We start from the raw sequence: 221,353 nt of genomic DNA, 5'->3' as shown, positions 1-221,353 counted from the left end.
AGGAGGTCGCCCAGGAGGTCTTCCTGGAGGCGTGGCAATCCGCTGCGCGCTTCGATCCGAATAAGGGCAGAGCGCTCACCTGGATCCTGACGATGGCCCACCGGAGGGCGATCGACCGCATCCGCGCGTCCCAGGCCTCGCACGACCGGGACACCGCTGTGGGCATCCGGGACCTGCCCACCGCGTTCGACGTGGTGGCGGAGACCGTGGAGGTCCGGGTGGAGCACGAGCGAGTGGAGGTGGCGATGGCGAAGTTGAGCGAAGCGCAGCGCCAGGCCGTCGCGCTCGCGTACTACGGCGGGCTCACCCAGAGTGAACTCGCGGCCGAGCTCGGCATCCCCCTCGGCACAGCCAAAACCCGGTTGCGGGATGCGATGATACGCCTGCGCGACGAACTGGGGGTGACACGATGACCGACGACGAACGCGACGTCGTGGACCCCGCGCGCCTCGGCGTCCGCCTCGGGGCGGAGGACGCCCCGGAGGCGCAGGACTTCGAGGAGGTGGCCGCACAGCTCGCCCTCTCGGCCGACCCCGTCGAGCCGCCGCCGGCGCTGAAGGCCGCGCTCTTCGCGAAGATCGCCGAGACGCCGCAGCTCGCTCCCGTGGCCGAGCAGGCAGCACCGAAGCAGACAGCACCCGAGCAGGCATCACCCGAGCAGACAGCACCGAGCACAGCAGCGCCCGCCGCCACCCCCGCCGAGCGCCGCGCAGCCCGCCGCTGGTTCCAGCGCCCCGGCATCATCCTGGCTTCCGCCGCCGCTGCCGTCGTCCTCTTCATCGCCGGCGCATTCGCGGGCGTCGCACTCAGCGGCACCGACTCCTACCAACAGCAGCAGTCCGCCGCTCTGGCCGCCCTCAACGCCGCTCCGGACACGCAGCGCAGCAGCGCCGCCATCACCGGTGGGGGGACGGCGACGCTCGTCTGGTCGGCCCAGCTCGGCCGGTCCGCGCTCGTCGCCACCGACCTCCCCCCGCTCGCCGGGGGCAAGACCTACGAGCTCTGGTACATGCGCGACGGCGCGGCGACCCCGGCCGGGACCATGGACTCCAGCGGACACATCGCGACCTGGCGGGTCCTCAGCGGCACGATGGCCCCCGGCGACACCGTCGGCGTGACGGTCGAACCGGCGGGAGGGTCGAAGCAGCCGACCACGAAACCGATCGTCGCGATCACCACCTGAGCGAGAGCCGACCCGCGACGGAAGCACCCGGACGCAGCGAGGCCCACGGGACATCCCGTGGGCCTCGCTCCTGCCGTGGGCGGATCACCCGAAGCGGCCGGAGACGTAGTCCTCGGTGGCCTGCTGGGTCGGGTTCGAGAAGATCATGTTGGTGTCGTTGTACTCGATGAGCTTGCCCGGCTTGCCGGTGCCCGCGATGTTGAAGAACGCGGTGCGGTCGGAGACGCGCGACGCCTGCTGCATGTTGTGGGTGACGATCACGATCGTGTACTCGTTCTTGAGCTCCTCGATCAGGTCCTCGATCGCGAGGGTGGAGATCGGGTCGAGGGCCGAGCACGGCTCGTCCATGAGGAGCACGTCGGGGGAGACCGCGATGGCGCGTGCGATGCACAGGCGCTGCTGCTGGCCGCCGGACAGGCCGGATCCCGGGAGGTTCAGGCGGTCCTTCACCTCGTTCCACAGGTTCGCGCCCTGCAGCGACTTCTCGACGAGGTCGTCGGACTCGCTCTTCGACATCCGGCGGTTGTTGAGCTTGACGCCGGCGAGCACGTTGTCTCGGATGCTCATGGTCGGGAACGGGTTCGGGCGCTGGAAGACCATGCCCACCTGACGGCGCACGAGCACCGGGTCGACGCCCGCGCCGTACAGGTTGTTGCCGTCGATCAGCACCTCGCCGTCGACGTAGGCGCCGGGGATGACCTCGTGCATGCGGTTCAGGGTGCGGAGGAACGTCGACTTGCCGCAGCCGGACGGACCGATGAACGCGGTCACCGTCCGCGGCTCGATGGTGAGCGACACGCCCTCCACGGCGAGGAACTTGCTGTAGTAGACGTTGAGGTCGTTGACTTCGATGCGCTTGGACACGTTTTTCCTTGTCTGCGTTCTTCGGGTTGAAGCTGTGGAGTCCGCGGTCAGCGGCCGTACTTGGGGGCGAAGACCTTCGCGACGATCCGGCCGATGAGGTTGAGGAGCATGACGATGATGATCAGGGCCAGCGCGCCGGTCCAGGCGCGGTCGATGGATGCCTGCGCGTGCAGGCCGGCCGCCTGCGTGTACTGCGTGTACACGAACACCGGCAGCGTCATCATCCGGTCGTTGAAGAGGTCATAGTTCATGCTCGTGGTGAAGCCGGCGACGATGAGCAGCGGCGCGGTCTCGCCGATCACGCGGGCGATGGCGAGCATCACACCGGTGACGAGTCCGGCGAGGGACGTCGGAAGCACGACCTTGACGACGGTCAGCCACTTGGGCACGCCGAGGGCGAGGGAGGCCTCCCGCAGCTCATTGGGGACGATCCGCAGGATCTCCTCGCTCGAGCGCACGACGACCGGGATCATCAGCACCGACAGCGCCACCGCGCCCATGAAGCCGTTGCGGATGGCCGGGCCGAAGAACAGAGCGAAGAGGGCGTACGCGAACAAACCGGCGACGATCGAGGGGATGCCGGTCATCACGTCGACGAAGAAGGTGATGCCGCGCGCGAGGACGCCGCGTCCGTACTCGACCAGGTAGATCGAGGTGAGGAGGCCGATCGGCACCGAGATGATCGCGGCCATCAGCGTGATCTCCAGCGTGCCGACGATGGCGTGCAGCGCGCCGCCGCCCTCGCCGATGACGTTGCGCATCGACTCGGAGAAGAACGTGATGTCGAACCGCGCCAGGCCCTGGACGACGACGGTCCAGCCGAGCGAGATCAGCGGCAGCAGCGCGATGATGAACGCCGTGGCGACGAGCGAAGTGACCAGCCGGTCCTTGGCCTTGCGGCTGCCTTCCACCAGCAGCGACGTCGTGTAGATCGCGATGTCGAACAGCACGGTGCCGAAGAAGATCGCGCCGACGGGGTTGAAGCCCTTGGTGGCGCCGCTGGCCGCGAGCATCGCGAAGACCGCGATGAGGACGGCCCAGGAGCCGGCGAGCATCACCCAGGGGGCCCACCGCGGCAGCTTGCCGGCGGTGTACGAGTTGGTCAGCGGGCGGGGGGCAGCGGTCGCGGTCGTGGTGGTGGCGGCCATCAGTTCGCTCCAGAGAAGGCCGCGCGGCGGCTGACGATGTAACGGGCGAGCATGTTGATCAGCAGGGTCACGACGAACAGCACGAGGCCGGAGGCGATGAGCGCGTTGACGCCGATGCCGGTGGCCTCGGGGAACTGCAGCGCGATGTTGGCGGCGATGGTGTTCGGGCTCTGCGCCTGCAGGACGGCGAACTTCACGATCAGCGCCGGCGAGAGCACCATCGCGATCGCCAGGGTCTCGCCGAGCGCGCGGCCCAGGCCCAGCATCATCGCGGAGACGATGCCGCTGCGGGCGAAGGGGAGGACCGCCATGCGGACCATCTCCCACTTGGTCGCGCCGAGCGCGAGCGCGGCCTCCTCGTGCAGGCGCGGGGTCTGCAGGAAGATCTCGCGGCAGATCGCCGTCATGATCGGGATGACCATCACGGCCAGCACGATGGCGGCGGTGAGGATGGTGCGGCCGGTGCCGGAGACCGGCGGGGCGAACAGCGGGAACCAGCCGACGTACTCGCCGAGCCAGGCGTAGAAGGGCTGGACGAACGACGACAGCGTCGCGATGCCCCAGAGGCCGAACACGACAGACGGGACGGCCGCGAGCAGGTCGATGATGTAGCCGAGGGTCTGCGCGACGCGGCGGGGAGCGTAGTGCGAGATGAAGAGGGCGATGCCGATCGACAGCGGCGTGGCGATGATGAGCGCGATGATCGCCGCCCAGATGGTGCCGAAGACCAGCGGCCACACCCACGACCAGAAGTTGGTCGCGTTGTTGGGGAGCTGGCCGGCGCCGGCGCCCAGAGCGGGGATGCTCTGGATGATGAGGAAGAGCGCGACGGCGGCGAGGGTGGCGAGGATCAGCGACCCGGCCACGACGGTCGAGGTGGAGAAGACGCGGTCGCCGAGGCGGACTTTCGCCTTCGGCCTGATGGCTCCTGCGGTTCCGGCGGTCATTCGTTGCTTTCTCTCATCGGGTCCCCGTCCGGGGTGAGTGTGATGCGCCGCTCGGCCTGGACCGGTATCCGGTCCAGGCCGAGCGGCCGGGGTGTTACTTGATGCTGGCGGCAGCCTTGCTGACCTTGGCGGACAGGTCGCTCGACAGCGGAGCCGAGCCGGCCTGCTGGGAGGCGGCCTTCTGGGCGTCGCCGCTGATGATGTAGTCGACGTAGCCCTTGACCAGGTCCGCCTTGGCGGCGTCCTTGTACTGCTGGCACGCGATCACGTACGAGACCAGGACCAGCGGCCAGGCGCCCTTGGAGGTGTCCTTGCGGTTGATCTTGATGGCCAGGTCGTTGGCCGCGCGGCCATCGGCGATCGGGGAGGCGGCCACGACCTTGGCAGCACCGTCGGCGCTGATCTTGGTGTAGGTGTCGCCGACCTTCAGCTGCGCGATCGAGAGACCGGCCGAGCCCGACTCGTCGATGTAGGTGATCGAGTTCTTCGCGTTCTTGGTGGCGTCCGCGACACCCGAGGTGCCCTTGGCGGCGTCGCCGACCTGGAACGGGAAGGTCTGCGCCGCGGGAGCGGTCCAGACGGTCGGTGCGTTCTGCGCGAGGTAGTCGGTGAAGTTCTGCGTGGTGCCCGAGTCGTCGGAGCGGTGCACGACCGTGATCGGAGCCGACGGGAGGGTGGCGCCCGAGTTCTGGCTCTTGATCTTGGGGTCGTCCCACGTGGTGATCTTGCCCGAGAAGATGCCGGCGATCGTGTCGGCGTCCAGCTTGAGGTCCTTGACGCCGTCGACGTTGTACGCGATGGCGATCGGGGAGATGTAGACCGGCAGGTCGATGCCCTTGGCGCCCGCGGCGCAGCCTGCGAACGTGCCGGCGAGCTCCTCCGTCTTGAGGGCCGCGTCGGAGCCGGCGAAGTCCGCCGCACCCGCGATGAAGCTCTTGCGGCCGGCGCCGGAACCCTGCGGGTCGTAGTTGACAGTGACCTTGGGGTTGGCCTGCTGGAAGCCGGCCGTCCAGACGGTCTGAGCCGCGCCCTGAGCGGACGAGCCGATACCGTTCAGCGTGCCGGAGAGGTTGGACGGCTTGGCCGTGGTGGTCGCCGGGGTGCTGCCCTCGTTCGACGCACAGGCGGTGAGGGAGATGGCGGCGGCGGCGAGAAGTGCCACGGGAACGCCAAGACGCTTCAGTTTCACAGTTGTCCCTTCCGGGGATCAGTAACAACAGGACGGGGTCGGTGCGACCCGGGTGTGACGCTATGCCTGGTGTCTGTCCAGAGTCCCCCGCAGTGGTAAACGGAAGGTTAACGACCAGTGGCCTCTTGATGCGCACGCATGAGTTTCGTGCGCATCTGAGCGTGGTCAGTCCTGAACTGCGATCGGCGTTCCGAGCGGCAGCCGGTCGACGGCGGCGATCGCCTCGGCGCCCAACCGGATGCAGCCGTGGGAGACGGCTCCGGACGCGATGTCCTGGTAGTGGATGCCGATGAGGCCGCCGTCCGACCCGCCGTACGGCTCGTCCGCCGCTGTCGCGTGGAGCGAGGTGAGCTGGATGCGGTGGACCGACTGGCCCTGCGTGGGATCGAGGTAGCGCGCCTGGAGATAGCCGGTCGTTCCGGTCGGTGTCGGCGTCTCGGGAGTGCCTACCCCGACGCGGAAGATCTGCTCCGCCTTTCCGTCGGCGTCGGTGATGCTGAGGGTCTGCGCGGACACGGACACGACCACGCGGTGCGGGAGCGCGATGGGCGTTCCGAGTGCGGAGGTGGGCAGCCATGCGGCCGTCTGGGCGGGGGCGGCGGCGCCGTCGGTGGCCTGCGAGGGGAGGAGCCGGCGGCTGGCCGTCAGCACCATCGACCAGGCCCCTTTCGTCGCGACGGGGACGACGACGGTCGGCTTGCCGAGGAAGTCCTTGGCCGGTATGCGCGCGACGGCGGTGCTGAAGTCCGCGCCGTAGACCGGGGTGTCGAACGCGACAGTGGACGCCGTGGTGATCCTCGGCTCGGACGGTGCGGCGAGGAGGCCGGGGATCACGGCGTCGTACTCGGCGGCCGGCAGCGCCGCGATCGCCGACGGTGTGAGCCCGGGAGGAACGGCGGGGCCGGCGGGAGCGGCGCTGGGCGTCCGCGAGGCGGTCGCGGTGGTGGTGGCCTCGGGCACCCCGGGGGCGCAGGCCGACAGGGTGGCGAGGGCGAGGAGGGCGGCGAGTGCGGCGGTCGCCGCGGGAGGAAGGCGTTTCATCGACTGCTCCGACGAGAAGCGGGGTGGACGCTGAACGCGTCCACCCCGTCATGCGGTCGTTCCGGCTCTCAGCCGCTCACGACTGGCAGCTTGCCCGTGGTGGTGGGAGCGGCTTCGGGGACCGGCGCCGGGGCCGGAACGCCCGGCTGCTCGATGGTGTCGCCGGTGACGGTGATGGTGACGGACTGTGCCACTGCCGACGTCTCACCGGTGAGAGTGAAGACGAGCTGACCGGCCTCGGCGGTGCCCTGCGCCAGGTACACCGCGACGAAGACGCTTCCGCTGCGGTCGGCGGTGTAGGTCCGCGCCGGCAGGGTCTCGCCGTTGTAGACGGCGGACAGGGTGACGGTCTCGCCGGGAGTGTACCCGGCGGCGGTGATCTGCACGCCGACCTCGGGGTCGGTCAGATCCTCGGTCGTGACGGTGCCGCTGTTGGCGGCGATGCCCTTCGGGGCGCGGATGTCGAGCGTCACCGCGTTCGAGACGTCGCCCGCGTCCGACGAGGCGGAGACGACCACGTCCGCGCCGTCCACGGGGAGCGGAAGGCTCGAGCTCGGCGTGAAGACCTCGTCGACGAAGGCGCCGGACGCGTCGGCGGTGACGTCCTGGCTGCCGAGCACGATGGAGCCGTCGGTGTAGGTCACCGTGATGGTGACCGTCGCGTCCGCAGTGAAGCCGGACCCGGAGACGTCGAGGCCCGTGCCCCAGTCGCCGGCGGTGAAGGTGGAGTTCGCGAGCGTGAGCTCGCCGGTGGCGGCATTCGCCGGCGCGGCGATGAAGAGCCCGCCGATGACGGCGGCCGCGGCTGCGGCGCCGAGCGTCAGGCGCGTGCGAGTGGTAGAGAGCATGCTTCCCCTTGGTTGGTACGGCCGTTCCGACTGGGACGACCGTGCCAATCTAGCGTCATACGCTGAGGAATCTCAAATAAAGATCAGTATTTCATTCAGTCTACGGGAGCATACGTCTCGATGGAGACGATCCCCGACGACGGGTTCGTCGCCGAGAGGTGCACCACCGAGAACCCGCCGGTGTCGAGGTCGGCCGCGTCGTTGAGGTAGCCGCCCGGCATCGTGCCTGTGGCCAGCGCGATCTCGCGCAGGATCTCGGGCAGGACCGGTCCGTGGCTGCAGAGCACCGCCGTCTTGCGCGAGCGCACCCGCTTCCCGATGATCCCGCGGACGTCGGCCGTGCCCTCCTCGTAGGCGTCCTGGCTGAGGCCCGGCTCCCGCTGCGGTTTGATACCGGTTGCGGCGGCCAGCGGCGCGACAGTGGCGACGCACCGCACCGCGTCGCTGGTCAGGAGGCGTTTCGGCCGCCAGGCGAGCAGAGTCGGCACGTCCGCGGCGGCCTGCCGGACGCCGCGTTCGGTGAGCGGGCGGGAGGCGTCGGGCCCCGACCAGTTGCCGCGCGGTTCCGCTTTGCCGTGGCGCAGCGCGATGAGCGCGAACGTGGAGGTGACGCCCTGGCGCGTCAGCGCCTCGAACGCCTCCACGATCTCCACGTCGCGCTCGTAGGTGAGGTAGCTGCGCGCCTTCTTCAGCGACACCCACTCGATCGCCGCGATCTCGGTGTTCGGGACGAACGTCGACCGCTCGATGGCGTGATCGGCGACCTCCGCCGCCCAATAGTGGACGATCTTCTCCCGTCCGGAGCTGAGCGGGTACGCCGACGTGCCGAGCGGCACACCGAGCGTGATGGCGAGGCCGGTCTCCTCGAGGATCTCGCGCACGGCCGTCTCGGGGAGCGTCTCTCCCGGATCGACCTTGCCCTTCGGGATGGTCACGTCGCCGTATTTGGTGCGGTGCACGACGAGCACGACGATCTTGTCGTCCACGACGCGCCAGCAAAGGGCGCCCGCGGCGTAGACGGCGAGGCTCACCGCCTGGTTCCCGTGCGGGCCGAGCGCGGACGGTGGGCGGCCTGTTGCTGCAGCTTCGTCTGGAGGTCGGTCAGCGGGGCGCCGTTCTCGTCGAGGTGGTGGCGGGTCCAGACGCCGTCCTCCGCGAGCGTCCACGCAGCGGTGCGTTCGTCGAACGCGAGGTCGAACAGGCGGTCGAGCTCGGCGAGGTGCTCGGGGTCGGCCAGGCGCACCAGTGCCTCCACGCGGCGGTCGAGGTTGCGGTGCATCATGTCCGCGCTGCCGATGTAGACGTGCGGGTCGCCGTCGTTGACGAACGAGAACACCCGCGAGTGCTCGAGGTAGCGGCCGAGCACCGAGCGGACCCGGATGTTCTCCGAGAGGCCTTCGCGCCCGGGGACGAGCCCGCAGATCCCGCGCACCCACAGCTCCACCGGCACGCCGGCCTGGCTGGCGCGGTAGAGGGCGTCGATGATCGCCTCGTCCACGATGGAGTTGAGCTTGATGCGGATACCGGAGGGCCGGCCCGCCGCCGCGTTCGCCGCCTCGGTGTCGATGCGCTTCAGGAGGCCCTTGCGGAGGTGCAGCGGGGCGACCAGGAGGCGCTTGAACTTCTTCTCGATCGCATAGCCGGACAGTTCGTTGAAGAGCCGGGTGAGGTCCTTGCCGACCTGGTCGTCGGCGGTGAGCAGGCCGAGGTCCTCGTAGATCCGGGAGGTCTTGGGGTTGTAGTTGCCCGTGCCGATGTGGCTGTAGTGCTTGAGGACGCCCTTCTCCTCGCGGATGACCAGCGCGAGCTTGCAGTGCGTCTTGAGTCCGACCAGCCCGTAGACGACGTGAACGCCGGCCTTCTCGAGCTTGCGCGCCCAGGAGATGTTGTTCTGCTCGTCGAAGCGGGCCTTGATCTCCACCAGCGCCAGCACCTGCTTGCCCGCCTCCGCCGCGTCGATCAGGGCCTCCACGATCGGGCTGTCGCCCGAGGTGCGGTAGAGCGTCTGCTTGATGGCGAGCACGTGCGGGTCGGCGGCCGCCTGCTCCAGGAACGCTTGGACGCTGGTCGCGAAGGACTCGTACGGGTGGTGCAGCAGGATGTCCTGGCGCGCGACGGCGGCGAAGACATCGGGCTTCGCGTTCGGCTCGCTCGGCATGAGCTGCGGCGCCGTGGTAGGCACGTGGTTGGGGTAGTGCAGGTCGGGCCGGTCGATGCGCGACAGATCGAACAGGCCGCCGAGGTCGAGCGGAGCCGGGAGGCGGTAGACCTCCTGCTCGGTGACGTCGAGCTCGCGAACCAGCAGCCCGAGCGTCACATCGTCCATGTCGTCGGTGACCTCGAGCCGGATCGGCGGCCCGAAGCGGCGGCGCAGCAACTCGCGCTCCAGTGCCTGGATGAGGTTCTCGGTCTCGTCCTCGTCGATCTCGACGTCCTCGTTGCGCGTGACGCGGAAGACGTGGTGGTCGAGGATCTCCATGCCGGGGAAGAGGTCGCCGAGGTGGTTCGCGATCAAGTCCTCGAGGCGCAGGAAGCGCACCTGGCCGAGCCCTTCGCGCTGGTCGATGCGCACGAACCGCGGCAGCATCTGCGGCACCTTGAGGCGCGCGAACTGCTCCTTGCCGGTGCGCGAGTTGCGCACGCGGATGGAGAGGTTGAGCGACAGCCCGGAGATGTAGGGGAACGGGTGCGCCGGGTCGACCGCGAGCGGCATCAGCACCGGGAAGATCTGCTGTGAGAACACCTCGCGCATCTGCACCTTGTCGGCCTCGTCGAGCTCGTCCCACGAGGACACGGTGATCCCGGCCTCCTCGAGGGCGGGCAGCACGAGCTCGCGGTAGGCCTTGGCGTGCCGCACCTGCAGCTCGTGCGCCTTCTCGGAGATGTCGGCGAGGACATCCTGCGGCGCGCGGCCGACGTTCGTCGGGACGGCCAGCCCGGTCGCGATCCGGCGCTTGAGACCGGCGACCCGGACCATGAAGAACTCGTCGAGGTTGCTGGCGAAGATCGCGAGGAAGTTGGCGCGCTCCAGCACCGGGAGCAGCGGGTCCTCCGCCAGCTCGAGCACCCGCTGGTTGAACGCCAGCCAGCTCAGCTCGCGGTCGAGGTAGCGGTTGTCCGGCAGCGTCGGGTCCGGCTCGTAGATGAAGGGAGCGAAGTCGTCGTCGAAGTCGCCGCCCAGGCTGCCGTTCAGCCCGTTGTCGAGTAGGCCGTTGTCCAGTGCAGTGCGCTCGCCGTCCATGCCCCCATCATGGCACCGCACGCCCGGCAGGCGGCACGGGGTTCGGTTAACTGTGGAGAAACGGCCGCCCGGTCGGATTTGTGGAGGAGGCCTCGGCGCCCGGGAGGCGTCAGGGCCGCGCCGTCGAGGGCAACCGGTCGTTCTCGTCCTCGTACACGTTGAAGCGGTAGCCCACGTTGCGCACCGTCCCGATCAGCGACTCCAGGTCGCCCAGCTTGGCCCGCAGTCGCCGCACGTGGACGTCGACCGTGCGGGTGCCGCCGAAGTAGTCGTAGCCCCACACCTCGCTCAGCAGCTGCTCGCGCGTGAACACCCGCGAGGGGTGCGTGGCGAAGAACCGCAGCAGCTCGAACTCCTTGAAGGTGAGGTCGAGGGCCTTCCCGTGCGCCTTGGCCGAGTAGCTCGCCTCGTCGATGGTGATGCCGGACGCCTGGATCTTCGTCTGCGAGTGCTCCTGCGTCTGCCGGCCGATCGCCAGCCGGATGCGGGCGTCCACCTCCGCCGGCCCGGCGGTGTCGAGCACCACATCGTTGACGCCCCAGTCGGCGCTCACCGCGGTCAGGCCGCCCTCGGTGAGCACCAGCAGCAGCGGGACGGTGATCCCCGTCGTGGTGAGGATCTTGCAGAGCGACTTCGCGCTCGCCAGGTCGCGCCGTGCGTCGACGAAGATGAGATCGCACGCGGGGGCGTTGACCAGAGACGCCGGCTCGGCGGGGATCTGCCGGACGCGGTGGCTGAGGAGGCCGAGAGCCGGGAGCACCTCCGCGTCGGGAGCGGACGTGAGGATCAACAGCTGCGCCACCCAGTACCCTCCTCGCCCGTCTTCGTGCGGCAATGCTACCGGAAACGCTTACGGCGGCAGATCGCGGGCGTCACAGAGGGGGAGGCGACACAGGGTAGGCAGCACAGGGGGAGGCGGCCTCCGCCCGCGCACGGCACAATAGGAGGATGAGCGAGACGCCGTCCGATCCGGGCCTTCTCGGTCCCGCCGCCGCGGCGGGGCCGCCTCCCGAGCCGATGCCGCGCTCGATGGTCGCTCTGAGCGTCGGCGGGGTGTGGGCGCTCGCGCTGGTGCTCGGGGTGCTGATCGGCTTCCTCTCCCACCCGATCCAGTACGCCTCGTGGCTCTCGCTCGCCCTCGGCGTGTGCGTGCTCGCGTCGTTCGCAGCCCAGCTCGCCACCCAGCGCAAGGACGGCTTCGTCAACCGGCTCGCCACCACGCTGACCGGGAGTTTCGTCATCCTCGGGGTCATCGGGGGCGTCCTCGGCCTCGTGACCCTCGGGCACTGATTAGACTGGCCCTATGCTCGTCGCTCTCGAACTCTTCTTCATCGGCCTGCTGGGTCTGGCCACCCTCGCGATCCTCGGTGTCTCCGGCGTCGTGGTCTACAACCTCTTCCGCGGCCAGCGCTAGGCATGATCGAGCTCCCCACCGACCTTCCGGCCGAACTCGTCCCGCTCTCCTGGCTGATCGGGGTCTGGGAGGGGAGCGGCGTGGTCGACTACGCCGTCGGCGAGGAGCACACCCAGCTCGAGTTCGGCCAGCGGATGAGCTTCAGCCACGACGGCGAGGCCTACCTCAACTACTCCGCCACGTCGTGGGTGCTCGACGACGACCGCGCGCCGCTCGCCGCGGAGACCGGCTACTGGCGGCTCAGCCGCACGCTGGTCGAGGGCGACCCGGGCCCGGCGATGCTGCCCGGTCGGGGCACCCGGCCGTTCGGCACCGCACAGGCTGTGGAGACGTTGCGCGCCTCCAGCGGCGGCTTCGACATCGACGTGGCGATCATCCATCCCGACGGCGTCAGCGAGCTCTACCTCGGCCAGGTGAACGGCCCGCGCATCGACCTCGCGACCGACGCCGTCGTGCGCACGGCCGGCGCCAAGGAGTACACCGCGGCGACCCGCCTCTACGGACTTGTGGAGGGCCACCTCCTGTGGGCCTGGGACATCGCGGCGCTGGGCCAGGACCTGCGGACGCACGCCTCCGCCCGCCTCGCCAAGGTCGACTGACGTGGACGCGTCGCCCTTCCTCTCCCTCCCCGGCGCGGTGGACCTCGCGGACGCCGGCGTCCCGGCGCACTACGGCAACCCTCTCGGGGAGCAGCGCGCCCTGCTCGAGGGCGGCGCGATCGTCGACCTGTCCGACCGCGCGGTGCTGTCGATCACCGGCCCGGACCGGCTGAGCTGGCTCAACTCGCTGACCAGCCAGTCGCTGCTGGGATTGCAGCCGGGGGAGTCGTCCGAGACCCTGCTGCTCGATGTCACCGGTCGCGTGGAGCACGCCGTGCGGGTCATCGAGGACGGCTCGACCCTGTGGCTGCTGGTCGACCGGCCGGAGGCCGCCGGCCTGCTGGCCTGGCTCGAGTCGATGCGCTTCATGCTGCGCGTCGAGCTGGCCGACCACACCGAGACGCTCGCGACGATCGGGACGCTCGGCGAGCCTCCGCTGCCGATCGCCGCGCCGAACGGCGTACCGCTGATCTGGCACGATCCCTGGCACGCGGTGACGCCCGGCGGCCACCAGTACGCGCGCGGCGAGCACCCCGGTGCGAGCTGGAGCTGGAGCGAGCGGGTCGTCCCCCGGGACGCGCTGGCGTCGATCGTCGCCCGGGTGGAGTCCGGGGAGCTGGCCGTCGCCGGGACGCTCGCGGCGGACGCCCTGCGGATCGCCGCCTGGCGCCCGCGTTTCGCCACCGAGGTGGACGAGCGGACCATCCCGCACGAGCTGGACTGGCTGCGCACGGCCGTCCACCTCACCAAGGGCTGCTACCGCGGTCAGGAGACGGTCGCCAAGGTGCACAACCTCGGTCATCCGCCGCGCCGCCTGGTGATGCTGCACCTCGACGGGTCCGAGGGGGTCCATCCCGCCCGGGGCGCGGAGGTCACGCTCGACGGCCGCGTGGTCGGGACGGTCACCTCGTCCGCGCTGCACTACGAGCTCGGTCCGATCGCGCTCGCGGTCGTCAAGCGCGGCACAGACGCGACGGCCACGCTGACGGTGGACGCCGATGGCACGCCGGTCGCGGCCGCTCAGGAGGTCGTGGTGCCGCCCGAGGCCGGCGCCGAGGCGCACGTGCCCCACCTCCCGCGCCTGGGCGCGGTCACCCGCACTCCCCGCGGCTGAAGCCAACGGAGGACATCCTCTCCCACGCCCCCCAAAACCGCAGCCAACGGAGGACACCCGCCCTCCGGCGGCCCCGACCTCCTCCGCCCGCGACACCGGAGGCGCCCCCGCGCCCGCCGCCAACGGAGGACATCGCCCCTCCGGCGGCCGCGATCTCCTCCGTTGGCTGACATTCGGGGCCTCCGCAGGGCGGATCTCCTCCGTTTACTACGCCGGCGCGACGGCCTCCCACGCCACAGTGAGCTCCCCGAGCCGCCAGCGCGACCGGCCGCCGACGATCGGCCAGCCGGCGTCGCGCATCCCCTGCGCCGCCGCCATCCAGCGCTGCTTCGGCCCGTACGGCGCGAGCGGCGAATGGACGCGCCAGAGCCGGTCGAGGTCGGCGAGGTAGGCGTGCACGCGCTCGCCGGGGACGTTCCGGTGGATGAGTGCCTTGGGCAGCCGCTCGGCCACGACGCTCGGCGCGTCGAGCTCGCGCAGCCGCAGGGAGATCGAAAGCGTCTGCGGGCCCGTCCGGTCGAGGGTGACCCAGCTCGCGATCCGGCCGATCTCGTCGCAGGTGCCCTCGACCAGCGCGCCGCCGAGCTGCAGCCGGCCGAGCATCCGGTCCCATGCGGCCTCGACCTCCGACTCGTCGTACTGGCGCAGGACGTTGAACGCCCGGATCACCGCCGCGTGCCGTCCCGCCGGCAACGGCACCTCGAAGCCCCCGACCGCGAACGCCACTCGAGCCGCAGGGTCGAACCCGGTGCTGCCGGCTCGCACCGACTCGAGCTGGGCGACGGCGGTCGCGACCCGGCCCGGATCGATCTCCAGCCCGAGCACCTCGACCTCAGCCCGCACCTTCGCCAGCCGATGCTGGAGTTCGAAGGCCGTCACGCCGCTGGCCCCGTAGCCGAGGTCGACCACCAGCGGGTCGCCCGTCCGACGCAGTTCAGGAAGTGCGGCGATCCAGCGGTCGACGCGACGCAGCCGGTTCGTGTTCGTGGTGCCCCGCGTCACCGTTCCGACCGTGCCGGAAGCGCGGAAGGACGGAGAAGGCATGTGACAAGATTATTCGCATGCCCACCCCCTACACTTTGATCCTCCTCCGCCACGGCAACAGTGTGTGGAACCAGCAGAACCTGTTCACCGGCTGGGTCGACGTCCGGCTCAGCGAACAGGGCGTCGCCGAGGCCACCCGCGCCGGCGAACTCCTTGCCGAGTCCGGCCTCGCGCCCGACATCCTCTACACGTCGGTCCTCACCCGCGCCATCCAGACCGCGAACATCGCGCTCGACGTCGCCGACCGGCTCTGGATCCCGGTCGAGCGCTCGTGGCGCCTGAACGAGCGCCACTACGGCGCGCTGCAGGGCCTCGACAAGGCGGAGACGCTCGAGAAGTACGGTCCGGAGCAGTTCCAGCTCTGGCGCCGCTCGTTCGACGTCCCGCCGCCGCCGCTCGCCGACGACAGCGAGTGGTCACAGGCGAACGACCCCCGGTACGCCGACCTCGGCGACGACCTGCCGCGCACGGAGTGCCTGAAGGACGTCATCGCCCGCATGCTCCCGTACTGGGAGTCCGACATCACGGTCAGCCTCGCCGAGGGCAAGACGGTGCTGGTGACCGCGCACGGCAACTCGCTGCGCGCGCTGGTCAAGCACCTCGACGGCATCTCCGACGAGGAGATCGCGGAGCTCAACATCCCGACCGGCATTCCGCTGGTCTACAAGCTGGACGAGACCTTCGCGCCGATCGAGCCCGCCGTGTACCTCGACCCGGAGGCCGCCGCCGCCGGCGCCGCAGCGGTCGCCGCGCAGGGCAAGAAGTAGGCCGCACGGCCAGTCCGTCGTACGTCGTCGTCGCGTTCCTGCCGGAACGCGGCGGCGACGTCGTCGTTCCGGGGGAGTTCGCGGCCGGTGACTGGCCGCTCCACATCACCGTCGTGCCGCCGTTCCAGACCGAGCTGGAGCCGGACGCGGTCGCCGCGCTGCTGCCGCACGGGCCGCGCATCCCGATCGTCGCGGGCGCCCGGGCGTCGTTCGGTCACCGGCGCACCGTGCCGGTCACCCTGATCCGGCCGTCGCCGGCGCTTCTCGCCTTGCACACAGCGTGCGTCGACGCGCTGGAGGCCGCCGGCGCGGTCATCGCCGACCAGCGCCACATCCGCGCCGGCTACCGGCCGCACGCGAGCGACCAGCGCTCGGCCGCACTCGCGCCCGGCGATCATGCCTCCCTCGCCGAGCTCGCAGTCGTCGCACGCGGTCCGGGCGTGCGCCGGCTCGCCGCACGCGTCCCTCTCGCCTGAGCACGCGGTGGGAATCGGCACATGTGAGGTGTGAGATTTGACACGAAAGGCGCGGGCTTATAGCGTCGAACCCGAAATACTCCGCTCTATGCGGTAGTACGTTTTGTGTCGATACAGGGGGTTTCTCATGGGCCAGATCAGCGTAACGCCGGAAGAACTGAAGCAGCAGGCTCAGGTCTACACGCGCTCGAAGGAAGAGATCGAGCAGGCGATCCAGAAGGTCAACCAGATGAACTCGACCATCGCCGAGCAGTGGAAGGGCCAGGCTTTCCAGGCCTATCTCGAGCAGTACAACCAGCTGCACGAGAGCGTGAAGAAGTTCGAGGAGCTGCTCGTGAATATCAACGAGCAGCTGAACAAATACGCAGACACCATCGCCGAGCGTGACGCGCAGGATGCGCAGAGCTTCGGCTTCTAGCCGGCACACGGGCGACGAACACCGGGTACCGCGATCCAGAGGCGTTCTCCGCGCGGGCGCAACCGCAGGCGCGCTCGTCGTCGGGTTGTCGATCGCGCCGGCGGTGGTGGCCGCAGCCGATGATCCCGACGATGCGGGGAAGCTGAGCCTCAACACCACCGTCCTGGTCAACGACTCGGTCGGGGCAGGTTCGTCCGGGGAGTTCGCGATCCGCAGCAGTCTGTTCTCCGACCGACTCTCGGCGCGGGCGGACGAGCAGCGGACGAAGTCGGCCGAACGGCTCAGCGCGGTAGAGGCCCTGGATTTCACCCCGGCCCCCGCCGTCGGTGATCAGTACCAGTCGGTGAGAGCAGCTCTGTTCGAGAACTATTCCTCCGACGTGATCGCATCCTCGCGGGAGGAACAGCAGGAGTCCTCCGCGCTGGTCGGTGTGCTGGCCGTCGTCGTGGTGCCGCTCGTGCTGGTGGCCGGGGTCGTCCTGGGAAGGCTCTGGGCGAGAAGAAGGCGGGTCGCGTCGTGATCGAGATCACCCTTGTCCAGGGACACCGGCAGATCGACCTTCTCGTGCCACGCGCCGTCCGGTTCGACCGGCTGAAGCAGTTGATCCGCGAAGCGTTCGCGGCGAAAGGCACGACGCTACCCGACGACTTCTCGTTCGCGCTCGACGACAAGGCGCTCGCGGTGAGCGGGTACGACTACATTTCCTCGTTCGGCATCGGCAATGGCGATCGCCTTCAGATTGTGACGTAAGCGAATAATGCGTATTGAGAGAGACGGAACCGTCCTGGAGCTCGAGGCGGATTCCGGGGGTCTTCGCGTGCGCGTGGAGAAGAACGGGTACCGCAGCGCGTCTCTGGAGGTGATCTCCCGCTACGTCGACGCGCACGAGACCGACACCGGGCTCGTGCTCGACTACGCTCTGGCCGACGGGGAGACCAGCTTCCGCGACGCCATCGGGCAGGCCAGGTCGCGACTCGACCGCCTGGCGCTGGCCCAGAAGCTCGTGGCGTGCGTGAGCTACCGGGACAGCTTCCGGGTGCCGGTGATCCACCCGGACAACGTGTACCTCGACGGCGGCCTGCTTCGGGTGGTGCACAGCGGCCTCCAGGGCATGCTCGCCCCGATGGCGTTCGACGAAGCGCACTTCCTCGCCTCGCTGCAGGCGATGGTGCTGCAGATCTTCCGCCCCAAGCTCGCCTTCGAGCACCTTCTGGACGGGGCGTCGGCCCTGAACGACACGTTCTCGACGGCGGTGCGACAGGCCGCGACGACCGACGAACTGTTCGCGTACATCGGCGCGCAGCTGACGGCCGAGCACGCCGACGTCGCGGCTCGCAGAGTCAGCGTTCCGAGGCGCCGGTACGCCGGCTACCGGGTCATCGGCGCGCTCGGACTCACCGCCGCGGTGGTGGCCGGCGTGTTCGCCTGGCAGACCGCGAGCCACAACCGCCTGCAGGACGCGGTCGTCGCGTCGCAGGCACGGTTCCTCGCGAGCGACTACGGCGGCGCGTTGACGGAACTGGAGGGCTTCCCGGCCACCTCCCTGCCGGCGTCCGCGAAGTATGTCCTCGCGGTGTCGAGCGTCAATCTCGACGATCTGACGGGCGCACAGAAGCAGGCGATCCTGAACACGATCTCGCAGAAGTCCGACGACGTGACCCTGAACTTCTGGATCGCCATCGGCCGCGGCGAGTTCGAGCAGGCGCTCGACTACGCGCAGAACCTCGGGGACGACCAGCTCACGTTGCTGGCTTACACCGACCTGTACCAGGCCACGAAACTCGACGCCACGATGGCAGGCGGCAAGAAGCAGGAACTCCTGGACACATACGCGAAGGCCATCGACGAGTTGACGGCCAAGCTGGAGGGCACGAGCGACGCGGCGGCGGCGCAATGAGCGTGTTCGAGACGGAGCAAGTCGCGGACGTCGCGGGTGCAGCCCTGGACTCCCGGCTCGATCCGGGTCAGCTGCTGTTCCTCGTCTATGCGCTCGACGGGGAACGTGCCGTCCGGCTGACCCTCACCGAAGAGCACCCGTTCGTCGAGCACGACGGCCACAAGTTCAGTGTGATCAACGAGGCCTTGTACGTCGACGGGGAGTTGATGGGCGCAGGCCGGGGAACGGCCGGACCGCTCGAGTGCGTGGTGATACCCGCCGCGCTCGCTCGCACCGAGTGCTTCGTCACCGACGCGCGCGAGGCCCTCGTGATCGGCGATGAGCCCTATGCCGGCATCCGCGTCGCGGAGGCGCCGCTGCTGATCGTGCAGGGCGACGCGCTGATCGTCGAAGCGCGAGGCCGGCTCGTGTACGTCGACGGTGTCGCGGTCGACGGGCGGCAGATCTGCGACCTCGACGTCGGGACGGTGGTGCTGACCGAGCGATTCATCCTCGAGAGGCGGCCGACGCAGTTCAAGCTCACCACGTTCGGTTCCGACGCGGTGTTCGACCACGCCGCCCTCCTCGTGCAGCCTCCCGAGCGGGAGTTCCCGGTCGATTTCCCCGACTATCGGAGATCTCCGAAGCTGAACCTGGAGGTCGAGCAGGCCGAGTTCGCGCTGCAAGGTCCCGACAAGCCCGGCGCCAAGCCGAAGAGCCGGCTCGCGCGGATGGTGCTGCCGCCGTTCTTCATGATCGCGGCCTCCGGTGTCACGACGCTGATCATCGGGAGCAACCCGGCCATGATGCTCGGAATGGGGCTCGCGACGCTGCTGACTGCATCGTTCACGGTCTCGCAGTACGTCACAGAGCGGAGGGAGACCAAGGCCGCAGCGCTCGCAGCCGAGGAGGACTACTCCCGGTACCTCGTGCGGACGGTCGCCGAGGTCTCCCGCGCCTACGACGACGAGCGCGCCGTGCTGCGGTATCAGCAGCCGAGCCCGCCGGAGCTCGCGGCGATGGTCGAGAGCTACGACCCGAGGATCTACGAGCGTCAGCGTTTCAACCGGGACTTCCTGCAGGTCTCGCTGGGGGCGTCGGATCGCGCATCCCAGCTGAAGGTGTCCTCCGACGTGAGCGAGAAGGACGCGAGCGCCGGGGCGCAGCAGGTGTCGGAGCTGGTCGCTGGATTCCGGACTCAACGCGATGCGCCGACCCTGGTCGGCTTGGCCGGGCAGACCCTCGGGTTCGTCGGTCCGCCCGACGTGGTCGCCGACTCCGTTCAGTCGCTGCTGTTCCAGGTGGCTTTTTTCCACTCCTACCGCGACGTCAACTTCGTCAGCCTGCTCTCCCGCGAGGCGTACACCCGGACGTGGAGCCGGTGGCGGCTGCTGCCGCACTTCACGCTGCAGGAACTGAACCTGCGCGGGCTGGTCTACAACGACCGGCTGCGCGACGTGGTGCTGAACGGCTTCTATCAGCTCCTCCAGAAGCGCAAGCAGGCGCTGAAGGACGCCGGCTCGCAGAAACCCCAATTCGCACCGCACTACGTGTTCACGATCTCCGACGATCGCCACCTGGCCGGCCACGGCATCAACGAGTTGCTCGCCGAGGACATGAGCGAGCTCGGGGTGACCGTGATCTGGTGCAGCGAGGACGCGAACCTGCTGCCCGAGACGGTGACCGCGCTCATCCAGGCGCCGCACCGCGTCAAGGCCGAACTCGTCACCGACGGCAACGTGTACGTGGCGACACCGTTCGCACCGTATGCGCTCCCTCAAGGCCTCGAACACTCCCTCCGGAAGCTCTCGAACCTGAACCATCTGGAGGTCGAGAAGAACGCGGTGCCGGAGTCGCTGAGCCTGCTGGAGCAGTACGAGGTGAAGACCGTCGACGAGCTGCGGATCGCCGACCGGTGGGCGAGCGCGGAGCCGAACAAGTCGATCGCGTCGCTGATCGGCTGGCGCGGCAGGTCCGATCACGTCTATTGGGACCTGCACGAGCGTGCGCACGGCCCGCATGCGCTGGTCGGCGGCACGACGGGTTCGGGCAAGTCGGAGTTCTTGACGACGTACCTCATCGGTCTGGCGATCAACTTCTCACCGGAAGACGTGGGCATGCTCATCATCGACTGGAAGGGCGGCGGCATCGCCAACACGCTCGACCGGCTGCCGCACTTCATGGGCGCCATCACCAACCTCGACGGCGCGGGCACGGCCCGAGCGCTGGCGAGCATCAAGGCGGAACTCGACAAGCGGCAACGCGAGTTCGCGATCTACGGCGTCAACAGCATCAACGCGTACATGACGCTGTACAAGCAGCGGCACGAGCCGAAGCCCGACGTGAAGTACCCGACGAAGCCGCTGCCGCACCTGGTGCTGGTCTCGGACGAGTTCGCCGAGCTCAAGGCGAACGTGCCGGAGTTCCTGGACGAGCTGACCTCGGTCGCACGGATCGGCCGAAGCCTCGGAGTGCATCTGATCCTCGCGACGCAGAAGCCGAGCGGCGTGGTCAACGACCAGATCGAGGCGAACTCGACGTCGAAGATCGCCCTGAAGATGGCAGGCGAGCAGGACTCGAACGAGCTGCTGAAGACAACGGATGCCGCGCACATCACCAACCCGGGCCGCGGCTACCTGAAGGTCGGCCAGAACGAGGTGTACGAGCTCTTCCAGAGCGGCTACGCCGGTGTGCCGTACGACCCGGACGCGCAGGTGACCGAGAAGGTGGACGAGCGGATCTACCGGATCAACGACCTCGGCCAGTACGAGCTGTTCTACGACCCCGGCGAGGAGGTCGAGCAGGGCAAAGACACGAGCGAGCTGCCGTCGCAGCTCGAGGCGGTCATCGACGGCATCGTGGGCGTTTTCGACAGGGACGAGGCGCTGACGCGGCCGGACAAGCCGTGGCTGCCGGGCCTGGCGGGGAGGATCGCGTCGCCGGAGCCTGCCGCGCGGCCTGGATCCGGCATCCCGCTCGGCCTGCTCGACATCCCGAGCCGGCAGGCGCAGGAGCGTTACGACTTCGACCTTGCGCGCGCCGGGCACACTGTGGTCTTCGGCAGCCCCGGGTACGGCAAGTCGACGGTGCTGCAGACGATCGTGGTGAATCTCGCGAAGACCCGGACTCCCGAACAACTGCACGTGTATCTGTTCGACTTCGGCAACAACGGGCTTCTTCCGTTGCGGGACCTGCCCAACGTCGCGGACATCGTCACTCCGGAGGAGGGCGAGAAGCTCAGCAAGATGCTCAGCGCGGTCTCGGACGCGATGGCCTCCCGTAAGCAGCTGTTCAAGGATGCGGGCGTCGCGAATCTCGAGCAGTACGAGGCGAAGACGTCGCGGGCGCTGCCGGTCACGCTCAACGTGCTCGACGGCTACGACAACCTCACTACGAACGACTCCAGGAAAGACACCATCGACAACGTCCTGTTGCAGGTGCTTCGCGAGGGCGCAGCGCTCGGTGTGTATCTCGTGATGAGCGCGAGCCGGGTGGGCGGTGTGCGCATGAACATGCTCAGCAACGTCTCCACGAAGCTGTGCCTCTACTTGAACGACGAGAGCGAGCTGGCCCAGCTCCTGGGCAGAGAACGGCTGCAGCAGACCGACCTTCCGGGCCGTGGACAGCTCCTCACCGACGGACCGACAGCGATCCAGTTCTACCTGCCCGCGGAGGGCGAGAACGGCTCGGAGGCCCTCGCCGCACTCGAAGCGCAGGTGACCGCTCTGAACGATGGGTGGGATGGCGCGCGGCCGGCGCGGATCCCGATGGTGCCGCGGGAGTTGACCACGGAGGTGTTCACCCGTTTCGCAACGCGCGACGCGGCATCGAACAGGCTGCTTCTCGGCTTGAACAAGCTCACTTCCGAGCCCGAGACGCTGGAGCTCTTCACGGGCAAGTCCGTGGCGATCTTCCCGGAGTCGGGAAAGCAAGCGGCTCTGCTGTACCCGTTCCTGATCGGACAGCTCGTCGATGCTGTCGAAGCCGAGCGCCTGGTGGTGATCGACGCGCATGACGCCTTGCGAGAACATCTTGCAGCCGAACCCGCGCTGTACGTGGGCAAGAAGGCGCTGAAGGCTCACGCTGACACGGTGAATCTCGCGCTCGCCGAGTTGGTGGAGCACGGCACGCAGGTGCCGCGGTGCGTGGTCATCAATGGCATGACCGACGTGTTCGACAAGCTCACGTTGCCGATGGATCAGATCTCCGAACTCCTCGGTCTGGGCAGTGAGCTCGTCCAGATCATCGTTCTGGATCACCTCTCGAAGGTGAACAGCGTCTTCGGACTGGCCGGGCCGCTGAAGGAGAACATCCACCAGATCCTTTTCGGCGGCGACCTGAACGGGCAGCGCTTCATCGAGGGCCTGCCGCTCGGCACGAAGAAGGAGACACACGCCAGGAACGTGCTGCACTCCGTCATCGATGGAGAACTGGACCAGATCGTCGTGCCGACCCCGACCCCGACCGAGAGCGAGGGGTGACGATGACTCTGGAGTTGCAGGGGCGGCTTCTGGGGCTGGGCTCCATCGTTCGGCTCGAGAACGATCGGGCCTCCGGACTGTTCGTCGTCCTCGCGCGCGGGGCGTTCCGCCAGGAGATGGAGCGACCCGAAGTGGAGCCCCGGTATCTGGTCGCTCCGCACCCGTACGGCGAATCGCCTGATCAGGAGACCTTCCCCATATTGGCCGGAGACGTCGAGGAGATCGTCTTCGAGGGGTACAGCGACAGCGCCGACGAGGCGTTCCTGGCGGATCTTCTCGACCAGATGGAGAACGGCCCGCGAACGATCAGCCGTGCGCAACAGTTCACCGGCCCGCTCACGGAGCTTCCCGAAGCCTCGGCGCCTGACGCGGAGGATCCAGATGCTGTCGAGCCCGGCGTCGATCCGTTCGCGGAACTTCGTCGATTGACCGAACAGGACCACAGAAGGGATGAACGATGAAGGTCGCTTCGAATACCGCCGCAGCGCAGGCCGCCGTGGCGGGCTTCGCGAACATCGAGGTTGAGAGCGATGGTCAGCAGGTGACGCTGGGGTCGAGCACTGTCGCGAGCATGAAGGAAGGCGCGAGCGTTGCCAACGGAGTGCTGGACAGCATCTCGGCGTTCATTTCCGGCGTGAAGCGGCAGGCCGACGGCGTCACGGCTCTCGCGTCGGAGATCGAGGCACGTGACAAGCGCGATGCCGCGAGCGTAGGCGGAACTCGATGAGCGACCGCGAGGAGCACCGTCTGGCGCTCGACCGGCAGATCAGGGATCGCGAGAGTCGGACCGCGGAAGACCTTGCGACGATTCGCGTGCTCAGCGAGCAGTGGGCGTCGTATGCCCACGTGATGCGCGTGCATTCCGAGCGGTTCGAAGAAGCCGGTGTCCGCCTGGATGCGAAGAACTACTTCGTGCAGAAGGGGCTGGCCGCGAGCAGAGAGCTCGACGCCTACGTGAGCCGCCTGGCAGGTGATCACGCAGAACTTCTGGATGAGACCGAGCGGGCGCTCCGCTCGACGTCCGAGGCCGAGCTGGAACGGTTGCGGCGAGAGAAGGCAGACGTGTCATGGGGCTGATCTACGACGCGGAAGACTCGGCCGCGTTGGCCGGTGCGCTTTCGGCGAAGCTGACCACCGCGACGGCTGTGCTGGATGCCACGGACAGCGCCTGCGCACAGTTGGGGGAGGCGTTGGCGGGCGGGCAGCTTTCGGGTAAGGGCTACTCGGCGGTCGACACTCTCTTCGCGCAGATCATCCGGCCGAGCGTCGTGGATGCGCGGAGCGAGATCGATGCCATCCGGAAGGACCTGGAGCGGTACTCGCAAGCGGACTCGTTTGTCGCCCCATTCGGGGTTCTGAAAGAGGACGAGCTGAACACTCAGCTGACGGCGACCAGGGCGCAGCGGGACGCGACGGAGCGTCAGATCGAGGCGAACCGGACGGCTGCTGCTGCGTCGTCGACGGTGCCCGGGTTGGCTCCGGCGTTGGAGGCGGGGAACGCGCAGTTGGAGTTGGTGCTGGCGCAGCTCGACGCCACGGTGCGGGATCTGGAGGGCAGGCTGCAGGCGCTGCATGACTTCGCCGCGCGGACGACGGGGCTCTTCAGCGACAGGCTCGTCAATCTCGCGGCGGCGACCGGTGACACGGTTTCCCTTCTGGAGCAGTTGAAGGGCTCGCTCATCCTCGGCTCGGTCGGCACCGGTCTCGGTGCTGGTTTGACGCGACTGACGATTCTGGATCAACTCGCCGGCAACAAGATCGCCCGGGACGCTGAAGGCCGGTTGAAGTACGGTGGGAGGTTTCTGTACAAGCCGGCGAGCGGACACCTCTATGGGAGAGGGAAAGACTTCAACACGGCCACCAAAACCCGGATCGATCACTATCGGAGACCGATCAAAGCCGGCGCGAGCGGCTTTGCCGCTGATGTTGTCGATGACTTCAAGGGGTGGAAGGGCGCTTCGAAGCTCACCAAGGCAAGTAAAGGCCTGGGGTTAGTGGGTACGGGGCTTTCTGTTGGGGCCAACGTCAACAAGTACTTCGGCGATGGGGATGCGACGCTTGATGATTGGCGAGATTTCGCTGTTGACACGGTCGTCGATGTCGGCAGTGGGGCCGCGGCGGCGGGAATCGGCGCAGCAGTCGGATCATTGATCCTGCCGCCATTAGGGACCGTCGTCGGAGCCGTGGCGGGGATTGTCATCAACGTGGCAGCAAACGAGGTTCCGCTCGGCGATAAGACGGCCGTCGAGTGGGCTAAAGACGGTATCAAGAGTGCCTGGGACAGCATTGCGGCGAAGTTCTGGTGACGTGATGGGCGATCATTCGAGTAAGGCTGAGCGTGCGCGCGATGCGGCAAACGAGACGTACTTCATTACGCTTGCTGATAGCAGGGCGTCGCTGGTCAACTTGCCTATGTTGGCGTTCGTCACTGCGGTCATTCTGAGCCTGCCCACGTTCTCCATCGTGGCCTTAATGGCTTTTGATGCCGGCTCCCGCGCGTTCCTGTTCCTTTACTACGCGCATTTGGCTGTTCTGGGGTTCAGCGGTCTTGTGATGTTGTTGTCGTTCTTCCGTTCGTTTATCTTCCGGTTTCAGGTGTTCTTCTCCAGCGTCCTGGCAGTCTTTGCAGCGTTTATGGTCTACACGCTGTGTCTTTTGGGACTGGCGTTGATCACCCTCGCAAAACGGGGAAGCCACACGACATTCGATATCGCACTCGTCCCCGTCGTTGGCGTGGTTGGTTTGTTGTACGTGTGCGGCGCGACGGTTGTGCATGTGTTGCTGTTGAGGAAGCGTTTGCGTGACGGTCACTCGGAGGCGCGGACGTGGGGGAACCTCGTGGCCGCGTCGAGTGTGTACAGCTCGAAGAGTATGTGGATCATTTTCGGGGTGGTGATGATCGTCCCGAATGTGCTCACCCAAGGCCAGTACCTGACGAACATGATTGGCGTGCTAGGTTCACTGCTTTTCGCGACGGTGGTGCCGAGTCTGCCAGTGGAGTTCACCTACCTTGCGTATCTGAAATCGCAAGATAGGCGGTATTGGGAGCATCGGCCTGGCAGGCGTGTTCGTACGAAGGGTGAGGTGCGCGCAATTGTCAAGAAGGTCGCGCTGTGGGTGGGCATTGTCTTCACGTTCTGCGTGGTTCTGCTGGTCCTGACCAAGCTCGGGATGTCAGATTCACGATGACGAACCAGCGCGCAAGCAAAGCGCGGAATACACGATCGGAAGGACCACTTCATGCGGTTTAAGCAGCGGACGTTGAGCATGCACAACGTCGTGAGTCACACAGCAGAGCTTCGATCGGGCGACGACCTGTTCGAGGTCGTCGACCCCGTCGGCGATTACTTCAAGCAGGTTTTGATGCACAACGGCTACTACACGAGTGGTCCGCTCGTCTTCTCCAGCGTTCCCGGCGGCCGTGACTTCACGATCATGACCACTCTCGGCAACCGGATCAACATCGTCGAGGACAGCGCCGAGAGTTTCCGTTTCAACGAGCACCTCGAACTGGAGACCGACTTCTTCTACCGGCATTACGACTTCGAAGAGCCGGTGCCGTATGAGGAGATCAAGCGGGCGGTGGCGGCGGCTGGGCTGGAGATCGAGACCATCTACCACGTGGTCCTGAAGTTCTATGGCGAGGTCATGCTGGACCTGTACGTCGACGCGGTGGCTCGCTGATGGATGCTCTTCTTCAATCCGTCACTTTCGATGAGAAGCTGGCGTATCAGAACGTGGTCAGTCGCCGTGCGACGTTCCACTACAGCACGCTCGGCGAACAGCTCGGATCGTTCGTCTCGGACGTCGTCCGGCAGGGTGGCACTCCGAAGGGGCCCTACGTGTACAGCCTGAACAACGTGCCGCTGGATGAGATCACCGACATCGAGTTCTTCCTCCCGATCCGAGAGAGCACCTTCACAGCTGGAGAGGGCACGCGGTTCCGTTCCTATTTCGAGGTCAGCCCACTGGTCAAAGGAATCGTCACCGGCGACTTCGAGCACCAGACCGAGCAGGTCTACGCACAGCTCCTCGCAGCGTTGGAGGGCAACGGCCTGGAAATCAACGCGCCCTTCTTCCACGTCCTCCCCGAAGACGGCTCGAGGTACGCGTCGGTGTATGTCGGCTACGTCGACCCGAGCGAAGCCCGGGACTGAAAAAAGCGCGCCTGCCGGCGCGGGCGCGAGACGCCTGTGCGGGACTTGAAATGCTCCCGAAAAAGGGGGTCGTTCAGCCGATAATCGGCCCGGATCAGCTTTCGCTCGAAGCTCTCCCGAAAGGGGCCGGAGCCCGGCCGCGCCCGGTTTACGCCTTCTTCCGCCTGCGCACCGCGTTCCCCACCGTCATCACGACCACGCCGGCAAGCAGGCCGCACGTGAAAACCACCGCCCATTTCGCGTCGACCATCCCGACGGCTCCGGTATCGCTTGACGCCGCCGGTCGTTCACCCGTGACGTTCTTCGCCTCGATCGGCGCGGAGAAGAACGCGTAGATGCTGCCCGTGTCCACACCCGGTGTTCTCGTGTTCGCGAGGACGGTGGCGAAGTTCGCGTAGTACGCTTCGTTCGCGGTGAGCCCGGTGTTTCCAGACGCGAGCAGCTTCTCGACCCCGTTGCGCACCCTCTCGGCGCCCGTGAACGTGGTGTTCGAGTTCTGGAGGAGCGCCTCGAACCGGGTGGAGTTGTCGGGGACCGTCGTGGAAACGGTGGCGAGCCTGCTGCTGTTGTCCGCGGCCTGGGTGATGAGCGTGGTGATGTCGGCGGCCAGTCTGTCGCTGCCGTCCACGTACAGGCCGGGGGTGTCGGACGTGTGGGTGCTCCAGTCCCGCACGTCGAGGCTGGAGACCGGGCCCGGTGTCAGGGAGGAGCCCTTGACGGCGTTGAGCGTGTCCGCGTACCAGGCGTCCAGGTTCGTCAGCTCGGGTTCGAACAGCGGTGCGCCGCTCGGGTCGAGAGAGTCCCGGACCGCCTCCAGTGCAGCGATCTCATCGTGCAGTAGCTGGAGTATCCCCGGGTGGACGGGCGCGGTCGGCTCGGCCGGAACCAGGGGCAGCGCGGGCACACTACGCGCGCCAGGGTCGGTCGGCGGATCCGGCTGCGTATCGCCGCTGGGGGCGTCCGGCGTGATCGGCCTCGCTGACGAGTTCAACAGGTACTCGATGACGCGCAGGTTGGCGATCCGCTGGTCGAGGCTGTCGGCGATGCCGGCGAAGGAGAGTGCGTTACCGTCGGAGAACTGTGCGACCGCCTGCCGGAGTTCGGCGAGCCGGCCCAGCAGGTGCGCCGGAGCGGCCCCGTCCGCGTCGGCGCAGCCCTCGGCGGCGTCGGTCGTGTCGAGACCGTTCAGTGCGCACAGCGTGCCGGTCCGGGACGACTCGAACTGCGTGCTGTAGTGGTCGCGGTCCAGCTCGGCCTGGTCGGCGATGCCCCTGTTGCCGTTGTCCGCGTTGAGCTGCGCGATCTCACGCTGCCGGTCGGTGTGCGCCTCGATTCCCGGCAGCCGGCCGATGAGGGCTTCACCGCTGCCGGTGAGCAGGTCCATGACCGACTTCGTGTAGGAGTTGCGCGCCTCGAGGGTCGCGGCCTCGACGTCCTTCAGTCCCGACGCGCTCGCGATGAGGCTCTGGAAAGTCGGCAGGGTGTTCGCGAACGGCTCCTGCACATCCGAGGCGAGCGCGGCGATGAGGGCCTTCTGGATGCCGAGCGTTGCGCTCATCTGCCCGTCGGCCTGGGCGATGTTGTCGGCGAGCGACGCGTAGTACATGGTGACGACGCTCCGGTTGAAGTCGTGCAGGACGTCGCGGATCCTGCTCTCCAGGAGTCGGTCCGCGCTGACGTCCGACTGGTGGCGGAGCCGGAACTCGACCGTCGCCTTCGTCGGACTGGTCTTCTGGAGGGTCAGGATGTCGTGCGTGAACGAGCGGGGGATGTAGAGGACCGCGTCGACCGAGCCGTCCTTGTACGCCTTCTCTGCCACCGGCCGGGACACCACCGTCCAGTTGTACTCGGAGTCCTTCGAGATCCGATCGACGAAGGAGGCGCCGAAGGCGTACTCCTCGCTGTTGAACTCGGCGGCCAGGTCTTCGTTCACCAATCCCACGGTCGGCCGGAAGTTGCCGACGCGGCGCGCGGCGTCGTCGTTCAGGATCAGGAAACCCGCGACCAGCGCTGCGAGCAGCACGGGTACGGACGCGAATCGTACGGCCTTCGCTCTGCGCTTCCCCCTCGACGGACCCCCCATGTGCACCTCTCCTCACGACATCGCCGAATGCTCGTCCCATCATAATGCGTCTGAAATCTGAGCGTGGATATCCAAGCCAGGGGAGGGTGAACGAAAACCGCCGAGTACGCGATGATTCGCGTACTCGGCGGTGTGCGACGAGAGAGGCGGTGTCAGCCGGCCAGTTCGGGGGCCCAGTCGCCGGTGGCCAGATACTGGACCTTCTTCGCGATGGAGACGGCGTGGTCGGCGAAGCGCTCGTGGTAGCGGCTCGCCAGGGTCGCGTCCACGGTGTCCACGGCCTGACCCTTCCAGGTCTCGCCGAGGACCTTGTCGAACACGCTGGCGTGCAGCTCGTCGATGTCGTCGTCGTCGTTGCGGATCTCGTCCGCGATCCGCATGTCCTGGGTGCGCAGCAGCTCGGCGAGCTTCTCCGCGATCTGCACGTCGAGGCGGCCCATCTCGGCGAACGTCGAGCGCAGGCTCTTCGGGACCACCTTGTCCGGGAAGCGGTAGCGGGCCAGCTGGGCGATGTGCTCGGCCATGTCGCCCATCCGCTCCAGGGAGGCGCTGATGCGCAGGGCGCTCACGACGATGCGGAGGTCGCGGGCGACCGGCTGCTGGCGGGCGAGGATCTGGATCGAGAGCTCGTCCAGGAGCACGGTCAGCTCGTCGATGCGGTGGTCGTTGGCGATCACCTCTTCGGCGAGGGACACGTCCGACTCGTTGAACGCCTCCGTGGCGCTGCGGATCGAGCGGACCACCAGCTCGGCGATCTCGACCAGCCGGTCCTGAACGTCGGCCAGCTCCTGCTGGAAAACTTCGCGCATGGGTTGAGGTCCTTCCTGCCGCGTACGCGGGCACGCGGGATACTGGGGTCGGCTGACCCCGTTCAGCATGGTCGCTTCGGGAGGTTAACGGACGGTGCCGTAGGGCTGAACACTGTCTAACGTACCCGCGAAAACACGCGGCGGAGAGCCTCACCGGTCGCGGCGCGTCCTCGCGCATCACCTACGCTTTGGGTATGAACTCCGCCTGGTTGGTGCTGCTCTCGCTCGGCCTGGGGCTGGTCGTCGGCGCGGGGTTCGTCTGGATCCTCCACATCGCCGCGCGCCGCGGCGACCACGCGGCCGCGGTGTCCAACCCGGCCGTGCCGGACGGCGTCGACCAGGTGCTCGACGCGATGGAGTCCGCTGGCGTGGTCATCGACCCGTCCAACAACGTCATCAAGGCGTCCCCGGGCGCGCACGCGATCGGGCTGGTCTGGAACGGCGCCCTCGTCCACCCGCACCTCGTGGAGCTCGTCGACCGGGTGCGCCGCACCGGCGAGCCGATCACCGAAGAGTGCGAGCTCGCGCGCGGACCGTTCGGCGACGCCAACATCCACCTGAGCGTGCGGGTGGCGCGGCTGGGCTCCCGGTACATCCTGCTGCTGGCGGAGGACCGGACCGAGTCCTTCCGGCTGGAGTCCGTGCGCCGCGACTTCGTGGCGAACATCAGCCACGAGCTGAAGACCCCGATCGGCGCGGTCACCCTCCTGGCCGAGGCGCTGGACGACGCCTCCGACGACCCGGAGCAGGTGCGACGGTTCGCGCTGCGGCTGAGCGAGGAAGCCTCCCGGCTCGCCCGGATCACCCAGGACATCATCGAGCTGAGCCGCCTGCAGGCCGCCGACGCACTCGGCGACGCCGAGCAGCTCTCCGCGAAGAAGGTCGTCCGGGCCGCCATCGACCAGAACCGGGTCGCGGCGGAGTCGCGCGGGATCGAGATCGCGATGCGCGGCGAGAAGGACGCGACCGTGCTCGGGAACGAGGCGCTGCTGGTGACCGCGGTGCACAACCTGATCTCGAACGCGATCCAGTACTCGCCGGAGGACTCCCGCATCGGCATCGGCGTGCGCACGGTCGACGGCGTCGTCGAGATCGCCGTCACCGACCAGGGCGAGGGGATCCCCGAGGAGGACCTCGACCGCGTGTTCGAACGCTTCTTCCGGGTGGACCAGGCCCGCTCCCGCAACACCGGGGGCACCGGGCTCGGCCTCTCGATCGTCAAGCACGCCGTGCAGAACCACGGCGGTGAGGTCCGGGTCTGGTCGCAGCCCGGCCGCGGCTCCACCTTCACCATCCGGCTGCCCGAGGCCGCCACCGTCCGTCCCCCGATTGGAGAGAACCTGTGACAGCGATCCTGCTCGTCGAGGATGAGGCCGCGCTCAGCGAGCCGCTCGCGTACCTGCTCAAGCGCGAAGGTTACGAGGTGACCGTCGCCGAAGACGGCCCGACGGCCCTCGCGGAGTTCGACCGCGCCGGCGCCGACCTGGTGCTGCTCGACCTGATGCTGCCCGGCATCCCGGGAACGGAGGTGTGCCGCGAGATCCGCACCCGGTCCAGCGTCCCGATCATCATGCTGACCGCCAAGGATTCCGAGGTGGACATCGTGGTCGGCCTCGAGCTGGGCGCGGACGACTACGTCACCAAGCCGTACTCGTCGCGGGAGCTGCTGGCCCGCATCCGCGCCGTGCTGCGCCGGCGCGTGGACGAGGCGGAACTGGAGGACGACGGCATCCTGGAGGCCGGCACGGTCCGCATGGACGTCGACCGGCACACGGTCGCGGTCAACGGCGACGAGATCTCCATGCCGCTGAAGGAATTCGAGCTGCTGGAGCTGCTGCTCCGCAACGCCGGGCGCGTGCTCACTCGCGGTCAGCTCATCGACCGGGTGTGGGGGAGCGACTACTTCGGCGACACCAAGACGCTCGACGTGCACATCAAGCGCATCCGCTCGCGCATCGAGGAGAGCCCGTCGGACCCGCAGATGCTGGTCACGGTGCGCGGCCTCGGCTACCGCTTCAACGCCTGAACGGCGGCCGCCGCCGCCAACGACGAAGCCGCCCTCGCTTCTCGCGAGGGCGGCTTCGGCGTGTCCGTGGTGTGCGGCTCAGCCCTGGGCGGGCAGGATGGTCGGCGGCACGAGCCGCTTGTAGTCGGGGAGGCCGCCGTCGAGGACGGGGACCTGCAGCTTCACGCCGGTCTGGTCGCCGTACTGGAAGTACACGTCGTAGTTGCTGCCGGGCAGCACGTCGAACGGGGTGAGGAAGACGTTGCTGGAGGACGCCTTGTCGGGCTGGGCGCCGACCTTCTTGACCTCGCCGGGCTCGACCGTGACGTAGGCCGCGCTCCCGGAGGACGCGGAGGTGATGGCGACCCGGTGGCTCTTGCTGTCGGTGTTGACCAGGCTGACCACGAGGTTGCCGACCTTGCCGCCGACGCCGTCGGTGACGATGAAGGCGTTGCGCACGTCGATCTGGCCGACGTTGCCGCTCACGCCGTCGCTCGCGTCGTAGTGCTTCGTGGTGGCCTGCGGTGCGATGAAGCCGCACCCGGCGGTGCCGGCTGCGACCGCCAGGGCGAGGACGATGGACGCCGCGACGCGAGCTTTCACTGGATGATCCTCCGAATCGTTCCGCTCGACGGCGCGCTGATGCCCTGTGACGAAGCGGGTGTGAGCACGAGTTTACCGTATGCCGACCGGGCTCCCCGGCCTCCCGGCAGGTGCAGGGGCGAACCTTAGCATGTGCCTCGTGTGGTATCCTATTCGTTGCTGAAGGGACAACATATCTATGCTTTTCGAGGTCGGCGAAACCGTCGTTTACCCCCATCACGGTGCTGCAACGATCACCGAGGTCAAGAAACGAATCATCAAGGGTGAAGAGAAGCTGTACCTCAAGCTCAACGTGACTCAGGGCGATCTGACCATCGAGGTCCCCGCTGAGAACGTGGATCTCGTGGGTGTGCGCGATGTCATCGGCAAGGAGGGCCTCGACCGCGTGTTCGAGGTGCTGCGCGCCCCGTTCACCGAGGAGCCGACCAACTGGTCCCGCCGGTACAAGGCCAACCTGGAGAAGCTGGCGTCGGGCGACGTCATCAAGGTCTCCGAGGTCGTCCGCGACCTGTGGCGCCGCGACCAGGACCGGGGTCTGTCCGCCGGTGAGAAGCGCATGCTGGCCAAGGCTCGGCAGATCCTCATCTCGGAACTCGCCCTGGCGGAGAAGACCGACGACGAGAAGGCGTCCAGCCTGCTCGACGAGGTGCTCGCCTCCTAGCCCGCGATTCACCTGCTTCGAAAGGCCCGCGACTTCGGTCGCGGGCCTTTCGGCGTTCCGGGGTGGTCGTCGTGGGCCGGGTAGTCTCGTGACGTGAGCAGCAACCCTGGGCCGCGCGTCGCGGTCGTCGTCGTCGCCGCCGGCTCGGGCACGCGCCTGGGGGCCGAGGTCCCGAAGGCGTTCGTGGAGCTCGACGGGACCACCCTGCTGGAGCGTTCGCTGCATGCCGTGCGCGGCATGCGGCTGCCGGCCGATCCCGTGCTCGTCGTGCCCGCCGACCGTGTCGCCGAGGCCGCGGAGATCGCGCGCCGGGTGTTCGGGCGCGATGCGGACGTGGTCGCGGGCGGGGACACGCGCCAGCGGTCGGTCTCCGCGGGTCTCGCTGCGATCGGCGACGACGTGGAGGTGGTCCTCGTCCACGACGCCGCCCGAGCGCTCACGCCGTCCGCGCTGTTCGACGCGGTGGTGGACGCGGTGGTCGATACGCGGCACGGGGTCATCCCCGGCCTCCCGGTCAGCGACACCATCAAGCGCGTCCACGGCGACGGATCGGTTCACGAGACGGTGGACCGCTCGACCTTGGCCGCCGTGCAGACTCCTCAGGGCTTCCCGCGCGAGCAATTGCTGGCCGCCTACGCCGCCGCGACCACCGACGAGACCGACGACGCCGGGCTCGTCGCCGCGGCCGGGTACCGCGTGACGGTGCTGCCGGGCGCGACCGATGCGTTCAAGATCACCACGCCGTGGGACCTGCAGCGAGCACGCGAGCTGGTCGCACCCTCCGTCCTTCCGCGGATCGGGCTCGGGACGGACACACACGCGTTCGATCCGTCCGCCGAGCTCTGGCTGGCGGGTCTCCACTGGCCCGACGAGCCGGGGCTGTCGGGGCACAGCGACGGGGACGCGGCGTGCCACGCGATCGTCGACGCGCTGCTCGGGGCCGCGGGACTCGGCGACATCGGCGGCGTGTTCGGGACGGGCGACCCGCGGTTCGCGGGGGCGCACGGCGAGGTGTTCCTCGCCGAGACGCGCCGCCTGGTGGAGGAGGCGGGCTTCCGGATCGGCAACGTGTCGGTGCAGCTGGTCGGCCAGCGACCGAAGTTCGCGCCCCGGCGGGGGGAGGCGGAGCGGCTTCTGTCCGGGATCCTCGGCGCCCCCGTCTCGCTCGCGGCGACGACCACGGACGGTCTGGGCTTCACGGGGCGCGGCGAGGGGATCGCCGCGTTCGCGACGGCGCTGCTGTTCGCGCGCTGAGCTCGACAGACTCTCACCGGGTCGGTGAAAGCGGCCTCCAGTCGTCCTCGCCCGGGTTTCCGCCGCTCGCTGCGATCGCCAGGCGAGGGAGGAAGTGCGCCCAGCCCGCGCGATGACCGGCGACGCGCGGCTCGGGAAGGCCTGCGTGGTGAACCTCGACGCGCGTCCCCGTCGGGATGGCGGTCAGGGTGAATGTGACGGTGGACGCTCCCGGCGGGAGGTCGTCGCTGCCGGCCACGCCCCAGCTCACCACCACGCGGCGCGGCTCGTCCACCTCCAGGAACGCTCCGCGGATCGGGCTTCCCGCGATGTCGGCGGTGAACTCGCCGCCCGGGCGCGGGTCCAGGACGGCATGCTGGCCCATCCAGGCGGTGAGGCCATCCGCCGTGACGAGGTAGGCGAACACCGCTTCGGGCGGCGCTGCGATCTCCACCGCCGCGCGGTGCTCAGGCATCGGTCTTCTCCTGGCCGCTCTCGACGGCCGCCTTCAGGGCGGCCAAGCGGCTCGGCCAGAACTCGTCGAGGTAGGAGCGGACCGCGGCGAGGCCGTCATCGTCCACGACGAAGAGGTGCCGGGTGCCGTCGCGGCTTCCGGAGACCAGCCCCGCGCGGCGGAGGACGCCGAGATGGTGCGAGGTCGTCTGCTGCGAGAGGCCGAGTTCGGAGGCGAGCCGGCCGACCGGCGTGGGGCCGTCGCGGAGCGCCGCGAGGATGGCGCGCCTGTTCGCGTCGGCGAGGGCGGTGAGCGCGGCGTCGAGCGAACGGTCGGTGGCGGTCTGCGGCATGGGGCCTCCTGTCGGATTCAGGCTAGCACAAACGATGGTTTGTACTTATCATGACTTGTGGAAAGGGGAGTGACATGACCGGAACGGACACCGCGGCCGTCGCGCGCGAGTACATCGAGGCCGTCGGCGCCCACGATCTGGAACGGGTCGAGGAACTGCTGGACGACGGGCTCGCCGCACGATTCGCGCGAGGGACGCTGGGCGAGCGGGAGTGGATCGCCGCGCTCGACCGGCTGTTGGCCGCACTGGTGCGCAACGACATTCGGGAGGTCTTCGTCGACGGGGAGCGGGCCTGCGTCGTCTACGACTTCGTCACGGACACCGAGGCGGGCGCGGTGCCGTGCGTCGAGCTCGTGACGGTGCGCGGCGGGAGGATCACCGAGATCGAGCTCATCTTCGATCGGGTGACGTTCGCGCCGGTCAACGAGGCGCTCGCCGCCCGCGCAGCCGCGCGATAGTCCTCCACAGGCGTCGGGTCTGTCCGACTTCTCCACCTCTTCGGTCACGGATCGCGTGGGCGTTGGCGGCGACCCGTAGGCTTGTGCCGTGACTCTGCGACTCTTCGACACGAAGGCCGGCGCCCTGCGCGACTTCGTCCCCCTGCGCCCCGGTGCGGTGGGCATGTACGTCTGCGGGCCGACGGTGCAGTCGTCGCCCCACATCGGGCACCTCCGGTCGGCCCTGGTCTACGACCAGCTGCGCCGCTGGCTCGCGTACCGCGGGCTGGACGTGACGCTGGTGCGCAACGTCACCGACATCGACGACAAGATCCTCGTCAACGCGCTCACCGCGCAGTCGCAGGGCGGCTCGGAGGAGTGGTGGGCGCTCGCCTACCGGTTCGAGCTGGAGTTCACCGCCGGCTACACAGCGCTCGGCGTCCAGCCGCCGACCTACGAGCCGCGCGCGACCGCGAGCATCCCGCAGATGCAGGAGCTTATCGCGCGCCTCATCGAGCGCGGGCACGCCTACGTGGCCGAGGACGGCTCGGGCGACGTCTACTTCGATGTGAAGAGCTGGCCCGCCTACGGAGAGCTGACCCGGCAGAGCATCGACAACATGGAGGCCGCGGCCGACGCGGACCCGCGCGCCAAGCGCGATCCGCGCGACTTCGCCCTGTGGAAGGGACGCAAGAGCGACGAGCCCGACTCGGCGGCGTTCCCGTCGCCGTGGGGGGAGGGCCGGCCGGGCTGGCACATCGAGTGCTCCGCCATGTCGCGCCGCTACCTCGGGCCGCAGTTCGACATCCACGGCGGAGGCCTCGACCTGCGCTTCCCGCACCACGAGAACGAGCTCGCCCAGTCGACCGCCGCCGGGGACGGGTTCGCGTCGTACTGGGTGCACAACGGCCTCGTCCACGTCAACGGGCAGAAGATGAGCAAGTCGCTCGGCAACTCGGTCTACGCCGCCGACCTGCTCGGCGCCGCCCGCCCGCTGGTGGTGCGCTACTACCTCGGTTCCGCGCACTACCGGTCCACCATCGACTACCACGACGGCTCGCTCAGCGAGGCGGAGGCGGCGCTCGACCGGATCGCCGGCTTCTTCGAGCGGGTCGACCGGCGGCTCGCGGGCACCCGGTTCGCCGGCAGCGGAGTCGAGGTCGTTCCCGGCGCGTTCGCCGAGGCGATGGACGACGACCTGGCCGTCCCGCAGGCGCTCGCCGTGCTGCACGACACCGTGCGTTCAGGAAACGCGGCACTGGATGCGGAAGACTTGGAGGCGGCCGCGGCCGCGCGCGGCCATGTCCTCGCGATGACCGAGGTGCTCGGCATCAACCCGCTCTCCCCGCACTGGCACACCGCCGGTTCGAGCGCGGCCGAGCACGCGCTCGGCACGCTGATCGGCCGCCTGCTCGACGACCGCCAGGAGGCGCGCCAAGCGCGCGACTTCGCGGCCGCAGACCGCATCCGCGACGAGTTGACCGCCGCGGGAATCAGTATCGAAGACACCCCGTCGGGGTCGCATTGGAGTATCGAAGCATGAAGAACTCGGGTGGCAAGCCCCGCGCCGGGGCCGTGAGGAAGAGCAAGAAGGGCGCCCAGGTCGGCACCGGCGGCCACGGCCGCAAGGCCCTGGAGGGTCGCGGCCCGACCCCGAAGGCCGAGGACCGCGAATACCACGTCGCCTACAAGAACAAGCAGCTCCGTGAGCGCGCGGCCGCCAAGGCCGAGCAGCGCGGCGGCCGCGACGGCGCCCCGCGTGGAGCCTCCGGCGCCGCCCGCCGGGCGAAGACCGGCGACGAGAGCGAGATCGTCACCGGCCGCAACTCGGTGCTGGAGGCCCTGCGCGCGGCGATCCCGGCCTCCACGCTCTACATCGCGGCGCGGGTGGAGATGGACGACCGGATGAAGGAGATCCTCTCGATCGCCACCGGCCGCGCGATCCCGGTGCTGGAGGTCATGCGCCCGGAGCTCGACCGCCTGGCCGGCCGCGACGCCGTGCACCAGGGCGTCGCGCTCAAGGTGCCGCCGTACGAGTACGCCCATCCGGGGGAACTGCTCGACGTGACGCTGCGCAAGGGTCAGACGCCGCTCTTCGTCGCGCTCGACGGCATCACCGACCCGCGCAACCTCGGCGCGATCATCCGCTCGACGGCCGCGTTCGGCGGGCAGGGCGTGATCGTCCCGCAGCGCCGCTCGGTCGGGATGACGGCGTCGGCCTGGAAGACGTCGGCGGGCGCCGCGGCACGCACCCCCGTCGCAATGGCGTCCAATCTGACGGCGACGCTCAAGGAGTTCAAGAAGGCGGGCGTGTTCGTGCTCGGCCTCGACGGCGGCGGCGACACCACGCTTCCCGGCCTGTCCTTCGCCGACCGGCCGGTCGTGATCGTCGTCGGCAGCGAGGGCAAGGGCCTCTCCCGTCTCGTCACCGAGACCTGCGACGCGGTGGTCTCCATCCCGATCTCCGCCTCGACCGAATCGCTCAACGCGGGTATCGCGGCGAGCGTGACGCTCTACGAGATCGCGAAGCTGCGGGCCGAGGGGAAGGCCGCGAAGCGCTGACGCGTGCGGCGACCGGCGCTCACACCTTCGAGCGCCAGTCGTCCTCGTCGTCGTCGGTCTCCGCGGCGGTCGACCCGCCGATCACCGGGATGCTGATCGTCTCCGTCGGCGGCCCCACGACGGTCGCCTCGTCCCGGCGGTGGCGGAGGATGTCGTTGATGTAGGAGGTCAGCGCCTCCGCCAGCGGGACATCGCGGCCCTCGGCCTGCGACATGAACCAGCGGTGCTCCAGGAGCTGGTGGAAGACCTCCGCCGGCTCCAGCTTGCCCTTAAGGTCGGCCGGGATGGCGCGGACGACCGGCTCGAAGACGCGCATCAGCCACTCGTGGGCCATCGCCTCCTCGTCCAGGCCACGCTTGCCGAGGGTCGCCGAGTAGGAGTCCAGGTCGTTGAGCAGACGGCGGGCCTGGTTCTCGCCGGTGTCCAGGCCGGTCAGGCGCAGGAGGCGGCGGGAGTGGTGGCCGGCGTCCACGACCTTCGGCTGGATGCGGACGGTCGTGCCCTCGTCGGAGGTCTTGATCGCCAGCTCCTCGATGTCGAAGCCGAGCTCGTTGAGGCGCTCCACGCGTTGGCTGATCCGCCAGCGCTCCGAGGAGGAGAACGACTCGCTGCCGGTCAGCTCCTTCCAGAGCGACCGATAAGCGGCCACGATGCCGTTCGACACCTTGATCGGGTCGAGCTCCTCGTCCACCCGGCCGCCGGCCTCCAGGTCCATCAGTTCGCCGGCGATGTTGACCCGGGCGATCTCCAGGTCGTTCTCGCGCTGACCGTTCGAGAGGCCGCCGTCGTAGAGCTGGCCGGTCTCGGCGTCCACCAGGTAGGCGGCGAAGGCGCCGGCGTCGCGGCGGAACAGTGTGTTCGAGAGCGAGACGTCGCCCCAGAAGAAGCCGACGATGTGCAGCCGCACCAGCAGCACGGCCAGGGCGTCCACCAGGCGGGTCGCGGTGTCCGGGCGCAGGGTCTGCGAGAACAGCGCGCGGTAGGGGAGCGAGAACTTGAGGTGCCGCGTGACGAGCGCGGCGTTCAGCGCGTCGCCGTCGTCGTCGGTGCGGTTCTTGATGACCGCCACCGGGTCGACGCACGGCACGTCCAGGCGCTGCAGGGTGCGCAGCATGTCGTACTCGCGCTGCGCCATCTCCGCGGTGGTCTCCTTGATGGCGATGACGTAGCCCGACAGGTTCGCGAACCGGACCAGGTGCCGGCTGATGCCCTTGGGCAGGAGCGCGATGTGCTCGTTCGACCACTGGTCCAACGGGATGTTCCAGGGCAGATCGAGCAGAGCGGGATCGACGGTCGCCGCGGTGATGTTGACAGAGCCGGCCATGAGGCGCCTTCCAGGAGCGGGTGGGGGCGGAAAGCACTCTGCCGCAGCCCGGGACCGGACTGCGGCAGAGTGAGGATCAGCTGCGACGACCTCAGTCGACGACGGCGCCGCCGAGACGCTCGCCCGACTCCGCGTGGAAGAGGTGGACGTGGCCCGGCTTCGGGGTGATGAACACGGTGTCGCCGGCGTTCGGGTGAACGCGGCCGTCGACGCGGCCGACGATGTCGGTGCGCTTGCCCTCGAGCTCGGAGTGACCGTAGAGGTAGCCGTCGGCGCCGAGCTCCTCGACGAGGTCGACGGCGACCTTCAGGCCGCCGCTCTCGGCGGTCGAGACGACGACGTCCTCCGGGCGGACACCGATGGTGACGGTGTTGCCGGCGTTGGCGAGCACGTCCCGCTCGATCGGGACGACCGTCGTGCCGAACTTGACGCCGCCGTCGGTGACGTCGGCCGTGAACAGGTTCATGGCAGGGGAGCCGATGAAGCCGGCGACGAAGACGTTCTTCGGCTGCGCGTACAGGTCGCGCGGGGTGCCGACCTGCTGGAGCACGCCGTCCTTGAGGACCGCGATGCGGTCGCCCATGGTGAGCGCCTCGGTCTGGTCGTGGGTGACGTAGACCGTGGTGACGCCGAGGCGGCGGGTGAGGGACGCGATCTGGGTGCGGGTCTGGACGCGGAGCTTGGCGTCGAGGTTCGACAGCGGCTCGTCCATGAGGAACACCTGGGGGGAGCGGACGATCGCGCGGCCCATCGCGACGCGCTGACGCTGACCACCGGAGAGCGCCTTCGGCTTGCGGCCGAGGTACGGCTCCAGGTCGAGCAGCTTGGCGGCCTCGAGGACGCGGGAGGCGCGCTCGTCCTTGCCGACGCCGGCGATCTTCAGGGCGAAGCCCATGTTCTCGGCGACGGTCATGTGCGGGTACAGCGCGTAGTTCTGGAACACCATCGCGATGTCGCGGTCCTTCGGCGGGACGTCGGTGACGTTGCGCTCGCCGATGAAGATGTTGCCGTCGTTGACCTCTTCGAGACCCGCGAGCATGCGGAGCGAGGTGGACTTGCCGCAGCCGGACGGGCCGACCAGGACGAGGAACTCGCCGTCTGCGATGTCGAGGTCGAGAGCGTCGACCGCGGGGCGGTTGGAACCCGGGTAGAGCCGGGTCGCCTTGTCATAGGTGACAGTCGCCATTTTTCTTTTGTCTCCTTCACCGGCAGGTACGTGCCGGACGATCCGTTGTGAATGGAATAGACGTGGCGTCGACGTCCAGGGGCGTCGATGCCACGACCCCCATAGTAAGGCATCCGAAGCGCTGCACTTACCACGGGTCTCCGGGAGGCCGCGAGGGGTGGACGTCCCGCACTCGGGGGCCAACCCCCAGGTGGCGCTCGGGGCGTGAGCGGGGTATGTCTGGTCTATTCCCAGACTGCCGCAATATGGTCGTCTGGTTGCGTCTGCTCACGCCACACCCGGCGGCACGTCCCCCCACGCGCCGCTCCGCCTACCCCGAGAGCCGATTCCCCCGAGATATGAGTTCCATGAACGATCCCGACGAGAGCCGCAGCGGCGATGTCCGCGCGGCCGCGCGGGAGAAAGCCCGACAGCTCCGCACGAGCCAGCAGCGCAAGGACCGCAGGAGAAAGGCCCTGCTGTCCGGCGGCATCGTGATCGGCGTCATCGCGGTCCTGGCCATCGTCGCGGTGGTCATCATGGGCGCGATCCGGCCGACCGTGCCCGGCCCCAAGAACATGGCGAGCGACGGCGTGGTCGTCGGCTCCGGCCTTCAGGTCAAGACGACCCCGGCTCTGGCGGCCGACGCGAAGCCCATCGCGAGCACGCCGGACCCGCACGGCAGCTCCGTCGACATCCGCATCTACGCCGATTACCTCTGCAAGCTCTGCGGAGACTTCCAGCGCACGAACCTGAAGCAGCTCCAGCCGCTGGTGAAGGACGGCGCGGTCACGGTCGAGATGCACCCGGTCGCGATCTACACCAGCCACTCCGCCGGAACCCGGTACTCGCTGCGCGCCGCCAACGCCGCGGCCTGCGTGGCGAACTACTCGCCGCGGTCGTTCTGGGCGTTCAACCAGTCACTGTTCGAGAACCAGCCGGCCGACGGCGGCCCTGGCCTCACCGACGACCAGCTGAAGAAGCTGGCGTCGGCGGCGGGGGCCTCCCCGTCGGACATCGACTCCTGCGTGGACGACGGCCGATTCAAGTCCTGGGTCGCCTCCGCCAGCGACCGCGCGCTCAGCGGCCCGATCCCGAACTCCAGCGTGAAGAAGATGACGAACGCGCTGCTCGTGCTCGTCAACGGCAAGCCGTACACCGGCTCGCTGACCAACGCCGACGACTTCAAGGCGTTCATCCTGCAGGCGCAGGGCGACGAGTACTCGTCGACCTCCACGCCGACGCCGTCGCCGAGCGCGGGCAGCTGAGTCCGGCCACCGTTCCGCACCCCGGGCGCCCGCCGCGCATCCCCTAGGATGGTTCGCGACGGGCGTCCGCCATGTCCGCCGACTTAGCTCAGCTGGTAGAGCACTCGCCTTGTAAGCGAGCGGTCGCGAGTTCGAACCTCGCAGTCGGCTCCGTTCTCCCTGACTTCTTCGCCGGTGGGACTCTGAGCGCTATCCCGCCGCGGCTACGAAGGCTCGCGAGTACGCCCAGCGCGGCTGTCCCGTCCCCGAGCACATGTATGCCGGGACGCCCGACGTGCACGGCTGGTCTCGGGTGAGCTCCCACCAGCCGAGGCCGGCGAGTCCGTTCGCCTTCGCGTAACGCCCCGCGGTCGTGGCGTCGGTGAGCGTGAACAGCTCGCCGGTGTCGTTGAGGCCGAACATCGGGGTGATCGCGATCAGGCCGAGGCGCTGGGCGTCGGTCCACGACGCGTAGGCGGCGACGCCCTTCAGTTGGCCGGCGGTCGCGGTGGCGGCGTCGATCGCGGCCTGTCCCATGTTCGTCACGCCGGTGCCGTAGTCCATCGTCATCAGGTCGACGGCCGAGAGCTGGACGCCGGCCGCGGTGAACTCGGAGACGGTGCGCAGACCGCTGGCGAGGAGGCCGTACGGCATCACGGGCAGCGTGAGCGAGACTTGCAGCGGGTGGCCGGCCGCGGCGCGCTGGCGCTGGAGGGCGGCGACCGCCGTCGCGCGGCGGAGGTTCGAGACGGAGTCGGAGACGTCGGCACCCTCGATGTCGAAGTCCACGCGGTCGAGCGAGAACCGCGACACCACGGTGCTGTACGCCGCGAGCAGCTGGGCGGGGTCGGTGCAGACCCGGGCGAGCTCGTCGTTGGCCGCGCCGCCGAAGGAGGCCACGACCCGGCCGCCCTGAGCCTGGAAGGCCCGGACGTCCGCCTGGAAGTCCTGGCTGCCGCCGATCGTGTACGCGGTGTAACCGGCCCAGGTGGGGGAGCACGCGCTGGTGCGGTCGGCGACGATGAAGGCCGCGGTGACGGCGCGCACGCCGGCCGACGACGCGAACGAGGCGAGGTCGGCGGTGGGCCAGAGGCCCATGTCGACGTAGGGGGCGACGAGGAGGGTGGAGGAGGCGCCGGAGGTGGGAGGGGGCGTCGGAGTGGAGGTCGGGGTGGGGGTGGGGGTGGGGGTTGGCGTGGGCGACGGTGAGGGGGTCGGCGCTGAGGGGATCGGCGCTGAGGACGCGCCTCCGTTGATGGAGCACGGAAGGCTCGCTCCCAGCACCCGGCAGGCGGTCGGCGCCAGAGGGGCTCCCGCCGCCTTCGTGGAGGTGAGGCCGAAGGTCGCGGTCGCTCCGGCTGCGAGCGTGCTCGCGTAGGACGGCGCCGTCACGCTGAACCCGTCGCTCGTGGTCGCGGCTGTGCCGTCCCACAGGGTGACCACGCCTTCGGCGGTCGTGAAGGCGAGCCGCCAGGGGGACAGCGCGGTCTTCGACGTGTTGACGACCGCGACGGACGACTGGAAGCCGGAGTTCCACTCGGAGGTGACGGTCCACGTCACGGCTAGCCCGGCGCCGGGAGCAGGGGTCGGAGAGGGGGTGGGCGTCGCGGACGGCGTGGGAGCCTGCGTCCGCGTGGGCGTCGGTGTGGGGGTCGGTGTGATGGTGGGCGTCGGCGACGTGGTCCCGCCGGCCGCCGCTCCGCCGTTCACCGCGCAGGGCACGCTCGCACCGGCCGGCAGTCCGACGATCGTGCACGACGTCGGCACGATCGCCGCGGTTCCGGCGCGGGTGGCGGTCAGGCCGAACTGGGCCGACCCTCCCGGAGCCAGGCTCGTCGCCCACGACGGGGGGCCGACGGTGAGCGTTCCGGCGGGGGAGGCCGTGGCGACCGCCGACCAGATGCTGACCAGCGTGTGCGGGAAGGCGAACCGCACCTGCCACGGCTTCAGGGTGGTGCTCGTGCCATTGGCGACCGTGACGGCCGACTGGAAGCCGGTGGTCCACGAGTTCGCGGTCGTCCAGGTCACGTCCACACGCGGCGTCACGGCGGCCAGCGCCCCGGAGGTCGCGACGGCGCCGGCGCTGAGGAGACCCGCGACGGCCAGCGCTGCGACGACGGCCTGCCGCCGGTGCGCGGTGCGGCGCCCGGGGCGGAACTGCCCGAGCAGCCGGCGAACGGCCGCCCGGACTCGGTGACCGGTCGCCCGGTGGCGCGCGGGGCGGGACGCTGACTCGGGCATGGCACTCCTGACGACTTACGACGGAACGGCGAAGGGAGGTACGTCAGTCACTATCGGCCATTGCCGTGGATCGGTCAGTGCGCCACGGCGGGAGTCACCCGCGATTCACGAGTTCACCCGGATGATCTCCTCCTGATACGGCGCGACCACATCCCCCGAGATCCGCAGGTCGAGCATCAGGAACGGCCGTTCGGCGGCCGGGCGCGTCGTCCAGCGGGCCAGCGCCTCCAGGTCCTCCGGCGTTCGCACCACGACGCCCTCGGCTCCCACCGCGGCGCCCAGGCCGGCGAAGTCGACCTCCGGGATGCGCATCGGGCCCTCGGCGAGGCCCTTCAGTCCATAGAGGTTGACCTCCGCGCCGTAGGCGGCGTCGTTCCAGACCACGCACAGGCCGCGGCCTCCCGCCACCCGCACCGCGGACTCCAGGTCGGCCAGCGCCATCAGACCTCCGCCGTCGCCGGTCGTGAGCACGATGGTGGACTCCGGGTGCGCGAGCGCGGCGCCGGGGACGCTCGGGAAGCCGAGGCCGATCGACTGGTAGGCGGTGCCGACCATGATCATCCGGTCGGGGGAGGCGACCGGCCAGTACATGTTCGCCCAGCCGATGAAGTGGCCGCCGTCGGAGACGACGACGCGGTCCTCCGGAAGCAGCTCGGCGATGCGCGCCGCGGCCGTGCGCGGGTCGAGGCGCCCGTCCGCGGCCAGGCCGTCGCCGTCGGGACGCGCGCGTAGGGCGGCGAGGTCGGCCGACTCGCGCCAGCCGGAGGGCGCCGCGCCCCGTGTGCGCAGCTCCTCCACCAGCGCCTCGGCGACCAGGCGGGCGTCGCCGCGCAGGTACGCGCCGACGTTCGGGTGGGTCGCGGCGGGGGCGACATCCACCTGGATGACGCGCGTGCCAGGGGCGAACAACTCGCCGAAACGCATCGTGAACTGGTTGAGGGAGGCGCCGAAGACGACCGCGACGTCGGCCGAGCGGACGGCCTCCATCGCTCCCTCCGCGCCGAAGCCGCCGGTGACGCCGAGGTCGTAGCGGGTGTCGGGGAAGACGCCGCGGCCGAGCGCGGTGCCCGCGGTGAGGGCGCCCGTCGCGTCGGCGAGGGCGCCGAGCGCGTCGCCGGCGCCGGCGATCCAGGCGCCCCGGCCGGCGAGCAGGAAGGGCCGCTCCGCGCCGGCAAGTGCGGCAGCGGCGTCCGCGATCGCGCCGCGCGTGAACGGGCCGGCGGGGGCGAGCGGCGCAGGGAGGGCGGGCGCCGGCGCTTCGGGGACCGGGCCGGCCTCCCGGGTGGCGACGTCGTAGGGGATCGCGAGCACGGTGGGCACGCGATAGGTGAGCGCGTGCTCGACCGCGATGGCCGTGGTCGCGGCGGCGTCGGTGCGCCCAACGGTGTAGGTGCGCGCCCCGACCGCGCTGGCGAGCGCGATCTGGTCGACGCCCCATGGTCGCGGGCCGGAGGTCGGTTCGTCGCCGACCACCAGCACCAGCGGGATGTGCGCCTGGCGGGCCTCCGCAAGGGCGGTCAGCGTGTTGGTGAAGCCGGCGCCGTAGGTGGCGGTGGCTGCGGCGAGCCGTCCGGAGGCGCGGTGGTAGGCGTCGGCGGCGACGACGGCGCCGGCCTCGTGGCGCAAGGCGGTGTAGGGCACCCGGCCCTCCCGCTCGAGGGCGTCGAGGAAGTGGGCGTTGCCGTTGCCCATCACCCCGAAGACCTGGTCGACGTGGCGAGCGAGGGTGGTGGCGACGTGCGCGGAGACGGACGGCATGACGGTGCCTTTCGAGACGGGAACGGAGGGTGCGCTGATCCGTATGTGTCTCGCGCGCTGCTGCTTCGCCGAGCGCGGCTTCGTGCCCATTTTTCGAGCACCGGGCCGTTGGACGGCCGGACGTCAGCAGTATAGCCGGGCGTCGACAGTGCAGCCCGGTGTCGACAGTGCAGCCCGGTGTCGAAAGCTGCCGGCCCCGTTCGACGTCCAGGTGTTCGGCATCCACGAAAGGGAGAGAAATGACCGGCTACCTGATCCTCATCTACGGCGACGAGAGCCGCTGGGACGCGCTCGACGCGGAGGGGCGTGCCGCGGTCGACGCGGCCCACCAGGCGTTCAGCGAGAAGGCGGACGTCCGTGCCGCGGGGGAACTGCAGGCGTCGTCCACGGCGACGACGGTCCGCACCGGCCCGGACGGTGAGCCACGGCCCACCGACGGGCCGTTCGCGGAGGCCAAGGAGGTCGTCGGCGGGTTCTACCTGATCGAGGCAGGGAGCCAGGAGGAGGCGGTCGCGCTGGCGGCGTCGCTTGGGGAGGCTCGGCAGGGGCATGGGGGGATCGAGGTGCGGCCACTCGTGAGCCGCTAACGGAGGACTTCCGGGCCGACTCGCCCGGGAAACGCAGTGAGCGGAGGAGATCCGGGGGTGCGGAGGGTGGATCTCCTCCGTTGGCTGCGGTGACAGAGGCGGGGTAACAGGAGGAGGATGCGCCCATGACGGACGCAGGGATCATCGGGGTGAACACCATCGGCATACCGGTGCTGGACCAGGACATCGCACTGGCCTTCTACCGGGACGTGCTCGGGTTCGAGGTGCGGGTGGACGCGCCGCTGCCGACCGGAGGGCGCTGGATCATGCTGGCGCCGCCCGGGTCGGCGGTGTCGGTGTCGCTCGTGGGCGCGAGCGCTGACGCCCCGGCGGGGGTGGAGACGGGCATCCGGTTCGAGAGCGCGGACGCCGGGAGCACCCACGCCGAGTTGACCCGTCGCGGGGTGGCGGTCGGCGAGCTGCTGCGCTGGCCCGGAGTCCCGGCGATGTTCCAGGCCACGGACCCGGACGGGAACCGGTTCGAGGTCGTGGAGCGAGGCTGACGGTCAGACCCGCGCGCCCGCCAGGCGTGCCGGGTCGAAGAGCACGTCCAGCCCCACGATGCGGCCGCCCGTGATGTCGAACGCCATCACGGACACGACGCGTCCGCCGACCACGGCGGCCACGCCCGGCCCGCCGCCGACGAGCACGGGGACGGACGTCTGCGCCAGGCGGGCGGCGAGGGTCGCCTGCTCGGCGATGGCCGCCGCGCCCACGAGCGTCTGCAGCCGCCCCCGTCCGTAGTCGGCGTGCAGCACGGCGCCGTCGTCCAGGAGCGCCAGCAGCGCCGACAGGTCACCCTCCCGTACCGCGCGCAGCCAGGCGTCGAGCACGTCGCGCTGCTCGCGCCGGGCCGGGCGTGCGGGCGGCGCGTCCCGGAGCCGGCGGCGGGCACGGGAGGCGAGCTGGCGCGCGGCGTCGGGGGAGCGGTCGAGCACGGCGGCGATCTCCTCGAACGGCAGGCCGAACACGTCGTGCAGCACGAACGCGAGGCGTTCGGCGGGCGAGAGCGTCTCCAGCACGACCAGCAGCGCGGCGCTCACCCGGTCGCCGAGCGCCGCCAGCTCGGCCGGGTCGACCCCGTCGGAGACCGGTTCGTCGTGCCAGGGGAGGACCTCCCACGAGCGTTCGCGGGTGCGCCGGGCGCTCGTGAGCTGGTCGAGGCAGATCCGGGAGACGACGGTGGTCAGCCAGGCGTCGAGGTTCTCGATCGCGGCGACGTCGGCCCGCTGGAGGCGGAGCCAGGCCTCCTGCACGGCGTCGTCGGCGTCGGCGGCCGAGCCCAGCAACCGGGTCGCGATCGCCCGCAGCCGCGGCCGCGCGTTCTCGAACCGGTCGAGCAGCCGCTCGTCGTCCTCGGTCATGTCACATCCTCCGTCGCCCGCTCGTCACCCTATCGACGAGGCGGTGCGCCTCGATGTGACAGGAGGCGCGACATGGACGGACGGATCCTGGTGACCGGCGGGACCGGCACGATCGGACGGCGGCTGGTGCCGCTGCTGGAGGAGCACGGCGCGGCCGTGCGGGTGCTGACCCGGCACGCGCCGGAGGGAGCGGCGGAGCACGTCGCGGGCGACGTGATGACGGGGGCGGGGCTCGACCCTGCGATGACCGGCGCGGTGGTGGTGGTCCACCTCGCCGGCGCCGCGAAGGGCGACGAGGTCGCGGCGGCGAACGTCACGGCCGCGGCCGAGCGCGCGGGTGTGCGGCACATCCTGACGCTCTCGGTGGTCGGCGCGGGCCGGATGCCGATCGGCTACTTCCGCGCCAAGGCGCTGGTGGAGACGATCTTCGCGGCGTCCTCAGTGCCGTCGACCGTGCTGCGGGCCGCGCAGGTCCACCAGCTCGTGCTGCGGATGGCGGCCGGGATGACGAAGCTTCCCGTCGCGCCCGCGCCGCGCATCCGCTTCGAGCCGGTGGACGCCGGGGAGGTCGCCGAGCGGCTGGCCGAGCTCGCTCTGGGCGCGCCGGCGGGCCTGGCCGGCGAGCTGGCGGGACCGGAGGTGCTGGAGGCCGAGGAGCTGTTGCGCCGGTACGCCGACGCGCACGGCCTGCGGCGACGGTTCGTGCGGTTCGGCCTGCCGGGGAAGGTCGGCGCGGCCTACCGCGCCGACGCCAACCTGGCCGGCTCCGGCGCCCGGCGCGGGCGGCTCACCTGGGACGAGTTCCTGCGCACCGCGCCCGAGCCGGCCGCGCTGCGGAAGTGATCCGGGGGATCAGGCCGGGGCCGGCCCGGTGCTGGCGCGGATGACGAGGCGGGTCGGGAGGACGGACGAGCGCACGGGCTCCGGGCGGCCCTCGATCTCGGCGATGAGCAGTTCGACCGCGCGGCGGCCGGTGGCCTCGAACTCCTGGTGAATGGTGGTCAGCGGCGGCCAGAACGAGTCCGACTCGGCCATGTCGTCGAAGCCGACCACGCTGATGTCCTCCGGGACTCTGCGGCCGGCCTCGTGCAGCGCTCGGAGCACGCCGAGCGCCATCTGGTCGTTCGCGGCGAACACCGCGGTGATCTCGGGGCGCGCGGCGATCTCCCGGCCGTAGGCGTGGCCGGCTGTCGTCGACCAGTCGCCGCGGAAGACCTCTGGCACCGGCGCGCCGGCGGCCTCCAGCGTGTCCCGCCAGGCCTGCTCACGGCGCGCGGCCGAGTACGAGTCGGCCGGGCCGGAGATGTGCCAGACCGTCTCGTGGCCGAGCGACAGCAGGTGCTCGGTGGCCTGGCGCGCCCCCTCGGCCTGGTCGGTGTCCACCTGCGGGTAGTCGGGGCGCTCGGTGGAGTCGATGACGACGACGGAGAGGCCGGAGGGCAGCTCGACGTCGGCGCGGTCGACGATGTGCGCCTCGATCACGATGATGATGCCGTCCACCGCCTGCTCCAGCAACCGGGTGAAGGCGACGCTGACGTCCTGCTGGGTGGGGCGCTCCACCGGCACGACTGTGATCGAGTACCCGGCTGTCGCTGCCGAGACGGCGATCGCGTCGAGCGTGCGCATGTTGCCGTAGGACGACAGCGTGAACATCACGACGCCGATGTTGCGGAACAGCCCGGAGCGCAGCGCCCGCGCCGCGCGGTTCGGCCGGTAGCCGAGCGCCTGCATGGAGGCCAGGACCCGGTCGCGGGTGGCGGCCTCCACGTTGGTGAGGCCGTTGGCGACGCGCGAGACGGTCTGCGTGGACACCCCGGCGTGCGCGGCGACATCGCCGAGCGATGGGCCGCGGGTGCGGCCGCCTCGGCGCGCGGGCGCCGGGTCGGCGATCGACTCGGTCATGGTTCCCCGTTCTGGTGGACTTGTCTGGTGGACTTGCATCATGTTGACGTCAACATGCTAGGGTATGCAACCAGATGTTGACGTAAACATCCGCTGCGAAACCGCCGGGCCCTTCCGCCAGGCCGCAGCGAGCACCGAATCACCGAGGAAGGCCATGACAACGACGTCCCTCACGCCGACGGTACCGCCGGCGTCACCGCCCCGGCGCTTGCGCCGTCCGCGCCGCGATTGGCGCGGCTGGGCCTTCGTGGCCCCGTTCCTGGTCGTGTTCGCCCTGATGATCGTCGCACCCGTCGTCTACGCTCTCTACCTCAGCCTCTTCCGGCAGCAGCTCATCGGCGGCAACGCCTTCGTCGGTCTCGACAACTACGTCGCGTTGCTGCAAGACGGGAAGTTCTGGGAGTCCTTCGGGCGGGTCGCGCTCTTCCTGGTCGTCCAGGTGCCGATCATGCTCGTCCTCTCGCTGGTCGCGGCCCTCGCACTCGACTCGGCCCGGCTGCACGGCGCGGGCTTCTTCCGCATCGCGCTGTTCCTGCCCTACGCTGTCCCCGGCGTCGTGGCCGCGCTGATCTGGGGCTTCATCTACGGCGACCAGTTCGGCCTCACCGCGAGCGTCAACCATCTGCTCGGCACGCAGCTCGCCCCGCTCGCCGGACAGTGGATCCTCGGCTCGATCGGCAACATCGTGACCTGGGAGTTCCTGGGCTACAACATGCTGATCTTCTACGCGGCGCTGCGCGTCATCCCCGGTGAGCTCTACGAAGCGGCCGAGATCGACGGCGCCGGGGCGTTCCGCACCGTGTTCAGCATCAAGCTGCCCGCCGTGCGCGGCGCGATCGTCATCGCGACGATCTTCTCGATCATCGGCAGCTTCCAGCTCTTCAACGAGCCGAATCTGCTCAAGCAGCTGGCGCCCAACGCGATCAGCAGCTACTTCACGCCCAACATGTACGCCTACAACCTGTCGTTCGCCGGCCAGCAGTTCAACTACGCGGCGACGGTCGCGATCGTGATGGGGATCATCACCGCGGTGATCGCCTACGTCGTCCAGCTCCGCGGCTCGCGCAAGGAGGTCCGCTGATGACCGCGCTCACCGACCGTCCGCGCAAGGCGCCCTCCCGCGCCGCCGCCCGCTCCAACCGCGCCGCTCGCGCCGGCGCTCCGGCCTCCGGCCGCCGCTCCCGCAAGTCGGCCGTGCTGACCATCGTGATGATCGTCTTCACGATCTACTCGTTCGTCCCGCTGGTCTGGCTGATCGTCAACGCGACGAAGAGCCAGCCGGACCTGTACTCGTCGTTCGGGCTCTGGTTCGGCAAGGACTTCAACCTCTTCCAGAACATCGCGCAGCTGTTCAGCTACCGCGACGGCATCTTCCTGCAGTGGCTGGGCAACACCCTCCTCTACGTCGTGGTCGGCGCGGGCGGGGCCACGCTGCTCGCGACGGTCGCCGGCTACGGAATGGCGAAGTACGACTTCCCGGGCAAGCGGGCGGTGTTCGCGATCGTGCTCGGCGCGATCGCGGTGCCCGGCACGGCTCTGGCGGTTCCGACCTTCCTGATGTTCAGCCAGGTGGGGCTCACGAACACCCCGTGGGCGGTCATCCTGCCCTCGCTGATCAGCCCATTCGGCTTCTACCTGATCTGGACCTACGCCAGCGAGGCGATTCCGACCGAGCTGCTGGAGGCGGCGCGGATGGACGGCGCCGGCGAGTTCCGCACCTTCTTCACGATCTCGCTCCGCCTCCTCGCCCCCGGCGTCGTCACCGTCGCGCTGTTCGCGATCGTCGCCACCTGGAACAACTACTTCCTGCCGCTCATCATGCTGAGCGATCCGACCTGGTACCCCCTCACGGTCGGCCTCAGCCAGTGGAGCGCGCAGGCGACCGGGGTCGGCGCCCAGCCGATCTTCAACCTCGTGATCACCGGATCGCTCGTCACGATCGTCCCGATCGTGGCCGCGTTCCTGGTGCTCCAGCGCTACTGGCAGTCGGGTCTGGCCGCCGGCAGCGTCAAGCAGTGAACACAGCACCTCCCTCCCATTACACAAGGAAGTGAAAGGAACCACCATGAAGCGCATCCTGCGTTCACGGAACCTCCGCCGCGTGGCGACCGCCATCGTCGCGAGCGCCGTCATCGGCGCCTCGCTCGCCGCGTGCTCGTCGGGCTCCGGCTCCTCCGGCGGCAGCGCCTCCGACATCGACGCGGCCCTCAAGCAGGGCGGCTCGATCACGTACTGGTCGTGGACCCCGTCCGCCCAGGCCCAGGTCGCAGCGTTCGAGAAGGCCTACCCCAAGGTGAAGGTCAAGCTCGTCAACGCCGGCACCAACACCACCGAGTACACGAAGCTGCAGAACGCGATCAAGGCCGGCTCCGGTGCGCCCGACGTCGCGCAGGTCGAGTACTACGCCATCCCGCAGTTCGCGCTCGGCGACGCGCTCGTCGACCTGAAGCAGTACGGCTTCGACTCGCTGAAGAGCGACTACACGCCCGGCCCGTGGGGCTCGGTCAACGTCGGCGGCAAGCTCGTGGGCCTCCCGCAGGACAGCGGCCCGATGGCGATGTTCTACAACAAGACGGTCTTCGACAAGTACGGCCTGACCGTGCCGAAGACCTGGGACGAGTACGTCGCCGACGCGCAGAAGCTGCACGCCGCCGACCCGAACGCCTACATCACCAGCGACTCGGGCGACTCCGGCTTCACCACCTCGATGATCTGGCAGGCCGGCGGCCGGCCGTTCCAGGTGAACGGCACCAAGGTGTCGATCAACCTGCAGGACGACGGCTCCAAGAAGTGGACAGGCACCTGGGACAAGCTGGTGCAGGGCAAGCTGCTCTCCACCGTCCCCGGCTGGAGCGACGACTGGTTCAAGGCGCTCGGCAACGGCTCGATCGCGACGCTGGTCACCGGCGCCTGGATGCCCGGCGTGCTGGAGTCCTCGGTGAAGGACGGCTCCGGCCAGTGGCGGGTCGCGCCGATCCCGACCTACGACGGCACCCCGACCAACGCCGAGAACGGCGGCGGCGCGCAGGTCGTGCTCAAGCAGTCCAAGAACCAGGCGCTCGCCGCGGGCTTCCTCAAGTGGCTGAACAACGACCCGGCGTCGATCAAGGTGTTCCTGCAGTCCGGCGGCTTCCCGTCCACGACGAAGGACCTGAACTCGTCCGACTTCCTCGCCCAGGCTCCGGAGTACTTCGGCGGCCAGAAGATCAACGAGGTCCTCGTCGACGGCGCGAAGAACGTCTCCACCGGCTGGCAGTACCTGCCGTTCCAGGTCTACGCGAACAGCATCTACGGCGACACCGTCGGCCAGTCGTACACGTCGAACTCCAGCCTGAACCCCGGCCTGCAGGCCTGGCAGAAGGCGCTGGTGAGCTACGGCAACCAGCAGGGCTTCACGGTCACCGGCAAGTAACCCCGTTCACCGCACGAACACCGTCACCGGCCCTCGGGCGTCCGCCGCACTCCGGCGGGCGCCCGAGGGAGGAGAGAGCAGATGAGCACCTTCGAGATCGCCGGGGACGACTTCCTCCTCGACGGCCGTCCCCACCGCATCCTGTCGGGGGCGATCCACTACTTCCGCGTCCACCCCGACAACTGGGCCGACCGCATCCGCAAGGCACGGCTGATGGGCCTCAACACCGTCGAGACCTACGTGCCGTGGAACGCCCACGAGCCCCGGCCGGGCGAGTGGACCGCGGAGGGCGCGCTCGACCTGGCGCGCTTCCTGCGCACGGTGCAGGCCGAGGGGATGCACGCGATCGTGCGCCCGGGGCCCTACATCTGCGCGGAGTGGGACAACGGCGGACTGCCCGCGTGGCTGTTCACCGACCCGACGGTCGGCATCCGGCGCTCGGAGCCGGTGTTCCTCGCGGCCGTCACGGCGTTCCTGGAGCGCGTGCTCGCGATCGTCCGGCCGCTGCAGGTGACCGAGGGCGGCCCGGTCCTGCTGGTGCAGGTGGAGAACGAGTACGGCGCGTACGGCGATGACAAGGACTACCTGCGGCATCTCGTGGAGGTGTTCGAGGGCGCGGGCATCACCGTCCCACTCACCACGGTCGACCAGCCGGAGCCGGCGATGCTCGAGAACGGCTCGCTGCCCGGCCTGCTCAAGACGGCCTCCTTCGGATCCCGCTCGCGCGAACGGCTCGCCACGCTGCGTGAGCACCAGCCCACCGGGCCGCTGATGTGCTCGGAGTTCTGGGACGGCTGGTTCGACCACTGGGGTGCGCATCACCACACGACCTCCGTCGAGCAGTCCGCGGCCGACCTGGACGAGCTGCTCGCGCTCGGCGCGTCGGTCAACATCTACATGTTCCACGGCGGCACCAACTTCGGATTCACCAACGGCGCCAACGACAAGGGCGTCTACCAGCCCATCGTCACGAGCTACGACTACGACGCCCCGCTCGACGAGGCAGGGGAGCCGACCGAGAAGTTCTGGGCGTTCCGCGAGGTGATCGCCAAGCACGCGCCGGTCCCCGCCGAGGAGCCCGTCGTCGCCGCCGCGGCGCCCGCGTTCCGTGTGCCGTTCCTCGACGCGGTCCCGCTGTTCGCGATCGAGGCGAAGCTGGGCGACTGGCGGCACACCGACGACCTTCCGACCTTCGACGCGCTCGGCCACTACGCGGGCTTCGGGCTCTACCGCACCGAGATCGACACCGCCGAGCCCGCCGTCCTGGAGTTCGGCGAGGTGCGCGACCGCGCCTACGTCTTCGTCGGCTCCGCCCGTGTCGGCGTGCTCGCGCGCGACCACCACGACAGCGCGATCACCCTCTCCCCGAGCCGTGGGACGCTGACCGTGCTCGTGGAGGATCAGGGCCGCGTCGACTACGGTCCCCGGATCGGTGAGCCCAAGGGTCTGATCGGCCCGGTACGGCTGAACGGCGAAGCGCTGCGGCGCTGGAGCGTCCTGCCGCTGCGGCTGCCCTCGCTCGACGCGGTGCGCGTCGAGCTCGATGCCGGCGGCGCCGCCGTGGAGCAGGAGCCGGAGCGGCTGGCCGGGCCGGTGTTCGCCCGCGCGACCTTCGAGCTGGAGGAGCCGGGGACGCTCTTCCTCGACACCACCGGATGGGGCAAGGGCGTCGCGTGGATCAACGGCTTCAACCTCGGCCGCTACTGGACCCGCGGCCCCCAGGAGACGTTGCACGTCCCCGCGCCGGTCACCCGCGCCGGGCGGAACGAGCTGGTGATCCTGGAGCTGGAGTCCGCCGCCGACGCGGTCGCTGAGTTCGTCTCCGAGCCACGCCTCGGCCACACCGAGTACTGACGGAGGTCAGGCGGGGTCGGGGTCGCGGCGTTCGCGCAGCTCGGCCTCCAGCCGGCGGATGCGGTCGTCCGCGATCTCGCGTTCGAGCGCGGCCAACTGCTCCTCCGTCGACGACGGGCGCGGCGCCACCGCCGGCTCCTCGCGCACGACGAACGTGCCGCGGGGCCGGCGGTTGGCCGTGCCGGCGTACTCGCGCCCGATCGCGAACCACAGGATCCCGCCGATCAGCGGGAGCAGGATCACGATGAAGATCCAGGCCACCTTCGGCAGGTGCTTCACCTGGCTGCTGTCGCGCAGGATGATGTCGACCAGCGCGACGACGAAGAGGACGAGGATCAGCAGCGGGACGACGGCCATGCGCCGAGTCTAGGGGGAGGCCCCCTCACTCCCAGACCATGAACGGCCGCAGTTCCAGCTGGCCATTGCGTGCCATCGGGTGCCGGGACGCGATCTCGATCGCCTCGTCCAGGTCCTCGACCTCCAGGATGTCGAAGCCGCAGATCACCTCCTTGGTCTCGGTGAAGGGGCCGTCGGTGACGTAGCGCTTGCCGTCGCGCACGCGGACGACGCGGGACTCGGACTGCGGCTGGAGCACCTCCCCGATGATCCGCTTGCCGCTGGCGTCGAGCGGGTCCACCCAGAGGTCGACGTCGGACTCGTCGGTCTCGGCGTCCGGCTCGGAGTCGGTGATCACGAACATCATGTACTTCATCGCGGTGGGTCCTTTCGGAATCGGCGGTCGGTTCACTGGGACGTCGAACGGAGCGGCCGCCGCTCGACATCTCCGCTCGCCCGGCTGAGGCGGTACGCGACGATCTCGACCGCCGCCGCCACGATCCCGGCGCCGAGCGGCTCGCTGAACCACCCGAGGTAGGTCGCGGGCGTGGTCAGCCAGAGCAGCGTGTAGCCGGCGTAAGCGACCGCGAACGTGGTCGCCGTCGCGCAGACGTGCCGCCACGCGTGCGCCCCGCCCGGCCGGGCGCGCGCGAACCAGGCGTAGTGCGCGGCCGCGCTCACGAAGCCGACCCCGGCGGCGGCCGGGCCGTAGAGGAAGAGCTGGGGGCTCAGCAGCTGGCGCGCGGTGTCGCTGCCCAGCTCGTAGTCGAGGATGTGCAGGAAGCCGACCACGGCGCCCGCGAGCACGCCGGTGATCAGGATGACGAGGCGCGCGTCCCTCCCGAGCAGCGGGTGGTGGTGGTGCGTGGTCGTCACGCGCCCGACGATACTGCGCGGCCGTCGCGGGCGTCCAGCAGTCCGTTCAGGAGGTTAGTGTAGCCTTACCTTACTCATCCCCCCGCCCGCTTCCCGGCCCGAAGGGAACCGCTGTGCCTGTGCTCGCCCCGCCGCTGACGGATCGTCCGGCGTACCGGCCGTACCGCGCGGAGGTGGTGGCGATCCGGAGGCTGAGCCCCGGCTTCACGCGCGTGAGTCTCGGCTGTGACGACTTCGCGACCTTCGGCGCCGAGCGGCTGGACCAGCGGATCAAGCTGGTCTTCCCGCTGCCCGACGGCACCGTCAGCCCGCTCGACGGGGGCGACTGGTACGGCAGCTGGCGTGCGCTGCCCGAGCACAGGCGCAACCCGTTCCGCACCTATACGGTGCGCGACGTCGACCCGCGCGAGCGTCGCGTCGACGTGGACTTCGTCGTGCACGGCGACGGCGGTCCGGCCGCCCGATGGCTGGCCAATGCTGCTGCGGGCGACGAGCTCGTGGTGATCGGGCCCGACGCGCTCAGTCCGCATTCCGGCGTCGGCATCGACTGGCGGCCGGGGGAGGCGACCGAGCTGCTCCTCGCGGGCGACGAGACCGCGGCGCCTGCGATCGCCTCGATCCTGGAGACGCTGCCGTCGACGCGCACGGCGCGCGCGTTCATCGAGGTCCCGACGGCGGCGGACGCGCTCCCGCTCCGCACCGGCCCGAACGCCGAGGTCACCTGGATGGCGCGGGACGGCGGCGGGCACGGCAGCCTTCTCGTCCCGGCGGTGGCCGGCTGGCTGTCCGCACACCCCGACGTGGTCGCGGCGGCCGCGGCGGGACGCGCGCAGTGTCTGGAGGACGTCGACGCCGACGCGGACATCCTGTGGGAGAGCCCCGAGCAGGGGGACAGTGCGGGGCAGGGGGACGGCGCGGGGCAGACGGCGGGCGGCTTCTATGCCTGGATCGCGGGCGAGGCGGGAGTCGTCACGACGCTCCGCCGGCTGCTCGTGCGCGGGCACGGGATCGACCGAAGGCGTGTGGCCTTCATGGGGTACTGGCGCCTCGGGCGGTCCGAGCAGGCCTGACGCCCTACTTGTTCTTGGTCTCGGTGCCGGAGAACGTCTCGGGGTAGTTGCTGAGCCACTGCCAGTGGCTGACCGGCCAGCTCACCACGAACGCTCTCCCGACCACGTCGCTCAGCGGCACGAAGCCCTTCGTCGGGTCGTCCGTGTGGTACCGCGAGTCCGCCGAGTTGTAGCGGTTGTCGCCCATCACCCAGATCTTGCCGGCCGGAACGGTCACATCGAACGGCTTGCCCGACACGGCCTGCTGACCGGCCGGCAGGAGGACGTACGGCTCCTTGAGGGGCACGCCGTTGACGCTCATCTGGCCGAGCGCGTTGCAGCAGGTGATGTGGTCGCCCGGGAGGCCGATCAGGCGCTTCACGAGGTGCTGGTCGCTGTCCGAGGCGCCGAGGCCGACGAAGTCGAGGACGGCTCCGACGCCCCGCTGGATCGGGTTGCCGGTCTGCGGGGCCGCGGCCGGAAGCCAGCCGCCCGGGTCCTTGAACACGACGACGTCGCCGCGGGAGAGCGGGAAGACCGACGGCTGCAGCTCATTGACGATGATGCGGTCGTTGATCTGAAGGGTGTTCTCCATCGACCCCGAGGGGATGTAGAACGAACGCGCGACGAACGTCTTGATCAGGAACGAGACCAGCACCGCGATGACGAAGATCACCACGACGTCGCGGAGGAGGACCTTCCAACCGGACTTGCGTGCGGCACGACGGGGTCGCATGGTCTCGGTGGTGTCGGTCACAATGCTTCACGGTAGCGTGCCGAGGCTGAGAGACGCATCCGACCCTCCTACGAGGGATTGTCCGGCAGGGCCGCCCGGTGAAAGGATCGGACCACGGGCCGACCCGACGCCCGTCGGGGGCCCGCGTGATCATGCGGGATGCGTTGGCGCGCTACAGACTGCTGACACGACGCGAACCTCCGCGCCGCGGCGATCGAGTTCGCACGCTGGCCCACGCGGCGGCGCTGCTCCTGGCGACCGGGCTGGTGCTTGCGCCTCTGCCGGCGGCGGCGGACGTGTGCCCGGCCCCGGGCTGCGGCACCGCGACGCCGACGCCCACGCCCGATCCGGACTATTCACCCGCGCCGCCACCCTCACCCACGCCGACCCCGACGCCGACACCCACGCCGACGCCGACACCCACGCCGACGCCGACGCCGACACCCACCCCGACGCCGACCCCGACGCCGACGCCGACCCCGAAGCCGACGCCGAAACCCACACCCACGGCGACGCCGACACCGGCCCCGGCTCCCGCCCCGACGGACAGCATTCCGCTGCTGATCCCGCCCGCCCTCAGCGGCACCGTGCAGTCCGACATCGCGCAGGTGCAGCAGGCGGCCCAGCTCGCCAGCGACCTGGCCTCCGCCCAGCAGGCGCTGGCCGACGCCACCAATGCCGAGCTCGGCGTGCAGCGCGAGCAGGCGCAGGCGCAGGCCGCCTCCGACGCTCTGGCCGCGCAGGCGAAGGCCGCGAAGAAGAAGGCGCAGGCGTCCGCCGCGTTCGCGACCGCGCTGATCCGCGCCGCAGGCTGGAAGGGGCTCGGCGCCGACCCGCTCGCGGCGGTGCTCGGGACGAACGGCGACCTCCTCACGAAGCTCAGCGCCGTCGACCGGCTCCGCTCCCTCTCCAGCGACCGGGTGACCGCCCTGCGCGACGCCGCGGCCGACGCCAAGACCGCGACCAGCCTCAACGGCCAGGCGGAACAAGCCGCCGCCGCGCTCGCCGGCGTCGACGTCGACGCCAGCAGGCAGGCGGTCGCTGACGCGCAGGCGCAGGTCGACTCCGACTCCGCCGCGCTCGCCCAGCTCCCCACCGTGCTGACCGCCGGGATGGGATGGCAGGCGCTGACCGTCGACCCGTCCGCCGTCGCGAGCGGGTGGACGCTCCCCGTCCACGGCCCGATGACCGACCCCTTCGGCCCGCGCCCGTCGCGCCCGGCCGGGACGTCCCCGTTCCACCCGGGCGACGACATCGGCGCCGCCTGCGGCACGACCATCGTCGCCGCCGCGGCAGGCACCGTTCTGGCGGCCGGCCCGAACGGCGGGTACGGGAACTTCGTCCTCATCGACCACGGCGGCGGCGTCGAGACCGCCTACGGCCACATCCGCGACGGCGGGATCGGCGTGAGGGTCGGCGAGCACGTCGCGGCAGGGCAGCCGATCGCGCAGATCGGCTCGACCGGGCTCTCCACCGGCTGCCACCTCCACCTCGAAGTCCGGGTGAACGGCGTGCAAATCGATCCGTACCCCTTCCTCGCGGCGCGAGGGGTCATCGTCGGAACCAGCTGAGAGGCGTACGGTTCAGGCATGACGGAACTGACGGAGCTGGTGGGCTCGTGGATGCGCCGCCAGCGCTGGTACTCGACGAAGGCGTTCGAACCGAGGCTGCGGCTCCTGGGCTCCTTCGAATTGGAGCGCGCGCCGGAGAGCGCGGACGACGGATCCCGGATCGCGACGCACTTCTTCTGCGACGACGCGCCCCGGACCCCCCGGGTCTACCAGGTCCCGCTGGTCGCGCGCGTGCGGCGGGACGGCGATCCCGCCGGCTACGTGGGGGAGGCCGGCGGCCGGTACCTCTACGACGGGCCGGTCGAGGAGTCGTACGTCGCGGCGCTCGCCGCGCTGATGACCGGCGCGCGGGCGGCAGACGGCGAGCATGCGCGCGCGGCCGGCCGCACGCTCGGCGAGCGCATCCCCGTACTGTCCTCCCGGCGGCTCTCGGCGGAGCAGTCCAACACCTCCATCGTCGCCGAGCTGGGCGACCGGCTGGCTCTCGTGAAGGTCTTCCGGGTGGTGCAGGCCGGCGAGAACCCCGACATCTCGACGCTCGCGGCGCTGACCGCGGGCGGCTCCGAGCGTACGCCGGCGCTGCTCGGCTGGCTGACCGGATCGTGGCCGGCGCCCGACGGCACGACGGCGTCCGGAGAGCTGGCGCTGATGCAGGACTTCGTCCCAGGAGCGGAGGACGGCTGGGAGCTGGCGGTCGGCGCGGCCGAGGCGGGGGAGGACTTCACCGACCGCGCTGTCGCCCTCGGCGCCGGCACGGCCGAGCTGCACCGTCTCCTGGCGAGCGTGCTGCCGACCAAGCTAGCCGAGCCGGACGACGTGCGCGCCGCGCTCGACGGGATGTTCCAGCGGCTCACCATCACCACCACCGAGGTGCCGGAGGTGGAGTCGCTGCGCGGTGCGATCGCGTCGGTCTACGAGGCGGCCGCGACGGCGCCGCTGCCGATGCTGCAGCGCATCCACGGCGACCTGCACCTCGGACAGGTGCTGTACTCGCCCGAGCGCGGCTGGCAGTTCATCGACTTCGAGGGCGAGCCGCTGCGGCCGCTGGCCGAGCGCGCCCTCCCCGACGCCACGATGCGCGACGTCGCCGGGATGCTGCGCTCGTTCGACTACGTCGCCGGCTCGCTGGCCCAGCGCGAGGATCCGATCGACGCCTCCCGCTGGGCGGCGGACGCGCGGAAGGCCTACCTGGAGGGCTATGCGAGCGTCGCCGGGGACGTCCTGGAGGTCTTCGCCGAGCTGCTGTCGGCGTTCGAGCTCGACAAGGCGGTGTACGAGATCACCTACGAGGCGCGGCACCGGCCGAGCTGGATGCCCATCCCGCGCGCGGCGGTCGAGCGGTTGCTGAGGAACGCGGCCGGGGTCGCGCACTGAGAGTCGCGCCGCCGACAGACGACCGCGGCGCCGGGCGTGTTACCCGCACGCCGGGCGCCGCGTAGGCGGACACCTTCGAAGCCCGTGACCGCCGTGAGCGCATTCTGCGGCGCGCGCGGGACCGCGGGGAGACAGACGATGTCGTCTACCCCGAAGCCGCGCGGCGGGCGTCAGGCCTGTGCGACCGTCGCGCCGATCCGGTACCTCGCCCCGCGGTGGTCGTCCGGGAGCCGGTCGCCGGCGCCGTGCAGCTTGTTGCGCAGCGTCCCCTCGGCGTAGGCCTCCGGGTAGGCGCCGCGCTTCCGCAGCTCGGGGATGACGAACTCGACGATGTCCTCGAACGTGCCGGGCGTGATCGCGTAGGCCAGGTTGAACCCGTCCACGTCGGTCTCCTCGACCCACTCCTGGAGCTGGTCGGCGATGCTGACCGCGCCGCCCACGATGTACGGGCCGAGGCCGCCGATGACGCCGTTGCGGCCGATGTCGCGCACGGTCCACTCGCCGCCGCCGGCGTTCGGTCGCTGGAAGTTGGCGACCGCGGACTGGATGGCGTTGCTCTTGACGTTGCCGATCGGCTCGTCCAGGTCGTACTTCGACAGGTCCACGCCCATCCAGCCCGACATGAACACCAGGGCGCCCTCGTCGTTCGTGTACTGCAGGTAGTCCTCGAACTTCGCCTGCGCCTTCTCGTCGGTCTCGTCGGTGACGATCGTGAGCAGGGTGTAGATGCGGGCGGCGTAGCGGTCGCGGCCGGCGGCCTCCAGGGCGTCGCGGAGCTTGCCGACGGTCTCCTTCAGGCCCTCCTTGGTTGAGGCCGCGACGAAGATCGCTTCGGCGTTCTCGGCCGCGAAGGAGATGCCACGCTTGGAGGCGCCGGCCTGGTAGATCACGGGCGTGCGCTGCGGGCTCGGCTCGGACAGGTGGATGCCGGGCACGGTGAAATGCTTGCCCTTGTGACCGATCTCGTGCACCTTCGCCGGGTCGGTGAAGACGCCGGACTCGCGGTCGCGGATGACGGCGTCGTCCTCCCAGGAGCCCTCCCACAGCTTGTAGAGCACCTCCAGGTACTCGTCGGCGTGGTCGTAGCGGTCGTCGTGCTGGAGCTGGTCGTCGTGACCCATGTTGCGCGCGGCAGAGGGCAGGTAGCCGGTGACGACGTTCCAGCCGACCCGGCCGTTGGTCAGGTGGTCGAGCGTCGACATGCGGCGCGCGAACGGGTACGGGTGCTCGTAGGCGGTGCCGGCGGTGACGCCGAAGCCGAGGTTCTCGGTCACCAGCGCCATCGCCGAGACCAGGAGGAGCGGGTCGTTGACGGGGACCTGCGCGCCGTGCCGGATCGCGGCCTCGTTGCTGCCGCCGTAGACGTCGTAGGTGCCGAGCACGTCGGCGATGAAGATCCCGTCGAAGGTGCCGCGCTCGAGCAGCTTCGCGAGCTCGGTCCAGTAGGTGAGGTCCTTGTACCGCCAGGCCTGGTCGTCGGGGTGGCGCCACATCCCGGAGGACTGGTGGGCGACGCAGTTCATGTCGAAAGCGTTGAAGCGGATCTGGCGGGTCATGCCGTCCAGAATGCACGGGCCGCGCCCCTCTCGCACGTGGGCCGCCACATTCCGTAACGCGCCCTCCCGCCCCGCACCAACCGCCGAGTACGCGAGAAATCATGCGAAAACAGTCGATTACGTCGATTATCCGCGTACTCGCGTGTGGCTCAGCGGCCGTGGAAGGTGGGGCGGCGCTTTTGCTGGAAGGCGGCGAAGCCCTCGCGGTAGTCGGCGGTGTCGCGGAGGGCCGACTGAGCCTGCGTCTCGGCGGCGACGGACGACCAGAGGTCAAGCGAGCCGTCGCGCAGGCCCGCGACGATGCGCTTGCTGGCGAGGAAGGCCTGCGTTGCGCCGCGGGCGGCGGCGGCCGCGGCGTCCTCGATCGCGGCCTCCGCCTCGTCGGCTGCCAGCGCCCGGCTGAACAGCCCGCCTGCGACGGCCTCCGCTCCGGAGATCAGCTTCCCCGAGTAGATGAGGTCGAGCGCCCGGTGCGGGCCGAGGCGCGACACCAGTAGCCAGTGGCCTCCCGAGTCGAGTGCGGCGCCGAGTGCGGCGAACGGCGAGCCGATCTTGGCGTCCTCGGCAACATAGACGACGTCCGTGGCGACCAGGAGGCCGAGGCCGACGCCGAGGGCCGCGCCGCGGGCCGCCGCGAAGGTCGGCGCGGGGAAGGCGCTCATCCGGCGCAGCAGCGGCGTCACCAGCCCGTCGAGGTACCCGGCCACGTCGTCCGTCGCGGGATCGACGCCGGAGATGTCACGCCCGGCGCAGAACGAGCGGCCCTCGCCGCGCAGCACCAGCGCGCGCACCCCGGCCGCCTCGGCCTCGGCGTAGGCGGCGTCGAGCGCCCGCAGGTCGTCCGGGCCGAGCGCGTTCAGCCGCTCGGGGGCGTTCAGCGTGACGCGCGCGACGTCGTCCTGGATGCCGAGCTCGATCATTGCGCCTCCTCGATCATGGCGCCTCCTCAGACGTCATAGTCCACCGCGACCTTGTCGGTGAGCGGGTGCGACTGGCAGGTCAGCACGTATCCGGCCTCCAGCTCCTCCGGTTCGAGCGCGTAGTTCTCGGTCATCCGCACGTCGCCGGAGAGCAGCCGCGCCCGGCAGGTGCCGCAGACGCCGCCGGTGCAGGCGAACGGCACGTCCGGCCGCACCCGCAGCGCGGCGTTGAGCACCGACTCGTTCGCGTCGACCGGCGTCGTCACCGTGGAGGTCTGCCCGTCGAGGGTGAACTCGATCTCCGCCGTCTTCTCGCCCTCATGCACGACGACCGGGTGCCCCACGTCGCCGCGGACCTCGCCCGGCTCGCCGGTCGTGAAGAGCTCGAAGTGGATGTTCTGCCGCGGCACGTCGTAAGTCTCCAGCACGTCGCGGCAGAGCTGCACCAGCTCGAACGGCCCGCACAGGAACCACTGGTCGACGGTGTCCGGCGGCACCAGCGCGTCCAGGATGGTGCGCAGCCGCTCCTCGTCGATCCGGCCGGACAGCAGGGGAGCAGAGCGCTGCTCGCGCGAGAGCACGTGGTGCAGCGCGAGCCGCGAGGGGTAGCGGTCCTTGAGGTCGGCCAGCTCCTCCAGGAACATCACGTCGATCGCCGTGCGGTTCGTGTAGACGAGCGTGAACGTGCTGGTGTCCGACGCCGCCAGCACGCTGGAGGCCAGCGCCATCAGAGGCGTGATGCCGGAGCCTGCGGCGATGCCGGCGACGTGGACGCCGTCCAGAGCTCCGAGGTCGATCGTGAACGTCCCCTGCGGACTCATCACATCGATCCGGTCGCCGGCGTGCAGCTCGCTGGTCGCCCACGTGGAGAACGCGCCGCCCAGGTCGCGCTTGATCGCGACGCTGATCCGGCCCGGTGTCGGCGGCCGGCAGATCGAGTAGCTGCGCCGCAGCTCCGTGCCGCCGACCGTCGCGCGGAGGGCGACATGCTGCCCGGGCAGGTAGTCGTACTCGCCGTGGAGGTCGTCGGGGACCGCGAAGGTCACCTCGACGCTCGCGGCGGTCAGCGGTCGCACCTCGGCGACCGCGAGCGTGTGGAATCGCGCACGCGCCATCAGCGGGCCCTCACAGAGCCTTGAAGTGGTCGAACGGCTCGCCGCACTCGTCGCAGACGAACAGCGCCTTGCACGCGGTAGAGCCGAAGTGGGAGACCTCCCTGGTCTTCAGCGAGCCGCAGTGCGGGCACTTGATCGCGAGCGTGAGCCGCACCGGGCCTGCGCCGGACGGCGGCGCGATGCCGTAGTCGCGGAGCGCGGCGCGGCCGTGCTCGCTGATCCAGTCCGTCGTCCAGGCCGGGGCGAGCGCCAGGCTGACCCGCACGTCGCCGAAGCCCTCGGCGGCGAGCGCGTGCACGACGTCCTCGCGGATGGCGTCCATCGCCGGGCAGCCGGAGTAGGTCGGCGTGAGCACGACCTCCACCCCGGTGTCGGTCACGGTCACCGCGCGCAGCACGCCCAGATCGTCGATGTTCAGGACAGGGACCTCGGGGTCGAGCACCGCGGCGGCGGCCGCCCAGGCCCGTCCCGCCTCGGCCGCGTGCCCGGTCACCAGCTCGCTCCGGGGTGCGAGCGGGTGAGCACCTGCATCTCCGCGAGCAGCGGGCCGAGGTACTCGGAGTGCCGGCCCCGGCGTCCGCCGCCCGCGGCGGTGAAGGTGCTCGGGAGCTCCAGCTCGGCCTCCGCCAGGATCGGCGCGATCGCCGCGTCGAAGGCGTCGCGCAGGGTCGACGGCCGCGGAGCGACGCCCTCCAGCCGGTCCAGCAGCGGCTCGTCGCGGAACAGCTCCGCCACGTACGGCCACAGGTCGTCGAAAGCGGTCAGCGTGCGCCGCCGGGACTCGTCGGTGCCGAGCGCCAGCCGCAGCACCCACTGGTCGGCGTGGTCGCAGTGGTAGGCGACCTCCTTGACCGCTTTGCCCGCGATCGCCGCGAGCACCGGGTCCTCGGAGGCGCGCAGGCGCTCGTAGAGCTCGAAGAGGTAGTGCGCGACCGCGAACTGCCGCACGATCGTGTGCGCGAAGTCGCCGTTCGGCTGCTCGACGAGGTGCGCAGAGCGGAAGTCCTGCTCGTCGCGCCAGTAGGCCAGATCGTCCTCGGAACGCTCGGTGGCGCTGCCGGCGTAGCGCAGCAGAGCGCGGGCGTGGCCCAGGAGGTCGAGGGCGATGTTCGCGAGCGCCACGTCCTCCTCCAGCTCGGGCGCGCGGGCGATCCACCAGCCGAGCCGCTGGGCGAGCACGAGCGAGTCGTCGCCGAGCCACAGCGCGTACTCGGCGACGTCGGGGGAGGCGGTCGTCTCGTCAGCGACGAACTCGGCGGACAGGGTCACGGTGCTGAGCTCGACGTGGCCGTGCTCGTCGCCGTGATCGTGGGCGGACTCGCTCACAGGTGCTTCACCCCTTCGCTCTCCGTGTAGTACGTGGCGTGCCGGAAGTTCTTGCCCTCGGGCGACGTGAAGAACGCGTCCTTGGCGTCCGGGTCGCTCGTGGTGATCGCGTCGGAGCGGACCACCCAGATCGAGACGCCCTCGCCGCGCCGGGTGTAGAGGTCGCGGGCGTTGCGCACCGCGAGCTCTTCGTCGGGCGCGTGCAGCGAGCCGACGTGCACGTGGCTGAGGCCGCGGGAGGCGCGCACGAAGACCTCCCAGAGGGGCCAGACTTCGTGGGCGGCCGCCTTGTGGGGGATTGGCTGCTTGTCGGTCATGCCGCGACCTCCTGAGCGCGAGCCTTCTGCGCCCTCTTCTCCGCATACGCCGCAGCCGCCTCGCGCACCCACGCGCCGTCCTCGTGCGCCTCGCGGCGGCGCTGCAGCCGCTGCGCGTTGCACGGGCCCTCGCCGGCGATGACGCGCTGCAGCTCGCTCCAGTCGATCTCGCCGAGGTCGTACGCCTGGCGCTCCTCGTTCCACTTCAGGTCCGGGTCGGGGAACGTCACGCCGAGCGCTTCCGCCTGCGGGACGAGCATCCCGACGAACCGCTGCCGCAGCTCGTCGTTGGAGAACCGCTTGATCTTCCACGCCATCGAGCGCGCGGAGTTCGGGGAGTCGGCGTCCGGCGGCCCGAACATCATCAGCGACGGCCAGTACCAGCGGTTCACGGCGTCCTGCGCCATCCGCTGCTGCTCCGGGGTGCCGCGCATGAGCGTCAGCAGGATCTCGAAGCCCTGGCGCTGGTGGAACGACTCCTCCTTGCAGATGCGGACCATGGCGCGGCCGTAGGGAGCGTACGAGCAGCGGCAGAGCGGCACCTGGTTGCAGATCGCCGCGCCGTCGACCAGCCAGCCGATCGCGCCGATGTCGGCCCAGCTCAGGGTCGGGTAGTTGAAGATCGAGGAGTACTTGGCCGCGCCGGTGATCAGCTGCTCCGTCATCTCGTCGCGCGTGATGCCGAGCGTCTGCGTCGCGGAGTAGAGGTAGAGCCCGTGGCCGGCCTCGTCCTGCACCTTGGCCATCAGGATCGCCTTGCGCTTGAGGCTCGGGGCCCGGCTGATCCAGTTGGCCTCCGGCTGCATGCCGATGATCTCGGAGTGGGCGTGCTGCGACATCTGCCGGATGAGGGTGCGCCGGTAGGCGTCCGGCATCCAGTCGCGCGGCTCGATGCGGGAGTCCGCCGCGATGAGCTGCTCGAAGAGCGCCTCGCCCGCGGCGTCGTCATCGGTGGGGACGGCGGTCTCCGTCGTGTTCGCCATTGAACCAGCTCCCATCATTACTTACTGATCGTTCGTTCAGTATATGCGAGCCGGGTGGGTTCATGCCACACTTGCCAGGTGACCGACACCCGGACGGCCGAGCCCCTGCGCCGGGGCCGGCCCGGCTACGACCAGCGCGGCATCCTCGAGGTCGCCGTGGCCGCCTTCAACGAGCACGGCTACGATGCGACCTCGATCGGGATGCTGGCCGAGCGCCTGGGGCTGTCCAAGTCGGCGATCTACCACCACGTCGCCTCCAAGGACGAACTGCTCGCGCTCGCGCTGGACGAGGCGCTCGACGGCTTGGAGGGCGCGCTGCGCTCGGCCGAGGAGACCACCGGAACCGCCGCCGAGCGGCTCGCGCAGGTGCTCCGCGGCGCGGTGCTCGTGCTGGTGGACCGCCTCCCGTACGTCACGCTGCTGCTTCGGGTGCGCGGCAACACGGAGGTGGAGCGGGCCGCGCTGCAGCGCCGGCGCGCCTTCGACCACGCGGTCGCGGCGCTGGTGGCGGAGGCGCGCGACGAGGGCTCGCTGCGCGTGGACGCCGACCCGGGGGTCGTCGCCCGCCTGCTGTTCGGCATGATCAACTCGCTGACCGAGTGGTACGACCCCGCCGGGCCGGTGCCACCGGACGCGCTCGCCGACACCATCCTCGCCCTCGCCCTGCGCGCGCCCGCCTGACCGCTTCCTACTCCTTCGCGACGAGCGTCAGCACGTCGTAGGACGCGACCAGCTCGTCCTTCTGGTTGAGGATGCGGGCGTCCCAGCGCACCTCACCGTAGTCCTCCGTCTCGCGCGGCGTGATCTGCTTGGCCGTCAGCGCGACCCGGATGCTGTCGCCGGGGGAGACCGGCGTCACGAACCGCAGGTTCTCCAGCCCGGAGTTGGCAAGCACCGGACCCGGCGCCGGGTCGACGAACAGCCCGGCGGCCCAGGACACGAGCAGGTAGCCGTGCGCGACGCGGCCGGGGAAGAACGGGTTCGCGGCGGCGGCCTCCTCGTCCATGTGCGCGTAGAAGGTGTCGCCGGTGAAGGTTGCGAAGGTCTCGATGTCGTCCAGCGTCACCCGGCGGGACTCGGACTGCACCTGGTCGCCGATCCGCAGCGTCGCGAGCGACTTGCGGAAGGGGTGCGGGCCGTCCGTCGCGGCGGCGGCGCCCTCGTGCCACACGCCGGTTACCGCGGTGAGGAGGTCGGGGGAGCCCTGGATCGCCGTCCGCTGCATGTGGTTCAGGACGGCACGGATGCCGCCCAGCTCCTCGCCCCCGCCCGCACGGCCGGGGCCGCCGTGGACGAGGTGCGGCATCGGCGAGCCGTGTCCGGTCGAGGTGCGCGCGTCGTCGCGGTCGAGCAGGAGGATGCGGCCGTTGTACGCGGCCGTCGCCAGCACCAGCTCGCGCGCGAAGTCCGGGTCGTGCGTGGCCGCGCTGGTGACCAGCGAGCCGCCGCCGAGCGCCACGAGCTCGGCCGCCTCGGCCGCAGAGCCGTACGGCAGCACGGCCGCGACTGGGCCGAAGGCCTCCACGGTGTGCGCCTCCGGCGTCCGGGCGTCGGCGAACCGCAGCACGATCGGGGCGACGAACGCGCCCTCCGGCTCGACCCCCAGGGTGCCGTCGCCGCGGCGGACGCTCGGCTGGTCGAGGCCGCCGATCGCGAGCTCGCCGCCCGCCGCCACCAGCCGCGTCACCTGGCGCAGCACCTCGGAGCGCTGCTCGCGCGAGGCGAGCGGGCCCATCGTGACGCCCTCCGCGCGCGGGTCGCCGATCACCACGCGCTCAGCGAGGCGTGAGCGCACCGCCCCGAGCAGGTCGTCCACGGCCGCGGCCGGGACGATCGCGCGGCGGATGGCCGTGCACTTCTGGCCGGCCTTCGCGGTCAGTTCCACGACGAGCTGCTTCACGTAGGCGTCGAACTCCGGCGTGCCGGGAAGCGCGTCCGGGCCGAGCACCGACGCGTTGATGGAGTCCGTCTCGCTCGTGAAGCGCACCCCGCCGGTCTGCACCGCCTCGTGCGACCGCAGCCGCTCGGCGGTGGAGGCCGACCCGGTGAACGCCACCAGGTCGCCGAGCCGCAGGTGGTCGAAGAGCCCAGGGACGCCGCCGCTCACGAGCTGGAGCGACCCGGCCGGCAGCAGGCCGGACTCGACCAGGATGCGCACCATCGCCTCCGCCACGTACGCCGTCGGCGTCGCGGGCTTCGCGAGCGTCGGCATCCCGGCGAGGAAGGACGGCGCGAACTTCTCCAGCAGCCCCCAGACCGGGAAGTTGAACGCGTTGATCTGCACGGCGACACCGGGCAGCCGGGTGAAGATGTGCTGGCCGAGGAACGAGCCGTCCTTCGCCAGCGACTCCGCCGGGCCGTCCACGACGACCTGCGCGTTCGGGAGCTCGCGGCGGCCCTTCGAGGAGTACGTGAACAGCGCGCCGATGCCGCCGTCCACGTCGATCCAGGCGTCGGTCCGGGTGGCGCCCGCGCGGGCGGAGAGGTCGTAGAGCTCCTGTTTGCGCTCGGTCAGCACCTGCGCCATCCGCTTGAGCAGGACCGCGCGCTGGTGGAAGGTCAGCTCGCCGAGCGACGCCTGGCCGACCGTGCGCGCGTACTCGAGCGCGCCGGCCAGGTCGGCGCCCTCGGCGCTGACGCGGGCGACGAGCTCGCCGGTGGAGGCGTCGCGCACCTCCGCGGCGCCCTCGTCGGACGCCGGGCTCCACCACTGATCGCGCAGGTAGCTGGGCAGACTCATGATTCGGTACCTCCCGGGAGGGTGCGGAGCGACGGCGCTCGGCTGGATCGGACATGCAGGAATCGGACGGACGGGGATCGGACATAGGCTGGTGCCGTGGCCGATGGAGACTGGACGATCGAGCTCGGCGAGCTCGACGAGAAGATGGGCGTGCGCATCCTGGAGCAATCCGCCGAGCGCGTCGTCGCGACGATGCCGGTGGCGGGCAACCGCCAGTCGTTCGGGCTGCTGCACGGGGGTGCCTCGGTGGCGTTCGCGGAGGCGCTCGGCTCGTGGGCGGCCGTCATCCACGCCGGGCCCGGCCGCAGCGCGGTCGGACTCGACATCAACGCGACGCACCACCGGTCGGCGCGCAGCGGCCTCGTGACCGGGGTCGCGACCGCGATCCGGCTCGGCAGGACGGTCACCTCGCACGAGGTGGTCCTCACCGACGAGGAGGGCAACCGGCTCTGCACCGTGCGCATCACGAACCTCATCGTGGCGGCTCCGGAGCGCGCGTGAGCGGTGCGCCGCCCGCGGTGTCGCCGTCCCACACGTAGAACCCGCGGCCGGACTTGCGGCCGAGCAGGCCGTCCGCGACCATGCGGCGCAGCAGTGCGGGAGGCTCGAACCGCGGCCCCAGCTCGCTCGCGAGGTACTCCGCGATGTCGAGTCGCACGTCCAGCCCGACGATGTCGGTGAGCCGCAGCGGCCCGACCGGGTGCTTGTAGCCCAGGGTCATCGCCGTGTCGATGGCATCCGGGGAGGCGACGCCCTCCTCGACCATCCGCACAGCCTCCAGCCCGAGCAGCACGCCGAGCCGGGACGAGGCGAAGCCGGGAGAGTCGCGCACCACGATCGGCGTCTTGCCGAGGGCGCCCACCCAGCCGGTGGCGAGTTCGAGGGCGCTCGGCGCGGTGGCCTGCCCGGCCACGACCTCCACCAGTGCGGAGGCGGGCACCGGGTTGAAGAAGTGCATGCCGAGGAAGCCACCCGGCCGCTCGAGCACCTCGGCGAGGCCGTCGATGGACAGCGAGGAGGTGTTGCTCGCGAGCACCGCGCCGGGCTCCAGAAGCTCCTCGGCGCGGCGGAGCGCGTCGTGCTTGAGCTCAGGAAGCTCGGGCACGGCCTCCACGACGAGGGCGGCGCCGCGCAGGGCGTCCCAGGAGGTGGTGGCGATCAGCCGGTCGGAAGCCGGGGCGGTGGCGCCGCGGCGCACGCTGCCGTCGATCGCAGCCTCGACGCGCTCGCGGGCGGCGTCGGCCGCGGCGGCGTCGCGCTCGACGACGGCGACGCGCGCGCCCGCCATCAGGAAGGCGTGCGCGATCCCCGCGCCCATCCGGCCGCCGCCGATCACGCCGACGTTCTCTGGGACCCCGCTCCGCTGGTCGCTCATCGCCGCCTCCGCTCCAGGAACTCGGTCATCCGCCGCTGCTTCTCGGGCGACTCGAACAGCACGGCCTGCGCCTCCCGCTCGGCGTCCGGATGCGCGCCGAGCGGCGCGCGGAGGAGCCGCTTCGTGTACTGGGTCGCGAGGGGATCGTTCTTCGCGATCCGGTCGGCGAGCGCGTGCGCGCCGGCGAGCAGCTCGCCTGGCTCGAACAAATCGCTCACGAGCCCGGCGGCCAGCGCCTCCGCGCCGTTCAGCACGCGTCCGGCCATCGTGATCTCGGCCGCGAGCGACTCGCCGACGAGCTGCGGCAGCCGCCAGAGGGCGCCGGCCGCGGCGATGATGCCGAGCGAGGTCTCCGGGTTGCCGATCCGCAACCGAGGGGTGCCCAGCCGGAAGTCCGCGGCGTAGGCGAGCTCGGCGCCGCCGCCGAGCGCATAGCCGTCCAGCGCCGCGATCACCGGCATCGGGAGTTCGGCTATGCGGAGGAAGATCGTCGCGTTGATGGCGCGGCGCGCGTCGGCCGCGGTGCGCTCGCGCAGTTCCGCGATGTCGGCGCCGGAGGCGAAGACGCCCTCGGACCCGGTGAGGATGAGGATGCGCGGGTCGCGCTCCAGGCCGTCGCAGAGCGCGTGCAGTTCGTCCACCATCCGCTGGTCGATCGCGTTGCGCCGCTCGGGACGGTTGAGCGTCGCGACCACCCGGTCGGCGCTCTCGGTGACCAGCAGCGTGGTCGGCTCGGCCATCACAGCGCTTCCACGATCAGCGCAGCGCCCTGCCCGACGCCGACGCACATCGTCGCCAGGCCGTACCGAGACCCCTCCCGCTCCATCCGGCCGAGCAGCGTCACCAGGATGCGCGCGCCGCTCGACCCGAGCGCGTGCCCGAGCGCGATCGCGCCCCCGTCGGCATTCACCCGCGCCCGGCCGCTGTCGTCGTCCAGCCCCAGTCGGCGCAGGCAGGCGATCGCCTGAGCCGCGAAGGCCTCGTTGAGTTCGATGCTGCCGATGTCGCCGAGTTCCAGGCCGGAGCGTTCGAGTGCGCGATTCGTCGCGGGGACGGGGCCGAGTCCCATCACCTCCGGCGCCACGCCGGCGCTCGCCGAGGCGACGATCCGCGCGCGCGGGCGGAGGCCGTAGCGCTGCACGGAGTCGCCGCTCGCGACGAGGATCGCGGACGCGCCGTCGTTGAGCGGCGAGGAGTTGCCCGCGGTGACGACGCGGCCTCCAGCGACCACCGGCCGCAGTGCCGCGAGGGCGGCCGCGTCGGTGTCGCGGCGGATGCTCTCGTCGGCCGTGACCTCGCCGGCCGCCGTCGCAACCGGGACGATCTCGTCGGCGAAGCGACCGGCGTCGGTCGCCGCCGCGGCGCGCCGGTGGCTCTCCAGGGCGAAGGCGTCGGCCTCCTCCCGGCTGATCCCGTCGAGCCGGGCGACTTCCTCCGCCGTCTCCGGCATCGAGTAGGTGGCCTTGTCGCGCTCCAGGAACCGCGGGTTGGTGAACCGCCAGCCGATCGAGGTGTCGAACTGCGGCCCCGGCTTCGCCCACGGCCGTGCCGGCTTGGCCTGCACCCAGGGCGCCCGCGTCATCGACTCCACGCCTCCGGCCACGATCAGGTCGGCGTCGCCCGCGCGGATCGCCTGCCCGGCGAGCGTGACGGCGCTGAGGCCCGACGCGCAGAGCCGGTTGACGGTCACGCCCGGCACGGTGTCCGGGAGGCCCGCCAGCAGGGCGGCCATCCGCGCCACGTTCCGGTTGTCCTCGCCCGCCTGGTTCGCGGCTCCCAGCATCACGTCGTCCAGCGCTGCGCCGTCGACCCCCGCGCGACGCACCGCCTCACCCACCACCAGGGCGGCGAGGTCGTCGGGCCGGACGCCCGCCAGTGCTCCGCCGTAGCGTCCGACCGCGGTGCGGACACCGCCGACGAGGTAGGCCTCGGCCATCGCAGCTCCTTCGAATGCGAATTACCGAACGAACGTTCAGCTAGTAAATAGTCGCAGAACCCCGACCGGCGAGCAACCGGCGCGCCCGCGAGGCGAGCTCCGCCGACGTCACGACCACCCCCAGGATCACCACCGCGCAGCCGATGGCGGCCGCGGCGGGCAGCCACAGCGCCGCCACCGCGAGCGCGGCGGACAGTCCGACCGCCGGCGACGCCCACCGCAGCACGACCCCCCACGGGTCGCCGTAGCGCCGCGCGATGACCGCGTTCGTCAGGTAGAACAGTGCGATCCCGCCGCCGAGCGACGCGGCCAGAGCGGGCGGAAGCGGTTCGCCCGGGTGTGCGATCCCCTCGGCGAGCGCACCGGACAGGGCGGTGACCCCGGCCAGCAGCAGGAACGGCAGGAAGGCGACCGTGTCGCGGATCGTGCGTGCGTCGCCGGCCGCCAGCAGCCGCTCGAGCCCGTGGGTCATCGCAGCCACGCCGTACAGGAAGAACGACCAGGCCAGCCCAGAGGTCAGCAGCAGCCCGAGCACCCCCACGAGCCCGGCGGCGAGCGTCCAGGCGCCGCTCACCGCGTCCACGACGCTCAGTACGGACTCGCCCAGCACGATGATGACGAGCAGCCCGAACCGCTCGGACAGGTGCTCGACGTTCAGGCGTTCGAGGGCGATCGCCGCCCAGCTCCCGGAGGTCGCGGTCAGCAGCACGACCTCCAGCACGATCGCGACCGCCCACAGCACGTAGTCCGCCGGAGCCGGCAGGGCGATCGACACCAGCCAGATCGCGGCAGTCAGCCCGTTGTAGGCGAGGATGCGGACGCGGGAGGCCTTCCCGTTCGACCAGGAGAACCGGATCCACACCACCAGCAGCAGCACGCGCAGCAGCGCGTTGCCGGCCGCGAACAGCCAGGCCCGCTCGCCGACCGCCTGCGGCGCGGCGACCGCGAGCGCTCCGACGGCGAACATCGCGATCAGCATCACGATCGACAGCCGTCGCGCGCTGAGTTGCGGCGACACGTCCACGACGAAGGTCAGGTTCACCCACGACCACCACACCGACGCGAACAGGGCGACGAACACCGCGAGCGTCCCGAACGACGGCTCGGTGTGCAGCCCGTGCGCGAGCTGCCCCACGAGCGCCACGAACACGAGATCGAAGAACAGCTCCATCCAGTGCGCCCGCGACGGATCCCGGTCGCCGGCGACGGGGAGCCGGGGGAGGGAGGGGGCGCTCATCCTCGCCGGCCGGCGCTGAGGAAACCGTCCACCGCGGCGCGCACCCGCTGGTCGTCGGCGTAGCCGGACAGGGAGATGCCGGAGAGCGCGCTCCACGCGGCGGGACCGGCGAGCGCCGCTGCACGGTCCCGATCCGACCGCAGCCGGGAGGCCCGCACGATCAGCGCGGCGACCGTGAGGGCGACCGCCAGCACGACGACGAAGGAGGCCAGAACGACCACGATGGTGGTGCTCACGGCTGCGCTCCCGGTGCGGGCGGCGCCGGCGGCTGCCGCAGTGCGAGCAGCTCGGCGAGCAGCCCCTGCGCCAGCACGAACGTGCGCTGGGCGCGGCGCGCGAGCACGTAGAAGACGCCGCCGCTGAGCATGGTGACCGTCCCGGCGATGAGCACCCAGAGCCACGCGGCCACCGGCACCGGGTTCACTCCGGGATTCGACTGCAGCACCGGCACCACGAGCGAGAGGATGACCCCGGACCCGGCCGCCGCGAGTGCTTTGGCGAGCGTCATCGTGTGCTCGTAGCGCCAGGTGAGGGCGACGGTCAGCCCGTCGACGGCGGCACGATCGCCCAGGCGGGCGAGGGCCATCAGGTCCCCGACCGTGAGCTCCGACGTGAGCGCGCCCGCCGCAGGGTTCGCCATGGGGTGAGCGTAGCGCCGCCCGGGCGATTCGGCACGAGTCCTGAGGCCCGCTACCGCAGGTCGTGGTCCTCGAACACCAGCGACGTCTTGGTGTCCCGCACTGACGGCATGGTGGTCAGCTCCTCCAGCACCACTCGCCGCAGGTCCTCGTTGTCGCGGGCCCGCACCAGCAGGATGACGTCGAAGTCGCCGCCGACCAGCGCGAAGTGCTCGACCTCCGGGATGGCGCTCAGCCGAGCGCGGAGGTCGTGCCAGGCCGCCTGCTCCACGCGCATGGTCACGTACGCCGACGACGCGCGGCCGGAGCGACGCGGGTCGACCTTGGCCGTGAACCCGGTGATCACGCCCTCCTCGACCAGGCGGGAGACCCGGGCGTAGGCGTTGGCGCGCGAGACGTGCGCCGCCTCGGCGACGGCGGTGATGGAGGCGCGACCATCGGCGCGCAGTGCGTCGACGATGCGGGTGTCGATGTCGTCCATGGTGGGAGACAGTTTGACACCGATCGCACCGTTGCGCATCCATTCGTCTCGAAACTCCCGGACACCTGGCGAAGTGGGTCCAGCGAAGTCATTCTGATGATCAGCGACGTCTTTCGAAGGAGAACAGATGCACGCCGACGATCTGATGCCGGGCGACACCCCGCTGCGGCTCATCGACGAGCAGGGCTCGGGCCACCCGCATGAGCACTACGCGTTCCCGGCCACCGACCGCCTCCGCGACGGCTACGGCCGCCTCGTGCTCGGCCGGCGGCTCAACGACCAGGCCGACGCCCTGGTGCGGCAGGGCAAGCTGGCCGTCTACCCGTCGTCGCACGGCCAGGAGGCCTGCGAGGTCGCGGCGGCGATGGTGCTCGGCGAGCAGGACTGGCTGTTCCCCACCTACCGCGACTCGGTCGCAGTGGTCTCCCGGGGGGTGGACCCGTTCGAGGCGTTCCTGCTGCTGCGCGGCGACTGGCACTCGGGCTACGACCCGAACGAGTACCGGGTGGCCCCGCAGGCGACGCCGCTCGCCACCCAGCTCCTGCACGCTGTCGGCTTCGCCCACGCCGCCCGGATGCGCGGTGAGGACACCGTGGTCGTTGCGCTGTGCGGCGACGGCGCCACCAGCGAGGGCGACTTCCACGAGGCGCTCAACTTCGCAGCCGTGTTCCACCTCCCGGTGGTCTTCCTGGTCCAGAACAACGGGTACGCCATCTCCGTTCCGCTCAGCCGGCAGACGGCCGCGCCGAGCTTGGCGCACAAGGGCGTCGGGTACGGCATGCGCGGGCGCCTGGTGGACGGCAACGACCTCGCCGCACTGCTCGCGGTCCTGGACGAGGCCGTCACCGAAGCCCGCGAGGGCGGCGGCCCCACCCTGGTGGAGGCGCTCACCTACCGGATGAAGTCGCACACCAACGCCGACGACGCCAGCCGCTACCGGAGCTCCGCGGAGGTGGAGCCGTGGATCGCCCGCGACCCGCTGCTGCGCCTGCGCACCTGGCTGACGGCGGAGGGCGCGCTGACGGACGCCGACGACGCGGAGTTCCGCTCGGACGCCGAGCGCGTCGCCGCCGACCTCCGCACCCGGATCATGGTCGACGCCGAGCCGCGGCCCCTCGACCTGTTCGAATACGTCTACGCGTCGCCGACGCCGCAACTGCGCGAGCAGTCCGAGTTGCTGGCAGCCGAACTCGCCGCCGAGTCCCGCACCACCGAGGAGGTCGCCCGATGACGCTCATGCACGACGCCCCCGCCGACCGGCAGCCCGACGACCGGCAACCCGATGACCGGCAGCCCGACGACCGGCAGCCCGTCGCCGAGAAGCCGTCCGAGCCTGCGGTGGCCACCATGACCATGGCGCAGGCCCTGAACCGTGCACTGGCGGACTCCCTCGAAGCCGACCCGTCCGTCCTCGTCTTCGGCGAGGACGTCGGCACGCTCGGCGGCGTCTTCCGGATCACCGACGGCCTGACCAAGCGCTTCGGCGAGCAGCGCTGCTTCGACACCCCGCTGGCCGAGTCCGGCATCGTCGGCACCGCCGTCGGGATGGCGATGAACGGGATGCGCCCGGTGGTCGAGATGCAGTTCGACGCGTTCGCCTACCCGGCGTTCGAGCAGATCGTGGACCATGTCGCGAAGATGGGCAACCGCACCCGCGGGAAGGTCCGGTTGCCGATGGTCATCCGCATCCCCTTCGCGGGTGGCATCGGCGGCGTCGAGCACCACTCCGACTCCTCCGAGGCCTATTACGTGCACACCCCCGGCCTGACCGTGGTGTCGCCCGCGACGCCGCAGGACGCCTACGGCCTGCTCCGCGCGGCTATCGCGTCGCCGGACCCGGTGGTGTTCATGGAGCCGAAGAAGCTGTACTGGTCGACCGGCGAGGTCGACACGACCGCGCCGCTGCCGGAGCTCGGCCGCGCGCGCGTCGCCCGGGAGGGCACCGACGCGACCCTGATCGCCTACGGGCCGACCGTGCCGGTGGCGCTCGCCGCAGCGGAGGCCGCGGCCGAGGAGGGCCGCAGCCTGGCCGTGGTGGATGTGCGGACCCTGACCCCGTTCGACGACGAGACCGTCTGCGCCGCCGTGCGCGCGACCGGCCGCGCCGTGGTCGTCGCCGAGGCGCCGGGCTTCGCCAGCGTCGCCTCCGAGATCGCCGCGCGCGTCTCCGAGCGCTGCTTCCACTACCTGGAGGCGCCGGTGCGGCGGGTGACCGGATTCGACACCCCGTTCGCACCGCCGAAGCTGGAGCGTTTCTACCTGCCCGGAGTGGACCGCGTGCTCGACGCGGTCGACAGCCTGCAGTGGGAGGACGCATGAAGGTCTTCGCGCTGCCCGATCTGGGCGAAGGGCTCGCCGACGCCGAACTGGTCCGCTGGCTGGTCGCAGTCGGCGACACCGTGACGGTGGACCAGCCGATCGCCGAGGTGGAGACCGCCAAGTCGGTCGTGGAGGTGCCGTCCCCGTACGCGGGCGTCGTCGCCGCCTGCCACGGCGAGGAGGGCGAGACGATCATGGTCGGCTCACCGCTGCTGGAGGTGCGGGAGGAGGCCGAGGTCGAGGCCGACGAGCCCGTCGCCGCGCAGCCGGAGGCCGTCGACGCGCAGCCCGAGTCCGTCGCCACCGCGCCGGAGCGGGAGCCCGAACCCGTCGCCGCCGGCTCGGGCGCGGTCCTCGTCGGCTACGGCACCACCGATCACGCCACCGCCCGCCGCCGCGGCCGCGCCGCCCAGCGCGGCTCGGGCGTTGCCGCCGGCGCGCCGAGCCGGATCGTCCCGGTCGTGTCGCCCGTGGTCCGCGCTCTGGCGCACACGCACGGCATCGACCTCGCGTCGCTCACCCCGAGCGGCGCCGGCGGCGTCGTCACGCGCCGCGACGTGGAGGCCGCGCTCGCTGCCGCCAAGGCCACCGCGCCGAGCACGCTCACCGCGCCCGCAGCGCCTGCGGCGCGCGCGACCGGTCCGGCTCCCGCTGCGGAGGAGCCGGGGACCGACCCCCGGACCGGCCTGGACATCGCCTCCGTCACCCCGTTCTCCCGCCTGCGCCGCACGGTCGCCGAGACCATGACCCGCAGCCGCTCGGAGATCCCGGAGGCCACCGTCTGGGTCGACGTCGACGCGACGGCGCTGTGGGAGGCCAGGCGGGCCCTCGGGAAGTCGGGCAGGCCGCCGTCGCTGCTCGCCTTCATCTCGCGCTTCACGCTGAGCGCGCTCGCCCGGCATCCCGAGCTCGCGGGCAGGGTCACCGCCGACGGCGACGGGATCGAGACGTTCACCGGGGTGAACCTCGGCTTCGCCGCCGACACCCCGCGCGGGCTGCTGGTCCCAGTGATCCGCCGCGCCGACCGGTCGAGCGTCCGCGAGCTGGACGCCGAGCTCGGCCGCCTGTCCGCCGCCGCCCGCGAGGGCGTGCTGCCGCCCGCGGACCTCACCGGCTCGACGTTCACCGTGAACAACTACGGCAGCCTCGGCGTGGACGGCAGCGCCGCGATCATCAACCACCCGGAGGTCGCGATTCTCGGCATCGGCCGCGTCATCGAGCGCCCCTGGGTGGTCGAGGGAGCGGTCGTCCCGCGCCGCATCGTGCAGCTCAGCCTGGTCTTCGACCACCGCGTCACCGACGGCGGAGTGGCGGCACGGTTCCTGCGCGAGATCGCCGACGCGATCGAGTCGCCGATCGCCTTCCTCGCCGGGGAGGCCCCGGGTACGGTGAGGGCATGACCGACGAACCGCGCGAGAAGCCCGACGCAGACCGACCCGACGACGCCGACAAGCCCGACGTGGTGGAGCAGGGCGACGACTACGACCTCGACTTCGAGAAGGACGTCGCGCCCGAGGAGAACATCCCCTGGCTCCCGCACCCGTCGCCCGCCGACGGCGAGGCGCCCGCTCCCTGAGCGTCCGCTCGACCGCCGAGCGCTCTAGGCTTGGGGGAGTGACATCCCGCTCCTTCCCCCTCTGGCTCGCGCTCGTCTGCGCCATCGTCTGCGGGGCGGGCGTCGCCCTGCAGTCGCGCATCAACGGCGAGCTCGGGCAGCGGCTGGGCGACGGCGTCACCGCCGCCGTCATCTCGTTCGGCTCCGGGCTGGTGATCCTCCTCGTCGCGATGGCGGTCGCCCCGGTGGGTCGGCGCGGCTTCGGCAGGGTCATCGCCGCCCTCCGCTCGCGCGAGCTGCCCTGGTGGTACGTCGCCGGCGGCGCCGCGGGCGCGTTCCTGGTGCTGTCGCAGGGCGTCGCCGCCGCCGTGCTCGGCGTCGCGCTGTTCACGGTCGCCGTGGTGGCCGGGCAGACCGTCAGCGGGCTGGTGCTCGACCGGATCGGCCTGGGCCCGGGCGGGCGCCGCCCGATCACCCCCGCGCGGCTCGCGGGCGCCCTGATCGCCCTCGGCGCCGTGACCTGGGCGGTTTCCGCGCAGCTCGGCGGTCCGGTGCCGCTCTGGCTGATGCTGCTGCCGTTGATCGCGGGCCTCGGGCTCGGCTGGCAGCAGGCCGTCAACGGCCAGGTGCGGGTGGTCGCAGAGAGCGCCCTGACCGCGACTTTCATCAACTTCGTCGTCGGGACGACGGTCCTCCTGGTGATCATGGCCGTCGACTGGAGCCTGCGCGGACTCCCGAAACCGCTGCCGAGCGAGCCGTGGCTCTACCTCGGCGGCGCGATCGGCTGCGTGTTCATCGCGGCGGCCGCGCTGCTCGTCCGGATCACGGGCGTGCTGCTGCTCGGTCTCGCGACCGTCGCCGGTCAGCTTGTGACGGCGCTCCTGCTCGACGTGCTGGCGCCGAGCTCGACCGTGCCGGTCGCGTTCTCCACCGTCGCCGGCACGCTGCTCGCCCTGGTCGCGGTCGCCGTCGCCAGCACGCGCTGGGGTCGGGAGCGCGCGGTCTCCGGCGAGCGGGTCAGTCGAGGACGCTGAGGAAGCGCTCCGGGTCGATGGAGGTGCGGTGGCCCTCCCTGCCGTCCTCCGGGACGCCGCCGACGTAGAGCCAGCCGAGGAGCCGCTCGTTCTTCGCGAGGCCGTGCATCCGGTGCACGGCCTTCGATCGGGTGTGGTGGCCGGTACGCCACATCACGCCCCAGCCCGCGTCGTTCAGGAGCAGGCTCAGCAGGTGCGCGACGCCCGCGGCGACCGCGTCCTGCTCCCAGCCCGGCACCTTCTCGCTCTCCGTGCGCACAGCGACGATCGCGAGCAGCAGCGACGAGCGCAGCGGCTTGGCCGCCAGCTTCGCCGCCTCCTCGCCCGTCGCCTTCGCGTCCTTCACGAACGCGCGGCCCAGCCGCACGCGCGCGTCGCCGCGCAACTCGATGACGCGCCACGGGTGCAGCGCCGAGTGGTCGGCGACGCGGCCCGCTGCGGCCACGAGCGGCAGCAGCTCTTCGTGCGTCGGCGCCGCGGGCGTCACGCGCGAGTACGACCGGCGCGCGGCGACCCGCTCGACGAGCTCGGACATCAGGCCTCTGGCGAGAAGTTCAGCGAGATCGAGTTCATGCAGTAGCGGTCGCCGGTCGGGGTGCCGAAGCCGTCGGGGAACACGTGCCCCAGGTGCGAGCCGCAGTTCGCGCAGCGCACCTCGGTGCGCACCATGCCCAGGCTGTCGTCTTCGAGGAGCTGCACGGCCTCCGGCCGGATCGACTCGTAGAAGCTCGGCCAGCCACAGCCGCTGTCGAACTTGGTGCCGGACTTGAACAGCTCCGCCCCGCACGCGGCGCAGGTGTAGAGGCCGGCGCGGCCCTCGTCGAGCAGCTCGCCGGTCCACGGCCGTTCCGTGCCCGCCTCGCGCAGCACCGCGTACTGCTCCGGGCTGAGCTCGCGGCGCCACTCCTCGTCGGTCTTCTCGACCCCGTAGGCGCCCTGCGCGGCCTCGTTCTGCGATGCGCTCATCGTGCGTTCCTTTCGTCGTCCGTCCCCAGCCTAAACGGCGGCGGCCGGACGACTGTTCCCTGTTCCGGCCCGCGACGTGCCGGACGCAAACGGGGAACGCACAGGACAGCGCCTCTAGGATGAGGCGCGAGCGCGGGGAAGGGCTGACTCGAAGACGGTGAGGGGAGGCGGTGCACGTGGCGGAGGCTGCGGACCACCGGATCCCCGCGCCGGACGCGGGCGGCCTGACCGACCGTGAGGCGGCCATCCTCGCGTTCGAGCGTCAGTGGTGGCGGCATGCCGGCGCCAAGGAGCAGGCCATCCGCGAGGAGTTCGGTCTCTCCGCCGCCCGGTACTATCAACTTCTCGGAGCGCTGATCGACCGACCGGAGGCGCTCAAGCACGACCCCATGCTCGTCAAGCGCCTGCTCCGGCTGCGCGAGACCAGGCTGGCTGCACGGCGATCCCGGACACTCCCGTCCGGTGACTGACACCGCGAGGAAACACCTGTAGATGGCAGAGAAGTACCCGAGAGACCGGTTCGACGACATCCCCGACGGCCTGCAGCGCGTCGGTGCGCACCGGGCTCCCCGGCCGAAGGGCCGCGGCTGGATCGCCGTCGGCTGGGCCGCGCTCGCCGTCGTCGTGCTGGTCGCCGCCGGCATCTTCGGACTCTCGCTGGTGAGCGGCTCCATCTCCTTCCACGGTGCCGCGAACTCCCCGACCGGCACCGCGACCCACACTGCCACTCCGACCCCGACGCCCACCCCGACCATCACGCCGACGGTCGACCCCTCTTTGACCGTCAACGTGCTGAACGGGACCACGACCTCCGGTCTTGGCGGCAAGGTCGGCGCCACCCTGACCAAGGCGGGCTGGAAGGTCGGCGCAGTCGCGAACGCCGACAAGCAGAACCTGACGCAGACGACCGTCTACTATTCCGATCCCAAGAACCAGGCCGCAGCCCTCGGGGTGGCGCAGTCGCTGCCCGGCGCCACCGTCGCGCTCACGCAGGACTTCGCCGGAAGCGGTGCGGACCTCACCGTGGTCGTCGGCAGCGACTACAAGGGCTGACCGGCGCGTCGTTCCGCGTGTGGACGCGCGCTCATCCCTTTGTTTCACGCGTGTTTAACTTCGGACCGATTTCGTAACGGATTGGCCAAAAGACTGGCGTCAACGCCTATTGCAAGCATTAGGATCGGGAGTCAACGCGCGGCGCTGGACCGGGCGAGCGACACAGCAATGGGAGTAATGCATGGCGAACGGGACCGTGAAGTGGTTCAACGCTGAAAAGGGCTACGGATTCATCACCGTCGAAGGTGGGGGACAGGACGTTTTCGTTCACTACTCCGCAATTGACATGAACGGCTACAAGGTCCTCGAAGAGGGCCAGCAGGTGCAGTTCGAGGTCGGCTCGGGCAACAAGGGCCCGCAGGCCGAGTCGGTGCGTCCGCTGTAGTACGCAGCGATCGGCAAGACCAATAAGAGGAGCGCCGCCCTTCGGGGCGGCGCTCCTTTGTCTTTGCACGACTCCCGCGCGCTTGCACTCTCCTGGCGCGAGTGCCAGAATCGCTTTAGCACTCCATCTGATCGAGTGCTAATAAACGGAATCTTTCGCAGACGTCCGGGAGGGACGAGAAACACATGGCAAAGATCATTGCTTTCGACGAGGACGCCCGCCGCGGCCTCGAGCGCGGCCTGAACATCCTGGCCGACACCGTCAAGGTGACGCTGGGCCCGCGCGGTCGCAACGTCGTCCTCGAGAAGAAGTGGGGCGCTCCCACCATCACGAACGACGGCGTCTCCATCGCGAAGGAGATCGAGCTCGACGACCCGTACGAGAAGATCGGCGCGGAGCTCGTCAAGGAGGTCGCGAAGAAGACCGACGACGTCGCGGGCGACGGCACCACCACCGCGACCGTGCTCGCTCAGGCGCTCGTCAAGGAGGGCCTCCGCAACGTGGCCGCCGGCGCCGACCCCATCACGCTGAAGCGCGGCATCGAGAAGGCCGTCGCGGCCGTCACCGACGAGCTCGTCGCCAGCGCCAAGGAGGTCGAGACCAAGGCCGAGATCGCCGCCACCGCGTCCATCTCCGCCGGCGACACCACCATCGGCGAGATCATCGCCGAGGCGATCGACAAGGTCGGCAAGGAGGGCGTCGTCACCGTCGAGGAGTCGAACACCTTCGGCACCGAGCTCGAGCTGACCGAGGGCATGCGCTTCGACAAGGGCTTCCTGTCGCAGTACTTCGTCACCGACCAGGACCGCCAGGAGGCGGTGTTCGAGGACCCGTACATCCTCATCGCCAACCAGAAGATCTCCTCGATCAAGGACCTGCTCCCGATCGTCGACAAGGTGATCCAGGCCAACAAGCAGCTCCTCATCATCGCCGAGGACGTCGACGGGGAGGCCCTGGCCACCCTGATCGTCAACAAGATCCGCGGCATCTTCAAGTCCGTCGCCGTCAAGGCCCCGGGCTTCGGCGACCGCCGCAAGGCCATGCTGCAGGACATCGCGATCCTCACCGGCGGCCAGGTCATCTCCGAGGAGGTCGGCCTCAAGCTCGAGAACGTCACCCTCGACCTGCTCGGCCAGGCCCGCAAGGTCGTCATCACCAAGGACGAGACCACCATCGTCGAGGGCGCGGGCGACCCCGAGGCCATCGCCGGCCGCGTGGCCCAGATCCGCGGCGAGATCGAGAACACCGACTCGGACTACGACCGTGAGAAGCTCCAGGAGCGTCTCGCGAAGCTCGCCGGCGGCGTCGCCGTCATCAAGGCGGGCGCGGCCACCGAGGTCGAGCTCAAGGAGCGCAAGCACCGCATCGAGGACGCCGTCCGCAACGCGAAGGCCGCCGTCGAGGAGGGCATCGTCGCCGGTGGTGGCGTGGCCCTCATCCAGGCCGGCAAGACCGCGTTCGAGAAGCTGTCGCTCACCGGCGACGAGGCGACCGGCGCGAACATCGTCAAGGTCGCCATCGAGGCGCCGCTGAAGCAGATCGCGATCAACGCGGGCCTCGAGGCCGGCGTCGTCGTCGCCAAGGTGCGCGAGCTCCCGGTCGGCCACGGCCTCAACGCCGCGACCGGCGAGTACGTCGACATGCTGGCCTCCGGCATCAACGACCCGGTGAAGGTCACCCGCTCGGCGCTGCAGAACGCCGCGTCCATCGCGGGCCTGTTCCTCACCACCGAGGCCGTCGTCGCCGACAAGCCCGAGAAGAACCCGGCGCCGGTGGGCGACCCGGGCGCGGGCATGGACTTCTGAGTCCAGCCGACACGCAGTAGCAGAGGGCGTCTCCCGTTCGCGGGCGGCGCCCTCTTCGCTGTTATCGTCGTCTCGATCGAGGACGGTGCGATGGCGAGATGGAGGTCGGGTGCGGCGGCGGCCGCCGCGCTTGCTGTGCTCTGCCTCGCCGGGTGCCAGGCGCTCGGGCTCCCGGGCGCCGCGCCGACCAGTCCGCGCGCGACCTACGCGCCCGCCGTGGAGGTCGCGCCGCCCCTCGACTGCGCGGCCTTCACCACGACTCCCGCCGTCGAGGCCCTGCTCGGCGGCAGCGCGCCCTTGGCGACCACCCCGGCGACTGCACTCGCGACTCCGGCCGGGCGTGGGCCGTTCGGTGTTCAAGCGGCCGGCGGAGGCTGGTGCCGCTGGGGAGACGACCCGGGCGCGGCTGCACCCGCCGCGGCTGCACCCGCCGCGGCCCCCGCGGTGGCGCACCTGCTCTCCGTACAGCTCCTGCCGCACGCTGCGGCGAGCTGGCAGGCGCTGGCCCAGCGGTACCCCCAGTCCGCGGCGATGGGCGCCCACTACGACGGAGGTGAGTCCCGGGGCGGCGACTGCGCGGTGGCGACGACCGGAACGGCCGGGAGCTCCTGCCACACGAACGTGCTGGTCGGCGGCTCCTGGCTCGCGGTGGACGCCGCCAGCAGCACCTCCAGGATCGACGAGAAGGCGTTCCACGCCCTGGTCCAATCGTTCGTCCCCACCGTCGCCGCGATCGACGCACGGACACCGACGCCTGCCCCGGCGAAGCCGTTGTCGTGCGGCGACGCCGCCTGGCTGAAGGCCGTCGCGGGGGTCTACGGTCCGTCGTCGGTCGCCGTCCTCGACCCGGCAGGGGCCTTCGGCGTGCAGACCGCGCTCGTCGCGGACCCGGCGGTGACGGTCTGCGCCTACCGCGCGGGGAGCGGGGACTCCTCGCTCCTCGGCACCGTCTCCGTGCTCCGCGGAGCGTCCGCCGCGTACGAGACGTACCACGGTGTCGCGGTGGCCCGCGACCCGGACGCCAGCGGCGGCACGATCCAGGTCGGCGGCGCGGAGCTCGCGACGCTGGTCCGCCACACCGGCGCGTCGGGGTCGGCGCCCGCCGAGACCGTGGTCGACGCGCTCGTCGGCGACACGTGGATCCAGTTCGCCGCGGTGTCCGGCTCCGACGACCAGGCATCGTCGGTCGTGGCGTGGGTGGCCGGGCGGCTCTGAGCCGCGCGGGTCAGAGGCCCGGGGGTGGACCGTCCGTCGCGCGGGCCGCGCCCGCCAGGGGCAGCGACACCCGGAACGTCGCGCCGCCGCCGTCGGTCTCCACGACCTCCACGGTGCCGTGGTGCGCCGCCACGATGGAGGAGACGATCGCGAGGCCCAGGCCGCTGCCGCCGGTCTCCCTGGCGCGGGAGGTGTCGGCGCGCCAGAAGCGCTGGAAGATCTTGTCGCGGATCTGGGGCGGGATGCCCTCGCCGTGGTCGCGCACCTCCAGAAGGGCGCGGTCGGCGCGATGGTCGACCTGGACCGCGATCTCGATCGGGCTGTCCTCCGGGGTGTAGCGCAGGGCGTTGCCCATCAGATTGGTGACGACCTGGCGGAGCTTGTTCTCCTCCGCCATCACGATCGCGGGCTCGGCCGGCGGCGCCGCGAGGACGACCTTCTCGGCGGTGGTGACGGCGATAGGACCGGTCGTGCCGCGACGCGCGCGGTTGCTGCGGCGCAGCCGGGCCAGCGCCGAGCCGGCGAACGCGATCGGGCCGGTGGCGCCCGGCGGGCGGGACAGGTCCTCCGGCAGGGACATCGGCACGGTGTCCAGCCCGGGCTCGACCGGTGCGGACGACACCGGGGCCGGGACCGGCGCGGGCGTCAGCACGGTCACCCGGCGGCCGGGGGCTCCGGCCATCGCGTCCATCGCGGCGTCCTGCGCGATGCGCACCAGGTCGACCGGGTGGAGGTCGAGCGGCTTCGTCTCGTCCAGGCGGGCCAGCTCCAGGAGGTCCTCGACGAGGAGGCCCATCCGGATGGCCTCCTTCTCGATGCGGTCCATCGCCTGGGCGACGTCCTCCGGGGTCTGGAGGGCGCCCATCCGATAGAGCTCGGCGTAGCCGCGCACGGAGACGAGCGGCGTCCGCAACTCGTGGGAGGCGTCGCCGACGAACCTGCGCATCTGGTCGATCGTTCGCGCGCGGTCGTTGAACGCCCGGTCGATGCGGTTCAGCATCGTGTTGAGCGACCGGTTGAGCCGGCCGACTTCGGTGTTCGGGGTCGCGCCGCCGAGGCGCTGGCTGAAGTCGCCGTCGGCGATGGCCGCAGCGGTCTGCTCGACCTCCCGCAGCGGCGAGAACGTGGTGGTCACCAGCATCCGGGTGAGCCCGGCGCCGACGATGATGACGATGACGCCGAAGCCGAGGAAGATCGCCAGGAAGCTCGCCATGACGGTGTCGATCTGGCTCGTCGTCGTGGCGACGATCGCGGTGGCGAGCTCACCCGTCTGGGCGAACGTCTGCGTCGTGACCAATGCGCGGTACGCGGTGTGGCCGTCGTTGCTGTAGATGGTGATCCCGCCGGGGCCTAGCGCCTTGGCGTCCGTCAGACTGAGCTTCTCGGGGATGGCGGGCCGGTGGGCGAACGGAATATTGCTCCAGTTCGTCTTCACCAGGTTGCCGCTGGCGTCGTACAGCGCCGCGAAATAGTCCGACGGGCTGGAGTCGGTGGCGATCTTGTCCTTGTCCGACGACGAGCCGAACAGGTACGTGTTGACGTAGGTCGCGCCGGACGCCGCCGAGAGCTGCGCGTCGAGCTGGTCGATCAGCACCGGCTTCAGCATCGACATCGTCCCGATGCCGGTCACCAGCAGCCCGAGCGTCAGCATGAGCACGGTCACCCCGGTGATCTTGGTCCGAAGGGAGATCGCGTTCCAGCGGTCGAGCAGGCGTGAGTGCATCAGGCCGCCAGTCTATGCAGACGGTGCTGAGCCGAGGATGTGAGCGCGGGTCACGCCTTCGCGGCCTTGAGCATGTAGCCGAAACCGCGCTTGGTCTGGATGAGCGGCTCGCTGGAGTGCGCGTCCACCTTGCGGCGCAGGTACGAGATGTAGGACTCCACGATGCCCGCATCGCCGTTGAAGTCGTACTCCCAGACGTGGTCGAGGATCTGCGCCTTCGACAGCACGCGGTTGGGGTTGAGCATCAGGTAGCGCAGCAGCTTGAACTCGGTCGGGCTGAGCTCGATCGGGGTGTCGCCCACGTAGACCTCGTGGGTGTCCTGGTCCATCGTGAGCTCGCCGGCGCGGATCACGGCGTCCTCGTCGGCCTGCATCGTGCGGCGCAGGATGGCCTTGATGCGGGCGACGATCTCGTCGAGGCTGAACGGCTTGGTGACGTAGTCGTCGCCGCCGACGGTGAGGCCGGTGATCTTGTCCTCGGTGTCGTCCTTGGCGGTGAGGAAGAGGATGGGCGCGGTGTAGCCCGCGCCGCGCAGCCGCTTGGTGACGCCGAACCCGTTCATGTCCGGGAGCATGACGTCCAGGATGATGAGGTCTGGCTCCTCTTCGAGGACCGCGGAGATCGCCTGGGCCCCGTTGCCGACCGCGCGCACGGCGAACCCGGCGAAGCGGAGGCTGGTGGTGAGGAGATCGCGGATGTTCGGCTCGTCGTCGACGATGAGAATGCGGGGTCCTGCGTTCATGCGAAACAGTATCTGCGCGTCCGCTGAATTATGCCTGTGAGTGGACGGTGCGCGGTGAGTGCGAACGGACCGTGCGGGCCGTGCGGCCCGACCACGTGCGCCGTGCGCCGTGCGTGCGAGGGACTGGCGCGGCCCGTGTGAACAGTGGATGCTGAGAAGACCAGCGATCGGAGCTGCCATGTCGAATCCCACCGTGGTCATCGTCGGCGCAGGGCTCGCCGGAGCGACGACCGCCGTCGAGTTGCGCGAGCGCGGCTTCGGCGGACGTATCCTGCTGCTCGGCGCGGAGGAGCACCATCCCTACATCCGCCCGCCACTGTCCAAGGAGTATCTGAAGGGCGATTCCGATCTCGACGACGCGTACGTGAAGCCCGCGGACTGGTACACGGAGAACGACGTGGAGTTCCTCCCCGGGTCGGACGCCGGGTCGTTCGACCCGCTCGCGCACGAGCTCTTCGTCGCCGGCGGAGCCCGGATCACCTACGACAGCCTGGTCCTGGCGACCGGCGCGCACGCCCGTCCGCTCGGCGTCCCGGGCAGCGGCCACGGCGCCGTCTTCTCTCTGAGAACCATCGAGGACTCGCAGTGGCTCCGGGCCGCTCTGGAGGTCGGCTCCCGGCGCGTCGTGGTCGTCGGCTCGGGCTGGATCGGCATGGAGGTCGCCGCCGCCGCGCGGGGCTACGGCAACGACGTGACGGTGGTCGGGCGCTCGCACGTGCCGCTCGCCCCCGCGATCGGCCCGGAGCTCGGCGGCGTGTTCGAGACGCTGCACCGCGACCACGGCGTGGCCTTCCGCAACGCAGCGCAGGTGTCGGCGGTGGAGGGCGGGGACGAGCAGGTCGTGGTCCTGGCGACCGGCGAGCGCCTCCCGGCCGACGTGGTGGTCGCGGGCGTCGGCGCCGCGCCGAACACGCACCTGGCCGAGCAGTCGGGCCTCGCGCTCGACAACGGCATCCCGACCGACGAGGCGATGCGCACCGCGGTGGAGGACGTCTACGCCGTCGGGGACGTGGCGAACCCGGTCCTTCCGGCGATCGGCCAGCGCCTCCGCAACGAGCACTGGGCCAACGCCATCGCGGGCGGCACGGTCGCGGCGCGCGCGATCGTGGGGGAGGACGCGAGCTACGACGACATCCCGTACTTCTACTCCGACCAATACGATCTGGGCATGGAGTACTCCGGCTACGCACCCCTCGCCTCCGGCGCGCGCGTCTTCTTCCGCGGCGACGTGGCGGCGCGCGAGTTCATCGCCTTCTGGCTGCGCGACGACCGGGTGGTCGCCGGCATGAACGTGAACGTCTGGGACGTGCAGGAGCACATCCAGCGCCTGATCCGCGGCCGCCAGCCCGTCGACCCGGGGCGGCTCACCGACGAGAGCGTGGGCCTTGCAGAGCTCTGAGACCGGCGTCGCGATGTATCTGCCCCCGCTCCGCATCCCCGTCCGCACCATCGGCGCGCGCACCTTCGACTTCTCCCGCCGCGTCGCCGTCATGGCCGTGGTGAACCGCACGCCGGACTCCTTCTTCGACCAGGGCCGCACCTTCGCGCTGGACGCCGCGGTCGCCGCGTCCTTCGACGCGGTCGCGGCCGGGGCGGACTGGGTGGACATCGGCGGCGCCCCGTTCGCGCCGGGCGCGCCCATCCCGCCCGACGAGGAGGCCGGCCGGGTCGTGCCGGTCGTCGCCGAGCTGCGGGCCGGGGCCGACGTCGTGATCTCGGTCGACACCTTCAACGCGTCGGTGGCAGCGCGGGCGATCACCGCGGGCGCCACCGTGATCAACGACACCACCGGGCTCAGCGACCCCGACCTCGCCCGGGTCGTCGCCGACAGCGACGCGACCCTGGTGCTCACCCACAGCCTGGCGGCGCCGCGGACGTTCTATGCGCGGCCGGCGTACGACGACATCGCGCGGGAGGTCGCGGACTTCCTGCTCGAGCGGGTCGACCGCGCCGCCGCGGCCGGGGTCCCGGAGGAGCGCATCATCCTCGACCCGGGGCACGACCTCAACAAGAACACCCTCCAGTCGCTGGAGCTCACCCGCCGCCTGACGGAGATCGCCGACCTCGGCTATCCCACGCTCGCCGCGGTGTCGAACAAAGACTTCATCGGCGAGACGCTGGACGCGCCGCGCACGGAGCGCAGGGACGGCTCGATCGCCGCGGCGGTCGTGGCTATCGTCAACGGCGCGCGCATCATCCGGATGCACGACGTGCCGGGCTCGGTGGCCGCGGCGCGGATGACGGAGGCCATCCTGGGGCTGCGCGAGCCGGCGTACCTCAAGCACAACATGGGGGACGTGAATGAGTGAGGTCGCCATCGACCGGGTCGTCCCGCTCCCGGCGGAGGAGGGCATCGGCGACCGGCGGATCGCCGAGCTGTACGCGGAGGGCGCGGGCGATCCCTGGCTGCGCGTGAACTTCGTCTCCAGCATCGACGGCGCCGCGACCCGTCAGGGTCTCTCCGGCGGCCTCTCCGACGACGCCGACCACCGCGTGTTCGACATCCTCCGCCGGCTCTGCGACGTGGTGGTCGTCGGCGCGGGCACCGTGCGCGCGGAGAGCTACGGCGCGATGCGGGTGGACGAGGTCTCGCAGCGGGCGCGGCGCGACGCCGGGATGACCGCGCACCCGGTCTTCGCGATCGTCTCGGCGAGCCTCGACCTGGACCCGGCGAGCCCGATCTTCCGGGACGCGCCCGAGCGGCCGATCATCGTCACGACCGAACTGTCCCGCCGCGACACCCGGGAGGCGCTCGCCGAGGTGGCCGACGTCGTGGTCTGCGGCGCGGAGCGGGTGGAGCCGTCCCGGCTGCTGGCGCGACTGGTGGAGCGCGGCCTGACCCGCATCCACTGCGAGGGCGGCCCGCACCTGTTCGGCGACCTCATCGCCGCCGGGGTCGTGGACGAGCTCTGCTTGACCGTGACCCCGACGCTGGAGGGCGGGGTCGCCTCCCGCATCTCGGCCGGGGCGGCGCCGATCCTCCCGGTGGGGATGCGGCTCGCGCACGTGCTGCAGGCGGGCGACACGCTGCTGTTGCGGTACGTGCGGCGCGCGTAACGGCGCCGGTTCCCACGCGATTCGTGCCGAATGTCGCGAAACGCGACCCCATACACGACATTCGGCCCGAATGTCGGGCGCGGGCTACGCCGCGGCGAGGGCGTGCGCGTCGAGGATGGTGTACGAGTAGCCCTGCTCGGCGAGGAAGCGCTGGCGGTTCTGCGCGAAGTCCTGGTCGACCGTGTCGCGGGAGACCAGCGTGTAGAAGTTGGCCGACAGCCCGGACTGCTTCGGGCGCAGCAGCCGGCCGAGGCGCTGGGCCTCCTCCTGCCGCGACCCGTACGACCCGGACACCTGGATGGCGACCGTCGCCTCCGGGAGGTCGACCGAGAAGTTCGCGACCTTGCTGACCACCAGCACCGGCGTCGTGCCGTCCCGGAACTCCTGGTACAGCCGCTCGCGCTCGTCCACGGGCGTCGCGCCGGTGAGCTGCGGCGCGTCCAGCGCCTCCGCGAGCTCGTCGATCTGGTCGAGGTACTGGCCGATCACCAGGATCCGCTCGCCGGCGTGCCGGTCGACGAGCTGCCGGACCACGTCCAGCTTCGCCGGAGCGGTCGCGGCGAGCCGGTAGCGCTCGTCGTCCGCCGCCGCAGCGTAGCTCAGCCGGTCGGAGGGCGGCAGGTCGATCCGCACCTCGAAGCAGGCGGCGGGGGAGATGAAGCCCTGCGACTCGATCTCCTTCCACGGCGCGTCGAAGCGCTTCGGGCCGATCAGGCTGAACACGTCGCCCTCCCGGCCGTCCTCGCGGACCAGCGTCGCCGTGAGGCCGAGGCGCCGGCGTGCCTGCAGTTCGGCCGTCAGCTTGAACACCGGCGCGGGCAGCAGGTGCACCTCGTCGTAGACGACCAGTCCCCAGTCCAGCGCGTCGAGCAGCGCCAGGTGCGCGTACTCGCCCTTCCGTTTGGCGGTGAGGATCTGGTAGGTCGCGATCGTGACCGGCTTGACCTCCTTGACCTGGCCCGAGTACTCGCCGATCTCCTCCGCGGTGAGGGAGGTGCGCTTGAGCAGCTCGTCCCGCCACTGCCGCGCCGATACGGTGTTGGTCACCAGGATGAGCGTCGTCGTCTTGGCCGTGGCCATCGCGCCGGCGCCGACCAAGGTCTTGCCCGCGCCGCAGGGGAGCACGACGACGCCGGAGCCGCCGTCGAAGAAGTTGCTGACCGCCTTGCGCTGGTAGTCGCGCAGCGCCCAGCCGCTCTCGTCCAGGTCGATCGGGTGCGGCGTTCCCGGGGTGTAGCCGGCGAGGTCCTCCGCCGGCCAGCCGAGCTTGACCAGCTCCTGCTTGAGCTGACCGCGGGCCCAGGCCTCCACGGTGAAGGTCGTCTCGTCGCGGCGCTCGACCAGCAGCGGGGCGATGCGCTTGGCCGTCGCCACCTCCAGCAGCACGGGCCGGTCGGAGGAGCGCAGCAGCAGGGTGCCCTCCTCGTCGCGCTCGATGACCAGCCGGCCGTAGCGGGCGACGGTCTCCGACACGTCCACCGTCACCGTCTGCGGGATCGGGAACTTGGAGTACTTCTCGAGCGTCCCGAGCATGTCCTCGGCGGTGTGCCCGGCCGCGCGGGCGTTCCACAGGCCCAGCCGCGTGATCCGGTAGGTGTGAATGTGCTCGGGCGCGCGCTCCAGCTCGGCGAAGACCGCGAGGTCGTGGCGGGCGTCCTCGGCCGCGGGATGCGCGACTTCGAGGAGAACGGTGCGGTCGCTCTGGACGATCAGGGGGCCATCGGACATGACCGCTCAGTCTACGCTGCGCAGACCCTTGACGCTGGAGAGCGGCAGGGTCCGCTCGATGTCCGCCGCCCGGTCGCGGCCGCGTAACCGCCCTCCGCCGATGCCGGTCGGCTCCAGGAGGTAGTCGACCAGCCGGCCGTCCGGCATCGCGACCTGCACCACCACCGTCTGCCGCGCGCGCACGGCCTGGTCGAGCTGGCGGGCGAGCCACTGCTCGCCGGTGTCGGCCTCCGTGGCGTCCGCCTCGCGCAGCCGGGCGACCAGCTCGGCCGCGGGATCGCGGGTCGCAGCGGGGGCGGTCCGCTCCGCGACCCTCCGGCGCTGCGGGGTGACGAGCGCACCCGAGGCGTCCTCGGCGACCACCGGGTAGCGCGCGTCGCTGAGCGCCCAGTAGACGACGTCCCGCGGGAACCGGCTCACCAGCGTCCGCTCGTCGGCGCGCAGCAGCCGCAGCGACGACAGGGACTGGTCGACCGCGATCGTGCCGAGCAGGGTCGCGTCGTCGGAGCGCACCACCGCCCGGCCCTCCGCCCCCGCCTCGGCGTCGCGCACCCGCACCCGGCCGTGGCGCTCGACGGCGTCGGCGATCAGGTAGTCGAGCGGCTGCGGCACCCCGGTGAGGGAGACGGCCGCGAGGAAGTCGTGGATGCTCGCGGCAGTCTCGCCCGCGGTCACCGCGCGGTCGACGGAGGCCGCGGAGAACCGGAAGGTGGAGGCCAGCGCCCTGCTCTCCAGGTCCGCCATCGTGCGCAGCCGGGCCTCCACGTCCGGCGCCAAGGGGCCGGGGGAGATGACGGTCAGGTCGTGCTGCAGGTAGACCTGGGAGACCTCGGCGGGGAAGCGCGCGACCATCGCGGCTGCCGCCTCGGCAGGGCCGGACTCCAGGAGCAGTGCGCCCGCGGAGCCCGGGGAGCGGCCGGCGGTGATGCCGAGCCACTCCGCCTCACCCACGTGCTGCTCGACGCGCTGCTCGGTCTCGGCGACCGCCGCCGGGTACAGCCAGGCGAGGTGGACGCGCAGAGGCTCGCCCCACGGCGACCGGCTGCGCGCCGCGAAGAGCGGGCGGAGGTCGCCGGGCAGGCCGTCGAGCCACGCGCCGGCCAGGGCGCGCCAGCGGTCCGCCGTCGTGGCGTGCTGCCAGGCGGCGGCCTCCGCGGTCGGCAACCAGAGCCCGTCCGCGACGGCGGCCAGCCCGGCCCGCGCGGCGACGGAGAGCGCGACGGGGACGATGGCGGCGTCCACGGCCAGCGCGTCCGCGAGACGCTTGACGGCCGGGAGGGCGAGGCCGCCCTTCTGGAGTTCGCGCGCGCCCTCCCTGCCGAGCTCGGTCAGCAGCTCGGAGACGCCGGCGACGGCCTCGAAGGCGCGCTCGGCGGCGAGCCGGTCGGACGCGGCCAGCTCGTCGGACGTCAGCGGCTGCGGGACGGCGGGAGGGGCGGTGTCCAGCAGGGCCGCCGGGCGGGGGAGGCCGAGCGCCGGCCAGGCGGAGAGCCGTGCGGTGACGGCGTCGTAGGCGGCGGCGCCGTCTTCGGTGGGGTGCAGCAGGGCGACGGCGGCGAGAGCTGCCACGTCCGTGCGGACGGTGTCCACGGTGGCTCCGGAGGTGGCCGGGTGCTCGCCGAGCCGGGCGGCGATCCACTCGATGGTCCGGGCGCCGCCCGCCTCGCCCAGCATCGCCAGTGTGGCGAGCCGCGGACGGTCGAGCGGCGCGAGCGCCCGCTGCACGGACTCCGGGTCGAGCAGTGCCTCGGCCAGGTCGAAGAAGTCGGACACTCCGGCGCGGCGCACCGGGCGGACCCGCAGCAGCGCCGCGAGCTCGTCGTCGGGCAGCGCGCGGAGCAGCGCCGCCAAGGCGAGCGTCGTCGTCATCGCGCCGGTCCGGAAGGGGAGGTCAGCGTCGGTCCTTCGGCCCGGCCGCGGCCTTCGCCGCTCTGCTGCGCTGCCGGCCGGTGACGATGATGAGCGTGATCAGCAGCACGAACGCGATCGGCAGCGCGATCAGCGGCAAGAGGAAGACCGCGGGCCACAGCCCCTGACCCGAGCCCTGCTGCGGCATCCCGCCGAGCGCGGACCCCACCAGGATGGCTGCGATGCACGCCAGCGACACGACGACCAGCGCCGCCACGATGTATGAGAGGACGCGCTGGAGGCGGGATGCGGGCGGCGGGGTCTGCGAAGTCACGAAATCAAGGATAATTGAGGTTGGTCATTCGATCCCCCATGTGAAGTGAGGTTCCCATGCCGACCGGCAAGGTCAAGTTCTACGACGAGGAGAAGGGCTTCGGCTTCATCGCAACCGATGACGGCCAGGAGGTCTTCCTGCACGCCTCTGCGCTGCCCGCCGGCGCGGTGGTGAAAGCCGGTTCGCGCCTCGAGTTCGGCATCGCGGACGGCAAGCGCGGCGCGCAGGCCCTCTCGGTGCGTGTGCTGGAGGCCCCGCCCAGCCTGGTGAAGATGAAGCGCAAGTCGGCCGACGACATGGCGATCATCGTCGAGGACCTCGTGAAGCTGCTCGACGGCATCGGCGCCAACCTGCGCCGCGGCAAGTACCCGGACAAGGCGCACGGCGCCAAGATCGCGGCGGTGCTGCGCCGGGTTGCGGACGACCTGGATGCCTGAGGACCCGAGCACGGAGGGGCCGGGCACCGTCGAGTCGGGCGCCGAGGAGTCCACGACGCAGGACGAATTGGTCGAGATCGACGAGTCGATCGAGGTCGGATCGGATGACGCCGAGCCCACGGACGTCGAAGCCGGCGAGGCGGAGGCGCAGGCGCCCGAGCCCGTCGCTGTCGAACTGAGCGAGGCCGAGGTAGCCGACCTGCTGGCCGCGCTCCCGCTCGCCCGGGCCGCGCTCGCCGAGATCACCCCGGAGAGCACGATCGGCGAGCCCCTCGGGCACGTCGTCGAGCCCGGCGGCGTCGTGTCGCTGCTGTTCGCCGCCGCGCTCGCGGGCTACCCGGGCTGGCACTGGACGGTCACCATCGGTCGGGCCGACGGCGACGCCGAGCCGACCGTGCTGGAGGCCGAGCTGATGCCCGGCGAGGACGCCCTCCTCGCGCCCGACTGGGTGCCGTGGTCGGAGCGCCTCGCGGAGTACCAGGCCGCCCAGGAGGCGCTCGCGGCCGAGGCGGCAGGAGCCGAGGGCGAGGACGCCCACGCGGAGGACGACGCCGACGACTACGAGGACGAGGACGAGTACGACGAGGAGTCCGAGGACTCCGAGACCGACGACGACTCGGACGACGACCGCGACGTCCACGACCTCCTCGCCGACGACGACCTCGACGGCGTCGACATCGACTCCGTCGACGTGGCGTTCGACGAGGACACCGACGTCGACACGGAGCTCGACCTCGCGACCGAGGAGGCGGCGGCGCTCGCGGACGACAGCGCTGAGGTTGACGAGGCCGAGACCGATGACGACGAGGAAACCGACGACGAGGAAGCCGACGACGAGGAAGCCGACGACGCCGAGCCCGTCAGCGGCTCACCGGCGCCGGCGGGCGCGGGTGACGCTGAGGTAGGCGAAGCCGAGCAGTCCTAGCGCGATCCCGACGACGACCGTCCAGATCCACCAGCCGCCGCCCGCGGCGGCGATGGGTCCGGCGAGGATGAGCGTCGGGATCAGCGCGAGCACCCAGAGCCCGATGCCGACGAGCACGGCCCGGCGGTCGTCCGTCGGCACGGGTACCGGGTCGGGGCGGCGTTCGTCGTCGCGCAGCCACAGTCGCACGATCCGCCCGTCCTTTCTTCTCCGGTCTTGCGCCCCGCTCAGCCCAGGCGCTCGACCACGTATTCGACGCAGCCGATCAGCGCGCGCACGTCGTCCGGCTCGATGGCCGTGAACGTCGCGACGCGGAGCTGGTTGCGGCCCAGCTTGCGGTAGGGCTCGGTGTCGACGACGCCGTTCGCGCGGAGGGCCTTGGCGACCGCGGCCGCGTCGATCCGGTCGTCGAAGTCGATCGTGACGACCACCTGGGAGCGGTGCGCAGGGTCGGCGACGAACGGCGTCGCGTACTCGACGCCCTCGGCCCACGTGTAGAGCGCGCTGGACGACTCCTTCGTGCGCGCGTCGGCCCACGCGAGGCCGCCGTTGCCGTTCATCCATTCGAGCTGGTTCTCCAGCAGCACGAGCGTCGCGACGGCCGGGGTGTTCAGAGTCTGGTTGAGGCGCGAGTTGTCGATCGCGTTCTTGATGCTGAGGAACTCCGGGATGTAGCGGTCGCTCGCGGCGACCCGCTCGACCCGCTCGATCGCCGCGGGGGAGAACAGCGCGAACCAGAGGCCGCCATCGGAGGCGAAGTTCTTCTGCGGCGCGAAGTAGTAGACGTCGGCCTCGGTGACGTCGAAGTCGGCGCCTCCCGCCGCGCTGGTCGCGTCGATCACGGTCAGCGCTCCGGCGTCGCCGTGCACGCGCTTCACCGGCGCCATCACGCCCGTGGAGGTCTCGTTGTGCGTCCAGGCGTAGACGTCCACGCCCTCCACCGCCTCGGCCTCCGCCCGGGAGCCCGCCGGGGCCTCGATGACGTGGGGGGCCTGCAGCCACGGGGTCTTCGCCGCCTTGGCGAACTTGCCGCCGAACTCGCCGAAGACCAGGTTCTGGCTGCGCTCCTGGATGAGGGAGAACGCCGCGGCGTCCCAGAACGCGCTGGAGCCGCCGTTGCCGAGGACGACCTCGTAGCCCTCCGGCAGGCGGAAGAGCTCGCCGAGGCCCGAGCGGACCCGGCCGACCAGATCCTTCACCGGAGCCTGCCGGTGGGAGGTGCCGAGCAGCTCCGCGCCGGGCCCGGCCAGGTACGCGACCTGCTCCGGGCGGACCTTGGACGGCCCGCAGCCGAATCGTCCGTCGGCGGGCAGGAGGTCGGTGGGAATGGTCACGTCCGGCATAACTGAAGTGTATTGGCTGTTGAACGGTGCGGCGGGCCCTATGACGCCTGACGACGGGGAGCCGTCACCTCGCCGTCGCCTGCAGCAAGTAGGCTCGTATCCGCATATCCGCGCGCCCGCACGGGAGGGGCCCATGACCGACCTGATCGACACGACAGAGATGTACCTCCGCACCATCCTGGAGCTGGAGGAGGACAACATCGTCCCGCTGCGTGCGCGCATCTCCGAGCGTCTCGGCCACTCGGGCCCGACCGTCTCGCAGACCGTCGGCCGGATGGAGCGCGACGGGCTCGTCGTCGTCTCCGGCGACCGCCACCTGGAGCTCACCGACGACGGCCGCCGCAAGGCCGTGCACGTCATGCGCAAGCACCGCCTGGCCGAGCGCCTGCTCAGCGACGTCATCGAGCTGGAGTGGGAGTACGTGCACGAGGAGGCGTGCCGCTGGGAGCACGTCATGAGCGAGCAGGTCGAGCGCAAGCTGATCACCATGCTCGGCCACCCCACCGAGTCGCCTTACGGCAACCCCATTCCGGGCCTGGGGGAGCTGGGCGCGCCTGACGCGGCCTCCACCGAGAACCTGGTCAACCTCGTCGATGCCGTGCGAGGCGGCGATTCGGAGGTGACTGCCAGGATCCGCCGGCTGGGTGAGCCGGCGCAGGTCGACCCCGAGCTGCTCCTGCAGCTCAAGCAGGCCGGCGTCTTTCCCGGCTCGACCGGCACTTTCGCTGCTGCCGGGTCGTACGTCACCGTGCAGATCGACGGCTTCGAATCCGGCCTGGAACTCCCGAACGAGCTCGCGGCGCACATCTTCGTGGATGCCTGAACTCCGTTACCGATTCGTTAAAAAAGGCATTAAACAATGTGACAAACGGCCGGTGGTCCCGTAGTCTCTAACGAGTCCGAACGGGCCAGAAGCCGGCCCATCAGGACCCCGACCGGGACGTTCCAACCCCCCTGAGACCCGTCTCCTGGTCGGTGAAGCCGAATGCCGATCGCATCGGACGGGGGCAGCTCCCTAGTGCTGCCGGAGCGCAGGAGGTTGCACTTTGGCACACTCTGGTACGCCCGATCCTGCCCAGGACCGGACTCCTCAGGACCCGGAAAACACCGCTTCGACGTCGTCGTCGACGTCCACGTCCGGGTCGCATCTCGTCTCCAGGCGGTCGCTCCGCTCGGCGAAAGCGCCGGTCCCAGTGGCCCAGCGGGCCGCCGCGACGGCGCCCGCCCCTGCCGCGAAGGATTCCGGCAAGCCCGCCGCGAAGCGCAAGGGCGGCTGGATCCTCAACGTCGGTGTCATCACCGTGGCGACCGGCATCATCGCGACGATGTCGCTGCCGGCGTTCGCGTTCAACCCGAACGGCGCGGATTCGGCGTCCTTCGGCCCGAGCGCGTCCGACAGCATGAAGAAGGCGCAGGCGCAGTCCGTCGCCGTCGGCCAGGGCGTCACCGCCTCCGCCGTCAGCCGCGACGCCGCCACCGCGACCAGCCAGCAGCAGCTCGACGCGGCGAAGGCCGCGGCCGCCGCCACCGCAGCCGCCGAGGCCGCCCGCCAGCGGGCCGCGGTGTCCCTCGCCAACTACGCCACCAGCTACTCCGGCCCGTCGGTCTCCGACTTCCTGGCCAACCCGCCCTACCCGAGCTTCAGCCTGGCGCAGGTGTTCTCTGTGGCGAAGCAGTACATCGGGACCCCGTACGTGTACGGCGGCTCGACCCCCGCCGGCTTCGACTGCTCCGGCTACGTGATGTACGTCTACGCCCAGTTCGGCATCTCCCTCCCGCACTCGGTGTCGGGGGAGGCCGCGCGCGGCAAGAAGATCTCGATCGCGGACGCCCAGCCCGGCGACCTGATCGTGATGCCGGGCCACATCGGCTTCTACGCCGGCAACGGCAACATCATGGACGCGCCGGACACGGGCCGGTCCATCTCCATCCGCCCGATCTGGACCAGCGACTACTACGTCGTCCGGCTCGGTATCTGACAGCCGAACCCGCGGTGAACACTGCGGGGCACGCACCAGCGATGGCGCGCCACGAATAGGTGGCGCGCCATTTCTGCGTTACTCTGTTGCCCTGGCGCAACGCCAGGCAGCCGTGCAGATCGGAGCATCCGATGGCCGAGTCGACCACCGTGCGGTCACAGAGGGTGACCACCGGGGTGGGTCGCGGCCTCCGAGCCGAGCGCGAGCTGCTGCCGCGCCACCGCGACTTCCTCGCCTGCCGCCACCATGTCGAGGCCTGCCACCGCCACCATGTGGTGTGCCGCCACCATGCCGCCGTCTTCCAGGGCGCTGTCCGTTCGGACAGTGCCCTTTTTGTTTCCCCGGTTCCCATTCACCCCGCGGACCCGAAAGGACGCAGATGAAGACACTGGTCCTCAACGCCGGCTACGAGCCTCTCGCGGTCGTCTCCTTCAAACGCGCCATCGTGCTGGTGATGAATCAGAAGGCCACAGTCCTCGCGAGCGACACCGACCACCCGGTCTGGAGCATCTCTGGCCGCTACGACCGCCCGTCGGTGATCCTGCTCACCCGCTACGTGCGCATCCCGCACGGCCGGGCGGTGCCGGTCTCCCGGCGCGGCGTCTTGCGCCGCGACGGCCACCGCTGCGGTTACTGCGGCAAGACGGCGACGACGATCGACCACGTCCTCCCGCGTTCTCGCGGCGGCGCGGACAGCTGGGAGAACCTGGTCGCCTGCTGCCTGCGCTGCAACAACGTCAAAGGCGACCGCACCCCGGCCGAGATGGGCTGGACGCTGAAGCTCACCCCCCGCGCCCCGCACGACAGCTCGTGGGTCGTCCGCGGTGTGGAAGGCGGCCAGGCGGACTGGCAGGACTACCTGGGGGTGGCGGCCTGACGCCGGCGCGCCCTCCGGTAGTCTGGAAGGACTGGCCTCTGTAGCTCAATGGAAGAGCTGCTCCGTCCTAAGGAGAAGGTTGGGGGTTCGAGTCCCTCCAGGGGCACTCTTACCGGTCGCCCCTGCCCGCGTCGCGGCTCTATCATCTGGGCATGTCCGCCATCGTGATAGGCGCAGGGCAGGCCGGTCTCTCCGTCAGCCATGAACTGGAGGCGCTGGGCGTCGAACATGTCGTGGTCGAGCGGGCGAAGCCCGGTCAAGCGTGGCGGGATCGGTGGGACAGCTTCACCCTTGTCACACCGAATTGGACGTTGGCGCTGCCCGGGAGCCCGTATTCCGGATCCGAGCCGGAAGGCCACGTGCCTCGCGACGCAATCGTGGGCTACCTCGAGGATTACGCACGCTCCGTGCGGTCGCCGATCGTGGAGGGTGTCGACGTCACCCGGTTGAGAGTCGACGGCAGCGGCCTGCGCGCTGAAACCGACGCGGGAGACCTGGTGGCTGATGCGGTCGTCGTGTGCACAGGCTCGTTCGCCAGACAGCATCGCCCGTCCGTCCTCGCTGCCGTGCCCGAACCCCTGATCCTGTCTTCGAGCGAGTACCGGAATCCGGATCAGATCCCGGCGGGGAAGGTCGTTGTCGTCGGCAGCGGCCAGACCGGGTGCCAGATCGCCGAAGAGCTGATCCGTTCGGGCCGGGAGGTGGTGCTCGCGTGCGGGCGAGCGCCGTGGGCACCGCGGCGTCTCGACGACACCGACATCATCACGTGGCTCGATCGGACGACGTTCTTCGATGCGACAGTGGCGAGCCTGCCGTCCCCCGCGGCCAGGTTCCTCGCCAACCCGCAGCTCACCGGAGCCGGGGGTGGGCACGACGTGGGATTCCGGACACTTCAGGCGCTCGGCATCGTGCTCGCCGGCCACGTCGCCGGCTGCGACGGGACACGGATCGGTTTCGTCGATGACGTGGCGGACTCGGTCGCCTTCGCTGACGAATGGTGGGCCGGCATGCGTGCCATCCTGCACGCGCAGCTTCCCGCCAAGGGCTTCGGTGTCCCCGACCTGCCCGTTCCGCCTCCCTTCCGGTCCGAACCGGTGGACGAGGTGAGTCTGCGGGACGTCGGGGCGGTCGTGCTGGCAGCCGGATTCCGGCCCGACTACAGCTGGATCGACGGTGAGGTCTGCGACGAGCTCGGCTTCCCCGTGACGCTGGACGGCGCGAGCCTCGCGATGCCCGGGCTGTACTTCTGCGGGGTCCACTTCATGCGGTCTCGACGGTCGGCCTTGTTGTTCGGAGTGGGGCGGGACGCCGCGATCGTGGCGCAGAGGGTCGCACACGCCGCGTAGCCACTACGCCGGGACTCGAGGGGGTCCCGGATTCCGCCGCTGAGGTCATTCCGGGGGGGAAAGCGTTAGGACTTCCGCGCCAGCCGTATGGATCGCGTTAAGACGCCGTTCCGGGCGGTCTCCGTCCACTTGTATGGGTCATTGGTCCGGCAGAGCGCCGGACCCCCGCGTTCCCGCCGACTGGCCGGGACGCGGAAACCCGGATGGAGACATTCCCGTGTTGGACCTGATTTGCGTCGTGGGGATCATCGCGCTCGGCGCGATCGTCGCCCTGGTGGGCCGAGGGGTGGAGAAGCTGTGATCTTCTTCAACCTGCTCGCGGCGGCACTGGCCGTCGCCTCCCTCGCGTACCTGGTGTACGCCCTGCTGAAGCCGGAGAAGTTCTAGAGATGACGGCCTGGCTTTTCGTGGCGTTGCTCGCCACGCTCGTCCTCATGCTCGCCATCGTTTATCGCCCTCTCGGCGACTACATGGCGGCGACGTTCACGACGAGGAAGGATCTGACAGTCGAGCGCGGCTTCTACCGGCTCATCGGGGTCGACTCGCGCGTGGAACAGAGTTGGCCGGTCTACCTGCGGAGCGTCGTGGCGTTCTCCGTGCTCGGGGTGCTGCTGCTCTATGTGCTCCAGCGCACTCAGGCGGTGCTGCCCTACGCTCTCGGCTTGCCGCCGGTTCCGGAGGGGCTGTCGTTCAACACGGCCATCTCCTTCGTGACGAACACGAACTGGCAGTCGTACGCGCCAGAGACGACCGTGGGCTACACGGTCCAGATGGCGGGCCTGGTGGTGCAGAACTTCCTGTCCGCGGCCGTCGGCCTCGCCATCGCGATCACTCTGGTGCGCGGTTTCGCCGCCCACCGCTCAGGAACGATCGGCAACTTCTGGGTGGACATCACCCGGGCGACGCTCCGTATCCTGCTGCCGCTCTCGATCGTCTTCGCCGTCGTCCTCATCGTGGGCGGTGTGATCCAGAACTTCAACGGATTCCCCAGCGTGCACACCCTCACCGGGGGCACGGCGACGATCCCCGGCGGTCCGGTCGCCTCGCAGGAGGCGATCAAGCTCCTGGGCAACAACGGCGGCGGGTTCTTCAACGTGAACTCCGCTCACCCGTTCGAGAACCCCACGGCGTGGACGAACCTGGTCGAGATCTTCCTGATGCTGCTGATCCCGTTCTCGCTGCCTCGCACCTTCGGGAAGATGGTCGGCGACAACCGCCAGGGTTACGCGATCCTGGGCGCGATGGCGACGATCTTCATCATCTCGGTGGTCGCCATGACCCTGTTCGAACTGCAGGGCGCCGGAACCGCCACGCAAGCGGCGGGCGGCGCGCTCGAGGGCAAGGAGCAGCGCTTCGGAATCCTCAGCACGACCCTGTTCGGCACGACGAGCACACTGACGTCGACCGGCGCTGTCGACTCCATGCACGACAGCTTCACGCCGCTCGGCGGGATGATGGCGATGCTGAACATGATGACCGGCGAGGTCGCTCCCGGTGGTATCGGCGCCGGCCTCTACGGCATCCTCATGGTCGCGGTCATCTCCGTCTTCCTCGCCGGACTGATGGTCGGGCGCACCCCGGAGTACCTCGGGAAGAAGATCGGCTCGCGGGAGATCAAGCTCGCCAGCCTCTACATCCTGATGACACCGACCCTGGTGCTGCTGGGCACGGGCCTGAGCTTCGCCATCCCGGCGATCAAGGACAACATCGAGAAGGTCTCGATCCTCAACCCGGGCCAGCACGGCTTCTCGGAGGTCCTCTACGCGTTCACGTCGGCGGCCAACAACAACGGTTCCGCGTTCGCAGGCCTCACAGCGAACACGCCGTGGCTGAACGCCGCGCTCGGCACCACGATGTTCCTCGGCCGGTTCCTGCCGATCGTGTTCGTCCTGGCGCTGGCCGGGTCCCTCGCGGCACAGGACAAAGTCCCGGCGACCTCGGGCACGCTGCCCACGCACCGGCCGCTGTTCGTCACGTTCGTCGTCGGCGTCGTCATCATCGTCGCCGCACTCACCTACTTCCCCGTTCTCGCGCTGGGTCCCCTGGCGGAAGGGCTGCACTGATCATGTCGACACTCACCAACACCGCGGACCCGCGCGGGCAGCACCACCAGGACCACGGCGGGAGGGCACCGCAGGGCGCGTTCAACGCCCGGCAGCTGATCGCCGGCCTCCCCGGTGCGTTCCGCAAGCTCGATCCCCGCGACATGTGGCACAACCCGGTCATGTTCATCGTGGAGATCGGTGCGGCCCTCACCACGATCCTGGCGATCGCGGAGCCGTTCCTCGGCAAGCAGACGTCCGGAGGCAGCGTCACGACGAACGCCTTCACCTGGGCGATCGCGGTCTGGCTGTGGCTGACCGTGCTGTTCGCCACTCTGGCCGAGTCGGTGGCAGAGGGGCGCGGCAAGGCGCAGGCGGCCAGCCTGCGCAAGACCCGCACGACCACTGTGGCGAACCTGGTCAGCGGCTACGACGAGAAGAACGACGCCGCCGCGACCGCTGCCGCGGTCACGCAGGTCGCCTCGGCCGATCTCACCCTCGGCGATGTCGTCATCGTCACAGCCGGCGAGCTCATCCCCGGCGACGGCGACATCATCTGGGGGATCGCCTCGGTCGACGAGTCGGCCATCACGGGTGAGTCCGCGCCGGTGGTCCGGGAGTCCGGAGGCGACCGCAGCGCCGTCACCGGAGGCACCCGGGTGCTCTCCGACCGCATTGTGGTGCGCATCACCAGCAAGCCCGGCGAGACCTTCGTCGACCGGATGATCAAGCTCGTCGAGGGCGCGGCCCGGCAGAAGACGCCGAACGAGATCGCCCTGAACATCCTGCTGGCCGCGCTGACGATCATCTTCGTCGTCGTCGTGCTCGTGCTCGGACCCACCGCGGGGTTCGCGAACGCCGCGCCGAGCGTCACCGTCCTGGTCGCCCTGCTGGTGTGTCTCATCCCGACCACGATCGGCGCCCTGCTCTCCGCGATCGGCATCGCCGGCATGGACCGGCTGGTGCAGCACAACGTCCTCGCGATGTCCGGCCGTGCGGTCGAGGCGGCCGGCGACGTGACGACACTGCTGCTGGACAAGACCGGCACCATCACTTACGGCAACCGGCAGGCCGCGGAGTTCACCGCGGTGGCGGGCGTGCAGCAGGCCGACCTGGTGAAAGCCGCCGCGCTGGCATCCTTGAGCGACCCGACGCCCGAGGGCTCCTCGGTGGTGGCCCTCGCCTCGGAGCTCGGCTACACGCACGAAGGAGAGCTGGACGGTGAGGTCGTGCCGTTCACGGCGCAGACCCGGATGAGCGGCGTCGACTTCGCCGACGGCTCGCAGGTCCGCAAGGGCGCTGCGTCGATGGTGGTGGCGTGGGCGCAGGAGTCGGCACCTGTGCCGTCCTCGATACTCAGCGATCTGGACGAGAAGGTGCTGCACATCTCGGAGGCCGGCGGAACGCCGCTCGCCGTCGCGACCAAGTCGGCGTCCGGTGAGGCCACCATCCTCGGTGTCATCTATCTGAAGGACATCGTCAAGACCGGCCTGACCGAGCGGTTCGCCGACATGCGCCGGATGGGGATCCGCACGGTGATGATCACCGGCGACAACCCGGTCACCGCCAAGGCGATCGCGGCAGAGGCCGGCGTCGACGACTTCTTGGCGGAGGCGACACCGGAGGACAAGCTCGCCCTGATCCGCAAGGAGCAGCAGGGCGGCAACCTGGTCGCGATGACCGGCGACGGCACCAACGACGCGCCCGCGCTCGCGCAGGCCGACGTGGGCGTGGCGATGAACACGGGCACGTCGGCGGCGAAGGAGGCCGGCAACATGGTCGACCTCGACTCGGACCCGACCAAGCTGATCGACATCGTCCGCATCGGCAAGCAGCTCCTGATCACCCGTGGCGCGCTCACCACGTTCTCGATCGCGAACGACGTGGCCAAGTACTTCGCGATCATCCCCGCGATGTTCGTCGGGGTGTTCCCCGGCCTGCAGGCGATCAACATCATGCAGCTGCACTCGCCGTCCTCGGCGATCCTGTCGGCGGTGATCTTCAACGCGATCATCATCGTGATCCTTATCCCGCTCGCGCTGCGCGGTGTCCGCTACCGAGCCACCTCGGCCTCGTTGCTGCTGCGCAGCAACCTGCTGATCTACGGCCTCGGCGGAATCATCGCCCCCTTCATCGGGATCAAACTCATCGATCTCGCGATCAGCCTGATCCCCGGATTCTAGAAACCAGAACGGAACTCATCATGAATGCTTCGGCACGTGGAACAGGGCGCCAGTACTGGGTCGGCCTGCGGGCGCTGCTCATCATCACCGTGGTGGTGGGGATCGCCTACCCCCTGCTCATCACGGGGATCGGACAGCTCGCCTTCCCCGGTCAGGCCAACGGATCGACCGTCAGCTCGAGCGGCACCGTCGTCGGGTCGGCTCTGATCGGGCAGTCCTTCACGGACAAGAAGGGCAACCCGCTTCCGCAGTGGTTCCAGTCCCGCCCGTCGGCGGCCGGCAACGGCTATGACGCAGGCGCGTCCAGCGGCAGCAACTACGGCCCGAACAACCCCGACCTGCTGAAGGCGGTGCAGCAGCGCACGCAGACCATCGAGAAGACCGACGGCGTGAGCGCGAGCCGGATCCCGGCCGACGCGGTCACGGCCTCCGGGTCCGGCCTGGACCCCCACATCTCGCCCGCCTACGCTCTGCTCCAGGTGGACGCGGTGGCGAGGGCGCGCGGGATCAGCGCCGACTCGGTTCGCAAACTGGTGAACGACCACGTTCAGCAGCGCGACCTCGGCTATCTCGGCGAGCCCACTGTCAACGTGCTGCAGCTGAACATCGCCCTGGCGGCGATGGACCCCAGCGGCAACAAGTAGAAGAACAGACGGATGGCGGTTCGCGGCCGGCTCCGGGTGCTGCTCGGCGCAGCACCCGGGGTCGGCAAGACCTACCTGATGCTCGAGGAAGGGCATCGCCTGCACGATCTGGGCAAGGACGTCGTCGTCGCCGTGGTGGAGACCCACGAACGCGAGGCGACGGCCGCGCTGCTGGACGGCCTGGAGGTGGTTCCGCGCCGCACGGTGGAGCATCGCGGCATCACCCTGACCGAGATGGACCTGGACGCCGTCATCGCGCGCAAGCCGGCCCTCGCCCTGGTCGACGAGCTTGCGCACACCAACGCCCCCGGCTCGGCGAACGCGAAACGGTGGCAGGACGTCGAGCAGATCCTCGCCGCGGGGATCGACGTGATCTCGACGGTGAACGTCCAGCACATCGAATCGCTCAACGATGTGGTGGAGCAGATCACCGGCGTCCCGCAACGCGAGACGATCCCGGACTCCATCGTCCGCAGCGCCGACCAGATCGAGGTCGTCGACCTCACCCCGCAGTCCCTGCGCGACCGCCTCGCCGAGGGCCAGGTGTACCCGGCGGCCCGCATCGACGCGGCGCTCTCGAATTACTTCCGCCTGGGCAACCTCACGGCGCTGCGTGAGCTGACGCTGGTCTGGCTGGCGGACGAGGTCGACCAGGCGCTCCAGCGGTACCGCGCCGAGCACGGCATCCAGGAGAAGTGGGAGGCGCGGGAGCGCGTCGTCGTCGCCCTCACCGGCGGCCCGGAGGGCGAGACCCTCCTCCGCCGCGGCGCGCGCGTGGCGGCGCGATCGGGGAGCGGCGAGTTGCTGGCGGTGCATGTCGCCAACCAGGACGGCCTGCGGGAGACCGACCCGGCCGCCCTGGCCGCGCAGCGGAAACTGGTCGAAGAACTCGGCGGAACCTACCACCAGGTCGTCGGCACCGACATCCCTGAGGCGTTGGTCGCGTTCGCCCGGGCGAGCAACGCGACGCAGCTGGTCATCGGGGTCTCCCGGCGCAACCGGCTCACCGCCTTCCTCACCGGGTCGGGGGTCGGCTCGACGGTGATCCGTGAGTCCGGCGACATCGACGTGCACATCGTCTCCCACGCCGCCGCAGGAGGCCGGAACCTCCCGCGTTTCGGCCGCGCGGGAGCGTTGAGCGTCCGGCGGCGCGTCTACGGGTTCGCGCTGGCATTGATCGCCGGGCCCCTGCTGACCTTGGCGCTGCTGCCGATCCGCAGTCCCGACTCCCTCACCGCGGAGACGCTGAGTTACCAGCTGCTGGTCGTCGTGGTCGCCCTGGTCGGTGGCATCTGGCCGGCCCTGTTCGCCGCCGTGCTGTCCGGCCTCACTCTCGACTTCGTCTTCGTCACCCCCTACAACACGCTGACGATCGGCCAGCCGACCCACCTGCTCGCACTCGCCCTGTACATCGTCATCGCCGCGCTTGTGAGTGTCGTCGTCGATCAATCGGCGCGCCGCACGCGCAGCGCTGCGCGCGCGGCCGCCGAATCCGAACTGCTGGTGACGATCGCCGGCAACGTCATCCGCGGCGGAGACGCCGTTCAATCCCTCGTGTCCCGCACCCGTGAAGCCTTCGGGCTCGCGGCCGTGCGGTTCACCGCCGACGACGGGGCCGTGCACAACGTCGACGGGGACATCCCGGTGGACGCCGTCCCCACCCGCGTCCCCGTCGGTGAGCGCGGGACGCTGGAGCTGTTCGGCGACGACCTCCAGGCCGGCGACCGCCGCCTGCTCTCGGTCATCGTGACCCAGCTCGACGCCGCACTGGAACACGCCGACCTCAGCAACGCGGCGCAGGAGGTCGGACCGCTGGAGGCCACCGACCGCGTCCGCACCGCACTGCTCGCAGCCGTCGGCCACGACCTGCGCCGTCCGCTGGCGGCGGCGACGGCCGCGGTGACGAGCCTGCGAACTGCCGGCAGCCGGCTCTCCAGCCCGGACAAGGCGGAGCTCCTGGACACGGCAGAGGTCAGCCTGCGTAACCTCGCCGACCTGCTGACCAACCTCCTCGACGTCAGCCGTGTGCAGGCCGGCGTTCTGGCGGTCTCCTTGCAGCCGGTCGACCTCGAGGATCTGTTGCCGCCGGTCCTCGACGAACTGTCGGTCCGGCCCGGCGAGGTCACGATCGACATGCCGGAGGACCTGCCGTCGGTCACCGCCGATCCCGTCCTGCTGCGGCGCGCCATCGTCAACCTGCTCAGCAATGCGCTGCGCTATTCACCCGTCGGGCAGCCGCCCCGTCTCAGCGCGAGCACGTTCGGCGGACAGGTCGAAGTCCGCGTCGCCGATCACGGCCCCGGCGTGCCGGATGACCGCAAGGAGGAGATCTTCCACCCGTTCCAGCGGATGGGGGACACGGACAACAACGCGGGCATCGGGCTCGGACTCGCGCTGACGAAAGGATTCGTCGAAGGGATGGGCGGAACGCTCGTCGCGGATGACACTCCCGCGGGCGGCCTCACCATGGTCCTCGCCCTTCCGGTCGACCAGGAGAACCTGGTGCACCGCGCCCGGAGTCGGGTCGACGACGGTCCTGCCGGCGACGGTTCTGCCGCCGAACCCGCGAAGGGCGCGTGACGATGAAACCCGATCCCGATCCCGATGTCTCTCCGCCCGCACCCAGCTGGAATTAACCTAAGCGAAACTTCCTCATAATCAGCCGTGTCCCCTGTTCGGGGCATCATGGGTGCAACAGCGATTCGCCCACACGGCGTCGACCCGGTCACCACGACGCCGCCACGGAGCACCCGACCTTCCGTCGCTCCCACGCCATCGTCGTCGTCGCCTCTCCTCAGCATGACCCGAACAGAAGGCTGGAGATCCGATGTCCGGTACCCTGACGCGTCCGCGCGCCGAAAGACCACCCGCGACCGAAACGAGTTCGCCTGTCCGCGACACCGGGACCGCGCAGTCCCCGGTGATGGTGCTGCTCGTGCTCATCGCGACCCTGGGCATTCTGGCCTACGCCGGGTTCCTCCTGAACCCCGCCAACCGCGGAGACCTCCTGCCGTACCTGATGGTGATCACGGCGGAGAGCATCCTCGTCGTGCAGGCGCTGTTCGCCATGTGGACGATCCTGGCGGGCGGCCGGGACCCGCGCGACTTCGCCTTCCACCGGGCCCAGGCGGCGCTGTTCGTGATGCCGTCGGCGCACTCGGCGGATGGCGTGGGGGAGCGCGGGAGGCACCTCCAGGACCATCCCGAACGGTGGCCGCTGCGCCTGTCCGGCCGGCGCCTCCTCGTCGACGTCTTCATCACGGTCTACGGAGAGGACCCGGCCAAGGTCCGGGCGACCGTGACCGCCGCCCTCGCGATGCGGGGTGAGCACCGGACCTGGGTGCTCGACGACGGCCGGTCCGACGAGATCAAAGCGCTGGCCGCCGGGCTGGGCGCGCGGTACGTCCGGCGACTCAGCGGCAACGGCGCGAAGGCGGGGAACGTCAACCACGCCCTGTCGATCGCGAAAGGCGAGTTCTTCGCCATCTTCGACGCCGATTTCGTGCCGGACCCGGACTTCCTCAACGAGACGCTGCCCTTCTTCGTGAACGAGAAGGTGGCGTTCGTCCAGACCCCGCAGACCTACGGCAACCTGACCACCACCATCGCCATCGGCGCCGCGTACATGCAGTCCGTCTTCTACAAGTTCGTGCAGCCGGGGCGGAACCGTTTCAACGCGGCGTTCTGCGTGGGAACCAACGTCGTCTTCCGGCGCTCCGCGATCGACGACGTCGGCGGCCTCTACACGGATTCGAAGTCCGAGGACGTGTGGACCTCGGTGCTGCTGCACGAGCGCGGGTGGCAGTCGATCTACATCCCGGACGTGCTCGCCGTCGGAGACGCGCCCGAGACCGTGGAGGCGTACAGCAAGCAGCAACTGCGCTGGGCGTCCGGCGGGTTCGAGATCCTGCTGACGCACAACCCGCTCAGTCCGCGGCGGCGGCTGACCATGGACCAACGGCTGCAATACCTGGTGACGGCCACGCACTACCTCTCGGGGATCTGCCCGCTCCTGCTGCTGCTCGTGCCTCCGCTCGAGATCTACTTCGACCTGCGCCCGATGAACCTCAGCATCACCGTCTTCACCTGGCTCCTGTACTACGCGGGCTTCTACGTGATGCAGATCCTGCTCGCCTGGTTCACCCAGGGCTCGTTCCGCTGGCAGACCCTGACCCTCTCGACCGTGTCCTTCCCGATCTACGTACGCGCACTTCTCAATGTGATCGCGGGAAGGGACCAGGCCTGGCATGTGACCGGCACCCGACGGGCGAACTCGCCGTTCAACTTCGTCATCCCGCAGGTGCTCTTCTTCGTGTTCCTCGCGCTGACCTCGGTCGTCGCGATCTGGCGCGACGAGAGCAACGGGGTGTTCACCCTGGCCACCGCGTGGAACGTGACGAACACGGTGATCCTGGGCGCGTTCCTCGGCACGGCGATGCGGGAGGCGAAGCGGCTGCGGCGTCCAGCTCCGGTGCGGGTGCCCGCTGCGTCGGCTGCGGTGAGCGCTCCGATCACCGTCGTCGCGCGACCGAACCCGGTCGCCGCAACGCTCGCGGAGGTGGCACCGTGACCTGGGCCAACCGATTGCGTCTGGCTGTGGGCCTGCTCGTCGTGCTCGTGCTGGTCGCCGCATTCACGCTCGTCTTCAACCAGCGCCAGACCCAGGCGACGAGCACCTCGGCGACGATCGATGCGGAGTCGTTCCCGGTCGGCACGGACTACGGAGGTCTCGTCACCCAGCAGTTCGTGAAGTCGGGCGCCACCGTCACAGCGGGGGAGAGGCTGTTCGCCGTGCAGAGCTTGCGCCTCCAGCAGGACATTGCCTCCGGGCTGCTGACGCCGCGGTCGGCGCCGTACCCGGTGGCGCCGGATGGGACCGCCACGGTGGTCGCAGCGGTGTCCGGAACGATCTCCTCGATCGACGTTCAGCAGGGCGCATACGCTCAGGCCGGAACCGTGCTCGCACACATCGACCGCCGTGGCTCCCTGTTCGTGAACGCGGAGTTCACCCTCACCGCGCGGGACTACTCGCGGGTCGCCCAGGGCGCGGCGGTCGACCTCCTGCTCCCGAATCAGCGGGTGCTCGCGGGCCGCGTGCAGAGGATCGAGGTTCAGACCGTTTCCGGCCGGGCGCAGTCGACCATCCGCGTGGCCAGCGGCGCGCTGATCGAGGGCAGGGATGACGGGTTGATCACCCCGGGCACGCCGGTGACCGCGACGCTGCATCTGCGGGACGACGGACCGCTCGCCGGACCGAGCGACGCCTTCGCCGCCCTGCTCCGGAAGATCGGCCTATGAGGAGGCGCGGTGCTCGCCTGCTCGTGCCGGTCCTGGTGACCGGGGTGCTCGTCGCGGCAGCGCTGACCGCCTGTCAGCCCTCCGGACGGAGTGACACGGGAGCGCCGGCCGCAGCCACGGGGACGGGCGACCCCCGCGTCTTCCCGGACGCCCAGGTCGCGCCCTTGGTCGAAGCGCTGCCGCAGCGCAGCGTGGCCGCACCGCCTCCCATGCGGCTCGCCCGCGGACTGGTCCCGCCGACGAACCGGTGGTTCTCCGGGCTCGTGTTCGGCCCGACGCCGCAACCGGTGTTCCCCCTCCCGCTGTCCTTCGGCCTCACGGCGCGCGGCTTCGCGTTCGGGCTGCCAGCCGTGACGGCGACGGCGAAGACGATCGCCGGCGGCTACGAGCCCGCGGTCACGCTCGACGCATCAAGCGCATCGTCGGAGGTGAGAGCGTACGACGACGTGTCGGTGACCGTGACGCTGAAATCGCAGAGCGGGGCCCCGATCGGGCACGTCACGATCGCCGAGGGCTCGCCCCTGGTGAGCTTCAGCGCGGACGCGGACACGACGCTCGCGAGCTCGGTCGAGTTCCGGAGCGCCGACGGGCCCGCAGTGGCGACGGTGGCGGGAACCGACTACGCGCTCATCGCCCCCTCCGGCTCTCTCGCCGCAACCGGCCGCAGCCTCGAGCTCAAGAAAGGACAGGCGGCGGAGTGGTTCCCCGTGCCGCACGGGGAGACCGCCGCTCACGTTGCCGCACACGTCTCCGGGCCGCTCGAAGGCGTCAGCACCGGTTACGCGGACGCCGGCGCCGACGCGACCACCAGCCTCACCTACCGTGCGGCGGGAGGATCAACGCTCTTCGGCGCGCTCCCGGCTCAGAAGTCCAGCCTCGCCGGCACACGGTGCACCCTCGGAACGTACGCGACGATCTACGGCACGATGACGGTCTGTGCGGGCGACACGCTCGCATGGGGTGTGCCCGCCGTCACTCCCACGGGCGCGCTCGACCTCAGCGCCGTCGACACGACCACGAAGGACGCGATGGTCCGCCAGTTGCGGACGGACGCCGCCGCCGCGGACCCGTTGCCGTCGGACACCTACTTCGGCGGCAAGGGGATGTATCGCCTCGCGAACCTGCTGACGATCGCCCGGCAACTCGGGCAGGACCAGATCGCCGACGGACTGCGCACCCGCCTGGCGACGGCCCTGGACGAGTGGGCGCAGCCCGCCCGGTGCGCCTCCGCGCCGGCGCGCTGCTTCGTCTACGACCCGGCCATGCGCGGCGTGGTCGGGCTGACCGCGTCCTTCGGGTCGGACCAGTTCAACGACCACCACTTCCACTACGGCTACTTCCTCTCCGCCGCCGGGATGCTGGCGAAAGACGATCCCTCGTCGGTCAAGCGGCTCGCCCCCGTGATGAACCTGCTCGCCGCGGACCTCGCCACCAGTGGCCCGAGCAGCTACTTTCCCGAGCGCCGCACCTTCGATCCGTACACCGGCCACTCCTGGGCATCCGGGTACTCGCCCTTCGCCGACGGGAACAACCAGGAGTCGAGCTCCGAGGCGGTGAACGCCTGGAACGGCCTCGCGCTGTGGGCGGACGCGTCCTCGCAACCGTCTCTGGCCCGGGAGGCCACGTGGATGCTGTCCGCCGAAGCGGCGTCCGCGCGCGACCTCTGGACGAACGCCGACGTCTCGGACTTCCCGGGGTTCGCGCACTCGGTCGTGTCGCTGAACTGGGGAGCGAAGCGGGACTACGCGACCTGGTTCAGTCCCGAACCCGGCGCCATCCTCGGCATCCAGCTCATCCCGATGGGACCGGCCGCGGGCTACCTGAAGACGTCGGCCTCCCGCATCGGGGAGAACCTGGCCGAGGCGACGCCCTCCGGGTACGACGTGCCGTTCGGGGACTACCTGCTGATGTACCGGGCGCTTCAGGGCGGAGCGGGCGCGGCGGCCGCCCGCGCTGCGGCCGCACACCTCCCGGACAGCGCGATCGACGACGCCGACTCGCGAACCTATCTGCTCGCGTGGCTTGCGGCGAAGCACTGACCGAGCAGGCCTCCGCGGCGTACTCGGGCTGCACGTCAGCGCCGGCCTCGCCGCCACGCACGCCGCCGCCGGCGCCGCTCGCGCAGCGTCACCGCCTCCCGGTTGACCGCGAAGGTGGTGAACGACCACGCGATGTGACGGCGGAAGGACGACCAGGACCCGAGCTGGCGTCCCGAGACGTCCATGACGAGGGTCGGGTCGTAGAGCACGGTCATGTCGGGTTCGAGTTGGATGCTCAGGTCGGAGTCGTCGTGGATGTCCCGTCGGTCGCGGTGGACCAGGGGGCTCATCCGCGCCCAGGCTTCGCGGCGGATCGCGTAGTTGGAGCCGAAGAGGGGCGGGTGACTCAGCATCGGGCCGACGGCGTGGAAGTATCCGCCGAGGTAGAGGGTCCGGCCGGCCCAGGCGAGGAGCGGGTTGGTTCCGTAGAACCGGCCGGTGCCGGTGACCGCGCTCCACGGCCCAGGCGAGGCGAAGTCGGCCAGGAGGCGCTGGAGCCAGTCGGGGGAGGGGCGTGAGTCGGTGTCGATGCGCGCCAGGATGTCGCCGCGGGCGGCGTCGAACCCGGCGGCCGTCGCGTCGGGGATCCCGCCCGTGGCGATGACCAGGCGGGCGCCTGCCCGCGTGGCGACCTCGCGGCTTTCGTCGGTGCTGCCGCCGTCGACGACGATCACCTCGGACGCCCGCACGGTCTGGGCGGCGAGCGCCTCCAGGCACTGGGCGAGCATGGCGGCGTCGTTCAGGCAGGGGATCACGACCGAGACGGCGGGCCCGGCGGTGGGCCGGGGCGGTCCGGGGTTCCCCGTCTGCTCAGCCATTCCGCCGACCTCCTGCCCGGCTCCGACGATACGGCGGCGACGTGTGCGGCGGCCACCCGCTCGACCGCTATCCGCGGGGCCGGAATCGCAGCGCCGTCACTCCGGACCGGAAGTCCTGTCGATCCACCGGCTCCAGCTCGACCCGGTCGCGCAGACCCGCGAGCAGCGTCGGGCCGTGCCCGGCGAGCACCGGCTGCACCACGAACACGTACTCATCTATCAGTCCCAGGTCCGCCAGCGCCAGGGGGAGTGTCACCCCGCCGACGAAGAGGCCGGCCCCCGGCTCCTGCTTCAGCCGTTCGACCGCCGGGCGGAGGTCGCCGCGCAGCAGCTCGGCGTTCCAATCGACCCTGCTCAGCGTGCTGGACACGACGTGCTTCCTCGCGGCGTCGATGGTCTCGGCGAACGGGAGGTGGGTCTCGTCCATCCCGTCCGGCCACACGCCCGTGGCTGGCCGCCGCCACGCCGCCTCCATCATCTGGTACGTGACCCGGCCGAAGAGCAGGGCGTCGGCGCGCTCCAGCTCGGCGGTCCAGAAGCGCATCGACTCCTCGTCGGGCGGGAGGCCGGCTTCGTGGTGGACGCAGCCGTCGAGCGTGACGTTGATGGCGTAGCGCAGCGGTCTCATCTCACCCGTCCCCGTGCTCCAGCCCCGCGCACAGCAGTTCGGCGAGCGCGGCGAGGTCTTCGCGCGGGTCCTCGACCGCGTCCGCCGCGTTGCCGTCGCCCGACGCGTCCGTGAGCCGCGGTGTCGTGACGATCGCGGCCCACGCCAGTGCCGCGGCACGGAGGCGCCTGCCGCCGACAGGGACGTGCAGGCTGCCCGCGAGCACCTTCTCGATCGTCGCGTGCAGCGCCCGCCGGTGCTCGGCCAGGTTGGCCTTGACCTCCGGGTGCGAGTGCTGCTCCCGCCAGACGATCACGCGGAGCACGGCGGAGTCCGCCTGCACCCGGAAGAGCTTCTGGCTGAGGTTCAGCAGGGACCGGACCGGGTTGCCCGGTTCGATGAGCGGATCCGGGTCGATCGTGCCGGGCCCCAGCCGTTCGCCGACCAGCGCGCCGAGGATGTCCTTCTTGGTGGGGAAGTAGTAGAACAACAGGCCCTTGGGGACAGTCGCCGCGGCGGCGATGGCCGAGGTCGGGGTCGCGTCGAAGCCGCGTTCGGCGAAGAGGCTCTCGGCCGCGTCGAGGATCCGGGTGCGCGCCTCCGTCGCCTGCTCCATCGTCTCGCGGTCCCTCCCCGGACAGGGCGAGGGGCCGGTCGACCGGCCCCTCGCGGTGGTTCGTACTAGTGCGTCGCCTGCGGGTGATGCATCTTCATCGCGGGCTGCACGGCCAGGAGGCCGGCGGCCAGCGCGACGACTCCCGCGATCCAGGATGTCCAGGCGGCTGCGGCGTTCGAGGTGTAGTTCCCCACCCACGGCGAGATGATCAGCAAGGCGCCGAGAGCGACATGGATCCACTCCATGGAGACGAGTCCCGGCATCGCCAGGCTCCACACTCCGGCCGCGACCAGCAGCACACCCAGGACGAGCATGATCGGCAGGGACGCGCCCGTGTGAGCGGTCCAGATCGTCGACAATGCCACGTAGAGACCGGCGGCCACGGCCACCCAGTCCTGCCAGCGAGTCCACTTCTTCATCGACACCAACATCCTTTCGTCAGTCGGCTCCCGATCTGGGGGTCGCTCTTGATTTTAGAATTGATTGACCGACCGGTCAATGCGCGGATCGCCCCGTGCGGATCAGCCCAGGCCGTGGCCGTCCGAGCGTCCCGCGGCACGGAGGGTCGCGGAGGTCGCGTCCAGTTCGGACCAGGGTCCGACCACATCGAGAACGGCCAGACCGGCGGTGCCCATGACCACGTCCTCGTCGGCGAGAAGGCATGCCAGCTGCTCCATCCCCGGATTGTGGCCGACGAGGATCGCCGCCCGCAGCTCGTCGGGCATCTCCCGCACGACGTCCAGGAGCAGGCCGACCGAGGCTGCGTACACGCGGTCGTCGAACCGCGCGGGAGGCGCCGGCGTGAATTCGGCGGCCACGAGCTCCCAGGTCTCGCGGGCCCGCCGGGCCGGCGACACCACGGCGAGGTCGATGCTGTCCGCATGGTCCGCGAGCCATCGGCCGGCGAGAGGCGCCTGTGTGCGGCCGCGTCCGGCCAGCGGGCGGTCGATGTCGGGCACCGTCCCGGACCAGTCCGACTTGGCGTGGCGGAGCAGGATGAGGGTGCGCTGGGTCGTCGTCACGGTGTCAGTGTGCCGCAGGATCGGTCGCTGCGGCACCGTCGGCGGCCGATCTCCGGGGGTCTCAGGGGGACGGCGTCGGCTGGTAGTACTGGGCGGTCGTCCCGGCGAAGTCGCTTCTCACGACGCGTCGAGGATCTCCCGGAGCCGGGCCGCGAACTCGCGGGGCTTGCCCGGATACCCCGAGTCCTCGGCCGCGAAGCCGCCGTGGTGGCTGGGGAAGACGACCGGCTCCGAGCCGAGCAGCGATGCCACGGCGGTGGACGTGCGGCCGGTGAAGATGCCCTCCGACTCCTCGCCGACGGCGATGACGACGCGGGTCGGCGCGGCTTTGAGCGCGTCGATGTCGGGCCGGTACTCGGTGATCGCGACGGAGCGCCGCGAGAGGAGGGGGTCGTCGCGGGAGCCGTCGTCGGCCGTGGGCATCCCGAACATCGCCGGATCCGGAGCGGGGAGGGCGAAGTAGTCGTCGGTGAACTCGCCGCGCCACGACGTCATCATCACGAACGCGGCCATGCCCGCCCCGAAGCCGTGGGCGTCGTAGGCGTCGTGCACCGCGTCGAGGCCCCGCTCGGCGGCCTCGGCGTCGGGGAGGACACCCGGCAGCGGCGGCTCGTGCGCGACCAGGGTGCGCACGTCCTCCGGATGGGCGGCCACCAGGGCGAGCGCGGTCACGGCGCCGCCGCTGCTGGCGAACAGGTCGACCGGCCCGGCCCCGAGCGCCTTGATGACCGCGTGGACGTCCTCCGCCTGCGTGGTGGGGGTGTTGGTCACCTCGCCGTCGCTGCGCGTGCTCCGGCCGAGACCGCGCGGGTCGTAGGTGACCACGACGCGGTCGGGGAGGTAGGACGCCAGGGCGCGGAAGCCGCTCGCGTCCATCGGCTGCCCGATCATCACGAGCGGTGGATGCTCGCCCGCCCCGGTCTCCGCGTCGGCGACGTCGTAGACGATCGCCGCTCCGGGCGTGTTGATGGTGCGCGTTTCCATGACGGACTCGTCTCGGTCGGCGGACAGCTGCTGGTGTGGATGCTACGCGACGCCGCCCACCCGAGGCTATGACCCTCCGTCTACCCGACAACTGGGGCGGCCGTCAGGCTTCGAGTTCGCTGATCCAGGCCTACTGTCACAGGTCGCCGACCTACGCTCTTCTCCAGAGGTGGGGAAAGTGAACAAGACAGGAATCATCATGAGTGCAACGATCACCCCCATCCGGAGACCCGCGCCCGTCGCGCACGTCGAGACGATCCCGGGCTCCGCCGAGAGCCGCACGATCAGCGTGCGGTGCTGGTGCGCGATCGGTCGCGACCACACGTACGCGGAGTGGGTGGAGCTGTTCGGGCGGGCCCAGTACGACGTGCGCTGACAGCCGCTCCGAGCGGCGCTCTCACCACGGCGCGACCGTGCCGTCCCACGAGAACAGCAATCCGCTCGGCCCGTCGTCGGGCAGGTTCGCGAGCCGCACGGCGGCCGCGGCCGCCTCGGCGGGGTCGCCTCCGGCGGCCGCGGCGCGCGGGTTCAGGTTGGTGGCCCGGAGGCCGGGCGCCAGGGCGTTGACCTTGACGCCGTCCGCCGCCAGCGCGTGCGCGTAGAAGATGGTCAGGCCGTCGAGCGCGGCCTTCGACGACCGGTAGGCGGCGCCGCGGCCGGACGAGGCGGCGACGTGGTCGAACTGCGGGTTCGGCCCGGTGCTCCAGGTGAGCGAGCCGGTGCCGCTGGAGATGTTGACGATCCGGGGATGCGCGGAGCGCAGCAGGGCGGGCAGGAACGCGTTGGTCACGGCGACGACGCCGAACACGTTGGTCTCGTAGGTGCGCCGGAACACGTCCACGTCCACCTCGGTGATGACGTCCGCGATGTCGAGAGAGATGCCGGCGTTGTTGATCAGCACGTCCAGCGTGGGTACGGCCGCGGCGGCCGCGGCCACGCTGTCGGCGTCCGTGACGTCGAGCGGGAGGACGCTGCCGCCGACCTCGGCGGCGGCCTGCTCGCCGCGCTCGCGGTCGCGGGCGCCGAGCAGGACGTTCCAGCCCTGCGCGGCGAGCTGACGGGCGATCTCCTTCCCGATTCCGCTGGTGGCTCCGGTGACGAGTGCTGTGGTGGTGTTCACGTCCTCCAGCCTGCGGCGGCCGTCACGGCGGAACCAGGCCCGCGCAGTACCCCCTTCGGCGTGCGGGCCGCCCGTGCTAACGTTCTCCCGATCGTGATCCGAACGCAGGAGGTGAGACCCATGACCGCAGTATCCGTAGTGGGTGCTCCCTCCCAGCGCACGATCGCGCGACGCCCGTAGCCGTCGCAGGGAGCGCCCGAAGGCATCTTCGCGAAAGGCGACTCCCATGAACGCACATACTTCCTCCCCCTCCCGCGCGCTCGTCCTGCACGGTGGCGGGTCTTCCGGCAACGCCTGGGAGATCGGCGTGATCGCCGGCCTCCTCGACGGCGGCGTGGACGTCACCCGCGCCGACCTGATCGTCGGCACGTCGGCCGGATCGACAGCCGCAGCCCAGATCACGAGCGCGCCGCCCGGCGAGCTGTTCGCCGCCATCCTCGACGCCCCGCGGCCGCAACGCCCCGGCGGCGCCGGCGTCTCCCGCGGCGTGGCCGGCTCGGTCTCCAGCCAGCTGGAGGTCACCGACCGCATCATCGCCGCGTCCTCCGACGCCGCCGACATGCGCCGCCGGATGGGCGCTTGGGCGATCGAGCTCGCCGACGACGCCGGCCCCGAACGGCAGTCGCAGTGGCGCGCGACGGTCGCCTCCCGGCTGCCGAGCCAGGACTGGCCCGAGCAGAACGTCGTCATCACCGCGGTCGACGCCCGCACCGGCGAGGGCGCGACTTTCGACCGGGGCAGCGGCGTCGCCCTGGCCGACGCCGTCGCGGCGAGTTGCTCCAGCGGCTTCGCCTACGCCCTCGGTGAGGAGCGCTTCATCGACGGGGGGTACCGGCGCAACGAGAACGCCGACCTCGCGGCCGGCTACGACCGCGTCCTCGTGCTGTCGCCCTTCGGCGGACGCAGCCGGCATCCGGAGGAGTGGGGGATGCAGCTCTCGGCGCAGGTCGACGAGTTGCGAGCCGGCGGCAGCACGGTCGAGACGATCGTGCCCGACCAGGCCTCCCTCGACGCTTTCGGCGAGAGCATGATGGACCTCTCGCGCCGGCCGGCCGCGGCGCAAGCCGGTTACGACCAGGGGAGGGCGGCGGCCGGGCGGCTCGGCGCGGTCTGGGTGCCTGACGCCGTCTGAACGGCGAGCGCGCGCTGAACGCGAGCGCGCGCTGAACGGCGAGCGGCCGCCGATCGCGTGATCGGCGGCCGCGTCGCCCCGGCAGGGGAGCTCGCCTAGTGGTCGTCGCCGTCCTTGTCGCGGTGCAGCGCGCCCTTCACCCGCTCGACGCCCTCGGTGATGAGCGAGGTGGCCGAGTCCTTGATCGCGCCGAGACCGTCCGGGTCGCCCTTCAGCAGCGCCAGGCCGGTGTTCTTCGCGAACTCGAACGTGATGTGCGGCGGCAACGGCGGCACGTTCTTGCTGGTGTGCGCGTCGATGACCGTCACTCCGGGGTGAGCGAGGGCGGCGTCCCAGGCCGCCTCGATCTGGTCGTCGGACGTGACCGTGATGCCCTGGAAGCCCAGCAGCTGCGCCCAGCCCGCGTAGTCGACCGACTCGACATCCTGGGAGGTCGACCACACCGGGTTGGCGTCCTCGGTGCGCATCTCCCACGACACCTGGGTGAGGTCGTCGTTGTGCAGCACCAGCACGACGAAGTTCGGGTTCGACCAGCGCGACAGGTACTTCTTGATCGTGATCAGCTCGTTCATCCCGAGCATCTGGAACGCGCCGTCGCCGATCGTGCAGACGACCGTGCGGTCGGGGTAGGCGAACTTCGCCGCCTCCGCGTACGGCATCGCGGCGAGCATCGTCGCCAGCCGGCCGGAGAGGTCGCCGCGCATCCCGTCGCGCAGCCGGATGTGCTGGCCGTACCAGTCGGCGGTGGTCCCGGCGTCCGCCGTGACGATGGCGCCGGCGGGGAGCCGCTTGTTCAGCTCGTGGTAGACCCGGCGCGGGTTCACGCCGTCGTCGTAGTGCTGCTCGGCCTGGGCGGCGAGCTCGGCGTCCCATTCCCGCATCCCGGCGGCGGCCTTCTCCTGCCAGGACAGGTCGTCCTTCTGGGTCAGCAGCGGGATGAGCCCGGCCAGCGTGGTCTTCACGTCGCCCCAGATGCTCACGTCGGTGGGGTAGCGCAGCCCGAGCTGCTCGGGCCGCAGGTCGATCTGCACGGCTTTGGCCTGCCCGGTCTTCGGCAGGAACTGGCCGTACGGGTAGTTGGTGCCGAGCAGGACGAGCGTGTCGCAGTCCTGCATCTGGTCGTAGCTCGGCCGCGAGCCGAGCAGGCCGAGCTGCTGCGTGTGGAAGGGCACGTCGCCCGGGACGACCTGCTTGCCGCGCAGCGTCGTCATGAGCCCGGCGCCGGTCAGGCGGGCGGCCGCCAGGACCTCCTCCGTCGCCCCGACCGCGCCGTGCCCGACCAGGAAGGTGACCCGCTCGCCGGCGTTGATGATGTCGGCGGCCGCCCGGAGCTGCTCCGCCGGCGGCGCGATCGCGGTCGACGGCGCGACGGCGCTCGACCGGGACACCCACATCTCGGCGCCGGGAGCCGCCATCTCCATCCCCTGCACATCGTGCGGCAGGATGACCACGCACGGCTGCTTGCGGGTGATCGCGGTGCGGAACGCGGTGTCGATCACCGCCTGCGCCTGCTCCGGCGACACGATCGTCTGCACGTACTCCGCGACGTCGGCGAAGGTCTGCTCGAGCTTGCTCTCCTGCTGGTTGAAGGTGCCGAAGGAGTTGAGCCCCTGCTGCCCGACGATCGCCACGACGGGCTGGTTGTCCATCTTGGCGTCGTAGAGGCCGTTGATCAGGTGGAAGCCGCCGGGGCTGGAGGTCGCGATGCAGACGCCGACCTCTCCGGTGAACTTGGCGTGCGCCGTCGCCATCAGGGCGCAGATCTCCTCGTGAGTCGGCCGGATGTACTCCAGCCCCTCGCCGGCGCGCTCGGCCTTGCCGAGCATCCCGTCGAACTCGCCGATGCCGTCGCCGGGGAACGCGAACACCCGCCGCACGCCCCACTCCCGCAGTCGTCCGATCACGAACTCGCTGACTGTCGTCGCCATGGTTCTTCTCCTTCAGTCGTTGCGCTGGATCAGGCGGTCCGCCGCCCGCGCGGCGACCGCCATGATGGTGAGGGCGGGGTTGGCGCTGCCCTGCGTGGGCAGCACGCTCCCGTCCGTGATGAGCAGGTTGGGGACAGCGAACGTCCGGCAGTCCGCGTCGACAACCCCTTGCGTCTCGTCGGCCCCCATGCGTGCGCCGCCGACCAGGTGGGCGTAGCGCTGCACGGTCATGGTCTCCTGGGCTCCCGCGGCCTCCAGGATGCGCTCCATCGTCGCCTGCGCGGCCTTCGCCAGCGCCCGGTCGTTGTCGCACTGCGAGTAGGCGAAGTGCGCGATCGGGAGGCCGTAGCGGTCCTTCTCGTCGGCCAGCGTGACCCGGTTCTCCGCCCGCGGCAGGAACTCGCACAGCGCGCCGAGGCAGGCCCAGTGCACGTAGTCGGACATGTAGCGGCGCAGGTCGGCGCCCCAGTGCCCCTGCGCCATGACGTGCTCCGCCCAGGTGATCGGCAGCGGCGAGACGGTCTGGATGGAGTAGCCGCGCTTGTAGGGCTTGCCGGGGTCGGTCTCGTAGAACTCCTCGGTGCTCACCTCGGGCGGCGGCGCCTTCCACATCCGGATCTCCTGCTCGAACCGGCCGGCGGTCTGCGGCGCGCCCTGCACCATGAGGTAGCGGCCGACGAGGTCGAAGTCGTTGCAGAGGCCGTCCGGGAAGCGCGCGGACGCCGAGTTGAGCAGCAGGCGCGGCGTCTCGATCGAGTAGCCGGCGATCGCGACCATCCGGGCCTTCTGGAAGCGCGGGACGCCGTCCTTCACGTAGTGCACCCCGGTCGCCCGGCCGCTGAACTGGTCCACCTCGATGGAGGTCACCATGCTGTCGGCGCGCACCTCGGCGCCGTGGGCGAGCGCGTCCGGGATGTGCGTGATGAGCGGCGACGCCTTGGCGTTCACCTTGCAGCCCTGCAGGCAGAACCCGCGGTAGATGCAGTGCGGTCGGTGGCCGAACCGGCCGTTCGTGATGGCGACGGGGCCGACCTTGGCCTCGACGCCCGCCGCGTACGCGCCGCGCAGGAAGGTCTCGCCGTTGCCCGACACCGGATGCGGCCGGTGCGGGTACCGGTGCGGGTCGCCCCACGGCCAGTCGTCGCCTGCGACCGGGAGCTCGTTCTCGATGTCGTCGTAGAACGGCGCGAGGTCGGCGTACTCCACGGGCCAGTCCGCCCCGACGCCGTCGGCGCTGAAGGTGTGGAAGTCGCTCGGGTGGAAGCGGGGCACGTAGCCGGCATAGTGCACCATCGAACCGCCGACGCCGCGGCCGGAGTTGTTCGAGCCGAGCGGCACCGGGTCGTCGCCGCCGATCTGCCGCGGCTCGGTCCAGTAGAGGTGGTGGGAGCCGGCCTCGTCGCTCACCCAGTCGCGCGCCGGGTCCCAGAACGGGCCGGCGTCGAACGCGACGGCGTCCCAGCCGGCCCGTGCCAGGCGCTGCAGCATGACCGACCCGCCCGCGCCGCAGCCGACGATCGCGATATCGACCTCGTCGCTGTCGGCGAAGCGCCGCATCTGCTCGGTGAGCCGCGGCTCGGCGCGCGAGCCGTCGGGCGTCAGCAGCCAGGCGGAGTCGTTGCGCTCGCGGACGGTGCTCATGAGCCTCCCGTCCGCAGCTTCGTCCCCGGCTCCGCGTGCGGCCCCGGCTCCGCCTTCGTTCCCGAACCGGACTGGGGGAGGTCGCCGGGCCGGGCGTCGGCGACCTCGAACGGCTCGCGGCTGTCGAGGCCTAGGTTCTTGTAGCCGCGCGGGTAGGCCGGCCCGGCGAAGCCGATCTCGTCCCACGCCGCGGGGTGGCTGTAGAAGGCTGTGCACGCGTAGCGGGTCCACAGGCTCCAGATGCGCGCTCGGTGGAAGCCGTGCCAGTCGCCGTCCCCGTCCTTCACCCCGGCCAGCAGGGTGACCTGGTCGTCCTCCTCGCACGCGGCGAAGACGCGGCCGTGCTTCGCGTGCGCGTCCTCGTCGAGCGCGGCGAGGCTCGTCCGCCAGGCGACCCAGTCGTCCGGCATCGAGTCGTAGTGCCAGCCGTCGGTCTCCTTCTCGGCCAGCCGGGCGTCCACCATCGCTGTCACCGGCACGCGGCGGTCGTCGGGATGCTGGTCGAGCAGGCGGTCGAACAGCGCGGTGGCCGCGCCCTCCTCGGCCGCGTCGAAGAAGCGGATGTCCGGCGGCCGGCCGACGCGGTCGAGCACGGTGGCACGCGTCGTCTCGTCCCAGGCCGGGGCCTGGTCGAGCACGTGGAAGCCGGGGAAGCGCTCGGGGACCCGATCGGCGGCGCCGCCCTGGCCGGCGGCTGTCACTTCTCGCGCCTCAGGATCGCGGCCAGGAGTCCCATCCCACCGACCACGGTCACCAGCAGGGGAGCGAGCAAGGGCGGCCCCATCTCCAGGTTGTACCGCAGGTTGTGCCAGCCGCCCGGCTTCTGTCCGACGCCGCGGGCGTGCAGGTAGACGCCTTGCAGCCCGTTGGCGACGATCGTCGCCGCGGCGATCGGCAGCGCTGTCTTTGCGGCGGTCTTGCTGAAGACCCCGGCCACGCCGGCGACGGCGCCGATCGGCCCGAGGATCACCGGCGCCCACATCCAGCGGTTGCCGAAGCTGGCCTTGTCGTGCTCGAAGTAGATCTCGGCCGCTGTCACCATGGCGCCGGCAGCCGTCAGTCCCGAGAGCGAGCGCTCGAAGCGCCCGGTCTCCACGTTCCTCACGAGGCGGTCGATCCCACGGACCGGCTCACGCCTCCGCAGTGCCGCCGCCCTGCGCCTGATTCGACTCACATCGTCTCCGTCCGGTAGTTCATTGCCAGCGTTCCACCGTGCAGTCGGGAGGTGAAGGGGTCCTGACGGGCTTCTCAGGGAGGGCGCTCCGACGGCGCCCGGACCCTGTTGCCGCCGCGTCGGGGCCGGTGGTAGACCGACCGTGAGCGCGCCCGGAGCGTCGCTCCTCGTCACCTGGGGGTAGGACATGACAGAGAACGTTCCGGCGCCGTCGGCGCCGTCACCCGCTCCGGCGCCGGGGGCGCCGCGACCGCGTCGCCGGCTCGGCTGGGTGTGGGCGGTCGTCGCCGTCGTGGTCGCCCTCGCGGCCGGCGTCCTGCTGGGCTGGGGGATCGGGCGCTCGTCCGCCGCGACGACCGCGTCCACGTCGAACAGCGCGACCGCCGCCCAGGAGGTCAGCGCGTGCGACGCCATCACCGTCTCGAACCAGGTGCTGCCGGCCGTCGTCACCGTCTCCGCGGTCGGCTCCACGGGTGGAGGCACCGGCACAGGCGAGATCATCAGCTCCGACGGCTACATCGTCACCAACAACCACGTCATCGCGGCCGCGGTGAACGGCGGGAAGATCTCCGTGCTCACCTCCGGCGGGGTGGACTCGCCGGCCCAGCTCATCGGCAGAGATCCGCGATCGGACCTCGCCGTGCTCAAGGTCAGCGCCTCGTCGTCGCTGCCGACCGTCCCGTGGGGCGACTCGGCGAAGGTGGTCGTCGGCCAGCCGGTTGTCGCCCTCGGCGCCCCGCTCGGGCTGTCCGGGACGGTGACCTCCGGCATCGTGAGCGCGCTCGGCCGCACCGTGCCGGTGCCGGGCGACGACGGCCAGACCGCGATCCTGGCGAACTCCATCCAGACCGACGCGTCGATCAACCCCGGCAACTCGGGAGGCGCCCTGGTGGACTGCGCCGGCGACCTGATCGGCATCAACTCGGCCATCGCGACGGTGCCGAACTCGGCGGGCCAGTCCGGAGGCGGCAGCGTCGGCATCGGCTTCGCCATCCCGTCCGACTTCGCGCACAGCATCGTCGACCAGATCATCTCGACAGGGGCACGTCACCTACCCGTACTTCGGCATCTCGGTCGCGCCGATTCCACCGGCCGCCGCCGAGAAGCTGAAGGTCAGCGATGGACTCTACGTGGTCTCCGTCGTCGCGGGCGGTCCGTCCGCCGCCGCGGGACTCCAGCAGGGCGACGTCATCACCCAGATCGACGGCAAGCCGGCGACCAACGCCGACACCCTCATCCAGACCGTGATGACCACCAAGGCCGGGCAGAAGGTCGACGTCACCTACGTGCGCGGCGGCGAGACCAAGACCACGTCGGTGACGCTGGAGACGCCGCCGAGCTGAGCGACGGCCCGTGCCCGGCGGACGTCGCGTCGGTAGAGTCGGGCCGTGAGTTCGCAGAGCGAGACGGCCGGCCACGACATCGCCATCGCCGGCGGCGGCCCGACCGGGATGATGCTCGCCGCCGAGTTGCGCCTGCGCGGGGTCGACGTCGTCGTCCTCGAGCGGGAGCAGGAGCGGAGTCCGGACCTGGACGCGGCGCTGCGGAGGTGGTTCGGGGCCGAGTGAGCGGCCAGGCCGGGCCTGGCCGAGATCGCCGGTGAGGCACTAGGTTGCCCCCGTGGACCTCCGACTGAACGACACCCGCGCCCTCGTCACCGGCGCCAGCCGCGGCATCGGGCTGGCGGCCGCCCGCGCCCTCCTCGACGAGGGCGCCACGGTGATCGGCGTGGCGCGCACCCCGACCGACGAGTCGCGGGAGCTGGAAGCGGCCGAGGGCTTCCGCTTCCATCCCGCCGACCTCTCCGACCCGGACGCGATCGCCGTGCTCCGCGAGGAGCTCGCCGGCGGCCAAGGAGGCCGGGTCGACGTCCTGGTCAACAACGTGGGCTCCGCACCGCCGCGGCCCGGCGGTTTCGCGTCAATCACAGACGACGACTGGCTGCGCAGCTACGAACTCAACGCGCTCGCCGCGGTGCGCGTCACCCGGGCGCTGCTCGACCTGATCCCGGACGGCGGGGCGGTCGTGAACGTGGTGAGCGAGAACGCGATCCTCGCCGACCCGCTGGTGATGGACTACAGCGCGGCGAAGGCGGCGCTGCTGAGCTTCACCAAGTCGCTCTCCAAGGAGCTCGGCCCGCGCGGGATCCGCGTGAACTCGGTCAGCCCGGGTCCGGTCGCGACGGCGCTCTGGCTGGGCGCCGGCGGCGTGGCCGAGACGGTGTCGGCGGCCGGCGGAGGAACCCCCGAGGAGGTGCGGCACGGCGCCGAGCAGGCGATGGTCACCGGGCGGTTCACCACGCCGGAGGAGGTCGGCGTGCTGGTGGCGATGCTGGCCAGCCCGGTCCTCGGCAACCTGACCGGTGCGGACGTGGTGATCGACGGCGGGATGCGGCCGACGATGTGACGGGCGCCCCGCCCCGAACTGGGGACGGCGCGCGACCGATGTCTGTGCGTCCGCCGTGTCAGGCTGTGCAGCGCGCGCCACGGTGGCGCGCAAAGGGGGACATCAGCGTGACCGACGCGACCGACGACCGAATCCAGCCTGCGCCGGAGGGTGCGGAACCCACCGTGCCCGCCCCCGCCGTCCCGCCGTCCTCCGACCCGTTCGCGGCGCCCGACTTCTTCGCGGCGCCAGGATCCTTCGCGGAGCAGCAGCCGTACACCCAGTCCGAGCGCGTCGGCCGGGGGCTCGCGCTCGCGCTGCTCATCATCCCGGCCGCTGTCATTGTCTGGACCGTCCTCTGGAACGTCGGCTTCATCGCCTCGATCGTCACGTGGGGTGTGGCGATCGGCGCGGTCTGGCTCTACCGGGTCGGCTCGAAGGCCCGCGTCACCCGCGGGGCCTTCTGGGGGATCATCTCGATCGTCGCGGTGACCGTCGTGCTGTCGCTGCTCGCCGGAATCTTCACCGATCTCGTTGCCGCGATGAAGATCCCGCTCGGCGACGCCCTCACCGACCACCGGGTGTGGCGTCTGTTCGCCGCCAACGTGTTCGGCAACGGGGACATGTGGCAGTCCTACCTGCCGTCCGTGCTGCTCGCGCTGCTGTTCGCCGTGCTCGGCTGCTTCACCACACTCCGCCGCGCGTCGCGGGAGTCGCGCGCCTGACGAGGCCCCGAGTAGAGTCGCGACCGTAGTCCCGACCGCGAGGGAGTCGCGCGATGACGAAGTTCATGATCTCGTTCCCCAGTGGCGCCATGCACGTCACCGAGGAGGAGCTGCCGGCGGTGGCCGACGCCGCGCACTCGGTGATCCGCGATGCGCAGGAGGCCGGCGTGTACGTCTTCGGCGGCGGCATCGACGAGGGTGTCGGCACGGTGATGGTCTCCGGCGACGGCACGGTCTCGACGGGCACCTACCCCGAGACGCGGCTGATGGACGGCGGGTTCACGATCCTCGACCTTCCCACGCGGGACGCGGCGCTGGAGTGGGCCGCCAGGATCGCGACCGCCTGCCGGTGCCCGCAGGAGGTCCGCGAGTTCCAGGACGACCCGCTCGCCTGACGCGCGCGCCTCAGCCCGGCAGTGCCGCCGTGTCGAAGTAGCTCTCGTCGAAGCACGCGAGCGCCTCGCCCCACGTGCCCCCGGCATCCTCGATGGCCCGCGCCTCGTCGAGCGCCGCAACGGTCGCGAGCGGGACGACGAGCCCGTGCGCGGCCAGATCGAGCACCGATTCGACCGGCTGGCCGGGATCGTCCGTCTCGACCGTGGCAAGGTGCTCGTACACGTCGGGAGCCAGTTCGCGCAGCGCCTCGCCGATCAGGTCGCCGCGCTCGGTGCCCTCGGCGTCCCAGGTGAACCGAACGAGCCCGTCCGCCGGGAACGCGTAGCGGTGTCGTTCCCCAGCCGCGGCGACCGCGTGGTCGAGGGCGGCCCGCACAGCGGCAGGGGCGATGATGTCCGTCATAAGGCTCTCCTTCGTGGCGTCGTTGTCAGCAGGTTCGGGCCTTGGTGCACCGCCGACCGGCAGCGGGTTCCGTGATTCTGGCACGAGTGGACCACCCCCAGGAAGGGGGCAAATGGGCACGCAGGGAAAATCTGCGGAAACAGTTCCTGACAGCCTGGGTGCCCGAGGTCTCCAGGCTGGCGGGCGGGGAGCCCCCAGCGGGATGGACGCGGTGTCGATCCGCGCCCTCAGGTTGGACGCACTGTCGATTCTGGTGCCGCGACGGCACCGCCTACCATCCTTGACATGACCGCCATCGTCGAGGAAGACCGGACCCGGGTTCACCCCGCTGAGGGAGCGCGCGTCGGCGCACCTCTCGGGCTCGGCGGCGCCCTCGGCGTCGGTGGACTCGGCGGCGCCTTCCTCAGCGACGCCGAAGTGGTCATCCTCGGCTACGACTGAGCGGACCGGCTCAGCGCGCCTCGTCGCCCATCGCCGCCGACACGCCCTGCAGCAGGTCGCCCGGCCGGCACTCGAGCACGTCGGCCACGTGGACGAGGTTCAGCACGGAGGGCATGATCGTGCCCCGTTCGATCCGCCAGAGCGTGTGCTCCTGGAGGTCGGCGCGGCGGGCCAGCTCTTCCAGCGAATAGAGCAGGCTCTCCCGCCGTCCGCGGATGTTCTCGCCGATCCGTTCCGCGATCGCGTTGCTTTCCGATTGCACGCGATGAATGCTAACAACCCGGCGGAGAGTAGCCTGTCAATGCCGGGCGCTCGATCGAGCGCGCGGAGAAGACGACGAAGGAAGAAACGATGGCTACAGGCACCGTCAAATGGTTCAACGCGGAGAAGGGGTACGGGTTCATCGCCCCGGATGACGGCAGTGCCGACGTCTTCGCCCACTTCAGCGAGATCTCCTCGCAGGGCTACCGCACGCTGGAGGAGAACCAGAAGGTCGAGTACGACCTGACTCAGGGGCCGAAGGGGATGCAGGCCTCCAACATCCGCCCGCTCTGACATCCGTCGGACACGAGGTATCCGGTTTCGCGCCCACGACGGTAACGCGGGGTGGGAAGCCAGGCGATGGCCCGGCCTGCCACGGGCCGGGCCATCGCCCACCGGGAATGCAGTACAGCCGCCCGTCCCCATAACGGTCCGGCCTGCCATCCGGTTGCTTAGTGCACACATTATGCGTGCCCTCCCGGATGTCAACCGGGGTACGGCGCCGGTTTCAGCCGGCCCAGCCGCCGCGCGGGCCGCGGCGTAGGCTGACGGCATGGCCGACGACAGCCCGCGCTCCGAGCCCGACGCCCGGGTGCCCGACGCCCGGGTGCCAGACGCCCGGGTGGAGGCCGCGCGCTACCGCCTGCGTCGTGAGGCCGAGGCCCGCGGCGAGGAGGTCGAGGAGGCCAACGCCGGCCAGCCGACGATGGACCAGCGCGCGCACGTGATCGAGAACGCGATCCAGCAGGCGATCCGGCGCGGCGACTTCGACGACCTGCCCGGAGCGGGCAAGCCGCTTCCCGGGCTCACCGGCACCCACGACCCGGACTGGTGGATCCGCCGCAAGATCGAGCGCGAGCAGCTCACCGGGCTCGGCCCGCCCGCGCTCACGCTGCGGACCGAGCACGCCGAGTTCGATGCGGCGCTCGACCGGCTCGGGTCGGAGCGGGCGGTGCGCGACCACGTGGCCGACTTCAACCGCCGGGTGGTGGACGCCCGGCGCCAGCTCCAGGGCGGCCCTCCCGTGGTCACGCCGACTCGCGACGCCGACGAGGAGGTCGCCCGCTGGACCGAGCGCCGCGACGCCCGCCTCCGCGAGGCCGAGGCGACCCGGCGCGCGGAGGCGGAGGCGTTCGCCGCCCTCACGCGCCGCGAACGCCGCCGCCTGCGCAAGTCCCGCTGACCACGCCCGCTCGCCCGAGGGCGCGGTCACTCCGAGAGGTGCTGCTTGGTGTTCGTGTAGACGATCGAGTCGGCGGTCGCGCCCACCAGGCCGAGGGTCGCCCGCAGCAGCTGGGGAGGGAGGCCGCTGTTCGGCGGCGGCGTCGAGGCGCCGAAGGTGAGCGGCGTGCCGTCCGGGAGGGTGGCCGTTGCCGAGTCGAGGTAGACCTGCACGTTCCCGCTCAGGGTCATCGTGTCCGCCGTCGTGAGCAGCACGGGTCCGGTCTGCTTGCGGACGTTCAGGCTGAAGCCCTGGATCGTGATGGAGTCCGCCGAGATCTTGATCACCGGGACCCGGCTGCCGTCGGCCAGCGGGACCGTCACAAGTGCGGCGCCCTTGAACCCCGTGAACGACAGCGAGTTGCTTCCGAGCTGCGCGGGGGGCTGGGTGAAGACCGGGGCGCCCCCGTCCGGCGAGGCCGGCGTCGGCGCGGGCGTGGGCGTGGGTGTCGCGGTGCCGGTCACCGGGGTGCCCGGCGTGCCCGGCGCGCCGGGAAGGCCCGGCAGCGGCACCGCGGGGGAGGGAGCTCCGGACGAGGGGGACGGCGACGGCGTCGAGGACGACGAGTCGCACGAGGTGAAGATCGGGATGCAGAGCGAGGCGGGCGCCGCTGTGCGCGTCGCTGTGTGCGTCGCCTGGGCGGGCACCGGGGCGGCGCCGAGGCCGGTCAGGGCGCCGGCAAGCGCGAGCCCGGCTGCCAGCGCGACGCCGGCGGGACCGCTGCGGGCCCTCACGCGGGCTCCTCCGCCGTGCTCTCGCCGTTCGGGCCGGCGCCGTCTCCGGCGACCTCGGCGTCCCGGCGGCGGCGGCCGCGCGGTCGGCGCTCGCCGCGCTGCTCCGGCGGCATCCACGCCACCGTCAGCACGCCGCCGACGGTGCTCAGCAGCATCCCGATGAAGAAGCCGCCGAGATTGACGCCGACGAGCGAGTAGACGGCGATGGCGAGGGCGATCACGCCGTAGAAGATCCGGTGCGCGGGCATCGCGACGGCGAGGACGCCGAGCAGCAGGAGCAGGATCGGGATGATCGTCGCCTGGAGCCCTTCGATGCCGAGCTGCACGTGGATGCGGCCGATGTCGAGCTGTCCGGAGAAGAACATCTCGATCCCGCCGAGCGCCGTCAGGAGCCCGCCGACGAACGGGCGGGAGCGGCGCCAGGCGCGGAACCGCTGCCAGGTCGTCCGGTCGTCGGGCGCTGCGGGCTCTGCGTGCTCGGCGGCCTCTGCGAGCTCGAGGGACTCCGCGGCGTCATCGGACGGCGTCAGCAGCGCCGACAGTTCCGGCGCCGACTCCTCCTCGGGCATTCCCGTCTCCGGCTCGGCCATCGTGTGCCTCGTCCCCGCGCGGCTCAGAAGCATCCCTTCGATCCGTCCGTGAGCTGCACGTGCATGCCGGTGAGCGTGAAGACCGAGGCCTGCGTGCTCCACGCGGTCTGCTTCAGGTGCGAGATGGTCACCGTGTCGGAGTCCTGCGCGAAGTCGCCCGCGGAGCCCTTGGCGGTCGTGTTCACCGTCGAGGCGTCGACGCCGATGCGGATGTTGTGGAACTCCGCGTCGCCGGCGAGGTCGGTCATCCCGATCTGGAGGTCGCTGGCGCTGGCCGGGTTGCCGCCGCCGCCGGCGGTGATCAGCACGCCCACCTTGCCCAGCGGGGTGTCGGAGACCACCGACTGGCACAGGTCGGCGAGGGTGGCCGACTTGATGTTGGCGATCGCGACCTGGTGCTGCTTCCCCGTGGTGTCGGGCGCGACACCGGCGTACTGCGAGAAGCCGGTGCCATCGAGCTTCGAGGCGCTGATCTGGAACTGGCTGCCGGAGACGGCGAACGAGACCGGGACGGCCCCCTGTGCGACACCGGCCATCAGCATGGTGGAGACCAGCGCGACGGGCACGGCGGCGAGCACGATACGTCCGGCGTGGGAGCCGGCGAGCTTGCGGAACTTCATCGATCCTCCTGTTCGGGGGCTTGACAGCGACTGTGCGGTCGTTCCCACGACGAGACTAGACGCTATTGACCGATTGTCAATAGTCGGCCGAATGGAGGACCGCCGAATGGACGACGGAAGGGTCGTTCCGGTCCCCGTGGCGCAACTGCCGAGCCAGCGGAGAGCGCCTAGGCTCGACACATGGACACCGATCGGCGCACCCGGCTCACCCCGGACGAGCGCCGGGCCCAGCTCGTCGCGCTCGGCGTCGCGCACCTCGCCGACCAGCCGCTCGAGACCCTCACGATCGAGGAGCTGTCGGCGCGAGCCGGCGTGTCACGAGCGCTGCTTTTCCACTACTTCGGCTCGAAACAGGGGCTGCACCGGGAGGTGGTCCGCACAGCGCGCGACAGCATGCTGCACGCCACCGAGCCCATCCCCGACCTGCCGCCGCGCGAGCGGCTGCACGACACCCTGACCCGCATCGTCGCGTTCGTGCGCGAGCACAGCGGGACGTTCTACTCGCTGGTACGCGGCGTCGCGAGCGGCGACGACGAGGTGCGCGTCGTGATCGAGGAGGCCAGGGCCGAGCAGGCGGAGCGCGTCCTCGCCGTGTTCCTCGAGCTCGGTGCGGCCGACACCCCGCTGCTCCGGATCGGCCTGCGCTCGTGGATCGCGTTCGCGGAGGACGTGCTGGTCGCGAGCGCGATCGGCACCGACCTGCCGTCCGAGAGCATCGTCGCGTTCCTGGAGCGCAGCGCGAACGGGGTCGTGGAGGCGGTCCCCGCCTAGACGCGCCGCGCTCGAGGCCTTCCGGCCTAGATGCCTTCCTCGTCCAGGTCGTCCTGGGTCAGGATCCCGTCGTCCGGGTTTCTTTCCGGGTCGTGCTCGTCGTAGTCCGGCTCGGCCTCGCGCGGCTGGCCGCCGGTCGGGCCGTTGTTGCCGTCGCCCGGCCCCGGCCAGACCGTCTCGCCCGCGACCCCGTCGGTCGTCACCAGCTCGTCGGCGAAGTCCGCCTCCGCGATCGGGTCGTTCAGTGCGTAGTCGACTTCGCCGTCAGCGGGGTCCACCCAGCCGGCCGTGTCCCCGGCGTCGGGGTCGCCGATCTCGGGCTCGTCCGCGCCGTCCACCGGAATGCGGTCGTCCATCGTCTTCCCCTCTCCTGCCGTCGGCTGTTCGGGCCGAACGTACACCCGCGTGCGGGGGCAGCAGGAGAGGGGAGCGACGACTACGGCTTCGGGAAGGTGTAGCTGCCGCTCGATCCGGCGCTCTTGACCGCGGCCGTGACGAACGACGCGAACTGGGAGGCGTCGGTGAAGCCGCCCTGGTAGCGCTCGCCGTTCACGAACACCGTCGGCGTGCCGAAACTGCCGGTCGACGGGTTCTTGAGCTGCGAGTTGGCCACCGCCTCATTCGTGCGGTCGGTCACGAACTTCGAGAAGGTCTGCTGGTTCACGCACGACGTGATCGCCGAAGAGCTGACTCCGGCGCTCTTGAACAGTGACAGCATCTTGGCGTTGGTCAAGCCGGAGCCGGTCTGCTCGTCCGGCTGGTTGGCGAACAGCACGCTGTTGAGGTCGAAGTACTTGTCGGGCTCGTAGTTCGCCACGCACGACATCGCCGCCGCCGCCCGGGTCGAGTACTTGTTGTTCGTGCTGGAGTCGAGGATCGCGATCGGGTGGATCTCGAGCGTCGCCGTGCCGTCCGCCATCATCTGCTTCATCTGCGGGGAGTTCGTGGTCTCGAACTGGTCGCAGTACGGGCACTGGTAGTCGAGCCAGATCTGGATGTGCGCGGTCTTGCCGTCGAGCGTCTGCGTCGTCGGCGTGGGCTTGGCGCCCTGCGCGATCGGCGGGGTGGTGACGGCCTTGTCGGCCTTGGTGAGCAGGATCCCGCCGCTGAGCATGTTCTTCGGGTTGGCGACGCTGCTGGAGGCATTGACGCTGGTGAAGATGATGACGCCGATGACCGTCAGCACCGCGATGATGCCGACGATCACCGAGCTCTGAACGATGACCTTGCGCCGCTTGGCCTTCTTGGCGGCCTCCTCCCGCATCCGGCGAGCGGTCTCCCGTGCCTCGGCTCGGCGATCGTTCTTCGTCGGGGTCGTGGCGCCTCTGCCCGTAGCAGCCATTCAGGTCATTCCATTCGCGAAAGGGGGACGGTATCCGAGAAGCAAGCGTATGGGCAAAAGCTTTGGATGTGCCGAAGGCCCGGGATAGCGTGGTCGGGTGACGACATGCGAGGGCTGACGATGATGACCGATGACGCAGCGCGGAGCTCCGGAGCCGATACCGCGGGGGCTGAGTATGCCGCGAGGCTGGCCCGGCTCGACCAGTCCCGTTGGCGGCGGGCGCTCAACGTGCAGGCGCCGTACCGCTGGAACATCCGCAGGCTGAAGCTCGGCCGGGTGCTCGACATCGGTTGTGGGCTCGGGCGGAACCTCGCCCATCTCGCCAACGACAGCGTCGGGGTGGATCACAACGCGGACTCCATCGCGGTCGCGCGGGCGAGAGGCCTGACCGCGTTCACGAGCGAGGAATTCCCGGCGAGCGGATACGCGGTCCCGGGCGCGTTCGACTCGCTGCTGTTCGCCCACGTCGTCGAGCACGTCTCGCGCGAATACGCGACGGAGCTCGTGCGGGGATACCTCCCGTACCTCAAGCCGGGCGGCGCCGTGCTGTTCATCACCCCGCAGGAGCGCGGCTTCGCCAGCGACGCCACGCACGTGACGTTCACCGACTTCGCCGACCTCGACCGCCTCGCCCGCGCGACCGGCCTCTCGCCGGTGCGGCACTTCAGCTTTCCCCTGCCGCGCGTGGCCGGGAAGGTCTTCGCCTACAACGAGTTCGTCTTCCTGACCCGCGCGCCCGGCTGAGCCCCGCGCGTCACACCCGCGCGCCCGTGCTCGCCGACGCGATCGGCAGCAGCCGCTGCAGCTGCGTGACATGCGCCGGCGTGAGGTCGGCCAGGGTCGGCACTTCCAGCAGCTTCATGGTGCGGACGACCTGGTCGCTCAGGATCTGGATGGTGCGGTCGACGCCCGCGCGGCCTCCCGCCATCAGCCCGTAGAGGTAGGCGCGGCCGATCAGCGTGAACTTCGCGCCGAGCGCGTAGGCGGCGACGATGTCCGCGCCGTTCATGATGCCGGTGTCGATGGCCACCTCGGTGCGGTCGCCGACGGCCGCCACGACCTTCGGCAGCAGGTGGAACGGGATCGGCGCCCGGTCGAGCTGGCGGCCGCCGTGGTTGGAGAGCACGATGCCGTCGACGCCGAGGTCGACCAGCTTCACCGAGTCCTCGACGTTCTGCACGCCCTTCACCACGATCTTCCCCGGCCACATGCTCCGGATGATGTCGAGGTCGGCGAAGCTGATGGAGGGGTCCATCGCCGAGTCGAGCAGCTCGCCGACGGTGCCGCCGGTGGAGGACAGCGACGCGAACTCCAGCTTGGGCGTGGTGAGGAAGTCGTACCACCACCACGGCCGCGGGATGGCGTTGACGATGGTGCCGAGGGTGAGCTGCGGCGGGATGGAGAAGCCGTTGCGCTTGTCGCGCAGGCGTGCGCCGGCGACCGGGGTGTCGACGGTGAAGAACAGGGTGTCGAATCCGTTCGCGGCGGCACGGCGGACGAGCTCGTAGGAGATCTCCCTGTCGCGCATCACGTAGAGCTGGAACCAGTTGCGGCCGGCCGGGTTGGCGGCTTTCACGCCCTCGATGGAGGTCGTGCCGAGCGTCGAGAGGGTGAACGGGATGCCCGCGGCGCCCGCCGCTCCCGCGCCGGCGACCTCGCCCTCGGTCTGCATGAGCCGGGTGAACCCGGTCGGCGCGATCCCGAACGGCATCGCCGACGGGCCGCCCCAGATCTCGCACGAGGTGTCGACGGTGGACACGTCGCGCAGGATCGACGGGTGGAACTCGATGTCCTGGAACGCCTGGCGCGCGCGGGCCAGGGAGAGCTCGCCCTCGGCGGCGCCCTCCGTATAGTCGAAGGCGGCCTTCGGCGTCCGGCGCTTCGCGATCGCGCGCAGGTCCTCGATCGTCAGGGCAGCGCTCAGCCGGCGCTTCTTCGCGTCGAGCTCCGGCTTCTTGAACGACAGGAGCTCGAACAGCTCGGCGGGCTTGGGGAGTTGGCGGGTGACCATTTCGTGTGCCTAACGTGCGTCGGTGGTGAACGGGGACGACTCGCGGGCGGGGGTCGAGTCGCGAGCGGGGGTCGAATCGCGGGCGGGGGTCGAGTCGCGGGCGGGGGTCGCGTCGCGGTAGTAGCCGCTGATGTGGTCGTGGATGAGCGTGCGTGCCGTCGCCGGGTCGCCGGCGTCGATCGCGGCGACGACGCCACGGTGCTCGGCGCGGAGCCGGGCGGCCATGGCCTGCCAGTCGGGGATGCGCGCGGCGCCGGCGAGCACGTAGCCCTCGATCGAGCTGCGGAGGCCGGCCATGGTCGTGGCGACGACGGTGTTGCCGGCCGCCTCAGCGAGCGCGAGGTGGAACTGGGCGTCGAGCGCCAGGAACTCCGGCGCGGTGAGGGCGGGCTCATCCATCGCGTCGAGGAGCTGGCGGGCGTCGGTCAGGTCGGCGGGGGAGCGCTCGGCGAGCTCGCTCGCGACCGCTGACTCCAGGAGCAGTCGCGTGCTGACGACGTCGGCGACGGGGAATCCGCTCGCAGCGACCTGGAGCCGCATGAGCGCCTGCATCCCGCCGAGCGGCCGCGCGACGATGATCGCGCCGGAGCTCGGACCGGAACCGGTCTGCGTGCGGATCAGCCCCATGGCCTCCAGGACCCGGACGGCCTCGCGCACGCTGGAGCGGGCGACACCGAACTCGGCGGACAGCGCGCGTTCGGGCGGCAGGTGGTCGCCGGGCCGGAGCCGGCCGTCGACGAGGCGCTCCTCGATGCGGGCGAGCACGCTCTCCCACGCCTTCGGCTCGGTCGTCATCGCGCGGGCTCCTCCTGTGGTCGGACCATATGGTCAGACCACACGATAGCACGCACGCCCGGCATCGCGACGGCCGGGGTGGTCAGTCGGCGGCGGCTTGCGCCCGGCCGAACTCCACGTCCTCCACGCGCGAGCGCGGCATCGCGATGCCCGCGACGATGGTCAGCGCCGCGACCACCGCCACCGCCGTGAACACCGCGGTCGACGCGCCCTGCACGGCCGCGGGCGAGTGCGCTCCACCCGCGCTGGAGAGGATGATCGCGTTCGCGATCGCGCCGAACACCGCAACGCCGACGGCGCTGCCGATCGACCGCGCGAACATGTTGGTCCCGGTGACCACACCGCGCTCGCTCCAGTCGACGCTCGACTGCGCCGCGATCAGCGTCGGCGTCGCGACGAGGCCCATCCCGAGGCCGACGACGAAACAGCTCACCGCCACGAAGAGCACGCTCGGGTGGACGCTCGTCGCCGCCAGGATGATCGTCCCCACGATCGCGATGCTCGTACCGAGCAGGGCGGTGCTGCGGAAGCCGATCCGCAGGTAGAACCGTCCCGAGATGCTCGCCGCGATGGGCCAGCCGAGCGTCAGCGCCGCGACTGCGAGGCCGGCGACCAGCGGGGGAGCGCCGACCGTGGCCTCCAGATAGGTCGGCACGTACGAGGTGAGGCCGATCAGGATGGCGCCGATGCCGAGCGAGATGAGCGTGGTCGTCGCCAGCAGCCGCCGGGAGAGCACCCAGAGCGGCATGACCGGCTCGGCCGCGCGGCGCTCCACGAGCGCGAACGCGACCAGCAGGAGCGCGCCGAGCGCGAACGCGCCGATGCTCCAGACCGAGTCCCAGGTCCAGGCCTGGCCGCCCTCCAGCACCGCGAGGATGAGCAGCGACATCCCGGCGGTCAGCAGCGCCGAACCGGCGTAGTCGATGCGGTGCTTCTTGGGCTCGATGCTCTCGTGGAAGCTGCGGATCAGCATCCACGCGGCCAGGATGCAGAGCGGCACGTTGACGAAGAAGATCCACCGCCAGGACAGGAACTGCGAGAACAGGCCGCCGAGGGTCGGCCCGACGACCGAGGAGATCGCCCACACGCTCGCCAGGTAGCCCTGGGTCTTGGCGCGCTCGGCCACCGTGTAGATGTCGCCGGCGATGGTCATCGACATCGGCTGAATGGCGCCCGCGCCGAGGCCCTGGAGCGCGCGGAAGGCGATGAGCGCCGGCATGCTCCAGGCGAACCCGCACAGCACAGAGCCGAGGAAGAACAGCCCGATGCCCGCCAGCACGATCGGCTTGCGCCCGACGGTGTCGGACAGCTTGGCGTAGACCGGCACGGAGACCGCCTGCGCCAGCAGATAGATGGAGAACAGCCACGGGAACGACGCGAAGCCGCCCAGGTCGCGGACGATCGAGGGGACGGCGGTGGCGAGGATGGTCGCGTCGATCGCGACCAGTCCGGTCGTCAGCATGAGTGCGATCAGGATCGGTCCGCGCTCGGAACGGAAACCGACGCTCGCCCGGGAGATTTCGTTCATCCCTGTGAACAACAGCCACCCCTCCCGATCATTCCCCCGCCACGCCGACTTGACGTGAAAGAACCGAACGCGCACAATCTGAAACATGTCTTTCACATCGGATGGTCGCGCCGCCGGAGGCCGCCGCGAGGACCGCCGCACGGTCACCGACCCTCGGGCGCTCCGTGCCCTTGCGCACCCGCTCCGGCTCGCGCTGCTCGACCACCTGATGTCGTTCGGCGCGAGCACCGCGAGCGAGTGCGCCGACGCGGTCGGCTCCACGCCCTCCAACTGCAGCTACCACCTGCGCGCCCTGGCCAAGTTCGGGCTCGTGGAGCGGGTCGAGGCGGAGGACGGCCGCGAGCGCCCCTGGCAGTCCACCGCCACCGGGCTCACCCTCGGCCGCACCGAGGACCCGGCGATGCAATTCGGCGCCGACTCAGTCGAGCGCTTCTTCGCCGACCACCAGATCGACGAGGACGCCGCCCGCCTGCACCGCTCGATCGCGCAGCGCGACAGCGTGCCGCCCGAGTGGCGGGAGGCGAGCATCCTCTCCGGCTACGCACTGCGCATCGCACCAGAGGAACTGCGCGAGCTGGGGGAGCGGTTGGACGCGCTCATCCGCCCGTACATCGCGCTCACCCGAGCGGACGCGCCGGAGGACAGCGCGGTGGTCGTGCTGGGGCTCAACGCGTTCCGGCACCCGGACCAACCGCTCGCCCAGAACGAGAAGGGCCGATCATGACCCGCTCACCGCTCCTGCGCCGCGACTACGCCCTGATCTGGTCGGCGGGCCTGGTCTCCGACACCGGCGACTGGCTGCTGATGATCGCCCTCCCGCTCTTCGCGTTCTCGGCGACCGGCTCGGCGCTCGGCGCCTCGACCGTCTTCCTCGCCGAGCTCATCCCGATGCTGATCGCCGGTACCTTCCTCGGTGTGCTGGTCGACCGCTGGGACCCGCGGCGCACCATGATGGTGACCGCGCTCATCCAGGGCGTCGCGCTCCTGCCGCTGCTCGCCGCGGGGCCCGACCGGATGGGCATCGTCTACGCGGTCGCCGCCGTGCAGTCCTGCCTCGGCGCGGTCATGAACCCGGCGCGGCAATCGATGGTCCCCCGACTGCTGAGCCCGGACGAGCTCGGGCGCGGCAACGCGCTCCTCGCCATCGCCGACAACCTCGCGCGGCTGGTCGGCTCGCCGCTGGGAGGCCTCGCCTTCGCGGTGTCCGGGCTCCCTGGCGTCGTGGTCGTCGACGCGGTGTCGTTCGCCGTGACCGCGCTCCTGGTCGCGCTCACCCGGCCGCTCGCGCCGCGGGTCCCGGAGCCGGGGGAGGAGTCCGCGCCGGCCGTCGAGCGCCGTCTGCTTCGGGAGTGGGCGGAGGGCATGGCCACCATCGTCCGCGACCGGGAGCTCGCCACGGTGGCGGTCATCGCCATCATCGGGAGCGTCGCCCAGGGCGTCTTCCTCGTCCTCTTCATCGTCTACGTCACCGAGAACCTGCACGCCGGGGACACCGAGGTCGGCCTCCTGCGCGGCGTGCAGGCGATCGGAGGTGTGCTCGGCGGCCTCCTCGCGGGCGTGCTGGTGCGCCGGGTCGCGCCGCGATGGCTGATCGGCGTCGGCTATCTGGTGTTCGGCGGGCTGTCGCTGCTGACCTGGAACCTGGCGCAGGTCACGACGGCGGTCTGGGTCTACGCGGGGCTGTTCATCGCGATGGGGCTGCCGGCGGTCGCGACCGAGACGGGCGAGATCACGCTCGTGCAGACGGTCACGCCGCGGGCCGCGCTCGGGCGGGTGATCGCGGCGGTGCGGACGATCTCGGGCGCTGCCCAGGGAATCGGCCTCCTGATCGCCGGTCTCGTCGCGACGTCCCTCGGTGCCGTGCACGTGCTCGACGCGCAGGCCTCGCTGTATCTCCTGTGCGGCGTGCTCGCGCTGGTGTTCCTCGGCGGCCGCCGCACGCGTCGGGAGACCGTCGCAGAACCGGCCGCCTCCCGCGCGTCGTCGTCCTGATCGCGGCCCTGACCGGCGAGTTGGCGCGAAACCCGGTCGATTGCCAGACGTTTCGCGGATCGGCACGTAGGGTGTCGGTGTGTGGCGACTGGATAGGAAGAGCGAGGACGACGACGACATGACGTCCGACGTGCGCGAAGGCGACGCCCTGCGCCCGGCCGCCAACACCACGTCGCCGCACACGCTCAGCCTCGGCGAGGCCGGTCTCGTGGCCGGCAACATCGCGGACCACGTCTGGGCGCGCTGGCGCGAGGAGATCGCGGCGATCGGCGGCGACTCGCCGCTGCTGCACTTCGAGGACAGCCCGCGGACGCGCATCGAGCTGAGCACGACGCATCCCGGCGGCCTCCCGCAGTTCATCACCGGGCAGAGCACCCTGCTCTCCAGCCTGATCCGGGACGAACTCGCCCTGCGCACGGCGCGGGCGGCGGCCAACGCGATCACGGCCAAGGGGATCGAGCTGCGCTCGGTACGCGGCATCGAGTCCATTCATCTTGCGATCGGCCTCGCCCAGTGGCGGCACGGCACGGACGAGTACATGGCGCCGATCCTGCTGCGCCCGATGGCGATCCGCCGGTACGGCCGGGACTTCGAGTTGAAGCTCAAAGGCCAGCCGTTCCTCAACCCCGAACTCTCGAAGGCCCTGGCCGAGCAGTTCCAGATCACGCTCGACGCGAACGCGTTCGTGGCGCTCGCCCTCGACAACGGCGCCTTCAAGCCGCAGCCGGTGATCGACCGGCTGCGCGGCCTCACCTCGCACCTGCCCTGGTTCAACGTCCAGCCCCGACTGGTGGTGTCGTCGTTCGTGGACGTCGCGCCCGCATTGCGCGCCGAGGCCGACGACCTGGACACCACGCTCCTGGACGCCCTGGCCGGCAACCCGACCGCGCGCACCACGATCGAGAGCGCCTTCAGCCCCGCGCAGCCCGTCCGCCAGGACGAGCGGGCGCCCGCCACCGACTCCCTGCTGCTCGACGCGGACGAGGAGCAGGAGAACGTCGTCGCCCAGATCGCCGCGGGCAACTCGCTCGTCGTGAAGACGCTCCCCGGCACCGGCGGCACCCAGACCGTCGTCAACGCGGTCGGCGCGCTGGTCGCCCAGCACAAGCGCGTCCTCGTGGTCGGTCCGCGCCGCTCCAGCCTGGAGGACATCGCCCAGCGGTTCGCGAAGGTCGGCCTGCCCGGCCTCGCCGTGACGCCGCGGAGCCTCCGCCGTGACCTCATCCAGTCGATCGGCCGCAACGAGAAGGCCGAGCAGCCGCGCGTCACCGACGTGGACGACGCGCTCGTGCGCCTGCGCAAGGTGCTCCTCGACTACCGCGCGGCGCTCGCCCGCCGGGACCCGGTGCTGCATGTCTCGGTGCTCGACGCGCTCCGCGAGCTGTCCCGGCTCGCGCTGCTGCCGACGCCGCCGTCCACCACGGCGCGCCTCAGCCCGGCCTCCATCGAGGCGCTCGCGTCAGGCCGCGACGCCGCGGCCGACGCGCTGATCCGCGCCGCCCGCCTCGGCGAGTTCCGCTACGGCCCCAACGACTCGCCGTGGTACGGCGCCTCCTTCGCCACCACCGAGGAGGGCAAGGCCGCCCACGACCTCGCCAAGAAGCTCAGCCGCGCCGAGCTTCCGCGCCTCCTCGACCGGGCCAAGGCGCTGATCGGGCAGACCCGGATGCGGCCGTTCGAGTCGATCGCCGAGCTCGGCGTCTATCTGCGTCTCCTGCTTGACGTGCGGGAGACCCTGGACCGCTTCACCCCGGCCGTGTTCGACCGCTCGATCGCCGAACTGATCGCCGCGACCTCCTCGCGCCGCGAGTCGCCCGCCATGTCGGGCGCGAACCGCCGCCGGCTGCGCAAGCTGGCCCTGGAGTACGTGCGCCCCGGCGTGCACGTCACCGACCTCAACGAGGCGCTGCGCCGCATCCAGCAGCAGCGCATCCTCTGGAACCGGTTCGCGGTCGCCGGCGTCGTGCCCGAGGTGCCGGTCGGCATCGCGGACGTGCAGGTCGCGTACCAGCGCGTCGCGGAGGACCTGGCCCGCCTCGACATCCCGCTGCGCCGCACCGGCACCCCCCAGTCGCTGTCGGTGCTGCCGATCGAGGAGCTGACCCGGCAGATCGCCGGTCTCGCCGCCGAGTCCGAGGTGCTCGCCAACCTGCAGGAGCGCACGGCGCTGCTCGGCCAGCTGCGCGACCGCGGGCTGGACCCGCTGCTGTCCGACCTGTCGGTCCGCCACGTGCCGGAGTCGCAGGTCAGCGCCGAACTCGAACTGGCCTGGTGGCAGTCGGTGCTGGAGTCGTTGCTGGCCTCCGACCGCGCTCTCCTCAGCGGCAACACCAGCGTGCTGGACCGGCTGGAGGCCGACTTCCGGCTGGTGGACGAGGCGCACGCCTCCGCCACCGGCAAGCAGCTCGCGTGGATGCTCGCCGAGACCTGGAAGATCGGCATCGTGGACTGGCCGGAGGAGGCCAAGGCGCTCAAGAAGCTGCTCACGACGGCCACCCCGACCGCGGCGTCGCTCAACGCGGCGGCCCCGCACCTGGCGCGCCCGCTCGCGCCCGTGTGGCTGGTGTCGCCCTATGAGGTGCCCGCCATCGACAAGGAGGTCGCGTTCGACACGGTCGTGCTCATCGACGCCGGCGCCTCCAGCCTGGCCGAGAACGTCCCCGTGCTGCGCCGGGCGCGCCAGGTGGTCGCGTTCGGCGACCCGGTCACCCAGACCCCGTCCCGCTTCGACGTGGGCGTGCACGAGTACGGCACGACAGTGGAGGCCGCGGACGTGGACGCCCTGCACGCCGACTCCGCCCTCGCCCGGCTCTCCGAGCTGCTGCCGGTCTACACGCTCGCCCGCAGCTATCGGGCCGGCGGCGAAGACCTGGCCGAACTCGTCAACCGCCGCTTCTACGGCGGCAACATCGACTCCCTGCCGTGGGCCGGCACCTACCTCGGCCACGGCAGCCTCGCCCTCCACTACGTCACCGGCGGCCAGGGCATGCCCGACAGCGACACCGGCGCCGTGGAGAGCACCGACGCCGAGGTGGCGAAGGTCGTCGAGCTCGTGTTGCGGCACGCGACCGAGCGACCGCGCGAGTCCCTCATGGTCATCACCGCGAGCGAGCGTCACGCGGTGCGCGTCAACCAGGCGGTGCTGTCCGCGTTCGCCAAGCGGACCGAGCTCGCCGACTTCATCCTCGGCGACCGGCCGGAGCCGTTCACCGTCGTCACGCTGGAGCAGTCCGTCGGCCAGAGCCGCGACCGCGTCGTCTTCTCGATCGGCTACGGCCGCACGCCGCACGGCCGGCTGCTGTCGAACTTCGGCGCGCTCGCCGAGCCGGGCGGCGACCGCCTGCTCGCGGTCGGGATGACGCGCGCCCGCCGCGGCATGGACATCGTCTCCTGCTTCCGCCCGGACGACATCGACGAGTCCCGGATGCGCCACGGCATCGCGGCGCTCGCCCAGGTGCTGGGGGAGGCCGACCAGCTCCAGGCCGCCACGCCCGAGTACCTGAGCCCGGACGCCGACCCGATGGTGGTGGACCTCGCCAAGCGCCTGTCCCGCCGCGGTCTGGACGTGCAGATCGGCTACCGCGGCAAGCTCACGCTGGTGGCGTCGAACGCGGGCCGCGCGGTGGTGGTCGAGACGGACGAGGACGTGAACCGCGGCAGCCTCCGCGAGTCGCTGCGGCTGCGCCCGGACGTGCTCCGCCGCCTCGGCTGGCACTACCTCCGCGTGCACAGCTTCGAGCTGTTCGCCGACCCGGACGCCGTCGCCTCCCGCATCGCCCGCCTCATCGGCGTCAACGACGAGGCGAGCACCGAAACCGCCCCCATCACGCTCCCGGCGCTCTGACGCCCCCGCTCTGACGCCCTGCCGCACATTCGTGCCGAATGTCGCGAATGGCGCCGCGATACCCGCTATTCGTGCCGAATGTGCGCGCGGGACATTCGGCACGAATGTCGCCAATGGCGTGGGCATACGCGACATTCGTCACGAATGTGGGCGCACGGGCGGGGGGTTAAGGTGGGAGGGTGAGCGCGAAGCCTGAACCGGAACGGCCTGCACGTAGGCCGCGCCGCGTGCAGCGGGCGGGCGCGCCCGGCGCCGACCCGACACCGCGGGTGCCGGAGCGGGACCGCGAGGAGGCTTCGTGGTCGCCCAACGACGAGCAGCTGCGGCGGGACGTCCCGCCGCACTACTGAGCGGACGGCCTACGGCAGCGGGTCGGCGTGCCGGCCGGCCGAGGCCGCGGGCGGAGCCTGCTGCGCCTGCAGCAGGTCGCGGATCTCCGTCAGCAGGTCCAGCTCGGTGATCGGGGCGTCCGGCTCCACGACGCCCTTCTTGCGGAGGCGGTCCATCCGCTGCTTGAGCCGGTTGATCGGGAAGACGAAGACGAAGTAGACCACGACGGCGACGATCAGGAAGTTGATGATCGAGCCGAGGACGGCGCCGAACTTGATCTCGGCCCCGTTCAGGTGCACGATCATCGCCTTGTCGAGCGAGCTCGCTTTGAAGAACGCACTGATCAGCGGGGTGAAGAGGTTCGTCACGATCGACGTGACCACGGCGGTGAACGCGGCGCCGATGACGACCGCGACCGCCAGGTCGATCACGTTCCCACGGAGGATGAACTCTCTGAAGCCTTTGAGCAAGACCGGTCCTTTCGCCAGGTGGATGGAACTGGTGGTGCTGTGCGCTGCCGCGCGGGGAGGGTCAGGCGGCGGAGCCGGACGATCCGGACGAGGCCGAGGACCCGGAGGACGACGACGACGAGGAAGAACCCGAGCCCGACGACGAGGAGCCGGAGGAGGACGAGCCGGACGAGGCGGGCGTCGACGACGCCCCGCCACCGGTCTTCGCCCCGCCGCGCGAGTCCGTCCGGTAGAACCCGGACCCGTTGAACGTCACGCCCACCGTGCCGAACACCTTGCGCAGCGTGCCGCCGCAGTTCGGGCAGACCGTGAGCGCGTCATCGGTGAACGCCTGGTGGATGTCGAAGGCGTGGCCGCAGTCGCGGCACGAGTAGGAGTAGGTGGGCATGGGCTTCCGTGTCGTGTTGTCAGGAGAACTGGACGATGCGGGTCGGGGTGACCGCGCCGTCGACCGGCTGATCGTGCCGCTCGCGCGGGACCTCGTCCACGAGCTCGCCGTCGAACACGACGGCGTACACCGGGGGACATTTTTCCATGCTGCCGAGCGTCTTGTCGAAATAGCCGCGGCCCCAGCCCATCCGCATCCCGGTCGCGTCGACGGCGGCGGCCGGCACGAGGATGAGGTCGACGTCGTTGATCGCGATCGGCCCGAGCAGTTCGCCGACGGCCTCCGGCATCCCGAACAGCCCCTCGGTTTCGCTCTCGCCGTCGCCGGTGGTCCAGTCGAGGAGGCCGTCCTCGCGGGAGATCGGGAGCAGCACCCGCAGCCCCTGGGCGACGGCCCAGTTGACGAACGGCCGGGTGTCCGGCTCGATCGTGGTCGACAGGTAGCAGGCCACGGAACGGGCCGAGAGGTCCGTCGTCAGGTCGACCAAGTTCCGGGTGATTCCGGCGGTCGCGGCCTGTCGTTCGGTGCTCGTGAGGTTCTGCCGCCGCTCGCGCAGCTCGGCGCGCAGTGCGCGCTTGCGATGGGCTGCTGTGTCGGTCTCCATAGCGCAATCCTAGAAGATCGCCCGGGGACACCGACCGAAATCCGGATACTGTGGGCGTTATGGCTACTCACGTGACGAAAGCAGTGATCCCCGCAGCAGGCCTCGGGACCCGGTTCCTCCCGGCGACGAAGGCGATGCCCAAAGAGATGCTGCCGGTCGTCGACAAGCCGGCCATCCAGTACGTGGTCGAGGAGGCCGTGGCTGCGGGCCTCCACGATGTGCTCATGGTGACCGGGCGCAACAAGAACGCGCTCGAGAACCACTTCGACCGCAACGCCGAGCTGGAGGACACGCTCGAGAAGAAGGGCGACACCGACCGGCTCGAGAAGGTCAACTACTCCACCTCGCTCGCCGACCTCCACTACGTCCGCCAGGGCGACCCCAAGGGCCTCGGCCACGCGGTGCTGCGCGCCAAGATGCACGTGGGCCGCGAGCCGTTCGCCGTGCTGCTCGGCGACGACATCATCGACTCCCGCGACGACCTCCTCCAGCACATGCTCGAGGTGCAGCAGAAGTACAACGCCACCGTCGTCGCGCTGATGGAGGTGCCGCGCGAGTCCATCCACCTCTATGGCGCCGCGGCCATCGAGGAGACCGGCGACGACGACGTGGTGCGCATCACCGGGCTGGTCGAGAAGCCGGACGCCGACAAGGCGCCCTCCAACTACGCGATCATCGGCCGTTACGTGCTGCGACCGGAGGTGTTCGACGTGCTCGAGCGCACGAAGCCGGGCCGCGGCGGCGAGATCCAGCTGACCGACGCCCTGCAGTCGATGGCGGAGGCGCCGGACTGGACGGGCGGCGTGTACGGCGTCGTCTTCCGCGGCCGCCGGTACGACACCGGCGACCGGCTCGACTACATCAAGGCGATCGTCCAGCTCGCGGTCGACCGCGAGGACCTCGGCCCGGAGCTGCGGCCGTGGCTGAAGGAGTTCGCCGACGGCCTCCACGACGAGCCGCGCGAGATCCTGGAGGAGATGCCGACCGACGCGGCTGACGCGCCGGCGGACGTCAACCGCTAACGTCGTATCTGCGGCGCGAGGTCGTCGCAGAAGGAGGACGCCGTGGCGTTCGTCATCCCCACGCTGAGCGAGGGACGCATCGGACTGCGACCGATCCGCCTGCGGGACGCGCGCGCCCTGGAGCGCTCGCTGCTCGACAACCGGTCGTGGCTGCGGCAGTGGGAGGCCACCAGCCCGTATGCGCCCGGCGCGTTCGACACCCGCGCGAGCATCCGCTCCCTGCTGGCGAACGCGCGAGCGGGGCACGGCCTCCCGTTCATCGTGGAGTACGACGGCCGGCTGGCCGGGCAGCTCAACGTGTCGTCGGTGACCTACGGCTCGCTCTCCAGCGCCACGATCGGCTACTGGATCGCGGAGGAGTTCGCCGGCCGCAACATCACGCCGACGGCCGTGGCGCTGGCGACCGATTACTGCTTCTACCAGCTCGGCCTGCACCGCATGGAGATCTGCATCCGCCCCGAGAACGCGCCCAGCCTCCGGGTGGTCGAGAAGCTCGGCTTCCGCTACGAGGGTCTGCGCCGGCGCTACATCCACATCAACGGCGACTGGCGCGACCACTACTGCTTCGGCCTGGTGTCGGAGGAGCTGCAGCAGGGTGTGCTGCGGCGCTGGATGGACGGCGACGCGCCCGAGGCCGCCGCCGCGGTGACCGCGGAGGACCGCGCGGCCGCGGCCGTGCCGTTGCCGGTGGCCCGGCGGCACTGAGTGCCAGGTGCTCCTGAGCGCGCTGCACGCGGGTCGTGCGCGCGCTGAGAGTCCTCTCCATCGAAGACACACCCGGGCGCTGCCCCGGACGCGGCCCGGCGGACCCCTAACTTAGAGGCATGACTGGGGATGTGATGGGCGGTGGGGTGGTCGTCGCCATCGCGGCCGCCCTCTGGCTGGCTTACCTCGTCCCGGTGTGGCTGCGTCGCCGCGAATACCTGGCGACCGAGCGCAACGCGGTGCGCCTGCAGCAGACGCTGCGCATCCTGGCCGAGACGAGCGAGCTGCCGGACGAGGTCCGCATGGAGGCGACCGCCAAGACGGTCGCGGAGCAACAGCGGATCCTCCGCAAGGCGGAGGAGAGACGCCTGGCCATCGCGCGCGCGGAGGCCGCCGCCCACGCCCGCCGCGAGCAGGCCGTCGCCGAGGAGCGCCGGCAGGCCGCGGAGGAGGCCGAGCGCGCCGCCGCCGAGGCCATCGCCCTGGAGCGCGCCTCCCGAGCGGCAGCGGCCCAGCGGGCTCGCGCCCTCGCGGCGCTGAACGCACGCCCCGTGCTGTCACCCCAGCGTCGCCGCCGCCTGCGCCGTTCCCGCGCCGTCTGCACCCTGCTGCTGGTCGCCGGGCTGGTGGGGGTCGCCTCCGGCGCCGCCCTCCTCTTCGCGACCGGCGCCTGGTTGCTGCCCGTCGTGTCCGCCGTGGTCACGGTGGGCGCCCTCGGGATGCTGAGCCGCCTGTCCCGCGCGGCGAACGCGGCGCCCGCGCCCGTCCCGTTCGTCCCCGCAGCGACGGCGTCGCCCGCGCTCTACGACGACGCCAAGCACGACCTCCCGGTGCAGGAGGCCCTGCGCCAGAGCTGGACGCCGCAGCCGCTCCCGAAGCCGCTGCACCTGTCGCCCGGAACCGTGGCCGCGGCCGCGATGGCGTCGGTGGACGCCGCCGCCGAGCTGCGCCGCGCGGCCGCGCGCGCCGACTTCGAGCGCAAGGCGACCGCCGTCGCCGAGGCTGCGCCGGCGGTGCCCGCACCGGTCCGGCTGCGCCCGGTCGCGGCCGCTCCGGAGGCTGCACCGGTCGCCGTGGCGGCTGCGCCCCGCCCGGTCCCCGCGCCCGTCGTGGAGGCCGTCCCGAACGTGTACTCCAGCATGGGCATCGTCGGCTCGGTGGACGACGGCGCCCTCGACCTCGACGCCGTCCTCCGCCGCCGCCGGGCTGCGAGCTGAGCCCCCCTCGATTTCGACTCGGCACCGCGAGAGTGCTATTGTTTCTAAGCAATCCCCCGGGGCTATGGCGCAGTTGGTAGCGCGCTTCGTTCGCATCGAAGAGGTCAGGAGTTCGAATCTCCTTAGCTCCACCAGGTAAAGAATAAGGACCGCTGAATGGCGGTCCTTTTCTTTTGCGGACGTTCTGTCACACCACCAGCATCACCGCCAGCACCAGCATCAGCACCGCGATCCCCGCATCCAGCACCCGCCAGGCCGCCGGTCGCGCGAACACCGGCGCCGCCACCCGCGCGCCGAACCCGAGCACCAGGAACCAGAGCAGGCTCGCCGTCGCCGCGCCCGCGCCGAACACCCAGCGCCCCGGATCGCCGTGCGTCGCCGACAGCGAGCCCAGCAGGAGCACGGTGTCGAGGTACACGTGCGGGTTCAGCCAGGTGATGGCGAGGCAGGTGCCGATCGCCGCGGCGAGCGTCCCGCCTCCGGAGGTCGCGGCCGTCAGGGTGCTCGGGCGGACGGCGCGCACGGCGGCGAAGACCGCGTAGCCGATCAGGAACGCGAAGCCCGCCCAGCGCACGATCGTCAGCGCCAGCGGCGCGGCCTTCACCAGCGTCCCGATCCCGGCGACGCCGGCCGCGATCAGGAGCGCGTCGCTCGCGACGCAGATCGCGACCACCGCCAGCACGTGCTCGCGGCGGAGCCCCTGGCGCAGGACGAACGCGTTCTGCGCCCCGATGGCGACGATGAGGGCGGCGGCAGAGCCGAGGCCGGTGAGGTAGACGGAGAGCACCATTCGACGATAGGCAACGCAGCACCATCAGTACAGCTTGATTTCCTTATGAACCATTAGCATTGCTGTCGATGGAAGCCTCGACGGACCAACTCCGGACGCTGGCCGCGGTGATCGACCACGGCACGTTCGACCGTGCCGCTGCGGCCCTGCACATCACGCCGTCCGCTGTGAGCCAGCGCATCAAGTCGTTGGAGGAGCAGAGCGGTCGGGTCCTGGTGCGGCGCAGCAAGCCCATCCAGGCGACGGAGGCCGGCGCGGTGCTGCTGCGCCTCGCCCGCCAGGTCGCGCTGCTGGAGGCGGAGGCGGCAGCCGACCTGAAGGGCGGCGAACGGACCGCCGCGACCCCGATCCCGCTGGTGGTCAACGCGGACTCCCTCGCGACCTGGGTGCTGCCCGCGCTCGCTACGGTCCCCGGCGCGGCCTTCGACATCACGCTCGACGATCAGGAGCACACCATCGACCGCCTGCGCGACGGGACGGCCATGGCGGCGATCGGCTCGGACCCGGAGCCGGTGCAGGGCTGCACGGTCACCGCGCTGGGGACCATGCGCTACCGGCCGCTGGCCAGCCCGGGCTTCGTGGAGCTCTGGTGCCCGGACGGCTGGACGGCCGACCGGGCGGCGGTCGCGCCGATGCTGGTCTACAACCGGAAGGACGCCCTCCAGGACCGGTACCTCGGCGCGTTCGCGCCGGGAGCGCGCCCGCCGCGGCACTTCGTCCCGGCGTCCACCGAGTTCGCGGGCGCCGCGGTGCTCGGACTGGGCTGGGGGATGGTGCCGGACCTCCAAGCCGACCCGTTCGTGGCCGACGGGAGGCTCGTGGTCCTGGATCCGGCCGGGGCAGTGGATGTGCCGCTGTACTGGCAGCAGTGGTCGCTGCACTCGGCCGCCCTCGACGCGGTCGCCGCGGCGATCGCGCGTGCCGCCGCCGTCGCACTTCGCCGCCCCTGAGCGGCCGTCCTCGTCAGAGCGTCAGAGCGTCAGAGCGTCAGAGCGTCAGAGCGTCAGAGCGTCTCGGGGCGCAGGTCGAGCCGGCGCAGGAGCTGCGCGTGGTCGGTGTGGCTCACGATCCCCTCCGATCCTCGGTTCCGCGCTCGGGGCGGAACGACCGCAGTCGCAGGCTGTTGGTGACGACGAAGACGCTCGAGAACGCCATCGCGGCGCCCGCGATCATCGGGTTCAGCAGTCCGAACGCGGCCAGCGGCAGCGCCGCGAGGTTGTACGCGAACGCCCAGAACAGGTTCCCGCGGATGGTCGCGAGCGTACGCCGCGACAGCCGCACGGCGTCGGCCGCGGCGGTCAGGTCGCCGCGCACCAGGGTGAGGTCGGCGGCCTGGATGGCGGCGTCCGTCCCCGTCCCCATCGCCAGCCCGAGGTCGGCGGACGCGAGCGCCGCCGCGTCGTTGACGCCGTCGCCGACCATCGCGACGCGCCGCCCCTCGGCTTGAAGCCGCCGGACCACCTCCGCCTTTCCAGCCGGCAGCACGCCGGCGATCACCTCGTCGATCCCGACCTCGCGTGCGACCCGGAGCGCGACCGTCTCGTTGTCGCCGGTGAGCAGCACCGGTCTCAGGCCCAGCCGCTTCAGCCGCCGTACGGCCTCCGCGCTGTGCGGAGCGACGGCGTCCGCCACCGTGAGGACGGCCCGGGCGCGGTCGCCCCAGCCCACCACGACGGCGGTCAGGCCGGACGACTCCGCGTCGGCGACGGCCTGACGGAGGCCCGGTCCGAGCGGCATCCCGGCCCCCGAAACGAACGACGCGCGACCGACGACGACGCGCTCGCCGTCGACGACACCCGAGACGCCGAGCCCGCCGTCGCTGCGGAATCCCGTGACGGGAGGCAGCGTTCCGGCCTCCCGGGCGGCGCCGGCGATCGCGCGGGCGATCGGGTGCTCGGAGGCGTCCTCCACGGCGCCGGCGCGGCGCAGCGCCTCGGCCCGCTCGCCTCCCTCCACCTCGACGCCGACCAGCGTCATCCGCCCGGTGGTCACGGTCCCGGTCTTGTCCAGCAGCACGGTGTCCACGCGCCGCGTCGCCTCCAGCACCTCCGGCCCGGTGATCAGGATGCCGAGTTGCGCCCCGCGCCCCGTCCCCACCAGCAGTGCGGTCGGCGTCGCGAGCCCGAGCGCGCACGGGCAGGCGATGATGAGGACGGCCACCGCCGCGGTGAACGCCGCGTCCGCCGGTGCACCGAGGACCAGCCACGTCACGAGCGTGACGAGCGCGATCCCGATCACCACGGGGACGAAGACGCCGCTGACGCGGTCCGCCAGCCGCTGTGCGGCGGCCTTCCCGGACTGTGCGTCCTCCACCAGGCGCGCGATCTGCGCGAGCTTCGTGTCCGCGCCGACCGTCGTGGCGCGCACGACCAGACGGCCGCCGGCGTTGACCGTGCCGCCCGCGACGGCGTCGCCTGCGCCGACCTCCACCGGGACGGACTCGCCGGTCAGCAGGGCGGCGTCGACCGCTCCGGAGCCGTCGGTCACGACACCGTCCGTCGCGATGCGCTCGCCGGGGCGAACGACGAACACGTCGCCGACCGCCAGGTGCTCGACGGGGATGCGCTCCTCGCGAGGGCCGTCCGGCCCGTCGCGCAGCACCGACGCCTCCTTCGCACCGGACTCCAGGAGCGCCCGGAGCGCCGCTCCCGCCTGGCGCTTCGAGCGCTTCTCGAGGAAGCGCCCGGCGAGCACGAACACGGTCACTGCGGCGGCGACCTCCAGGTAGAGGTCCGCGCCCGTCATCCCGGGCGCGGCCGCACCGCCGAAGACCAGCGCGTACAGCGACCAGGCATATGCGGCGGTGACCCCGAGCGAGACCAGCGTGTCCATCGTTGCCGCCCCGTGCCGCAGGTTGACGGCCGCGGCGCGGTGGAAGGGCCACGCACCCCACGCGACGACGGGCGTCGCCAGGGCGAGCGCGGCCCACTGCCACCCCGGGAACTGCAGCGCGGGGACCATCGAGAGCAGCACGACAGGGAGGCCGAGCCCGGCGCTGCCGATCAGCCGGCGCCGGAGCGACGCGAGTTCGGGATCGGCGGGGCGCCCGTCCGCGGGCTCGGCGGGCGCGGACGGCGCCGGGAGGGCGGCGGTGTACCCCGCGCTCTCCACCTGCGCGACCAGCACCGCGGGGTCGTAGCCCGCGGGCGCGAACACCGTCGCCTTCTCGGTCGCGTAGTTGACGCTCGCCTCGACGCCGTCGAGCTTGTTGAGCTTCTTCTCGACCCGGGTCGCGCAGGAGGCGCACGTCATCCCGCCGATCAGCAGCTCCAGGCGCGGCTGGGCGTGTGCGGCGTCGGTCGGGGGCATCAGGAGCGGACCGCGCTGTACCCGGCCTCCTCGACCGCGGCGAGCACGGCGGCGTCGTCGACGGGGGAGGCCGACTCGACCGTGAGCACGCCCGTCGCGGCAGAGACGTCGACGCCGGTCACTTCGGCGATCGCGGTCACCTCTTCGGTCACTGCGCGCTCGCAGTGCTCGCAGGTCATCCCGGTCACCTGGAACGTGGTGGTCGTCATCTCGTCTCCTTCCGTTGCGTGATACCCAGAGGGGGTATGCCAACGGACATGACTATATACCCGCCAGGGGTACCAGTCAAGGCGCGCGAGATGGCAGCCGGGCGGCGGCGGGCCCCGCCTAGATCGTCGCCAGCACGAGGTCCAGCGCGTCCACGAACCGGTCGGCGCTCTCCCGCGTGATGCACAGCGGCGGCTTGATCTTCAGTACGTTCTTGCCGTCGCCGGTGGGCTGCACGATCGCGCCCTCCCGCAGCATCCGCTCGCACACCAGCGCGGCCTCCGCGGTCGCCGGCTCCAGTGTCTCGCGGTCGCGAACCAGTTCGACGCCGAGGTACAGCCCCATCCCGTGCACCGCGCCGACGAGGGGATGACACTCCCCGAGTGCGCGCAGTCGTCCGGCCAGGTGGTCGCCCACTGCTGCGGCGTTCTCCTGCAGCCCCTCGTCCCGCATGACATCGAGCACCGTGAGCCCGACGACCGAGCTGACCGGGCTGCCGCCGGCGGACGAGAAGAAGGAGCCCTCGGCCGCGAACGACTCGGCGATCTCGCGCCGCGTGATGACCGCGCCGAGCGGGTGGCCGTTGCCCATCGCCTTCGCCACGGTGATCACGTCCGGGACCACACCCTGCTGCGCCGAGCCCCAGAAGTAGTGCCCGAGCCGGCCGTAGCCCACCTGCACCTCGTCCGCGATGCAGACGCCGCCGCGCGCGCGCACGCGCTCGTAGACGCCGGCGAGGTAGCCGTCCGGGAGCATCAGGCCGCCCGCGTTGCCGAACACGGGCTCGGCGATGAAGCCGGCGAGCCCGTTCCCTGCGGCGTCCAGCGCGGCGAGCTGCTCGTCGAGCTCGGCCAGGTAGGCGGGGCCGGAGTCAAGCCCGCGGTGCCGGCCGTGGAACACGTTCGGCGACGCGATCAGCTCCACCCAGTCCGGCCGGGTCTCCAGCGCGCGCGGGTTGTCGCCCAGCGACGACGAGACGGCGTCGGCGCCGACCGTCCAGCCGTGGTAGGCCTCGGTCACCGCCAGGATCGTCCGCCGCCCGGTGTGCACCTGCGCGAGCCGGAGGGCGAGGTCGACCGCCTCGCTCCCGCTGTTGACCAGGAAGACCGTGTCGAGCCCGTCGGGCGCGACCTCCGCCAGCCGCTCGGTGAAGCGCGAGAGCTCCTCGTAGTGGAAGCGCGAGTTCGTGTTGAGCAGCGCCCACTGGTCGCGGACGGCGCGCACGAGCCGCGGGTGCGCGTGCCCGATCTGGGTCACGTTGTTGACCATGTCCAGGTAGCTCTGCGCGCGGGTGTCGAACAGGTGGTGCCGCCAGCCGCGCTCGATCAGCGGCGGCTCGGCGAAGTAGTGCTCCTGCACCCGGGCGAACGACGAGTCGCGGCGGGAGAGCACGTCGGCCGGGTCGGCTGCCGGTGCGGCGAGGTCGACGCCGAAGAGGCCGGACGGGTCGGGGGAGACCTCGTGCCAGACCGTGAGCGGCAGCGCGGGCGTGACGAACGCCGGGGGCCGCCAGCCGGGCACCGTGCTGAGCTGAGCCGTGAGCCGCACCGCGCTGCCGATGACCTCCCCGCGCTCGACGGGGGCCGTGGTCAGCGGGCGGGACAGGCCGTCGAGCCAGAGGCCGATCGTCTCGCCCTGCAGCAGCCACGCGCCCTCCACCAGCCGCAGCTCGCCGGCGAACGGCGCGTGGACGACAGAGCCGGCCGGCGCGTCGAGCGTGACGCCGAGCGCGATCGTGGGCGACGGGTCGGTGCGGTCGAGGCGCGCGCGGGTGAGCCGGGCCTCGGCGTAGCGGGTGAGCGCGTGGCCGTTCTCCTGGCAGATCCGCCCCAGCACGGCGTCCTCGAAGCCCGGGCGCTGCCAGCGACCCTCGTCCAGGTCGTGACCGGTGACCGAGAGGTCCGCGAGGTGCGCGTCGGTGCTGTCGAGCGCGACGAGGCGGCCGAGCGGCGTCGCGTCCGCGGCACCCGCGGCGCGGGTCGCGAGTCGCGCCCGGATCGCGGCCTCCACCTCCCCGAACGGCAGCCGCCGCGCCACGTCGAACGCGACCCACTCGTGCGCCCGGTTCTCATCGGCGTAGGCGTTGTCCCCGTCGAGGACGACCTGCTGCTCGCCGCTGACCACGAGCACGGCGCCGCGCAGCACGACGAGCGGCCAGAGCGCGGCCAGGTCGGCGTCGTCGAGCGGGGCCTCCGCATGGAACGCCTCGATGACGTCAAGCACCGCGAGCGGGTCGTCCGGCTGGTGGTGGAGGGCGCTCGTCACGGTCGCCGCGAGTTCGGCCACCAGCCAGCCTTCGGCGACATCGCCGAAGTCGATCACCCCGGGGCCGTCCGCGCCGAGCACGATGTTGTCGTCCGTCACGTCGCCGTGGATGGCCTGCACCCGCAGCCGGCGCCGCAACGGTTCGAGCGCGGCGAGCGCCGCCCCCGCCGCCTCCACCACCGCGCGCCGCTTCGCGGGCTGGACGACGTGCTCGGCCAGGAGCGCGACGACCTCGCCGCCGATCCGCGCGTCCCACTGGGTGGTGCGGGCGAGCCCGGGATGCCGCAGCCCCGCGAGCCCGGCGGCGATGCTCCCGGAGAGCCGGCCCAGGGTGCGCAGCTGCTCGGGGCTGAGTCGCGCGACCTCGGTGAGCGGCTCGCCGTCGAGAAAGCTCAGAACCCGCGCGTGCAGGGCTGTGCCGCGGACCTCCACCGCGACGACCTCGCCGCCGTCGCGTGCGGCCAGCACGGTTGGGATGCGCGCGTCGGCGCCGGCCAGCAGCCCGAGCGCCGCGTTCTGGGCGTGCAGCTCCTCGACCGCGAAGACCGGGTTGGCGATCTTGAGCACGTAGCGGTGCGTGCCGGTGTCGATCAGGAAGTTGCGGTCCTGGTTGCTGCCCAGCTCGGTGATCCGGCCGGTGAGCCCGAAGGCCTCTTCGGCCACGGTTGCGGCGTCGTCGGCCCTCACCTCCGGCCGGGGCAGGGACGGCTGGGCCAGGAAGTCGGAATTGGGCACGGCTGCTCCTCGGCTGCGGGGGCGGGACGCGGCCAGTCTATTGAAGGCGCTGCACGGGTCGCATCCAGCGAACGCTCGGGCGCGGCACCGTAGCATCGACGCGTGAAATCCTGGAGGACAGCGGCCGTGGCGTTCGTGATCGACGCCGTCCTGATCCTCGTGTTCGTGCTCGTCGGGCGTCGCAGCCACGGCGAGGCGGCGAACGTCTCCGGGGTGCTCGCCACCTACTGGCCGTTCTTCATCGGCCTGGTCGCCGGCTGGCTGGTCACCTGGGCCTGGCGCCGCCCGCTCGCGCTGATCTGGCCGGGCGTCCCGGTCTGGCTGATGACGGTCGCGCTCGGGATGCTCATCCGCACCTCCGCCGGGCAGGGCGTCGAGCCGGCGTTCATCGCGGTGGCGTTCGTGGTGCTCGGGGTGTTCCTGGTGGGGTGGCGCGTCGCGGCGATCCCGTTCGCGCGGCGGCGGGCGCTGCGGCGGGCACAGCCCCAGCCGTAGCCCTCAGAACGCCGCGGAGATGACCGTCGCCACCGTATAGATCGCCAACCCCGCCAGCGCCCCCACCACGGTCCCGTTGATCCGGATGAATTGCAGGTCCCGCCCGACCTGGGTCTCGATCTTGTCCGTCGTCTCCGCCGGGTCCCAGCCGCGCACCGTCTCGGTGATGACGCTCGCGATGTCGTGCCGGTAGGTCGACACCAGGTGGCCGGCCGCGCCCGCGATGCGCTGGTTGAGGGAGGCGCGCAGCTCCGGGTCGGCGGCGACCCGTTCCGCGGCGTCGGAGAGGGCCGCCGATGCCCGGTTGCGGAGTTCGCCGTCCGGGTCGCTGAGAGCGTCCACAGCCGCCGAGCGGGCCGCCGCCCAGGCCTGCCCGGCGAGCTCGCGGATGCGCGGGTCGTCGAACGCGCGCTCCTTGGCGGCCTCCAGCCCGGCGATCGTCTCCGGGTCGTGCTGGAGGCGGTCGGCAAGCTCGGCGAGGTAGCCGTCGAACGCCCGCCGGGCGCGGTGTGCGGGGTCGCGGCGCACGTCGGCGACGAAGCGGCGCAGCTCCTGGTACACCCGCTCGTCCACCAGCCGGTCCACGAAGGACGGCATCCACGACGGCAGCCGGCCGGAGACCAGGTTGCTCAGGGCGTCGGGGTGGATGACCAGCCAGTCGTCGAACCGGTCGAGCAGGAGGTCGACGGCGGCGTGGTGGCCTCCGGAGCTGAGGATGCGCTCGCCGAGGCGGCCGATCGGCGGCGCCCAGTCCGGTTCGATCACGTGCGTGCGCACAACCGCCTCGACCGCTTCGCGCATCCGGTCGTCGTCGAGCAGGCCGAAGAAGCCGACCGCGGCGCCGGAGGCCTCGTCCACCACCCGGCGCGCGTTGCCGGCCTCGGTCAGCCAGCGGGCGGCGGCGCCGGAGACGTCGTAGGCGCCCAGCCGCGTCGCGACCACGTCGTCGGACAGGAACTCGGTCTCCACGAACTCGCCCAGCGTCTCGCCGATCTCGTCCTTGCGGGTCGGGATGATCGCGGTGTGCGGGATGCGGAGGCCCAATGGATGCTTGAACAGCGCCGTCACGGCGAACCAGTCCGCGAGCGCGCCGACCATCGCGCCCTCCGCGGCGGCGCGCACGAAGCCGAGCCACGGGTAGCGGTCCTGCAGTGCGAAGGAGACGGCGAAGATCACGGCCGCGACGGCGAGCAGGCTCGTCGCGAGCACCTTCATGCTGCGCAGGGCGCGACGGCGCTCGGCGTCGCGGCGCTCGGCCTCGGCGCGCTCGGCGGCGAGGCGTCGCCGGTCGGCGCTCTCCGGGTCGCCCGTGCGGGCCGTCGGCGCGGTCACCGGACGAGGTGGAGCTCGCGGCCGGTGTTGTTCAGCCGGTGCGCGCCGTCCTCGTCGGCGACCACGATGTCCTCGATGCGCACGCCGAACCTCCCCGGCAGGTAGATGCCCGGCTCGATCGAGAAGCACATCCCCGCGACGATGGGCTGCTCCTCGCCCTCCACCAGGTACGGCGGCTCATGCGTCGTCGTGCCGATGCCGTGGCCGACCCTGTGCACGAAGTACTCGCCGTAGCCGGCCTCCCGGATGACGGCGCGGGCGGTGCGGTCGATCTCCTGCAGCGGCACGCCGACCGCGACCGCCTCGAAGGCGGCCTGCTGGGCGCGCTTCACCACCTCGAAGACCTCGTGCTCCTCGTCGGTCGGCTCGCCGACGTGGACCGTGCGGGTGGTGTCCGAGCCGTAGCCGTCCATCAGGCCGCCGAAGTCGAGCACCACCATGTCGCCCTCCTGGATGACCCGGTCGCCGGCCTCGTGGTGCGGGTTCGCGCCGTTGGGGCCGGAGCCGACGATCGTGAAGTCCACCTGGGAGTGGCCGTGCGCGCGCAGCAGCCGGTCCAGGTCGGCGGCCACCTCGTTCTCCCGGCGGCCGGCGAAGGCGACGGTCAGGATGTCCTCGAAGGTCGCGTCGGCCGCGGCGCCGGCAGCAGCGAGCCGGTCGATCTCGTCGGGTCCCTTGACCGCGCGCAGCATCGGCAGGGCGGCCGAGATGGCGGCGAACCGCACGTCCGGGAGCTCGTGCTGGAGGGCCAGCAGGTGCAGCGCCCAGGCCGAGTCGGAGACGGCGTAGCGGCCGCCCGACCAGAGCTGGTCGATTAGGGCCGCGTGCTCGTCCTGGCCGTCGGCCCAGGTGAGCAACCGGATCGCGCCGGCGGCCCGGGTGGCGGCGGCGCTGTCGCGCTCCAGCACGGGCACGATCATCGTCGGCTCCCCGTCGCTCGGGATCACCAGCATGGTCAGCCGCTCGGTCACCGGCGGGAGGTAGTCCGCGAAGTAGGCGAGGTCCGGCCCTGGGGCGACCAGCAGCGCGTCGAGCCCTGCCTCCTTCGCCTGCGCGGCTCCTCGAGCCAGCCGGTCGGCGAAGTGCTGTGCGGTGAGCTGCTGCATGGCGGTCACTCCTCGATCGGGCCCAGCCAGGCGTTCGCGACGGTGGTGTGCGCCGACTCGGCGTCGGACGGGTGGAAGATGCCCGCGAGGACGTCGCGGTACAGCCTCCCGAGCTCGTTGCCGGCGAAGAAGGTCGAGCCGCCGGAGACCCGGATGGCCTGGTCGACGACGCGGCGGGCGGTCTCGGTGGCGCGGACCTTCATCCCGACCAGCTTGGGGAACCACTGCGAACCGTGGTCGGCGAGCGTGTCGACGTCGCGCGTGATCGCGTCGAGCTGGGGCAGCAGCGCGTCCTGGTCGATCGCCGCGGAGGCGACCCGCCAGCGGATGTCCGGGTCGTTCGCGTAGCTGCGGCCGTCGTTCTTGAGGCTCTTCCTGCGGTGGGCGGATGCCACGGCCAGCTCCAGCGCCCGGGCGCCGATGCCGGTGTATACGGCGGCGAGCAGCAGCTCGAAGTTCGCGAAGATCGCGAAGACGAGCGGGTCGGGGTTGGGGCCGGGGTCGAGGCGGCGCACGACGCGGTCGGCCGGGGCGAGCGCGCCGTCGAGCACGGTCGTGCTGCTCTGCGTCGCGCGCATCCCGATGGTGTCCCAGTCCTCGCGGATCTCGAAACCGCCGCCGGTGCGCTCCACGAAGCCGTAGACGATCTTCGGGCCGTCGGCGCTGGTCGTGTCGAGACCCATCGTCCCGAGCCGCGTCCACGCGGGGGAGAGGGACGTGAAGATCTTGGTGCCGTAGTAGCGGTACGAGCCGTCCGCCTGCGGCCGGGCCTCGGTCGTCGAGCCGAACAGCACGAGGTCGTTGCCCGCCTCGCTCAGGCCGAACGCGAAGACCTCGCCGGCTCCGGCCTCCCGGAGCAGGAACTCCAGCGAGTCGTCGCCGCGGTCGCGCAGCGTCTTGGCGACGCCGGTCCAGACCAGGTGCATGTTCACCGCGAGGGCGGTGGCGGGCGCGGCGCCCGCGAGGCGGACCTGGAGGCGCGCGGTCTGCTCCAGCGAGAGGCCGAGGCCCCCGAACTCCACCGGGACCAGTGCCTTCAGGTAGCCGGCGTCGGCCAGCTCGGCGAAGTCCTCGGTGAAGAACCGGTTCTCCGCGTCGTACTCGGCGGCCCGGGAGCGGAACCGCTCGAGTCGCTCCTCGCTCAACAGCTCGCTGTGCTCGGTCACGCTCCTCAGCCTAGGGGAGCGCGACCGGGCACGGCACTGCTGGCGCGGACTCAGGAGGCGGTGTAGCCGCCGTCCACGAGGTGGTAGCTGCCGGTGATGAACGACGCGGCGTCGGAGGCGAGGAAGGCGACGAGCGCCGCGACCTCCTCCGGCTCGCCCAGACGGCCGAGCGCGTGCTTGCCCTCGAGGAACTGCAGGGCCTCCGGGCTCAGGTTGGCCTCCACCAGGGGCGTCTTGATGAAGCCCGGGCCGACGGCGACGACGCGCACCTTCTTGTCCGCGTACTCCAGCGCCGCGTTCTGGGTGAGGCCGAGGAGGCCGTGCTTGGCGGTGACGTAGGCGGACGAGTTCGCGAAGCCCACGCTGCCGAGGATGGACGCCATGTTGACGATCGCGCCGCCGCCGTTCGCGGCCATCGCGGTCAGCTGCGGCTGCATCGAGTACAGCACCGCGTTGAGGTTGACCTCGATGACCTTGCGCCAGCCGTCCAGCGAGTAGTCGGCGACCGGGGCGGCCTCCCCGCCGATGCCGGCGTTGTTGACCGCGATCTTCAGCGGCGCGAGGGCGTTCGCGGCCTCGACGCTCGCCGTGGCGAACGCGGGGTCGGTCACATCGCCCGCGAGCGCGGCGGCGGTACCGCCCGCGGCCTCGATCTCGGCGACGACGGCCTTGGCGTGCTCCTCGTTCAGGTCGGTGACCAGGACCGCGGCCCCGCTGGCCGCGAGGGTCAGCGCCACTGCGCGCCCGATGCCCGAGCCACCGCCGGTGACGATCGCTGACCGGCCGGCGACATCGTACTGAGCCATGAATTGTTCTCCTTCCAGATATCCGACACCTGTCGGATAAGCCCATTGTACGATCGGAAGGTGAACACGGGGAGGCCGAACGGCCCGCGGCCGGATGTGCCGGGAGCGAACACGGCCGCCAGCGCCGCGCCGGCGGTCGCGCGGACGCGCCTCGACGCGCGCCAGGAGAAGACGCTGGCGCGGCTCAGCGCCGCCGTGCTCGCCCTCGCGGCCGAGCGGCCGATCACGGAGGTGACCGTCTCCGGCCTGGCCTCGGCCGCGGGCGTGCACCGGTCGACCGTGTACGAGTACGCGGCGTCGCCCGCCACCCTCCTCCAGCGCGTGCTGCGCGCGGAACTCGACGAGCTGCGCGCCGCCTACCTGGTGGACGTCGCCCCCGACGACGCCGCCGCGGCAATCAGCGGCGTCACTCGCGCGGTCCTCCAGCACGTGGACGAGCACGATGCCGTCTACCGCCGCGGTCTCGGACCTCAGGGTGCGGAGGCCGGCCTGCACGCGATGCTCAGCGAGCACTTCCAGGGCTCCATCGAACTGCTGCTCGACCAGCACAGCGTCAGCGTCCCGGCCGGCGACGACCTGGAGCGGCGGGCGATCGAGCGCTACCTGGCCGACGGCATCATCGGAGCGATCGAGGTGTGGCTCACCCGGCCGCGGCCGCGCGACGTCGATGCGCTGCTCGCGCTCCTCGAACGCCTCACGCCGCCCTGGTGGCCGGACCGATGACCGGCTTCCTCGACCGGGTGCGCCGCGCGCTCGGCCTCCGCCGCGCGCCGCTGCTGCACATCGCGTCCGATGTCGGGGAGGGCCCGGTCGTCGTGCTCGTGCACGGCATCGCGTCCTCGTCGGTGACGTTCCAGAACCTCGTCCCGCTGCTGGAGCCGCGGCATCGCGCCATCTCCATCGACATCCTCGGTTTCGGCCGCTCCCCGGCGCCGGAGGACGCGCAGTACACGCTCGAGGAGCACGTGGCCGCGCTCGACCGGACGCTGCGCTCGCTGAAGCTGCGCGAGCCGTACGTCCTCGTCGGTCACTCGCTCGGCAGCCTGATCGTCGCGCGCTACGCGGCCGAGCATCCCGGAGCGCTCAGCCGGCTCGTGCTGGTCGCGCCGCCGGTCTATGGCACCCCCACCGAGATCGGCGACCGGCGGGTGCGCACCCGGGTCAGCGCCTACCTGCGGGCGTACGAGTTCTTGCGCAACAACAAGGAGTTCACCCTCCGCAACGCGAGCATCCTCGGCCGGCTGCTGCCGATCAAGAACGTCTTCGAGATCACCGAGAAGAGCTGGCGGCCGTTCGTGCTGTCGCTGGAGAACTGCATCGAGCGGCAGACGGTGATCGGGGATCTCGCGCGGGTTCGCATCCCGGTGGAGGTGGTCTACGGCACGATGGACGCCTTCATCGCGCCCGGCAGCCTCAGTGTCATCGAGGCCATGCGGCACGTGACGATGCACCGCGTGGAGGCCAACGACCACCTCATCCGCAAGCGGCTCGCGCGGGTCGTCGCGGCGGCGTGCGACGCGGGTCAGTCGGCCAGGGACATCGAGGCGACGACCGCGAGGTAGGTCTCCCCGTCGAAGCCGTCGAACAGCACGGTCTGGGTGACGTAACCCTGCACGAGTCCCATGTACACCGGCGCCTGACGCGCGGCCAGGGCCCGCGCCTCCTCGATGGGCAGGGTCTGGGCGTGCCAGTCGGTCAGGTAGCCGGCGAACATGGCGCGGATCCGGCCGCCGATCTCCGACGACATCTGCTTCAGCCGCGGATTGATCGGCACCTGTCCCCAGACCTGCACCAGGAGCTGGAGGTCCACGATGTGCGTCGTCAGGCCGGTGACGAGCATGCGCACGATCTCGCCGGGCGTGGGGAGGGGCTGCTGAGCGCGCGCCTCCTCGACCTCAAGGAACCGGGCGTCGAGGATCTCCGACGCGGTCAGCTCCATCAGCTCGTCTTTGCTGGTGAAGTGCCCGTAGATCGCGCCGGCGGAGAGCCCGGACTCGGCGATGATGTCGGCCATCGAGGTGGCGGCGAAGCCGTTGCGCGCGAAGCAGCGGAGGGCGGCCTGGGCGATCTCGTGGCGGCGAGCGCTGCGATACTCCTCGGTGACCTTCGGCATCCGGCTCTCCTTGCGACGGGAAAAAGAACGTTCGTTCTTGACAATAGCGTCCGCCGTGTCGATTATAAAGAACGAGCATTCGTTTTTCTTGAGTGGAGGCCGCCATGAGCACCAGCACCGACCGGGACGTCGACCGTCCCGACGCGGAACGGCACGACGCGGAACGGCACGGCGCGCACCGCGAGCACGTCGCGTCGCCGTCAGAGCGGGCCGCAGGCCCCGTCGTCCGCACGCCCTGGGCGCGGGCCCTCGCGCTCGCCGTGGGAGCGGCGGCCATCGTCGTCGTCATCCTGCTCGCCTTCCTCTGGCCGACCGTGACGTCCACGGTCAAGGACCTCCCGCTCGGGATCGCCGGCCCGTCCGCGCAGGTGAGCGCGGTCGAGGACCAGCTCGACAAAGCGGCTGGTGGCGCGTTCGCGATCACCACGCTGAGCGACCGGCAGGCGGCCGTCGACGCGATCCGGAAGCGCGATGTCTACGGCGCGATCGTTCTCGGCGAGAGCCCGGAGGTGCTGACCGCCTCCGCCAACGGCGCGGCGGTTTCGCAGATCCTGAACCAGGTCGCGGGCAAGCTTCAGGCGGCGGCCAACGCGCAGGCGCAGGCGGCCGTGCAGCAGGCCATCGCCTCGGGCCACGCGCCCGCGGGCGCGAAGGCGCCGACCATCACGGTGAAGGTGACCGACGTCGTCCCGCTCGCCTCCACCGACGCGCGCGGGCTCGGGCTCGCCGCGTCGTCGTTCCCGCTCGTGCTGGGCGGGATGCTCGGCGGCGTGCTCATCTCCCTGCTGGTCGCCGGGAGCTGGCGCCGCCTGGGCGCCGTCACGCTCTACGGGGTGGCCGGCGGACTGGCGGTGACCGGAATCCTGCAGGGCTGGTTCGGCGTCCTGCAGGGCGATTACTGGCTGAACGCGCTCGCGGTCGGGCTGGCGATGTTCGCGATCGCGGCCTTCGTGGTCGGGATGAACGCGCTGTTCGGGCGCGTCGGCATCGCGATCGGCGCGGTGCTGACCGTGCTGGTCGGCAATCCGCTGTCGGCCGCCGCTCAGCCGCTGCAGTTCCTGGTCGGGCCGTGGGGCGCGATCGGGCAGTGGTTCGTTCCGGGCGCCTCGGTCACGCTGCTGCGCGACCTGTCGTACTTCCCGTCCGCGGACGCGCTGTTCCCGTGGCTCGTGCTGATGGGCTGGGCCGCCGTCGGGGTGGTCGGGATGCTCGCGGGACACTTCCGCAACCAGGAGGTTACCAAAGCTGCGGCCTAGGCTGGGCGCATGCAGAATCGCACTCTCGGACGGACCGGACGCGACGTGTCGGTCATCGGTCTCGGCACCTGGCAGCTCGGCGCCGACTGGGGCGACGTGACGGAGGCCGACGCGCTCGCCGTCCTCGACGCGGCGACAGAGGCCGGAGTCACCTTCTTCGACACCGCCGACGTCTACGGCGACGGCCGCAGCGAGCAGCTCATAGGCCGTTACCGCGCCGCCCGCCCGGACCTCCCGTTGACCATCGCCACCAAAATGGGCCGGCGGGAGGCGCAGGACCCGGCGAACTTCACACTTGCCAAATTCCGCGAGTGGACGGACCGCTCCCGCCGGAACCTCGGGATGGACACGCTCGACCTCGTCCAGCTGCACTGCCCGCCCACTCCGGTGTTCTCGAACGCCGCCGTCTACGACGCGCTCGACACCCTGGTGGCGGACGGTGCCATTGCGAACTACGGCGTCAGCGTCGAGACCTGCGCCGAGGCGCTGGAGGCCATCGCGCGCCCGGGGACGGCGACTGTCCAGATCATCCTCAATGCCTTCCGGCTGAAGCCGCTCGACGAGGTGCTGCCGGCGGCGCGGGAGGCCGGGGTCGGCATCATCGCGCGGGTGCCGCTGGCCTCCGGGCTGCTGAGCGGCCGCTACTCGGAGTCCACGGAGTTCGCGCCCGACGACCACCGCAGCTACAACCGCCACGGCGAGGCGTTCGACGTGGGGGAGACCTTCTCCGGCGTCGACTACGCGGAGGGCGTGCGCGCGGCCCGCGAGTTCGCGGCGCTCGCCCCGGAGGGCGCGACGCCCGCGCAGGCGGCCCTTGCCTGGATCATCGCGCAGGACGGCGTGAGCAGCGTCATCCCCGGCGCCCGCTCGCCCGAGCAGGCCCGCGCGAACGCCGCCGCCGCCGACGTCGCCCTGCCCACCGGCTTCGCCGACGCCGTCCGCGCCCTCTACGACCGCACCTTCCGCGCCACGACGCACCCGCGCTGGTGAAACGTGAGTAATCGCGGAAATCCGTCGTCGGATTTCCGCGATTACTCACGTCTCGTCGCCAGGAGGTGGGAGAGGCGGGTGAGGAGAGGGAGCGGGTTGCGGAGGTCCGCGGCCGTGACGCGGACGACGCGCCAGCCGAGGTCCTCGAGATGCTCGCGCCGGTGGATGTCGCGGAACCAGACCTCTCTGTCGACACGGTGGCCGTCACCCTCGTATTCGAGGATCACGCGCTCTGACGGGTAAGCCATATCGACGCGCGCGAGGAAGCTCCCATCGGGACGGTGGATCAAATAGTTCAGCCACGGCTCCGCGAGCCCCGCATCGAGAAGGATCAACCGCAGTCGCGTCTCGGCGGCCGACTCCGACCTCGTTCGGACGAGCGGCAGCGCAGCCCGCGCGGTCGCGATACCCCGCCTCCCGGATGCGGCACCCACGATCTCCGCCAGCGCTTCGGCCGTCGTCAGCGGGTGTCGGTAGCTCAGCAGCCAATCCCCGACGGCGACGAGCGCGTCGCGACCGAGGATGGCGGCCAGGTCCAGCCACGTCTGCTCGGGAGTGGTCAGCGGCAGGCCGCGAAAAGAGATCGTCCTCCAGGCGGAGAGCGTGTGGCCCACGACGGATGCCGCCTGCACGGCGCGACCGCCGGCGGGGACGCTCACATGGAGCCGGTCGTCTCCGCGGGCTGCCGCCGGGAGGGGCGCCCCCAAAAGCTCCGCCGCTGTCGTGTGGCTGAACGCGACGCGCTCCTGCCGGTGCAGCAGGAAGGCGCGGCAGCGCGTCTCCAATCCCGCGTCCCCGCCGGTGACCCGCACGCCCCTGATCGGGGTATGCAGGTCGCTCGCCCGGAGCCGTCCCGCCGACACGCCCTTCTCCAAGGCGTCCCGTGTCCGGAACGCGCCCGAACGGAAATCCCGCCCTAACTCCGCTGCCCGTCTCCCCATCCCGCCACCCTGCCGGACCCTCCCCGATCCCCGCTCCCGTTCTCCACAGCCGGCGACCGAGACGTGACTAAACGCGGAAAAGCTGTGGAAGATTTCCGCGATTAGTCACGTTTCGGCGGCTAGGAGGGCTGGACGGGGACGGGCTCGGTGTCGGGGATGGGGGAGGCGTCGCGGCCGCGCAGGTCGGGGTGGACCCGCCACGCGAGTGCGGGGACCAGGAAGCCGACGAACGCGAACGCGCCGGCGGCCCAGAATGCGCCGACAGGGCCGTGGGCGTCGATCAGGAAGCCCGCGAGCGCGGAGCCCAGCGCCGCACCGATGAGCTGCCCGGTGCCGACCCAGCCGTAGGCCTCCGCCGTGTCCGAGAACTTGACGCTCGCCGACACGATCGCGAACAGCACAGCCAGGGCCGGGGCGATGCCGAGGCCGGCGACGATGAGCGTCAGCGACAGTCCCCACCACGACCACAGCATGAACGTGGAGATGACGACGCCGACGAACACGATCAGCATCCGGCGCGCTGTCGCCCACGGCCCGATCGGGATGTGCCCGAACGCGAGTCCGCCGACCAGCGAGCCCAGCGACCAGATCGCCAGCACGATGCCGGCGAACGGCGAGCCCTCGCCGAAGTTCGCCACGACCCCGGCCTCCACCGCCGCGCAGGAGCCGATCAGCAGGAAGCCGACCACGGTCGCCAGCAGCACGGGAGGCCGCGCCAGCACCACGCCGAACCGGCGCTTGCTGCGCGGGATGCGCACCCGGCCGACCTCGGGGGAGGAGATGAACCAGGCGCCGCCGAGCAGCATGATCGCCACCGACATCAGGATGCCCTCGACGGTGCCGATCTGGGTGGAGACGAAGGTGATCGCGACCGGGCCCGCGATCCAGATGATCTCCTGCGCGGACGCGTCGAGCGAGAACAGCGGCGTGAGCTGCCGCGAGTTCACCATCTTCGGGTAGATCGTCCGCACGGCCGGCTGGATGGGCGGCATGCTGAGGCCCGCGAAGAACGCGACAGCCATCGTGAGCGGGATGGGCATGACGAACACGCCGATCGCTGCGACGGCGGCCGAGCAGAGCGCGAGGGTCGTCCACAGCACCGTGCGCATCCCGAGCACGCCCATCAGGCGGCTGGTCATCGGGCCGGCGATCGCCTGGCCGATGCTCATCGCGCCGAGCACCAGCCCGGCCGCGCCGTAGGAGTGGTGGATGCGCTCGATGTGCAGCAGGAACGCCAGCGAGAGCATCCCGAACGGGAAGCGCGCGGTCAGCTGCGCGGCGATGATGCGCGCGACGCCGGGCGTCTTCAGAAGGCTCGAGTAGCTGCTCACAGTCTTCTCACTCTATCGGTCCGGCTCCGTCAGGGAAGGGCCGTGAAACCTGTTCGGGGGGTGTGGAAATGTGCATAACTTCTGCACACCTGTGGATGACACGCCCACTAGATATGGGGGCATGGAAATGTCGGCACCCGGCTATATAGTGGTGGACGCGACAGGGGGTCCGATCGGCTCCCGGGGCTCCCGGACGGAGCTTTCGGGGCGTCCCGCCGGCCTGGAGCAAGGGACTTCGCCGCTCACCGGAGCGGCACCGTTGAGGTAAACAGAGGGAGAGAAAGTGGCTATCACTGTTGTGAAGCGGAACGGCGAGCGCGAGCCGTACGACGCCAACAAGATCAACCTGGCCATCGAGCACGCCGCCGCCGGTCTGGACGAGAACATCACCTGGGTCACCCAGATCGCCAGCGAGCTGGAGCTGACCCTGTTCGACGGGATCACCACCCAGCAGCTCGACGAGGCGGTCATCCAGGTCGCCCTCCAGAACGTCAAGGACGACCCGGCGTTCGACACCGTCGCCGCACGCCTCCTCCTCAAGACGATCTACAAGCGCGTCCTCGGCGACTACGAGACCCTCGACGAGCTCACCGAGCTGCACACCTCGCACTTCCGCGGCTACATCGAGCGCGGCGTGGCTGAGACCCTCCTCGACTCCCGCTTCACCACCCTCTTCGACCTGGACCGCCTGGCCGCCCACCTCGACCCCTCGCGCGACGAGCTGCTCAAGTACATCGGCGTCGTCACCCTCAACAACCGCTACGGCATCAAGGCCCGCAACGGCGACTCCCTCGAGGTCCCGCAGTACTTCTGGATGCGCATCGCAATGGGCCTGTCCCTCAACGAGGCCGACCCGACCGCGCACGCCCTCGCGTTCTACGACAAGATGTCGCGCCTGGAGTACCTGGCGGCGGGCTCCACCCTCGTCAACGCCGGCACCGCGTACCCGCAGCTCTCCAACTGCTTCGTCATGGAGATGCAGGACGACATCGAGCACATCGCCAAGTCCGTCCGCGACGTGATGTGGCTCACCAAGGGCACCGGCGGCATCGGCCTCTCTGTCACCAAGCTGCGCGCCCAGGGCTCGCCGATCCGCTCCAACAACACCACCTCCACCGGCCCGATCCCGTTCATGCACACGATCGACTCGGTGCTGCGCGCGGTCAGCCGCGGCGGCAAGAAGTTCGGGGCGCTCTGCTTCTACATGGAGAACTGGCACATGGACTTCCCGGAGTTCCTGGACCTCCGCCAGAACTCGGGCGACCCGTACCGCCGCACCCGCACCGCCAACACCGCCGTGTGGATCAGCGACGAGTTCATGAAGCGCGTCCAGAACGACGAGGACTGGTACCTCTTCGACCCGCTGGAGGTCGCCGACCTCAACGAGCTGTACGGCAAGGAGTTCTCGCAGCGCTACGCCGAGTACGTCGCGCTGGCCGAGGCCGGCGAGCTGCGCATGTTCAAGAAGATCAGCGCCCGGTCGCAGTTCAAGGACATCCTGATGAGCCTCCAGACCACCAGCCACCCGTGGCTGACCTGGAAGGACACCATCAACAACCGCGCCCTCAACAACAACACGGGCACGATCCACCTCTCCAACCTCTGCACCGAGATCACGCTGCCGCAGGACCGCGACAACGTGTCGGTCTGCAACCTGGCCTCCATCAACCTGTCGCGTCACCTGATCGACGGCAAGATGGACTGGGAGCGCATCGAGGCGAGCGCGCGCCAGGCCGTCCGCCAGCTCGACAACCTGATCGACATCACCGTCTCCAGCGTCGACGAGGCCGACTTCTCCAACCAGCAGAACCGCGCGATCGGCCTCGGCGTGATGGGCTTCACCGACATCGTCGAGCGCCTCGGCTTCAGCTACGAGAGCGAAGAGGCCTACGCCCTGATCGACGAGATCATGGAGCACGTCTCCTACGCGGCGATCGACGAGAGCGCCGACCTCGCCCGCGAGCGCGGCGCGTACCCGAACTTCGAGGGCTCGCGCTGGTCGAAGGGCCTGGTGCCCTACGACTCGATCGCGCTGACGGAGGCCGACCGCGGCGTCCCGATCACGGTCGACCGCACCATCCGCCTCGACTGGGACCGCCTGCGCGAGAAGGTCAAGGGCGGCATGCGCAACGCCACCCTGATGGCCATCGCGCCCACGGCCTCCATCGGCCTCGTCGCCGGCACCACTCCCGGCTTCGACCCGCAGTTCTCGCAGATCTTCAGCCGGTCGACCTCCTCGGGCAAGTTCCTCGAGGTCAACCGCAACCTGGTCGAGACGCTGCAGGAGCGGGGCATCTGGCAGGACGTCCGCGAGGCGATCCTGCGCTCGCAGGGCGACATCCAGGGCATCGCGGCGATCCCGGACGAGGTGAAGGCCACGTTCAAGACCAGCTTCCAGCTCTCGCCGTACGCCTTCATCGAGGTCGCGGCCCGCGCCCAGAAGTGGATCGACCAGGCGATCAGCCGCAACATGTACCTCGAGACGCGCGACCTCGGCGACATGATGGACATCTACTACGCCGCGTGGGAGAAGGGCGTCAAGACGACCTACTACCTGCACATGAAGCCGCGTCACCAGGCCGAGCAGTCGACCGTCAAGGTCAACAAGGCCGAGGAGATCTCGGGCGGCCGCAGCGGCTTCGCCACGGTGGGCGCCGGGGCTCCGGCCGCGGCTCCCGCCGTCACCGAGACCGCTCCCGCCGCCGCCCCCGCCCGCCGCGGATTCGGTTTCGGCGGCCTGACCTCCAACAGCACCGCTGGGGGTGACAAGTAATGAACAGCACCAAGATCGAGGAGTACTACGTACCCGTCGACCCCATGGACGACCTGCAGTGCGAGTCCTGCCAGTAAGCCCGTAGCCGCGACACAGATAGAAGAGAGAAGCACATGGGCATCCTGGGAACGGGAATCGAGGAGGGCCTCCTCCTCAAGCCGGTGAAGTACCAGTGGGCGATGGACCTCTACGACCAGGCCGTCGCGAACACCTGGTTCCCCAACGAGATCCAGCTCGGCGAGGACATCGCCGACTTCAAGCGGATGACCGACGAGGAGCGTCACGCGGTCACCTTCCTGATGAGCTACTTCAACCCGAACGAGCTCCTGGTGAACAAGGCGCTGGCCTTCGGCGTCTACCCCTACATCAACGCGGCCGAGGCGCACCTCTACCTCGCCAAGCAGATGTGGGAGGAGGCCAACCACTGCATGTCGTTCGAGTACGTCCTGGAGACGTTCCCGATCGACCGCGAGCAGGCCTACAACTCGCACGTCGACATCCCGTCCATGGCGCGCAAGGAGGAGTTCGAGGTCGGCTTCATCAAGCGGATGACCGAGCAGACGCTCGACATCACGACGACCGAGGGCAAGCAGGACTTCATCCGCAACCTCGTCGCGTACAACGTGATCCTCGAGGGCATCTGGTTCTACTCGGGCTTCATGGTGGCGCTGTCGTTCCGCCAGCGGAACCTGCTGCGCAACTTCGGCTCGCTGATCGACTGGGTGGTGCGTGACGAGTCGCTGCACCTCAAGTTCGGCATCAACCTCATCCTGACGGTGCTGGAGGAGAACCCCGACCTGCAGACGCCGGAGTTCGCGAACGAGATCCGCCAGATGATCCTGGACGCCGTGGAGATGGAGGAGCAGTACAACCGCGACCTCCTGCCGGGCGGCATCCTCGGCCTCAACGCCAACTACATCAACCAGTACGTCCGCTACCTGGCCGACCGCCGCCTGGAGGAGCTGGGCTTCGAGGCCGAGTACAAGGTCTCCAACCCTGCCAAGTGGATGGCGACCGCCAACGACACGCTCGAGCTGGTCAACTTCTTCGAGTCGACCAACACCTCGTACGAGTCGAACGCGAAGGCATCGAGCGGTCACTGACATGGCGATGCGGAAATCTCCGCTGATGCGGAACTCTCCGCTGATAACGGCCGCCGCGCTCGACGCCGCTTCCGGGACCGAGTCCCTGTGGAGCGGCGCCGGCCGGCGGCGGTCGACGTTGCGGGTACTCGATGTGCGCTGGAAGCTCGGTGGCCCTCCCGGAGCCGAGGAGTTCGCGAAGGGACACATTCCCGGCGCGGTATACGTTGACCTGGACACCGAGCTGGCCGGCCACGGCGCGCCGACGGACGGCAGGCACCCGCTTCCCGACATCGAAGCGTTCCAGGCGTCCGCGCGACGCTGGGGGCTGAACGACGGGGACAGCGTGGTCGTCTACGATGACGTCTCCGGCACCTCGGCGGCCCGGCTCTGGTGGCTGCTGCGCTACTCCGGGTTCGAGGACGTCCGCGTGCTCGATGGCGGCCTGGCCGCGTGGGTCGCGTTCGGTGGCGGTCTCGACACGACGAGCTCTGCTCCCATACCCGGGACCGTCGAACTCGCCTACGGCTCGCTCCCGACGCTCGACGCGGACGCCGCGGCGGCGCTCCCGGCGAGCGGTGTGCTCCTCGACGCGCGAGCCGGCGAGCGGTTCCGCGGCGAGGTCGAGCCGGTCGATCCGCGCGCCGGGCACATCCCCGGCGCCGTGAGCGCGCCGACCGCCGACACCATCGGGCCGGACGGCCGGATGCTGAGCCCCGAGCGGCTCGCGGCCCGGTTCGCCGAGCTTGGCGTGACCGCGGACACCCCGACGGGCGTCTACTGCGGCTCCGGCGTGACCGCCGCGCACGCCGCGCTCGCGATGGAGGCGGCCGGCCTGCCGATGCCGGCGCTCTACCCCGGCTCGTTCTCCGCCTGGTCCAACGACCCGGGCCGGCCGGTCGCGGTGGGCGCCGCGTAACACGTGGACACAGCCCGTGCGCTTCCCGGCGCACGGGCCTATCGTTCCTCCATGACCGCGCTCGATCTCATCCCCGCCTCCGCCCCCGGGAACCTCCCGCTGGGCGAGGTGTGCGACTCGGCGGCGGCGCTCATCGGCAACACCCCGATCGTCGAACTGCACTCGCTCCCGTCCGGGCTCGATGTGCGGGTCCTGGTCAAGCTGGAGGGCCGCAACCCCGGCGGCTCGTCGAAGGACCGCATCGCGCTCAACATGATCCGCACCGCGGAGGCCGCGGGAATGCTCGCCCCTGGCGGCACCATCGTGGAGGCCACCAGCGGCAACACGGGCATCGGCCTGGCCCTGATCGGCCGGCTCACCGGCCACCCGGTCGTCATCGTTCACGCCTCCGACATCTCCGACGAGAAGCGCAAGGTGCTCGCCGCCTACGGCGCCCGCCTGGTGGAGGCCGACTGGGAGGCGGGTCCGGACGACCCCGGCAATCCCCGCGCGCTCGCCGACCGGATCGCCGCCGAGACCCCGGGCTCCTGGCGCCCGGCCCAGTTCGCGAACACCGCCAACCCTGAAGCCCACTACCGCGGCACCGGCCCGGAGATCTGGCGGCAGACCGCAGGCCGGGTCACCCACTTCGTCGCGTCCATCGGCACCGGCGGCACTGTCAGCGGCACCGGACGCTACCTCAAGGAGGTCAGCGGCGGCGCCGTCGAAGTGCACGGCGCCAACCCTGCCGGCTCGACCTACGACGGCGGCGCGGCGGGCCGCATCCTGGTCGACGGCGTCGGGACCGCGTGGCCGCGCGAGTTCTGGCCGCAGACCTTCGACCCGGGGGTGGTGGACGAGGTGCACACGATCGAGGATGGTGTGGTCTACCGCACGCTTCGCCGGCTCGCCGCCGAAGAGGCGCTGCTGCTCGGACCGTCCTCGGCGCTGGCCGTCGCGGCGGCCCTCCGGGTGGCGAGGGAGGCCCGGCCCGGGTCGGTCATCGTCGCGATCGCGCCGGACGGCGGCACCAACTACCTGACCAAGGCGTACGACGCGGACTGGCTCACCGCCGCGGGCGTCGGCGTCGACTGACCCGACGCCGCCGCAGCGACGACACGACACACGACGGCCGGACCTCCGGTCACGGACAGCAGGGAACGCATGGCACTCCTCCACTTCGGCTGGTTCCTCGGCGCGGGTTTCGGCGTGCAGGGCTGGGGCGACCCGACCTACGGCGTCGGCTACGACTGGAAGCAGCCGCCGATCTACCAGGACGCCGCCCGCGCCTTCGAGGGCGCCGGCTTCGACCTCTTCATCATCGAGGACGGCGTCGCCGTGCCCGACACCTACGGCGGCTCGGCCGAGGTGAACCTCGCCGCCGCGCGGTTCGTCCCCAAGCACGACCCGCTGCCGCTGGTGCCGTACCTGCTCGGCGCGACCTCCCGGCTCGGCGTCGTGCCGACCCTGAGCGCGAGCTTCTACGAGCCGTTCACAGCCGCCCGCCTGCTGAGTACGCTGCAGCACTTCGCCGGCGGCCGGCTCGGCTTCAACGTCGTGACCAGCGGCTCCGACCTCGCCGCGCAGAACTACGGCCTCGACAAGCAGGTGGAGCACGACCTCCGCTACGACCGCGCCGACGAGTGGGTGGAGGTCGTCCGCAAGCTCTGGCGGAGCTGGGAGCCCGACGCGATCGTGGAGGACGTCGCGGGCGGCGTCTTCGCCGACTACCGCAAGGTGCACACGATCGACCACGAGGGCCGCTTCTTCCGCGTCCGCGGTCCGCTCAACACCGCTCCCGCGGCCGAGGATCCGGTGATGGTCCAGGCGGGCGCCTCGGGCCGCGGCCGCGACTTCGCCGGGAAGAACTCGGACGTGGTGCTGGCTCTGGCCTCCACCCCCGAGCGGATGCGGGAGTACCGGGACAGCATCCGCGAGGTCGCCGTGCAGCACGGCCGGGCGGCCGACGCCGTCAAAGTGCTGTTCGTCGTCCAGCCGATCGTGACCGCGAACGCCGAGGAGACCGCGAGCGTCCGGGCGGCGCGCGCCGAGCTGACGCAGGCCGCGATCGACGAGCAGCTGCAGTCGATCAGCTACCTGACCGGCGTCGACTTCAAGACCTTCGACCTCGACGCCCCGCTGCCGGAGGTCACCACCAACAGCAACCGCGGCACGCTCGACAACTTCGTCTCCTCCGCGCCCGCGGGGTCGACGCTGCGCGAGATCCTGCAGACCCGCGCGAAGAAGGACGGCCTGGCGATCATCGGCACGGCCGACGAGGTCGCGGACCACCTGGGCGAGCTCGGGGAGGCCGTCGGCGGCGACGGGTTCCTGTTCACCGGGCAGGTGCATCCGGCGAACGTCCACCGCACCCTCGACCCGCTGGTGCCCGCGCTGCGGCGGCGGGGTCTGCTGCGCACCGAGCTGGGGGATCGCGGCCTGCGGCAGAACCTGGCCGACTTCTGACATGCGCACCGTCCGGTTCGGCGCGCAGGCGCCGTCGGTCTCCGACATCGTCGCGGTCGCGGAGGGCGCCCCGGTCGAGCTCGACACCGACGCGCGGGCGACCATCGCCGCCTCCCGTGCCGTGGTCGACCGCGCGATCGAGGCGGGAGAGCCGGTCTACGGCCTGAACCGCCGGCTCGGCGCTGGTCGGGACGACGCGGTCGAGGCCGACGAGCTGCTCGCGTTCCAGCACCGCACCATCGCGAACCACCGCGGCGGGATCGGCGAACCGCTCACCGAGTCGGAGGCTCGCGCGGTCGTCACCGCCCGGCTGGCCGGCTTCACGCGGGGGGGAGCGGGCGTGCGACCCGAGCTCGCGGACGCGTACGCGGCGCTCTTGAACGCGGGCGTGACGCCGCGCATCCCGTCGCGCGGCTCAGTAGGAGCGGCCGACCTGACCGCGCTGGCCGAGGTGGCCGCGGTCGTCACGGGGACCGGGACGGTGCTGCGCGACGGCGCGGAGGTGCCGGCCGCGTTGGCGCTCGAGGCCGCGGGCCTGGCTCCGATCGAGCTGGCACCGCATGAGGCGCTCGCGGCCCTGAGCGCCAACGCGCTGAGCGTGGGCGTCGGCTCGCTCGCGGCGGTCGCCGCCCGGCAGCTCGCGGAGGCGGCCGACCTGGTCGTCGCGCTGTCACTGGAGGCGGTCGCCTCCCACGGACCCGCGGGCAACCTGAGCCCGTACGCGGAGGCCGTGGCCGAGGCGCGCGGAGGCGAGGGCCAGCGCGCGTCGGCGCACGCGATCCGCGCCGCGCTGGCCGGGAGCGCCCTGGAGGCCGCCGACCGCCCCGTCAGCGTGCAGGACCCGCTCGCCTTCCGCACGGCGCCGCAGCTCCACGGCGCGCTGCGGGAGGCCGTCGCCCGGCTCCGCTCCGAGCTGGAGGTCGAGCTCGGCGCGCGCGCGGAGAACCCGGTGGTCGACCTCCCGAGCGGACGCCTCGTCTCCGGCGGCAACTTCCAGGCGCTCCCGCTGGCGCTCGCGCTGGAGAACCTGCGGCTGGCGCTGGCGCACGTCGCGGAGGCCTCCGAACGCCGCAGCGCGGCACTCTCACTCGCGCTCGCCCCGGCACGCCGGGACGGCCGCACCCGCGTCCCCGGCCTCCTGCTCTACGCAGCGGCCGACGCCGTCGCCGAGGTGCGCCAACTCGCCGCGCCGGCCACACTCGGCAGCTCGACATTGTCGGGCGTGGAGGACCATGCCACCTACGCGCCGCTGGCGCTCCGCCTCCTGCAACGCTCGCTCGCGCTGACCGGCGAGGTGCTGGCGATCGAGGCGCTGCACGCCGCCGACCTGCTCGGCGTTCTCGACGCGGCGCCCACCGGCGCGGGCACGCGGCCGCTCGCGGAAGCGCTCGCCGCCGCGCTCGCCGCTGACGCGGCTCCCGCAGCCGCCCTCGTCGCGGAGACCACCCACCTCCTCCTCGGCTGACGCCGCCGACATTCGTGCCGAATGCCGCGAATACCGTCGCCATTCCCCACATTCGTCACGAATCGCGCGCCGCGCGATTCCCCACATTCGTGCCGAATGCCGCGAATGGCGTCGTCATTCCGCACATTCGTGCCGAATGTCGCGAATGCTGTCGCCTCTTCCCACCTTCGTACCGAATGTCATGAATGGCTCCGCCATTCCTCACATTCGTGCCGAATCGCGCTACCCGCGGTTCGTCACATTCGCGCCGAATCGCGCGAATGGGGTCGCGTTTCGCGACATTCGTGACGAATCGCGCGGGCGCGAGGCGCTACAGGTCCTTGCGGAAGCCGAGGTACGAGACCGCTTCCCAGTCGCCGTCGAGATCGAACAGCGGCGAGTAGCCGAGCGAGATATAGAGGGCGACCGCCTCTGGCTGCCGTGCTCCCGTGGTCAGCACGATCGTGCGGACGCCGCGTCGGGCCGCCTCCGCCTCCAGCTCGCCCATCACCCGGCGGGCGAGGCCCTGCCGGCGGAACCCGGAGTGGGTCCAGACCCGCTTGACCTCCACCGTGTCGTCGTCCTCGCGCATGAACGCGCCGCCCGCGACCGGGGTGCCGTCCTCGTCCACGAGCAGCAGGAACGTGCCGCCCTCCTCGGCCGTGAAGCGCTCGGCGGGGTAGCGGGACAGCTCCGCCGAGGAGGGGATGCCGTCGTTGAGTCCGTAGCGCTCGTCGTACTCGCGGGAGAGCTCCTCCACCAGCGGCGCGGCGAGCGGATCGTCGGGGCGGGTGACGACCACGCGAGCCGTCGCGGCGAGGCCGGATTGCGGTTGGATCACGACCCGACCCTAGCGCGGCCGGGCGGGTCGCGCGCATTCGGTGTCACGGATGGTCTCAGACAACGGAATCCGCGCAAAGAAACACGAAATCTCTGCGAAACTTGCAGGAAAACTAGCGTTTCGCGCGCGATTTAGTATGCGTATAACGCCTGGGGCCTAGGGTATTCTCCCCTTACCCCTCCTGCACACCCCTGCACCAGGAAGAAGGACAACTACCATCATGCGCATCCGTTCCGTGGCCCCCGTGGCCGCCCTCGCCGCCGTGGCCGCGCTCGCGCTGTCCGGCTGTGTCGACAACACCACCCCCTCGTCGAGCGGCTCAGCGTCGAGCGCCGCGTTCGACGTGAAGAAGGACGACAGCCTCGCCAACAGCCTCCCGTCGAAGATCAAGTCGGCGGGCGTTCTCACCGTCGGCATGGACGACACGTACCCGCCCAACGAGTACAAGGACGACAACGGCAACCCCGCCGGCTGGGAGGTCGACTTCACCAACGCCATCGGCCAGAAGCTCGGCGTCAAGATCAACTACGCGATCGCCAAGTTCGACAACATCATCCCCAGCATCACCGGAGGCAAGGACGACTTCGGGATGTCCTCGTTCACCGACACCGTCGAGCGCGAGAAGCAGGTCGACTTCGTCAACTACTACAACGCCGGCATCCTCTGGGCGTCCGCCAAGGGCAAGAACGTCGACCCCGACAACGCCTGCGGCATGAAGGTCGCCGTCCAGTCGACCACCTTCGAGGACACCGACGAGGTCCCCGCCAAGTCGAAGGCCTGCACCGACAAGGGCAAGCCCGCGATCCAGGCACTCCGCTACGACAACCAGGACGACGCGACCAACGCGGTCATCCTCGGCAAGGCCGACGCCCTCAGCGCCGACTCGCCCGTCACGCTGTACGCGGTCTCCAAGTCGAACGGCAAGCTCCAGGCCGCAGGCAAGACCTTCGACGTCGCGCCCTACGGCATCCCGGTCGCCAAGAACTCCGACCTGACGCCGGTGCTGCAGAAGACCATCCAGGCGCTGATCGACGACGGCACCTACAAGAAGATCCTCGACAAGTGGGGCGTCGCCGACGGCGGCGTGACCAAGGCCGACCTCAACGCAGCCGCGAAGGGCTGACCTGATGTCGCAGGGCATTCCGGCCGGTCCGGCGACGGGGGCAGCCCCGTCGCCGGCCGGCGCCCCGCCGTCCGAGCCGATCAAGGCGATCAAGCTCCGCCACCCGTGGCGGATCGTGTTCGCGGTCGTGCTCATCCTGGTGTTCGCCTGGTTCGTCATCGACGCTTCGCAGCGTTCAGCGTACGGCTGGCAGTACGTCGGCAAGTACGTCTTCGACCGGCGCATCAGTGCTGCTGCGCTCGTGACCCTTCAGCTCACGATCTACTCGATGATCATCGGCGTCGTCCTGGGCCTGGTGCTGGCCGTGATGCGGCTGTCGCCGAACCCCGTCGTCAAATCGGTCGCTTGGCTCTACCTCTGGGTCTTCCGCGGCACCCCGGTGTACGTGCAGCTCGTCTTCTGGGGCCTGTTCTCGCTGATCTACCCGCACGTCTTCCTCGGTGTGCCGTGGACGCACTTCGGCGTGACGCTCGACCTCGGCTTCATGCAGAACGCGTTCATCATCGCGATCGTCGGCCTGGCGCTCAACGAGGCGGCGTACATGGCGGAGATCGTGCGCGCCGGACTCCTCTCGGTCGACAGCGGTCAGGAGGAGGCCGCGACGGCCCTCGGCATGTCGTGGTGGCAGACGATGACGCGCATCGTCATCCCGCAGGCCATGCGCGTGATCATCCCGCCGACCGGCAACGAGGTCATCTCGATGCTGAAGACCACCTCGCTGGTCGCGGCGATCCCGCTCACCACCGACCTCTACGGTGTCGCCCGCGACATCTCGGCGGTCACCTACACGCCGATCCCGCTGCTGATCGTCGCCTCGCTGTGGTACCTGCTGTTCACCTCGATCCTGATGATCGGGCAGTACTTCCTCGAGAAGCGGTTCTCGCGCGGCGTGAACATGCGCCGGCCCGACAACAAGGAGGGTGCGCTCGCCACGGGCGCCCTGCCCGCCGCCGGCGCGCCCGACGGCAACGACCTGGGAGGCAAGGGATGACCGACGCGACGACACAGGACCTGAACGCACGAGCCGGGGTCACGCCGATGGTCCTGGCCGAGGGCGTCTCCAAGAGCTTCGGCTCCAACGAGGTGCTCAAGTCCATCTCGCTCTCCGTCCGTCCGGGCGAGGTGCTGTGCATCATCGGGCCGTCCGGCTCGGGCAAGTCCACCTTCCTGCGCTGCATCAACCACCTGGAGCGCGTGGACGCCGGTAGGTTGTCGGTCGACGGCCAGGTGGTCGGCTACCGTCAGCACGGCGACAAGCTCTACGAGCTGAAGCCGAAGGAGGCCTCCCGCCAGCGCCGCGAGATCGGCATGGTGTTCCAGCGCTTCAACCTGTTCCCGCACATGACGGCCCTCGAGAACATCATCGAGGCGCCGATCCGGGTCAAAGGCCTGCCGAAGGCGCGCGCGGTGGAGCGGGCGAACGAACTGCTCGCCCGCGTCGGCCTGGCGGACAAGGGTGACCACTATCCGTCGCAGCTCTCCGGCGGCCAGCAGCAGCGCGTGGCGATCGCCCGCGCGCTGGCGATGGACCCGAAGCTGATGCTCTTCGACGAGCCCACCTCGGCGCTCGACCCGGAGCTGGTCGGCGAGGTGCTCGACGTCATGAAGGGCCTGGCGGCCTCCGGCATGACGATGGTCGTCGTGACGCACGAGATGGGCTTCGCGCGCGAGGTCGCGGACGAGCTGGTCTTCATGGACGGCGGCGTCGTGGTGGAGTCCGGCGACCCGCGCGAGGTGCTGGCCAACCCGCAGCACCAGCGCACGCAGGCGTTCCTGTCGAAGGTGCTGTAGCCCGCCGGACCGCATGCCGGGAGCGGGCGTCGTGACCGTCTGACACAATCGTCGGATGGACAACGACGCCCGCTCCTCCCGTCCCGTCGTCTTCGTCACCGGCGCGTCGCGGCCGAACTCGATCGGGGCGGCGATCGCCCGCACCCTGGCGTCGCTGGGCTGGGACGTCGCGTTCGCCTTCTGGGACGACTACGACGCGGCGATGCCGTGGGGCGCCGAGGGGCGCGGCCATGACGCCTTCGCGGACGAGCTGCGCGCCTTCGGCGCCCGGGCGCTCCCGGTCGCGGTCGACCTCGCCCACCCGGAGGCGCCCGCGCGGGCCATCGAGCGCGTCCGCGCCGGCCTCGGGCCGGTCCGCGCCGTGGTCGCCAGCCACGCGCACAGCGTCGACAGCGGCATCCTGGACACCAGCGTGGAGGCGTTCGACCGGCACTTCGCGGTCAACACCCGCGGCACCTGGCTGCTGATCAAGGCGTTCGCCGAGCAGTTCGAGGCGCCCGCCGAGCCCGGCGGCCCGGCGCTCGGCCGCATCGTCGCCCTGACCAGCGACCACACCGCGCACAACCTCCCGTACGGCGCCAGCAAGGGCGCCCTCGACCGGATCGTGATCGCGGCCGCCGTGGAGCTGGCCCACCTCGGCATCACCGCGAACCTGATCAACCCGGGCCCGATCGACACCGGCTGGATGACGCCCGGCCTCGCGGAGACCCTCGCCGCCGAGACCGCCCTCGGCCGCCTCGGCCGTCCGCAGGACAGCGCCGACCTCGTCGCGTTCCTGCTCTCCCCGTCCGGCGGCTGGATCACCGGCCAGCTCCTCCACTCCAACGGCGGCTTCCACCTCCCCGTCTGACCCGCCGCAGCCATCCATTCCGGAGTTGTGCACGCTTCTCCACGGCGTGTTGCGTGCAGAACTCCGGAAGCGATGGCTGCGGGTCAGGCGGTGAGGACTTTGCGGATGCGTTGGAGGGAGACGGTCTCGGCGGTGCCGAGGGACTGGGCGAAGAGGGAGACGCGGAACTCTTCGAGCATCCAGCGCGCGTGCACCAGGTTCTCCGGCGCGTGCGGCGCCGGGGGGATGCGGCCGCCGGCCTCCGTGTAGAGCGCGGTCGCGGTCTCCACCTGCGTCTGCCACGCCCGGTCGCGGCCCGGGTTCGTCGGGAGCGCCTGCATGCGCTGCGTGATGCCGTTGAGGTAGCGGGGGAGGTGCTTCAGCTGCTCCAGCCCGGTCGCCGACACGAAACCGGGGTAGACCAGGCCGGCGAGCTGTGCCTTCGCGTCGTTGAGCGAGGACAGGTAGGTCAGCGACGTCGTCCCGCTGATGGCCTTCTCGGCGGCGCGCGCCGCGGTCAGGATGCGCGTGACGAGCGCGACGGTCTCGAACATCGAGTCCATGACGACGCCGGACACTCTGTCCCGCACCGCCTCGAACTCGGCCCGCATGAAGAGCTGGCCGTCCGGCTTCATCCGGTACAGCACCGAGTTGATCACCGCGAGCAGGCAGTCGTCGAAGAGCGCCTTGGTGTTCGGGTAGGGGCTCGCGGCCAGCGTCAGCTTCTCGTTGGCGGTCAGATGCTGCTGCACGTACGCGACCGGCGACGGGATACTCGCCAGCAGCAGTCTCCGGACGCCGCCCGGCAGCGCGCGGGCCTGCTCGGTCGGCGTCGACATCAGCCGGATGCTGACACTGGAGCCGTCGTCCACCAGCGCGGGGTAGGCGCGGATGGTGTTGACCGTGCCGCCCGGACCCTTCTGCGTGGTGTCGAGGTGGCGAGGCAGCTCGTCCAGGTCCCAGCTGGTGAGGCCGGAGCGCTCGATCGCGTCCGGCTGGCGCGCCTCCGCGACCCGGGCGACCGAGTCGCGGGCCCGTGAGCGCAGCCGCTCCTGCAGCGCCATCAGGTCTTTGCCGCTGGCGAGCGGGCGGCCGCGCTCGCCGATCACCTGGAACGTCGGCCGCAGGTGGGCGGGCAGGCGTTCCAGATCGAAGTCCGCTCCGGTGACCCGCGAGCCGGTCTGCCGCGAGATGGTGGCGGCGAGCGTGTCGGCAAGAGAGGCTGCGGGGCGGCGCCCGTCATGCGCGTCCATCCCGGCCGCACTGGAGAGCTCGCCGAGCAGCCGCTTCGCCCAGTCCGCGGCGGGCACGACGTGGCGGCGGATCGCCTTCGGCAGCGACTTGATCATCGCGGTCACGAGGTCCTGGCGGAGGCCCGGCACCTGCCAGTCGAAGCCGTCCGGCACGAGCCCGGCCAGCAGCGGCAGTGGGACCTGGACGGTGACGCCGTCGTCCTCCGCGCCCGGCTCGAACCGGTAGCGGAGGGTGAGCCGCTGGTCGCCCTGCCGCCACACCGGAGGGAAGGCCTCCTCGTCGATCCCGGCCGCGTCGTCTTCGAGCAGCGCTTCCGGGGTCATGGTCAGGAGGTCGGGCGTCTCGTTCCTGGCCTTCTTCCACCAGCCCTCGAACGACCGGGTGGAGACCACGTCGGCGGGGATACGCGCATCGTAGAACTCGAACACGGCCTCGTCGTCGTTGAGGATGTCGCGGCGGCGGGTGCGTTCCTCGAGCTCCCGCAGCTCGGCGAGCAGCTTGCGGTTGGCCCGGTCGAACGCCTGCCGTGAGTCCCACTCGCCGTCTACGAGCGCGTGCCGGATGAACAGCTCGCGCGACAGCTCCGGGTCGATCCGGGCGAACTGCACGCGGCGGCGCGGGATGATCGGGACGCCGAACAGTGTGACCCGCTCGTAGGCCACGACGGCGCCCTGGTTCTTCTCCCAGTGCGGCTCGCTGTACTGCCGCTTGCACAGGTCGCCCGCGATCGGCTCGGCCCACGCCGGGTCGATCGCCGCGTTCATGCGCGCGAACAGCCGGGAGGTCTCCACGAGCTCCGCGGACATGATCGCGTTCGGCTGCTTCTTGGCGAGCGCCGAGCCGGGGAAGATCACGAACCGGGTCTGCCGCGCGCCGAGGTACTCGGACTGCCGCTGGCCGCGGGCCGAGCCCTTGTTGCCTGACTCGCGCACATCCTTGAGCCCGATGTGCGACAGCAGCCCGGCCAGCAGCGAGCGGTGGATGCCGTCCGGGTTCACCGACGGCTCGCCGATGGTGAGCTCCAGCGGCCGGGCGAGCTGACGGAGCTGCCGGTACACGTCCTGCCACTCGCGCACCCGCAGGAAGTTCAGGTACTCCGCCTTGCAGAGCCTCCGGAACGCGCTGGAGGACAGCTCGCGCTGCTGGTCCTCCAGGTAGTTCCAGAGGTTGAGCAGGGTGAGGAAGTCGCTGGTCGGGTCTATGAATCTGGCGTGCTTCTCGTCGGCGCTGCCGCGCTTCTCGACCGGGCGCTCGCGGACGTCCTGGATGGTGAGGCCGGCGACGATCGCCATGACCTCCCGCGACGTGTTGTGCCGCTTGGACTCCACGACCATCCGGGCGAACCGCGGGTCGATGGGCAGCCGGGCGAGCTGGCTGCCGACCCGGGTGAGCTCGATGCCGCCGGAGCGCGTGGACGTCCTCGTCGCCCCCAGCTCGGCCAGCAGGTCCAGGCCGTCCTTGATGCCGCGCGAGTCCGGCGGGGTCAGGAACGGGAACGCCGCGATGTCGCCGAGCCCGAGCGAGATCATCTGCAGGATGACGGCCGCGAGGTTGGTGCGCAGGATCTCCGGCTCGGTGAACTCCGGCCGCTTCTCGAAGTCCTCCTGCGAGTACAGCCGGATCGCGATGCCGTCGCTGGTACGGCCCGACCGCCCGGAGCGCTGGTTGGCGCTCGCCTGCGAGATCGCCTCGATCGGAAGCCGCTGCACCTTGGCGCGGGTCGAGTAGCGGCTGATGCGGGCCGTTCCGGCGTCGATGACGTACTTGATACCGGGCACGGTGAGGCTGGTCTCGGCCACGTTGGTGGCGAGCACGACCCGCCGTCGGACGCCCGGCATGGTGGACGGCTGGAAGACGCGGTGCTGCTCGGCCGACGACAGCCGCCCGTACAGCGGAAGCACCTCGGTGCCGGGGAGGTTGCGGCCGCGGATCGCGTCGGCGGCGTCCCGGATCTCGTTCTCGCCGGAGAGGAAGACCAGCACGTCGCCGGGCGCCTCGCGGGCGAGCTCGTCCAGGGCGTCGTTGATCCCCTGGACGTAGTCGCGGTCGACGGCGGGCACCGGATCCGGATCGTCCTCGTCGGCCTCCAGAGACTCGGCGACGAGCGGCCGGTACCGCAGCTCGACCGGGTAGGTGCGGCCGGAGACCTCCACGATCGGCGCGGGCGTGCCGTCCGCCGCGGCGAAGTGCGCGGCGAAGCTCTCCGGGTCGATGGTGGCGGAGGTGATGATGACCTTGAGGTCGGGGCGCTTCGGCAGCAGCTCGCGGAGGTAGCCGAGCAGGAAGTCGATATTGAGGCTGCGTTCGTGCGCCTCGTCGATGATGATCGTGTCGTATTTGCGCAGCAGCCGGTCGCGGTGCATCTCGTTGAGCAGGATGCCGTCCGTCATCAGCTTGATGCGGGTCTCCGCCGAGACGCGATCGGTGAAGCGCACCTGGTAGCCGACCAGCTCGCCGACGCTCTGGCCCAGCTCCTCCGCGATGCGTTCGGCGATCGTGCGCGCCGCGAGCCGCCGGGGTTGGGTGTGGCCGATGCTCTCCCGGCCGAGCTCCAGGCAGATCTTCGGCAGCTGCGTGGTCTTGCCCGAGCCGGTCTCGCCGGCCACGATCACGACCTGATTGTCGCGGATGGCGCGCGCGATGTCGTCCCGCTTCTGGCTGACGGGCAGCTCGGGCGGGAAGACGATGCGGGGGAGGGCGACCGGTGCGGACATGAGCCTTCCAGTCTATCCGCCCGCGTCACCCCCTCCGCCCGTGTCACCGCAAACGGGGCATTGTGACAGCGCTCACGGTGACGTAGGTTTCCCTCAACCCGACCGGGTCACGTCACCGTCGACGAAGGAGCCCCGCCATGCCTCACGGCTACGCCACCATGTCCGTCGCCAGCATCCTGGCCGAGACCGCGCACCGGATGCCCGACAACGTGGCGTTGATCTTCAACGGCCAGGAGATCGCCTACCGCGACCTCTGGGACCAGACCCGTCGTTACGCGGGAGCGTTGCGCGACCTCGGCGTCGGGCCGGGGGACCGGGTGGCGCTGATGATCCCGAACGTGCCCGACTTCCCGCGCGCGTACTACGCGGCGCTCGCCCTCGGTGCGGTCGTCGTCCCCATCCACGCCCTCCTGAAGGCCGCGGAGATCGAGTACGTGCTGCGCGACTCCGGGTCGAAGCTGCTGATCTGCGCCGTGCCGCTCCTCGGCGAAGGCGCGAAGGGCGCGGCGCTGGCCGGCGTGGACACCCTCTCGGTGCTGGTGCCGGACGAGATGGTCGACCAGCTGCCGTTCCCGCGCCTGGAGGATGCCGCCGCCGGCGCCGAGCCGATCGACACGTTCGTGCCGCGCGACCCGGTGGACACCGCGACCATCCTGTATACGAGCGGCACGACCGGCAAGCCGAAGGGCGCGGAGGGCTGCCACTTCGCGCTGGTCGAGCAGGTGAACGTCCTGCTCTCCGGCACCTTCGACTTCCTGCCAACGGACCGCGTGCTCGGCTGCCTTCCGCTCTTCCACACCTTCGGGCAGACCTGCGTCATGAACATGGGGTTCCGGGCCGGGGCGGCGATCGTGCTGGTGCCGAAGTTCGACGGGGCGACGGCGCTCCAACTGCTCAACGCGCACGCCTGCACCATCATGACCGGCGTGCCGACCATGTACATCGCGCTGCTGGAGGCCGCCAAGACGAACCCGGAGCGCCCGCCGTTGCGGTACGGCCTGAGCGGCGGCGCCGCGATCCCGGTGGCGGTCATCGAACGGATGAAGGAGGTCTACGGCATCGACATCCACGAGGGCTACGGCCTCACCGAGACCTCCCCGGTCGCCACGTTCAACCACCGCGGCAAGCCGACAAGGGTCGGAACCGTCGGCCAGCCGATCTGGGGCGTGGACGTCGAGATCGCGGACCCGGAGGTGGACGACGCCATCCACCTGCTGCCGCGCGGCGAGCTCGGCGAGATCGTGATCCGCGGCCACAACCTGATGAACGGCTACCTCAACCTCCCGGAGGCGAATGCGGAGGCGGTCGTGGACGGCTGGTTCCGCACCGGCGACCTCGGCACGAAGAGCGACGACGACTACATCACGATCGTGGACCGCAAGAAGGACATGATCGTCCGCAACGGCTACAACGTGTACCCGCGGGAGGTGGAGGAGGCGCTCTCGACGCATCCCGCCGTCGCCCTGGTCGCGGTGTTCGGCGTAGCGCACGATACGCACGGCCAGGAGATCATGGCGGCGGTCACGCTCATGCCGGGCTCCGACGCGACGGGCGAGGAACTGATCGTGTTCGCGCAGGAGCGGGTGGCGGCCTACAAGTACCCGCGGCGGGTGGAGATCCTGGAGGTGCTCCCGCTCGGCCCGAGCGGCAAGGTCCTCAAGCGCGAGTTGGTGGCCCGCTTCGAGACCGAGGCGACCGCCGAGGGGCACGTCGACGCCCCGCAGAGCGCGGTCTAGCGATCAGGGCGCCGTGTCGAGGGTGCGCAGCCGGTAGGAGGAGTTGAGGTAATACGAGGCGAGCAGCGCGTAGCTGATGCACGCGACGGCGGGGACGAACGAGTTCTCCGGCTTGCTCGCGAGCGCCCCGACGCACGAGATGAACGCGAGGATCGCGAGCACACCGCCGAGCCAGAATCCCGCCGCCGGCCGCCCGGTCGCCCGCCACCAGGGCCGCGGGTCCTCGCGGTTCTCACCCGCGCCGCGGAACGTGCGGGTGCCGACGATGACGTAGGCGACATTGAGGATGGCGATGATCAGCACATCCAGCGCCGCGTTCACGAGCCGGTCGATCACGAAGAAGTTCAGCGCCAGGATCAGTCCGAAGACCCCGACGATGTAGATGACCTTCCCCGTGATCGTGGTGATTCTCACGGTGCGAGCCTAGCCGTGAAGCGGCGGGCGCGGAGGACCGGGCTCCGCGGCCGCCGCCGTCGCGACTTCGCTCAGTTGACCTCGTCCGGGTGCGCGCTCACGCGCCCTTCGCGCTCCATGGCCGTGATGGCGGCGACCTCGGCGTCGGTCAGCTCGAAGTCGAAGACGTCGAAGTTCTCCGCCATCCGCTCGCGGCGGTTGGACTTGGGGAAGACGATGTTGCCCGTCTGCAGGTGCCAGCGGATGACCACCTGCGCCGGGGTCTTGCCGTGTGCTTCCGCCGGGCCGGCGACCTCCGGAGCGTCGAACAGCGGGTACTTGCCCTGGCCGAGCGGGCCCCAGGCCTCGATCTGGATGCCGTGCTCGCGGGAGAACGCGGTCACTTCCGGCTGCTGGTGCGCCGGGTGCAGCTCGATCTGGTTGACGGCCGGCACGGTGTCGGTGTTGGCCAGCAGCTTCTCCAGGTGCGGCACCAGGAAGTTGGAGACGCCGATGGCCTTCGCGCGGCCGGTGGCGTAGATCTTCTCCAGCGAGCGCCACGCCTCCACGAAGGTGTCCTTCTGCGGGGTCGGCCAGTGGATGAGGTAGAGGTCCACGTAGTCGAGGCCGAGCTTGGCGAGCGACTCGTCGAAGGCCGCCTCGGCGTCGGTCTGGCGGTCGTTCCAGAGCTTGGTGGTGACGAACAGCTCGTCGCGCGCGATGCCGGAGGAGGCGATCGCGGCGCCGACGCCCTCCTCGTTGCCGTAGATGGCGGCGGTGTCGATGTGGCGGTAACCGACCTCCAGCGCGTCGGTGACGATGCGGGTCGTCTCGGCTGGGTCGACCTTGAAGACGCCGAAGCCGAGCTGGGGGATGGTGGTGCCGTTGTTCAGAGTGAGGAGTGGAGTATTTGCGTGTGCAACCATGTCGTCCACGATAGCAATGCGGTCGTAGGGTGAGCGCATGACGAACCGGCTGGCGGGCGCGATCAGTCCCTACCTGCGCGCACATGCGGAGAACCCGGTCGACTGGTTCCCGTGGGGCCCGGAGGCCTTCGCCGAGGCGCGCCGGCGCGACGTGCCGGTCATCGTCTCGATCGGTTACGCGACCTGCCACTGGTGCCACGTGATGGCGCGGGAGAGCTTCAGCGACCCGGCGGTCGCGGCGCTGATGAACGAGCGGTTCGTGTCGATCAAGGTCGACCGGGAGGAGCATCCCGACGTCGACGCCACCTACCTGTCGGCGGCGAGCGCGTTCACGGAGGGCCTCGGCTGGCCGCTGACCGTCTTCGCGACCTCCTCGGGGCGGGCGTTCTTCGCTGGCACCTACTTCCCGCCGGTCGCGACGGCAGGGCGCCCGTCGTTCACGCAGATCCTCGGCGCGGTCGCCGACGCCTGGACCGAGCGCCGCGCCGAGGTGGAGGCCGACGCCGGGAAGGTGCGGGAGGCGCTCGCCGCGGCCGCCGCGCGGGCGACGACGGCGTCCGAGCTGCCCGACGCCCGCGCTCTCGACGTCGCGGTCGGCGCGCTCGCCGAGACCGAGGACCCGCTGTACGGCGGCTTCGGCGGCGCTCCCAAGTTCCCGGTCGCCCCGGTGCTCGGCTTCCTCCTGGAACGCGACTCGGGACGCGAGCTCGCGCAGCGTACCATGCGCCGGATGGCGGACTCCCCGCTGCGCGACCCGGTCGACGGCGGGTTCTTCCGCTACGCCACCCGGCGCGACTGGAGCGACCCGCACTACGAGCGGATGCTGTACGACAACGCGCAGCTCCTCGACGCCTATGCCACCGCGTGGGCGCAGAGCGGCGAGGACTGGGCCGAGCGCACCGTGGACGGCGTGGCCGCCTTCCTGCTCGGCGTGCTCCGGCGCCCGGGCGGCGCGTTCGCCTCGGCGCAGGACTCCGAGAGCGTGATCGACGGCGCCCGCGTGGAGGGCGGCTACTACCGGGCGGATCCCGCCGAGCGCGCGCAGCTCGCGCCTCCCGCGCTGGACGAGAAGGTGCTCACCGGCTGGAACGGCTTCGCGATCGGCGCGCTCGCCCGCGCGGGCCGCATCCTGAACCGGCCGGCCTGGCTCGTGGCCGCGCGCGAGGCCGCACGCGCGGTGATCGAGACGCACCGCCGGCCGGACGGCACCCTCGGCCGGGCGTCGGTCGACGGCACCGTTTCGGAGGCGGTGGCGACGCTCGAAGACTACGGCGGGCTCGCGGGCGGCCTGCTGGAGCTGGCCCTCGCGAGCGGCGACGTGGAGGCAGCCGACGCCGCCCGGGAGCTGGTCGACCTGTGCCTGGAGGCCGCCGACGGCGGCGAGTGCCCGTTCGGCGTGCCGGGCGGCGGCGACCCGCTGCTGCAGTCGACCGGCCTCGCGGTGCGCGTCGACCCGTCGGAGGGCGCGTACCCGTCCGGCCTCACCGCGACGGCGTCCGCGGCGCACACCCTGTTCCTGATGACTGCGAGCCGGCGGTACGAGCGCGCCGCGCGGGAGGCGATGCGGCTCGTCGCCGGACCGGCGGCGAGCGTGCCGAGCGCGTTCGGCGCAGCGCTTGCGCTGATGTCGCGCCTGGAGGGCGAGCCGCAGCAGCTCGTCGTCGTGAGCGAGCATGCGGAGGGTCCGGGCGCCGAGGATCCCGAAGGCCTGATCGCCGCGGCGCGACGGCATCCGGCCGATCTGGTCGCCCTCGTGGACGCTGCGGACGGCGAGGCGCTGGCGTCGGCGGGCTTCGAGCTGTTCACCGCCCGCGGCACGCGCGATGGCCTTCCCACCGCCTACCTCTGCCGCGACTTCGTCTGCAGACTCCCGGTCACGTCGCCCGCCGGGCTCGCCTGAGCAGGCTCAACGCACCACGCGATACGTCAGGTGCGCGACCTCCGGAGTCACCCGCGACCGCAGCAGCTCCAGCTGCAGCGACGGCACCCGGTCGAACACGCGCTCGCCCGCGCCCAGCGTGATCGGGGCGATGTGGAGGCGCAGTTCGTCCACGATTCCCGCCCAGAGCGCCTGGTTGAGCGTCTCCGCTCCGCCGGCGATCGCGACATCCGCGTCCCCGGCCGCGGCGCGCGCCCGCTCGGTGGCCGAGTGGATGCCGTCGGTCACGAACTCGAAGGTGGTGCCGCCCTCCATCCTGAGCGGCTCCCGCTCGTAGTGGGTCAGCACGAACACCGGCGCGTGGTACGGCGGGTCCTCGCCCCACCAGCCGCGCCAATCGCCGAACCTGTCGCCCTCGGCGGGCCAGTCGCCGCGCACGGGGCCGAACATGTTGCGGCCCATCACGTAGGCGCCCGCCGCGGTGATCGCGGCGATCTCCTCCGCGTGCGCGTCCGCGTACTCGAACATCCAGGTGTGCAGCCGCTCCACCCCGCGCTCGCCGAGCGGGTTCTCCAGCGACTGGTTGGGCCCGGCGGCGAACCCGTCGAGCGAGACGGCGATATCGGCGGTCACGATCCCCATGCCGCCTGGTTTACTACGTGCGCTCGACCTTGTCGAGCATCCCCCAGACCGCTTCGCTCAGTTCGGGGTGCTCGAGGGCGATCCGGCGCAGGACGCCGTACTCGAAGCGGGTGTAGGTGTCGCGCCCGGCGGACGGATGGTGCGCCCGGGACTGCTCCTCGGCCAGGTCGAAGTCCTCGATGGCCCCCGCGCGCAGCGAGATGACCACCTGCTCGTCGACGCTCGGCAGGTCGGGGATGAAATGCCAGGGGTCCTCGCCGGCGCGGCAGCGGTGCTCGATGATGGCAGCCAGTTCGTCACGCGCCTGCTGGCGCAGCACTTCGATGCTCCTCGGGACCTGCTCGTCCACGTCGACCTCCCTTCCCCTTAGCGGCGGTCCCGGCGTCGGCGCCGGCACGGTGCGTACAGCCTAGGCGGCGAATGCGTGCACCGCGAATCGGGGTGTAACGGGGAGTCCACTGCGGGGTGAACAGTGCGTGCTCAGTCCACCCTCAGTGCGTTCGCGACAGCAGGTACCGGTTCAGCTCGGCCGTCAACTCGGCGTCCACCGGGTACTCGCGACCGTCGAGGTGCGTGATCGGCGCGGCCTGGCGGACGCTGGAGACCAGCCAGAGCGCGTCGGCGGCCTCCAGCTCCTCGGCGGTGATGTGCCGGTACTCGGTCGCGTAGCCACGCTCCTCGAAGAACGCGAACACCGCGGCCTGCGTGGTGCCGGCGAGGATGCCCTGGTCGGTCTGCGGCGTGCGGACCACGCCGTCGGCGAGCAGGATGACGTTGGAGGTCGGCCCCTCCAGCGCGTAGCCGTCGGAGCTGATGAAGATCACGTCGTCCGCCCCGCGGCGCGCGGCCTCCCGCTGGGCCGCGCGGTTGACGGCGTAGGAAAGCGTCTTGGCGCCCGCGAGCAGCCACGGCGAGGTCTCGGCCACGTCGTGCCGGACCCCGCGGTCGAGCGCGACGACCCGGATGCCGAGGCGCTGCTGGGTGAAGTCCTCGCCCTCGTCCACGAAGATCCAGCCGCTGGGATACCCGGCGCCCTCGACGCCGCGGGTGTAGATCAGTTTGGCGAACAGCTCGCCGCCGTCGCCGTTGCGCGACCGGTAGTCCGCGATTCCGGCGAGGACGGCCTCGTGCCAGACGTGCTCGGCGGGAGCCGGGAGGTCGAGGAGCTCGGCGGAGTGCGCAAGCCGCATGAGGTGCGGCCCGAGCGCCTGCGGGTGGCCGTCGATGACGGCGATGGTCTCGAACACGCCGTCGCCGCGCGTGATGCCGAGGTCGGTGATGCGCACCTGCGCGGCGTCGAAGTCGGCGAGGGCGAAGCCCGGGTCGCCGTCGGCGGGCTCTCCGGTGGGCACGGTGATGGTCAGCAGCGTCGCGCGGGTCATATGCCTATTGTGCCTGGGCGCGGGCCAGAAGTCAGGGGCGGGGAAGTCAGGCGCGCCGGCCCGCGCTCAGTCCGTCTGCCGGATGCGGAACGCGTCGTCGCCGTCCGGCGCCGTCTCCGACACGCGCACGTCGTCCACAGCGCTCCCGGGAGGGCCGGCCCGCAGCCACTCGATCATGCGGTCCACGCTCGCGGGCTCGCCCTCCACCTCGACCTCCACGCTGCCGTCCGAGCGGTTCCGTGCCCAGCCGGCCACGCCGAGCCGGCGCGCCTCCTCGCGGGCGCTCCAGCGGTAGCCGACGCCCTGCACCATGCCGGTCACGATCGCGCGCCGGCGGATCGTCGTCTGTTCCTGGCTCACGCCGCCCATTGTGCTCCTGATTGAATTGCTGCGTGACCTCCACCGCCGCACTCCGCTCCGACCTCGCCGCAGCCGGCTTCACCGTCGACGGGCTGACCGCGCTCTGGGGTGAGGAGGCGGCGGAGGCGCTGCACCGCGGGCAGCGAGTCCCGGCCGAGCGTGCGCTCGCGCGCAGCGCCGCCGCCCCGCTGGCCACCCTCGCCGCGCTGTTCGTGCTCGGCCGGCCGGTGAGCCGGGAGGCCGCCGCCGCCGCGCTCCCCGCCCTCGGACTCGACGGAGCGGTGGAGCTGGGGCTGATCCAGCCAGACGCCTCCGACCCGATCGCCTCCGACCCGATCGCCTCCGACCTGATCGCCCCCGGCCTGATCGCCCCCGGCCTGATCGCCCCCGCCGTCGACCTCCGCCCCTACGCCTTCGTGGACGCTCTCGGCCCGGCCGAGTGGTGGATCGTCTCCGACCTCGGCGAGCTGGCGCTCGGCGGCGCGCTCCCCGAGGACCACGTGCTCGGAGTCGGCGGCGCTTCCATGACGCTCAGCGGCCTGATGCTCCAGCGCCCGGTGCGCTCGGCCCTCGACCTCGGGACCGGGTGCGGCATCCAGGCCCTGCACGCCTCCCGCCATGCTGAGCGCGTCGTCGCGACCGACATCTCCGAGCGCGCGCTGCGCCTCGCCGCGCTCAACGCCGAGCTGAACGGCGTCGAGGGCATCGAGTTCCGGCTCGGGAGCATGTTCGAGCCGGTGGCGGGGGAGGCGTTCGATCACATCGTGTCGAACCCGCCGTTCGTCATCACGCCGCGGACCGCGGGCGTTCCAGCCTACGAGTACCGCGACGGCGGGATGGTCGGCGACGGCCTGGTCGCGGCGTTCGTCGCGGGGTGCGGAGCGCACCTGAACCCCGGCGGCGTCGCCCAGCTCCTCGGCAACTGGGAGTACCACGACAGCGCGGACGCCCTGGAGCGCGTGCGCGGCTGGGTGGACGACTCCGCGCAGCCGCTGGACGCGTGGGTGATCGAGCGCGACACCGAGGACGCCGCCCAGTACGCCGAGACCTGGATCCGCGACGGCGGCACCCGGCCGGGCGCGCCGGCCTTCGACACGCTGCTGGGCGCCTGGCTCGACGACTTCGAGGCGCGCGGCGTCCGGAAAGTCGGTTTCGGCTACGTGCTGCTGCGGCGGGCGGAGGGAGTGCCGACGTTGCGCCGGTTCGAGCGCCTTCACGGGGCGCTCGGCGCGAACCAGGCCGGGCTCGGCGTCCACCTCGGGGAGTGCCTGGCGGCGCACGACACCGAGTCGTCGCTGGACGACGACGCCTTCGGCGCACTGTGCCTCACCGTCGCGGGCGACGTGACCGAGGAGCGGCACCTGTGGCCTGGCGCGGACGCGCCCACGGCCATCCTGCTCCGACAGGGCGGCGGCTTCGGCCGCGTCGTCGGCGCCAACACCGGCCTGGCTGCGCTGGTCGGCGCCTGCGACGGCGAGCTGAGCGTCGCCGCGATCAGCGGCGCGCTCGCGCAACTGCTGGAGGTCGACGAGGCCGCCCTGCGCGCCGACCTCGTGCCCACCGTCCGCGCCCTCGTCACCGACGGCCTCCTCCACCTCCCCTAACCGCCGAGTACGCCAATAATCAGCCCAAAACCGCCGAGTACGCAGACAATCGGCGTACTCGGCGGGTGCTAGCGCGGGGGGAGAGCGACGAGGCGCACGTCGGTGAGGCGGGCGCCGGCGATGGTCGCGGTCAGGTAGGTGCAGGCGGGCTGGCGGCGACGGTCGGTGGGGGACCCCGGGTTCAGGAGGCGCAGGCCGCCGGGGGAGACCGTGTCCCACGGGATGTGCGAGTGCCCGAACACCAGCACGTCCGCGTCAGGGAAGTCCCGCTCGCAGCGCAGCTCGCGCCCCTTCGCCGGCCCGGTCTCGTGGACCATCGCGAACCGCAGCCCGCCCAGCTCGAACCGTGGGACCTCCGGCAGCCGGCGCCGCAGCCCCGGTCCGTCGTTGTTGCCCCACACTCCGATCAGCCGCCGCGATCGCTCCTCCAGCAGGTCGAGCGTCGCCTCATCCACCCAGTCGCCGGCGTGCAGGACGACGTCGGCGGCGTCCACCTCGGCGAGCACCTGCGGCGGCAGCGCCTTCGCCCGGAGCGGGATATGGGTGTCGGAGAGGATCAGCAGCTTCACGTTGGCAAACGGTAGGCGATTCGTCCGGGCGAGGCTAGCGTCGAGGACATGGACCTCAGGACCCTCGGAAACAGCGGCACCATCGTGTCCGCCTTCGCTCTCGGCACCATGACCTTCGGCGCGGAAGCCGACGAGCCGACCTCGCACGCCATCCTCGACCGGTACGTCGACGCCGGCGGCACCCTCATCGACACGGCCGACGTGTACAGCTCGGGGACGTCGGAGTCGATCATCGGGCGTTGGCTGTCCCGCCACCACGGCGCCAGGGACCGGCTCGTCATCGCGACCAAGGCGCGCTTCCCGATGGGGGAGGGCTCCAACGATCTCGGCCTGTCGCGCACGCACCTGCGCAAGGCGCTGGACGACTCGCTGCGCCGGCTCGACGTCGACCACATCGACCTCTACCAGATGCACGCCTGGGACTACCTCACGCCGCTCGAGGAGACGCTGCGCTTCCTGGACGACGCCGTGTCCGCGGGCAAGATCGGCTACTACGGCTTCTCGAACTACCTCGGCTGGCAGCTCACCAAGGCGGTCGCTGTCTCAGGTGCGTACGGCTTCGTGCCGCCGGTGACGTTGCAGCCGCAGTACAGCCTCCTGGTGCGCGGCATCGAGCATGAGATCGTGCCGGCCGCGCTGGACTCCGGGATCGGCCTCCTGCCCTGGTCCCCGCTGGCCGGCGGCTGGCTGAGCGGCAAGTACCGCCGGGACGAGGCGCCGACGGGAGCGACCCGGCTGGGCGAGAACCCGAAGCGCGGGATGGAGGCCTTCGACGCGCGCAACGCCGACCCGCGCACCTGGGAGGTCATCGACGCGGTGCAGGCGGTCGCGGAGGAGACCGGCGCGAGCATGTCGCAGGTGGCGCTCGCCTGGCTGGTCGACCGTCCCGCGGTATCGAGCGTGATCCTCGGCGCTCGCACGATCGAGCAGCTCGACGACAACCTGGCGGCGGCCGACCTGGAGCTGACCGAGGAGCAGCGCGCGAGCCTCGACGAGGCGAGCACGCCGCGCACCGAGGTCTACCCGTACGGCCCGCAGGCGGTCGCGCAGCGGCACCGCAAGCGCGAGGGGGGCCGCTGACCGGCTACGGTCGTCACCCGCGGAGCGCGGCCGTCTCGGACACCAGGGCCACAGCCGCCCGCTCCACCGCGGGGCCCGGGAGGCTGAGGCCGAGCACGACGTCCGTGGAGCGCGGCAGCGTGGTCGGAGCCGGCTGCTCGCACCCGGCCTCCGCCGCCGCGGCACCCGCCGGCGCCATCCCGAGCACCGAGATCCGCAACTCCACCACCCCGCCCGGCACGCGCCGCCCCGCGATCGAGAATGCCGGAGACGCGAAGGTCAGTGTCGTCCACTCGTCCGCTCCCAGTGTGAGGTCGCCGGGGAGCCCGGCCAGCCACGCGCCGAGCTCCGCGGCCTCGTCGACGCGCAGCAGCGGTCCCACCAGCCGCCAGCGCCGGTCGCTGTCCGCCGCGATCGCCTCCACCGTGAACACGTCGCCCTCGCGCGACAACGCGCGGAGCGCCAGGCTCCGCGGCTCTGCGCCGTCCGAGAGGAGCACGCCGGTCACCGCGGGGCCGGGACGACCGTCAGCACCCGCTCGATGTACTCGAAGAACGACACCATGAAGCCGCGCAGGAAGGCCTCCGTCGACTCGTTCGTGACGGTCCCGTCGTCCTCGATCAGCCCGGGTGTGAGCTGGATGTAGGCCTCCGGTGCGTTCATCTGCGGCGCCTGCAGGAAGCTCAGCATGCTGCGGAGCTGCTGCTGCGCGACGGCTGTGCCGATCGGGCCGGGGGAGGCTCCGATGACGGCGGTGGCCTTGCGGGCGATCACGTTCTCCCCGTATGGCCGGCTCGCCCAGTCGATCGCGTTCTTCAGCGCGCCGGGGACGGAGCGGTTGTACTCCGGCGTGATGAACAACAGCGCCTGCTGGGCGGCGATGGACGCTTTGAAGTCACGGGCGACCTCCGGGAAGTCGCCGTCGTAGTCGCGGCTGTACAGCGGGAGGTCCCCGATCCCGATCTCGGTGAAGACCAGCTCCTCCGGCGCCAGTTTGAGGAGCGCCTTCGAGAGCCTGCGGTTGATCGACCCTGTGGAGATGCTGCCGACGATGTAGCCGACGCGGTAAGGCGGTTGGAGCTCGTTGACCGTTGCCATGCCGCCAGCTTGCCCCCGGGCCGGTGCGGTGTCGAGTCCCGCTGCTGAGCCGTCCTGGCGTCCGTCTGAGTCCTACCGGGACCGGAATAGGGCATCTTCCCGATGTGGCAGGGGGTCCTTAGCGACGAGTCTGAGGTCATCGAAGAAAGCAGTGGAGCGAAGGGTGTGGATCATGATGCTGTCCGACGAGTTCGTGGCTTCGCGCGTGTACGCGGGGGACGTCCAGCGGGCCGAGCACGACAGGGAGCTGGTGCGCCGGCTCCGCGAGGAGCGCGCCGAGCGCCGGGCCGAGCGGGCTGCCGGACGGCGGGCGCGGCACGGGGTGCGAGCGGCCGCTGAGACCATGACGGCGCCGGCTGCGGCGCCGGCCGCGACCGGGGTGGAGGCGGTTCCCGGGGCGCTTCCGGAAGCCTCCCACGACCAGGAGCGGGAGCTCGCCCACGCCGGGCGATGACCACCGTTCTGCCCTGGGCGAAGCAGGGCGGACAGGGGGTTCGGATGTCGGTGGTCCATGGCACGATGAGGCCATGCGATCACCGGCGTCCAGCCCCACGATGATCGGGCGCGAGTCCGATCTCGAGGCGCTGCGCGACGAGCTCGAGGGGGTCCGTCGCGACGGTGGTCTTCGCGCCGTCGTGATCGGCGGCGAGGCCGGGATCGGCAAGTCGCGGCTGCTCGCCGAGTTCCTGGCGGAGGCCGAGGGGTCCGCCACGGTGCTGCTCGGCCGGTGCGTCGACCTCGGCAACGAAGGGGCTCCGTACGCGCCGTTCGCCGCCATCCTCCGCCGGCTCATCGAGCTGCGCGGGCTCGACGCTGTGCTGGAGGCCGCCGGCCACGGCGCCGGGGTGCTCTCCGTCCTCCTGCCGGAGCTCGCCGACGACTCCGCGGTGCCCGCACGCACCGGCGCCGAGCGGCTCTACGAGCTGGTCACGGTCCTGTTCGAGACGCTCTCGGCCGACCGTCCGCTCGTGCTGGCGGTGGAGGACCTGCACTGGGCCGACATGGCCACGCTCGAACTGCTGCGGTTCATCGTGCGGATGGCCGAGCGAGGGCGCCTCCTGGTCGTACTGAGCTATCGCACCGACGAGATCACCCGCGGCCACCCGCTGCGCGCCTACCTCGCCGAGCTGGAGCGCACCCGCCGCGTCACCCGCTGGGAACTGTCCCGGCTCGGCCGCGGCCAGGTGGAGGCGCTGATCGCCCGGCTGCTCGGCTGCGAGCCCGACGCCGCGACGGTCGAGCGCGTCTACGAGATGAGCGAGGGCGTCCCGTTCTTCGTCGAGGAGCTGATCGGCATCGACGGCCTCGCCACCGGCGAAGACCTCCCCGAGACGCTCCGCGAGCTGCTGCTCGCCCGGTTCGAGAAGCTGAGCGACCCCGCACAGCGGCTGCTGCGCCTCGTGTCCGCCGGCGGTGTCTGCGTCGACCACGAGCTGCTCAGCGCGGTCTACGACGGCACGCCCGACCAGCTCGACGCCGCGGCACGGGAGGCCGTGGTCGCGAACGTCCTGGTCGCCGCCTCCACCGAGTACACCTTCCGGCACGCGCTGGTGCGCGAGGCCATCCACGCCGACCTGCTGCCGGGCGAGCGCAGCCGGTTCCACATGCGGTTCGCTGAGGCGCTGGAGGCCAGCCCGCAGCGCTCGGCGACGCAGCTCTCCACGCACTGGCTCGCCGCCCACGACCTGCGGCGCGCGTTCAGCGCGTCCCTAGAGGCACTGAGCGAGGCGCGGATGTCGTACGCCTACGCGACGGCCGCGGCGATGGGCGACCGCGCCCTGGAGCTGTGGGACAGCGTGCCGGACGCCGACGAGCTGAGCGCGCCGTGGCTGAAGAACGGCGGCCGCACGGAGCTGCTGGCACGCACGGCGTCGGCGCTGCGCAACGCCGGCGACAACGAGCGCGCGCTCGCGCTGGTCAACGTCGCCCTCGAGACGGCCGACGGTCTCCCTCCCGCCCGGCACGCGCGACTGCTCCGCGACAAGGCGCAGTACCTCCAGAACCTCAACCGGGCCGGCGTCCAGGAGCTGCTGCAGAGCGCGCTCGACGTGGTCCCGCCCGGCGTGCTGCCGGAGGGCGACGGGCTCCGCCTTCAGCTGCTCGCCGAGCTGGCTGCCCGGTACATGCTCGCCGCGCGGTTCGACGACGCCGTGACCGTCGCGACGCAGGCGATCGAGGAGGCCGGCGACGGGTCGCCGGCACTGCGCTCGGTGGCGCACAACATCCTCGGCAGTTCGCTGGTGTCCATGGGGTCGATCGAGCGTGGACTGGAGGAACTGGCCGAGGCCGGCCGCCTCGCCGAGCACGACTCGGCCGCCGAACTGCGCTACGCGGTCAATGCGTCCGACGCGATGAACAACCTCGGCCGCTACGCCGAGGCGGTGACGCTCGCGGAGGCGGGCGTCCGCGAGGCCCGCGCGCGGGGCATCGAACGCTCCACCGGCGTCATCCTGTCCTCCAACACCGTGGAGCCGCTGCTCGCGCTCGGAGAGCTCGACCGGGCGGAGGCCCTACTCGATCCCGCGCTCGCGCTCGACCCGCCCCCGAGCTTCCGCGCGCACCTTCAGCGCATGAAGCTCTGGCTCACCCTGTGGCGCGGCGACCTCGAGACGACGGAGACGCTGCTGCGCCGCTGGCACGGCGGCCTGCGCACCCTCGGGGACCTGGAGGTCCAGTCCGAGCTCGGTGTCGCCCGGCTCGCCGCCGAGGTGGCGATCGCCCGCGGCGACGCGTTCGACGCGTGGGAGCACACGGCGCCGGTACGCGCGTCCACCCACCTGCCGCTGCCCGCCTACGACCTCCCCGTGCTGGCGGCGGCAGCGCGCGCCCTGGCCGACGTGGCGTTCCGCTCGGCCCAGGAGCGCGCCGAACGTGACGCCCCGGTCGACGTGGCGGACGAGGTCGCCCACCTGGACGCGGCGCTCGCAGCCATCGAGGCGTGGCCGACCGCTGTCGCGTGGGGCCCGGTCATCCGTGCGGAGCTCGCGACGGCGCTGGCGGCCGCGGGCGTCGACGGTGCGACCGCAGAATCGTCCGCCGCCGAGCGCTTCGACGGCGCGCGGGTGGCCTGGGAGGCCGCGATCGAGGCGGCCGTGGCACCGGTCGCCCCGGCCCACCTGCACCCGTACGCGCTCGTGCGCGCCGCGCGGGTCGCCCGCGCCGCGGGAGACCGTCCGGCCGCCGAGCGACTGGCTGTCGCCGCCCGCGACGAGGCGCAGCGCGCCGGCTTCGGGCTCCTCGCCGAGGGCGCTGCGGCGCTCATCTCGTCGCGGGGCGCCCGCGCGATCGGCGGACCGGCCGCTCTCGGCCCCGGCGCCCCGCTCACCGAACGTGAGGAGCAGGTCCTCGCCCTCATCGAGCAGGGACTGAGCAACAAGCAGATCGGCGAAGTGCTCTTCATCTCGGCCAAGACCGCGAGCGTGCACGTCTCGAGCATCCTCCGCAAGGTCGGCGCCACGAGCCGCACCGAGGCGGTCTACCGCGCCTCCCGCACGCCGCGCTAGACCGCTAGCGCTCGGCGGCGACCGCGCAGACGATGCACAGTTCGGTCGTCGGGCGGGCCTCCAGCCGCGGGACGCCGATCGCGCGCCCGCACGACGCGCAGACGCCGTAGCGTCCCAGCCGGATGCGCTCGCGCGCCGCGTCCACGGCCGCGATGTCGGCCGCGGTCTCCGCGCGGAGGGCGTGCAGCCTGCTCCACTCCGAGCTCAGCGTCGGGCCCTCCGGGTCGTGCTCATCGTCGGCGGTCGACTCGGACCGCGACGACAGCAGCGAGCCCAGCGCCTCCGCGAGTCGTTGCGCCTCCGCCACATCCCCGTGGCGTCGCTCCTCGAGCATCCGGTCGAAGCCCGCCAGCTCGTCGATGGACAAGCCGACGTCCTGGATGATGTCGAGCTCTCGTGTGTCCGGTGATTCGGTGTGCATCCGCGCACCCCCTTCCGATTCCCCGCCGGTCAGCGTACGCCGGGGTTCTGGTATCCGACGTAGGCTCGGCGCGTGCCTTCGTTTCGTGTGATCATCGCGGTGGGTCGTCTCCGGCCCGACGTGGCCCCGACCGAGATCGAGCCGGCGGCCGCTGCCGCGGTGGCCGAGCTGACGACCGTCGAGGCGACGAGCGTCGATGTCGTCAGCCGTGAGGCGCGGATCACCGTGCGTTTCACGGCGGACGGCGCCCACGACGCGCTGCGCGTCGCGGAGTCCGCGGTCGCCGCTGTCGGCGCGCTCGCGCAGACCGGGGACTGGCGGCTCACCGAGCGCGTCGGCGGTCGCTGGTTCCGCCGGGCGTGAGCACCGGGTGCCCGGCGCTGCTCATACAGTCGCCGGCAGCGACGCCTCGATGAGGCGGACGATCCGCGGGTCGTCCGGCTCCAGCTGCGGACGGAACCGGTGCACGGCGCCCTCCGGGGTGATGACGAACTTCTCGAAGTTCCACTTCACCTTGCCGGCTTTGCCGTCCTCGTCCGGATGCGTGGTCAGCTCGCTGTACAGCGGGTGCGCGTTGCGGCCGTTCAGCCGCACCTTCTCCATCATCGGGAACGTGACGCCCCACGTCGTCGAGCAGTACTCCTTGATCGCGTCGGTCGAGCTGAGCTCCTGGAGGAACTGGTTGCTCGGGAACCCGATCACGGTGAACCCCCGGTCGCCGTAGGTCTCCTGCAGTTTCTCGAGCTTCTCGTACTGCGGAGTGAGCCCGCAGCGGGAGGCGACGTTGACGACGAGGATGACCTTGCCCGAGTAGGCGGCGAGGCTGGTCGGAGCTCCATCGATGGTGTGGAACGGGATGTCCATCAGGGTCATGCTCCGAGCCTACGTCCCGATACGGGCGTGTATGCGCGGTAGCGGCGAAGACCCAGGAACGCGGCCGGCGGGCGGCTCACGCGCTCGCGAGCGGCGCCTCCGGATCGGACGCCCACTCGTTGAGCGACCCGTCGTAGACGGTCACGTCGTCCCGCCCGAGCAGCGTCAGGGCCAGGGCGTCGGCCGCCGCCGCGATCCCGCCGCCGCAGTACGCGACGATCGGGTCCGCGGAGGCGAGCACGTCGGCGAAGAGCTCGCGCAGGCCGGCGGGCGGCAGGAACGCGTTGGTCCCACGGTCGACGAGCCGGACCGCCGGTGCGCTCACGCTGCCGGGGATGTGCCGGGCGGCGAAGTCCTTGGGTGCGGTGCCGCAGACCAGCGTCCCCTGCCGGTCGCCGGCGAGGAGCGCCTGGACGTCGGCGCGGTCGCTCCAGAACCCCGGCAGCTCGGCGGCGACGACGGGGGCGGCCGGCTCGGTCGTCACCGGCCCGGACTCGAGCGGGCGGCTCTCCTCCCGCCACTTCGTCACGCCGCCGTCGAGCACGGCGACACGGTCGTGGCCGAACGAGCGGAACAGCCACCACAGCCGCGACGCCCACTGCCCGACCGCGCCGTCGTAGACGACGACGGTGGTGTCCGCGTCGACGCCCAGCTCCGCCGCGGCGGCGGCGAACGCTTCGGCGCTCGGCCGTGTGAAGGGGAACGCCCCGGCCGGGTCGCTGAACCGCTCGAGCAGGTCGGCGAACACGGCGCCGGGGAGGTGACCCTCGGCGTGCCGCTCGATCCCGCTGACGTAGTCCGTGCGGCCGTCGGCCCCGCTGACGGCGACCACGGAGGCGTCGACGACGAGGAGGCCGTCCGACCCGAGGTGGTCGCAGAGCCACTGCGTGGAGACGAGCGGCCCGGCGAGCGCAGCGCCGACCGCGGCCTGGCGCACTTCAGCACCGTCGGCGTCGTCGCCCGCACCGCGGAGGTCGGCGAGACTCGCGGGATCGGGGGTGGTCGGCTCGTCGGAACGCGCGGTCGTGAGACTCATGCGCACCACGCTAACGGGGGCCTCCGACGTCGCCTACGGGACACGCAACCGTGCGTAACGAGACAATGGGAGCCCCTGCGCTACTAGCGCAACGCACGCTCAGCACTCGATGACGTTGACGGCGAGGCCGCCCTCGCTGGTCTCCTTGTACTTGGTCGACATGTCGAGGCCCGTCTGGCGCATCGTCTCGATCACCGTGTCCAGCGACACCAGGTGCGAGCCGTCGCCGTGCAGGGCGAGCCGGGCGGCGGAGACGGCGGTCGAGGAGGCGATCGCGTTGCGTTCGATGCAGGGGATCTGCACGAGGCCGCCGACCGGGTCGCAGGTGAGGCCGAGGTGATGCTCCATCGCGATCTCAGCCGCGTTCTCGACCTGGGTGGGCGTGCCGCCCAGCACGGCGCAGAGCGCGCCCGCCGCCATCGCGCACGCCGAGCCGACCTCCGCCTGGCAGCCGCCCTCGGCGCCGGAGATGGACGCGTTCGCCTTGAACAGCGAGCCGATCGCGGTCGCAGTCAGGAGGTACTTGCGGATGCCGTCGATCGTCGCGCCCGGCACGAACCGCAGGTAGTAGTGGGCGACCGCCGGCACGATCCCCGCGGCCCCGTTCGTCGGGGCGGTGACGACGCGGCCGCCTGAGGCGTTCTCCTCGTTCACAGCGAGCGCGAACGCGTGCAGCCACTCCAGCGACGTGGCGCGTCCCGGGTCGTCCTGCACGCTCTCCAGGTGCTCGCGCATCGCGGCAGCACGCCGCTTGACGCCGAGCCCGCCGGGGAGGGTGCCGTCGCCGGCCAGGCCGCGCGCGACGCACTCGGCCATCGCCTCCCAGATCAGGTCGAGGCGCGCGTCGGTGGCCTCCTCGCCGTGCAGCGCGACCTCGTTCCGGCGCGCCACCTCGCAGATCGGGATGTCGAGCCGCGCGCAGATCGCCAGCAGCTCCGCGGCCGAATCGTAGGGCAGCGGATGCGCCGCGCGTGCGGCGAGCTCGGCTTCCTCACCGTCGCGCCGGATGAAGCCGCCGCCGATCGAATAGTAGGTCTCCTCCAGGAGGGGGAGGGGCTGGCGGGTGCCGTCGGCGCTGCTGCCCCAGGCGCGCAGGGTGAGCGCATTGGGGTGGCCGGGGAGGCGGGTCCGCGGCTCGAAGTCGATGTCGTCCTTGCTGAGCGGGATGTCGTGCACGCCCGCCAGCCGCAGTGTCGTGCCGTCGCCGATCCCGGACCAGGCGCCGCGGACGTCGTCCGGGCGGCAGTTCTCCGGCTCGTTGCCGCGCAGGCCGGCGACGACGGCGTCCGGCGTCCCGTGCCCGATCCCGGTCGACCCGAGGGAGCCGTACAGCGTGCAGGTGACCTGGTCGACGCGGTCCACGAGCCCGTCGGCGACGAGCCTGTCGGCGAACGCCTTGGCGGCCCGCAGGGGTCCGACGGTGTGCGAGCTCGAGGGACCGATGCCGATCGAGAACAGGTCGAAGGCGGAGACGTACGCTGTCACTTCTCCAGTGTACGTCCCCGATTGCGCGGGATTTCCGCGTGAACGTGCACATCGGCGCAGAGATTCTGCGCAGAACTCAGGTTTCGCGAACCTTCACCCGCGCGTCACCCGGCGGACACCAGGTGGTGTCCAGGCCGCCCTCCACGGGCGTGTACTCGATGAGGAACTGACCGCCTTCGTCCGGTCCCTCCACCACGACGCCCGGGCGGTCCCCGAGCCAGACGGTCGTTCCGACGCCGATGTCCATGCCGGTCACCATACGCTCGCGTCGAGCCGGTGTGCGAGAGATAGCAACTTTAGTTGACAAACAAGATTAAGCAACTAAAGTTGCTCTCATGAACCCTCCCACCCCGGCTCCGGACCCGCTCGGTGGGGTCGCCGACGGCCTGGCCGCCGTCGTCGCCCTCCGCGAGCTCGCCGACCGACTCGAAGACGCGGAAGTCGAGCACGCCCTTCGCGACGGCTGGAGCTGGACCCAGATCGCCGACGCGCTCGGCGTCACCCGCCAGGCCGTGCACAAGAAGCACCTGCGCCGCGTCGCCGCCGCAGGCGTAGCCCTCAGGAGACGAAATGTCTGACATCCCGCCCGGGACGGCCAACAACGCCCCCGGCCAACCGCTCTCGAAAGCCCTGCGCTCCGTGGTGATCGCGTCGGTCACTGAGGCGCAGCGCCGCAACGCCACCCTCGTGGAGGCCGAGCACCTGCTGCTCGCGCTGTCCCGCGACGGCAGCGGCCAGGTCCGCGACGTGCTCGCGGCGGCCGGACTCGACCCCGCCGGCCTGGAGGCCGCACTGCTCGCCGAGCGCGAGGCCAGCCTCCGCGTCGCCGGGGTCACCCTTCCGCCCGAGGAGCGTCTCGTCGCCTCGCCCCGCGTCGCCCGCCCACGCTGGGGCGCCTCAGCCAAGGAGGCACTCACCCGCGCCCACCGTGTCGCATCCGCCCACCGACGCCAGCGCTCGGGGGAGGCCGACCTCCTGAATGCGATCTTCGGCCTGGAACTCGGCACCGTGCCGCGCGCGCTGACCCTGGCCGGCGTGGACCGGCCGGCGGTCGTCGCGGCGCTCCGCGGGGCGCCCTGACCGCCGGCCGGCCTTCCACGCTCGTCGCAATCCCGCGCTTCGCCCTGACCGCAGGCCGGCCTTCCACGCTCGTCGCAATCCCGCGCTTCGCCCTGACCGCAGGCCGGCCCTCCGCGCTCCTCGCCATCTCACGATTCGCTTCTGACACCTGCATGCCCTACCCCCGGTCTCTGCTGCTTTCGAACACCCTCCCACCGCTCTGCAAGCGCCGTGTAAGCGCCCCGTAAGCGCCGTGCAAGCGGCCTCCGCGACGATCGACTCATCCACCTCACCAGGAAGGACCACCATGACTCGCAGCACAGAGTGGGCCGTCGAAGCCCACGGGCTCGTCAAGGTCTTCGGCGACAACCGGGCGGTCGACGGCGTCGACCTGAACGTCCGCGCCGGCACCGTCTACGGCGTCCTCGGCCCCAACGGAGCCGGGAAGACCACCACCATCTCCATGCTCGCCACCCTGCTCCGCCCGGACGGCGGCGACGCTTTCGTGTTTGGGCACGACATCCGCAGGGAGCAGCAGATCGTCCGCCAGCTCCTCGGCGTGACCGCCCAGTTCGCGTCCGTCGACGAGACGCTCTCCGCAAACGAGAACCTCATGATCTTCGCCCGGCTGCTCGGCCTCAGCGGCCGGGAGGCGAAGGCGAAGACCGCCGAGCTGCTGGAGGAGTTCGGGCTCTCCGACGCGGCCAAGCGCCCGTTGAAGAAGTTCTCCGGCGGCATGCGCCGGCGGCTCGACCTGGCCGCCAGCCTGATCGCCCAGCCTCCGCTGATCTTCCTCGACGAGCCGACCACCGGCCTCGACCCGCGGACCCGCGCCCAGATGTGGGACACCATCCGCCGCCTGGTCTCCACCGGCTCCACCGTGCTGCTCACCACGCAGTACCTGGACGAGGCCGACCAGCTCGCCGACCGCATCGCGGTCATCGACCGCGGACGCGTCGTCGCCGAGGGCACCGCCGACGAGCTCAAGGCGTCGGTGGGGGAGTCGTCGCTGCAGCTCCGACTGACCGACGCCGCCGACATCGAGGACGCCCGCCGCGCCATCGCCACCGTGCTGGGCGTGGAGGCGGTGGTGTCGCCGGAGGGATCGCGGCTCACCGCGCCCATGCGCGACGCCGACGCCGTCACCGACCTGTTCGTCACGTTCCGGGAGGCGGGCATCCACCTCCAGGAGATGTCGGTGCAGAAGCCGACGCTCGACGAAGTGTTCCTCACGCTGACCGGCCACGGGGTCGAGGACGGGACCACCGCTGACGCCGAGTCCGCCGAGACCGCCCCAGCAACCGAAGGAGTCCGCGCATGACCGCCATCGCCACCATCACCCCGCCGTCCGAGCGGAACCTGAAGAACCACGTCAGCCTCCGCCAGACGCTGGCGAACACGATCACGATGGCCCACCGCGGGCTGCTCAAGATCAAGCGGACGCCGGAGCAGCTGTTCGATGTGACGCTGCAGCCGATCATTTTCACGATCATGTTCGCGTTGCTGTTCGGTGGCGCGATCACCGGCAGTGTCTCCGGCTACCTGCCGTACCTCATCCCCGGCATCCTCGCGCAGACCGTCATCACGACCTCGGTCGTGACCGGCGTCCAGCTGCGCGAGGACATGGACAAGGGCGTCTTCGACCGCTTCAAGTCCATGCCGATCGCCCGCATCGCCCCGCTGTCGGGAGCGCTGCTCGCGGACACACTGCGGTACGCGATCGCCACGACGATCACCTTCGTGACCGGCTTCTTCATGGGCTACCGGCCCGCGGCGGGCCTCGGTTTCGTCATCCTCGCCGGACTGCTGGTCATCGTCTGCGCCTGGGCGATCAGCTGGATCTTCGCCTTCTTCGGCGTGATCGCCCGCACGGCGGGATCGGTGCAGGGCATCTCGTTCCTGGTGCTGTTCCCGCTGACCTTCTTCTCGAACGCGTTCGTACCCGTGAAGACCCTGCCGGAGTGGCTGCAGTGGTTCGTGAACATCAACCCGGTCTCCCACTTGGTGACCGCGGTGCGCGACCTCGCGAACAACGGCACGTTCGGCGCCGACGGCTGGTGGGCGCTGCTCGGCGCGGCCGTGATCGTGGCGGTCTTCGCCCCGCTCACCGTGCGCGCCTACATGCGGAAGGCGTAGCCTCCCGCCCACGGACAGCGACCGTCGCATCCTGCGGAGGGATGCGGCGGCCGCTTCATGCGTGCCGACGGCCCGTCAGACCCGCACAGCCCCCAGCACCTCGAGCCCCCGCACCGCCGCGTCGTCCCGCCCCATCGTCCCCGCAGCCGCCTGCGCAGCCGCCAGCCGTTCGTCGCCCCACGTCCGCCGCACCCGCTCCGCGAGCGCCGGCCGGTGGAGGCTTTCGATGTCCTGGCGCGAGTTCGCCCGCTCGGCCAGCGCGAACAGCTCCAGCCCTGCGTCGACCCAGGCGTCCCCGCGGGCCGTGCCGACCTCCGCGTCGAGCATCCAGATCGCGAAGCCGAGGAGGCCGGTGCCGATCACCGGCTTGTCGAGGTACGGCGGGCTCAGCCGGGCGCTCACCAGCACCCGCGTCCGAAGCCGGCGGGCTGCCTCCGCGGTCTGCTCGCGGCTGAGCGGATCGCCGGCCGGGCCGTCCGCCGAGGTCTCCGCCTCCTGCGCGCGGAGCCGTGCGGCGACGAGCGCGGCGCCGAGGATCGTCAGCCACGGGTTGGCGATCGCGTCGCGCTCGGCGGCGGTGTCGTCCGTGTAGACGCCGATCGCCTGGTCGTACAGGCGGATGCCGCGCGCGTAGTCGCCGTCCGCCAGCGCGATCTCCGCCAGCCCGGCGTAGCCGATCCCGTAATAGTCGACGTAGTCGAAACCGGTGCGGTCGACCTCTTCGTGCAGGTAATTCTCCAGCAGGGCGCGTCCCCGGTCCACGTCGCCGGCCGAGATCGAGTTGACTGCGATCAGCCAGTCCAGCTGGCGGAGGTCGCCCGCCGCGCGCAGCGTCGCGAGCCCGTCGTGTGCGCTCGCCGCCCAGGCGAGCGCCTCATGCGGGTGCGCGAGCTGGCTGTGGAGCTGGGCGAGGGTCTGCGCGGCCGACGCCCGCGACCAGGTGTCCTGCGCCTCGATCGCCTTCTCGTGCGCCCGGGTCGCGCTCGCGAGCGCGTCGTCCAGCTCGCCCGCGTTCTCCTGGAGCTGCGCGGTGAGGAGGCCGCCCATCGCGGCGAGCTCGGGGTCGGCGGAACGGCTGAACTCGGCGAGAAGTCGCATCCCGCGCTCGACATGGCCGGCGGAAAGGACGAGGCTGGCGATCGCGCCGAGCCGCGGGTCGGCGAACGAAGCCTCACGGCGGAGCCGGCGCAGCCGGGAGATCGCGCGGACGGCGGTGCGCAGTCCGGCGTAGAGGAAGGTGCCGCCGATCAGCGCGTAGCAGGCGGCCGCGGTCTCCCGGTCATCGCCCTCCGGGTCCCAGCCGGCCAGCGCGTCGAGCACGGCCGTCCCGAAGCCGAGTACCTCGGTGTGGGCGCTGCGCAGCGACCAGTAATACGACAGCACCGCGAAGACCGCGGCTGTCGTCGCGGGCCGGTCCCCGTCGAGTGCCGAGCGCAGCACCGCGACCAGGTTGTCCTGCTCTGCGGTCACGCGCGCGAACGTGGGCACCTGCTCCGGGCCGTGCATGTGTGCCATCGCCTCGCGCGCGAACGCGACCGCCCAGGCGTCCACCCCGGCCTCGACCTCGTCGGCCTCCCCGGCAGCGGTCAGCTCCAGGTCGCCGAATTCCCGGACCGTCTCCAGCATGCGGTAGCGCAGGATCCCGGTGTCCGGGTCCTCCGAGACCGTCACGAGCGACTGGGCGACGAGCGCGTCGAGGTCGTCCAGCACCGACGCCGCGCCGGCTCCCGCCACCGCCTCCGCGGCCTCCGCGCTGAAGCCGTCGGGGAACGCCGAGAGCCGGCGCATCAGGGCCTGCTCCGACGCCGCCAGCAGGTTCCAGCTCCAGTCGATCACCGCGAACAGCGTGCGGTGGCGTTCCGGCGCGGTGCGCTCACCGCCGGTCAGCAGCGCGAACCGGTTGCCGAGGCGCCGCTCGATCTCCTCGACGGAGAGCGATCGGGTGCGGGCGGCGGCGAGCTCGATGGCGAGTGGGAGGCCGTCGAGCCGCGCACACAGCCGGGCGACGGCCTCCGGCGGCAGCACGACGCCCGGGCGCGCGGCCCTGGCGCGCTCGGCGAAGAGCTCGACGGCCGGCCCGTCGTCGTCGGAGGGCAGCGGCCCGAGCGCGTAGACGCGTTCGGCGCCGATCGCGAGCGGCGCCCGGCTCGTGGCCAGCACTCGCACCGTCGGGGCGGCCGAGAGGATGTCCTCGATGTAGGCCGCGGCCGCGTCGATGATGTGCTCGCAGTTGTCGACGATCAGCAGCGTCTCGCGCTCGGAGAGCAGGCCGAGGATGCGCGAGCGCAGGTCGAGTTGGGCTCCCGGCTCGGGCAGGCGCGCGGTCCGGGGCTCGCGGATGCCGAGGGTCGTGGCGAAGGCCAGCTCGACGTCCGCGCCGGTGCGCACGCCGGCGAGCTCGACGAGGACGACGGCGGGCGTGTGGATGGCGCGGTGTCCGATCTCGTGCGCGAGCCGGGTCTTGCCGAGGCCGCCGGCGCCGAGGATCGTCGTCAGGCGGGACGTCGCGACCAGGTCTTCCACGGCCTCCAGGTCGTACTCGCGGCCGACCAGGGCGTTCGGCGCCGCGCGCAGTCCGATCCGGACCCGGCGCGGCGAGGCGTGCTCGCGGTCGTCGTCATGCTCGTCCTCCTCGGCGAGCAGGCGGGCGTTCAGGGCGACCAGTTCGGGGCCCGGACGCGTGCCGAGCCGTTCGCGCAGGGCTTCCGCGAGCTCCGCGAACGCGAGTAGCGCGTCGCTGCGGCGCCCGGCGTCGGCGAGCGTGCGGATCCGCTCGGCGTGCAGGGACTCGTCCAGCGGGCGCAGGCGCAGCAACTCGTGCAGGTCGGCGAGCGCCGTCGTGGGGTCGCCGCTCTCGCGGGCGGCGCGGGCGCGGGCGACGAGCAGCTCGGTGCGCAACTCGGCGGCGGTGCGCGCCAGCTCCTCGCCGAGGCGGGAGCCGGCGAGGTCCAGCCCAGGCTCGCCACGCCAGAGCGCGAGGCCCGAGTTCGCCTCGCGGAGCGCGTCGCCGGCGGCTTCGCCGGCGAGGGCGCGGCGCGCCAGGCCGAGGTGGTGCGCGGCGAGGTCGAGGTCGGTGCCGTGTGCGCCGACGGCCAGCGCGTAGCCGCTCGGCGTGGACTCCAGGATGCCGTCGGCGCTGGACGTGCGCACGCGTGAGACCAGCGTCTGCAGGGCCGCGCGCTCCTGGCGCGGGGGAGCGTCGTCCCAGAGGTCGTCGACGAGCGCCGGCACCGAGCGGCCGCCGCGGGCGAGCGCCAGCGCGACGATGAGGCTCTTGCCGCGCGTGCCGGACGGCTCGGCGAGCGCGCCGGTGCGGTCCTCGACGAGCACCGGGCCGAGCACGGCGACACGGGGACGGGAGGGCGCGGATTCCACTCGCCGATTTTAGCCGGGACCGGGCGTTCCGCGTCGCCTCGCGCGTAGGCTCATGGCATGGCGTTCGACTGGTCGCACTTCTACGAGAAGCAGGGCGGACGCGGTGTCCGGCCGACGTTCGAGTCGGCGCTCGCGGCGTGGGACGGGCCGGCCGGCGCGGCTGTCGACCTCGGCTGCGGGGACGGGGTCGAGACGCGCGACCTCGCCGAGCGCGGCTGGCAGGTGCTCGCCGTGGACTCCGACCCCGCGGTGGACGAGCGGGTGCGCGCCGGGCTCGACCCGGAGGCCTCAGGACGCGTGTCGACGCGGTGCGCCACCTTCGAGTCGCTCGGTGAGCTGCCGCGCGCCGACTTCGTCTACGCCGGGTTCGCGCTGCCGTTCTGCGATCCGACGCGGTTCCCCTACCTGTGGGCGGACATCCGGGACGCGATCGAGCCGGGCGGGCTGTTCGCCGGGGAGCTGTTCGGGCCGCACGACGAGTGGTTCGGGCGGCCGGGGATGAACTTCCACGACCGCGCGGGAGTGGAGGCCATGCTCACCGGGCTCGAGGTTCTGCGGCTGGTCGAGGACGACCGGCGGGGGATGTCGTTCGAGGGGCCGAAGCACTGGCACGTGTTCCACATCGTGGCGCGGGCGTGAGCGCCGAAGCGCGCCCGGAACTCCTCCACAGTCGCTGACGCCCGGCGAGTCCTCCACAGATCTCGTCAGAGCCGGATCCGCGCGCCTGAGGCCGCCGAGGATGGACACATCGCATCCACCTAGAGAAGGAGACCTGCACAATGCCACCATTGCTGCTAAACTGCATGCATGCCCATTTCAATCACGATCCGTTCCGTTCCGGACGAGGTGCGCGACGAGCTCGCAGCGCGTGCGGCGCGATCGGGCCGATCACTTCAGGAGTACCTCGTGCATGAACTCACCCGTCTCGCCGGCAAGCGCACGGTCGACGACGTCCTCGACAGCATCCGGCGCCGCGCTGAGCACTTCCCGCCCCTCGACCGGGAGGCCGTGTCCGACATGATCGCCCGGAGCCGCGAATGAGCGCGCTGGCGGCCGCGGTGCGGCGCACGGAGGTCCACGCCGCGCATCCGTCCGAGGAGTCCGCCGGTCCTTTTGCGCCGGGCGTCGGTCTGCCCCAGACGGTGATCGTCGACACCTGCGCGGTCATCGACCTCCTCGTCGACCCGGGAGAGAACGGCCGGGCCGTGGCCGAGCGTCTGCGCGGCCGCGACCTGGCCGCTCCGGATCTGATGTTCGCCGAGGCGGCCAACGTGCTCCGCAAGCTACGGCTGCGCGGAAAGCTGACGGACGCCGAGGCATCGATGGCCTACGCCGAGCTCCTGGAGCTCCCGATCGAGCCCTGGCCGTTCGAGACGGTCGAGCAGCGCGTGTGGGACCTGCGGGGCAGCCTCAGTGGTTTCGACGCGGCGTTCGTCGCACTCTCGGAACTGCTCACGGCTCCGCTCGTGACGACCGACGAACGGCTCACGCGCGCGATGGAGTCGCTGCCCGCGATGAAGGGAAGGGGGCTGAAGGCGGTCGAGAAGTAGGTCAGGCGGGAGCGGGTCAGCGCGAGTGGATCAGTGCGCGCAGGTCAGCGCGAGCGGGTCAGTGCGAGCGTGTCCGAGAGTAGGTCAGCGCAGCGTCTTGCGGGCGGTGATCTGGCCGGTGTCGAAGCCGAGCAGGTGGAGTCCGCCGTGGAAGCGGGCGTGCTCGATCTTGATACAGCGGTCCATCACGATCGTGAGGCCCAGGGACTCGCCGTACTCGGCGGCCTCCTGGTTCCAGATGCCTAGCTGGACCCAGACGGTCGGGGCGCCGACGGCGACGGCTTCGTCGATCACGCTGGGGACGTCGCTCGCGCGGCGGAACACGTCCACGATGTCCGGCACCTCGGGAAGGGAGGCAAGATCGGGGTAGGCCTTCTGGCCCAGGATGGTGTCGGCGTTCGGGTTGACGAAGTACACGCGGAAGTCGCTCGACTGCTGCAGGTACGTCCCGACGAAGTAGCTGGAGCGGGCCGGGTTCGCGGAGGCGCCGACGATCGCGACCGACTTCGCCGCACGAAGGATGCGGAGACGCTCCTTGGCGTCCGGTCCGGTCCAGGTGCGCTGCGACTTCAGGAGCTTGGCCAGGGGCGAGTCGGCGGGGAGCGAGCAGCTGAGGCCGTTGACGAGCTGGACCTGCGTCGTGGTGGAGTCGCCGGTCGCGGCGGTGGAGTCGTCCGTGGTCGTCAGGGTCGTGGTAGTGGTCGCGTTCGCCGTCGTCATGCTGCCGCCTCCTTCACCGCCGCGCTGAGCGCCTGGTCCAGATCGTAGATGATGTCGTCGACATCCTCGATGCCGACGCTGATACGCACGACGCCGGGGAGCACACCGGCGTCGAGGAGCTGCTGCTCGGTGAGCTGCGCGTGCGTCGTCGAAGCAGGGTGGATGACGAGCGTCTTCGCGTCGCCGATGTTCGCGAGGTGACTGGCCAGGTTCAGCGACTCGATCAGGCGCTGGCCGACCTCGCGGCCGCCCTTCACGACGAACGAGAACACGCTGCCCGGTCCCTTCGGGAGGTACTTCTGCGCGCGGTCGTGGTGCGGGTGCTCCGGCAGACCTGCCCAGAACACCTTCTCGATGCGGGGGTCCTCGTCGAGCCACTCTGCGACGGCGCGCGCGTTGTCGACATGCGCCTGGATGCGGTAGGGCAGTGTCTCGACGCCCTGCGCCAGCAGGAACGCGGAGTGCGGGGCGAGCGAGGGGCCGATGTCGCGGAGCTGCTCGGCGCGGAGACGGGTGAGGAAGGCGTACTCGCCGAAGTTGCCGGACCACTGCAGTCCGCCGTAGGACGGCACCGGCTGGCCGAACAGCGGGAACTTCTCGGTGTGCCAGTCGAAACGGCCGCTCTCCACCACGACGCCGCCGAGGGTCGTGCCGTGGCCGCCGAGGAACTTGGTCGCCGAGTGGATGACGATATCGGCGCCCCACTCGATCGGGCGGTTGAGGTAGGGCGTGGCGATGGTCGAGTCGATGATCAGCGGGACGCCGGCGGCGTGCGCGACCTCCGCCAGGCCCTCGATGTCGGCGATCTCGCCGGACGGGTTGGCGATCGTCTCGGCGAACACCAGCTTGGTGCGGTCGGTGATCGCGGCCGCGTAGTCGGCGGGGTCGGAGCTCTGCACGAAGGTCGTGTCCACCCCGAAGCGGCGCAACGTCACATCGAGCTGCGTGATCGAGCCGCCGTAGAGGTTCGCGGACGCGACGATGTGGTCGCCGGCGCCGGCCAGCGACGCGAAGGTGATGTACTGGGCGCTCAGCCCGCTCGCCGTCGCCACGGCGCCGATGCCGCCTTCGAGGCTGGCGACGCGCTCCTCGAACGAGGCGACCGTCGGGTTCTCCAGCCGCGAGTAGATGTTGCCGTACTTCTGCAGGGCGAAGCGGGCCGCGGCGTCCGCGGTGTCGTCGAACACGAACGCGCTGGTCTGGTAGATCGGCAGGGCGCGCGCTCCGGTCACGGGGTCGGGGATGTTGCCCGCGTGGATCGCACGCGTCCGGAAGCCATATTCGCGATCAGCCATGCGGCCACGCTACCCGAGGCCCCGGAAGGCCGTCGGGCGGGGACCGTAACACGCGGTCATCGTTCCCGGCGGAGCGGTAGCGTCAGGGCGGCCGGTGCACCGGGCCTGCTCAGGCTTCCTCGCTAGCCTGGGAACGATCGCAGAACCGCGATCCCGGACGACGGTTCAGTACCCGGCACGCGACAAGACTGGCCAAGGAGTCATCGTGTCGTGGATCGTCCTCATCCTCTCCGGCGTGCTCGAAGCCGTCTGGGCGACGGCCCTCGGAAAGTCCGCCGGATTCACCCGGCTCTGGCCGTCCCTCGTGTTCGTGGCCGGTCTCGTCGCGTCCATGGGCGGCCTCGCGTACGCGATGCGCGAGATCCCCACCGGCACGGCGTACGCGGTCTGGGTCGGCATCGGCGCAGCTCTCACCGTGCTCTACGCGATGGCCTTCGGCGGCGACGGCTTCTCGATCGTGAAGCTCCTGCTCATCCTCGGCCTGGTGGGTTGCGTCATCGGGCTGAAGGTCGCGCACTAGCCGGATCGGGGCGTCGGCCGGTGCCGGCGCAGTCGCGCGGGATCGCGCTCGTGCGTGCGCCGGGGTGCGTCTGGCGCCGCTCCCGCTCAGGCGGCCGACACCCAGACCGCGCCGAGCGCGAGCGCGGCGATCAGGGCCCAGGAGAGCAACCCGGTGGCGAGCGCGCGCCAGCCCGTTCCGACGAGGGTGCGCAGCCGGACGGCGGTACCGAGGCCGAAGAGCGCCATCGCGAGCAGGATCGTTTGCAGCGTGTCGGCGCCGGCGGTCACGCCGACCGGCAGCGGGACGAACGAGCGGATCAGCACGGCGGCGATGAAGCCAGCGACGAACAGCGGGACGATCGGCGGGCGCTTCACGCTGGGGTCGCCCTCCACCCGGCGGCGGCGCTCGACGACCGCCGCGATCGCGACAGTCGGGGCGAGCATCAGGACGCGGGTGAGCTTGACGACGATCGCCACGGAGAGCGCGGCCGGACCGGCGATCTGCGCGGTCGCGACCACCTGGCCGACGTCGTGGACGCCGCCGCCGACCCAGTGGCCGAACTGCACGGCGGAGAGGCCGAGCGGATGCCAGAACAGCGGCAAGACGAAGATCGCGAGCGTCCCGCACAGCGTCACCAGCGCGACCGGGGTAGCGGCCTCCTCGTCCTTCGGTTTCACCACGCCGCTCATCGCGCCGATCGCGGACGCGCCGCAGATCGAGAAGCCGGTCGCGATCAGCAGCGGCTGGTGGCCCGGGAGGCGGAACAGCCGGCCGATCAAGAAGGTCCCGCCGAAGCTGAATACCACGATCCCGATCGTCGTCAGGATGGCGACCCAGCCGAGCCCGCCGATGTCGCCGAGGCTGAGCTTGAGGCCCAGGAGCACGACGCCGATCCGCATCAGCCGCTTCGCGCTCACGGTGAGGCCGGGAGCGAGCACGCCGCCGAGGGCGCCGCGCGCCGCCGGGAGCTGTCCGACCACGATGCCGAGCACGACCGCCGCGGTGAGCAGCGGCACCGCCGGCGCCAGCCAGTGGATGCCCCAGGCCGCCGCGGCGGCGAGGCCGGCGACGGCGACGCCCGGCAGCCAGGCGAAGGAGGAGCGGCCGGCTGAGGGGGTGGGCCCAGGGGCGGGTGAGGTCACCTCCCCATTCTTGCGTCAACGCAACCCGCCTCCCGACACGGGCCGGCCCGCTCCGCCGTCGCACGCGGGCCGTGCCCGGCGGGCGTCACTGTCGTCGCGGCCCGCTCAGCGCGGCCCGCCGCCCTCAGAGCACCGACTGCAACCGGGCCCCGTCCGGCACGCCCAGCCCCGTGCACGCGTCCCATCCCGACCGGGCCTTATACACGCCGTTGTTCCCCGACGTGATGTCCCGGAACCCGGCGGCCACCTGCCCCGCCCGGATGGAGTCGTACAGTTTCGGCTGCACCAGTCCGAAGCGCGACCCGGCGGACTGCGCCAGCCGCGCGATCAGCGCCGCCCACAGCGGAGCCACCGCGCTGGTGCCGCCGATGACCAGGTCCTTGCCATCCACGCGCACCTGGTAACCGGTCTGCGGGTCTGCCACGGCCGACACGTCGGGGACGCCGCGGCCGCCGGGGCCGTTGGCGGCGCCTCCCGCGTCGGTCCCGCCAGGCCCTGCGGGGACTCCCACGTTCCGCTGCCAGGTCGGGAGGGCGAAGGCGTCGCTGACGCCGCCGCCGGTCGCGCCGTTGCCCGCGCCGTTGTTCCAGACGGTCTCGGACTGGACGGCGCCGGTCGACGGGTTCGCCTCCAAGCGCGTGCCGCCGCAGGCGAGGGCGTGCGGGGAGGAGGCCGGGAAGTCGACGTGGGCCTTGCCGTCGCCGACCCGGTCGTTGCTGCCGTCGTCGCCGGCCGCCACGGTCGTGGTCACGCCGAGGGCGGCCGCGTCCTGGAGCGCCTGGTCGAAGGCGTTGCGCGCCTGCGCGGTCCACTGGTCCTCGGACTGGCCCCAGCTGATGCTGATCGCCGCCGGGGTGGGCGTGGCGTGCGCGGCGGTGCTGACGGCGTCCAGGAATCCGGCGTCGGTGTTGGGTGCGAAGTACACGAGCAGCGCTGCGCCGGGGGCGAGCGCTCCTGCAACCTCGATGTCGAGCATGACCTCCCCGTCGGCCCCGTTCGGGTCCTGGCCGGGGACGTTCGCGGCCCCGTCCACGCCGACGGCGGTCACCGACGGCGACGGGACGCCGAGCCCGGCGAAGTAGGTGTCGAGGTCGGACTGCACGTAGCCGCCGCCGAGCTCGATGATGGCGATCGTCTGGCCGCTGCCGTCCGTTCCGGCCGGGAAGTCGTAGACCTTCCCGAGCTGGGGCGGGGTGTAACTGGTGCTCACCGTCGCAGCCGGGGTGACCCGGAACTGGGCGCGCGCCTGGGGGCGGTCGTCGAGGCCGAGCACCGCGGTCACGACGCCGTCGAGTTCGGCCGGGATGCTCAGGCCGCCGGAGCGCTGGCGGAAGCTCGGCGCGTCCTCCCCGGCGTCGGCCGGCCGGGCCTCGGCCAGGTCGGTTCCGAACACGCGGGCGAGGACCGAGACCGGGCCGGACACGCGCACGCGGCGTTCGGCGGCGTTCTCCTCGTCGATGGTCACGCCGAGGCGTTTGAGGGTCGACGTCACGAGTCGGAGGTCGTCGGGCGAGGCGCCGTAGCGATCCCCGAGCTCCTGCGTGGTCAGGTGCGACGTGAAGGCGTCATCGGGGAGGGGAGCCCGGCGGCGCAGGATCAGCGTCGCCTGGACGGGCGTGTCGGGAGGGAGGGCTCCGCGGGTCTGGAATCCGGCGCGTTCGGGGCGTTCGCTTCCGGGGAGGGGGACGAGGTTCAGCGGCTCTTCGGCATCCATACTCACCGGTCTACCACCCGGGGCCGACAGCGGTAGGGGCCGATTTCCGTCGAGAACGAACGGGGGGCGTCAGACCCAGCTCGGCAGCCACATGTGGATCTGCCAGAACCAGAACGGGACCTGCTGGGCGGTCCAGATCGGCCAGAAGAACGCCGAGACCACGGTCGCGAGCCCGAGGAACACCGCCGTCCAGGCGATTCCCTGACGCCGTCGCCGCTCCGGGTCGGTGCGCTTGCCGAGCACCAGTGCGATGACCGCCGTGAGCGCGAGGATCAGGTACGGCTCGAACGCGATCGCGTAGAACTGGAAGATCGTGCGGTTGATGTAGAGCAGCCAGGGCAGATAGCCCGCGGCGAGGCCGGTGAGGATGAGGCCGACCTGCCACTCGCGGTAGCGGGCGAGCCGGTAGACCAGGTAGAACACCGCTGCGGACGCCGCCCACCAGATGATCGGATTGCCGAGCGACGTGATCGCTGCCGAGCAGCCTCCCGGAGCCGTGCAGCCGCCCTGGCCGTACGCGTTGCCCGTGTAGTACATGCTCGTCGGCCGGATCATGAACAGCCAGGTCAGTGGGTTGGCCTGGTACGGATGCGGCACGTGCAGGTTGATGCTGTAGTTGTACATCTCCGTCTGGTAGTGCCAGAGGTTCTGGAACCATAGCGGCACCCAGGACAGGGCGCCCGTCCACTGCGCGTGCACCGACTGCGCCCAGTTGCGGTAGTAGCCGCCGCTGGTCACCAGCCAGCCCGTCCAGGTGGCGATGTAGGAGAGGAACGCGATCGGGACCATCAGCACGAAGGTCGCCGGCGCCTGCTTGAGGACGGCGCCGCTGATGTAGAAGGCGACACCCTCCCGCCGCCGCGCGACGAGGTCCACCACCACGGTGTAGACGGCGAAGAAGGCGAGGAAGTAGAAGCCGCTCCACTTCACTCCCGCGCACAGCCCGGTGAGGACGCCCGCGGCGATCAGCCACGGCCGCCACCAGAGCACCGGGCCCCACGAGGGGTCGCGCCCCGCCCTGCGGGCGCTGAGGAGCTTCGCCGCGAGGCGGTCCGCATGCCACCGCCGGTCGAGCAGGACGCAGCCGAAGGCGAGCAGCGCGAAGAACATGACGATGTTGTCGAGCAGCGCGACGCGGCTCATCACGATGGCGTGCCCGTCGATCGCGAAGAGGAATCCCGCGATGGTCGCGATGATCGTCGACGAGAACAGCGCCCGCGCGATCAGGAAGACGACGAGCACGGCCAGGATGCCCACGACCGCGGTCGACAGGCGCCAGCCGAACGAGTTGCCCGCGCCGGTCGCTGCCATCCCGAGCGCGATGATCCACTTGCCGAGGGGAGGGTGCGCGACGAAGGACGGGGAGGAATCGAAGATGTTCGTGTTCCCGGCCGCGAACGACTGGTCGGCCTTGTCGGGCCAGCTCCCCTCGTAGCCGAGGTGGAAGAGGCTCCAGGAGTCCTTGACGTAGAAGGTCTCGTCGAAGACGAGCACGTGCGGCGAGCCGAGATACCACAGCCGCAGCACCGCGGCGAGCACCGTGACCCCGATCGGCGCACCCCAGTACCAGAGCTTCAGCCGCAACGGCGTGCGCAGCACGCGCGCCCACCAGTCGTCCAGCCGGCTGCCGGTGCGCGGCGGCGCAGCGTGCGCGGCCGGGTGGGCGCCTGCGGCTGCGGCGTCGGCCGCGAGGGGCGAGGGGGAGGTCACCAGGACATCCTGACAGACTGGACCTATGATCATCCTCGCCGCGACGCCGATCGGAAACCTGGGCGACGCCTCCGCCCGCCTGGTCGAGCTGCTCGCCTCGGCGACCGTCGTCGCCGCCGAGGACACCCGCGTCACGCAGCGCCTCCTCGCCGGCCTCGGTGTCGAGAACCGCCCGCGCCTGATCGCCCTGCACGAGCACAACGAGCGCGACCGCGCCGCCGAGCTGGTGGAGCTCGCCCGCGACCAGGACGTGGTGGTGCTCTCCGACGCCGGGATGCCGACCGTCTCCGACCCGGGCTTCCCGCTGGTGGAGGCCGCCGCGGCGGCCGGCGTCGGAGTCACGGTGGTGCCCGGCCCGAGCGCGGTGCTGTCGGCGCTCGCCGTGTCCGGCCTCCCGACCGACCGGTTCACGTTCGAGGGTTTCCTGCCGCGCAAGCACGGTGAGCGAACGTCGGCGCTGCGGGCGCTGTCGGCCGAGCAGCGCACGATGGTGTTCTTCGAGTCGCCCAACCGGCTCGCGGCCTCCCTCGCCGATCTGGCATCGGTGTTCGGGGCGGACCGGCGGGCCGTGGTGTGCCGCGAGCTGACGAAGCTGCACGAGGAGACCCGTCGCGGGACGCTGCAGGAGCTGGCCGAGTGGGCGGCAGAGGGCGTCCGCGGCGAGATCGTCGTGGTGGTCGCCGGGGCGCCGGCGCGGGAGGCCGACCCGGCCACCGCGCTGGAGCAGGTCCTCGCGCTCGTCGGCGACGGCGCGCGGCTGAAGGACGCGGCGGCGGAGGTCGCGGAGGCGACGGGGCTGTCGCGGCGGGAGCTGTACCAGGCGGCGCTGGAGGCCCGGCGGTAACACGCCCGCCCACCCCCGTGCGCGCCCGTAGGATAGTCACCATGTCCGACGGCTCCGCGTTCTACATCACCACGCCGATCTTCTACGTCAACGACGTCCCGCACATCGGGCACGCCTACACGGAGGTCGCCGCGGATGTCCT

General features: G+C 71.0%; 225 protein-coding genes, 3 tRNA genes, 1 pseudogene and 1 riboswitch (2 of these 230 only partly in view). Of the genes and pseudogenes, 122 read left to right on the top strand and 107 right to left on the bottom strand.

Translation table 11 applies throughout. The features are described from left to right. Together sigK and AC1ROW_RS13610 are read left to right on the top strand one after the other, a co-directional pair. A protein-coding gene (gene sigK / locus AC1ROW_RS13615) for an ECF RNA polymerase sigma factor SigK (RefSeq protein WP_493019437.1) crosses the window boundary here: on the top strand, positions 1–413 show its 3' portion. 148 nt of this gene lie to the left of the window's left edge; only the last 413 of its 561 coding nucleotides appear in the window; the start codon falls outside the window, past its left edge; its stop codon occupies positions 411–413. Continuing rightward, positions 410–1,183: an anti-sigma factor gene (locus AC1ROW_RS13610; protein ID WP_493019436.1), complete on the top strand. Its 774-nt coding sequence runs from the start codon at positions 410–412 to the stop codon at positions 1,181–1,183. Before sigK ends, AC1ROW_RS13610 begins: the two co-directional genes overlap by 4 nt. A gap of 84 nt (positions 1,184–1,267) precedes the next feature. Here the strand turns inward: AC1ROW_RS13610 and pstB are convergent, their stop codons facing one another. The 9 genes from pstB to AC1ROW_RS13565 form a co-directional block, all read right to left on the bottom strand. After that, the gene (gene pstB, locus AC1ROW_RS13605) at positions 1,268–2,047 is read right to left on the bottom strand and encodes a phosphate ABC transporter ATP-binding protein PstB (protein WP_493019435.1); all 780 of its coding nucleotides are present in this window, start codon (positions 2,045–2,047) and stop codon (positions 1,268–1,270) included. 47 nt (positions 2,048–2,094) lie between these two features. Then, on the bottom strand, positions 2,095–3,195 hold the full coding sequence (pstA, locus tag AC1ROW_RS13600; protein WP_493019434.1) for a phosphate ABC transporter permease PstA: 1,101 nt from the start codon (positions 3,193–3,195) through the stop codon (positions 2,095–2,097). Then, positions 3,195–4,142 (bottom strand): phosphate ABC transporter permease subunit PstC, encoded by a 948-nt coding sequence (gene pstC / locus AC1ROW_RS13595; protein ID WP_493019433.1) that lies wholly within the window; start codon positions 4,140–4,142, stop codon positions 3,195–3,197. The genes pstA and pstC overlap by 1 nt, the downstream gene beginning before the upstream one ends. A 94-nt stretch (positions 4,143–4,236) precedes the next feature. Continuing rightward, positions 4,237–5,331: a phosphate ABC transporter substrate-binding protein PstS gene (gene pstS / locus AC1ROW_RS13590; protein WP_493019431.1), complete on the bottom strand. Its 1,095-nt coding sequence runs from the start codon at positions 5,329–5,331 to the stop codon at positions 4,237–4,239. A gap of 165 nt (positions 5,332–5,496) precedes the next feature. Beyond that, positions 5,497–6,372 carry a L,D-transpeptidase gene (locus tag AC1ROW_RS13585; protein ID WP_493019430.1) on the bottom strand — a complete coding sequence of 292 codons (876 nt, stop codon included), beginning with the start codon at positions 6,370–6,372 and terminating at the stop codon, positions 5,497–5,499. Positions 6,373–6,440: 68 nt separating this feature from the next. Then, the gene (locus AC1ROW_RS13580) at positions 6,441–7,220 is read right to left on the bottom strand and encodes a hypothetical protein (protein WP_493019429.1); all 780 of its coding nucleotides are present in this window, start codon (positions 7,218–7,220) and stop codon (positions 6,441–6,443) included. Between the two features lie 95 nt (positions 7,221–7,315). Continuing rightward, complete coding sequence (locus AC1ROW_RS13575; RefSeq protein ID WP_493019428.1) at positions 7,316–8,251, bottom strand: NUDIX hydrolase; 936 nt, start codon at positions 8,249–8,251, stop codon at positions 7,316–7,318. Then, positions 8,248–10,461: an RNA degradosome polyphosphate kinase gene (locus tag AC1ROW_RS13570; protein WP_493019427.1), complete on the bottom strand. Its 2,214-nt coding sequence runs from the start codon at positions 10,459–10,461 to the stop codon at positions 8,248–8,250. Before AC1ROW_RS13570 ends, AC1ROW_RS13575 begins: the two co-directional genes overlap by 4 nt. 109 nt (positions 10,462–10,570) lie before the next feature. After that, positions 10,571–11,263 (bottom strand): response regulator transcription factor, encoded by a 693-nt coding sequence (locus AC1ROW_RS13565; RefSeq protein WP_493019426.1) that lies wholly within the window; start codon positions 11,261–11,263, stop codon positions 10,571–10,573. Positions 11,264–11,409: 146 nt separating this feature from the next. On the opposite strand from AC1ROW_RS13565, the gene AC1ROW_RS13560 reads away from it, so the two are divergent. From AC1ROW_RS13560 to ygfZ, 3 genes are all read left to right on the top strand, one after another. Then, the gene (locus tag AC1ROW_RS13560) at positions 11,410–11,751 is read left to right on the top strand and encodes a hypothetical protein (protein ID WP_493019425.1); all 342 of its coding nucleotides are present in this window, start codon (positions 11,410–11,412) and stop codon (positions 11,749–11,751) included. A 126-nt stretch (positions 11,752–11,877) separates the two neighbouring features. Then, a complete protein-coding gene (locus AC1ROW_RS13555) occupies positions 11,878–12,474 on the top strand; it encodes a nitrobindin family protein (protein ID WP_493019424.1) in 597 nt (198 codons plus the stop codon). A gap of 1 nt (position 12,475) precedes the next feature. Next, a complete protein-coding gene (ygfZ, locus tag AC1ROW_RS13550; protein WP_493019423.1) occupies positions 12,476–13,588 on the top strand; it encodes a CAF17-like 4Fe-4S cluster assembly/insertion protein YgfZ in 1,113 nt (370 codons plus the stop codon). Between the two features lie 207 nt (positions 13,589–13,795). On the opposite strand, the gene AC1ROW_RS13545 is transcribed toward ygfZ, so the two are convergent. After that, the gene (locus AC1ROW_RS13545; protein ID WP_493019422.1) at positions 13,796–14,632 is read right to left on the bottom strand and encodes a class I SAM-dependent methyltransferase; all 837 of its coding nucleotides are present in this window, start codon (positions 14,630–14,632) and stop codon (positions 13,796–13,798) included. A 17-nt stretch (positions 14,633–14,649) separates the two neighbouring features. Here AC1ROW_RS13545 and AC1ROW_RS13540 point away from each other — a divergent pair, with 17 nt between their 5' ends. The 14 genes from AC1ROW_RS13540 (at position 14,650) to AC1ROW_RS13475 (ending at position 26,807) form a co-directional block, all read left to right on the top strand. Continuing rightward, positions 14,650–15,399: a phosphoglyceromutase gene (locus AC1ROW_RS13540; protein ID WP_493019421.1), complete on the top strand. Its 750-nt coding sequence runs from the start codon at positions 14,650–14,652 to the stop codon at positions 15,397–15,399. 38 nt (positions 15,400–15,437) lie between these two features. Continuing rightward, positions 15,438–15,875, top strand: coding sequence for a 2'-5' RNA ligase family protein (locus AC1ROW_RS13535; protein ID WP_493019463.1), 438 nt, complete (start codon positions 15,438–15,440; stop codon positions 15,873–15,875). Between the two features lie 127 nt (positions 15,876–16,002). Further along, positions 16,003–16,293 (top strand): WXG100 family type VII secretion target, encoded by a 291-nt coding sequence (locus AC1ROW_RS13530; protein ID WP_179605143.1) that lies wholly within the window; start codon positions 16,003–16,005, stop codon positions 16,291–16,293. Positions 16,294–16,378: 85 nt separating this feature from the next. Then, positions 16,379–16,813, top strand: a complete 435-nt coding sequence (locus tag AC1ROW_RS13525; protein ID WP_493019420.1) for a hypothetical protein — start codon at positions 16,379–16,381, stop codon at positions 16,811–16,813. Continuing rightward, the gene (locus AC1ROW_RS13520; RefSeq protein WP_493019419.1) at positions 16,810–17,043 is read left to right on the top strand and encodes a hypothetical protein; all 234 of its coding nucleotides are present in this window, start codon (positions 16,810–16,812) and stop codon (positions 17,041–17,043) included. Before AC1ROW_RS13525 ends, AC1ROW_RS13520 begins: the two co-directional genes overlap by 4 nt. Positions 17,044–17,110: 67 nt before the next feature. Next, positions 17,111–18,190 carry a type VII secretion protein EssB gene (essB, locus tag AC1ROW_RS13515; RefSeq protein ID WP_493019418.1) on the top strand — a complete coding sequence of 360 codons (1,080 nt, stop codon included), beginning with the start codon at positions 17,111–17,113 and terminating at the stop codon, positions 18,188–18,190. Next, positions 18,187–22,650 (top strand): type VII secretion protein EssC, encoded by a 4,464-nt coding sequence (essC, locus tag AC1ROW_RS13510; RefSeq protein ID WP_493019417.1) that lies wholly within the window; start codon positions 18,187–18,189, stop codon positions 22,648–22,650. The genes essB and essC overlap by 4 nt, the downstream gene beginning before the upstream one ends. Positions 22,651–22,652: 2 nt before the next feature. Next, positions 22,653–23,111 carry a DUF4176 domain-containing protein gene (locus AC1ROW_RS13505; protein WP_493019416.1) on the top strand — a complete coding sequence of 153 codons (459 nt, stop codon included), beginning with the start codon at positions 22,653–22,655 and terminating at the stop codon, positions 23,109–23,111. Further along, a complete protein-coding gene (locus AC1ROW_RS13500; RefSeq protein ID WP_179605149.1) occupies positions 23,108–23,377 on the top strand; it encodes a hypothetical protein in 270 nt (89 codons plus the stop codon). The genes AC1ROW_RS13505 and AC1ROW_RS13500 overlap by 4 nt, the downstream gene beginning before the upstream one ends. Beyond that, positions 23,374–23,727, top strand: coding sequence for a hypothetical protein (locus AC1ROW_RS13495; protein ID WP_493019415.1), 354 nt, complete (start codon positions 23,374–23,376; stop codon positions 23,725–23,727). Before AC1ROW_RS13500 ends, AC1ROW_RS13495 begins: the two co-directional genes overlap by 4 nt. After that, positions 23,718–24,956, top strand: a complete 1,239-nt coding sequence (locus AC1ROW_RS13490; RefSeq protein WP_493019413.1) for a hypothetical protein — start codon at positions 23,718–23,720, stop codon at positions 24,954–24,956. The genes AC1ROW_RS13495 and AC1ROW_RS13490 overlap by 10 nt, the downstream gene beginning before the upstream one ends. Before the next feature lie 4 nt (positions 24,957–24,960). Continuing rightward, a complete protein-coding gene (locus AC1ROW_RS13485; protein WP_493019412.1) occupies positions 24,961–25,839 on the top strand; it encodes a hypothetical protein in 879 nt (292 codons plus the stop codon). Between the two features lie 90 nt (positions 25,840–25,929). After that, positions 25,930–26,334, top strand: coding sequence for a hypothetical protein (locus AC1ROW_RS13480; protein ID WP_493019411.1), 405 nt, complete (start codon positions 25,930–25,932; stop codon positions 26,332–26,334). Then, entirely contained in the window at positions 26,334–26,807 is a 474-nt protein-coding gene (locus AC1ROW_RS13475) for a DUF5085 family protein (RefSeq protein WP_493019410.1), read from the top strand. The genes AC1ROW_RS13480 and AC1ROW_RS13475 overlap by 1 nt, the downstream gene beginning before the upstream one ends. 148 nt (positions 26,808–26,955) lie before the next feature. Here AC1ROW_RS13475 and esaA read toward each other — a convergent pair whose 3' ends face one another. Together esaA and phoU are read right to left on the bottom strand one after the other, a co-directional pair. Continuing rightward, positions 26,956–28,830 (bottom strand): type VII secretion protein EsaA, encoded by a 1,875-nt coding sequence (gene esaA / locus AC1ROW_RS13470; RefSeq protein ID WP_493019409.1) that lies wholly within the window; start codon positions 28,828–28,830, stop codon positions 26,956–26,958. Between the two features lie 212 nt (positions 28,831–29,042). Beyond that, a complete protein-coding gene (gene phoU, locus AC1ROW_RS13465) occupies positions 29,043–29,699 on the bottom strand; it encodes a phosphate signaling complex protein PhoU (protein WP_493019408.1) in 657 nt (218 codons plus the stop codon). Between the two features lie 194 nt (positions 29,700–29,893). Here phoU and AC1ROW_RS13460 point away from each other — a divergent pair, with 194 nt between their 5' ends. Further along, positions 29,894–31,045: a sensor histidine kinase gene (locus AC1ROW_RS13460; RefSeq protein WP_493019407.1), complete on the top strand. Its 1,152-nt coding sequence runs from the start codon at positions 29,894–29,896 to the stop codon at positions 31,043–31,045. Further along, positions 31,042–31,725, top strand: coding sequence for a response regulator (locus AC1ROW_RS13455; RefSeq protein ID WP_493019406.1), 684 nt, complete (start codon positions 31,042–31,044; stop codon positions 31,723–31,725). Before AC1ROW_RS13460 ends, AC1ROW_RS13455 begins: the two co-directional genes overlap by 4 nt. A gap of 78 nt (positions 31,726–31,803) precedes the next feature. Here the strand turns inward: AC1ROW_RS13455 and AC1ROW_RS13450 are convergent, their stop codons facing one another. After that, complete coding sequence (locus AC1ROW_RS13450; protein WP_493019405.1) at positions 31,804–32,307, bottom strand: hypothetical protein; 504 nt, start codon at positions 32,305–32,307, stop codon at positions 31,804–31,806. A gap of 178 nt (positions 32,308–32,485) precedes the next feature. Between AC1ROW_RS13450 and AC1ROW_RS13445 the strand changes: the two genes are divergently transcribed. Further along, positions 32,486–32,968 (top strand): CarD family transcriptional regulator, encoded by a 483-nt coding sequence (locus tag AC1ROW_RS13445; RefSeq protein ID WP_021763858.1) that lies wholly within the window; start codon positions 32,486–32,488, stop codon positions 32,966–32,968. A gap of 93 nt (positions 32,969–33,061) precedes the next feature. After that, positions 33,062–34,222: a 2-C-methyl-D-erythritol 4-phosphate cytidylyltransferase gene (gene ispD / locus AC1ROW_RS13440; protein WP_493019404.1), complete on the top strand. Its 1,161-nt coding sequence runs from the start codon at positions 33,062–33,064 to the stop codon at positions 34,220–34,222. 13 nt (positions 34,223–34,235) lie between these two features. Here ispD and AC1ROW_RS13435 read toward each other — a convergent pair whose 3' ends face one another. Further along, on the bottom strand, positions 34,236–34,676 hold the full coding sequence (locus AC1ROW_RS13435) for an SRPBCC family protein (protein WP_493019403.1): 441 nt from the start codon (positions 34,674–34,676) through the stop codon (positions 34,236–34,238). Next, the gene (locus AC1ROW_RS13430; protein WP_493019402.1) at positions 34,669–35,007 is read right to left on the bottom strand and encodes an ArsR/SmtB family transcription factor; all 339 of its coding nucleotides are present in this window, start codon (positions 35,005–35,007) and stop codon (positions 34,669–34,671) included. The genes AC1ROW_RS13435 and AC1ROW_RS13430 overlap by 8 nt, the downstream gene beginning before the upstream one ends. A 74-nt stretch (positions 35,008–35,081) precedes the next feature. On the opposite strand from AC1ROW_RS13430, the gene AC1ROW_RS13425 reads away from it, so the two are divergent. From AC1ROW_RS13425 to rlmB, 3 genes are all read left to right on the top strand, one after another. Further along, entirely contained in the window at positions 35,082–35,465 is a 384-nt protein-coding gene (locus AC1ROW_RS13425; RefSeq protein ID WP_493019401.1) for a nuclear transport factor 2 family protein, read from the top strand. 88 nt (positions 35,466–35,553) lie between these two features. Next, on the top strand, positions 35,554–36,987 hold the full coding sequence (gene cysS / locus AC1ROW_RS13420) for a cysteine--tRNA ligase (protein ID WP_493019400.1): 1,434 nt from the start codon (positions 35,554–35,556) through the stop codon (positions 36,985–36,987). Continuing rightward, positions 36,984–38,006 (top strand): 23S rRNA (guanosine(2251)-2'-O)-methyltransferase RlmB, encoded by a 1,023-nt coding sequence (gene rlmB, locus AC1ROW_RS13415; protein WP_493019399.1) that lies wholly within the window; start codon positions 36,984–36,986, stop codon positions 38,004–38,006. The genes cysS and rlmB overlap by 4 nt, the downstream gene beginning before the upstream one ends. A 19-nt stretch (positions 38,007–38,025) precedes the next feature. Here the strand turns inward: rlmB and AC1ROW_RS13410 are convergent, their stop codons facing one another. Together AC1ROW_RS13410 and AC1ROW_RS13405 are read right to left on the bottom strand one after the other, a co-directional pair. Beyond that, complete coding sequence (locus AC1ROW_RS13410) at positions 38,026–39,330, bottom strand: DUF4032 domain-containing protein (RefSeq protein ID WP_493019398.1); 1,305 nt, start codon at positions 39,328–39,330, stop codon at positions 38,026–38,028. A 91-nt stretch (positions 39,331–39,421) separates the two neighbouring features. Further along, positions 39,422–40,516 (bottom strand): ABC transporter ATP-binding protein, encoded by a 1,095-nt coding sequence (locus AC1ROW_RS13405; protein WP_493019397.1) that lies wholly within the window; start codon positions 40,514–40,516, stop codon positions 39,422–39,424. Positions 40,517–40,863: 347 nt separating this feature from the next. On the opposite strand from AC1ROW_RS13405, the gene AC1ROW_RS13400 reads away from it, so the two are divergent. Together AC1ROW_RS13400 and AC1ROW_RS13395 are read left to right on the top strand one after the other, a co-directional pair. Further along, positions 40,864–41,763, top strand: a complete 900-nt coding sequence (locus tag AC1ROW_RS13400) for a DsbA family protein (protein WP_493019396.1) — start codon at positions 40,864–40,866, stop codon at positions 41,761–41,763. A gap of 77 nt (positions 41,764–41,840) precedes the next feature. Next, a tRNA-Thr gene (locus tag AC1ROW_RS13395) sits at positions 41,841–41,913 on the top strand. Between the two features lie 39 nt (positions 41,914–41,952). Here the strand turns inward: AC1ROW_RS13395 and AC1ROW_RS13390 are convergent. Both AC1ROW_RS13390 and AC1ROW_RS13385 read right to left on the bottom strand, forming a co-directional pair. After that, entirely contained in the window at positions 41,953–43,983 is a 2,031-nt protein-coding gene (locus AC1ROW_RS13390; protein WP_493019395.1) for a cellulose binding domain-containing protein, read from the bottom strand. Between the two features lie 105 nt (positions 43,984–44,088). Further along, positions 44,089–45,741: a thiamine pyrophosphate-binding protein gene (locus AC1ROW_RS13385; RefSeq protein WP_493019394.1), complete on the bottom strand. Its 1,653-nt coding sequence runs from the start codon at positions 45,739–45,741 to the stop codon at positions 44,089–44,091. A 239-nt stretch (positions 45,742–45,980) separates the two neighbouring features. On the opposite strand from AC1ROW_RS13385, the gene AC1ROW_RS13380 reads away from it, so the two are divergent. Beyond that, positions 45,981–46,328 carry a YciI family protein gene (locus AC1ROW_RS13380; protein ID WP_493019393.1) on the top strand — a complete coding sequence of 116 codons (348 nt, stop codon included), beginning with the start codon at positions 45,981–45,983 and terminating at the stop codon, positions 46,326–46,328. 125 nt (positions 46,329–46,453) lie between these two features. After that, a complete protein-coding gene (locus AC1ROW_RS13375; protein WP_493019392.1) occupies positions 46,454–46,831 on the top strand; it encodes a VOC family protein in 378 nt (125 codons plus the stop codon). Between the two features lie 3 nt (positions 46,832–46,834). Here the strand turns inward: AC1ROW_RS13375 and AC1ROW_RS13370 are convergent, their stop codons facing one another. Beyond that, the gene (locus tag AC1ROW_RS13370; protein ID WP_493019391.1) at positions 46,835–47,692 is read right to left on the bottom strand and encodes a sigma-70 family RNA polymerase sigma factor; all 858 of its coding nucleotides are present in this window, start codon (positions 47,690–47,692) and stop codon (positions 46,835–46,837) included. Positions 47,693–47,764: 72 nt separating this feature from the next. Between AC1ROW_RS13370 and AC1ROW_RS13365 the strand changes: the two genes are divergently transcribed. After that, positions 47,765–48,535 carry an SDR family oxidoreductase gene (locus AC1ROW_RS13365; protein ID WP_493019390.1) on the top strand — a complete coding sequence of 257 codons (771 nt, stop codon included), beginning with the start codon at positions 47,765–47,767 and terminating at the stop codon, positions 48,533–48,535. A gap of 9 nt (positions 48,536–48,544) precedes the next feature. On the opposite strand, the gene AC1ROW_RS13360 is transcribed toward AC1ROW_RS13365, so the two are convergent. Then, positions 48,545–49,594, bottom strand: a complete 1,050-nt coding sequence (locus AC1ROW_RS13360; protein ID WP_493019389.1) for a LacI family DNA-binding transcriptional regulator — start codon at positions 49,592–49,594, stop codon at positions 48,545–48,547. A gap of 154 nt (positions 49,595–49,748) precedes the next feature. On the opposite strand from AC1ROW_RS13360, the gene AC1ROW_RS13355 reads away from it, so the two are divergent. From AC1ROW_RS13355 to AC1ROW_RS13340, 4 genes are all read left to right on the top strand, one after another. Next, positions 49,749–50,675 (top strand): carbohydrate ABC transporter permease, encoded by a 927-nt coding sequence (locus AC1ROW_RS13355; protein WP_493019388.1) that lies wholly within the window; start codon positions 49,749–49,751, stop codon positions 50,673–50,675. After that, positions 50,675–51,613 carry a carbohydrate ABC transporter permease gene (locus AC1ROW_RS13350; RefSeq protein ID WP_493019387.1) on the top strand — a complete coding sequence of 313 codons (939 nt, stop codon included), beginning with the start codon at positions 50,675–50,677 and terminating at the stop codon, positions 51,611–51,613. The genes AC1ROW_RS13355 and AC1ROW_RS13350 overlap by 1 nt, the downstream gene beginning before the upstream one ends. Positions 51,614–51,659: 46 nt before the next feature. Continuing rightward, positions 51,660–53,006, top strand: a complete 1,347-nt coding sequence (locus tag AC1ROW_RS13345; RefSeq protein ID WP_493019386.1) for an ABC transporter substrate-binding protein — start codon at positions 51,660–51,662, stop codon at positions 53,004–53,006. A gap of 81 nt (positions 53,007–53,087) precedes the next feature. After that, on the top strand, positions 53,088–54,860 hold the full coding sequence (locus AC1ROW_RS13340; protein WP_493019385.1) for a glycoside hydrolase family 35 protein: 1,773 nt from the start codon (positions 53,088–53,090) through the stop codon (positions 54,858–54,860). A 6-nt stretch (positions 54,861–54,866) separates the two neighbouring features. Here AC1ROW_RS13340 and AC1ROW_RS13335 read toward each other — a convergent pair whose 3' ends face one another. Genes AC1ROW_RS13335 through AC1ROW_RS13325 form a run of 3 tightly spaced genes read right to left on the bottom strand, consistent with a single transcriptional unit; the run spans position 54,867 to position 56,072 of the window. After that, positions 54,867–55,217 carry a PLD nuclease N-terminal domain-containing protein gene (locus AC1ROW_RS13335; RefSeq protein WP_493019384.1) on the bottom strand — a complete coding sequence of 117 codons (351 nt, stop codon included), beginning with the start codon at positions 55,215–55,217 and terminating at the stop codon, positions 54,867–54,869. Between the two features lie 25 nt (positions 55,218–55,242). Then, positions 55,243–55,572 carry a YciI family protein gene (locus AC1ROW_RS13330; RefSeq protein WP_493019383.1) on the bottom strand — a complete coding sequence of 110 codons (330 nt, stop codon included), beginning with the start codon at positions 55,570–55,572 and terminating at the stop codon, positions 55,243–55,245. A gap of 32 nt (positions 55,573–55,604) precedes the next feature. Beyond that, positions 55,605–56,072 carry a hypothetical protein gene (locus AC1ROW_RS13325; RefSeq protein WP_493019382.1) on the bottom strand — a complete coding sequence of 156 codons (468 nt, stop codon included), beginning with the start codon at positions 56,070–56,072 and terminating at the stop codon, positions 55,605–55,607. 113 nt (positions 56,073–56,185) lie between these two features. Between AC1ROW_RS13325 and AC1ROW_RS13320 the strand changes: the two genes are divergently transcribed. Next, the gene (locus AC1ROW_RS13320) at positions 56,186–57,142 is read left to right on the top strand and encodes a siderophore-interacting protein (protein WP_493019381.1); all 957 of its coding nucleotides are present in this window, start codon (positions 56,186–56,188) and stop codon (positions 57,140–57,142) included. 4 nt (positions 57,143–57,146) lie between these two features. On the opposite strand, the gene lepB is transcribed toward AC1ROW_RS13320, so the two are convergent. Both lepB and AC1ROW_RS13310 read right to left on the bottom strand, forming a co-directional pair. Beyond that, positions 57,147–57,857, bottom strand: coding sequence for a signal peptidase I (gene lepB / locus AC1ROW_RS13315; RefSeq protein WP_493019462.1), 711 nt, complete (start codon positions 57,855–57,857; stop codon positions 57,147–57,149). A 352-nt stretch (positions 57,858–58,209) separates the two neighbouring features. Continuing rightward, complete coding sequence (locus AC1ROW_RS13310) at positions 58,210–58,458, bottom strand: hypothetical protein (protein WP_493019380.1); 249 nt, start codon at positions 58,456–58,458, stop codon at positions 58,210–58,212. On the opposite strand from AC1ROW_RS13310, the gene AC1ROW_RS13305 reads away from it, so the two are divergent. Further along, complete coding sequence (locus tag AC1ROW_RS13305) at positions 58,445–59,428, top strand: M23 family metallopeptidase (RefSeq protein ID WP_493019379.1); 984 nt, start codon at positions 58,445–58,447, stop codon at positions 59,426–59,428. The two genes, AC1ROW_RS13310 and AC1ROW_RS13305, sit on opposite strands and share 14 nt — an antisense overlap. Before the next feature lie 18 nt (positions 59,429–59,446). After that, positions 59,447–60,802 (top strand): maltokinase N-terminal cap-like domain-containing protein, encoded by a 1,356-nt coding sequence (locus AC1ROW_RS13300; RefSeq protein ID WP_493019378.1) that lies wholly within the window; start codon positions 59,447–59,449, stop codon positions 60,800–60,802. A 170-nt stretch (positions 60,803–60,972) separates the two neighbouring features. Here the strand turns inward: AC1ROW_RS13300 and AC1ROW_RS13295 are convergent, their stop codons facing one another. The 7 genes from AC1ROW_RS13295 to paaA form a co-directional block, all read right to left on the bottom strand. Continuing rightward, positions 60,973–62,358 carry an LLM class flavin-dependent oxidoreductase gene (locus AC1ROW_RS13295; protein ID WP_493019377.1) on the bottom strand — a complete coding sequence of 462 codons (1,386 nt, stop codon included), beginning with the start codon at positions 62,356–62,358 and terminating at the stop codon, positions 60,973–60,975. A gap of 149 nt (positions 62,359–62,507) precedes the next feature. Beyond that, positions 62,508–63,278 carry an enoyl-CoA hydratase/isomerase family protein gene (locus AC1ROW_RS13290; RefSeq protein WP_493019376.1) on the bottom strand — a complete coding sequence of 257 codons (771 nt, stop codon included), beginning with the start codon at positions 63,276–63,278 and terminating at the stop codon, positions 62,508–62,510. A gap of 26 nt (positions 63,279–63,304) precedes the next feature. Further along, positions 63,305–64,393, bottom strand: a complete 1,089-nt coding sequence (gene paaE / locus AC1ROW_RS13285) for a 1,2-phenylacetyl-CoA epoxidase subunit PaaE (protein ID WP_493019375.1) — start codon at positions 64,391–64,393, stop codon at positions 63,305–63,307. Between the two features lie 10 nt (positions 64,394–64,403). After that, the gene (gene paaD, locus AC1ROW_RS13280) at positions 64,404–64,886 is read right to left on the bottom strand and encodes a 1,2-phenylacetyl-CoA epoxidase subunit PaaD (protein ID WP_493019373.1); all 483 of its coding nucleotides are present in this window, start codon (positions 64,884–64,886) and stop codon (positions 64,404–64,406) included. Further along, the gene (paaC, locus tag AC1ROW_RS13275; RefSeq protein ID WP_493019372.1) at positions 64,883–65,719 is read right to left on the bottom strand and encodes a 1,2-phenylacetyl-CoA epoxidase subunit PaaC; all 837 of its coding nucleotides are present in this window, start codon (positions 65,717–65,719) and stop codon (positions 64,883–64,885) included. Before paaC ends, paaD begins: the two co-directional genes overlap by 4 nt. Next, positions 65,716–66,036: a 1,2-phenylacetyl-CoA epoxidase subunit PaaB gene (gene paaB / locus AC1ROW_RS13270; RefSeq protein ID WP_493019371.1), complete on the bottom strand. Its 321-nt coding sequence runs from the start codon at positions 66,034–66,036 to the stop codon at positions 65,716–65,718. The genes paaC and paaB overlap by 4 nt, the downstream gene beginning before the upstream one ends. Next, positions 66,033–67,019 (bottom strand): 1,2-phenylacetyl-CoA epoxidase subunit PaaA, encoded by a 987-nt coding sequence (paaA, locus tag AC1ROW_RS13265; protein WP_493019370.1) that lies wholly within the window; start codon positions 67,017–67,019, stop codon positions 66,033–66,035. Before paaA ends, paaB begins: the two co-directional genes overlap by 4 nt. A 78-nt stretch (positions 67,020–67,097) precedes the next feature. On the opposite strand from paaA, the gene AC1ROW_RS13260 reads away from it, so the two are divergent. Continuing rightward, entirely contained in the window at positions 67,098–67,700 is a 603-nt protein-coding gene (locus tag AC1ROW_RS13260) for a TetR/AcrR family transcriptional regulator (protein ID WP_493019369.1), read from the top strand. A 7-nt stretch (positions 67,701–67,707) separates the two neighbouring features. On the opposite strand, the gene paaZ is transcribed toward AC1ROW_RS13260, so the two are convergent. Beyond that, the gene (paaZ, locus tag AC1ROW_RS13255; protein ID WP_493019368.1) at positions 67,708–69,759 is read right to left on the bottom strand and encodes a phenylacetic acid degradation bifunctional protein PaaZ; all 2,052 of its coding nucleotides are present in this window, start codon (positions 69,757–69,759) and stop codon (positions 67,708–67,710) included. Positions 69,760–69,855: 96 nt separating this feature from the next. On the opposite strand from paaZ, the gene AC1ROW_RS13250 reads away from it, so the two are divergent. Further along, entirely contained in the window at positions 69,856–70,260 is a 405-nt protein-coding gene (locus tag AC1ROW_RS13250) for a PaaI family thioesterase (protein WP_493019367.1), read from the top strand. Here AC1ROW_RS13250 and AC1ROW_RS13245 read toward each other — a convergent pair. From AC1ROW_RS13245 to AC1ROW_RS13215, 7 genes are read right to left on the bottom strand one after another with little or no spacing between them, the layout of a single operon-like run. Next, positions 70,232–71,134 (bottom strand): 3-hydroxyacyl-CoA dehydrogenase family protein, encoded by a 903-nt coding sequence (locus AC1ROW_RS13245; protein ID WP_493019366.1) that lies wholly within the window; start codon positions 71,132–71,134, stop codon positions 70,232–70,234. The genes AC1ROW_RS13250 and AC1ROW_RS13245 overlap by 29 nt on opposite strands. Continuing rightward, positions 71,131–71,874: an enoyl-CoA hydratase/isomerase family protein gene (locus tag AC1ROW_RS13240; RefSeq protein ID WP_493019365.1), complete on the bottom strand. Its 744-nt coding sequence runs from the start codon at positions 71,872–71,874 to the stop codon at positions 71,131–71,133. The genes AC1ROW_RS13245 and AC1ROW_RS13240 overlap by 4 nt, the downstream gene beginning before the upstream one ends. Then, positions 71,874–73,070, bottom strand: coding sequence for a thiolase family protein (locus AC1ROW_RS13235; RefSeq protein WP_493019363.1), 1,197 nt, complete (start codon positions 73,068–73,070; stop codon positions 71,874–71,876). The genes AC1ROW_RS13240 and AC1ROW_RS13235 overlap by 1 nt, the downstream gene beginning before the upstream one ends. A gap of 40 nt (positions 73,071–73,110) precedes the next feature. After that, positions 73,111–74,307 carry a low temperature requirement protein A gene (locus AC1ROW_RS13230; protein WP_493019362.1) on the bottom strand — a complete coding sequence of 399 codons (1,197 nt, stop codon included), beginning with the start codon at positions 74,305–74,307 and terminating at the stop codon, positions 73,111–73,113. Then, on the bottom strand, positions 74,304–74,543 hold the full coding sequence (locus tag AC1ROW_RS13225) for a hypothetical protein (protein ID WP_493019361.1): 240 nt from the start codon (positions 74,541–74,543) through the stop codon (positions 74,304–74,306). The genes AC1ROW_RS13230 and AC1ROW_RS13225 overlap by 4 nt, the downstream gene beginning before the upstream one ends. Further along, complete coding sequence (locus tag AC1ROW_RS13220; protein WP_493019360.1) at positions 74,540–74,947, bottom strand: hypothetical protein; 408 nt, start codon at positions 74,945–74,947, stop codon at positions 74,540–74,542. The genes AC1ROW_RS13225 and AC1ROW_RS13220 overlap by 4 nt, the downstream gene beginning before the upstream one ends. Positions 74,948–74,997: 50 nt before the next feature. Then, positions 74,998–75,426 carry an Lrp/AsnC family transcriptional regulator gene (locus AC1ROW_RS13215; RefSeq protein ID WP_493019359.1) on the bottom strand — a complete coding sequence of 143 codons (429 nt, stop codon included), beginning with the start codon at positions 75,424–75,426 and terminating at the stop codon, positions 74,998–75,000. Between the two features lie 127 nt (positions 75,427–75,553). On the opposite strand from AC1ROW_RS13215, the gene AC1ROW_RS13210 reads away from it, so the two are divergent. From AC1ROW_RS13210 to AC1ROW_RS13190, 5 genes are all read left to right on the top strand, one after another. Continuing rightward, on the top strand, positions 75,554–76,657 hold the full coding sequence (locus AC1ROW_RS13210; protein WP_493019358.1) for a thiamine pyrophosphate-dependent dehydrogenase E1 component subunit alpha: 1,104 nt from the start codon (positions 75,554–75,556) through the stop codon (positions 76,655–76,657). 116 nt (positions 76,658–76,773) lie between these two features. Further along, a complete protein-coding gene (locus AC1ROW_RS13205; RefSeq protein ID WP_493019461.1) occupies positions 76,774–77,745 on the top strand; it encodes an alpha-ketoacid dehydrogenase subunit beta in 972 nt (323 codons plus the stop codon). Then, complete coding sequence (locus AC1ROW_RS13200; protein WP_493019357.1) at positions 77,742–79,145, top strand: dihydrolipoamide acetyltransferase family protein; 1,404 nt, start codon at positions 77,742–77,744, stop codon at positions 79,143–79,145. The genes AC1ROW_RS13205 and AC1ROW_RS13200 overlap by 4 nt, the downstream gene beginning before the upstream one ends. Further along, positions 79,142–79,321, top strand: coding sequence for a hypothetical protein (locus tag AC1ROW_RS13195; RefSeq protein WP_493019356.1), 180 nt, complete (start codon positions 79,142–79,144; stop codon positions 79,319–79,321). Before AC1ROW_RS13200 ends, AC1ROW_RS13195 begins: the two co-directional genes overlap by 4 nt. A gap of 38 nt (positions 79,322–79,359) precedes the next feature. Beyond that, positions 79,360–80,334: a DMT family transporter gene (locus AC1ROW_RS13190; RefSeq protein WP_493019355.1), complete on the top strand. Its 975-nt coding sequence runs from the start codon at positions 79,360–79,362 to the stop codon at positions 80,332–80,334. Here AC1ROW_RS13190 and AC1ROW_RS13185 read toward each other — a convergent pair. Continuing rightward, on the bottom strand, positions 80,318–80,869 hold the full coding sequence (locus tag AC1ROW_RS13185) for a nitroreductase family protein (protein ID WP_493019354.1): 552 nt from the start codon (positions 80,867–80,869) through the stop codon (positions 80,318–80,320). The two genes, AC1ROW_RS13190 and AC1ROW_RS13185, sit on opposite strands and share 17 nt — an antisense overlap. Continuing rightward, the gene (msrB, locus tag AC1ROW_RS13180) at positions 80,869–81,300 is read right to left on the bottom strand and encodes a peptide-methionine (R)-S-oxide reductase MsrB (RefSeq protein WP_493019353.1); all 432 of its coding nucleotides are present in this window, start codon (positions 81,298–81,300) and stop codon (positions 80,869–80,871) included. Before msrB ends, AC1ROW_RS13185 begins: the two co-directional genes overlap by 1 nt. Before the next feature lie 170 nt (positions 81,301–81,470). Here msrB and AC1ROW_RS13175 point away from each other — a divergent pair, with 170 nt between their 5' ends. The 5 genes from AC1ROW_RS13175 to AC1ROW_RS13155 all read left to right on the top strand — a co-directional run bounded on the left by AC1ROW_RS13175 (position 81,471) and on the right by AC1ROW_RS13155 (position 85,758). Then, complete coding sequence (locus AC1ROW_RS13175) at positions 81,471–81,770, top strand: DUF3263 domain-containing protein (RefSeq protein WP_369962461.1); 300 nt, start codon at positions 81,471–81,473, stop codon at positions 81,768–81,770. Positions 81,771–81,792: 22 nt separating this feature from the next. Then, a complete protein-coding gene (locus AC1ROW_RS13170) occupies positions 81,793–82,353 on the top strand; it encodes a LytR C-terminal domain-containing protein (protein WP_493019352.1) in 561 nt (186 codons plus the stop codon). Between the two features lie 181 nt (positions 82,354–82,534). Further along, a complete protein-coding gene (locus AC1ROW_RS13165) occupies positions 82,535–82,738 on the top strand; it encodes a cold-shock protein (RefSeq protein ID WP_055914585.1) in 204 nt (67 codons plus the stop codon). A 185-nt stretch (positions 82,739–82,923) separates the two neighbouring features. After that, positions 82,924–84,543, top strand: a complete 1,620-nt coding sequence (gene groL, locus AC1ROW_RS13160; protein ID WP_493019350.1) for a chaperonin GroEL — start codon at positions 82,924–82,926, stop codon at positions 84,541–84,543. 90 nt (positions 84,544–84,633) lie between these two features. Further along, positions 84,634–85,758, top strand: coding sequence for a hypothetical protein (locus AC1ROW_RS13155; RefSeq protein WP_493019349.1), 1,125 nt, complete (start codon positions 84,634–84,636; stop codon positions 85,756–85,758). A 10-nt stretch (positions 85,759–85,768) separates the two neighbouring features. On the opposite strand, the gene AC1ROW_RS13150 is transcribed toward AC1ROW_RS13155, so the two are convergent. Both AC1ROW_RS13150 and AC1ROW_RS13145 read right to left on the bottom strand, forming a co-directional pair. After that, positions 85,769–87,481, bottom strand: a complete 1,713-nt coding sequence (locus tag AC1ROW_RS13150) for a sensor histidine kinase (RefSeq protein ID WP_493019348.1) — start codon at positions 87,479–87,481, stop codon at positions 85,769–85,771. Between the two features lie 50 nt (positions 87,482–87,531). Next, positions 87,532–88,224 carry a response regulator transcription factor gene (locus tag AC1ROW_RS13145; RefSeq protein ID WP_179605211.1) on the bottom strand — a complete coding sequence of 231 codons (693 nt, stop codon included), beginning with the start codon at positions 88,222–88,224 and terminating at the stop codon, positions 87,532–87,534. A 178-nt stretch (positions 88,225–88,402) separates the two neighbouring features. On the opposite strand from AC1ROW_RS13145, the gene AC1ROW_RS13140 reads away from it, so the two are divergent. From AC1ROW_RS13140 to AC1ROW_RS13130, 3 genes are read left to right on the top strand one after another with little or no spacing between them, the layout of a single operon-like run. Continuing rightward, positions 88,403–89,623 carry an NAD(P)/FAD-dependent oxidoreductase gene (locus tag AC1ROW_RS13140; protein WP_493019347.1) on the top strand — a complete coding sequence of 407 codons (1,221 nt, stop codon included), beginning with the start codon at positions 88,403–88,405 and terminating at the stop codon, positions 89,621–89,623. Positions 89,624–89,636: 13 nt separating this feature from the next. Beyond that, positions 89,637–90,533, top strand: a complete 897-nt coding sequence (gene folP / locus AC1ROW_RS13135; protein WP_493019460.1) for a dihydropteroate synthase — start codon at positions 89,637–89,639, stop codon at positions 90,531–90,533. After that, positions 90,526–91,281: a pyrimidine reductase family protein gene (locus tag AC1ROW_RS13130; RefSeq protein WP_493019346.1), complete on the top strand. Its 756-nt coding sequence runs from the start codon at positions 90,526–90,528 to the stop codon at positions 91,279–91,281. The genes folP and AC1ROW_RS13130 overlap by 8 nt, the downstream gene beginning before the upstream one ends. A gap of 84 nt (positions 91,282–91,365) precedes the next feature. Here AC1ROW_RS13130 and AC1ROW_RS13125 read toward each other — a convergent pair whose 3' ends face one another. From AC1ROW_RS13125 to AC1ROW_RS13115, 3 genes are read right to left on the bottom strand one after another with little or no spacing between them, the layout of a single operon-like run. Beyond that, positions 91,366–93,009 (bottom strand): DNA repair helicase XPB, encoded by a 1,644-nt coding sequence (locus AC1ROW_RS13125; RefSeq protein WP_493019345.1) that lies wholly within the window; start codon positions 93,007–93,009, stop codon positions 91,366–91,368. Positions 93,010–93,015: 6 nt separating this feature from the next. After that, positions 93,016–94,878, bottom strand: coding sequence for a helicase-associated domain-containing protein (locus AC1ROW_RS13120; RefSeq protein WP_493019344.1), 1,863 nt, complete (start codon positions 94,876–94,878; stop codon positions 93,016–93,018). 22 nt (positions 94,879–94,900) lie between these two features. Continuing rightward, positions 94,901–95,191 (bottom strand): hypothetical protein, encoded by a 291-nt coding sequence (locus tag AC1ROW_RS13115; protein WP_493019343.1) that lies wholly within the window; start codon positions 95,189–95,191, stop codon positions 94,901–94,903. A 56-nt stretch (positions 95,192–95,247) separates the two neighbouring features. Here AC1ROW_RS13115 and AC1ROW_RS13110 point away from each other — a divergent pair, with 56 nt between their 5' ends. Both AC1ROW_RS13110 and AC1ROW_RS13105 read left to right on the top strand, forming a co-directional pair. Beyond that, positions 95,248–95,628 carry a cold-shock protein gene (locus AC1ROW_RS13110; RefSeq protein WP_185276707.1) on the top strand — a complete coding sequence of 127 codons (381 nt, stop codon included), beginning with the start codon at positions 95,248–95,250 and terminating at the stop codon, positions 95,626–95,628. After that, positions 95,621–96,553: a DUF3027 domain-containing protein gene (locus AC1ROW_RS13105; RefSeq protein ID WP_493019342.1), complete on the top strand. Its 933-nt coding sequence runs from the start codon at positions 95,621–95,623 to the stop codon at positions 96,551–96,553. Before AC1ROW_RS13110 ends, AC1ROW_RS13105 begins: the two co-directional genes overlap by 8 nt. Here AC1ROW_RS13105 and AC1ROW_RS13100 read toward each other — a convergent pair. Together AC1ROW_RS13100 and serC are read right to left on the bottom strand one after the other, a co-directional pair. Continuing rightward, a complete protein-coding gene (locus tag AC1ROW_RS13100; RefSeq protein ID WP_493019341.1) occupies positions 96,497–96,742 on the bottom strand; it encodes a DUF2530 domain-containing protein in 246 nt (81 codons plus the stop codon). The two genes, AC1ROW_RS13105 and AC1ROW_RS13100, sit on opposite strands and share 57 nt — an antisense overlap. A 38-nt stretch (positions 96,743–96,780) precedes the next feature. Next, a complete protein-coding gene (serC, locus tag AC1ROW_RS13095) occupies positions 96,781–97,896 on the bottom strand; it encodes a phosphoserine transaminase (protein ID WP_493019340.1) in 1,116 nt (371 codons plus the stop codon). Between the two features lie 133 nt (positions 97,897–98,029). Here serC and AC1ROW_RS13090 point away from each other — a divergent pair, with 133 nt between their 5' ends. The 13 genes from AC1ROW_RS13090 (at position 98,030) to AC1ROW_RS13030 (ending at position 114,304) form a co-directional block, all read left to right on the top strand. After that, a complete protein-coding gene (locus tag AC1ROW_RS13090) occupies positions 98,030–98,719 on the top strand; it encodes an iron-dependent transcriptional repressor DtxR (RefSeq protein WP_493019339.1) in 690 nt (229 codons plus the stop codon). Positions 98,720–99,089: 370 nt separating this feature from the next. After that, positions 99,090–99,875 (top strand): C40 family peptidase, encoded by a 786-nt coding sequence (locus AC1ROW_RS13085; RefSeq protein WP_493019338.1) that lies wholly within the window; start codon positions 99,090–99,092, stop codon positions 99,873–99,875. Between the two features lie 379 nt (positions 99,876–100,254). Next, positions 100,255–100,752 (top strand): HNH endonuclease, encoded by a 498-nt coding sequence (locus AC1ROW_RS13080; RefSeq protein WP_493019337.1) that lies wholly within the window; start codon positions 100,255–100,257, stop codon positions 100,750–100,752. A 34-nt stretch (positions 100,753–100,786) separates the two neighbouring features. Next, a tRNA-Arg gene (locus AC1ROW_RS13075) sits at positions 100,787–100,858 on the top strand. 46 nt (positions 100,859–100,904) lie between these two features. After that, positions 100,905–102,098, top strand: a complete 1,194-nt coding sequence (locus tag AC1ROW_RS13070) for an NAD(P)-binding domain-containing protein (protein ID WP_493019335.1) — start codon at positions 100,905–100,907, stop codon at positions 102,096–102,098. 297 nt (positions 102,099–102,395) lie between these two features. Beyond that, positions 102,396–102,485 carry a K(+)-transporting ATPase subunit F gene (gene kdpF, locus AC1ROW_RS13065; RefSeq protein WP_175336857.1) on the top strand — a complete coding sequence of 30 codons (90 nt, stop codon included), beginning with the start codon at positions 102,396–102,398 and terminating at the stop codon, positions 102,483–102,485. Positions 102,486–102,487: 2 nt separating this feature from the next. After that, a complete protein-coding gene (gene kdpA, locus AC1ROW_RS13060) occupies positions 102,488–104,161 on the top strand; it encodes a potassium-transporting ATPase subunit KdpA (RefSeq protein ID WP_493019334.1) in 1,674 nt (557 codons plus the stop codon). A gap of 2 nt (positions 104,162–104,163) precedes the next feature. After that, positions 104,164–106,323 (top strand): potassium-transporting ATPase subunit KdpB, encoded by a 2,160-nt coding sequence (gene kdpB, locus AC1ROW_RS13055; protein ID WP_493019333.1) that lies wholly within the window; start codon positions 104,164–104,166, stop codon positions 106,321–106,323. Between the two features lie 20 nt (positions 106,324–106,343). Next, positions 106,344–106,967: a K(+)-transporting ATPase subunit C gene (kdpC, locus tag AC1ROW_RS13050; RefSeq protein WP_493019332.1), complete on the top strand. Its 624-nt coding sequence runs from the start codon at positions 106,344–106,346 to the stop codon at positions 106,965–106,967. A 12-nt stretch (positions 106,968–106,979) separates the two neighbouring features. After that, positions 106,980–109,547: a DUF4118 domain-containing protein gene (locus AC1ROW_RS13045; protein ID WP_493019331.1), complete on the top strand. Its 2,568-nt coding sequence runs from the start codon at positions 106,980–106,982 to the stop codon at positions 109,545–109,547. A 247-nt stretch (positions 109,548–109,794) separates the two neighbouring features. Next, a complete protein-coding gene (locus AC1ROW_RS13040) occupies positions 109,795–111,537 on the top strand; it encodes a glycosyltransferase family 2 protein (protein ID WP_493019330.1) in 1,743 nt (580 codons plus the stop codon). Continuing rightward, positions 111,534–112,265 (top strand): HlyD family efflux transporter periplasmic adaptor subunit, encoded by a 732-nt coding sequence (locus AC1ROW_RS13035; protein ID WP_493019329.1) that lies wholly within the window; start codon positions 111,534–111,536, stop codon positions 112,263–112,265. The genes AC1ROW_RS13040 and AC1ROW_RS13035 overlap by 4 nt, the downstream gene beginning before the upstream one ends. Next, the gene (locus tag AC1ROW_RS13030) at positions 112,262–114,304 is read left to right on the top strand and encodes a glycosyl hydrolase (RefSeq protein ID WP_493019328.1); all 2,043 of its coding nucleotides are present in this window, start codon (positions 112,262–112,264) and stop codon (positions 114,302–114,304) included. Before AC1ROW_RS13035 ends, AC1ROW_RS13030 begins: the two co-directional genes overlap by 4 nt. 35 nt (positions 114,305–114,339) lie before the next feature. Here AC1ROW_RS13030 and AC1ROW_RS13025 read toward each other — a convergent pair whose 3' ends face one another. From AC1ROW_RS13025 to AC1ROW_RS13000, 6 genes are all read right to left on the bottom strand, one after another. Further along, a complete protein-coding gene (locus AC1ROW_RS13025; protein ID WP_493019327.1) occupies positions 114,340–115,122 on the bottom strand; it encodes a glycosyltransferase family 2 protein in 783 nt (260 codons plus the stop codon). Between the two features lie 67 nt (positions 115,123–115,189). Next, complete coding sequence (locus AC1ROW_RS13020; protein WP_493019326.1) at positions 115,190–115,750, bottom strand: dihydrofolate reductase family protein; 561 nt, start codon at positions 115,748–115,750, stop codon at positions 115,190–115,192. A 1-nt stretch (position 115,751) separates the two neighbouring features. Further along, positions 115,752–116,345: a TetR/AcrR family transcriptional regulator gene (locus AC1ROW_RS13015; protein ID WP_493019325.1), complete on the bottom strand. Its 594-nt coding sequence runs from the start codon at positions 116,343–116,345 to the stop codon at positions 115,752–115,754. Between the two features lie 65 nt (positions 116,346–116,410). Then, entirely contained in the window at positions 116,411–116,764 is a 354-nt protein-coding gene (locus AC1ROW_RS13010; RefSeq protein WP_493019324.1) for an SPW repeat protein, read from the bottom strand. Between the two features lie 102 nt (positions 116,765–116,866). After that, the gene (locus AC1ROW_RS13005) at positions 116,867–117,367 is read right to left on the bottom strand and encodes a SixA phosphatase family protein (protein ID WP_493019323.1); all 501 of its coding nucleotides are present in this window, start codon (positions 117,365–117,367) and stop codon (positions 116,867–116,869) included. Positions 117,368–117,484: 117 nt separating this feature from the next. Continuing rightward, a complete protein-coding gene (locus tag AC1ROW_RS13000; protein WP_493019322.1) occupies positions 117,485–118,351 on the bottom strand; it encodes an alpha/beta fold hydrolase in 867 nt (288 codons plus the stop codon). Positions 118,352–118,550: 199 nt separating this feature from the next. Here AC1ROW_RS13000 and AC1ROW_RS12995 point away from each other — a divergent pair, with 199 nt between their 5' ends. Beyond that, positions 118,551–118,727 carry a hypothetical protein gene (locus AC1ROW_RS12995; RefSeq protein ID WP_493019321.1) on the top strand — a complete coding sequence of 59 codons (177 nt, stop codon included), beginning with the start codon at positions 118,551–118,553 and terminating at the stop codon, positions 118,725–118,727. A gap of 21 nt (positions 118,728–118,748) precedes the next feature. Here AC1ROW_RS12995 and AC1ROW_RS12990 read toward each other — a convergent pair whose 3' ends face one another. After that, complete coding sequence (locus AC1ROW_RS12990) at positions 118,749–119,471, bottom strand: SDR family NAD(P)-dependent oxidoreductase (RefSeq protein WP_493019320.1); 723 nt, start codon at positions 119,469–119,471, stop codon at positions 118,749–118,751. Between the two features lie 226 nt (positions 119,472–119,697). Here AC1ROW_RS12990 and AC1ROW_RS12985 point away from each other — a divergent pair, with 226 nt between their 5' ends. Continuing rightward, positions 119,698–120,603 carry a patatin-like phospholipase family protein gene (locus AC1ROW_RS12985; RefSeq protein ID WP_493019319.1) on the top strand — a complete coding sequence of 302 codons (906 nt, stop codon included), beginning with the start codon at positions 119,698–119,700 and terminating at the stop codon, positions 120,601–120,603. 95 nt (positions 120,604–120,698) lie between these two features. On the opposite strand, the gene AC1ROW_RS12980 is transcribed toward AC1ROW_RS12985, so the two are convergent. The 4 genes from AC1ROW_RS12980 to AC1ROW_RS12965 are packed head-to-tail and all read right to left on the bottom strand — an operon-like array spanning position 120,699 to position 125,829. Beyond that, positions 120,699–122,531 (bottom strand): thiamine pyrophosphate-requiring protein, encoded by a 1,833-nt coding sequence (locus tag AC1ROW_RS12980; RefSeq protein ID WP_493019318.1) that lies wholly within the window; start codon positions 122,529–122,531, stop codon positions 120,699–120,701. 12 nt (positions 122,532–122,543) lie between these two features. Continuing rightward, complete coding sequence (locus AC1ROW_RS12975; protein WP_493019317.1) at positions 122,544–124,172, bottom strand: GMC family oxidoreductase; 1,629 nt, start codon at positions 124,170–124,172, stop codon at positions 122,544–122,546. After that, on the bottom strand, positions 124,169–124,873 hold the full coding sequence (locus AC1ROW_RS12970; protein ID WP_493019316.1) for a gluconate 2-dehydrogenase subunit 3 family protein: 705 nt from the start codon (positions 124,871–124,873) through the stop codon (positions 124,169–124,171). The genes AC1ROW_RS12975 and AC1ROW_RS12970 overlap by 4 nt, the downstream gene beginning before the upstream one ends. Next, positions 124,870–125,829 (bottom strand): hypothetical protein, encoded by a 960-nt coding sequence (locus tag AC1ROW_RS12965; RefSeq protein WP_493019315.1) that lies wholly within the window; start codon positions 125,827–125,829, stop codon positions 124,870–124,872. The genes AC1ROW_RS12970 and AC1ROW_RS12965 overlap by 4 nt, the downstream gene beginning before the upstream one ends. Here AC1ROW_RS12965 and AC1ROW_RS12960 point away from each other — a divergent pair. From AC1ROW_RS12960 to AC1ROW_RS12935, 6 genes and pseudogenes are all read left to right on the top strand, one after another. Continuing rightward, positions 125,777–126,229 (top strand): annotated as a pseudogene (locus tag AC1ROW_RS12960) (S1C family serine protease); the annotation flags it as partial. The gene AC1ROW_RS12965 and the pseudogene AC1ROW_RS12960 overlap by 53 nt on opposite strands. A gap of 184 nt (positions 126,230–126,413) precedes the next feature. Further along, positions 126,414–126,689, top strand: coding sequence for a S1C family serine protease (locus tag AC1ROW_RS12955; RefSeq protein WP_493019459.1), 276 nt, complete (start codon positions 126,414–126,416; stop codon positions 126,687–126,689). Positions 126,690–126,734: 45 nt separating this feature from the next. Continuing rightward, entirely contained in the window at positions 126,735–126,914 is a 180-nt protein-coding gene (locus AC1ROW_RS12950) for an FAD-dependent monooxygenase (protein WP_493019314.1), read from the top strand. A gap of 52 nt (positions 126,915–126,966) precedes the next feature. Next, on the top strand, positions 126,967–127,752 hold the full coding sequence (locus AC1ROW_RS12945) for an SDR family NAD(P)-dependent oxidoreductase (protein WP_493019313.1): 786 nt from the start codon (positions 126,967–126,969) through the stop codon (positions 127,750–127,752). A gap of 107 nt (positions 127,753–127,859) precedes the next feature. Continuing rightward, entirely contained in the window at positions 127,860–128,456 is a 597-nt protein-coding gene (locus tag AC1ROW_RS12940; protein WP_493019312.1) for a hypothetical protein, read from the top strand. A 53-nt stretch (positions 128,457–128,509) separates the two neighbouring features. Beyond that, on the top strand, positions 128,510–128,851 hold the full coding sequence (locus AC1ROW_RS12935) for a YciI family protein (protein ID WP_493019311.1): 342 nt from the start codon (positions 128,510–128,512) through the stop codon (positions 128,849–128,851). Between the two features lie 10 nt (positions 128,852–128,861). Here the strand turns inward: AC1ROW_RS12935 and AC1ROW_RS12930 are convergent, their stop codons facing one another. Then, positions 128,862–129,254 carry a hypothetical protein gene (locus AC1ROW_RS12930; RefSeq protein WP_493019310.1) on the bottom strand — a complete coding sequence of 131 codons (393 nt, stop codon included), beginning with the start codon at positions 129,252–129,254 and terminating at the stop codon, positions 128,862–128,864. 285 nt (positions 129,255–129,539) lie between these two features. Here AC1ROW_RS12930 and AC1ROW_RS12925 point away from each other — a divergent pair, with 285 nt between their 5' ends. Further along, a complete protein-coding gene (locus tag AC1ROW_RS12925) occupies positions 129,540–129,695 on the top strand; it encodes a hypothetical protein (RefSeq protein WP_493019309.1) in 156 nt (51 codons plus the stop codon). Positions 129,696–129,705: 10 nt separating this feature from the next. Here the strand turns inward: AC1ROW_RS12925 and AC1ROW_RS12920 are convergent, their stop codons facing one another. Beyond that, positions 129,706–129,957: a helix-turn-helix domain-containing protein gene (locus AC1ROW_RS12920; protein ID WP_493019308.1), complete on the bottom strand. Its 252-nt coding sequence runs from the start codon at positions 129,955–129,957 to the stop codon at positions 129,706–129,708. An 89-nt stretch (positions 129,958–130,046) separates the two neighbouring features. Here AC1ROW_RS12920 and AC1ROW_RS12915 point away from each other — a divergent pair, with 89 nt between their 5' ends. Both AC1ROW_RS12915 and AC1ROW_RS12910 read left to right on the top strand, forming a co-directional pair. Then, positions 130,047–130,250, top strand: coding sequence for a cold-shock protein (locus tag AC1ROW_RS12915; protein WP_179605267.1), 204 nt, complete (start codon positions 130,047–130,049; stop codon positions 130,248–130,250). 259 nt (positions 130,251–130,509) lie between these two features. Continuing rightward, positions 130,510–131,139, top strand: a complete 630-nt coding sequence (locus AC1ROW_RS12910; RefSeq protein WP_493019307.1) for a DnaJ family domain-containing protein — start codon at positions 130,510–130,512, stop codon at positions 131,137–131,139. A 26-nt stretch (positions 131,140–131,165) separates the two neighbouring features. Here the strand turns inward: AC1ROW_RS12910 and AC1ROW_RS12905 are convergent, their stop codons facing one another. The 3 genes from AC1ROW_RS12905 to AC1ROW_RS12895 are packed head-to-tail and all read right to left on the bottom strand — an operon-like array spanning position 131,166 to position 133,122. Beyond that, on the bottom strand, positions 131,166–131,912 hold the full coding sequence (locus tag AC1ROW_RS12905) for a hypothetical protein (protein ID WP_493019306.1): 747 nt from the start codon (positions 131,910–131,912) through the stop codon (positions 131,166–131,168). Then, a complete protein-coding gene (locus AC1ROW_RS12900; protein ID WP_493019305.1) occupies positions 131,909–132,502 on the bottom strand; it encodes a DUF6114 domain-containing protein in 594 nt (197 codons plus the stop codon). The genes AC1ROW_RS12905 and AC1ROW_RS12900 overlap by 4 nt, the downstream gene beginning before the upstream one ends. A 23-nt stretch (positions 132,503–132,525) precedes the next feature. After that, positions 132,526–133,122, bottom strand: a complete 597-nt coding sequence (locus tag AC1ROW_RS12895; RefSeq protein WP_493019304.1) for a DUF6230 family protein — start codon at positions 133,120–133,122, stop codon at positions 132,526–132,528. Between the two features lie 180 nt (positions 133,123–133,302). On the opposite strand from AC1ROW_RS12895, the gene AC1ROW_RS12890 reads away from it, so the two are divergent. Beyond that, positions 133,303–133,893, top strand: coding sequence for a TetR/AcrR family transcriptional regulator (locus AC1ROW_RS12890; RefSeq protein WP_493019303.1), 591 nt, complete (start codon positions 133,303–133,305; stop codon positions 133,891–133,893). A gap of 26 nt (positions 133,894–133,919) precedes the next feature. On the opposite strand, the gene AC1ROW_RS12885 is transcribed toward AC1ROW_RS12890, so the two are convergent. Both AC1ROW_RS12885 and AC1ROW_RS12880 read right to left on the bottom strand, forming a co-directional pair. Next, on the bottom strand, positions 133,920–134,249 hold the full coding sequence (locus AC1ROW_RS12885) for a hypothetical protein (protein ID WP_493019302.1): 330 nt from the start codon (positions 134,247–134,249) through the stop codon (positions 133,920–133,922). An 80-nt stretch (positions 134,250–134,329) separates the two neighbouring features. Further along, positions 134,330–135,235, bottom strand: a complete 906-nt coding sequence (locus tag AC1ROW_RS12880) for a DsbA family protein (RefSeq protein ID WP_493019301.1) — start codon at positions 135,233–135,235, stop codon at positions 134,330–134,332. Between the two features lie 123 nt (positions 135,236–135,358). Between AC1ROW_RS12880 and AC1ROW_RS12875 the strand changes: the two genes are divergently transcribed. Further along, a complete protein-coding gene (locus AC1ROW_RS12875; RefSeq protein WP_493019300.1) occupies positions 135,359–135,979 on the top strand; it encodes a class I SAM-dependent methyltransferase in 621 nt (206 codons plus the stop codon). Between the two features lie 10 nt (positions 135,980–135,989). Here the strand turns inward: AC1ROW_RS12875 and AC1ROW_RS12870 are convergent, their stop codons facing one another. The 3 genes from AC1ROW_RS12870 to AC1ROW_RS12860 form a co-directional block, all read right to left on the bottom strand. Then, entirely contained in the window at positions 135,990–137,246 is a 1,257-nt protein-coding gene (locus AC1ROW_RS12870; protein ID WP_493019299.1) for an alpha-hydroxy acid oxidase, read from the bottom strand. 9 nt (positions 137,247–137,255) lie between these two features. Beyond that, on the bottom strand, positions 137,256–138,041 hold the full coding sequence (locus tag AC1ROW_RS12865; RefSeq protein ID WP_493019298.1) for an FCD domain-containing protein: 786 nt from the start codon (positions 138,039–138,041) through the stop codon (positions 137,256–137,258). An 82-nt stretch (positions 138,042–138,123) separates the two neighbouring features. Continuing rightward, positions 138,124–139,569: an MDR family MFS transporter gene (locus tag AC1ROW_RS12860; protein ID WP_493019297.1), complete on the bottom strand. Its 1,446-nt coding sequence runs from the start codon at positions 139,567–139,569 to the stop codon at positions 138,124–138,126. A gap of 85 nt (positions 139,570–139,654) precedes the next feature. Here AC1ROW_RS12860 and AC1ROW_RS12855 point away from each other — a divergent pair, with 85 nt between their 5' ends. The 4 genes from AC1ROW_RS12855 to AC1ROW_RS12840 all read left to right on the top strand — a co-directional run bounded on the left by AC1ROW_RS12855 (position 139,655) and on the right by AC1ROW_RS12840 (position 145,755). Continuing rightward, a complete protein-coding gene (locus AC1ROW_RS12855) occupies positions 139,655–140,293 on the top strand; it encodes an ArsR/SmtB family transcription factor (RefSeq protein WP_493019296.1) in 639 nt (212 codons plus the stop codon). Next, positions 140,290–141,561, top strand: a complete 1,272-nt coding sequence (locus AC1ROW_RS12850) for an MFS transporter (protein WP_493019295.1) — start codon at positions 140,290–140,292, stop codon at positions 141,559–141,561. The genes AC1ROW_RS12855 and AC1ROW_RS12850 overlap by 4 nt, the downstream gene beginning before the upstream one ends. 79 nt (positions 141,562–141,640) lie before the next feature. Beyond that, entirely contained in the window at positions 141,641–145,405 is a 3,765-nt protein-coding gene (locus tag AC1ROW_RS12845; RefSeq protein ID WP_493019294.1) for an AAA family ATPase, read from the top strand. Between the two features lie 179 nt (positions 145,406–145,584). Beyond that, positions 145,585–145,755, top strand: a complete 171-nt coding sequence (locus AC1ROW_RS12840; protein WP_493019293.1) for a hypothetical protein — start codon at positions 145,585–145,587, stop codon at positions 145,753–145,755. 9 nt (positions 145,756–145,764) lie between these two features. Here AC1ROW_RS12840 and mscL read toward each other — a convergent pair whose 3' ends face one another. From mscL to AC1ROW_RS12825, 3 genes are all read right to left on the bottom strand, one after another. Then, the gene (gene mscL, locus AC1ROW_RS12835; RefSeq protein ID WP_493019292.1) at positions 145,765–146,205 is read right to left on the bottom strand and encodes a large conductance mechanosensitive channel protein MscL; all 441 of its coding nucleotides are present in this window, start codon (positions 146,203–146,205) and stop codon (positions 145,765–145,767) included. Between the two features lie 61 nt (positions 146,206–146,266). Further along, positions 146,267–146,593 (bottom strand): FmdB family zinc ribbon protein, encoded by a 327-nt coding sequence (locus tag AC1ROW_RS12830; RefSeq protein WP_493019291.1) that lies wholly within the window; start codon positions 146,591–146,593, stop codon positions 146,267–146,269. Between the two features lie 19 nt (positions 146,594–146,612). After that, positions 146,613–147,197, bottom strand: coding sequence for a 5-formyltetrahydrofolate cyclo-ligase (locus AC1ROW_RS12825; protein ID WP_493019290.1), 585 nt, complete (start codon positions 147,195–147,197; stop codon positions 146,613–146,615). Positions 147,198–147,256: 59 nt separating this feature from the next. Here AC1ROW_RS12825 and galU point away from each other — a divergent pair, with 59 nt between their 5' ends. The 4 genes from galU to AC1ROW_RS12805 all read left to right on the top strand — a co-directional run bounded on the left by galU (position 147,257) and on the right by AC1ROW_RS12805 (position 150,275). After that, a complete protein-coding gene (galU, locus tag AC1ROW_RS12820) occupies positions 147,257–148,219 on the top strand; it encodes a UTP--glucose-1-phosphate uridylyltransferase GalU (RefSeq protein ID WP_493019289.1) in 963 nt (320 codons plus the stop codon). A gap of 42 nt (positions 148,220–148,261) precedes the next feature. Beyond that, on the top strand, positions 148,262–148,924 hold the full coding sequence (locus tag AC1ROW_RS12815; RefSeq protein WP_493019288.1) for a GNAT family N-acetyltransferase: 663 nt from the start codon (positions 148,262–148,264) through the stop codon (positions 148,922–148,924). A gap of 119 nt (positions 148,925–149,043) precedes the next feature. Continuing rightward, positions 149,044–150,141 (top strand): hypothetical protein, encoded by a 1,098-nt coding sequence (locus tag AC1ROW_RS12810; RefSeq protein ID WP_493019287.1) that lies wholly within the window; start codon positions 149,044–149,046, stop codon positions 150,139–150,141. 58 nt (positions 150,142–150,199) lie between these two features. Continuing rightward, positions 150,200–150,275, top strand: a tRNA-Ala gene (locus AC1ROW_RS12805). 53 nt (positions 150,276–150,328) lie between these two features. On the opposite strand, the gene AC1ROW_RS12800 is transcribed toward AC1ROW_RS12805, so the two are convergent. Then, positions 150,329–150,931, bottom strand: coding sequence for a LysE/ArgO family amino acid transporter (locus AC1ROW_RS12800; protein ID WP_493019286.1), 603 nt, complete (start codon positions 150,929–150,931; stop codon positions 150,329–150,331). A gap of 68 nt (positions 150,932–150,999) precedes the next feature. Between AC1ROW_RS12800 and AC1ROW_RS12795 the strand changes: the two genes are divergently transcribed. Beyond that, positions 151,000–151,881 carry a LysR family transcriptional regulator ArgP gene (locus AC1ROW_RS12795; RefSeq protein ID WP_493019285.1) on the top strand — a complete coding sequence of 294 codons (882 nt, stop codon included), beginning with the start codon at positions 151,000–151,002 and terminating at the stop codon, positions 151,879–151,881. A 112-nt stretch (positions 151,882–151,993) separates the two neighbouring features. Here AC1ROW_RS12795 and AC1ROW_RS12790 read toward each other — a convergent pair whose 3' ends face one another. From AC1ROW_RS12790 to AC1ROW_RS12780, 3 genes are all read right to left on the bottom strand, one after another. Further along, positions 151,994–154,240, bottom strand: a complete 2,247-nt coding sequence (locus AC1ROW_RS12790) for a heavy metal translocating P-type ATPase (protein WP_493019284.1) — start codon at positions 154,238–154,240, stop codon at positions 151,994–151,996. Further along, positions 154,240–154,449 carry a heavy-metal-associated domain-containing protein gene (locus AC1ROW_RS12785; RefSeq protein ID WP_493019283.1) on the bottom strand — a complete coding sequence of 70 codons (210 nt, stop codon included), beginning with the start codon at positions 154,447–154,449 and terminating at the stop codon, positions 154,240–154,242. Before AC1ROW_RS12785 ends, AC1ROW_RS12790 begins: the two co-directional genes overlap by 1 nt. A 118-nt stretch (positions 154,450–154,567) precedes the next feature. Beyond that, a complete protein-coding gene (locus AC1ROW_RS12780; RefSeq protein ID WP_493019282.1) occupies positions 154,568–157,447 on the bottom strand; it encodes an aminotransferase in 2,880 nt (959 codons plus the stop codon). A gap of 102 nt (positions 157,448–157,549) precedes the next feature. Between AC1ROW_RS12780 and AC1ROW_RS12775 the strand changes: the two genes are divergently transcribed. Beyond that, positions 157,550–157,942 carry a DUF3054 domain-containing protein gene (locus tag AC1ROW_RS12775; protein ID WP_493019281.1) on the top strand — a complete coding sequence of 131 codons (393 nt, stop codon included), beginning with the start codon at positions 157,550–157,552 and terminating at the stop codon, positions 157,940–157,942. 3 nt (positions 157,943–157,945) lie between these two features. On the opposite strand, the gene AC1ROW_RS12770 is transcribed toward AC1ROW_RS12775, so the two are convergent. The 4 genes from AC1ROW_RS12770 to AC1ROW_RS12755 are packed head-to-tail and all read right to left on the bottom strand — an operon-like array spanning position 157,946 to position 162,352. Further along, positions 157,946–159,274, bottom strand: coding sequence for a DUF445 domain-containing protein (locus tag AC1ROW_RS12770; RefSeq protein ID WP_493019280.1), 1,329 nt, complete (start codon positions 159,272–159,274; stop codon positions 157,946–157,948). After that, on the bottom strand, positions 159,271–160,380 hold the full coding sequence (locus tag AC1ROW_RS12765; protein WP_493019279.1) for an aminopeptidase P family protein: 1,110 nt from the start codon (positions 160,378–160,380) through the stop codon (positions 159,271–159,273). The genes AC1ROW_RS12770 and AC1ROW_RS12765 overlap by 4 nt, the downstream gene beginning before the upstream one ends. Before the next feature lie 5 nt (positions 160,381–160,385). Further along, positions 160,386–161,546 carry an acyl-CoA dehydrogenase family protein gene (locus AC1ROW_RS12760; protein WP_493019278.1) on the bottom strand — a complete coding sequence of 387 codons (1,161 nt, stop codon included), beginning with the start codon at positions 161,544–161,546 and terminating at the stop codon, positions 160,386–160,388. Positions 161,547–161,596: 50 nt separating this feature from the next. After that, positions 161,597–162,352 carry an SDR family NAD(P)-dependent oxidoreductase gene (locus AC1ROW_RS12755; protein ID WP_493019277.1) on the bottom strand — a complete coding sequence of 252 codons (756 nt, stop codon included), beginning with the start codon at positions 162,350–162,352 and terminating at the stop codon, positions 161,597–161,599. A 60-nt stretch (positions 162,353–162,412) separates the two neighbouring features. On the opposite strand from AC1ROW_RS12755, the gene AC1ROW_RS12750 reads away from it, so the two are divergent. After that, positions 162,413–163,075 carry a TetR/AcrR family transcriptional regulator gene (locus AC1ROW_RS12750; RefSeq protein WP_493019276.1) on the top strand — a complete coding sequence of 221 codons (663 nt, stop codon included), beginning with the start codon at positions 162,413–162,415 and terminating at the stop codon, positions 163,073–163,075. Beyond that, entirely contained in the window at positions 163,060–163,914 is an 855-nt protein-coding gene (locus AC1ROW_RS12745; RefSeq protein ID WP_493019275.1) for an alpha/beta fold hydrolase, read from the top strand. The genes AC1ROW_RS12750 and AC1ROW_RS12745 overlap by 16 nt, the downstream gene beginning before the upstream one ends. On the opposite strand, the gene AC1ROW_RS12740 is transcribed toward AC1ROW_RS12745, so the two are convergent. Then, a complete protein-coding gene (locus AC1ROW_RS12740) occupies positions 163,875–164,465 on the bottom strand; it encodes a TetR/AcrR family transcriptional regulator (RefSeq protein ID WP_493019274.1) in 591 nt (196 codons plus the stop codon). The two genes, AC1ROW_RS12745 and AC1ROW_RS12740, sit on opposite strands and share 40 nt — an antisense overlap. A 104-nt stretch (positions 164,466–164,569) precedes the next feature. Here AC1ROW_RS12740 and AC1ROW_RS12735 point away from each other — a divergent pair, with 104 nt between their 5' ends. Further along, positions 164,570–165,721 (top strand): ABC transporter permease, encoded by a 1,152-nt coding sequence (locus AC1ROW_RS12735; protein WP_493019273.1) that lies wholly within the window; start codon positions 164,570–164,572, stop codon positions 165,719–165,721. Positions 165,722–165,730: 9 nt separating this feature from the next. After that, the gene (locus tag AC1ROW_RS12730; RefSeq protein WP_493019272.1) at positions 165,731–166,711 is read left to right on the top strand and encodes an aldo/keto reductase; all 981 of its coding nucleotides are present in this window, start codon (positions 165,731–165,733) and stop codon (positions 166,709–166,711) included. A 41-nt stretch (positions 166,712–166,752) separates the two neighbouring features. On the opposite strand, the gene AC1ROW_RS12725 is transcribed toward AC1ROW_RS12730, so the two are convergent. Next, positions 166,753–167,574, bottom strand: a complete 822-nt coding sequence (locus AC1ROW_RS12725; RefSeq protein WP_493019271.1) for an endonuclease domain-containing protein — start codon at positions 167,572–167,574, stop codon at positions 166,753–166,755. Positions 167,575–167,771: 197 nt separating this feature from the next. Then, entirely contained in the window at positions 167,772–168,983 is a 1,212-nt protein-coding gene (locus tag AC1ROW_RS12720; protein ID WP_493019270.1) for an MFS transporter, read from the bottom strand. A gap of 283 nt (positions 168,984–169,266) precedes the next feature. On the opposite strand from AC1ROW_RS12720, the gene AC1ROW_RS12715 reads away from it, so the two are divergent. The 6 genes from AC1ROW_RS12715 (at position 169,267) to AC1ROW_RS12690 (ending at position 177,667) form a co-directional block, all read left to right on the top strand. Then, positions 169,267–171,756 (top strand): ribonucleoside-diphosphate reductase subunit alpha, encoded by a 2,490-nt coding sequence (locus AC1ROW_RS12715; protein WP_493019269.1) that lies wholly within the window; start codon positions 169,267–169,269, stop codon positions 171,754–171,756. Between the two features lie 113 nt (positions 171,757–171,869). Continuing rightward, positions 171,870–172,859 carry a ribonucleotide-diphosphate reductase subunit beta gene (locus AC1ROW_RS12710; protein ID WP_345834361.1) on the top strand — a complete coding sequence of 330 codons (990 nt, stop codon included), beginning with the start codon at positions 171,870–171,872 and terminating at the stop codon, positions 172,857–172,859. 25 nt (positions 172,860–172,884) lie between these two features. Then, positions 172,885–173,757, top strand: coding sequence for a sulfurtransferase (locus AC1ROW_RS12705; RefSeq protein WP_493019268.1), 873 nt, complete (start codon positions 172,885–172,887; stop codon positions 173,755–173,757). Between the two features lie 51 nt (positions 173,758–173,808). Next, positions 173,809–174,831 carry a PLP-dependent cysteine synthase family protein gene (locus AC1ROW_RS12700; RefSeq protein WP_493019267.1) on the top strand — a complete coding sequence of 341 codons (1,023 nt, stop codon included), beginning with the start codon at positions 173,809–173,811 and terminating at the stop codon, positions 174,829–174,831. Between the two features lie 69 nt (positions 174,832–174,900). After that, positions 174,901–176,202: an NtaA/DmoA family FMN-dependent monooxygenase gene (locus AC1ROW_RS12695; RefSeq protein ID WP_493019266.1), complete on the top strand. Its 1,302-nt coding sequence runs from the start codon at positions 174,901–174,903 to the stop codon at positions 176,200–176,202. A 1-nt stretch (position 176,203) separates the two neighbouring features. After that, positions 176,204–177,667 (top strand): aromatic amino acid lyase, encoded by a 1,464-nt coding sequence (locus tag AC1ROW_RS12690; protein WP_493019265.1) that lies wholly within the window; start codon positions 176,204–176,206, stop codon positions 177,665–177,667. A 310-nt stretch (positions 177,668–177,977) separates the two neighbouring features. Here the strand turns inward: AC1ROW_RS12690 and AC1ROW_RS12685 are convergent, their stop codons facing one another. Then, positions 177,978–178,487 carry a GNAT family N-acetyltransferase gene (locus AC1ROW_RS12685; RefSeq protein WP_493019264.1) on the bottom strand — a complete coding sequence of 170 codons (510 nt, stop codon included), beginning with the start codon at positions 178,485–178,487 and terminating at the stop codon, positions 177,978–177,980. 220 nt (positions 178,488–178,707) lie between these two features. Here AC1ROW_RS12685 and AC1ROW_RS12680 point away from each other — a divergent pair, with 220 nt between their 5' ends. Genes AC1ROW_RS12680 through AC1ROW_RS12665 form a run of 4 tightly spaced genes read left to right on the top strand, consistent with a single transcriptional unit; the run spans position 178,708 to position 182,251 of the window. Beyond that, on the top strand, positions 178,708–179,610 hold the full coding sequence (locus AC1ROW_RS12680) for an ABC transporter substrate-binding protein (RefSeq protein WP_493019263.1): 903 nt from the start codon (positions 178,708–178,710) through the stop codon (positions 179,608–179,610). A 4-nt stretch (positions 179,611–179,614) separates the two neighbouring features. Continuing rightward, positions 179,615–180,601 carry an amino acid ABC transporter permease gene (locus AC1ROW_RS12675; RefSeq protein WP_493019262.1) on the top strand — a complete coding sequence of 329 codons (987 nt, stop codon included), beginning with the start codon at positions 179,615–179,617 and terminating at the stop codon, positions 180,599–180,601. Further along, the gene (locus AC1ROW_RS12670) at positions 180,598–181,401 is read left to right on the top strand and encodes an amino acid ABC transporter ATP-binding protein (RefSeq protein ID WP_493019261.1); all 804 of its coding nucleotides are present in this window, start codon (positions 180,598–180,600) and stop codon (positions 181,399–181,401) included. Before AC1ROW_RS12675 ends, AC1ROW_RS12670 begins: the two co-directional genes overlap by 4 nt. A 55-nt stretch (positions 181,402–181,456) precedes the next feature. Continuing rightward, complete coding sequence (locus tag AC1ROW_RS12665) at positions 181,457–182,251, top strand: SDR family oxidoreductase (RefSeq protein ID WP_493019260.1); 795 nt, start codon at positions 181,457–181,459, stop codon at positions 182,249–182,251. An 83-nt stretch (positions 182,252–182,334) separates the two neighbouring features. Here AC1ROW_RS12665 and hrpA read toward each other — a convergent pair whose 3' ends face one another. Beyond that, positions 182,335–186,198, bottom strand: a complete 3,864-nt coding sequence (hrpA, locus tag AC1ROW_RS12660; protein ID WP_493019259.1) for an ATP-dependent RNA helicase HrpA — start codon at positions 186,196–186,198, stop codon at positions 182,335–182,337. Between the two features lie 137 nt (positions 186,199–186,335). Here hrpA and AC1ROW_RS12655 point away from each other — a divergent pair, with 137 nt between their 5' ends. Beyond that, positions 186,336–187,934 carry a long-chain-fatty-acid--CoA ligase gene (locus AC1ROW_RS12655; RefSeq protein WP_493019258.1) on the top strand — a complete coding sequence of 533 codons (1,599 nt, stop codon included), beginning with the start codon at positions 186,336–186,338 and terminating at the stop codon, positions 187,932–187,934. 3 nt (positions 187,935–187,937) lie between these two features. On the opposite strand, the gene AC1ROW_RS12650 is transcribed toward AC1ROW_RS12655, so the two are convergent. Further along, entirely contained in the window at positions 187,938–188,348 is a 411-nt protein-coding gene (locus AC1ROW_RS12650; RefSeq protein WP_493019257.1) for a hypothetical protein, read from the bottom strand. Between the two features lie 71 nt (positions 188,349–188,419). Beyond that, positions 188,420–189,253 carry an aldo/keto reductase gene (locus tag AC1ROW_RS12645; protein WP_493019256.1) on the bottom strand — a complete coding sequence of 278 codons (834 nt, stop codon included), beginning with the start codon at positions 189,251–189,253 and terminating at the stop codon, positions 188,420–188,422. A gap of 37 nt (positions 189,254–189,290) precedes the next feature. Here AC1ROW_RS12645 and AC1ROW_RS12640 point away from each other — a divergent pair, with 37 nt between their 5' ends. After that, entirely contained in the window at positions 189,291–191,153 is a 1,863-nt protein-coding gene (locus AC1ROW_RS12640) for a thioredoxin domain-containing protein (RefSeq protein WP_493019255.1), read from the top strand. Positions 191,154–191,159: 6 nt separating this feature from the next. On the opposite strand, the gene AC1ROW_RS12635 is transcribed toward AC1ROW_RS12640, so the two are convergent. From AC1ROW_RS12635 to AC1ROW_RS12620, 4 genes are all read right to left on the bottom strand, one after another. Beyond that, a complete protein-coding gene (locus AC1ROW_RS12635; protein WP_493019254.1) occupies positions 191,160–191,774 on the bottom strand; it encodes a dihydrofolate reductase family protein in 615 nt (204 codons plus the stop codon). Between the two features lie 13 nt (positions 191,775–191,787). Next, the gene (locus AC1ROW_RS12630; RefSeq protein WP_493019253.1) at positions 191,788–192,123 is read right to left on the bottom strand and encodes a hypothetical protein; all 336 of its coding nucleotides are present in this window, start codon (positions 192,121–192,123) and stop codon (positions 191,788–191,790) included. A gap of 142 nt (positions 192,124–192,265) precedes the next feature. Further along, complete coding sequence (locus tag AC1ROW_RS12625; protein ID WP_493019252.1) at positions 192,266–193,156, bottom strand: aminodeoxychorismate lyase; 891 nt, start codon at positions 193,154–193,156, stop codon at positions 192,266–192,268. 66 nt (positions 193,157–193,222) lie between these two features. Then, entirely contained in the window at positions 193,223–193,516 is a 294-nt protein-coding gene (locus tag AC1ROW_RS12620; protein ID WP_493019251.1) for an acylphosphatase, read from the bottom strand. 32 nt (positions 193,517–193,548) lie between these two features. Between AC1ROW_RS12620 and AC1ROW_RS12615 the strand changes: the two genes are divergently transcribed. After that, entirely contained in the window at positions 193,549–195,120 is a 1,572-nt protein-coding gene (locus AC1ROW_RS12615; protein WP_493019250.1) for a DUF7059 domain-containing protein, read from the top strand. 68 nt (positions 195,121–195,188) lie between these two features. Here AC1ROW_RS12615 and AC1ROW_RS12610 read toward each other — a convergent pair whose 3' ends face one another. After that, on the bottom strand, positions 195,189–195,689 hold the full coding sequence (locus AC1ROW_RS12610) for a metallophosphoesterase family protein (RefSeq protein ID WP_493019249.1): 501 nt from the start codon (positions 195,687–195,689) through the stop codon (positions 195,189–195,191). Between the two features lie 48 nt (positions 195,690–195,737). Between AC1ROW_RS12610 and AC1ROW_RS12605 the strand changes: the two genes are divergently transcribed. Continuing rightward, complete coding sequence (locus AC1ROW_RS12605; protein WP_493019248.1) at positions 195,738–196,769, top strand: aldo/keto reductase; 1,032 nt, start codon at positions 195,738–195,740, stop codon at positions 196,767–196,769. A 13-nt stretch (positions 196,770–196,782) separates the two neighbouring features. On the opposite strand, the gene AC1ROW_RS12600 is transcribed toward AC1ROW_RS12605, so the two are convergent. Together AC1ROW_RS12600 and AC1ROW_RS12595 are read right to left on the bottom strand one after the other, a co-directional pair. Beyond that, positions 196,783–197,247, bottom strand: coding sequence for a WapI family immunity protein (locus AC1ROW_RS12600; protein ID WP_493019247.1), 465 nt, complete (start codon positions 197,245–197,247; stop codon positions 196,783–196,785). A gap of 5 nt (positions 197,248–197,252) precedes the next feature. Beyond that, positions 197,253–197,846, bottom strand: a complete 594-nt coding sequence (locus tag AC1ROW_RS12595) for an NADPH-dependent FMN reductase (protein WP_493019246.1) — start codon at positions 197,844–197,846, stop codon at positions 197,253–197,255. A gap of 172 nt (positions 197,847–198,018) precedes the next feature. Between AC1ROW_RS12595 and AC1ROW_RS12590 the strand changes: the two genes are divergently transcribed. Both AC1ROW_RS12590 and AC1ROW_RS12585 read left to right on the top strand, forming a co-directional pair. Continuing rightward, positions 198,019–198,300, top strand: coding sequence for a hypothetical protein (locus AC1ROW_RS12590; protein ID WP_493019245.1), 282 nt, complete (start codon positions 198,019–198,021; stop codon positions 198,298–198,300). Between the two features lie 73 nt (positions 198,301–198,373). Continuing rightward, entirely contained in the window at positions 198,374–201,349 is a 2,976-nt protein-coding gene (locus tag AC1ROW_RS12585) for a helix-turn-helix transcriptional regulator (RefSeq protein ID WP_493019244.1), read from the top strand. A gap of 4 nt (positions 201,350–201,353) precedes the next feature. Here the strand turns inward: AC1ROW_RS12585 and AC1ROW_RS12580 are convergent, their stop codons facing one another. Further along, on the bottom strand, positions 201,354–201,770 hold the full coding sequence (locus AC1ROW_RS12580; protein WP_493019243.1) for a TraR/DksA family transcriptional regulator: 417 nt from the start codon (positions 201,768–201,770) through the stop codon (positions 201,354–201,356). A gap of 72 nt (positions 201,771–201,842) precedes the next feature. Here AC1ROW_RS12580 and AC1ROW_RS12575 point away from each other — a divergent pair, with 72 nt between their 5' ends. After that, entirely contained in the window at positions 201,843–202,133 is a 291-nt protein-coding gene (locus AC1ROW_RS12575; RefSeq protein ID WP_493019242.1) for a hypothetical protein, read from the top strand. Between the two features lie 21 nt (positions 202,134–202,154). Here AC1ROW_RS12575 and AC1ROW_RS12570 read toward each other — a convergent pair whose 3' ends face one another. From AC1ROW_RS12570 to AC1ROW_RS12555, 4 genes are all read right to left on the bottom strand, one after another. Beyond that, on the bottom strand, positions 202,155–202,643 hold the full coding sequence (locus tag AC1ROW_RS12570; RefSeq protein ID WP_493019241.1) for a glutathione peroxidase: 489 nt from the start codon (positions 202,641–202,643) through the stop codon (positions 202,155–202,157). 76 nt (positions 202,644–202,719) lie between these two features. Next, a complete protein-coding gene (locus tag AC1ROW_RS12565) occupies positions 202,720–203,679 on the bottom strand; it encodes a sulfurtransferase (protein WP_493019240.1) in 960 nt (319 codons plus the stop codon). Positions 203,680–203,778: 99 nt separating this feature from the next. Further along, on the bottom strand, positions 203,779–205,164 hold the full coding sequence (locus AC1ROW_RS12560) for an L-serine ammonia-lyase (RefSeq protein ID WP_493019239.1): 1,386 nt from the start codon (positions 205,162–205,164) through the stop codon (positions 203,779–203,781). A gap of 76 nt (positions 205,165–205,240) precedes the next feature. Continuing rightward, the gene (locus AC1ROW_RS12555; protein WP_382458500.1) at positions 205,241–205,411 is read right to left on the bottom strand and encodes a hypothetical protein; all 171 of its coding nucleotides are present in this window, start codon (positions 205,409–205,411) and stop codon (positions 205,241–205,243) included. Positions 205,412–205,499: 88 nt separating this feature from the next. On the opposite strand from AC1ROW_RS12555, the gene AC1ROW_RS12550 reads away from it, so the two are divergent. The 4 genes from AC1ROW_RS12550 (at position 205,500) to AC1ROW_RS12535 (ending at position 208,359) form a co-directional block, all read left to right on the top strand. Beyond that, entirely contained in the window at positions 205,500–205,742 is a 243-nt protein-coding gene (locus AC1ROW_RS12550; RefSeq protein WP_345834394.1) for a helix-turn-helix domain-containing protein, read from the top strand. After that, positions 205,735–206,244, top strand: a complete 510-nt coding sequence (locus AC1ROW_RS12545; RefSeq protein ID WP_493019238.1) for a Clp protease N-terminal domain-containing protein — start codon at positions 205,735–205,737, stop codon at positions 206,242–206,244. The genes AC1ROW_RS12550 and AC1ROW_RS12545 overlap by 8 nt, the downstream gene beginning before the upstream one ends. Before the next feature lie 286 nt (positions 206,245–206,530). Continuing rightward, positions 206,531–207,544 (top strand): ATP-binding cassette domain-containing protein, encoded by a 1,014-nt coding sequence (locus tag AC1ROW_RS12540; RefSeq protein WP_493019237.1) that lies wholly within the window; start codon positions 206,531–206,533, stop codon positions 207,542–207,544. Next, positions 207,541–208,359, top strand: a complete 819-nt coding sequence (locus AC1ROW_RS12535) for an ABC transporter permease (protein WP_493019236.1) — start codon at positions 207,541–207,543, stop codon at positions 208,357–208,359. Before AC1ROW_RS12540 ends, AC1ROW_RS12535 begins: the two co-directional genes overlap by 4 nt. A 75-nt stretch (positions 208,360–208,434) precedes the next feature. Here AC1ROW_RS12535 and AC1ROW_RS12530 read toward each other — a convergent pair whose 3' ends face one another. Further along, the gene (locus AC1ROW_RS12530; RefSeq protein WP_493019235.1) at positions 208,435–211,734 is read right to left on the bottom strand and encodes an ATP-binding protein; all 3,300 of its coding nucleotides are present in this window, start codon (positions 211,732–211,734) and stop codon (positions 208,435–208,437) included. 57 nt (positions 211,735–211,791) lie between these two features. On the opposite strand from AC1ROW_RS12530, the gene AC1ROW_RS12525 reads away from it, so the two are divergent. The 3 genes from AC1ROW_RS12525 (at position 211,792) to AC1ROW_RS12515 (ending at position 213,284) form a co-directional block, all read left to right on the top strand. After that, positions 211,792–212,373, top strand: a complete 582-nt coding sequence (locus AC1ROW_RS12525; RefSeq protein WP_493019234.1) for a class I SAM-dependent methyltransferase — start codon at positions 211,792–211,794, stop codon at positions 212,371–212,373. Positions 212,374–212,541: 168 nt separating this feature from the next. After that, positions 212,542–212,775 (top strand): FitA-like ribbon-helix-helix domain-containing protein, encoded by a 234-nt coding sequence (locus AC1ROW_RS12520; RefSeq protein WP_493019233.1) that lies wholly within the window; start codon positions 212,542–212,544, stop codon positions 212,773–212,775. Then, on the top strand, positions 212,772–213,284 hold the full coding sequence (locus AC1ROW_RS12515; RefSeq protein WP_493019232.1) for a type II toxin-antitoxin system VapC family toxin: 513 nt from the start codon (positions 212,772–212,774) through the stop codon (positions 213,282–213,284). Before AC1ROW_RS12520 ends, AC1ROW_RS12515 begins: the two co-directional genes overlap by 4 nt. Before the next feature lie 84 nt (positions 213,285–213,368). Here the strand turns inward: AC1ROW_RS12515 and AC1ROW_RS12510 are convergent, their stop codons facing one another. Together AC1ROW_RS12510 and AC1ROW_RS12505 are read right to left on the bottom strand one after the other, a co-directional pair. Next, positions 213,369–213,869: a CoA-binding protein gene (locus AC1ROW_RS12510; protein WP_493019458.1), complete on the bottom strand. Its 501-nt coding sequence runs from the start codon at positions 213,867–213,869 to the stop codon at positions 213,369–213,371. A gap of 131 nt (positions 213,870–214,000) precedes the next feature. After that, a complete protein-coding gene (locus tag AC1ROW_RS12505) occupies positions 214,001–215,299 on the bottom strand; it encodes an O-acetylhomoserine aminocarboxypropyltransferase/cysteine synthase family protein (protein WP_493019231.1) in 1,299 nt (432 codons plus the stop codon). Between the two features lie 131 nt (positions 215,300–215,430). Then, positions 215,431–215,496: riboswitch (guanidine-III (ykkC-III) riboswitch) on the top strand. Between the two features lie 8 nt (positions 215,497–215,504). Here AC1ROW_RS12505 and AC1ROW_RS12500 point away from each other — a divergent pair. After that, positions 215,505–215,819 carry a DMT family transporter gene (locus AC1ROW_RS12500; protein WP_493019230.1) on the top strand — a complete coding sequence of 105 codons (315 nt, stop codon included), beginning with the start codon at positions 215,505–215,507 and terminating at the stop codon, positions 215,817–215,819. Positions 215,820–215,905: 86 nt separating this feature from the next. Here AC1ROW_RS12500 and AC1ROW_RS12495 read toward each other — a convergent pair whose 3' ends face one another. The 3 genes from AC1ROW_RS12495 to AC1ROW_RS12485 all read right to left on the bottom strand — a co-directional run bounded on the left by AC1ROW_RS12495 (position 215,906) and on the right by AC1ROW_RS12485 (position 220,367). Further along, positions 215,906–216,943, bottom strand: a complete 1,038-nt coding sequence (locus tag AC1ROW_RS12495; RefSeq protein ID WP_493019229.1) for a YeiH family protein — start codon at positions 216,941–216,943, stop codon at positions 215,906–215,908. A 124-nt stretch (positions 216,944–217,067) separates the two neighbouring features. Then, on the bottom strand, positions 217,068–218,657 hold the full coding sequence (locus AC1ROW_RS12490) for a S53 family peptidase (RefSeq protein ID WP_493019228.1): 1,590 nt from the start codon (positions 218,655–218,657) through the stop codon (positions 217,068–217,070). Between the two features lie 69 nt (positions 218,658–218,726). Further along, a complete protein-coding gene (locus AC1ROW_RS12485) occupies positions 218,727–220,367 on the bottom strand; it encodes a dolichyl-phosphate-mannose--protein mannosyltransferase (protein ID WP_493019227.1) in 1,641 nt (546 codons plus the stop codon). Positions 220,368–220,392: 25 nt separating this feature from the next. On the opposite strand from AC1ROW_RS12485, the gene rsmI reads away from it, so the two are divergent. Both rsmI and metG read left to right on the top strand, forming a co-directional pair. Beyond that, positions 220,393–221,211: a 16S rRNA (cytidine(1402)-2'-O)-methyltransferase gene (gene rsmI, locus AC1ROW_RS12480; protein ID WP_493019226.1), complete on the top strand. Its 819-nt coding sequence runs from the start codon at positions 220,393–220,395 to the stop codon at positions 221,209–221,211. Positions 221,212–221,252: 41 nt separating this feature from the next. Further along, on the top strand, positions 221,253–221,353 hold the start of the coding sequence (metG, locus tag AC1ROW_RS12475) for a methionine--tRNA ligase (protein ID WP_493019225.1). Its footprint extends 1,489 nt past the window's final position; 101 of the gene's 1,590 nt are visible here — the first part of the coding sequence; its start codon is at positions 221,253–221,255; its stop codon lies beyond the right edge, outside the window.

The sequence above is a fragment of the Leifsonia sp. GW821-FHT13C09 genome (assembly GCF_058806435.1).
This window is presented reverse-complemented; position numbering and strand designations above follow the sequence as displayed.

Bases quoted from the DNA above. Each gene is read 5' to 3' on its own strand.
- AC1ROW_RS12755 (WP_493019277.1), bottom strand. From the start codon at position 162,352: ATGGCTCAGTACGATGTCGCCGGCCGGTCAGCGATCGTCACCGGCGGT.
- AC1ROW_RS12800 (WP_493019286.1), bottom strand. From the start codon at position 150,931: ATGGTGCTCTCCGTCTACCTCACCGGCCTCGGCTCTGCCGCCGCCCTC.
- AC1ROW_RS12860 (WP_493019297.1), bottom strand. From the start codon at position 139,569: ATGAACGAAATCTCCCGGGCGAGCGTCGGTTTCCGTTCCGAGCGCGGA.
- AC1ROW_RS13385 (WP_493019394.1), bottom strand. From the start codon at position 45,741: ATGCCGTCCGTCTCCGCGCACGTCGCCACCACCCTCGCTCGCCACGTC.
- kdpB (WP_493019333.1), top strand. From the start codon at position 104,164: ATGTCGACACTCACCAACACCGCGGACCCGCGCGGGCAGCACCACCAG.
- AC1ROW_RS13490 (WP_493019413.1), top strand. From the start codon at position 23,718: ATGGGGCTGATCTACGACGCGGAAGACTCGGCCGCGTTGGCCGGTGCG.
- AC1ROW_RS12855 (WP_493019296.1), top strand. From the start codon at position 139,655: ATGTCTTTCACATCGGATGGTCGCGCCGCCGGAGGCCGCCGCGAGGAC.
- AC1ROW_RS12730 (WP_493019272.1), top strand. From the start codon at position 165,731: ATGCAGAATCGCACTCTCGGACGGACCGGACGCGACGTGTCGGTCATC.
- AC1ROW_RS12705 (WP_493019268.1), top strand. From the start codon at position 172,885: ATGCGGAACTCTCCGCTGATAACGGCCGCCGCGCTCGACGCCGCTTCC.
- AC1ROW_RS13240 (WP_493019365.1), bottom strand. From the start codon at position 71,874: ATGGCCGAGCCGACCACGCTGCTGGTCACCGAGAGCGCCGACCGGGTG.
- AC1ROW_RS13585 (WP_493019430.1), bottom strand. From the start codon at position 6,372: ATGAAACGCCTTCCTCCCGCGGCGACCGCCGCACTCGCCGCCCTCCTC.
- AC1ROW_RS13300 (WP_493019378.1), top strand. From the start codon at position 59,447: ATGACGGAACTGACGGAGCTGGTGGGCTCGTGGATGCGCCGCCAGCGC.
- AC1ROW_RS13350 (WP_493019387.1), top strand. From the start codon at position 50,675: ATGACCGCGCTCACCGACCGTCCGCGCAAGGCGCCCTCCCGCGCCGCC.
- AC1ROW_RS12590 (WP_493019245.1), top strand. From the start codon at position 198,019: ATGATGCTGTCCGACGAGTTCGTGGCTTCGCGCGTGTACGCGGGGGAC.
- AC1ROW_RS13040 (WP_493019330.1), top strand. From the start codon at position 109,795: ATGTCCGGTACCCTGACGCGTCCGCGCGCCGAAAGACCACCCGCGACC.
- AC1ROW_RS13235 (WP_493019363.1), bottom strand. From the start codon at position 73,070: ATGGCCGAGGCCTACCTCGTCGGCGGTGTCCGCACCGCGGTCGGACGC.
- AC1ROW_RS13365 (WP_493019390.1), top strand. From the start codon at position 47,765: ATGGACGGACGGATCCTGGTGACCGGCGGGACCGGCACGATCGGACGG.
- AC1ROW_RS13125 (WP_493019345.1), bottom strand. From the start codon at position 93,009: ATGTCCGATGGCCCCCTGATCGTCCAGAGCGACCGCACCGTTCTCCTC.
- paaA (WP_493019370.1), bottom strand. From the start codon at position 67,019: ATGGCGAACACGACGGAGACCGCCGTCCCCACCGATGACGACGCCGCG.
- AC1ROW_RS12580 (WP_493019243.1), bottom strand. From the start codon at position 201,770: ATGCACACCGAATCACCGGACACACGAGAGCTCGACATCATCCAGGAC.
- paaZ (WP_493019368.1), bottom strand. From the start codon at position 69,759: ATGAGTCTGCCCAGCTACCTGCGCGATCAGTGGTGGAGCCCGGCGTCC.
- AC1ROW_RS12790 (WP_493019284.1), bottom strand. From the start codon at position 154,240: ATGCCCCCGACCGACGCCGCACACGCCCAGCCGCGCCTGGAGCTGCTG.
- AC1ROW_RS13530 (WP_179605143.1), top strand. From the start codon at position 16,003: ATGGGCCAGATCAGCGTAACGCCGGAAGAACTGAAGCAGCAGGCTCAG.
- AC1ROW_RS12550 (WP_345834394.1), top strand. From the start codon at position 205,500: ATGAACCCTCCCACCCCGGCTCCGGACCCGCTCGGTGGGGTCGCCGAC.
- AC1ROW_RS12540 (WP_493019237.1), top strand. From the start codon at position 206,531: ATGACTCGCAGCACAGAGTGGGCCGTCGAAGCCCACGGGCTCGTCAAG.
- AC1ROW_RS13210 (WP_493019358.1), top strand. From the start codon at position 75,554: ATGCACGCCGACGATCTGATGCCGGGCGACACCCCGCTGCGGCTCATC.
- AC1ROW_RS12555 (WP_382458500.1), bottom strand. From the start codon at position 205,411: ATGGACATCGGCGTCGGAACGACCGTCTGGCTCGGGGACCGCCCGGGC.
- AC1ROW_RS13500 (WP_179605149.1), top strand. From the start codon at position 23,108: ATGAAGGTCGCTTCGAATACCGCCGCAGCGCAGGCCGCCGTGGCGGGC.
- AC1ROW_RS12605 (WP_493019248.1), top strand. From the start codon at position 195,738: ATGGACCTCAGGACCCTCGGAAACAGCGGCACCATCGTGTCCGCCTTC.
- AC1ROW_RS13015 (WP_493019325.1), bottom strand. From the start codon at position 116,345: ATGGAGCAGGCGACGGAGGCGCGCACCCGGATCCTCGACGCGGCCGAG.
- AC1ROW_RS12655 (WP_493019258.1), top strand. From the start codon at position 186,336: ATGCCTCACGGCTACGCCACCATGTCCGTCGCCAGCATCCTGGCCGAG.
- AC1ROW_RS12865 (WP_493019298.1), bottom strand. From the start codon at position 138,041: ATGACGACCGAGCCGAAGGCGTGGGAGAGCGTGCTCGCCCGCATCGAG.
- AC1ROW_RS13170 (WP_493019352.1), top strand. From the start codon at position 81,793: ATGGCAGAGAAGTACCCGAGAGACCGGTTCGACGACATCCCCGACGGC.
- AC1ROW_RS12795 (WP_493019285.1), top strand. From the start codon at position 151,000: ATGGAAGCCTCGACGGACCAACTCCGGACGCTGGCCGCGGTGATCGAC.
- AC1ROW_RS13405 (WP_493019397.1), bottom strand. From the start codon at position 40,516: ATGGCGACTGTCACCTATGACAAGGCGACCCGGCTCTACCCGGGTTCC.
- pstC (WP_493019433.1), bottom strand. From the start codon at position 4,142: ATGACCGCCGGAACCGCAGGAGCCATCAGGCCGAAGGCGAAAGTCCGC.
- AC1ROW_RS13215 (WP_493019359.1), bottom strand. From the start codon at position 75,426: ATGGACGACATCGACACCCGCATCGTCGACGCACTGCGCGCCGATGGT.
- AC1ROW_RS12995 (WP_493019321.1), top strand. From the start codon at position 118,551: ATGAGTGCAACGATCACCCCCATCCGGAGACCCGCGCCCGTCGCGCAC.
- AC1ROW_RS13220 (WP_493019360.1), bottom strand. From the start codon at position 74,947: ATGGCGAACCCTGCGGCGGGCGCGCTCACGTCGGAGCTCACGGTCGGG.
- AC1ROW_RS12880 (WP_493019301.1), bottom strand. From the start codon at position 135,235: ATGGCTGCTACGGGCAGAGGCGCCACGACCCCGACGAAGAACGATCGC.
- AC1ROW_RS13000 (WP_493019322.1), bottom strand. From the start codon at position 118,351: ATGGAAACGCGCACCATCAACACGCCCGGAGCGGCGATCGTCTACGAC.
- AC1ROW_RS13230 (WP_493019362.1), bottom strand. From the start codon at position 74,307: ATGAGCGCCCCCTCCCTCCCCCGGCTCCCCGTCGCCGGCGACCGGGAT.
- AC1ROW_RS12640 (WP_493019255.1), top strand. From the start codon at position 189,291: ATGACGAACCGGCTGGCGGGCGCGATCAGTCCCTACCTGCGCGCACAT.
- AC1ROW_RS12935 (WP_493019311.1), top strand. From the start codon at position 128,510: ATGACGAAGTTCATGATCTCGTTCCCCAGTGGCGCCATGCACGTCACC.
- AC1ROW_RS13435 (WP_493019403.1), bottom strand. From the start codon at position 34,676: ATGCCTGAGCACCGCGCGGCGGTGGAGATCGCAGCGCCGCCCGAAGCG.
- AC1ROW_RS12830 (WP_493019291.1), bottom strand. From the start codon at position 146,593: ATGCCCACCTACTCCTACTCGTGCCGCGACTGCGGCCACGCCTTCGAC.
- AC1ROW_RS12740 (WP_493019274.1), bottom strand. From the start codon at position 164,465: ATGCCGAAGGTCACCGAGGAGTATCGCAGCGCTCGCCGCCACGAGATC.
- AC1ROW_RS13345 (WP_493019386.1), top strand. From the start codon at position 51,660: ATGAAGCGCATCCTGCGTTCACGGAACCTCCGCCGCGTGGCGACCGCC.
- AC1ROW_RS12675 (WP_493019262.1), top strand. From the start codon at position 179,615: ATGTCGCAGGGCATTCCGGCCGGTCCGGCGACGGGGGCAGCCCCGTCG.
- AC1ROW_RS13355 (WP_493019388.1), top strand. From the start codon at position 49,749: ATGACAACGACGTCCCTCACGCCGACGGTACCGCCGGCGTCACCGCCC.
- AC1ROW_RS13370 (WP_493019391.1), bottom strand. From the start codon at position 47,692: ATGACCGAGGACGACGAGCGGCTGCTCGACCGGTTCGAGAACGCGCGG.
- AC1ROW_RS12915 (WP_179605267.1), top strand. From the start codon at position 130,047: ATGGCTACAGGCACCGTCAAATGGTTCAACGCGGAGAAGGGGTACGGG.
- rsmI (WP_493019226.1), top strand. From the start codon at position 220,393: ATGATCATCCTCGCCGCGACGCCGATCGGAAACCTGGGCGACGCCTCC.
- AC1ROW_RS12570 (WP_493019241.1), bottom strand. From the start codon at position 202,643: ATGACCCTGATGGACATCCCGTTCCACACCATCGATGGAGCTCCGACC.
- AC1ROW_RS12670 (WP_493019261.1), top strand. From the start codon at position 180,598: ATGACCGACGCGACGACACAGGACCTGAACGCACGAGCCGGGGTCACG.
- AC1ROW_RS12930 (WP_493019310.1), bottom strand. From the start codon at position 129,254: ATGACGGACATCATCGCCCCTGCCGCTGTGCGGGCCGCCCTCGACCAC.
- AC1ROW_RS12525 (WP_493019234.1), top strand. From the start codon at position 211,792: ATGGCGTTCGACTGGTCGCACTTCTACGAGAAGCAGGGCGGACGCGGT.
- AC1ROW_RS12985 (WP_493019319.1), top strand. From the start codon at position 119,698: ATGAACGCACATACTTCCTCCCCCTCCCGCGCGCTCGTCCTGCACGGT.
- AC1ROW_RS12975 (WP_493019317.1), bottom strand. From the start codon at position 124,172: ATGAGCACCGTCCGCGAGCGCAACGACTCCGCCTGGCTGCTGACGCCC.
- AC1ROW_RS12735 (WP_493019273.1), top strand. From the start codon at position 164,570: ATGAGCACCAGCACCGACCGGGACGTCGACCGTCCCGACGCGGAACGG.
- folP (WP_493019460.1), top strand. From the start codon at position 89,637: ATGTATCTGCCCCCGCTCCGCATCCCCGTCCGCACCATCGGCGCGCGC.
- AC1ROW_RS12895 (WP_493019304.1), bottom strand. From the start codon at position 133,122: ATGAAGTTCCGCAAGCTCGCCGGCTCCCACGCCGGACGTATCGTGCTC.
- AC1ROW_RS12875 (WP_493019300.1), top strand. From the start codon at position 135,359: ATGACCGATGACGCAGCGCGGAGCTCCGGAGCCGATACCGCGGGGGCT.
- AC1ROW_RS13400 (WP_493019396.1), top strand. From the start codon at position 40,864: ATGAACGATCCCGACGAGAGCCGCAGCGGCGATGTCCGCGCGGCCGCG.
- AC1ROW_RS13610 (WP_493019436.1), top strand. From the start codon at position 410: ATGACCGACGACGAACGCGACGTCGTGGACCCCGCGCGCCTCGGCGTC.
- AC1ROW_RS13495 (WP_493019415.1), top strand. From the start codon at position 23,374: ATGAGCGACCGCGAGGAGCACCGTCTGGCGCTCGACCGGCAGATCAGG.
- AC1ROW_RS13540 (WP_493019421.1), top strand. From the start codon at position 14,650: ATGCCCACCCCCTACACTTTGATCCTCCTCCGCCACGGCAACAGTGTG.
- AC1ROW_RS12680 (WP_493019263.1), top strand. From the start codon at position 178,708: ATGCGCATCCGTTCCGTGGCCCCCGTGGCCGCCCTCGCCGCCGTGGCC.
- AC1ROW_RS13145 (WP_179605211.1), bottom strand. From the start codon at position 88,224: ATGAACGCAGGACCCCGCATTCTCATCGTCGACGACGAGCCGAACATC.
- AC1ROW_RS13330 (WP_493019383.1), bottom strand. From the start codon at position 55,572: ATGAAGTACATGATGTTCGTGATCACCGACTCCGAGCCGGACGCCGAG.
- AC1ROW_RS13425 (WP_493019401.1), top strand. From the start codon at position 35,082: ATGACCGGAACGGACACCGCGGCCGTCGCGCGCGAGTACATCGAGGCC.
- AC1ROW_RS12785 (WP_493019283.1), bottom strand. From the start codon at position 154,449: ATGACGACCACCACGTTCCAGGTGACCGGGATGACCTGCGAGCACTGC.
- AC1ROW_RS13150 (WP_493019348.1), bottom strand. From the start codon at position 87,481: ATGCACTCACGCCTGCTCGACCGCTGGAACGCGATCTCCCTTCGGACC.
- AC1ROW_RS12710 (WP_345834361.1), top strand. From the start codon at position 171,870: ATGGGCATCCTGGGAACGGGAATCGAGGAGGGCCTCCTCCTCAAGCCG.
- AC1ROW_RS12825 (WP_493019290.1), bottom strand. From the start codon at position 147,197: ATGGAGACCGACACAGCAGCCCATCGCAAGCGCGCACTGCGCGCCGAG.
- AC1ROW_RS13045 (WP_493019331.1), top strand. From the start codon at position 106,980: ATGGCGGTTCGCGGCCGGCTCCGGGTGCTGCTCGGCGCAGCACCCGGG.
- AC1ROW_RS12690 (WP_493019265.1), top strand. From the start codon at position 176,204: ATGCGCACCGTCCGGTTCGGCGCGCAGGCGCCGTCGGTCTCCGACATC.
- AC1ROW_RS13205 (WP_493019461.1), top strand. From the start codon at position 76,774: ATGACCATGGCGCAGGCCCTGAACCGTGCACTGGCGGACTCCCTCGAA.
- kdpC (WP_493019332.1), top strand. From the start codon at position 106,344: ATGAATGCTTCGGCACGTGGAACAGGGCGCCAGTACTGGGTCGGCCTG.
- AC1ROW_RS13560 (WP_493019425.1), top strand. From the start codon at position 11,410: ATGAGCGAGACGCCGTCCGATCCGGGCCTTCTCGGTCCCGCCGCCGCG.
- AC1ROW_RS13025 (WP_493019327.1), bottom strand. From the start codon at position 115,122: ATGGCTGAGCAGACGGGGAACCCCGGACCGCCCCGGCCCACCGCCGGG.
- AC1ROW_RS12810 (WP_493019287.1), top strand. From the start codon at position 149,044: ATGACTGGGGATGTGATGGGCGGTGGGGTGGTCGTCGCCATCGCGGCC.
- AC1ROW_RS13165 (WP_055914585.1), top strand. From the start codon at position 82,535: ATGGCGAACGGGACCGTGAAGTGGTTCAACGCTGAAAAGGGCTACGGA.
- AC1ROW_RS12910 (WP_493019307.1), top strand. From the start codon at position 130,510: ATGGCCGACGACAGCCCGCGCTCCGAGCCCGACGCCCGGGTGCCCGAC.
- AC1ROW_RS13475 (WP_493019410.1), top strand. From the start codon at position 26,334: ATGGATGCTCTTCTTCAATCCGTCACTTTCGATGAGAAGCTGGCGTAT.
- AC1ROW_RS13290 (WP_493019376.1), bottom strand. From the start codon at position 63,278: ATGATCGAGCTCGGCATCCAGGACGACGTCGCGCGCGTCACGCTGAAC.
- AC1ROW_RS13485 (WP_493019412.1), top strand. From the start codon at position 24,961: ATGGGCGATCATTCGAGTAAGGCTGAGCGTGCGCGCGATGCGGCAAAC.
- AC1ROW_RS13460 (WP_493019407.1), top strand. From the start codon at position 29,894: ATGAACTCCGCCTGGTTGGTGCTGCTCTCGCTCGGCCTGGGGCTGGTC.
- lepB (WP_493019462.1), bottom strand. From the start codon at position 57,857: ATGCGACCCCGTCGTGCCGCACGCAAGTCCGGTTGGAAGGTCCTCCTC.
- AC1ROW_RS12700 (WP_493019267.1), top strand. From the start codon at position 173,809: ATGACCGCGCTCGATCTCATCCCCGCCTCCGCCCCCGGGAACCTCCCG.
- AC1ROW_RS12535 (WP_493019236.1), top strand. From the start codon at position 207,541: ATGACCGCCATCGCCACCATCACCCCGCCGTCCGAGCGGAACCTGAAG.
- AC1ROW_RS13070 (WP_493019335.1), top strand. From the start codon at position 100,905: ATGTCCGCCATCGTGATAGGCGCAGGGCAGGCCGGTCTCTCCGTCAGC.
- AC1ROW_RS13445 (WP_021763858.1), top strand. From the start codon at position 32,486: ATGCTTTTCGAGGTCGGCGAAACCGTCGTTTACCCCCATCACGGTGCT.
- AC1ROW_RS13155 (WP_493019349.1), top strand. From the start codon at position 84,634: ATGGCGAGATGGAGGTCGGGTGCGGCGGCGGCCGCCGCGCTTGCTGTG.
- AC1ROW_RS12490 (WP_493019228.1), bottom strand. From the start codon at position 218,657: ATGGATGCCGAAGAGCCGCTGAACCTCGTCCCCCTCCCCGGAAGCGAA.
- AC1ROW_RS13030 (WP_493019328.1), top strand. From the start codon at position 112,262: ATGAGGAGGCGCGGTGCTCGCCTGCTCGTGCCGGTCCTGGTGACCGGG.
- AC1ROW_RS13580 (WP_493019429.1), bottom strand. From the start codon at position 7,220: ATGCTCTCTACCACTCGCACGCGCCTGACGCTCGGCGCCGCAGCCGCG.
- AC1ROW_RS12885 (WP_493019302.1), bottom strand. From the start codon at position 134,249: ATGGACGACCGCATTCCGGTGGACGGCGCGGACGAGCCCGAGATCGGC.
- AC1ROW_RS13130 (WP_493019346.1), top strand. From the start codon at position 90,526: ATGAGTGAGGTCGCCATCGACCGGGTCGTCCCGCTCCCGGCGGAGGAG.
- AC1ROW_RS13430 (WP_493019402.1), bottom strand. From the start codon at position 35,007: ATGCCGCAGACCGCCACCGACCGTTCGCTCGACGCCGCGCTCACCGCC.
- groL (WP_493019350.1), top strand. From the start codon at position 82,924: ATGGCAAAGATCATTGCTTTCGACGAGGACGCCCGCCGCGGCCTCGAG.
- AC1ROW_RS13340 (WP_493019385.1), top strand. From the start codon at position 53,088: ATGAGCACCTTCGAGATCGCCGGGGACGACTTCCTCCTCGACGGCCGT.
- msrB (WP_493019353.1), bottom strand. From the start codon at position 81,300: ATGAGCGCATCGCAGAACGAGGCCGCGCAGGGCGCCTACGGGGTCGAG.
- AC1ROW_RS13505 (WP_493019416.1), top strand. From the start codon at position 22,653: ATGACTCTGGAGTTGCAGGGGCGGCTTCTGGGGCTGGGCTCCATCGTT.
- AC1ROW_RS13140 (WP_493019347.1), top strand. From the start codon at position 88,403: ATGTCGAATCCCACCGTGGTCATCGTCGGCGCAGGGCTCGCCGGAGCG.
- AC1ROW_RS12595 (WP_493019246.1), bottom strand. From the start codon at position 197,846: ATGGCAACGGTCAACGAGCTCCAACCGCCTTACCGCGTCGGCTACATC.
- AC1ROW_RS13380 (WP_493019393.1), top strand. From the start codon at position 45,981: ATGACCGGCTACCTGATCCTCATCTACGGCGACGAGAGCCGCTGGGAC.
- galU (WP_493019289.1), top strand. From the start codon at position 147,257: ATGGCTACTCACGTGACGAAAGCAGTGATCCCCGCAGCAGGCCTCGGG.
- AC1ROW_RS13335 (WP_493019384.1), bottom strand. From the start codon at position 55,217: ATGGCCGTCGTCCCGCTGCTGATCCTCGTCCTCTTCGTCGTCGCGCTG.
- kdpA (WP_493019334.1), top strand. From the start codon at position 102,488: ATGACGGCCTGGCTTTTCGTGGCGTTGCTCGCCACGCTCGTCCTCATG.
- AC1ROW_RS13390 (WP_493019395.1), bottom strand. From the start codon at position 43,983: ATGCCCGAGTCAGCGTCCCGCCCCGCGCGCCACCGGGCGACCGGTCAC.
- AC1ROW_RS13105 (WP_493019342.1), top strand. From the start codon at position 95,621: ATGCCTGAGGACCCGAGCACGGAGGGGCCGGGCACCGTCGAGTCGGGC.
- essC (WP_493019417.1), top strand. From the start codon at position 18,187: ATGAGCGTGTTCGAGACGGAGCAAGTCGCGGACGTCGCGGGTGCAGCC.
- AC1ROW_RS13110 (WP_185276707.1), top strand. From the start codon at position 95,248: ATGCCGACCGGCAAGGTCAAGTTCTACGACGAGGAGAAGGGCTTCGGC.
- AC1ROW_RS12645 (WP_493019256.1), bottom strand. From the start codon at position 189,253: ATGGTTGCACACGCAAATACTCCACTCCTCACTCTGAACAACGGCACC.
- AC1ROW_RS13120 (WP_493019344.1), bottom strand. From the start codon at position 94,878: ATGACGACGACGCTCGCCTTGGCGGCGCTGCTCCGCGCGCTGCCCGAC.
- AC1ROW_RS13545 (WP_493019422.1), bottom strand. From the start codon at position 14,632: ATGCCTTCTCCGTCCTTCCGCGCTTCCGGCACGGTCGGAACGGTGACG.
- AC1ROW_RS12900 (WP_493019305.1), bottom strand. From the start codon at position 132,502: ATGGCCGAGCCGGAGACGGGAATGCCCGAGGAGGAGTCGGCGCCGGAA.
- AC1ROW_RS12635 (WP_493019254.1), bottom strand. From the start codon at position 191,774: ATGGGGATCGTGACCGCCGATATCGCCGTCTCGCTCGACGGGTTCGCC.
- AC1ROW_RS13310 (WP_493019380.1), bottom strand. From the start codon at position 58,458: ATGTCGGACTGCACGGTGCCGCTGAGGGCGGGCGGGATCAGCAGCGGA.
- hrpA (WP_493019259.1), bottom strand. From the start codon at position 186,198: ATGTCCGCACCGGTCGCCCTCCCCCGCATCGTCTTCCCGCCCGAGCTG.
- AC1ROW_RS13410 (WP_493019398.1), bottom strand. From the start codon at position 39,330: ATGGCCGGCTCTGTCAACATCACCGCGGCGACCGTCGATCCCGCTCTG.
- AC1ROW_RS12565 (WP_493019240.1), bottom strand. From the start codon at position 203,679: ATGAGTCTCACGACCGCGCGTTCCGACGAGCCGACCACCCCCGATCCC.
- AC1ROW_RS13080 (WP_493019337.1), top strand. From the start codon at position 100,255: ATGAAGACACTGGTCCTCAACGCCGGCTACGAGCCTCTCGCGGTCGTC.
- serC (WP_493019340.1), bottom strand. From the start codon at position 97,896: ATGCCGGACGTGACCATTCCCACCGACCTCCTGCCCGCCGACGGACGA.
- paaE (WP_493019375.1), bottom strand. From the start codon at position 64,393: ATGGCGCGTGCGCGATTCCACACGCTCGCGGTCGCCGAGGTGCGACCG.
- AC1ROW_RS12545 (WP_493019238.1), top strand. From the start codon at position 205,735: ATGTCTGACATCCCGCCCGGGACGGCCAACAACGCCCCCGGCCAACCG.
- AC1ROW_RS12925 (WP_493019309.1), top strand. From the start codon at position 129,540: ATGACCGCCATCGTCGAGGAAGACCGGACCCGGGTTCACCCCGCTGAG.
- AC1ROW_RS13375 (WP_493019392.1), top strand. From the start codon at position 46,454: ATGACGGACGCAGGGATCATCGGGGTGAACACCATCGGCATACCGGTG.
- AC1ROW_RS12890 (WP_493019303.1), top strand. From the start codon at position 133,303: ATGGACACCGATCGGCGCACCCGGCTCACCCCGGACGAGCGCCGGGCC.
- AC1ROW_RS12695 (WP_493019266.1), top strand. From the start codon at position 174,901: ATGGCACTCCTCCACTTCGGCTGGTTCCTCGGCGCGGGTTTCGGCGTG.
- AC1ROW_RS13570 (WP_493019427.1), bottom strand. From the start codon at position 10,461: ATGGACGGCGAGCGCACTGCACTGGACAACGGCCTACTCGACAACGGG.
- AC1ROW_RS13295 (WP_493019377.1), bottom strand. From the start codon at position 62,358: ATGACCCGCCAGATCCGCTTCAACGCTTTCGACATGAACTGCGTCGCC.
- AC1ROW_RS13010 (WP_493019324.1), bottom strand. From the start codon at position 116,764: ATGAAGAAGTGGACTCGCTGGCAGGACTGGGTGGCCGTGGCCGCCGGT.
- AC1ROW_RS12665 (WP_493019260.1), top strand. From the start codon at position 181,457: ATGGACAACGACGCCCGCTCCTCCCGTCCCGTCGTCTTCGTCACCGGC.
- AC1ROW_RS13185 (WP_493019354.1), bottom strand. From the start codon at position 80,869: ATGTCCGAGCTCGTCGAGCGGGTCGCCGCGCGCCGGTCGTACTCGCGC.
- AC1ROW_RS12980 (WP_493019318.1), bottom strand. From the start codon at position 122,531: ATGGCGACGACAGTCAGCGAGTTCGTGATCGGACGACTGCGGGAGTGG.
- AC1ROW_RS12765 (WP_493019279.1), bottom strand. From the start codon at position 160,380: ATGCAGCAGCTCACCGCACAGCACTTCGCCGACCGGCTGGCTCGAGGA.
- AC1ROW_RS13195 (WP_493019356.1), top strand. From the start codon at position 79,142: ATGACCGACGAACCGCGCGAGAAGCCCGACGCAGACCGACCCGACGAC.
- paaB (WP_493019371.1), bottom strand. From the start codon at position 66,036: ATGACCGACAAGCAGCCAATCCCCCACAAGGCGGCCGCCCACGAAGTC.
- AC1ROW_RS13020 (WP_493019326.1), bottom strand. From the start codon at position 115,750: ATGAGACCGCTGCGCTACGCCATCAACGTCACGCTCGACGGCTGCGTC.
- AC1ROW_RS12870 (WP_493019299.1), bottom strand. From the start codon at position 137,246: ATGGTCACCCGCCAACTCCCCAAGCCCGCCGAGCTGTTCGAGCTCCTG.
- AC1ROW_RS12520 (WP_493019233.1), top strand. From the start codon at position 212,542: ATGCCCATTTCAATCACGATCCGTTCCGTTCCGGACGAGGTGCGCGAC.
- AC1ROW_RS12625 (WP_493019252.1), bottom strand. From the start codon at position 193,156: ATGACCCGCGCGACGCTGCTGACCATCACCGTGCCCACCGGAGAGCCC.
- AC1ROW_RS13200 (WP_493019357.1), top strand. From the start codon at position 77,742: ATGAAGGTCTTCGCGCTGCCCGATCTGGGCGAAGGGCTCGCCGACGCC.
- AC1ROW_RS12515 (WP_493019232.1), top strand. From the start codon at position 212,772: ATGAGCGCGCTGGCGGCCGCGGTGCGGCGCACGGAGGTCCACGCCGCG.
- AC1ROW_RS12505 (WP_493019231.1), bottom strand. From the start codon at position 215,299: ATGGCTGATCGCGAATATGGCTTCCGGACGCGTGCGATCCACGCGGGC.
- AC1ROW_RS12585 (WP_493019244.1), top strand. From the start codon at position 198,374: ATGCGATCACCGGCGTCCAGCCCCACGATGATCGGGCGCGAGTCCGAT.
- pstA (WP_493019434.1), bottom strand. From the start codon at position 3,195: ATGGCCGCCACCACCACGACCGCGACCGCTGCCCCCCGCCCGCTGACC.
- phoU (WP_493019408.1), bottom strand. From the start codon at position 29,699: ATGCGCGAAGTTTTCCAGCAGGAGCTGGCCGACGTTCAGGACCGGCTG.
- AC1ROW_RS13090 (WP_493019339.1), top strand. From the start codon at position 98,030: ATGACCGACCTGATCGACACGACAGAGATGTACCTCCGCACCATCCTG.
- rlmB (WP_493019399.1), top strand. From the start codon at position 36,984: ATGAAGAACTCGGGTGGCAAGCCCCGCGCCGGGGCCGTGAGGAAGAGC.
- AC1ROW_RS13360 (WP_493019389.1), bottom strand. From the start codon at position 49,594: ATGACCGAGTCGATCGCCGACCCGGCGCCCGCGCGCCGAGGCGGCCGC.
- AC1ROW_RS13245 (WP_493019366.1), bottom strand. From the start codon at position 71,134: ATGAGCGACCAGCGGAGCGGGGTCCCAGAGAACGTCGGCGTGATCGGC.
- AC1ROW_RS12850 (WP_493019295.1), top strand. From the start codon at position 140,290: ATGACCCGCTCACCGCTCCTGCGCCGCGACTACGCCCTGATCTGGTCG.
- AC1ROW_RS13555 (WP_493019424.1), top strand. From the start codon at position 11,878: ATGATCGAGCTCCCCACCGACCTTCCGGCCGAACTCGTCCCGCTCTCC.